The 230,686-nt window shown below is 37.6% G+C and carries 227 protein-coding genes and 1 other annotated feature (1 of these 228 cut by a window edge); of the genes, 26 read left to right on the top strand and 201 right to left on the bottom strand.

What is annotated here, in order from left to right:
- The 104 genes from yfmF to ACHUE4_RS00620 form a co-directional block, all read right to left on the bottom strand.
- A protein-coding gene (gene yfmF / locus ACHUE4_RS01135; protein ID WP_394187436.1) for an EF-P 5-aminopentanol modification-associated protein YfmF crosses the window boundary here: on the bottom strand, positions 1-951 show its 5' portion. It extends 342 nt beyond the left edge of the window; the window shows 951 of its 1,293 coding nt (coding positions 1-951); it begins with the start codon at positions 949-951; its stop codon lies beyond the left edge, outside the window.
- A gap of 265 nt (positions 952-1,216) precedes the next feature.
- Positions 1,217-2,176 (bottom strand): ABC transporter permease, encoded by a 960-nt coding sequence (locus tag ACHUE4_RS01130; protein WP_394187435.1) that lies wholly within the window; start codon positions 2,174-2,176, stop codon positions 1,217-1,219.
- Between the two features lies 1 nt (position 2,177).
- On the bottom strand, positions 2,178-3,227 hold the full coding sequence (locus tag ACHUE4_RS01125; RefSeq protein ID WP_394187434.1) for an ABC transporter permease: 1,050 nt from the start codon (positions 3,225-3,227) through the stop codon (positions 2,178-2,180).
- A complete protein-coding gene (locus ACHUE4_RS01120; protein ID WP_394187433.1) occupies positions 3,220-4,776 on the bottom strand; it encodes an ABC transporter ATP-binding protein in 1,557 nt (518 codons plus the stop codon). Before ACHUE4_RS01120 ends, ACHUE4_RS01125 begins: the two co-directional genes overlap by 8 nt.
- A gap of 154 nt (positions 4,777-4,930) precedes the next feature.
- A complete protein-coding gene (locus ACHUE4_RS01115) occupies positions 4,931-5,995 on the bottom strand; it encodes a BMP family lipoprotein (protein ID WP_394187432.1) in 1,065 nt (354 codons plus the stop codon).
- Positions 5,996-6,046: 51 nt separating this feature from the next.
- Positions 6,047-6,775: a GntR family transcriptional regulator gene (locus ACHUE4_RS01110; protein ID WP_394187431.1), complete on the bottom strand. Its 729-nt coding sequence runs from the start codon at positions 6,773-6,775 to the stop codon at positions 6,047-6,049.
- Positions 6,776-6,944: 169 nt separating this feature from the next.
- A complete protein-coding gene (locus ACHUE4_RS01105; protein WP_394187430.1) occupies positions 6,945-9,239 on the bottom strand; it encodes a DNA translocase FtsK in 2,295 nt (764 codons plus the stop codon).
- A gap of 83 nt (positions 9,240-9,322) precedes the next feature.
- Entirely contained in the window at positions 9,323-10,990 is a 1,668-nt protein-coding gene (locus ACHUE4_RS01100; protein WP_394187429.1) for a ribonuclease J, read from the bottom strand.
- 110 nt (positions 10,991-11,100) lie between these two features.
- Positions 11,101-11,994 carry a 4-hydroxy-tetrahydrodipicolinate synthase gene (gene dapA / locus ACHUE4_RS01095; RefSeq protein ID WP_394187428.1) on the bottom strand — a complete coding sequence of 298 codons (894 nt, stop codon included), beginning with the start codon at positions 11,992-11,994 and terminating at the stop codon, positions 11,101-11,103.
- 12 nt (positions 11,995-12,006) lie between these two features.
- Positions 12,007-13,047, bottom strand: a complete 1,041-nt coding sequence (locus tag ACHUE4_RS01090; RefSeq protein ID WP_394187427.1) for an aspartate-semialdehyde dehydrogenase — start codon at positions 13,045-13,047, stop codon at positions 12,007-12,009.
- Between the two features lie 86 nt (positions 13,048-13,133).
- Positions 13,134-13,718, bottom strand: coding sequence for a dipicolinate synthase subunit B (locus ACHUE4_RS01085; protein ID WP_394187426.1), 585 nt, complete (start codon positions 13,716-13,718; stop codon positions 13,134-13,136).
- The gene (locus ACHUE4_RS01080) at positions 13,712-14,530 is read right to left on the bottom strand and encodes a hypothetical protein (protein WP_394187425.1); all 819 of its coding nucleotides are present in this window, start codon (positions 14,528-14,530) and stop codon (positions 13,712-13,714) included. Before ACHUE4_RS01080 ends, ACHUE4_RS01085 begins: the two co-directional genes overlap by 7 nt.
- Positions 14,527-14,796, bottom strand: a complete 270-nt coding sequence (locus tag ACHUE4_RS01075; protein WP_394187424.1) for a YlmC/YmxH family sporulation protein — start codon at positions 14,794-14,796, stop codon at positions 14,527-14,529. The genes ACHUE4_RS01080 and ACHUE4_RS01075 overlap by 4 nt, the downstream gene beginning before the upstream one ends.
- Before the next feature lie 604 nt (positions 14,797-15,400).
- On the bottom strand, positions 15,401-16,627 hold the full coding sequence (locus ACHUE4_RS01070) for a M16 family metallopeptidase (RefSeq protein ID WP_394187423.1): 1,227 nt from the start codon (positions 16,625-16,627) through the stop codon (positions 15,401-15,403).
- Positions 16,628-16,839: 212 nt separating this feature from the next.
- On the bottom strand, positions 16,840-18,957 hold the full coding sequence (pnp, locus tag ACHUE4_RS01065) for a polyribonucleotide nucleotidyltransferase (RefSeq protein WP_394187422.1): 2,118 nt from the start codon (positions 18,955-18,957) through the stop codon (positions 16,840-16,842).
- A 185-nt stretch (positions 18,958-19,142) separates the two neighbouring features.
- Entirely contained in the window at positions 19,143-19,412 is a 270-nt protein-coding gene (gene rpsO, locus ACHUE4_RS01060) for a 30S ribosomal protein S15 (protein ID WP_394187421.1), read from the bottom strand.
- Positions 19,413-19,546: 134 nt separating this feature from the next.
- Positions 19,547-20,497 (bottom strand): riboflavin biosynthesis protein RibF, encoded by a 951-nt coding sequence (gene ribF / locus ACHUE4_RS01055; RefSeq protein ID WP_394187420.1) that lies wholly within the window; start codon positions 20,495-20,497, stop codon positions 19,547-19,549.
- Positions 20,494-21,423 (bottom strand): tRNA pseudouridine(55) synthase TruB, encoded by a 930-nt coding sequence (gene truB, locus ACHUE4_RS01050; RefSeq protein WP_394187419.1) that lies wholly within the window; start codon positions 21,421-21,423, stop codon positions 20,494-20,496. The genes ribF and truB overlap by 4 nt, the downstream gene beginning before the upstream one ends.
- An 82-nt stretch (positions 21,424-21,505) precedes the next feature.
- Positions 21,506-21,874, bottom strand: coding sequence for a 30S ribosome-binding factor RbfA (rbfA, locus tag ACHUE4_RS01045; RefSeq protein ID WP_394187418.1), 369 nt, complete (start codon positions 21,872-21,874; stop codon positions 21,506-21,508).
- A 22-nt stretch (positions 21,875-21,896) separates the two neighbouring features.
- Positions 21,897-22,175: a DUF503 domain-containing protein gene (locus ACHUE4_RS01040; RefSeq protein ID WP_394187417.1), complete on the bottom strand. Its 279-nt coding sequence runs from the start codon at positions 22,173-22,175 to the stop codon at positions 21,897-21,899.
- On the bottom strand, positions 22,172-24,703 hold the full coding sequence (infB, locus tag ACHUE4_RS01035) for a translation initiation factor IF-2 (protein WP_394187416.1): 2,532 nt from the start codon (positions 24,701-24,703) through the stop codon (positions 22,172-22,174). Before infB ends, ACHUE4_RS01040 begins: the two co-directional genes overlap by 4 nt.
- A 4-nt stretch (positions 24,704-24,707) precedes the next feature.
- The gene (locus ACHUE4_RS01030) at positions 24,708-25,028 is read right to left on the bottom strand and encodes a YlxQ family RNA-binding protein (protein WP_394187415.1); all 321 of its coding nucleotides are present in this window, start codon (positions 25,026-25,028) and stop codon (positions 24,708-24,710) included.
- Entirely contained in the window at positions 25,025-25,303 is a 279-nt protein-coding gene (gene rnpM / locus ACHUE4_RS01025) for an RNase P modulator RnpM (protein ID WP_394187414.1), read from the bottom strand. Before rnpM ends, ACHUE4_RS01030 begins: the two co-directional genes overlap by 4 nt.
- Positions 25,304-25,322: 19 nt before the next feature.
- Positions 25,323-26,462 carry a transcription termination factor NusA gene (gene nusA, locus ACHUE4_RS01020; RefSeq protein ID WP_394187413.1) on the bottom strand — a complete coding sequence of 380 codons (1,140 nt, stop codon included), beginning with the start codon at positions 26,460-26,462 and terminating at the stop codon, positions 25,323-25,325.
- A 28-nt stretch (positions 26,463-26,490) separates the two neighbouring features.
- Positions 26,491-26,967: a ribosome maturation factor RimP gene (rimP, locus tag ACHUE4_RS01015; RefSeq protein WP_394187412.1), complete on the bottom strand. Its 477-nt coding sequence runs from the start codon at positions 26,965-26,967 to the stop codon at positions 26,491-26,493.
- A 133-nt stretch (positions 26,968-27,100) separates the two neighbouring features.
- Complete coding sequence (locus ACHUE4_RS01010; RefSeq protein WP_394187411.1) at positions 27,101-31,426, bottom strand: PolC-type DNA polymerase III; 4,326 nt, start codon at positions 31,424-31,426, stop codon at positions 27,101-27,103.
- A gap of 98 nt (positions 31,427-31,524) precedes the next feature.
- Positions 31,525-33,237, bottom strand: a complete 1,713-nt coding sequence (locus ACHUE4_RS01005) for a proline--tRNA ligase (RefSeq protein ID WP_394187410.1) — start codon at positions 33,235-33,237, stop codon at positions 31,525-31,527.
- A 159-nt stretch (positions 33,238-33,396) separates the two neighbouring features.
- Positions 33,397-34,656 carry an RIP metalloprotease RseP gene (gene rseP, locus ACHUE4_RS01000; RefSeq protein ID WP_394187409.1) on the bottom strand — a complete coding sequence of 420 codons (1,260 nt, stop codon included), beginning with the start codon at positions 34,654-34,656 and terminating at the stop codon, positions 33,397-33,399.
- 45 nt (positions 34,657-34,701) lie between these two features.
- Positions 34,702-35,850 (bottom strand): 1-deoxy-D-xylulose-5-phosphate reductoisomerase, encoded by a 1,149-nt coding sequence (gene dxr, locus ACHUE4_RS00995; protein ID WP_394187408.1) that lies wholly within the window; start codon positions 35,848-35,850, stop codon positions 34,702-34,704.
- A 15-nt stretch (positions 35,851-35,865) separates the two neighbouring features.
- Positions 35,866-36,660: a phosphatidate cytidylyltransferase gene (locus ACHUE4_RS00990; RefSeq protein ID WP_394187407.1), complete on the bottom strand. Its 795-nt coding sequence runs from the start codon at positions 36,658-36,660 to the stop codon at positions 35,866-35,868.
- A gap of 5 nt (positions 36,661-36,665) precedes the next feature.
- Positions 36,666-37,451: an isoprenyl transferase gene (locus ACHUE4_RS00985; protein WP_394187406.1), complete on the bottom strand. Its 786-nt coding sequence runs from the start codon at positions 37,449-37,451 to the stop codon at positions 36,666-36,668.
- Between the two features lie 175 nt (positions 37,452-37,626).
- Positions 37,627-38,148: a ribosome recycling factor gene (gene frr / locus ACHUE4_RS00980; protein ID WP_394187553.1), complete on the bottom strand. Its 522-nt coding sequence runs from the start codon at positions 38,146-38,148 to the stop codon at positions 37,627-37,629.
- A 32-nt stretch (positions 38,149-38,180) separates the two neighbouring features.
- Positions 38,181-38,909: a UMP kinase gene (gene pyrH / locus ACHUE4_RS00975; RefSeq protein ID WP_394187405.1), complete on the bottom strand. Its 729-nt coding sequence runs from the start codon at positions 38,907-38,909 to the stop codon at positions 38,181-38,183.
- Between the two features lie 122 nt (positions 38,910-39,031).
- Positions 39,032-39,916: a translation elongation factor Ts gene (gene tsf, locus ACHUE4_RS00970; protein WP_394187404.1), complete on the bottom strand. Its 885-nt coding sequence runs from the start codon at positions 39,914-39,916 to the stop codon at positions 39,032-39,034.
- Between the two features lie 94 nt (positions 39,917-40,010).
- Positions 40,011-40,727 carry a 30S ribosomal protein S2 gene (rpsB, locus tag ACHUE4_RS00965; protein ID WP_394187403.1) on the bottom strand — a complete coding sequence of 239 codons (717 nt, stop codon included), beginning with the start codon at positions 40,725-40,727 and terminating at the stop codon, positions 40,011-40,013.
- 151 nt (positions 40,728-40,878) lie between these two features.
- Positions 40,879-41,358 (bottom strand): DUF6115 domain-containing protein, encoded by a 480-nt coding sequence (locus ACHUE4_RS00960; protein WP_394187402.1) that lies wholly within the window; start codon positions 41,356-41,358, stop codon positions 40,879-40,881.
- 8 nt (positions 41,359-41,366) lie between these two features.
- Complete coding sequence (locus ACHUE4_RS00955) at positions 41,367-41,672, bottom strand: RNA polymerase subunit sigma (protein ID WP_394187401.1); 306 nt, start codon at positions 41,670-41,672, stop codon at positions 41,367-41,369.
- A gap of 14 nt (positions 41,673-41,686) precedes the next feature.
- Positions 41,687-42,460: a FliA/WhiG family RNA polymerase sigma factor gene (locus ACHUE4_RS00950; RefSeq protein ID WP_394187400.1), complete on the bottom strand. Its 774-nt coding sequence runs from the start codon at positions 42,458-42,460 to the stop codon at positions 41,687-41,689.
- Between the two features lie 612 nt (positions 42,461-43,072).
- Positions 43,073-43,375: a hypothetical protein gene (locus ACHUE4_RS00945; RefSeq protein ID WP_394187399.1), complete on the bottom strand. Its 303-nt coding sequence runs from the start codon at positions 43,373-43,375 to the stop codon at positions 43,073-43,075.
- A complete protein-coding gene (locus tag ACHUE4_RS00940; protein WP_394187398.1) occupies positions 43,375-43,872 on the bottom strand; it encodes a chemotaxis protein CheD in 498 nt (165 codons plus the stop codon). The genes ACHUE4_RS00945 and ACHUE4_RS00940 overlap by 1 nt, the downstream gene beginning before the upstream one ends.
- Entirely contained in the window at positions 43,869-44,507 is a 639-nt protein-coding gene (locus ACHUE4_RS00935) for a chemotaxis protein CheC (protein WP_394187397.1), read from the bottom strand. Before ACHUE4_RS00935 ends, ACHUE4_RS00940 begins: the two co-directional genes overlap by 4 nt.
- A gap of 1 nt (position 44,508) precedes the next feature.
- A complete protein-coding gene (locus ACHUE4_RS00930; protein ID WP_394187396.1) occupies positions 44,509-44,964 on the bottom strand; it encodes a chemotaxis protein CheW in 456 nt (151 codons plus the stop codon).
- Positions 44,965-44,988: 24 nt separating this feature from the next.
- Positions 44,989-47,031 (bottom strand): chemotaxis protein CheW, encoded by a 2,043-nt coding sequence (locus tag ACHUE4_RS00925; RefSeq protein ID WP_394187395.1) that lies wholly within the window; start codon positions 47,029-47,031, stop codon positions 44,989-44,991.
- 14 nt (positions 47,032-47,045) lie between these two features.
- Positions 47,046-48,161, bottom strand: a complete 1,116-nt coding sequence (locus tag ACHUE4_RS00920) for a protein-glutamate methylesterase/protein-glutamine glutaminase (protein ID WP_394187393.1) — start codon at positions 48,159-48,161, stop codon at positions 47,046-47,048.
- A gap of 1 nt (position 48,162) precedes the next feature.
- Positions 48,163-49,035: a MinD/ParA family protein gene (locus ACHUE4_RS00915; protein ID WP_394187392.1), complete on the bottom strand. Its 873-nt coding sequence runs from the start codon at positions 49,033-49,035 to the stop codon at positions 48,163-48,165.
- Positions 49,019-50,146, bottom strand: coding sequence for a flagellar biosynthesis protein FlhF (gene flhF / locus ACHUE4_RS00910; RefSeq protein WP_394187391.1), 1,128 nt, complete (start codon positions 50,144-50,146; stop codon positions 49,019-49,021). The genes ACHUE4_RS00915 and flhF overlap by 17 nt, the downstream gene beginning before the upstream one ends.
- Positions 50,143-52,176 carry a flagellar biosynthesis protein FlhA gene (gene flhA / locus ACHUE4_RS00905; RefSeq protein ID WP_394187390.1) on the bottom strand — a complete coding sequence of 678 codons (2,034 nt, stop codon included), beginning with the start codon at positions 52,174-52,176 and terminating at the stop codon, positions 50,143-50,145. The genes flhF and flhA overlap by 4 nt, the downstream gene beginning before the upstream one ends.
- A 24-nt stretch (positions 52,177-52,200) precedes the next feature.
- On the bottom strand, positions 52,201-53,286 hold the full coding sequence (gene flhB, locus ACHUE4_RS00900) for a flagellar biosynthesis protein FlhB (protein ID WP_394187389.1): 1,086 nt from the start codon (positions 53,284-53,286) through the stop codon (positions 52,201-52,203).
- A 1-nt stretch (position 53,287) separates the two neighbouring features.
- A complete protein-coding gene (gene fliR, locus ACHUE4_RS00895) occupies positions 53,288-54,064 on the bottom strand; it encodes a flagellar biosynthetic protein FliR (protein ID WP_394187388.1) in 777 nt (258 codons plus the stop codon).
- A 4-nt stretch (positions 54,065-54,068) separates the two neighbouring features.
- Positions 54,069-54,338, bottom strand: coding sequence for a flagellar biosynthesis protein FliQ (gene fliQ, locus ACHUE4_RS00890; RefSeq protein ID WP_394187386.1), 270 nt, complete (start codon positions 54,336-54,338; stop codon positions 54,069-54,071).
- A 13-nt stretch (positions 54,339-54,351) separates the two neighbouring features.
- Positions 54,352-55,017, bottom strand: a complete 666-nt coding sequence (gene fliP, locus ACHUE4_RS00885; protein WP_394187385.1) for a flagellar type III secretion system pore protein FliP — start codon at positions 55,015-55,017, stop codon at positions 54,352-54,354.
- Positions 55,014-55,691 (bottom strand): flagellar biosynthetic protein FliO, encoded by a 678-nt coding sequence (locus ACHUE4_RS00880; protein WP_394187384.1) that lies wholly within the window; start codon positions 55,689-55,691, stop codon positions 55,014-55,016. Before ACHUE4_RS00880 ends, fliP begins: the two co-directional genes overlap by 4 nt.
- A gap of 4 nt (positions 55,692-55,695) precedes the next feature.
- On the bottom strand, positions 55,696-56,058 hold the full coding sequence (locus tag ACHUE4_RS00875) for a response regulator (protein ID WP_394187383.1): 363 nt from the start codon (positions 56,056-56,058) through the stop codon (positions 55,696-55,698).
- A 23-nt stretch (positions 56,059-56,081) separates the two neighbouring features.
- Positions 56,082-57,275: a flagellar motor switch phosphatase FliY gene (fliY, locus tag ACHUE4_RS00870; protein ID WP_394187552.1), complete on the bottom strand. Its 1,194-nt coding sequence runs from the start codon at positions 57,273-57,275 to the stop codon at positions 56,082-56,084.
- On the bottom strand, positions 57,268-58,266 hold the full coding sequence (fliM, locus tag ACHUE4_RS00865; RefSeq protein WP_394187382.1) for a flagellar motor switch protein FliM: 999 nt from the start codon (positions 58,264-58,266) through the stop codon (positions 57,268-57,270). Before fliM ends, fliY begins: the two co-directional genes overlap by 8 nt.
- 29 nt (positions 58,267-58,295) lie before the next feature.
- Positions 58,296-58,721 (bottom strand): flagellar basal body-associated protein FliL, encoded by a 426-nt coding sequence (gene fliL, locus ACHUE4_RS00860; protein ID WP_394187381.1) that lies wholly within the window; start codon positions 58,719-58,721, stop codon positions 58,296-58,298.
- Positions 58,711-58,932: a flagellar FlbD family protein gene (locus ACHUE4_RS00855; protein ID WP_394187380.1), complete on the bottom strand. Its 222-nt coding sequence runs from the start codon at positions 58,930-58,932 to the stop codon at positions 58,711-58,713. Before ACHUE4_RS00855 ends, fliL begins: the two co-directional genes overlap by 11 nt.
- 65 nt (positions 58,933-58,997) lie before the next feature.
- Positions 58,998-59,873, bottom strand: a complete 876-nt coding sequence (flgG, locus tag ACHUE4_RS00850) for a flagellar basal body rod protein FlgG (protein WP_394187379.1) — start codon at positions 59,871-59,873, stop codon at positions 58,998-59,000.
- Positions 59,874-59,952: 79 nt separating this feature from the next.
- Positions 59,953-60,336 carry a TIGR02530 family flagellar biosynthesis protein gene (locus ACHUE4_RS00845; RefSeq protein ID WP_394187378.1) on the bottom strand — a complete coding sequence of 128 codons (384 nt, stop codon included), beginning with the start codon at positions 60,334-60,336 and terminating at the stop codon, positions 59,953-59,955.
- 16 nt (positions 60,337-60,352) lie between these two features.
- Positions 60,353-60,985 carry a flagellar hook assembly protein FlgD gene (gene flgD, locus ACHUE4_RS00840; protein WP_394187551.1) on the bottom strand — a complete coding sequence of 211 codons (633 nt, stop codon included), beginning with the start codon at positions 60,983-60,985 and terminating at the stop codon, positions 60,353-60,355.
- Positions 60,986-60,996: 11 nt separating this feature from the next.
- On the bottom strand, positions 60,997-62,286 hold the full coding sequence (locus ACHUE4_RS00835) for a flagellar hook-length control protein FliK (RefSeq protein ID WP_394187377.1): 1,290 nt from the start codon (positions 62,284-62,286) through the stop codon (positions 60,997-60,999).
- Positions 62,287-62,315: 29 nt separating this feature from the next.
- A complete protein-coding gene (locus ACHUE4_RS00830) occupies positions 62,316-62,918 on the bottom strand; it encodes a MotE family protein (RefSeq protein ID WP_394187376.1) in 603 nt (200 codons plus the stop codon).
- Between the two features lie 5 nt (positions 62,919-62,923).
- The gene (fliJ, locus tag ACHUE4_RS00825; protein ID WP_394187375.1) at positions 62,924-63,373 is read right to left on the bottom strand and encodes a flagellar export protein FliJ; all 450 of its coding nucleotides are present in this window, start codon (positions 63,371-63,373) and stop codon (positions 62,924-62,926) included.
- Positions 63,370-64,698, bottom strand: a complete 1,329-nt coding sequence (gene fliI, locus ACHUE4_RS00820; RefSeq protein ID WP_394187374.1) for a flagellar protein export ATPase FliI — start codon at positions 64,696-64,698, stop codon at positions 63,370-63,372. Before fliI ends, fliJ begins: the two co-directional genes overlap by 4 nt.
- Before the next feature lie 5 nt (positions 64,699-64,703).
- On the bottom strand, positions 64,704-65,483 hold the full coding sequence (fliH, locus tag ACHUE4_RS00815) for a flagellar assembly protein FliH (RefSeq protein ID WP_394187373.1): 780 nt from the start codon (positions 65,481-65,483) through the stop codon (positions 64,704-64,706).
- Positions 65,467-66,480: a flagellar motor switch protein FliG gene (gene fliG / locus ACHUE4_RS00810; protein ID WP_394187372.1), complete on the bottom strand. Its 1,014-nt coding sequence runs from the start codon at positions 66,478-66,480 to the stop codon at positions 65,467-65,469. Before fliG ends, fliH begins: the two co-directional genes overlap by 17 nt.
- A gap of 15 nt (positions 66,481-66,495) precedes the next feature.
- On the bottom strand, positions 66,496-68,079 hold the full coding sequence (fliF, locus tag ACHUE4_RS00805; protein WP_394187371.1) for a flagellar basal-body MS-ring/collar protein FliF: 1,584 nt from the start codon (positions 68,077-68,079) through the stop codon (positions 66,496-66,498).
- A 49-nt stretch (positions 68,080-68,128) separates the two neighbouring features.
- Positions 68,129-68,434 (bottom strand): flagellar hook-basal body complex protein FliE, encoded by a 306-nt coding sequence (gene fliE / locus ACHUE4_RS00800; protein ID WP_394187370.1) that lies wholly within the window; start codon positions 68,432-68,434, stop codon positions 68,129-68,131.
- A 22-nt stretch (positions 68,435-68,456) separates the two neighbouring features.
- The gene (flgC, locus tag ACHUE4_RS00795) at positions 68,457-68,918 is read right to left on the bottom strand and encodes a flagellar basal body rod protein FlgC (RefSeq protein WP_394187369.1); all 462 of its coding nucleotides are present in this window, start codon (positions 68,916-68,918) and stop codon (positions 68,457-68,459) included.
- A 5-nt stretch (positions 68,919-68,923) separates the two neighbouring features.
- Positions 68,924-69,313: a flagellar basal body rod protein FlgB gene (gene flgB / locus ACHUE4_RS00790; protein WP_394187368.1), complete on the bottom strand. Its 390-nt coding sequence runs from the start codon at positions 69,311-69,313 to the stop codon at positions 68,924-68,926.
- A gap of 929 nt (positions 69,314-70,242) precedes the next feature.
- Entirely contained in the window at positions 70,243-71,022 is a 780-nt protein-coding gene (gene codY, locus ACHUE4_RS00785) for a GTP-sensing pleiotropic transcriptional regulator CodY (RefSeq protein WP_394187367.1), read from the bottom strand.
- Positions 71,023-71,106: 84 nt separating this feature from the next.
- Positions 71,107-72,498: an HslU--HslV peptidase ATPase subunit gene (gene hslU, locus ACHUE4_RS00780; RefSeq protein WP_394187366.1), complete on the bottom strand. Its 1,392-nt coding sequence runs from the start codon at positions 72,496-72,498 to the stop codon at positions 71,107-71,109.
- Positions 72,495-73,043 carry an ATP-dependent protease subunit HslV gene (gene hslV / locus ACHUE4_RS00775; protein ID WP_394187365.1) on the bottom strand — a complete coding sequence of 183 codons (549 nt, stop codon included), beginning with the start codon at positions 73,041-73,043 and terminating at the stop codon, positions 72,495-72,497. The genes hslU and hslV overlap by 4 nt, the downstream gene beginning before the upstream one ends.
- Before the next feature lie 20 nt (positions 73,044-73,063).
- Positions 73,064-73,957 (bottom strand): tyrosine recombinase XerC, encoded by an 894-nt coding sequence (gene xerC, locus ACHUE4_RS00770; protein WP_394187364.1) that lies wholly within the window; start codon positions 73,955-73,957, stop codon positions 73,064-73,066.
- Between the two features lie 237 nt (positions 73,958-74,194).
- Complete coding sequence (gene trmFO / locus ACHUE4_RS00765) at positions 74,195-75,502, bottom strand: FADH(2)-oxidizing methylenetetrahydrofolate--tRNA-(uracil(54)-C(5))-methyltransferase TrmFO (RefSeq protein WP_394187363.1); 1,308 nt, start codon at positions 75,500-75,502, stop codon at positions 74,195-74,197.
- Positions 75,503-75,705: 203 nt separating this feature from the next.
- Positions 75,706-77,781: a type I DNA topoisomerase gene (gene topA / locus ACHUE4_RS00760; RefSeq protein WP_394187362.1), complete on the bottom strand. Its 2,076-nt coding sequence runs from the start codon at positions 77,779-77,781 to the stop codon at positions 75,706-75,708.
- Positions 77,782-77,885: 104 nt separating this feature from the next.
- Positions 77,886-78,782 (bottom strand): DNA-processing protein DprA, encoded by an 897-nt coding sequence (gene dprA / locus ACHUE4_RS00755; protein ID WP_394187361.1) that lies wholly within the window; start codon positions 78,780-78,782, stop codon positions 77,886-77,888.
- An 86-nt stretch (positions 78,783-78,868) separates the two neighbouring features.
- Positions 78,869-79,771, bottom strand: coding sequence for a succinate--CoA ligase subunit alpha (gene sucD / locus ACHUE4_RS00750; RefSeq protein WP_394187360.1), 903 nt, complete (start codon positions 79,769-79,771; stop codon positions 78,869-78,871).
- A gap of 18 nt (positions 79,772-79,789) precedes the next feature.
- Complete coding sequence (sucC, locus tag ACHUE4_RS00745) at positions 79,790-80,950, bottom strand: ADP-forming succinate--CoA ligase subunit beta (protein ID WP_394187359.1); 1,161 nt, start codon at positions 80,948-80,950, stop codon at positions 79,790-79,792.
- A 223-nt stretch (positions 80,951-81,173) separates the two neighbouring features.
- Positions 81,174-81,461 (bottom strand): EscU/YscU/HrcU family type III secretion system export apparatus switch protein, encoded by a 288-nt coding sequence (locus ACHUE4_RS00740; RefSeq protein ID WP_394187358.1) that lies wholly within the window; start codon positions 81,459-81,461, stop codon positions 81,174-81,176.
- Positions 81,458-83,350 carry a hypothetical protein gene (locus ACHUE4_RS00735; protein ID WP_394187357.1) on the bottom strand — a complete coding sequence of 631 codons (1,893 nt, stop codon included), beginning with the start codon at positions 83,348-83,350 and terminating at the stop codon, positions 81,458-81,460. Before ACHUE4_RS00735 ends, ACHUE4_RS00740 begins: the two co-directional genes overlap by 4 nt.
- A gap of 21 nt (positions 83,351-83,371) precedes the next feature.
- Positions 83,372-84,130, bottom strand: coding sequence for a ribonuclease HII (locus ACHUE4_RS00730; protein ID WP_394187356.1), 759 nt, complete (start codon positions 84,128-84,130; stop codon positions 83,372-83,374).
- 105 nt (positions 84,131-84,235) lie between these two features.
- The gene (gene ylqF, locus ACHUE4_RS00725) at positions 84,236-85,105 is read right to left on the bottom strand and encodes a ribosome biogenesis GTPase YlqF (RefSeq protein WP_394187355.1); all 870 of its coding nucleotides are present in this window, start codon (positions 85,103-85,105) and stop codon (positions 84,236-84,238) included.
- A 19-nt stretch (positions 85,106-85,124) separates the two neighbouring features.
- On the bottom strand, positions 85,125-85,685 hold the full coding sequence (gene lepB, locus ACHUE4_RS00720) for a signal peptidase I (RefSeq protein WP_394187354.1): 561 nt from the start codon (positions 85,683-85,685) through the stop codon (positions 85,125-85,127).
- Between the two features lie 102 nt (positions 85,686-85,787).
- Positions 85,788-86,132 (bottom strand): 50S ribosomal protein L19, encoded by a 345-nt coding sequence (gene rplS / locus ACHUE4_RS00715; protein WP_394187353.1) that lies wholly within the window; start codon positions 86,130-86,132, stop codon positions 85,788-85,790.
- 126 nt (positions 86,133-86,258) lie between these two features.
- Positions 86,259-86,996, bottom strand: coding sequence for a tRNA (guanosine(37)-N1)-methyltransferase TrmD (gene trmD, locus ACHUE4_RS00710; protein WP_394187550.1), 738 nt, complete (start codon positions 86,994-86,996; stop codon positions 86,259-86,261).
- Positions 86,996-87,511, bottom strand: coding sequence for a ribosome maturation factor RimM (rimM, locus tag ACHUE4_RS00705; protein WP_394187352.1), 516 nt, complete (start codon positions 87,509-87,511; stop codon positions 86,996-86,998). Before rimM ends, trmD begins: the two co-directional genes overlap by 1 nt.
- Positions 87,512-87,751: 240 nt before the next feature.
- Entirely contained in the window at positions 87,752-87,985 is a 234-nt protein-coding gene (locus ACHUE4_RS00700; RefSeq protein ID WP_394187351.1) for a KH domain-containing protein, read from the bottom strand.
- Between the two features lie 14 nt (positions 87,986-87,999).
- Positions 88,000-88,272 carry a 30S ribosomal protein S16 gene (gene rpsP, locus ACHUE4_RS00695; protein ID WP_394187350.1) on the bottom strand — a complete coding sequence of 91 codons (273 nt, stop codon included), beginning with the start codon at positions 88,270-88,272 and terminating at the stop codon, positions 88,000-88,002.
- A gap of 104 nt (positions 88,273-88,376) precedes the next feature.
- Entirely contained in the window at positions 88,377-89,732 is a 1,356-nt protein-coding gene (gene ffh / locus ACHUE4_RS00690) for a signal recognition particle protein (protein WP_394187349.1), read from the bottom strand.
- Positions 89,733-89,744: 12 nt separating this feature from the next.
- Positions 89,745-90,080: a putative DNA-binding protein gene (locus tag ACHUE4_RS00685; protein ID WP_394187348.1), complete on the bottom strand. Its 336-nt coding sequence runs from the start codon at positions 90,078-90,080 to the stop codon at positions 89,745-89,747.
- A gap of 72 nt (positions 90,081-90,152) precedes the next feature.
- Complete coding sequence (gene ftsY / locus ACHUE4_RS00680) at positions 90,153-91,163, bottom strand: signal recognition particle-docking protein FtsY (RefSeq protein WP_394187347.1); 1,011 nt, start codon at positions 91,161-91,163, stop codon at positions 90,153-90,155.
- Positions 91,160-94,744, bottom strand: a complete 3,585-nt coding sequence (smc, locus tag ACHUE4_RS00675) for a chromosome segregation protein SMC (RefSeq protein WP_394187346.1) — start codon at positions 94,742-94,744, stop codon at positions 91,160-91,162. The genes ftsY and smc overlap by 4 nt, the downstream gene beginning before the upstream one ends.
- 2 nt (positions 94,745-94,746) lie before the next feature.
- Positions 94,747-95,514 (bottom strand): ribonuclease III, encoded by a 768-nt coding sequence (rnc, locus tag ACHUE4_RS00670; RefSeq protein WP_394187345.1) that lies wholly within the window; start codon positions 95,512-95,514, stop codon positions 94,747-94,749.
- Positions 95,515-95,645: 131 nt separating this feature from the next.
- Positions 95,646-95,882: an acyl carrier protein gene (gene acpP / locus ACHUE4_RS00665; protein ID WP_016427714.1), complete on the bottom strand. Its 237-nt coding sequence runs from the start codon at positions 95,880-95,882 to the stop codon at positions 95,646-95,648.
- Between the two features lie 58 nt (positions 95,883-95,940).
- Positions 95,941-96,687, bottom strand: a complete 747-nt coding sequence (gene fabG / locus ACHUE4_RS00660) for a 3-oxoacyl-[acyl-carrier-protein] reductase (protein ID WP_394187344.1) — start codon at positions 96,685-96,687, stop codon at positions 95,941-95,943.
- Positions 96,687-97,631 carry an ACP S-malonyltransferase gene (gene fabD / locus ACHUE4_RS00655; RefSeq protein ID WP_394187343.1) on the bottom strand — a complete coding sequence of 315 codons (945 nt, stop codon included), beginning with the start codon at positions 97,629-97,631 and terminating at the stop codon, positions 96,687-96,689. Before fabD ends, fabG begins: the two co-directional genes overlap by 1 nt.
- Positions 97,624-98,619 carry a phosphate acyltransferase PlsX gene (gene plsX, locus ACHUE4_RS00650; protein WP_394187342.1) on the bottom strand — a complete coding sequence of 332 codons (996 nt, stop codon included), beginning with the start codon at positions 98,617-98,619 and terminating at the stop codon, positions 97,624-97,626. The genes fabD and plsX overlap by 8 nt, the downstream gene beginning before the upstream one ends.
- On the bottom strand, positions 98,616-99,200 hold the full coding sequence (gene fapR, locus ACHUE4_RS00645; protein ID WP_394187341.1) for a transcription factor FapR: 585 nt from the start codon (positions 99,198-99,200) through the stop codon (positions 98,616-98,618). Before fapR ends, plsX begins: the two co-directional genes overlap by 4 nt.
- Positions 99,201-99,324: 124 nt before the next feature.
- Positions 99,325-101,373: an ATP-dependent DNA helicase RecG gene (gene recG, locus ACHUE4_RS00640; protein ID WP_394187340.1), complete on the bottom strand. Its 2,049-nt coding sequence runs from the start codon at positions 101,371-101,373 to the stop codon at positions 99,325-99,327.
- The gene (gene sdaAA, locus ACHUE4_RS00635; RefSeq protein ID WP_394187339.1) at positions 101,366-102,262 is read right to left on the bottom strand and encodes an L-serine ammonia-lyase, iron-sulfur-dependent, subunit alpha; all 897 of its coding nucleotides are present in this window, start codon (positions 102,260-102,262) and stop codon (positions 101,366-101,368) included. Before sdaAA ends, recG begins: the two co-directional genes overlap by 8 nt.
- Before the next feature lie 14 nt (positions 102,263-102,276).
- Positions 102,277-102,939 (bottom strand): L-serine ammonia-lyase, iron-sulfur-dependent subunit beta, encoded by a 663-nt coding sequence (gene sdaAB, locus ACHUE4_RS00630; protein WP_394187338.1) that lies wholly within the window; start codon positions 102,937-102,939, stop codon positions 102,277-102,279.
- A gap of 487 nt (positions 102,940-103,426) precedes the next feature.
- Positions 103,427-105,094 carry a DAK2 domain-containing protein gene (locus ACHUE4_RS00625; RefSeq protein ID WP_394187337.1) on the bottom strand — a complete coding sequence of 556 codons (1,668 nt, stop codon included), beginning with the start codon at positions 105,092-105,094 and terminating at the stop codon, positions 103,427-103,429.
- A 17-nt stretch (positions 105,095-105,111) separates the two neighbouring features.
- Positions 105,112-105,474 (bottom strand): Asp23/Gls24 family envelope stress response protein, encoded by a 363-nt coding sequence (locus ACHUE4_RS00620; RefSeq protein WP_394187336.1) that lies wholly within the window; start codon positions 105,472-105,474, stop codon positions 105,112-105,114.
- Positions 105,475-105,702: 228 nt separating this feature from the next.
- Here ACHUE4_RS00620 and rpmB point away from each other — a divergent pair, with 228 nt between their 5' ends.
- On the top strand, positions 105,703-105,891 hold the full coding sequence (gene rpmB, locus ACHUE4_RS00615) for a 50S ribosomal protein L28 (protein ID WP_016427726.1): 189 nt from the start codon (positions 105,703-105,705) through the stop codon (positions 105,889-105,891).
- A gap of 614 nt (positions 105,892-106,505) precedes the next feature.
- Here rpmB and spoVM read toward each other — a convergent pair.
- The 14 genes from spoVM to ACHUE4_RS00545 form a co-directional block, all read right to left on the bottom strand.
- On the bottom strand, positions 106,506-106,610 hold the full coding sequence (gene spoVM / locus ACHUE4_RS00610) for a stage V sporulation protein SpoVM (RefSeq protein ID WP_394187335.1): 105 nt from the start codon (positions 106,608-106,610) through the stop codon (positions 106,506-106,508).
- Between the two features lie 14 nt (positions 106,611-106,624).
- Positions 106,625-107,281: a thiamine diphosphokinase gene (locus tag ACHUE4_RS00605; protein WP_394187334.1), complete on the bottom strand. Its 657-nt coding sequence runs from the start codon at positions 107,279-107,281 to the stop codon at positions 106,625-106,627.
- On the bottom strand, positions 107,278-107,946 hold the full coding sequence (rpe, locus tag ACHUE4_RS00600) for a ribulose-phosphate 3-epimerase (RefSeq protein WP_394187332.1): 669 nt from the start codon (positions 107,944-107,946) through the stop codon (positions 107,278-107,280). The genes ACHUE4_RS00605 and rpe overlap by 4 nt, the downstream gene beginning before the upstream one ends.
- A 1-nt stretch (position 107,947) precedes the next feature.
- Positions 107,948-108,829 carry a ribosome small subunit-dependent GTPase A gene (rsgA, locus tag ACHUE4_RS00595; protein ID WP_394187331.1) on the bottom strand — a complete coding sequence of 294 codons (882 nt, stop codon included), beginning with the start codon at positions 108,827-108,829 and terminating at the stop codon, positions 107,948-107,950.
- A gap of 11 nt (positions 108,830-108,840) precedes the next feature.
- On the bottom strand, positions 108,841-110,790 hold the full coding sequence (pknB, locus tag ACHUE4_RS00590; RefSeq protein WP_394187330.1) for a Stk1 family PASTA domain-containing Ser/Thr kinase: 1,950 nt from the start codon (positions 110,788-110,790) through the stop codon (positions 108,841-108,843).
- A 2-nt stretch (positions 110,791-110,792) separates the two neighbouring features.
- Complete coding sequence (locus ACHUE4_RS00585) at positions 110,793-111,542, bottom strand: Stp1/IreP family PP2C-type Ser/Thr phosphatase (protein ID WP_394187329.1); 750 nt, start codon at positions 111,540-111,542, stop codon at positions 110,793-110,795.
- A 93-nt stretch (positions 111,543-111,635) separates the two neighbouring features.
- Positions 111,636-112,991, bottom strand: a complete 1,356-nt coding sequence (gene rsmB / locus ACHUE4_RS00580) for a 16S rRNA (cytosine(967)-C(5))-methyltransferase RsmB (protein ID WP_394187328.1) — start codon at positions 112,989-112,991, stop codon at positions 111,636-111,638.
- Complete coding sequence (gene fmt, locus ACHUE4_RS00575) at positions 112,988-113,929, bottom strand: methionyl-tRNA formyltransferase (protein ID WP_394187327.1); 942 nt, start codon at positions 113,927-113,929, stop codon at positions 112,988-112,990. Before fmt ends, rsmB begins: the two co-directional genes overlap by 4 nt.
- Positions 113,926-114,411 carry a peptide deformylase gene (def, locus tag ACHUE4_RS00570; RefSeq protein WP_394187326.1) on the bottom strand — a complete coding sequence of 162 codons (486 nt, stop codon included), beginning with the start codon at positions 114,409-114,411 and terminating at the stop codon, positions 113,926-113,928. The genes fmt and def (ACHUE4_RS00570) overlap by 4 nt, the downstream gene beginning before the upstream one ends.
- Before the next feature lie 24 nt (positions 114,412-114,435).
- Positions 114,436-116,850 carry a primosomal protein N' gene (priA, locus tag ACHUE4_RS00565; protein ID WP_394187325.1) on the bottom strand — a complete coding sequence of 805 codons (2,415 nt, stop codon included), beginning with the start codon at positions 116,848-116,850 and terminating at the stop codon, positions 114,436-114,438.
- A complete protein-coding gene (coaBC, locus tag ACHUE4_RS00560) occupies positions 116,840-118,054 on the bottom strand; it encodes a bifunctional phosphopantothenoylcysteine decarboxylase/phosphopantothenate--cysteine ligase CoaBC (protein WP_394187324.1) in 1,215 nt (404 codons plus the stop codon). The genes priA and coaBC overlap by 11 nt, the downstream gene beginning before the upstream one ends.
- Before the next feature lie 79 nt (positions 118,055-118,133).
- Positions 118,134-118,358 carry a DNA-directed RNA polymerase subunit omega gene (rpoZ, locus tag ACHUE4_RS00555; RefSeq protein WP_394187323.1) on the bottom strand — a complete coding sequence of 75 codons (225 nt, stop codon included), beginning with the start codon at positions 118,356-118,358 and terminating at the stop codon, positions 118,134-118,136.
- Positions 118,358-118,978, bottom strand: coding sequence for a guanylate kinase (gmk, locus tag ACHUE4_RS00550; protein WP_394187322.1), 621 nt, complete (start codon positions 118,976-118,978; stop codon positions 118,358-118,360). The genes rpoZ and gmk overlap by 1 nt, the downstream gene beginning before the upstream one ends.
- A 17-nt stretch (positions 118,979-118,995) precedes the next feature.
- Positions 118,996-119,247 (bottom strand): extracellular matrix/biofilm biosynthesis regulator RemA family protein, encoded by a 252-nt coding sequence (locus ACHUE4_RS00545; protein ID WP_394187321.1) that lies wholly within the window; start codon positions 119,245-119,247, stop codon positions 118,996-118,998.
- 113 nt (positions 119,248-119,360) lie between these two features.
- Between ACHUE4_RS00545 and ACHUE4_RS00540 the strand changes: the two genes are divergently transcribed.
- Entirely contained in the window at positions 119,361-121,052 is a 1,692-nt protein-coding gene (locus ACHUE4_RS00540) for an Rqc2 family fibronectin-binding protein (protein ID WP_394187320.1), read from the top strand.
- An 847-nt stretch (positions 121,053-121,899) separates the two neighbouring features.
- Here ACHUE4_RS00540 and pyrE read toward each other — a convergent pair.
- From pyrE to ACHUE4_RS00310, 46 genes are all read right to left on the bottom strand, one after another.
- Positions 121,900-122,532, bottom strand: coding sequence for an orotate phosphoribosyltransferase (gene pyrE, locus ACHUE4_RS00535; protein ID WP_394187319.1), 633 nt, complete (start codon positions 122,530-122,532; stop codon positions 121,900-121,902).
- The gene (gene pyrF, locus ACHUE4_RS00530) at positions 122,532-123,239 is read right to left on the bottom strand and encodes an orotidine-5'-phosphate decarboxylase (RefSeq protein ID WP_394187318.1); all 708 of its coding nucleotides are present in this window, start codon (positions 123,237-123,239) and stop codon (positions 122,532-122,534) included. Before pyrF ends, pyrE begins: the two co-directional genes overlap by 1 nt.
- Complete coding sequence (locus ACHUE4_RS00525; RefSeq protein WP_394187317.1) at positions 123,236-124,147, bottom strand: dihydroorotate dehydrogenase; 912 nt, start codon at positions 124,145-124,147, stop codon at positions 123,236-123,238. The genes pyrF and ACHUE4_RS00525 overlap by 4 nt, the downstream gene beginning before the upstream one ends.
- The gene (locus tag ACHUE4_RS00520; protein ID WP_394187316.1) at positions 124,144-124,920 is read right to left on the bottom strand and encodes a dihydroorotate dehydrogenase electron transfer subunit; all 777 of its coding nucleotides are present in this window, start codon (positions 124,918-124,920) and stop codon (positions 124,144-124,146) included. The genes ACHUE4_RS00525 and ACHUE4_RS00520 overlap by 4 nt, the downstream gene beginning before the upstream one ends.
- The gene (gene carB, locus ACHUE4_RS00515) at positions 124,917-128,114 is read right to left on the bottom strand and encodes a carbamoyl-phosphate synthase large subunit (RefSeq protein WP_394187315.1); all 3,198 of its coding nucleotides are present in this window, start codon (positions 128,112-128,114) and stop codon (positions 124,917-124,919) included. The genes ACHUE4_RS00520 and carB overlap by 4 nt, the downstream gene beginning before the upstream one ends.
- A complete protein-coding gene (locus ACHUE4_RS00510; protein ID WP_394187314.1) occupies positions 128,107-129,207 on the bottom strand; it encodes a carbamoyl phosphate synthase small subunit in 1,101 nt (366 codons plus the stop codon). The genes carB and ACHUE4_RS00510 overlap by 8 nt, the downstream gene beginning before the upstream one ends.
- Positions 129,207-130,481, bottom strand: a complete 1,275-nt coding sequence (locus ACHUE4_RS00505) for a dihydroorotase (RefSeq protein WP_394187313.1) — start codon at positions 130,479-130,481, stop codon at positions 129,207-129,209. Before ACHUE4_RS00505 ends, ACHUE4_RS00510 begins: the two co-directional genes overlap by 1 nt.
- The gene (locus ACHUE4_RS00500; RefSeq protein WP_394187312.1) at positions 130,481-131,359 is read right to left on the bottom strand and encodes an aspartate carbamoyltransferase catalytic subunit; all 879 of its coding nucleotides are present in this window, start codon (positions 131,357-131,359) and stop codon (positions 130,481-130,483) included. Before ACHUE4_RS00500 ends, ACHUE4_RS00505 begins: the two co-directional genes overlap by 1 nt.
- A gap of 181 nt (positions 131,360-131,540) precedes the next feature.
- Complete coding sequence (locus ACHUE4_RS00495; protein WP_394187311.1) at positions 131,541-132,845, bottom strand: solute carrier family 23 protein; 1,305 nt, start codon at positions 132,843-132,845, stop codon at positions 131,541-131,543.
- Positions 132,846-132,863: 18 nt separating this feature from the next.
- On the bottom strand, positions 132,864-133,400 hold the full coding sequence (gene pyrR / locus ACHUE4_RS00490; protein ID WP_394187310.1) for a bifunctional pyr operon transcriptional regulator/uracil phosphoribosyltransferase PyrR: 537 nt from the start codon (positions 133,398-133,400) through the stop codon (positions 132,864-132,866).
- A 216-nt stretch (positions 133,401-133,616) separates the two neighbouring features.
- Positions 133,617-134,543, bottom strand: a complete 927-nt coding sequence (locus ACHUE4_RS00485) for an RluA family pseudouridine synthase (RefSeq protein ID WP_394187309.1) — start codon at positions 134,541-134,543, stop codon at positions 133,617-133,619.
- Complete coding sequence (gene lspA / locus ACHUE4_RS00480) at positions 134,544-135,020, bottom strand: signal peptidase II (RefSeq protein WP_394187308.1); 477 nt, start codon at positions 135,018-135,020, stop codon at positions 134,544-134,546.
- Between the two features lie 90 nt (positions 135,021-135,110).
- Entirely contained in the window at positions 135,111-137,873 is a 2,763-nt protein-coding gene (gene ileS / locus ACHUE4_RS00475; protein WP_394187307.1) for an isoleucine--tRNA ligase, read from the bottom strand.
- A 39-nt stretch (positions 137,874-137,912) separates the two neighbouring features.
- Positions 137,913-138,133 (bottom strand) — a binding site (T-box leader).
- A 51-nt stretch (positions 138,134-138,184) separates the two neighbouring features.
- Entirely contained in the window at positions 138,185-138,694 is a 510-nt protein-coding gene (locus tag ACHUE4_RS00470; RefSeq protein WP_394187306.1) for a DivIVA domain-containing protein, read from the bottom strand.
- Between the two features lie 97 nt (positions 138,695-138,791).
- A complete protein-coding gene (locus ACHUE4_RS00465) occupies positions 138,792-139,580 on the bottom strand; it encodes a YlmH family RNA-binding protein (RefSeq protein ID WP_394187305.1) in 789 nt (262 codons plus the stop codon).
- A 249-nt stretch (positions 139,581-139,829) separates the two neighbouring features.
- On the bottom strand, positions 139,830-140,090 hold the full coding sequence (locus ACHUE4_RS00460) for a YggT family protein (RefSeq protein ID WP_394187304.1): 261 nt from the start codon (positions 140,088-140,090) through the stop codon (positions 139,830-139,832).
- A gap of 20 nt (positions 140,091-140,110) precedes the next feature.
- Entirely contained in the window at positions 140,111-140,587 is a 477-nt protein-coding gene (locus ACHUE4_RS00455; RefSeq protein ID WP_394187303.1) for a cell division protein SepF, read from the bottom strand.
- Positions 140,584-141,273, bottom strand: coding sequence for a YggS family pyridoxal phosphate-dependent enzyme (locus ACHUE4_RS00450; RefSeq protein WP_394187302.1), 690 nt, complete (start codon positions 141,271-141,273; stop codon positions 140,584-140,586). Before ACHUE4_RS00450 ends, ACHUE4_RS00455 begins: the two co-directional genes overlap by 4 nt.
- A gap of 89 nt (positions 141,274-141,362) precedes the next feature.
- Entirely contained in the window at positions 141,363-141,599 is a 237-nt protein-coding gene (locus ACHUE4_RS00445; protein ID WP_394187301.1) for a PRC-barrel domain-containing protein, read from the bottom strand.
- An 803-nt stretch (positions 141,600-142,402) separates the two neighbouring features.
- Complete coding sequence (gene sigG, locus ACHUE4_RS00440; protein WP_394187300.1) at positions 142,403-143,188, bottom strand: RNA polymerase sporulation sigma factor SigG; 786 nt, start codon at positions 143,186-143,188, stop codon at positions 142,403-142,405.
- Positions 143,189-143,282: 94 nt separating this feature from the next.
- Positions 143,283-143,990, bottom strand: a complete 708-nt coding sequence (gene sigE / locus ACHUE4_RS00435) for an RNA polymerase sporulation sigma factor SigE (RefSeq protein WP_394187299.1) — start codon at positions 143,988-143,990, stop codon at positions 143,283-143,285.
- On the bottom strand, positions 143,981-144,841 hold the full coding sequence (locus ACHUE4_RS00430) for a sigma-E processing peptidase SpoIIGA (RefSeq protein ID WP_394187298.1): 861 nt from the start codon (positions 144,839-144,841) through the stop codon (positions 143,981-143,983). The genes sigE and ACHUE4_RS00430 overlap by 10 nt, the downstream gene beginning before the upstream one ends.
- 139 nt (positions 144,842-144,980) lie before the next feature.
- Positions 144,981-146,147, bottom strand: a complete 1,167-nt coding sequence (ftsZ, locus tag ACHUE4_RS00425) for a cell division protein FtsZ (protein WP_394187297.1) — start codon at positions 146,145-146,147, stop codon at positions 144,981-144,983.
- Positions 146,148-146,188: 41 nt separating this feature from the next.
- Complete coding sequence (gene ftsA, locus ACHUE4_RS00420) at positions 146,189-147,478, bottom strand: cell division protein FtsA (protein WP_394187296.1); 1,290 nt, start codon at positions 147,476-147,478, stop codon at positions 146,189-146,191.
- Between the two features lie 110 nt (positions 147,479-147,588).
- Entirely contained in the window at positions 147,589-147,945 is a 357-nt protein-coding gene (locus ACHUE4_RS00415; RefSeq protein WP_394187295.1) for a small basic family protein, read from the bottom strand.
- A gap of 2 nt (positions 147,946-147,947) precedes the next feature.
- On the bottom strand, positions 147,948-148,667 hold the full coding sequence (locus ACHUE4_RS00410; protein ID WP_394187294.1) for a DUF881 domain-containing protein: 720 nt from the start codon (positions 148,665-148,667) through the stop codon (positions 147,948-147,950).
- A gap of 142 nt (positions 148,668-148,809) precedes the next feature.
- Positions 148,810-149,526 (bottom strand): DUF881 domain-containing protein, encoded by a 717-nt coding sequence (locus tag ACHUE4_RS00405; protein WP_394187293.1) that lies wholly within the window; start codon positions 149,524-149,526, stop codon positions 148,810-148,812.
- A complete protein-coding gene (locus tag ACHUE4_RS00400) occupies positions 149,504-150,301 on the bottom strand; it encodes a cell division protein FtsQ/DivIB (protein WP_394187292.1) in 798 nt (265 codons plus the stop codon). Before ACHUE4_RS00400 ends, ACHUE4_RS00405 begins: the two co-directional genes overlap by 23 nt.
- Positions 150,302-150,318: 17 nt before the next feature.
- Complete coding sequence (ftsW, locus tag ACHUE4_RS00395; protein ID WP_394187291.1) at positions 150,319-151,410, bottom strand: putative lipid II flippase FtsW; 1,092 nt, start codon at positions 151,408-151,410, stop codon at positions 150,319-150,321.
- A gap of 23 nt (positions 151,411-151,433) precedes the next feature.
- Positions 151,434-152,789, bottom strand: a complete 1,356-nt coding sequence (gene murD / locus ACHUE4_RS00390) for a UDP-N-acetylmuramoyl-L-alanine--D-glutamate ligase (RefSeq protein ID WP_394187290.1) — start codon at positions 152,787-152,789, stop codon at positions 151,434-151,436.
- Positions 152,790-153,761 (bottom strand): phospho-N-acetylmuramoyl-pentapeptide-transferase, encoded by a 972-nt coding sequence (gene mraY, locus ACHUE4_RS00385; RefSeq protein WP_394187289.1) that lies wholly within the window; start codon positions 153,759-153,761, stop codon positions 152,790-152,792.
- Positions 153,762-153,874: 113 nt separating this feature from the next.
- Positions 153,875-155,794: a penicillin-binding transpeptidase domain-containing protein gene (locus tag ACHUE4_RS00380; RefSeq protein WP_394187288.1), complete on the bottom strand. Its 1,920-nt coding sequence runs from the start codon at positions 155,792-155,794 to the stop codon at positions 153,875-153,877.
- Between the two features lie 57 nt (positions 155,795-155,851).
- On the bottom strand, positions 155,852-157,981 hold the full coding sequence (locus tag ACHUE4_RS00375) for a penicillin-binding protein (RefSeq protein ID WP_463510135.1): 2,130 nt from the start codon (positions 157,979-157,981) through the stop codon (positions 155,852-155,854).
- A 65-nt stretch (positions 157,982-158,046) separates the two neighbouring features.
- A complete protein-coding gene (gene ftsL, locus ACHUE4_RS00370) occupies positions 158,047-158,415 on the bottom strand; it encodes a cell division protein FtsL (RefSeq protein WP_394187286.1) in 369 nt (122 codons plus the stop codon).
- Positions 158,416-159,366, bottom strand: coding sequence for a 16S rRNA (cytosine(1402)-N(4))-methyltransferase RsmH (gene rsmH / locus ACHUE4_RS00365; protein ID WP_394187285.1), 951 nt, complete (start codon positions 159,364-159,366; stop codon positions 158,416-158,418).
- A gap of 26 nt (positions 159,367-159,392) precedes the next feature.
- The gene (gene mraZ, locus ACHUE4_RS00360; RefSeq protein WP_394187549.1) at positions 159,393-159,824 is read right to left on the bottom strand and encodes a division/cell wall cluster transcriptional repressor MraZ; all 432 of its coding nucleotides are present in this window, start codon (positions 159,822-159,824) and stop codon (positions 159,393-159,395) included.
- A 583-nt stretch (positions 159,825-160,407) separates the two neighbouring features.
- Positions 160,408-162,024, bottom strand: coding sequence for a bacillithiol biosynthesis cysteine-adding enzyme BshC (bshC, locus tag ACHUE4_RS00355; protein WP_394187284.1), 1,617 nt, complete (start codon positions 162,022-162,024; stop codon positions 160,408-160,410).
- Positions 162,025-162,107: 83 nt separating this feature from the next.
- Positions 162,108-162,497, bottom strand: coding sequence for a DUF3397 family protein (locus tag ACHUE4_RS00350; RefSeq protein ID WP_394187283.1), 390 nt, complete (start codon positions 162,495-162,497; stop codon positions 162,108-162,110).
- Positions 162,490-163,395, bottom strand: a complete 906-nt coding sequence (locus tag ACHUE4_RS00345) for a ketopantoate reductase family protein (protein WP_394187282.1) — start codon at positions 163,393-163,395, stop codon at positions 162,490-162,492. The genes ACHUE4_RS00350 and ACHUE4_RS00345 overlap by 8 nt, the downstream gene beginning before the upstream one ends.
- Positions 163,396-163,550: 155 nt before the next feature.
- Entirely contained in the window at positions 163,551-165,116 is a 1,566-nt protein-coding gene (locus ACHUE4_RS00340; protein ID WP_394187281.1) for an acyl-CoA carboxylase subunit beta, read from the bottom strand.
- Between the two features lie 19 nt (positions 165,117-165,135).
- Entirely contained in the window at positions 165,136-165,348 is a 213-nt protein-coding gene (locus tag ACHUE4_RS00335) for an acyl-CoA carboxylase biotin carboxyl carrier protein subunit (protein ID WP_394187280.1), read from the bottom strand.
- 1 nt (position 165,349) lies between these two features.
- Positions 165,350-166,705: an acetyl-CoA carboxylase biotin carboxylase subunit gene (locus tag ACHUE4_RS00330; protein ID WP_394187279.1), complete on the bottom strand. Its 1,356-nt coding sequence runs from the start codon at positions 166,703-166,705 to the stop codon at positions 165,350-165,352.
- A 286-nt stretch (positions 166,706-166,991) separates the two neighbouring features.
- Complete coding sequence (locus tag ACHUE4_RS00325) at positions 166,992-167,375, bottom strand: transcriptional regulator (RefSeq protein ID WP_394187278.1); 384 nt, start codon at positions 167,373-167,375, stop codon at positions 166,992-166,994.
- Positions 167,376-167,426: 51 nt separating this feature from the next.
- Positions 167,427-168,188: an enoyl-CoA hydratase/isomerase family protein gene (locus ACHUE4_RS00320; protein WP_394187277.1), complete on the bottom strand. Its 762-nt coding sequence runs from the start codon at positions 168,186-168,188 to the stop codon at positions 167,427-167,429.
- A 168-nt stretch (positions 168,189-168,356) separates the two neighbouring features.
- Complete coding sequence (gene rpmF, locus ACHUE4_RS00315) at positions 168,357-168,530, bottom strand: 50S ribosomal protein L32 (protein ID WP_394187276.1); 174 nt, start codon at positions 168,528-168,530, stop codon at positions 168,357-168,359.
- 23 nt (positions 168,531-168,553) lie between these two features.
- The gene (locus tag ACHUE4_RS00310) at positions 168,554-169,084 is read right to left on the bottom strand and encodes a YceD family protein (RefSeq protein WP_394187275.1); all 531 of its coding nucleotides are present in this window, start codon (positions 169,082-169,084) and stop codon (positions 168,554-168,556) included.
- 123 nt (positions 169,085-169,207) lie between these two features.
- Between ACHUE4_RS00310 and ACHUE4_RS00305 the strand changes: the two genes are divergently transcribed.
- Positions 169,208-170,416 carry a nucleotidyltransferase gene (locus ACHUE4_RS00305; protein ID WP_394187274.1) on the top strand — a complete coding sequence of 403 codons (1,209 nt, stop codon included), beginning with the start codon at positions 169,208-169,210 and terminating at the stop codon, positions 170,414-170,416.
- On the opposite strand, the gene ACHUE4_RS00300 is transcribed toward ACHUE4_RS00305, so the two are convergent.
- Entirely contained in the window at positions 170,417-171,466 is a 1,050-nt protein-coding gene (locus ACHUE4_RS00300) for a SepM family pheromone-processing serine protease (protein WP_394187273.1), read from the bottom strand. It abuts the gene before it with no gap.
- 100 nt (positions 171,467-171,566) lie between these two features.
- Between ACHUE4_RS00300 and ACHUE4_RS00295 the strand changes: the two genes are divergently transcribed.
- The gene (locus tag ACHUE4_RS00295; RefSeq protein ID WP_394187272.1) at positions 171,567-172,457 is read left to right on the top strand and encodes a hypothetical protein; all 891 of its coding nucleotides are present in this window, start codon (positions 171,567-171,569) and stop codon (positions 172,455-172,457) included.
- A 387-nt stretch (positions 172,458-172,844) separates the two neighbouring features.
- Here the strand turns inward: ACHUE4_RS00295 and coaD are convergent, their stop codons facing one another.
- The 3 genes from coaD to ACHUE4_RS00280 are packed head-to-tail and all read right to left on the bottom strand — an operon-like array spanning position 172,845 to position 175,336.
- Positions 172,845-173,333: a pantetheine-phosphate adenylyltransferase gene (gene coaD / locus ACHUE4_RS00290; RefSeq protein WP_394187271.1), complete on the bottom strand. Its 489-nt coding sequence runs from the start codon at positions 173,331-173,333 to the stop codon at positions 172,845-172,847.
- Positions 173,299-173,901, bottom strand: coding sequence for a 16S rRNA (guanine(966)-N(2))-methyltransferase RsmD (rsmD, locus tag ACHUE4_RS00285; protein WP_394187270.1), 603 nt, complete (start codon positions 173,899-173,901; stop codon positions 173,299-173,301). Before rsmD ends, coaD begins: the two co-directional genes overlap by 35 nt.
- A 13-nt stretch (positions 173,902-173,914) precedes the next feature.
- Complete coding sequence (locus tag ACHUE4_RS00280; RefSeq protein ID WP_394187269.1) at positions 173,915-175,336, bottom strand: hypothetical protein; 1,422 nt, start codon at positions 175,334-175,336, stop codon at positions 173,915-173,917.
- A gap of 51 nt (positions 175,337-175,387) precedes the next feature.
- Here ACHUE4_RS00280 and ACHUE4_RS00275 point away from each other — a divergent pair, with 51 nt between their 5' ends.
- Complete coding sequence (locus ACHUE4_RS00275; RefSeq protein WP_394187268.1) at positions 175,388-175,777, top strand: DUF7147 family protein; 390 nt, start codon at positions 175,388-175,390, stop codon at positions 175,775-175,777.
- 17 nt (positions 175,778-175,794) lie between these two features.
- Here ACHUE4_RS00275 and ACHUE4_RS00270 read toward each other — a convergent pair whose 3' ends face one another.
- A complete protein-coding gene (locus ACHUE4_RS00270; protein WP_394187267.1) occupies positions 175,795-176,067 on the bottom strand; it encodes a YlbG family protein in 273 nt (90 codons plus the stop codon).
- Positions 176,068-176,196: 129 nt separating this feature from the next.
- Here ACHUE4_RS00270 and ACHUE4_RS00265 point away from each other — a divergent pair, with 129 nt between their 5' ends.
- A complete protein-coding gene (locus tag ACHUE4_RS00265; RefSeq protein ID WP_394187266.1) occupies positions 176,197-177,102 on the top strand; it encodes a glycerophosphodiester phosphodiesterase in 906 nt (301 codons plus the stop codon).
- Positions 177,103-177,847: 745 nt separating this feature from the next.
- Here ACHUE4_RS00265 and ACHUE4_RS00260 read toward each other — a convergent pair.
- The gene (locus ACHUE4_RS00260; protein ID WP_394187265.1) at positions 177,848-178,297 is read right to left on the bottom strand and encodes a YlbF/YmcA family competence regulator; all 450 of its coding nucleotides are present in this window, start codon (positions 178,295-178,297) and stop codon (positions 177,848-177,850) included.
- 260 nt (positions 178,298-178,557) lie between these two features.
- Between ACHUE4_RS00260 and ACHUE4_RS00255 the strand changes: the two genes are divergently transcribed.
- Positions 178,558-179,043: a PaaI family thioesterase gene (locus ACHUE4_RS00255; protein ID WP_394187264.1), complete on the top strand. Its 486-nt coding sequence runs from the start codon at positions 178,558-178,560 to the stop codon at positions 179,041-179,043.
- Here the strand turns inward: ACHUE4_RS00255 and ACHUE4_RS00250 are convergent.
- Entirely contained in the window at positions 178,999-180,468 is a 1,470-nt protein-coding gene (locus tag ACHUE4_RS00250; RefSeq protein ID WP_394187263.1) for a UDP-N-acetylmuramoyl-L-alanyl-D-glutamate--2,6-diaminopimelate ligase, read from the bottom strand. The genes ACHUE4_RS00255 and ACHUE4_RS00250 overlap by 45 nt on opposite strands.
- A gap of 110 nt (positions 180,469-180,578) precedes the next feature.
- Between ACHUE4_RS00250 and ACHUE4_RS00245 the strand changes: the two genes are divergently transcribed.
- The gene (locus tag ACHUE4_RS00245) at positions 180,579-181,307 is read left to right on the top strand and encodes an amino acid kinase family protein (protein ID WP_394187262.1); all 729 of its coding nucleotides are present in this window, start codon (positions 180,579-180,581) and stop codon (positions 181,305-181,307) included.
- Positions 181,308-181,319: 12 nt separating this feature from the next.
- Here ACHUE4_RS00245 and ACHUE4_RS00240 read toward each other — a convergent pair whose 3' ends face one another.
- Positions 181,320-182,408: a CAP domain-containing protein gene (locus tag ACHUE4_RS00240; RefSeq protein WP_394187261.1), complete on the bottom strand. Its 1,089-nt coding sequence runs from the start codon at positions 182,406-182,408 to the stop codon at positions 181,320-181,322.
- A 150-nt stretch (positions 182,409-182,558) separates the two neighbouring features.
- Here ACHUE4_RS00240 and ACHUE4_RS00235 point away from each other — a divergent pair, with 150 nt between their 5' ends.
- Positions 182,559-182,924, top strand: coding sequence for a YugN family protein (locus ACHUE4_RS00235; protein ID WP_394187260.1), 366 nt, complete (start codon positions 182,559-182,561; stop codon positions 182,922-182,924).
- Positions 182,925-183,027: 103 nt separating this feature from the next.
- Positions 183,028-184,086, top strand: a complete 1,059-nt coding sequence (ytvI, locus tag ACHUE4_RS00230; protein WP_394187259.1) for a sporulation integral membrane protein YtvI — start codon at positions 183,028-183,030, stop codon at positions 184,084-184,086.
- A gap of 248 nt (positions 184,087-184,334) precedes the next feature.
- Here ytvI and ACHUE4_RS00225 read toward each other — a convergent pair whose 3' ends face one another.
- The 7 genes from ACHUE4_RS00225 to cyoE all read right to left on the bottom strand — a co-directional run bounded on the left by ACHUE4_RS00225 (position 184,335) and on the right by cyoE (position 190,852).
- Positions 184,335-184,796 carry a DUF420 domain-containing protein gene (locus tag ACHUE4_RS00225; RefSeq protein ID WP_394187258.1) on the bottom strand — a complete coding sequence of 154 codons (462 nt, stop codon included), beginning with the start codon at positions 184,794-184,796 and terminating at the stop codon, positions 184,335-184,337.
- A gap of 36 nt (positions 184,797-184,832) precedes the next feature.
- A complete protein-coding gene (ctaG, locus tag ACHUE4_RS00220; RefSeq protein WP_394187548.1) occupies positions 184,833-185,747 on the bottom strand; it encodes a cytochrome c oxidase assembly factor CtaG in 915 nt (304 codons plus the stop codon).
- A gap of 137 nt (positions 185,748-185,884) precedes the next feature.
- On the bottom strand, positions 185,885-186,217 hold the full coding sequence (ctaF, locus tag ACHUE4_RS00215; protein ID WP_394187257.1) for a cytochrome c oxidase subunit IVB: 333 nt from the start codon (positions 186,215-186,217) through the stop codon (positions 185,885-185,887).
- A 1-nt stretch (position 186,218) separates the two neighbouring features.
- Positions 186,219-186,845 (bottom strand): cytochrome (ubi)quinol oxidase subunit III, encoded by a 627-nt coding sequence (locus ACHUE4_RS00210; protein ID WP_394187256.1) that lies wholly within the window; start codon positions 186,843-186,845, stop codon positions 186,219-186,221.
- Positions 186,845-188,710 (bottom strand): cytochrome c oxidase subunit I, encoded by a 1,866-nt coding sequence (gene ctaD, locus ACHUE4_RS00205; RefSeq protein WP_394187255.1) that lies wholly within the window; start codon positions 188,708-188,710, stop codon positions 186,845-186,847. Before ctaD ends, ACHUE4_RS00210 begins: the two co-directional genes overlap by 1 nt.
- Positions 188,711-188,743: 33 nt before the next feature.
- Positions 188,744-189,838, bottom strand: coding sequence for a cytochrome c oxidase subunit II (gene coxB / locus ACHUE4_RS00200; RefSeq protein WP_394187254.1), 1,095 nt, complete (start codon positions 189,836-189,838; stop codon positions 188,744-188,746).
- Between the two features lie 96 nt (positions 189,839-189,934).
- Complete coding sequence (cyoE, locus tag ACHUE4_RS00195; RefSeq protein WP_394187253.1) at positions 189,935-190,852, bottom strand: heme o synthase; 918 nt, start codon at positions 190,850-190,852, stop codon at positions 189,935-189,937.
- A 343-nt stretch (positions 190,853-191,195) separates the two neighbouring features.
- Between cyoE and ACHUE4_RS00190 the strand changes: the two genes are divergently transcribed.
- Positions 191,196-192,113, top strand: a complete 918-nt coding sequence (locus tag ACHUE4_RS00190) for a COX15/CtaA family protein (protein ID WP_394187252.1) — start codon at positions 191,196-191,198, stop codon at positions 192,111-192,113.
- A 109-nt stretch (positions 192,114-192,222) separates the two neighbouring features.
- On the opposite strand, the gene pyc is transcribed toward ACHUE4_RS00190, so the two are convergent.
- From pyc to ACHUE4_RS00175, 3 genes are all read right to left on the bottom strand, one after another.
- Positions 192,223-195,663 carry a pyruvate carboxylase gene (gene pyc / locus ACHUE4_RS00185; protein WP_394187251.1) on the bottom strand — a complete coding sequence of 1,147 codons (3,441 nt, stop codon included), beginning with the start codon at positions 195,661-195,663 and terminating at the stop codon, positions 192,223-192,225.
- Between the two features lie 15 nt (positions 195,664-195,678).
- Complete coding sequence (locus ACHUE4_RS00180; protein WP_394187250.1) at positions 195,679-196,842, bottom strand: FtsW/RodA/SpoVE family cell cycle protein; 1,164 nt, start codon at positions 196,840-196,842, stop codon at positions 195,679-195,681.
- Positions 196,843-196,909: 67 nt separating this feature from the next.
- Positions 196,910-197,191 (bottom strand): Fpa/YlaN family protein, encoded by a 282-nt coding sequence (locus tag ACHUE4_RS00175; protein ID WP_394187249.1) that lies wholly within the window; start codon positions 197,189-197,191, stop codon positions 196,910-196,912.
- Between the two features lie 169 nt (positions 197,192-197,360).
- On the opposite strand from ACHUE4_RS00175, the gene ACHUE4_RS00170 reads away from it, so the two are divergent.
- Genes ACHUE4_RS00170 through ACHUE4_RS00160 form a run of 3 tightly spaced genes read left to right on the top strand, consistent with a single transcriptional unit; the run spans position 197,361 to position 198,535 of the window.
- The gene (locus tag ACHUE4_RS00170; RefSeq protein WP_394187248.1) at positions 197,361-197,858 is read left to right on the top strand and encodes a peptidyl-prolyl cis-trans isomerase; all 498 of its coding nucleotides are present in this window, start codon (positions 197,361-197,363) and stop codon (positions 197,856-197,858) included.
- Between the two features lie 11 nt (positions 197,859-197,869).
- A complete protein-coding gene (locus ACHUE4_RS00165; protein ID WP_394187247.1) occupies positions 197,870-198,073 on the top strand; it encodes a YlaI family protein in 204 nt (67 codons plus the stop codon).
- Positions 198,074-198,535 carry a hypothetical protein gene (locus ACHUE4_RS00160; protein WP_394187246.1) on the top strand — a complete coding sequence of 154 codons (462 nt, stop codon included), beginning with the start codon at positions 198,074-198,076 and terminating at the stop codon, positions 198,533-198,535.
- A 42-nt stretch (positions 198,536-198,577) separates the two neighbouring features.
- Here the strand turns inward: ACHUE4_RS00160 and ACHUE4_RS00155 are convergent, their stop codons facing one another.
- Together ACHUE4_RS00155 and typA are read right to left on the bottom strand one after the other, a co-directional pair.
- Positions 198,578-198,904 (bottom strand): YlaH-like family protein, encoded by a 327-nt coding sequence (locus ACHUE4_RS00155; protein ID WP_394187245.1) that lies wholly within the window; start codon positions 198,902-198,904, stop codon positions 198,578-198,580.
- Positions 198,905-198,930: 26 nt separating this feature from the next.
- A complete protein-coding gene (typA, locus tag ACHUE4_RS00150; RefSeq protein ID WP_394187244.1) occupies positions 198,931-200,778 on the bottom strand; it encodes a translational GTPase TypA in 1,848 nt (615 codons plus the stop codon).
- 116 nt (positions 200,779-200,894) lie between these two features.
- Here typA and ACHUE4_RS00145 point away from each other — a divergent pair, with 116 nt between their 5' ends.
- On the top strand, positions 200,895-201,080 hold the full coding sequence (locus tag ACHUE4_RS00145; RefSeq protein WP_394187243.1) for a YlaF family protein: 186 nt from the start codon (positions 200,895-200,897) through the stop codon (positions 201,078-201,080).
- 40 nt (positions 201,081-201,120) lie between these two features.
- Here the strand turns inward: ACHUE4_RS00145 and ACHUE4_RS00140 are convergent, their stop codons facing one another.
- On the bottom strand, positions 201,121-201,912 hold the full coding sequence (locus ACHUE4_RS00140; protein WP_394187242.1) for an inositol monophosphatase family protein: 792 nt from the start codon (positions 201,910-201,912) through the stop codon (positions 201,121-201,123).
- Positions 201,913-202,016: 104 nt separating this feature from the next.
- Complete coding sequence (locus tag ACHUE4_RS00135) at positions 202,017-202,214, bottom strand: hypothetical protein (RefSeq protein ID WP_394187241.1); 198 nt, start codon at positions 202,212-202,214, stop codon at positions 202,017-202,019.
- 159 nt (positions 202,215-202,373) lie between these two features.
- Between ACHUE4_RS00135 and ACHUE4_RS00130 the strand changes: the two genes are divergently transcribed.
- Positions 202,374-202,994, top strand: a complete 621-nt coding sequence (locus ACHUE4_RS00130; protein ID WP_394187240.1) for a YktB family protein — start codon at positions 202,374-202,376, stop codon at positions 202,992-202,994.
- A gap of 24 nt (positions 202,995-203,018) precedes the next feature.
- Here the strand turns inward: ACHUE4_RS00130 and ACHUE4_RS00125 are convergent, their stop codons facing one another.
- Positions 203,019-203,297: a UPF0223 family protein gene (locus ACHUE4_RS00125; protein WP_394187239.1), complete on the bottom strand. Its 279-nt coding sequence runs from the start codon at positions 203,295-203,297 to the stop codon at positions 203,019-203,021.
- 17 nt (positions 203,298-203,314) lie between these two features.
- A complete protein-coding gene (locus ACHUE4_RS00120) occupies positions 203,315-204,271 on the bottom strand; it encodes an NAD(P)H-dependent flavin oxidoreductase (RefSeq protein ID WP_394187238.1) in 957 nt (318 codons plus the stop codon).
- Positions 204,272-204,492: 221 nt separating this feature from the next.
- Here ACHUE4_RS00120 and ACHUE4_RS00115 point away from each other — a divergent pair, with 221 nt between their 5' ends.
- Positions 204,493-205,962, top strand: a complete 1,470-nt coding sequence (locus ACHUE4_RS00115; protein ID WP_394187237.1) for an aminotransferase class I/II-fold pyridoxal phosphate-dependent enzyme — start codon at positions 204,493-204,495, stop codon at positions 205,960-205,962.
- A gap of 49 nt (positions 205,963-206,011) precedes the next feature.
- On the opposite strand, the gene ACHUE4_RS00110 is transcribed toward ACHUE4_RS00115, so the two are convergent.
- The 6 genes from ACHUE4_RS00110 to ACHUE4_RS00085 all read right to left on the bottom strand — a co-directional run bounded on the left by ACHUE4_RS00110 (position 206,012) and on the right by ACHUE4_RS00085 (position 213,249).
- On the bottom strand, positions 206,012-206,839 hold the full coding sequence (locus ACHUE4_RS00110) for a polysaccharide deacetylase family protein (RefSeq protein ID WP_394187236.1): 828 nt from the start codon (positions 206,837-206,839) through the stop codon (positions 206,012-206,014).
- A 554-nt stretch (positions 206,840-207,393) separates the two neighbouring features.
- Positions 207,394-208,806 (bottom strand): dihydrolipoyl dehydrogenase, encoded by a 1,413-nt coding sequence (gene lpdA, locus ACHUE4_RS00105; RefSeq protein ID WP_394187235.1) that lies wholly within the window; start codon positions 208,804-208,806, stop codon positions 207,394-207,396.
- Positions 208,807-208,810: 4 nt separating this feature from the next.
- Positions 208,811-210,220 carry a dihydrolipoamide acetyltransferase family protein gene (locus ACHUE4_RS00100; protein ID WP_394187234.1) on the bottom strand — a complete coding sequence of 470 codons (1,410 nt, stop codon included), beginning with the start codon at positions 210,218-210,220 and terminating at the stop codon, positions 208,811-208,813.
- 30 nt (positions 210,221-210,250) lie between these two features.
- Positions 210,251-211,228: an alpha-ketoacid dehydrogenase subunit beta gene (locus tag ACHUE4_RS00095; protein WP_394187233.1), complete on the bottom strand. Its 978-nt coding sequence runs from the start codon at positions 211,226-211,228 to the stop codon at positions 210,251-210,253.
- A 3-nt stretch (positions 211,229-211,231) separates the two neighbouring features.
- The gene (gene pdhA, locus ACHUE4_RS00090; RefSeq protein WP_394187232.1) at positions 211,232-212,347 is read right to left on the bottom strand and encodes a pyruvate dehydrogenase (acetyl-transferring) E1 component subunit alpha; all 1,116 of its coding nucleotides are present in this window, start codon (positions 212,345-212,347) and stop codon (positions 211,232-211,234) included.
- A gap of 257 nt (positions 212,348-212,604) precedes the next feature.
- Positions 212,605-213,249, bottom strand: a complete 645-nt coding sequence (locus ACHUE4_RS00085; RefSeq protein WP_394187231.1) for a YkyA family protein — start codon at positions 213,247-213,249, stop codon at positions 212,605-212,607.
- Positions 213,250-213,391: 142 nt separating this feature from the next.
- Between ACHUE4_RS00085 and def (ACHUE4_RS00080) the strand changes: the two genes are divergently transcribed.
- Positions 213,392-213,958 (top strand): peptide deformylase, encoded by a 567-nt coding sequence (gene def, locus ACHUE4_RS00080; protein ID WP_394187230.1) that lies wholly within the window; start codon positions 213,392-213,394, stop codon positions 213,956-213,958.
- Positions 213,959-214,009: 51 nt separating this feature from the next.
- On the opposite strand, the gene ACHUE4_RS00075 is transcribed toward def (ACHUE4_RS00080), so the two are convergent.
- Positions 214,010-214,783 carry a Cof-type HAD-IIB family hydrolase gene (locus ACHUE4_RS00075; RefSeq protein WP_394187229.1) on the bottom strand — a complete coding sequence of 258 codons (774 nt, stop codon included), beginning with the start codon at positions 214,781-214,783 and terminating at the stop codon, positions 214,010-214,012.
- A gap of 280 nt (positions 214,784-215,063) precedes the next feature.
- On the opposite strand from ACHUE4_RS00075, the gene ACHUE4_RS00070 reads away from it, so the two are divergent.
- Positions 215,064-215,273 (top strand): DNA-dependent RNA polymerase subunit epsilon, encoded by a 210-nt coding sequence (locus ACHUE4_RS00070; protein ID WP_394187228.1) that lies wholly within the window; start codon positions 215,064-215,066, stop codon positions 215,271-215,273.
- A 4-nt stretch (positions 215,274-215,277) separates the two neighbouring features.
- Positions 215,278-216,945 carry a ribonuclease J1 gene (gene rnjA, locus ACHUE4_RS00065; protein WP_394187227.1) on the top strand — a complete coding sequence of 556 codons (1,668 nt, stop codon included), beginning with the start codon at positions 215,278-215,280 and terminating at the stop codon, positions 216,943-216,945.
- A 150-nt stretch (positions 216,946-217,095) separates the two neighbouring features.
- Here the strand turns inward: rnjA and ACHUE4_RS00060 are convergent, their stop codons facing one another.
- The 6 genes from ACHUE4_RS00060 to ACHUE4_RS00035 form a co-directional block, all read right to left on the bottom strand.
- Positions 217,096-217,755, bottom strand: a complete 660-nt coding sequence (locus ACHUE4_RS00060) for a potassium channel family protein (protein ID WP_394187226.1) — start codon at positions 217,753-217,755, stop codon at positions 217,096-217,098.
- Between the two features lie 62 nt (positions 217,756-217,817).
- A complete protein-coding gene (locus tag ACHUE4_RS00055; protein ID WP_394187225.1) occupies positions 217,818-219,632 on the bottom strand; it encodes an ABC transporter ATP-binding protein in 1,815 nt (604 codons plus the stop codon).
- 15 nt (positions 219,633-219,647) lie between these two features.
- Positions 219,648-221,393: an ABC transporter ATP-binding protein gene (locus tag ACHUE4_RS00050; RefSeq protein WP_394187224.1), complete on the bottom strand. Its 1,746-nt coding sequence runs from the start codon at positions 221,391-221,393 to the stop codon at positions 219,648-219,650.
- Between the two features lie 250 nt (positions 221,394-221,643).
- On the bottom strand, positions 221,644-222,096 hold the full coding sequence (locus tag ACHUE4_RS00045; protein ID WP_394187223.1) for a TlpA family protein disulfide reductase: 453 nt from the start codon (positions 222,094-222,096) through the stop codon (positions 221,644-221,646).
- 79 nt (positions 222,097-222,175) lie between these two features.
- Entirely contained in the window at positions 222,176-222,718 is a 543-nt protein-coding gene (locus ACHUE4_RS00040) for a peroxiredoxin (protein ID WP_394187222.1), read from the bottom strand.
- 190 nt (positions 222,719-222,908) lie between these two features.
- Positions 222,909-223,178, bottom strand: coding sequence for a hypothetical protein (locus ACHUE4_RS00035; protein WP_394187221.1), 270 nt, complete (start codon positions 223,176-223,178; stop codon positions 222,909-222,911).
- Positions 223,179-223,246: 68 nt separating this feature from the next.
- On the opposite strand from ACHUE4_RS00035, the gene ACHUE4_RS00030 reads away from it, so the two are divergent.
- The 6 genes from ACHUE4_RS00030 to ACHUE4_RS00005 all read left to right on the top strand — a co-directional run bounded on the left by ACHUE4_RS00030 (position 223,247) and on the right by ACHUE4_RS00005 (position 230,317).
- Positions 223,247-224,698 carry a magnesium transporter CorA family protein gene (locus ACHUE4_RS00030; RefSeq protein WP_394187220.1) on the top strand — a complete coding sequence of 484 codons (1,452 nt, stop codon included), beginning with the start codon at positions 223,247-223,249 and terminating at the stop codon, positions 224,696-224,698.
- A gap of 90 nt (positions 224,699-224,788) precedes the next feature.
- Positions 224,789-225,895 carry an ABC transporter ATP-binding protein gene (locus ACHUE4_RS00025; RefSeq protein WP_394187219.1) on the top strand — a complete coding sequence of 369 codons (1,107 nt, stop codon included), beginning with the start codon at positions 224,789-224,791 and terminating at the stop codon, positions 225,893-225,895.
- Entirely contained in the window at positions 225,885-226,709 is an 825-nt protein-coding gene (locus ACHUE4_RS00020; RefSeq protein ID WP_394187218.1) for an ABC transporter permease, read from the top strand. The genes ACHUE4_RS00025 and ACHUE4_RS00020 overlap by 11 nt, the downstream gene beginning before the upstream one ends.
- Positions 226,693-227,496, top strand: coding sequence for an ABC transporter permease (locus ACHUE4_RS00015; protein ID WP_394187217.1), 804 nt, complete (start codon positions 226,693-226,695; stop codon positions 227,494-227,496). Before ACHUE4_RS00020 ends, ACHUE4_RS00015 begins: the two co-directional genes overlap by 17 nt.
- Complete coding sequence (locus ACHUE4_RS00010; RefSeq protein ID WP_394187216.1) at positions 227,493-228,566, top strand: ABC transporter substrate-binding protein; 1,074 nt, start codon at positions 227,493-227,495, stop codon at positions 228,564-228,566. The genes ACHUE4_RS00015 and ACHUE4_RS00010 overlap by 4 nt, the downstream gene beginning before the upstream one ends.
- A gap of 563 nt (positions 228,567-229,129) precedes the next feature.
- Complete coding sequence (locus ACHUE4_RS00005) at positions 229,130-230,317, top strand: MFS transporter (protein ID WP_394187215.1); 1,188 nt, start codon at positions 229,130-229,132, stop codon at positions 230,315-230,317.
- Positions 230,318-230,686 lie beyond the last annotated feature (369 nt).

Genomic DNA, 230,686 nt, shown 5'->3' with positions numbered 1-230,686 from the left:
GACAAACACTAAACCATAGGATGACGAGAACGAACTTGAAACATAATAAGCCAAGCTTTCTTTTTCACGAACATTCATAAATAATTTAGCATGTGGATACCCACCAAATATGCCATTCGTAATTTGCATAATCGGAAATTTAGGATGCGTAAATGTTATTGGTGTTTCAAACCCAATATGAAGTTTACCTTGCTTCATATTTTGAACTTCTTTTACGTGTGATGAATTGGCATTAAGTTCATCATTAAATTCCATTTCTTGTTTATTAGCCAACGTTCGGCCTTCTAATGGGAATAAAGTCTTCATTTTTTCAGTCATTTCGTCCATATCGACATCACCAACAATATAAATGTCTAATTCATCTTCATGTAGCATCTGTTGGTATGCTTCCCAAAGTGATTTAGGGGTAACGGACTCCACTTCTTCAATTGTTCCATTAGCTCCGATAGATGCTGGATGATTTGGACGAAGTAATTCAATGAGTCGATGCTGTGCGTATCTTGTTTTATCATCATATAAAGATTCAATTCGCTGAATAACCGAATCCTTTTCTCGTTTCACAATATTGTCTTTAAATTCATGATGATCAGCATTCGGATTAAATAAGACAGTTTTAAATAAATCAATGACTTGATTTAACACACCATTTGATGACAAATACTGATCATTTACCGATTCAGCCATAAATGTAATGATGTGTTCGTTTCCTTTTTTAGAAGAATCCATATACATTGACGTACCGTATAATTCATCTAAAGCACTACGGAATGCGGGATTGGACGGATACTGTTTATTGCTATGAAGCAATACATTCGCTAATACTGACCTTTGTGCAGCAGACTTTTCACTCAAGATTTGTTTGAATTTCAATGAAAAATTGACCGTTTTAAATTGATCCGTTTTTCGAATATGTAAATGAATGCCTTGTTTTAACTCGATGGATTGAAACATCGAAATCCCCCCCTATCTAATTAATATGCCAAACCAATACATTCACTATACATGTAGCTGTTAAATGATTGCAAATAGAGTGATATTTATCCACACATTCAAATGAACTCCATGTACATAATGGCTATTGAGTGTTAAAACAAAATAAAAATTTGATATTTTTTATTGGAGTGAAAAAGAAAGTGGTCGGCTATTTTTTTCGCTTTCAGTAAACGGTTTTGTCGACAAAAAAAGAACTAGGCAAATCGCCTAGTTCTTAAATGTCTTATCGTTTCCCTTTAATATATGGAGTTCCTAAAGCACGTGGAGCGTTAGCTTTACCGATAAATCCAGCTAAAGCGAATATCGTCAACACGTATGGCAAGATTAACAAGAAGACACTTGGTACTTCTTTAATAATCGGAATTGATCCACCGACAATACTTAATGCTTGAGCAAACCCAAAGAATACAGCTGCTCCCATTGCACCAAGTGGATGCCATTTACCAAAGATCATTGCTGCCAAAGCCATGAATCCTTGTCCGTTAATTGTGGAATGACCAAAGTCTTGAGAAATTGATTGCGAATAAATTGCTCCACCAATCCCTGCTAATCCACCAGAAATCATGACCGCAATATAACGCATACGGCTTACATTGATTCCCATAGTATCAGCTGCCATTGGATGTTCACCAACAGAACGAAGACGAAGACCGAATGGTGTAAAGTATAAAATAACCCATGCGATAATCGCAACCGAAATCGCTAATACCGATGTCCAATAAACGTTTTGGAAAAACATTGGCCCAAGGAAAGGAATTTTTTCAAGTAACCAAATATCATCACGTAAAAAACGTTCTTGAACAAAGTCTGTTTGACCTTTGCCGTAAATCTTTTTCACTAAGAATAAACACAATGCGACAGCAAGTAAATTAATTGCAACACCCGAAACTACTTGGTCTGCTCTGAATGATACAGATGCAACCGCATGTAGTATAGAGAATAATGAAGCGACAACCATAGCAGCTAATAAAGCCATCCATGGTGTTGCATTACCAAATATATGAACAAATGATAGATTGAAAATAACTCCGATAAATGCTCCAACTACCATTAAACCTTCTAACCCAATATTAACTACACCCGAACGTTCTGAAAATACACCGCCAATAGCAGTTAAAATTAGAGGTGCAGCATAGGCGATCGCAACAGGAACGATGAAATATAATACATCTAAGAAACTCATATTACTTCGCCTCCTTATTCTTGCTGAGACGTTCGATAAATAAGCGAATTACATAACCAGATGCAACAAAGAAAATGATAATCGCAATTACAATCGAAACAATTTCTACTGGAATCCCAGCTTCATTAGGCATATTTAATGCCCCATATTTTAATGAACCAAATAATGTTGCTCCGAAAATGACACCAAGTGGTGTATTTGCGCCAAGTAAGGCAACGGCAATACCGTCAAACCCAATACCTGTAAATCCACCTTTTACAGATGCATATTCAAATGTTCCTAAAGCTTCCATAGCGCCACCTAGTCCGGCAAATGCACCAGAAATGACCATTGCAAGAATGATATTTTTATCTACATTCATCCCCGCATAGTCTGAAGCGTGATGATTTAATCCAACCGCTTTTAACTCAAAACCACGAGTTGTTTTTTCAAGAATGAACCACATAACAGCAACCATTGCTAGAGCAATGAAAATCCCTAAATGCAAACGAGAAAAGTCAGTCATGTTTTCAAGGAATTCCGAACGAAGAGATGCAGAAGGGAAAATTTTCCCCGTATTGTCTCCACCATCAGAAACTGTTTTAACTAATGCATTCGTTGTATGCAATGCAACATAGTTCATCATGATTGTTACAATAACTTCGTGGACCTTGAATTTAGCTTTTAATAGTCCTGGAATAAAGCCCCATAGAGCACCCGCTAAAGCTGCAGCGATTAATGCTAAAGGTAAATGGACGAATTTAGAAGCTCCTTCAAATGCAATTCCCACATAAGCAGCTGCAAACCAACCTACGATTAGCTGTCCTTCAACACCAATATTGAATAGGCCGGTACGAAATGCAAAAGCAACAGCCAAACCTGCTAAAATATACGGTGTAATTTGACGAATCGTTTCACCGATTGTATACATGTCTCCAAATATTCCATTCCAAAGTGCCGTATAACCAGCAACTGGATCATAACCACTAAAAATCATTACCAATGCCCCAACAATCAAACCTAAAATAACGGAAATTAAAGGGACAAGTATATTTACTAAGCGCTTAGACATGCTTACTGTCCTCCTCTTTCACTTGATTTCCATTAGCTTTGGTCTTTGTTTGACCCGCCATTAATAAACCAAGTTCTTGTTCGTTCGTTTGTTGAGGATCCAGTGTATCAACTATTTGTCCATCATAAATAACAGCAATTCGATCTGATACGTTCATTACCTCATCTAGCTCAAATGAAATTAATAGAACAGCTTTACCTTTATCACGTTGTTCTATTAATTGTTGGTGAATAAATTCGATAGCCCCTACATCTAATCCCCTTGTAGGTAATGCAGCGATTAGTAAATCAGGGTTACGGTCAATTTCTCGACCAATAATAGCCTTTTGCTGATTACCACCAGATAATGCACGAGCAGGTTCATGATCACCTTGTGTACGTACATCGAATTTTTGAATGATTTCATTGGCTTTTTTAGAAATCGTACCGTAATTCATAATGCCATTTTTTGAAATCGGTGCTGAATAATACGTTTGCAACGCAATATTGTGACCAATTGGGAAGTCAAGAATCAATCCATGCTTATGACGATCTTGTGGAATATGTCCAATACCAGATTCAGTTATTTTACGTGTACGCTTACCCGTAATTTCGTTTCCATTCATGAACACATGACCACTTTTAACTTTGCGTAAACCAGTGATTGCTTCTATTAGTTCTGATTGTCCATTGCCATCAATTCCTGCAATCCCCACAATCTCACCTTTACGTACATTTAGATTTAAGCCTTTTACTTTTTCAATGCCACGATAATCTGTTACGACTAAATCTTTCACTTCTAATACATTGTCCGTCGGATGAGCAATTCCTTTTACAGTTTTAAACTCAACTTGACGCCCCACCATTAAAGAGGCAAGGTCATTTGGATTGGTTTCTGCGGTAATAACAGTTCCAATCCCTTTTCCTTTTCGAATGACCGTTACGCGGTCAGTAACATCCATTATCTCTTTCAATTTATGTGTGATTAAGATAATAGATTTTCCTTCATTAATTAGGCGTTTCATAATCTGAATAAGCTCGGTAATTTCTTGTGGTGTTAATGAGGCTGTAGGTTCATCAAAGATTAAAATTTCAGCTCCGCGATAAAGCGTTTTCAAAATTTCAACACGTTGTTGCATACCGACTGAAATATCTTCTATCTTTGCATAAGGATCCACTTCTAATCCATAGAGCTCTGATAATTCTTGCACTTTTTTTGCTGCAGATTTCGTGCTAATCATCCCTGCAGATGTAGGTTCACTACCAAGAATTATATTTTCTGTTACTGTGAAATCTTCAACTAACATAAAATGCTGATGAACCATACCAATTCCATATTTGTTCGCAACTTTAGGATCAGTTATTTTTACTTCTTCACCATTTACACGGATTTCTCCGCCTTCTGGTTGATAAAGACCAAAAAGAACATTCATCAAGGTAGATTTTCCTGCACCATTTTCGCCAAGCAATGCATGAATTTCACCTTTCTGTAGTTGAAGGGTAATGTTGTCATTAGCCACGAAAGTTCCGAATTCTTTACGGATGTTAAGCATTTCAATTACATATTCCAATGTCTTCACTCCCTTAAACGCTGTTAAATTAAAAATAAATTAATACAGGAAAGGCTTTAAAACTTAAAACCTTTCATCTATTAATTTAGAAAAAGAAGTAAAACATAATAAAGACCGGTATACCGGTCTTTATTATGTACAAACATTTCAAGCATTACTCTACAGTTTCAGGAACTGTAACTTCGCCATCAGCGATTTTTTTAGCATACTCGTCAATTTGAGTCATTACGTCTTCTGGGATTGCTCCACGAGAATCAGCAAGACCAACGCCTTCTTCAGCAAGACCATAAACAGTTGTTTCCCCACCTGGGAATTCTCCGTCCATTGCTAATTTAGAAAGGTTTTGAACTGCTACGTCAACACGTTTTAACATTGAAGTTAAAGTTACGTTATCTTCGCCAACAGCACCTTCTTCATATTGGTCAGAGTCAACACCGATAACCCAAACATATGCGTTAGGATCTTTTGTTTTTAATTCTTTTGCTTCAGCGAATACACCGTTACCAGTACCACCAGCAGCGTGGAAAATAATATCTACGCCTGAAGAATACATACGGTTAGCAGTTGTTTTCCCAAGTTCTGCTTTATCAAAAGCACCTGTGTATTGAACGTCAACTTCGATTGCAGGATCTACAGCTTTAACACCTTCTAAGAATCCAGCTTCAAAACGCTCGATAACTGGGATTTCCATACCACCAACAAAACCGATTTTTTTCGATTTTGTCATTAATGCTGCAGCAACACCAGCAAGGTATGAACCTTCTTGCTCTTTAAATAGAACAGAAGCAACGTTTGGTTGATCTACTACTGCATCAATAATAGCTAATTGTGCGTCAGGTTGTTGTTCAGCGATTTCGTTTACAGCAGCTTCCATTAAGAAACCAATACCGAAAACTAAATCGAAGTCACGACGAACTAAGTTGTTCAAGTTAGTGTTATAGTCTGCATCTGAAGCTGATTGAAGGTAGTCAAACCCACCATCACCTTTAGTCAGTTCATTGTCTTCACCAAACTTTTGAATACCTTCCCAAGCTGATTGGTTGAAAGATTTGTCATCTACTCCACCTACATCAGTTACCATTGCTACAGAAAAATCGTTTTCTTTTGCGTCACCATTTGTACCAGTTGCGCCGTCTTTATCATCGCTACCACAAGCAGCTAATACTGTACTTGCAGCTAGAACCATAGATAAAGCTAGACCGAATTTACGTTTTGTCAATTTGAGTTCCCCCTCAAAATGTGTTTTCTTATTAGCAGGAATTTTGTTGTTTTACACCCTTTTACGCACTACATGGAAACTGAATTTATCAGCTCTAAAATAGTTTTTTGAATACAACACAACTTGATCATTGTCATCATAATGTAATTGTTTCAGAACAAGTAACGCTGTTTCAGGTTCGCATTCCAAAATTGGTGAAGCTTCCTCGTGATAGCCAGTCGGGTCAATAAATGCAATGGCATGTGAAATTCGAATTTGTCCGGATTCCTCAATAGCAGTAAATATAGATCCCTCTTGCCGACTTAAAAAATCATTCGGCAAATATTTAGTTGGCACTTTGTCCACACAGTAAACAACCGGTTCACCGTTAGCTGTTCTTACACGTTCAATAGTAATGACAGAATCATCGTTTTCGCAATGAAAGCGTTTTACATCTTCTTCAGACGGAAGTGCTTCCGATGAACTTAAATAAATAGTTCCCGGTTCCATTCCCGCTTTACGAATCATAGAAGAGACACTTGTTAACTGCTCAATGCCTGAAGTAAAAACAGGGCGTGGGTTTACAAAGGTACCTACTCCATGTCGTCTTACGATGACGTTTTCTTCTTCCAACAGTCTAAGTGCTTCGCGAAGCGTTGCACGACTGACTCCAAGAGATTTGGCTAGTTCGAATTCAGAAGGTAATTTCTCCTTCTCTACGAACACACCTTTTGCAATATCGTCTTTTAGACGATCGATCACTTGAAGATACAAATGCCGACTATCTGATTTAATTGTCATATGAACCACCACCAACAGTAGAGATCAGACATCTGATGTAAAACTTTCCTACTAATCAGACATACTATACCACTTTTATTTGTGTAAATAAATAGATTTATGTGCGAATTATGAAAAGATCCGTAAAAATAATGATTTATTTGTAATACGAATGACATATTTTTCTATATCAATAGTCATCATTTTGTTTCGATACGAGAACTTGTCGTGGTTTACTTCCTTCATAAGGACCAACAACACCACGTAATTCCATTTGGTCGATGATACGGGCTGCTCTTGAATACCCTACTCTGAATCTTCGTTGTAATAATGACACCGAAGCAGTTTGCATATCTGTCACTAGTTGAACGGCTTCGTCATATAAATCGTCCGTTTGTTCTTCAATCGCAACTTCTTCTATCTCCGACGGAATCATTTCTTCTTGATACTGAGCTTTTTGCTGAGCTATAACAGAATCGACAACTGTCTCTACTTCTTGATCAGAAAGGAAAGCCCCTTGAACTCGAACAGGCTTAGAAGCACCTGCCGCTAAGAAGAGCATATCGCCACGACCTAGTAACTTTTCAGCACCACCCATATCTAAAATCGTTCTTGAATCGATAGACGAAGATACGGCAAAAGCAATTCGTGAAGGAATATTTGCTTTAATAACACCTGTAATTACATCAACACTTGGACGTTGTGTCGCTATAATTAAATGAATTCCTGCTGCACGAGCCATTTGTGCCAATCTTGTAATAGAGTCTTCCACATCATTAGAAGCAACCATCATTAAATCGGCAAGCTCGTCCACAATAACGACAATGTAAGGTAGCTTTGGATGTTTTTCATCATTCTCTTCATTCCATTTACGAATATGGTCATTGTAACCTTCAATATTTCGAGTTCCTGTATGAGAAAACAAATCATATCGTCGTTCCATTTCAGAAACGACTTTTTTCAATGCTTGTGAAGCTTTTCTAGGATCTGTAACAACAGGGGCAAGTAAATGTGGAATACCATTGTACACATTCAATTCAACCATTTTCGGATCAATCATCATCATTTTTACTTCATGTGGTTTAGCACGCATGATAATACTAACGATAATGCCATTAATACATACACTTTTCCCGCTTCCTGTGGAACCTGCCACAAGTAAATGAGGCATTTTATTTAATTCCGCAAGAACGGCTTGTCCAGTAATATCTCTACCCAGACCGATTAATAATTTTGAGTCGGGTTTACTATTTTCTTTTGCTTCAAGTACTTCACGTAAACTTACAATCGCAACTTCTTGGTTAGGCACTTCAATTCCAATAGCAGATTTTCCTGGAATCGGTGCTTCAATACGAATATCCCTAGCCGCAAGAGCTAATGCTAAATCGTCACTTAAACTAACGATTTTACTAACTTTCACCCCTGTATCTGGTAAAACTTCATATTTCGTAACAGCAGGTCCAAGATGAACTTGCGTTACTCGTGCTTTAACCCCAAAGCTATGGAAGGTCTGCTCTAACTTTTTCGCATTTGCTTGAATCAATGAATATTCTCCACTTTGATCACTATGTGGAGGTGCATTTAATAGTGATATGGGTGGCAGAGTATAGTCTTCATTTTCTTGAACTGGTTCAGAAACAGTTTCAAAAACCTTTTCCGTTTCACCATCAACTTCAACAGGTTCAAGTTCAACTTCAACTCGTTTTTCAGCTCTTTCCGTAAATGCTGAAATAATTGGCGATACATGTGGTTCTTCAATTTCTACAACAGTTGCGGCTTCTGGACGTTGTTCAATTTGAACTTGAGCTTCTGTCTGCAACCTTTTCTCTTTTCTTCTTGAAACAACCGGTTTTGGTTTTGCATTTGCTTTTTTATTTTTACGGTAAGCTCCCCACTTCTTCTTCCACTCAGGAATTTCACTCGCAATAATCGGAACTAAGGCTTTTCCTGACAATAAAACAAAACCAATCAATAGCAATAACCAAGCAGCTATTGTCGCGCCACTCGAATCAAATAGCACATGGAACGTAGCAAAAATAATAGCACCAATCATCCCTCCACCAAGGGAATGATTTCTTTCCGTAATGCCTCCGCTATCGATTAATACACGCCATGTTTCCCTAATGACCGAGTCACTAAGTAATGCGCCACCTTGAAATAGATTTTCAAATAACACAAGATGACTAAATATAGTTAAACTGGCTAACACACTTCCAAACCCTAATACAATGCGATTATTAAATTTCGGAAATGATCGTTGAATCATGACCATTAAAGCTATCACTATTAAAAATAATGAAACTGCCACATGCCAATTTCCAAAGAGGAATCGTGCAATGGACGATAACGTAAAACCAATGAATCCATATTCAAAAAAAGTTATAATTCCTAAACCAATTAGTAACAGTCCAATAATCTCATACATTAACGGATGCATAGGCTCCGCCTTTTTCTTATTAATCGGTTTTTTCTTTTTTCTCGTCATTATTTTCACCTTCTTTCATTATCAAACAAAAAGGATTCCCCGCCGATACATATGGCTAGGAAATCCTTTCGCTTATTGACACATTAATATTCCATAATAATTGGGATAATCATTGGGCGTCGTTTTGTTTGTTGGAATAAATATGAGTTTAACGTGTCGCGGATTTCTTGTTTAATATTTGTCCATTCAAAGGTCTCTTTATTCACATATTTTTCAACTATTTTTTTAACTAGCTCTGTAGACTCGTCCATCAGTTTTTCTGATTCACGAACATAAACAAATCCTCGCGATAAAATCTCAGGACCTGATGCGATTTTCTTTTGAGCTCGGTTTAATGTAACGACAACAATGAAAATACCATCTTGAGAAAGAAGTTTACGGTCTCTTAGGACGATATTGCCTACATCACCTACACCAATCCCGTCAATTAAGACGTTACCAGCTTGAACTCGACCACTCATTCTCATTTTGCCGCTCTTGTATTCAACAATATCGCCTTTATCAGCAATAAAAATTTGAGCTTTCGTTAAACCAGTTGATTGAGCTAACTTGGAATGAGCCATTAACATACGGTATTCACCTTGAATCGGAATAAAGTATTGAGGCTTCATCAAGTTTAACATCATTTTCAAATCTTCTTGACTACCGTGACCAGAAACGTGAACTTTTTTATCAGCAGTTAAAACTTTCGCACCTGCTTTAGCTAAATGATTCATCGTTTTATACATTGCCACTTCCATTCCTGGAGATGGTGTAAAGGTAATTAAAACGGTATCCGTATCTTTGATTTTCACATCTTTGTGATGTTTACGAACCATTTTTTCAAGTGCTTCAAGTGGCTCACCTTGTGTACCAGAAACGATAATGATTACTTCGTCATCTGCATACTTATCGATATCTTTAATTGAAATAAGTGTATCTTCGTCAACTGTTAGGTAGCCAAGTTTCAAACCAACCTCGAATACGTTTTCTAACGTTTTCCCTACTACAGCTACTTTTCGTTTAACTTCTAATGATTTATTAAAGACTTGTTGCATTCTGATAAAGTTTGAAGAATATAAAGAAACTAATATTCTTCCTTTTGCTCCGTAGAATGCTTCAGATAGATGTCCTTCAACGACAGATTCAGACGTTGTATATCCAGGTCTTTCAGCTTCAGTTGAATCAGACATTAAAATGAATACGCCTTCTTCACCCAAACCAGCCATTTTAGCAATATCCGGTCGATAGCTTCCTTGCGCGGATTGGTCGAATTTAAATTCCCCAGTATGAACGATTGCTCCTTCAGATGTGTGGAATGCGATTCCTAAAGAATCAGGAATGCTATGTGTTGTATGGAAAAACGTTACATATGTGGATTTAAAGTTCATTCGACTACGATTTGTTACTTCAAAAAACTTCACTGGGTGTGGTGCTGGCATTTCTTTTAAATGTTCCTTTGCTAAAGCAATGGTTAAGCGTGACCCATATATAGGTGCTTGAACTTTATTTAATAAATAAGAAATCGAGCCAATTGCATCTTCATGACCATGCGTCAAGAAAATCCCTTTAATACGGTCTTTGTTTTCTTCTAGGTATGTAACGTCTGGAATAACAATATCAATTCCAAGCATTTCATCTTCAGGGAACATTAGTCCACTGTCTACTACAAATATTTCTTCGTCGATTTCGACAACGTACATTGCTTTTCCGATCTCTCCAACTCCACCGAGCGGGATGATGCGGATCGTTTCATTTTTAATTTTAGTCACGTGCTTTCCTCCTAAAAATTTACCCGAACAACTTCCACTGTACTTCATTATACGGTAGACATGACAACAGTACAAACAAAAAAAGGTCAGTACATGACTGACCTTACGTATTATTTGAAATTACTTCTCTTTTGTTCATATAAATCCCATGCTTGATCGAAAGTTTTTTTCTCTTCGTCGGTCATATCGACTAGTGGTAAACGTACAGATCCCACATCTAAACCTAATTTTCCTAACGCATATTTTACTGGCACTGGATTAGGCTTCTCAAATAAAGCACGAATCAATGGCAGCAGTGCATGGTGAATAGTAGCCGCGTCTTGATGACGTCCTTCATTGAATGCACGAGTAAGTCTTTGCATATCTTCCCCAACAACATGAGATGCAACTGAAATGACTCCTGCACCACCTATTGATAATAGAGGTAGCGTTAACCCATCATCGCCACTATAGACGTCAAAATCGTCTCCGGTACTCGCGATAATATCTGACATTTGCTCTAAGTTGCCACCAGCTTCTTTGATGGCATGAATGTTAGGAATTCGACTTAGCATTTCTACAGTCTCAGGTAACATATTAACAACCGATCGACCCGGGATATTATAAAGTAATACTGGCAGTTTCGTCACACCTGCGATTGTTTTAAAATGCTCATACATCCCTCGTTGATCGGGTTTATTGTAATAAGGTGTGACTAACATGATACCATCAACACCTGCTTCATCTGCCATCTTTGTTAATTCGATGGAGGATTGCGTGCTGTTGCTACCCGTCCCCGCAATGACTGGGATTCGCTTATTTACAGTCTCCACCGTAAAACGAATTAGATCTGCTTTTTCCTGGCTTGTTAAAGTTGGTGATTCACCTGTCGTCCCACATACAACAAGAGAGTCAGTTCCTGTTGCGATTAGATGCTCAATTAGTTTTGCTACCATTTCAAAATGAATCGATCCATCCGGAAGAAATGGTGTGATCATTGCTGTTGATACGCGGCCGATTTGCATGTCTATTCCCCCTTACAAAATTCCCTCTTCAATCATTGCTTCAGCTATTTGAATTGAATTTAGTGCAGCACCTTTTAATAAATTATCAGCGACAATCCATAGATGAAAACCTTTGTTATTCGATAGGTCTTTACGAATTCTCCCAACAAATACAGGATCTTCTCCTTCAGCATACAAAGGCATTGGATACTCTTGTTGTGCTGGATTATCTTGTAATTGAATCCCTTTCGAATCTGCTAAAAGCTTTTTAAGGTCATCAACGGTTACATCTTCTTTATCAATTTGTATAAATACGGATTCAGAGTGACCTGATACTACAGGCAATCTTACACAAGTCGCTGAGACTGCTAAATCTGGCATATGAAGAATTTTTTTCGTTTCATTGATCATTTTCATTTCTTCATATGTGTAGCCATTGTCGTCAAAGACATCTATTTGAGGAATTACATTAAACGCTATCGGATAGTGTTTTTCAGCGCTCTTAACTGGAAGAATAGTTGCTTGCGTATCCTTCGTTTCACCAAATGTTTGGCTTTGTTGTTCTAATTCTTTTATCGCATGTGTCCCAGCACCTGAAACCGCTTGGTAAGTTGAGACAACAACTTGATTTAAACCATAAGCTTGACGAATTGGTTCGAGTGCCACAACCATTTGAATTGTTGAGCAGTTGGGATTCGAAATAATCCCTTTATGAGCATGTAGATCTTGAGGATTAACTTCAGGAACTACCAATGGAACATCTATATCCATACGAAACGCACTTGTATTATCTATGACTACTGCACCTCTTTTTGCAGCTTCAGGTGCTAATACTTTTGAAACTGATCCACCTGCGCTGAAGAGTGCAATATCTACTCCTTCAAATGCCTCAGGAGTGGCTTCTTCAATTGTGTATGTTTGGTTTTGAAAATTTATTGTTTTTCCAACTGAACGTTTAGAAGCTAAAAATTTTATGTGTTTAATTGGAAACTCTCTTTTTTCTAATTGTTCTTTCATTTTTTCGCCTACCGCACCTGTTGCCCCTACGATGGCTACCGAATAACGTTTTGACATTCCAATCTCTCCTTCACAATAAAACACGAGCATAATGGAGGTATTGTATCATAAACTTTCACTTATGTGCATGAAAATTAATTGAATTATTCATGTTGGATGAGTATAGGTTGGAGTTGTTGGTGGTTAATCGCGGCTTCAATTGTAGGTGCAATTAATGTGAAATCGGATATTAAGGAGTTTGGTTTTTTGTAGGGATCGTCTTGACCGAAGGGGATGAAATAAATATGTTTCGAGTTGAGAAGTTTCATTAAATTTACACCGTTTAATCCGAGAGCATCATTCGTTGAAATGCCAATAACTACGGGGGTCCCATTTCTCATCGTTGCTTTGGCGGCCATTAAAACGGGGGAGTCAGTTGCTGCATTTGCAAAGCGACTGAGTGAATTTCCTGTCATAGGTGCAATCACCATACAATCTAATGGAGCTTTAGGTCCTAAGGGCTCTGCATCTGCAATTGTCGAAATCACTTTTGCCCCTGCCGCCTCTTCAATTTTTTTCACCCATTCGTCTCCAGTTCCAAATCTAGTGGCTGCGGCTAATACTGAATGCGTAACGATTGGTACAACAATTGCTCCAAGTTCACGTAAAGCAGCAATTTTCGGAACCACTTCTTCATACGTACAATGTGAGGCTGTAATACCAAAGCCGATTCTTTTATTTGTTAACACATACTTCCTCCTTCTGATTGTTTAGACAACCTCTGAATACAACTAGACAGTAAAGAGGCAGCATCATTTTCGATGAATTGACCAGGAAGCGAAGTATATAAATGGTATGGTACGGTCAAGGGTTCATTACAATTTAAACACCCTGGTGCCGACGCGATATCATAAAATGTTTTCGCTTTTGAAATCTTGTGAACATAATCATCCGTTAACCATGCAGCCGGGATTGTATTAATAAAAAATACATCATCACAAGCTATAGCTGGTCTGAGAATTTCCGCTTCGTAGCCCATTGCCTTTGCTTCGGCCAATTGCTCCAAGGACCTTACGACAATGAGTGGAAAAGCATCCATTTTCTTTAGTTGGGCAGCTAATAATTTTGATACTCTACCGAATCCTGTAATAACAAACTTTTTCCCTGCTATTGTTTGCTTTTCATGCAAATAAAAAGCAGCGATGAAACCTTCTGCTGTCAACTTTGCATTTAACCAAATAAATTCTTCGTTTTCTAGATACTTTTTAACGGGACAATTCATGTCATTCAATACCTGAGCCCAATCGGATGTTAGCCTCCCAACAAAACAAGTTGGGGTATGTTTAAATATATCTCGATCGATATTCGGTACTGCTAATTCAAGCGGTTGTATCGGGAATACAATGTAATCTGGTTGAAATTCTGAAATGGAACGTTCAAGTTGGTATCCCCAAGCTTTAGATTTTACATATAATACGTGTTCCCCATTTGTCTCCAGTTCGAATGCCAGTTTTGCCATACGTGGATCAGTTCCAATAACGCACCATTTAGACGTGCTCATGAATGATAATCCGAATCCAGATAAGACATTTTCGTAAATAAAATACGATGTTCACCTATCAACACAATATCTTCCCAAGCGATATACGTATTTTTGGAAACCGTTTTTGATTTAAAAGGTCGATTTGATTGATCTTTTAATACTAAAAACCCAATAATTTTTCCACTTGTTGCTTCAAAGATTAATTCAGTGTCTGCCAATAATCCAACCCTTTTACCATCTTCAATTTGGATTAATTCTTTAATGGCTAATTCAGATAGTAACATTTTGTCCCTCCTCTGTATCCATCACATTATTTATATGCGAAAACAGACCTCAACGTTCATTAGAAAACATATATTGTGCCTACCGTTTGTGCAGGTTTTGTTTTTCTAAGAGGGATTTTTTATGACTTAATTATTCAAGATCAGTCATTTTAATAATCACTTTTCTCGAGGCAACAACCATAAAAGCAAAGCTTCACTCTGTACTCGGTTTGGATGACCTTGCTCTTTCAAGTCGCGATCTTGCTCTTTCAAACACAAACCTTTCACTCTTCTTTGAGTTCTATGAGCGAAAGCCCATTTGTTTCCAAAAGAAAGGCTGCATTTGCAGCCCAAATTAGTTTTATACGCTTCGCTTCTCTGGGTTCTCCCTCTTGCGGGGGATTATCGGTCCACCTTGTACTCTCTTTCGGTGCTCTTGTTCTTTCGTTTCTAGATCTTGCTCTCTCAAGTCGCGATGTTCTCAAAAGTCACCAATAAAAAAGAGAATACACGTCAGTCCCGCTGGAAAACTGACTTTCAAAACTCCACAATTTTGCAAGGAGGTTAAAGTCAGTCTGCAGGAAATGACATGTATTCTCTGTTTGTTGTTCATTTTCATTAATACTTATTGTTTCGGTGTGATTGTTGATAATGCTGGTTTTTGATCAAAGATTTCAGATACTAATTTTTGAACTTGATGAATGTGCACTTCATCAATTGATTTTAAAACTTCATCATATGTTTTATGCTCTTCGAAAATCAATTCATTTTTACCGTTTCGATTCATTCGAGCATTCGTACTTTCTAACCCTAACATTAAATTACCTTTTAATTGTTCTTTTGCATTATCTACCTCAGTGTCAGTTACACCTTCACTAATAACTTTATTGATTGTTTCATGAATGGTTTGTTCCAACTCAGGCATTTGGTGGCTTGACGTTCCACCATATATGGCAACAGACCCACTATCTTCATGAGAAGAATGATACGAATAAATCGAATAGGCCAATGCTTTTTCTTCACGTACTTCTTGGAAAAGTCGTGAGGACATATTCCCACCTAAAATGCTGTTTAAGACGACTAAATCATAAATATGCTTATGTTTAACACTTAATCCCGGATACCCAAGACAAATATGTCCTTGTTCGGTATCTCTTGTCTTTTTCGATTCACCAGCAAAAAATACAGCTGGTTCGAAAATGGTTTTTTCAATTGTTGGAGTAGCGGGTGAAAAATGACCAAACAACTCATCAATATGGGCAATAAACCCTTCAGGGATATTCCCAGCAACTGAAATGACGATTTGTTCTGGTCGGTAATGATGATCCATAAATTGATGAATCATGTCTGGAGTAAATGAAGATAACGTCTCTTTTGTCCCTAATATGGACGCACCAATTGACTGGTTTGGATACATGACATTCCATAATTGCTCATGGACATCATCATCTGGAGTATCTTCAACCATTGAAATTTCCTCTAAAACCACTTGACGTTCTTTATCTAATTCTTGTTCATCAAACTGGGAATGAAAGAACATATCTGCAAGAACGGAAACTGCATGTTTTGCATGGTGGTCAAGTACTTTTGCATAATAGCAAGTATATTCCTTTGAAGTAAATGCATTCACATGACCACCGATACGGTCAAATTCTTCTGCAATTTGACGAGCAGTTCGCGTAGCCGTTCCTTTAAAAAGCATGTGCTCGATAAAATGAGTTAACCCATTTTGCTCTGGTTTTTCATGACTTGAACCAGCATGAACCCAGACACCTACCGCTACAGAACGAACATGTGGTATGTGCTCGGAAACTATCCGAACACCGTTTTGACTCGTATGTTTTTGTAACATTTTGAAACCCCCTAATTTCCAACACACTTAATTATACTCAAGCGACCTTAATTATGATTTTTTGAGTATTAGAAAGACATAGCATACACACATAATGGTGTAAGCTATGTCTCTTCTTATACTGATATACGTAAACTTTACAATCCTATCAGTGTAAAAAAAGGCTACCTATTAATCACATAGGTAGCCTTTTACATATGTTCTTAACAGTTTTAAGCTTCTGCTTTTTCTGCCGCTTCTTTTTCTTCTTTAACAACAATTTTACGTGATAAATTAACTCGGCCTTGGTTATCAATTTCAATAACTTTAACTTTTAATTCATCATCAAGTTTCAAGACATCTTCAACTTGTTTCGTACGTTCTTCTTGAATTTCTGAAATATGAAGAAGACCGTCTTTACCAGGGAAGATTTCAACAAATGCACCGAACTTCTCAATGCGTTTCACTTTACCCATGAAATATTCTCCAACTTGAGCAACACGTACAATGTTTTCGATGATTTGTTTTGCACGAGCAATCATTTCTTCATCAATCGAAGAGATATAAATTGAACCATCTTGCTCTGTATCAATTTTAACCCCTGTTTCGTCGATGATTTTGTTGATTTGCTTCCCACCAGGTCCAATTACATCACGAATCTTGTCTGGATTAATCTTAATCATAACAATTTTCGGAGCGTATTTAGATAGTTTTTCACGTGGTTCAGAAATCGTTGCAATCATGCTTTCTAGAATGTGCATACGCCCAATTTTTGCTTGAGTTAATGCTTCTTCTAAAATAGTGCGTGACAAACCGTCAATTTTAATGTCCATTTGAAGAGCTGTAACACCTTTTGCAGTTCCAGCAACTTTAAAGTCCATATCCCCTAAATGATCTTCCATTCCTTGAATGTCAGATAAAACGGAGTAATTATCACCTTTTTTAATAAGTCCCATTGCAATACCAGCAACTGGTGCTTTAATTGGAACACCCGCGTCCATCATTGCTAATGTTGACGCACAAATACTTGCTTGAGATGTTGAACCATTTGATTCAAGAACTTCTGACACTAAACGAATTGTGTAAGGGAATTCTTTTTCATCAGGAAGAACTGCTTTTAATGCACGCTCTCCTAATGCACCATGGCCAATTTCGCGACGACCTGGTCCACGAATAGGTCCAGTTTCACCAACACTAAATTGAGGGAAATTATAGTGGTGCATGAAGCGTTTTGATTCTTCAATTCCGATACCATCAATAATTTGCACATCACCTAGTGCACCTAAAGTAGCAATACTTAGCGCTTGCGTTTGCCCACGTGTGAATAAACCAGAACCATGCGTACGAGGTAGAACGCCTGTTTCAGATGATAATGGACGAATTTCATCTAACTTACGACCATCTGGACGAATCTTATCTTCCGTAATTAATCGACGAACTTCTTCTTTAACCATTTTATCCAAGATTTCACGAACTTGTTTCAATGTAGCATCGTCTACTTCTTTTTCTACATAAGTAGCCATGACTTCATCTTTAACTTCGCGAATCGCTTCTTCACGAGCATGTTTTTCATGAACTTGAATAGCCGAATTTAATTTCGTTTCACAAGTCGCTTTGATTTCAGCCGAAAGTTCAGCATCTAATTCGTATAATTTAATATCTAATTTCTCTTTTCCAAATGCTGCTGCAATTTCTTCTTGGAATTCGATTAATTTAATTATTTCTTGATGGCCAAACATAATCGCTTCTAACATAATTTCTTCAGGAACTTCAAGAGCACCAGCTTCTACCATGTTAATCGCATCTTTTGTACCAGCAACAATTAAATCAATTGTGCTTTCTTGTAATTGTGCGTCGGTCGGGTTAATAATAAATTGATCATTTATTAAACCTACTTGCACGCCTGCAATCGGTCCACCAAAAGGAATATCAGAGACCATTAATGCTAATGAAGAACCAAACATTGCTGCCATTTCTGTTGTACAATCACGATCTACGGACATAACGATCGAGATTACTTGTACTTCATTACGGAAACCGTCTGGGAATAACGGACGAATTGGTCGGTCAATTAAACGACTCGTTAAAATCGCGTTTTCCGAAGGACGACCTTCACGTTTAATAAAGCCACCAGGAATTTTACCTGCTGCATATAAACGTTCTTCATAGTTCACTGTTAACGGAAAGAAGTCTAGTGGTTTTGGATTTTTAGATGCTGTCGCTGTTGAAAGAACAGTCGAATCCCCGTAACGGACCATAACGGCACCGTTTGCTTGTTTAGCGTACTTGCCTATTTCCACTTGCAAGGGACGACCTGCCCATTCGAAATTGTACGTTTGTTTTTCGTTCATTGGATGAACTCCTCTCCTACTGAAAATCCTGTATCGCAAAGTTGTATGTATCATTAGTAGTGTATCAAAAAAGCGTAATCGATGCGAAAATATTTTCATTTCCGTCACAGTATACGCATTATATAAAATTTATATAAGAACATAAAGAAAAAGCGGGAAAACTCCCGCTTTTTCTAAAATGTATCTTATCGACGTAAACCAAGTTTAGCGATCAAGTCACGGTAACGTGATACTTCGTTTTCACGTAAGTATTTTAACAAGTTACGACGACGACCTACCATTTTGAATAGACCACGACGTGAGTGATGATCTTTCTTGTGTGTACGTAAGTGTTCATTCAAGCTGTTAATCTCTTCTGTTAAGACCGCGATTTGAATGTCTGCAGAACCAGTGTCGCTTTCGTGAGTACGGTACTCAGCGATTAATTCGTTTTTACGTTCTTGTGTAATTGCCATCCGGTTCACCTCCAATACTCTATTAATATCCCCAATTACTGAGCAAGCGGTGGTGAATCGCACTGCCAAGCAACAGTTAAGTACACGACTGTGCACCTTAAAATAGTAGCATATTCAGAAAGGATAAGCAACCATTACCGAAAGTTTTTCAAAGTCTCAATGGAAGACTGTTTATCTTTTTCAATTTGTTTTTTTAATGCATGAATACCATCGAATTTTTGCTCATCTCGTATTCGCTTAAACCAATCGACGAACACTTCTTCCCCATAAATGTTTTTATCGAAATCGAAAAGATGAACCTCAATGGTCAACTTCTTGTGTTCTGGATTATTAAAAGTAGGTTTAAAACCAACGTTACAAACTCCCTCAATCCATTCATTTTGCACAAGCATTTTAACCGCGTATACGCCGTTCGCCGGAATGAAAGAGCCCTCTTGTGCTTGAATATTGGCCGTAGGGAATCCGATTTGTCTTCCTCTCTTATCACCATGGACAACAACACCAGGAATTTGATAGGGCCTACCAAGCAATGCTCGAGCTTTGTCCATATTTCCTGATTTCAATTCTTGACGAATTCTCGTAGAACTAATTTTTTCTGTTTCATCTGTCTTTTTCTGAACCACATTGACTTCATAGCGACCTTCAGACAATTCCTGCATTGTATCCATTGAACCTTGTCCAAATGACCCAAATGAGAAATCGAAGCCGGCAGTTACATGTTTAACATTTAAATCTACAATGAACTTTTCGATGAATTCTTGTGGGCTTAATTTCGCAAAGTCTGAAGTAAACCTCACAACAAATACAATATCGACTTCCATAGACTCAAGTAAACGTAATTTTTGTTCCATTGGAGTGATATAGAAAACCTGCTCATTGCGTTTACCTAAAACGATTGAAGGGTGAGGATCAAATGTCATAACCGCTAATTTAATCCCTTTTTCTTTTGCTACATCTTTCGCTTTTGAGATAACGGATTGATGACCTAAATGAATTCCATCAAAAAAACCAATCGCTAAAGAAAGATCTCCATCTGTATTTATATTTGCAATATGATGTGGATAGGATAAATGAATGGTTTTCACAATAAATTCTCCTCAACTTCCCAAGAAAACATTTTTTCTGGTTTCATCTTTCCCTCTTTGGTTGGATGATTAATATAAACAGCTACTGCTTGTCCTTCATAAGTAAAAACTAAGCGATCATGTTCTTTTAATAGTTCAACTTGATCTAACACTTGACCATTTTTAATGGACTTCACAAATTCTTTAGGCACTTCAAATGACACCATGTTTTCTAAAGCATAATCTAACGGCAGAAGAAAATCTCCGAGTGTGCCATCATCCACCTTGTCTTGAACCATTTGCAGAGTTATACATTGCTCTTCTTTAAATGACCCTGAAGCGGTACGAACTAATTTAGACATATGAGCAGGATAACCCAATTTCTCTCCAATTTGAACGGCTAATGTGCGAATATAAGTACCCTTACTGCATGACACACGAATTGGAAATGATATCTGCTCGCCCGTAAATGATGGTTCATCGCTAAGTAATTCCAACTCATAAATGGTTACTTCTCTAGATGGCCGATCAATAACTAGTCCTTGTCTTGCGTACTCATATAACTTTTTCCCATTTACTTTAACCGCAGAATACATGGGTGGTGTTTGAGTAATTACACCTGTCAAAGAAGTTAAGACCTGTTGTAATTGTTGTTTTGAAATGGTCTTGATCTCTAAGTTGGAATCTACCGTTTCACCGTCTGCATCTTCAGTCGTGGTGGAAAATCCTATTGTTACTTCAGCAATGTATTCCTTGCCAGCGTTCGATAAATATTCAGCTACTTTAGTGGATTCACCTAAGCAAATAGGTAAGACACCTTCAACATTAGGGTCGAGGGTTCCTGTATGACCGATTCGTTTCATCTTTAGAATTTTACGCAGTTTAAAGACACAGTCATGTGAAGTCATTCCTTTTTCTTTCCATAGGGGAAGAATGCCATTGTGCATTCGTTCCATCTCCTTTAGCTAATTAAATTTTATGTATGGAATTGAGAAAAAGCCTGCTTATAAAAAGCAGACTTCTTCTCTGTTATTCGATATCTTCAGTTTTTTCGTTGTCTTCAGTCTTAATTTGCTTAAGCAATGTATCGATTTTACTACCGTATTCTGCAGAAACATCAAATGCAAACATAAGTTCCGGCGTCTTACGTAATCGAATACGTTGACCGATTTCAGTACGAATAAACCCTTTAGCTTGTTCTAGACCTTTTAATGTGTCTGAACGCTTTCTGTTATTCCCTAAAACAGTGATATAAACGGTTGCTTGTTGTAAATCGCCTGTTACTTCTACATCGGTAACGGTAACAAACCCAATGCGAGGGTCTTTTAATTTACGAGCAATAATCTCGCCTAATTCTTTTTTCATTTGTTCTGCTACTCGAGTTGAGCGATTCGCCATATTGGCTTCACCTCTGTTCTATCTATAAATGTTCACGGATCGTTTCCGTTCTTTCCCACTCTGGATTTGATTCTAAAAAGTTGATGGCGTGAGTGAGTTCACGATCGCTTGCATCACTAGAAGAAGCAACACAAACAATCGCTATTTTCGTTCTTTGCCAAACATCTTGATGATCTATTTCAGAAATAGAAACATTAAACTTTTGCTTCGTTCGAGTCAGCATTCGCTGTAAAACAGCTCTCTTCTCTTTTAACGAATGGGACGTAGGAATGATGAACTCACATTCCGCGTATGAAATCATTTGCGTTTAATCTCTTCCATAACGAACGATTCAATGATGTCGCCTTCTTTAACATCATGATAGTTTTTCACAGTAATACCACATTCATACCCTTTAGCTACTTCTTTTGCATCATCTTTAAAACGTTTAAGTGAATCTAAAACGCCTTCAAAGACAACGATGCTATCACGAATAACGCGGATTCCGCTATCGCGAGCAATTTTACCCTCGATCACATAACTTCCTGCAATTGTACCGATTTTCGATACTTTGAATGTTTCTCGAACTTCAGCTTGACCAATGATTTTCTCTTGGAACTCAGGATCTAATAGACCAGTCATAGCTGCTTCGATTTCTTCAATTACTTTATAAATAACACGATGTAAACGAATATCTACACCTTCAGCTTCTGCAGCACGTTTTGCATTAATATCAGGTCGAACGTTAAACCCAATAACGATAGCATTTGAAGCAGCAGCAAGTGAAATGTCAGATTCAGTGATTGCACCAGCACCGGTGTGGATAATTCGAACATTAACACCTTCAACTTCTATCTTCATCAATGACGCAGCCATTGCTTCAACAGAACCTTGCACATCTGCTTTCACAATAAGGTTAAGCTCTTTCATCTCGCCTTGTTTCATTTGGTCAAACAAGTTATCTAATGTTACACGTGTTTTCTCTGAACGTTGTTCTTGAACCATAGTTGTTGCACGAGATTCACCAACTTGACGAGCTGTTTTTTCATCTTCAAAGACAACAAAACGATCGCCAGCTTGTGGAACTTCACTTAATCCAGTAATTTCAACTGGCATACTTGGACCCGCTTCTTTGACGCGACGACCTAAATCGTTTACCATCGCACGAACTCGACCAAATGTATGACCAACAACAATTGGATCTCCAACTTTTAATGTTCCGTCTTGAACTAGTAGAGTTGCTACCGATCCACGACCTTTATCTAATTGAGCTTCAATTACTGTACCAATAGCACGACGTTTAGGGTCAGCTTTTAATTCAGCAACTTCAGAAACTAATAAAATCATTTCTAACAGATTATCAATACCTTCTCCAGTTAAAGCTGAAATCGGAGCAAAAATCGTTTCTCCACCCCAAGCTTCAGATACTAACCCATGTTCTGTTAGCTCTTGCATTACACGGTCAGGGTTTGCTGCAGGTTTATCCATTTTATTAACAGCTACGATAATTGGAACTTCAGCTGCTTTAGCATGGTTAATTGCTTCAATTGTTTGAGGCATTACACCATCATCTGCTGCAACTACTAAAATTGTGATATCCGTAACCTTCGCACCACGAGCACGCATTGTTGTGAACGCCGCATGTCCAGGAGTATCTAAGAAGGTAATTTTCTTACCGCTCTCAACAACTTGGTATGCCCCAATATGTTGAGTAATACCGCCAGCTTCGCCAGCTGTAACTTTTGTTTTTCGGATTGAATCAAGTAAAGTTGTTTTACCATGGTCAACGTGACCCATGATCGTTACAACTGGTGGACGTTCTTTTTGTACGCCAGCAACTTCTGTTTCATCTTCAAAATAAACTTCTAAATCAGTAATATCTACTCGGATTTCTTCTTCTACTTCAACACCATAGTCTGCACAAATTAGTTCAATTGCATCTTTGTCCAGTTCTTGGTTGATAGTAGCCATTACACCAAGTAAGAATAATTTTTTAATGATTTCTGACGGTTCACGGCCTAACTTTTTCGCAAGTTCTGCAACTGATAATGATTCATAAAAAGTGATTTTTTCTGGTAATTCTTTTTCTTTTCTTGGTACTGGTGGAGCTACCGGTTGGCGATTTTGCTTGCCTTTACGACCAGCGCGATTTCCTGTACCAGGACGATGATTACCACCGCCACCTTGACGACCTCTATATGCACCAGCTGGAGCTTTGTTTTGACCGAAAACTTTTTGCTCCTTCGCTTGTGTACCTTGTTCTTGTTTACGACTATCTGTTGAATTAGTCGTTTGAGATTTTTGTTTATCACGAGCAGTTCCTTGAGTAGCTACACCTCTAGCTTGACCATTAGATGGCTTCGCTGGAGTAGTAGTTTGTGGACGAGCATTTTGTCCTTGTGGACGATTTCCTTGAGGGCGAGTGTTTTGCCCTTGTGGTCGATCTCCTTGAGGACGTGTGTTTTGTCCTTGTGGACGATTTCCTTGAGGACGAGTATTTTGTCCTTGTGCACGATCTCCTTGGGGACGAGTGTTTTGTCCTTGTGGACGATCTCCTTGCGGACGAGTGTTTTGTCCTTGTGGGCGATCTCCTTGAGGACGACTGTTTTGTCCTTGTGGGCGATCTCCTTGAGGACGACTGTTTTGTCCTTGTGGGCGATCAGTTGATGTCGTTTGTTTTGGTGCTGTTGAAGATTTTTTATAAACTGAATCTAATTTAGATACAGCATCGCCTTCTAATGTCGACATATGATTCGTCACTTGAACATTTAATTTACCTAATTCTTCGATAACTTCTTTGCTGGTCTTATTAATCTGTTTCGCATATTCATGAACTCTTAATTTGCTCATTAGGTCACCCCCGGTTTATTTCGTTGAGAAGGCCGGACAGTTTTTTCGCGAAACCGGCATCTGTAATGGCGAGTACCACGCGGGCCTCTTTTCCTGTAGCATGTCCGAGATCATATCGATCACCGAATTCATGCAACTCAACGTTGTAAGACGTACATTTATCCTTTAACTTTTTGCTCGTATTAGCAGAAGCATCCGTAGAAATAATAACTAGTTTTGCTCTATTGCCACGAACATCTTTTACCACTAATTCTTCACCAGTAGTAATTTTTCGTGCTCGAGTAGCCAATCCTAATAGTTGTAAAATTGCTTGTTCCGGATTCATAAAGTGCCTTCTTTTGAAACAATGGTCATTAATTCTTCGTATATTGTTTCCGGTACGGCTACTTCTAATTGACTTTCCAAAACTTTGCGTTTTTTAGCAACTTCAACAGCTTTCACTGATTTTGAAACATATGCACCGCGTCCAGACTTTTTACCAGTTGTATCAACTGACACTTCGCCTTCTTTGGAACGAACAATACGAATCATTTCTTTTTTAGGAAACATTTCGTTTGTAGCTACACATTTACGCAGTGGAATTTTCTTTTGATTCGACATCAGAATTCACCCTCTTCGCTTATTCTTCATCGTCTTTATATAAGTCAATTGAATCATTGTCTTCATACTCATCTTCTTCGTACTCATCATCATATTGAGCATTAGCAGGTGGATATAATCCTAATTCACGTGCATCCGTTTCGCTCTTAATGTCAATTTTCCAACCAGTTAATTTAGCAGCTAGACGAGCATTTTGACCTCTTTTACCAATTGCTAAAGACAATTGATAGTCGGGAACAACGACAGTCGTTGATTTTTCTTCTTCATTTACTTGAACATCAAGAACCTTAGAAGGACTTAAAGCATTTGCAACAAAGATTACAGGATCTTCAGACCACTCAACAATATCAATCTTCTCACCATTTAATTCATTAACAATCGTTTGAACACGAGAGCCTTTTGAACCAACACATGATCCTACTGGATCTACTTCTTCGTTATGAGCAACAACTGAAATTTTAGAACGGTCGCCTGCTTCACGAGCGATTGACTTAATCTCAACAATTCCATCAAAGATTTCTGGAACTTCCATCTCAAAAAGTCTACGAAGTAAACCTGGATGTGTTCTCGAAACGAATACTTGAGGTCCACGAGTTGTACGTTCAACTTTTGTGATGAACACTTTAATACGATCATGTGGATGATACACTTCATTTTGAATTTGCTCATTTACTGGTAAAACAGCTTCAACTTTTCCAAGACCTACATAAATATTACGAGCGTCTAATCGTTCAACAATTCCGTTTACGATATCCTCTTCGCGATCTACATATTCTTCATAAATAAGTCCACGCTCAGCTTCACGTACACGTTGTGTAACAACTTGCTTTGCAGTTTGAGCAGCAATTCGACCAAAGTTACGTGGTGTTACTTCCTCTTCCACGATGTCACCAAGTTCAAATGCTGGGTTAACAACTTTTGCATCTTCTAATGATATATGAAGGCGCTCATCTAATACTTCTTCCATAACGTCTTTGCGAGAATAAACACGCATTGAACCATTATCTAAATTTAAATCTACACGTACGTTTTGTGCTTGATTGAAATTGCGTTTATAAGCCGTTACTAAGGCCGCTTCAATCGCTTCAACCAAAACATCACGAGAAATGCCTTTTTGTTTTTCTAATGCGACTAACGCATCTAGCAATTCACTACTCATTTTCTTCACTCCTAAATTCACATTATGCTTAGAAATTAATTGCTAATCGCGCAAATGCAATTTTCTCTTTTGTCAATTTAACTTTAATTTTTCTAGTCTTTACACGCACTTCAATTTCAAGTTCTTCTGGAGTATTTGAAAGTAAAGTTCCTTCAAATTCCTTTTCATTCAACTCTTTAACTGCTGCGTATGTTTTTACATGGATATACTTCCCGACTGCTTTTTCATAGTCACTTTCTTTTTTAAGCGGTCGTTCTGCACCAGGTGAAGAAACTTCTAAGAAATAATTTTGTTCAATCGGATCTTGTTCATCTAAAACACCACTTACACGTTCACTAACTAGTGCACATTGTTCGATATCGATTCCACCTTGAGGTGTATCTACATAAATACGTAAAAACCAATCTCGGCCTTCTTTTACAAATTCCAAATCAATTAATTCAAGGTTTAATTCTTCAACAATGGGCTTCACAAGCGTTTCTACTTCGTTTAATATTTTGCTCATACATGCCTCCTGCTAGATATTGTTTACGACATAACAAACAGAAAAGAGCGGGAAATCCCACTCTTTTGTCGCGTACCTATCAACAAATGTTACTCAAATTATACCATAACCATGCACTGTGTGCAAATCAGGCTCAGAATAGAGACAACTGATTTGCATCAGGCATACCTTCTAAACAACCAAGTGTATCCATGTACTCAATCAATGTTTTGGAGACACGTCCACGTTGTTGTAAATCCTCTTTAGAAAGAAACTCTCCATTTTTCCGTGCTTCCACAATCGCTTTAGCTACGTTTGTTCCTAGACCTGGTATCGCATTAAATGGTGGGATTAACCCTTTCCCATCAATGATAAATTCAGAAGCACTTGAACGGTACAAATCCACTTTCTTAAAGTGGTAACCACGTTCACACATTTCAAGAGCAATCTCTAGGACTGTCATTAAGCTTTTCTCTTTCGGTGCAGCATCCAAGCCTTTAGCATTTATTTCATCTAACTTCGCTTTAATTGATGCAGAACCCTTCGTCATTACGTGCAAGTCAAAGTCTGCTGCGCGAACGGTGAAATAAGCCGTGTAATAAAGAATTGGGAAATGAACTTTAAAGTAAGCAATACGAACGGCCATCAATACATATGCAGCCGCATGGGCTTTCGGGAACATGTATTTGATTTTTTTACAAGAGTCAATGTACCACTCCGGTACGCCATTTGAACGCATATCACTTTCGAATTCAGGTGTAAGTCCTTTACCTTTACGCACCGATTCCATAATTTTAAATGCCAACGACGGTTCTAATCCTTGATAGATTAAATAAACCATAATATCATCACGACATCCAATAACATCAGATAATTGACATGTACCGTTTTGAATCAACTCTTGTGCATTCCCTAGCCAAACGTCTGTCCCATGGGATAATCCTGAAATTTGAACAAGTTCAGAAAAAGTAGAAGGCTTTGTTTCTTCAAGCATTTGACGCACAAATCGCGTTCCAAACTCAGGAATACCAAGCGTTCCTGTCTTACACCCTATTTGTTCTTCTGTAACACCTAAAGACGATGTACCACTGAAAATCTTCATCACTTCAGGATCATCCGTCGGAATGGTTTTAGGATCTATTCCTGATAAATCCTGTAGCATACGAATAGCAGTAGGATCATCGTGTCCTAGAATATCAAGTTTCAACAAATTATCATGTATAGAATGGAAGTCAAAATGAGTTGTTTTCCATTCGGAATCTTGAGCGTCTGCTGGGAACTGAATTGGTGAAAAGTCAAAGATGTCCATATAATCAGGCACAACGATTATGCCCCCTGGATGTTGTCCGGTTGACCGTTTAACTCCAGTACATCCTAAAACCAATCGATCAATTTCAGCACCACGAATTGTTAAGTTATGATCATTTGCATATCCTCTAACGTATCCATAAGCTGTTTTTTCTGCAACTGTACCAATTGTTCCCGCCCGATACACATTATCTTCTCCAAAGAGAACTTTTGTGTAATTATGGGCAACAGACTGGTATTCCCCACTAAAGTTAAGGTCAATATCTGGCACCTTATCCCCCTTGAAACCTAGGAAAGTTTCGAACGGGATATCTTGCCCATCTTTGCGGTATGGAATTTCACAGACAGGACAGTCTTTATTCGGCAAGTCAAAACCAGAGCTTACGGAACCATCATCGAAAAACTCTGCCTGTTTGCACGTTGGACAAACATAATGTGGAGGAAGCGGATTTACTTCCGTAATTTCCATCAATGTTGCGACCAATGATGAACCTACTGAACCACGTGAACCTACTAGGTATCCGTCATCCAATGATTTTTTTACAAGCTTATGCGAAATTAAATAAATAACCGCAAATCCATGTCCAATAATCGACGTGAGTTCTTTTTCAATTCGAGCTTCAACAATTTCAGGTAAGTTTTCACCATAAATTTGTTTTGCCATTGAATAACTAAGTTCACGAACTTCTTCATCTGAGCCTTCAATTTTCGGTGTATACAAATCATCTTTGATCGGCTTGATGTCTTCAATCATATTTGCAATTTTATTTGAGTTCTCTACAACTAATTGTTTAGCTGTTTCTTCACCTAAGAAAGCAAATGAATCTAACATTTCATTCGTGGTTCTAAAGTGTACTTTCGGTAATTTAGCTCGATTTAATGGGTTTGCTCCACCTTGACCGCCAATTAATATCTGTCTAAATATCGCATCATTTTCATCAACATAATGTACATTCCCTGTCGCTACTACTGGAATTGAAAGTTTCTTACCAAGCTTCACCATCTTACGAATGATATCTTCAAGATTCCATTCATCTCTCACAAGCTCTAATTCAATTAAATGAGAATAAGCTTCTTTTGGAAAAATCTCTAAATAATCATAGAACTTTGCAATATCTTCAACTTCTTCAGGAGATTTTTGCATTAACCCTTCAAAAACTTCTCCTTTGTCACATCCCGAACCAATAATTAATCCTTTACGATGCTTTACTAGAACGGACTTTGGAATACGAGGAACTCGGAAAAACGAATTCATATGTGAAGTTGACACCAATTTAAATAAATTCTTCAATCCAACTTCATCAGTTGCCAATAAGGTACAATGCGAGGGTCTCGCCCTTTTATATGACTCGCCATTTCCTGTTTGGTGATTAAATTCATCGTGGTAGTGAATACCTTTTTCTTCTGCTTCTTTTAACAAGATAAGCAGTAAATACCCTGTGGCCTCAGTATCATAAATCGCTCTATGATGTTGCGTTAAATCGATATTGAATTTCTTTGCCAATGAATTTAATCGGTGATTTTTCAGTTCAGGATGTAAAAATCTCGCTAATTCTAATGTATCTATGACAGGGTGGATGGTCTCTTGCAAGCCACATTTTTTATACCCAACATATAAAAAGCCCATATCAAAAGAAGCGTTATGTGCGACTAAAATGCTATCGCCAATCCAATCATGAAAATCTTTAATGACCGTTTCAATTTCTGGTGCATCGGTAACCATATCATCAGTAATACCAGTTAAATTAATTGTGGTTGCAGACAGTGGGTGATGTGGATTCGCAAAGCTTTCAAACTTGTCGATTACATTGCCATCTTTAATCTTAACTGCTGCTAATTCTATAATAGAATCATAGACGGCTGAAAGACCCGTTGTTTCAACATCAAAGACCACGTAAGTAGCATCAGATAATTTTCTGTGCTCTTCTTCGTATGCGATGGGAACCCCATCATTAACTAAGTAAGCTTCTAACCCATAAATAATTTTAATGCCATGTTTTTTACCCGCTGCGTAAGCATCTGGGAATGATTGCACCACTGCATGATCAGTGATGGCAACTGCTGGGTGCCCCCATTTCGCTGCTTGGCCAACAAGTGCATCAACAGAGGATACAGCATCCATTTGACTCATCGGCGTATGCAAATGAAGTTCTACTCTTTTTTCATCCGCTGGCGCTGTATCTTTACGAACGTCTACTCGGATTTCCATCATATCTTGAGCCATCACAATTAGATCGCGAACGAATGTATCGTTTTGTACAGACCCTCGCACTTTCAACCAAGTCCCTTTTTTCAACAATGTCATTAATTCCGCATCTTCTTTATCACGGGAAAACATTTTAACTAAAATTGAGTCTGTATAATCGGTCATCTTAACGGTTAATAACGAACGACCGCTTCGTAACTCTTTCACTTCAACATCGAACACAAATCCTTCTATCGTAATCCTGCGTTCTTCATCTTGAATTTGTTTAATTTCCATTATTGGTTCATCCGGCTTTATATTTACACCTAATTGGAATGGACCATTATGGGAAGGACCAGAAGTTGAACGGTCTTTATCACGTTTTTGCATATCGGCAAGCGCTTTTTTACCTAGTTCTTCTTCTTCGATTTTACGTTGTTCCAAAAATGCTTGATGCGCTTCTGCTTGTTCCGCAGCCTCTTCCACCATTTTAAAATCTACAGGCATCAATGGAAATCCATAGGATGTATATACAGCTGAAATTTTCTCAGCATATTTCGCCTTTAATGTTCGATGCTCAATTTCTAATGCACAGGTGAATAAAACAGTTTGTCCATTAAAAGCTGGTTGTTGACCAATTAAACGATTTCTAAGAGGTGGAGACATATCATCTATTTCCTCTAAAATAACGGGCCAATAAGAACAAATTAGATCATGGCTTACTTCTTTATTTTCACAAGCAAGTATTAATTTCACATCTGCTATGCCTGCAAATTTTTCACGTAGTCTCGTTTGAAGAAGTAAGAATAATTCAAAAGGTAGTACCTGTTCTACTTGAATCATAAATTTCCAAACTCGCTCTTTTTTATGTACCGTCATTCTCGATAATGAGGCTGATTCAAAAAATGGCATGTATTGATCGTCTGTTAATTGCAATTGCAGTAGTAAATGTTGTAAACGTCTTTTGGCTTCAAGTATTTCAGTCACCAATGGACCTCCTCTCGTTACTGAATAAGAAAGGAAGACCTGAGAACTCGGTCTTCCTACTTCTTTGCCATGTGTTTAACACAAAGTATTTTTACGAATCACTGATTGAATGTACGGAAAAATGTTTGTAAATGGTCTAATACTTCTTCTCTGCTCCACTCAAATGATTCACCAGAATGACGAATTTTCACTTCAACAATGCCTTCTGATGCTTTTTTTCCAACTGTTATTCGAATTGGAAGTCCGATCAAATCTGCATCCGCAAACTTAACTCCCGCACGCTCAGCACGGTCATCATATAACACATCATAACGATATGATTTAAGAAGCTTGTATAAATCATCTGCTAAAGCCACTTGTGTTTCTTCTTTCGTATTTACAGGTACTAAGTGAACGTCATATGGAGAAACAGCACCAGGCCAAGTAAATCCTTTTTCATCTTGGTATTGTTCGGCTACAGCTGCCATGACTCTAGAAACGCCGATTCCATAACAACCCATAATATAAGGTTGACTACGACCATTGTCATCTAAGAAAGTACCATTCATTGGTTCAGAGTAAGTCGTTCCCAATTTAAATACATGTCCTACTTCAATGCCTTTAGCAAAGACAATTGTTCCTTTGCCATCAGGTGATGGGTCGCCTTCTATAATGAAACGAAGATCTTCATACTGGTCTACTGCGAAATCTCTTTCTGGGTTCACATTAGTTAGATGAACAGAAGCCTCATTCGCCCCACAAACCCCGTTTCGAATAGAAGCAACTGCGTGATCTGCTAAAACTTTTATACCAACCGGAAGTTTAACAGGACCAAGGGATCCCACTTCACATTGCATTAATTGTTTTGTTTCTTCTTCGCTAGCCAATTCAATTGTTTTTACTTGTAAGGCATTTTTCACCTTAATGTCATTAATTTCATGGTCGCCACGCGCTAAAACGATAACGAATTCTTCATCAGCTTTAAATACTAATGTTTTGATACATTGTTGTGGACTCACATTCAAGAAACTTGAAACTTGCTCAATTGTTTTTTGATCTGGCGTGTTCACTTTTTCCATTTCAAGTAACTCTTCAGTTGATACGTCGTACTTCATATTCACTTCGGCCATTTCAATATTTGCAGCAAAATCAGATGAGTCTGAATAAGCAATTGTATCTTCGCCAATTTCCGAAAGTACCATGAATTCATGTGTGTCTTTTCCGCCAATAGCACCTGAGTCTGCAATTACTGCTCTGAAATTAAGTCCTAAACGTGTAAAGATTCGTGAATAAGCTTGAACCATATCTTCATAAGTCTGATCTAAACTTTCACGTGTTGCATGAAACGAATAAGCATCCTTCATTAGGAATTCTCGGCCGCGCAACAAACCGAAACGGGGACGTTTTTCATCTCTGAATTTCGATTGAATTTGATAAAGCGTTAAAGGTAATTTTTTATAAGATTTTATTTCATCACGCAAAAGTGACGTAATCACTTCTTCATGTGTTGCACCAAGCGCAAATTCACGATTATGTCTGTCTTTTAAGCGCATCAACTCTGGTCCATATGAATACCAACGACCTGTTTCTTGCCATAGTTCAGCTTGTTGCATAGCAGGCATTAGCACTTCAACGCTATTAATAGCATCCATTTCTTCGCGAACGATTTGTTCTACCTTTTGTAGAACTCGTTTACCAAGCGGTAAGAATGAATAAATTCCACTTGTGTTTTGACGAATGAATCCTGATCTTAATAACATTTGATGTGACTTAACATCTGCATCTGCTGGCGTTTCTCGTAGTGTTGGTATAAAAGTTTGACTCTGTTTCATAAATAAATAAGCTCCTCAAACGAATACGTATTTTAGTGATTTTTGAATTCTTTAGTAAGAAACACTGCGTTAGTGAAATGTCTTCGAGACCACTAGCTATTAAGCTTAGGTGAGATCTCTTTATGTGAATATCTTCATTGACAATGAATTAAGTATTAATTAAAAGAAAAATCGTTGAATATCGTTCCATGTTACAACAACCATAAGAACCATCAGCAACATAATTCCAACGAAATGAACCATGCCTTCTTTTTGTCGGTCAATCGGTTTTCCACGAATTGCTTCGAACAAGAAGAATAGTAAGCGGCCACCATCTAAAGCAGGTAGTGGGAGTAAATTCATAATCCCCAAATTAATACTTAAAATTGCTGCCCAATTCATTAAATTGAACACCCCGTATTGCGCAACTTCTTCAGTAGCTTTATAAATCCCTACTGGACCAGACAATGCATCGATTGTAAACTGACCTGTTACAAGCATACCGAGTAGTTCAAAGATTTTAAGAATCCATGTATATGTTTGTTCTGCGCCATAAGCAACTGCTTTAAGCGGATTTTTTTCAACTGGACTTTCATATAACACACCAATTTGACCAAAAGTTTGTCCTTTTTGTTCAATTGTTTTTGGCGTAATGTTCGATTGTAAGGTTTCTCCATCACGGACATATTCAAAATTCAGCTCTTTGCCGGGACTTTCTTGAATCTTTCCAGCTAATTGTTGCCATGAATCAATTGCTTGACCGTTAATTTTAGTTATTAAATCTCCTTCTTGAATGCCTGCTTCAATTGCGGGGCCGTTATCTTGAACACCAGAAATCACTGGTTCGTAAGTAGGAACACCTTGAAGCAATCCAATCGCTAAGAAAATGAAAAAGGCCAAAATGAAATTAAATAAAGGTCCTGCAAAGATAGCCATCGCTCGTTTCCCAATCGATTTCGAACCGAATTGACGATCGTAAGGAGCAATAAGTGTATCCTTGCCATTTTCAGAGATGACAGCATTCCGAGAAACTGTATAACGTACTAAACGTTCTTCTTCATCATAGCCTTCTATCCACAAACCTTTTTCTAAATCTGAACGTTCAACTTCTAGAAAAAGCATGTCTGGCAAAAGTTTATTTTGATTTAAAACAATTTTTGTGACTTCTTCATTTCGATTTAGAAGTAATCCGACACGAAAACCTGGTTGTAATTCAACCGAGTCCATGTCTTCACCAGCCATACGCACATATCCACCTAAAGGTAATAAACGGATGGTATATAAAGTTTCACCTTTCGTAAATCCTAAAATTTTCGGACCAAAACCAATGGCAAATTCTCTTACCATAATCCCTGCTCTTTTGGCGAAAATAAAATGTCCTAATTCATGAAAGAAAACAAGTGATCCAAAAATTAATATAAACGCAATGGTTGATTCCATGGTATCCCACCTTTATCTAGCTTTTCAGTTCACTCAAAGCTTTAATTATTTTACCATGTTTTGAATGGCTTTTCTTGTTTCAGCGTCTACATGAAGGATTGTCTCCAAATCAGGTTTTGAAACAATTTGATGTTCGTCCATGATTCTTTCAATCAACTCTTCAATTTCCAGGAATGAAATACGTTCTTCCAGGAATAAGGCTACTGCCGCTTCATTTGCAGCATTTAGTACAGTTGTCATTGTCCCACCAGCTCGTCCTGCATCATAGGCTAACTTCAAAGCATGGAATCGTTTCATATTCATTTCTTCAAAATGAAGTTTTCCTATTTCGACTAAGTTTAACCGTTTTGCATTCTTTCTAGGCAAACGATTCGGATACGATAATGCATATTGAATAGGTACCCTCATATCAGGTGTACCTAATTGGGCCATTATGCTTGTATCTTTGAATTCCACCATTGAATGAATGATACTTTCCCTATGTAATACAACTTCAATATCATCATAAGGGATATTAAATAACACATGAGCTTCGATGACTTCTAAACCTTTGTTCATCATCGTAGCTGAATCGATTGTAATCTTGGCGCCCATCGACCAATTCGGATGATTTAAAGCATCTTTAATGGTTACATCGGCTAATTCTTCTCTCGTCTTATCACGGAAGCTGCCTCCAGATGCTGTTAAAATCAGTTTACTGATCTCACTGCGGTTTTCCCCATTCATTGATTGAAACAGTGCTGAGTGCTCACTATCCACAGGTAATATAGAAGTCTGGTATTTTTCAGCGGCAGCCATAACGAGATGTCCTGCTGTTACGAGTGTTTCTTTATTGGCCAAAGCGATGGTCTTCTGTTGTTTAATAGCTTCTAATGTTGATTCTAAACCTACGCTTCCTAAAACCGCATTCACAAGTACACTCGTATCAGGGTGGGTTGCGACCTCAACTAACCCCTTCGAGCCATATGTGAATTGAATTTTAGGGAATTCTTGTTGAAGCACTCGAGAGTCTGCTTCTTCTTGTACAGACACTAGTGAAGGCTTGAAATCACGAAGAATCTCGCGTGCTTTGTCCAAGTTACGACCTACAGAAAAGGCAACTAAATTAAATTCTTCTGGATGTTCTTTTATAATATCAAGCGTTTGTATTCCAATTGATCCTGTAGCGCCTAATAAACTTATATGCTTCGTCATGCAATTCAATCCCCTTTATCCAACAAAATGCAAGAAATGTAATAATGGTAGCACGAACAATAAACTATCGAATCGGTCTAATATTCCTCCGTGCCCAGGTAAAATATCACCTGAATCCTTTACTTGGTATTGTCGCTTTAAAGCAGATTCAACTAAATCACCGATTTGCCCGAAAATAGAAGCAATGATTGTAACAAGGATTAAAGCAATGATTGAAATTGGGAAAGGAGAGATGAACTGAAAAATGAGCGCAAAAACAATGGCCGTTATAATCCCGCCAACAAAACCTTCAATGGTTTTGTTCGGTGAAATATCAGGCCATAATTTGTTCTTACCAAATTTTTTGCCAATGAAATAGGCGCCCGAGTCCGTTGTCCACACAATTCCTAATGCAAAAATGACATATTCAATACCAGCCATTCTCGTTTCAACAAAATAGAAAAATCCGATTCCAATATATAGAGCACCTAAAATCGAAAAGGCTGCATCATCAAAATTAAAACGATTTTTTACTACAACAATATAAGTAAGTAAAATTAATATGGTTATAAGTGCTAAATCTATTTTTGTGTAGCTAGTTAAATCCATTAATTGATTTGCCCATTTGGTAGGTAATAAAAATACAAACAAAGCAAACAATGATATTAATCCTGGAACAGAAAAAAGGGATAGTCCCTTCATCTTCAAAATTTCATATAAAGCTACAGTTGCCATCGCATACACCAATATAGTGAATGGTAGACCTCCTAAAATGACAATCGGTATAAAAAATGCAGCAGCTATCACAGCTGTGAGTATGCGTTGTTTCAAGTGCTTTACTCCCCTTTCAATCCTCCGTAACGTCTATTCCTTTTCTGATAGCTCTCCACTGCATCAAGTAAACAACTTTCATCAAAATCAGGCCATAACGTATCAGTAAACCAAAATTCTGTATAAGCTAATTGCCAAAGCATGAAATTACTAAGACGGACTTCCCCACTTGTACGAATTAATAGGTCCGGTTCAGGTAATGAGCAAGTCATTAAATGTTGTGAAAGCATTTCTTCTGTGATTTCAGAAGGCAGTAACTTGCCTTGTTTCACTTGTTCAGCAAGACTTTGAGTTGCTTTTGTAATTTCTGAGCGACTTCCATAGTTTAATGCGAAGTTTAAAACTAATCCTGTATTGTCTTTTGTTGCAAGCATTGCTTTATTAACAGCAGCGTGTGTATGTGGTGGAATTGAATCGATTTCTCCCATCATTTCGACACGAACATTTTGTTCAATTAGTTCTGGTAAATACGTACCTAAAAATTCTTCCGGCAACCTCATGAGGAAATCGACTTCCATTTTTGGTCGTTTCCAATTTTCGGTTGAGAAAGCATATACAGTTAAGGCTTTCACGCCTAGATCATTCGCTAATCGTGTAATTTTTCTAACGGTTTTCATGCCTTCATGATGTCCAGCTACTCTAGGAAGTGCACGTTTTTTGGCCCATCTCCCGTTTCCATCCATAATAATGGCAATGTGAGTAGGTATCATTTCATTTTTCACTAGCGAAATTCGTTCCGCTAACATTAGGTTCGGTCGTTCAGTATTACGCCGAAAGAGTTTATTCAACATATTGGAGCCTCCACTTTACTTACATCTCGGAACGGTTTCTTTCTTATCATAACAAAAAATGCTGGCATATTCTTCATTCTGACGAAAAAAAAGACGTCCTAGTAGTAAGGACGTCTTCATTAAAAGAAAGTTCTACCGTTAAGAAAGAAAATTAGAATAAGGTTCGTACGATTCTTTAAACCTCTAAAATTTCTTTTTCTTTATCTTTTGCAACTTGATCAATTTTCACAATATGATCATCCGTTAATTTTTGAACATCTTCTGTGAAGCTGCGTAAATCATCTTCAGTGATGTCACCATTTTTTTCTAACTTTTTCAATTCATCATTTGCATCACGACGGATGTTGCGAATTCCAACTTTTGCTTCTTCTGCTTCTTTTTTAACCACTTTAACTAAATCTTTACGACGTTCTTCCGTTAACGCTGGAATGGCAATTCGAATCAACGTTCCATCATTCGACGGAGAAATACCAAGGTCAGATTTTAGAATTGCTTTTTCAATGTCACCAAGTGAAGATTTATCGTAAGGTTGAATCGTGATCAAACGAGCTTCAGGCGTCGCAACTCCAGCGATTTGATTAATAGGTGTTGGAGCACCATAGTAATCAACAAAGATTTTATCAAGCAATGAAGCACTTGCACGACCTGCACGAATCGTTGAAAGTTCACGAGTCAATGCTTGAATTGCTTTGGTCATTCTTTCAGTAGTTTGATTTAATACTTCTTTAGTCAATTTGAGTTCCTCCTAACAACAGTTCCGATTTTTTCACCTAATACAACACGTTTAATATTTCCATGTTCCATTATTGAGAATACGATAAGCGGAATATCATTGTCCATACATAAGGTTGATGCTGTAGAATCCATTACTTGCAGACCTTGTTGGATAACTTCTAAGAAAGATAACTCATCATATTTTTTAGCATTGCTATTTGTTTTAGGATCGTCTGAATAAACACCGTCAACATTGTTTTTACCCATTAAAATAACATCTGCTTCAATTTCTGCCGCTCTAAGAGCCGCTGTCGTATCAGTAGAGAAATAAGGATTTCCAGTACCCGCTGCGAAAATTACAACACGTTTCTTTTCAAGATGACGAATTGCTTTTCTACGAATATATGGCTCAGCAACTTGTCTCATCTCAATCGATGATTGAACCCGAGTTTCAATGCCGACTTTTTCTAATGAGTCTTGCAAGGCTAATGAATTCATAACGGTTGCTAACATGCCCATGTAATCAGCTGTAGCACGATCCATTCCCATTTCACTACCTATTTTCCCACGCCAAATGTTTCCGCCGCCAACTACTACAGCAACTTCCACACCTAACTCAACTACTTCTTTTACTTGTTCTGCAACTGACATAATAATTTGGGGTGATAGACCAAAACCTTGCTCCCCTGCTAATGCTTCTCCGCTTAGCTTTAGTACAACTCTTTTGTATTGTGGTTCGCTCATAGGAATCCTCCATCACACTTTTTTGTGGAAAAATAGGGAACACAAAATCGTGCCCCCTAGGTAAAATCGTATAATTGGATGTATATTCTGTTCATCACATAAAGTGACTAACCGAATAATAATTACCCTTTGTTTACTTGGCTCATAACTTCTTCAGCGAAGTTATCTTGACGTTTTTCAATTCCTTCACCAACAGAGTAACGAACGAATTCTGTTACTGTTCCGCCAGTTGAGTTAACGAAATCACGTACTTTTTGATCTGAATTTTTAACGAAAGATTGATCTAAAAGACAAACCTCTTCAAAATACTTACCAAGACGACCTTCAACCATTTTAGCAACAATGTTTTCTGGCTTGCCTTCGTTTAAAGCTTGCTCAGTTAACACTTTACGCTCGCGGTCAACTTCTTCTTCAGAAACTTCATCACGAGAAATGAATTGTGGGTTTAATGCAGCAACATGCATTGCAACATCTTTAGCAGCTTGCTCGTTTGTAGATCCTTCAAGCATTACCAATACGCCAATACGTCCACCCATATGAAGGTAAGGACCGAAAGCATCATTGTCTGTTTTTGTACGAACAACAAATCGACGTAAAGTGATTTTTTCACCAATTTTAGCAATTGCATTTGAAATGTGATCAGCCACTGTAAGACCATTTGGAAGTGTAGAAGCTGTTGCTTCTTCAACAGAAGCTGGTTTAGTTGCTAACAAGTGTTCAGCTAATTCTTTAACAAGTACTTGGAACCCTTCGTTTTTAGCAACGAAGTCAGTTTCAGCATTTACTTCAAGAAGTACTGCCTCATTACCTTTTACTAAAATAGATGTTGTACCTTCAGCAGCAATACGGTCTGCTTTTTTAGCAGCACTTGAAAGACCTTTTTCACGTAAGAAATCGATTGCCTCTTCAAGATTACCATTTGTTTCTACTAATGCTTTTTTACAGTCCATCATACCTGCGCCTGTTTTTTCACGTAATTCTTTTACCATTTGTGCTGTAACTGCCATTTTTGTTTCCTCCTATCAATATATATGAGTGTCTTTTTCTCAAAAAAAGGTGATAAGGGGTTTAGCCGCTTATCACCTTTATCGTACATGTGAATTATTCTGCAGCAGCTTCAGCTGGAGCTTGTTCTTCACCTTGTCTTGATTCCATTAAAGCATCTGCCATTTTAGCTGTTAATAATTTAACGGCACGAATCGCATCATCATTTGCTGGAATTACATAATCAATTTCATCAGGGTCACAGTTAGTATCTACAATTCCAACGATTGGAATGTGTAATTTGATAGCTTCTGCAACAGCAATACGCTCTTTACGTGGGTCAACGATGAACATAACATCTGGAGTCCCTTTCATGTCGCGAATACCGCCTAAGAATTTAACAAGACGTTCGTGTTCTTTTTTAAGTTGTCCTACTTCTTTTTTAGGAAGAACTGTGAATGTACCGTCTTCTTCCATTTTTTCGATAGCTTTCATACGATTAACTCGTTTTTGAATAGTACCGAAGTTAGTTAGTGTACCACCCAACCAACGTTGGTTAATGTAGTACATACCTGAACGCTCTGCTTCTTCTTTGATAGCATCTTGTGCCTGTTTTTTCGTACCTACGAAAAGAACTTTACCACCATCTGCTCCAACTTGACGCATGAAAGCATAAGCTTCTTCAAGTTTCTTAACTGTTTTTTGTAGATCGATGATGTAGATTCCGTTACGTTCAACAAAAATGTATTTTTTCATTTTTGGATTCCAACGGCGAGTTTGGTGACCGAAGTGTACACCAGCTTCAAGTAATTGTTTCATTGAAATTACTGACATTTTTTGTTTCCTCCTGGTTTGGTTTAATTTCCCTCCGCATTCTTCAACTAGAGCACAAGACCTTAATTTAATAAGGACCACTTGTCACTATCCAAATGCGTGTGTGATAACACCATTTGATAATATACCATATATAAAATAGTACTGCAACCTATTCATGGTGAAATTTCAACATAAGTTCAATTTCAGTTTTCCCTTTTCCTAATTCCTTAGCGATTTCTTCAATTGATTTACCAGCGTTTGATAAAGCTAAAACTTGATTTTGTGGAGTTAGTTCATTTTTACTCTCTACTGTTTCTTTAACAGGGGAAGCTTGTTGATAAAGTTTTGCTACTGCACTTTTCGAAACAGTTGACCGAGGTGAAAATGGAATCTCATCTATTGGTGTTTTTTCTTCTTTTTTTATAAAGTGATTCGTTTCATTCGTTATCGCCAACTCTTCGATTAAACGGTTATTTTCATCTTTTATTTCAAATAAATACGCACTTACTGCATCGTCCATTTCTTTCATAAATTCTTCGTGTTGCTTTTCTATCTCTTTCGCATTAGATAGTCTAGTGAATAATAATGCGATTAGAAAAAAAGAAACAAATTGAAGAATAAATAAAAATGTTAATAACACACCTGACATAGATACTCCTATCCACTAAAGTCCACAAAATTCCCTTTATAGGGATGCTTTGACACAACTTTGGTTTCTATACTATTTTCTTCTTGTTCCTCTTGCTGTTCAGACTCATGATGTTTAGGATCTTTCTCTTGATGTAATTCTTCAGCATGCAATGTCGTTGTGACGGTTGAACGATTTCGTTCTAATTGTCGCATCATGGCATCGGAAGCAGCTTCTTGGTTTCTTAAAGTTAACTGATTTGATGTATCAGACATCTTGCCAGCGTCAAATGTTTTGGGTATGGCAATTTGTAATTCGACACCTTTTAGGCTCATATGTTTTCCCCCAATTAGGCATTTAACATTTCACTGGTTAAATACTTTCGTAACTTAAATAGGGCTTTAGAATGAATTTGTGAAATTCTTGAGGTCGATAAATTTAGCATTTCACCGATTTCGGTTAGTGTTAACTCTTCTGTATAGAACAAACTGAGAACTAGTTGTTCTTTTTCGTTTAATAATTTTATGCGATCTGCAAGGTCTCCTAATAATTCGACCTTTACCAGCTGTTGTTCTGGTGATTTCGTTTCGACATCACGAATGACAAATGATTTGCCTTCAGCCTCTTCACTGTCTTGTATTTGTTCATCAATCGACAAGACATTTGAAAAGAAATGTTCTTGGACAGTTCGGTAAATATCATCAACAGGTAAATCAACATGCGCAGCCACTTCTTCGGGTGTCGCATGCCTCATCAATTTTTGTTCTAATTCTTCAATATTAGCCTCTAACTTTTTAGCCTTTTCTCTAGTTGATCGTGGAAGCCAATCTTCTTTTCTTAGACCATCAATAATTGCTCCTCGAACACGGAACGATGCATATGTATCAAATTTCAAGTCCCTTTGAGGCTCGAATTTATTAAGCGCATCGAATAACCCCATCATCCCTAAACTTTTCAAGTCATCTTTTGAGACATTCTTGGGTAGACCTGCACCAATTCTTTGGACATGATAATTAACCAAGGGGGTATATTTACGGATTAACAAATCGCCTGCATCTGGATCTTTTTCGTTTATCCATAGTTGCCAGTTACGTTGTTCGTCGGATTGATTGGATTGTGTCATCGAATCCCCCTATCATTTGTAAAAAAATATATATTAAGAACATTATAACAAATTTTTCGACAAAAAGGGCAGCTGAATACACTCAGCTGCCTATGAATTAAACAAATAAAATAAATGTTGATTTTCATTGCGGTGGACGCTTTCCGCGGGCAAGACTTCAGCCGCTTCCCTCGCTATGCTCAGTCCAGGGTCTTCAGTTCTTGCTGATTCCGCCGGAGTCGCCACCTCCATTTCAATCAACTGAAATTGAGGTAAAGATGAATTATCTATATTTTTGTTCATATAAGGATATCTACCATTTACTATATTATTTCCAACTTCAACATAGGTAATTGCAAGTTATGACACGGAGTATCTTCATGTGAAATCTCTTATCGTAAAAACAGCTGTATCAACGATTGGTTAGCTTGTGAAGTTATCATGACCACCACTTTAAGTATGTTGATATAAATTACAGTGTCAAAATGGGTGGCTATTTCTTGAGACACCTGCGGAAAGCGAAACACGCTAGACCTTACAGGCTCAATTGTTAAAGACTTAGAAGTGAATTTTATTTTTTAATCATAATTTAAGGCAGCTGAATATATTCAGCTGCCTTAGATATCTGTACTTTTATTCATCTTTCAATAATTGCTTTACGACTGCAGCCATTTCTTCAGATGATGGGTTCGGTTCGTTGGATTTTTGTTGTGCAATCTCCACTTGTTCAATTAAGTCTAAAACTGGCATCTCTTCAGATTGCCATACGTAATAGAGCAAATATCGAATAATAAATGTGAGAAGGAATAGTACTAGGGCCCAAATAAACGATCCTGTAAGTATGGAAATGGGAGTGCCATTTGGTAAAGCAAGAGCAAAATACAATGAAAAGGCAATTAAAGCTGCCCAACAATTAGATAATATAGAACCAACCATTAGATATCAATCACTCCTTGGTTAACCGTTCGAATATTTAATAGTCCAGTAGATGGGTCAAATTCAATCGTTCTCCCGCTGCTACCGCCTGTTTCTTCTGCGATTAATGGAATTTTAAACTGGAGCAAACATGCTTTTACCGCTTCTACGTTTCGAGGCCCAATTCGCAAAGTATCTCGGCTTGATGCAAATTGAAACATTTGTGCGCCGCCAGCAATTTTTGCTTTCAGTTTAAATGGTTGAACACCTTCAAGTTTTAACTGTTCGATCATGGCAGGTATACCAGTATCAGCGAATTTCGCAAGATTGATAGACTCAGTGCGATTAAGACTTGAGTCAGGTAACATAACGTGGACTAATCCAGCAATTTTTTGGAACTCATCATACAAAACTACACCCACACAAGACCCAAGACCAGATGTCCGAATTGTATCCGGATTTTTTGCCACATTCATATCTGCAATACCTACTTTGACAACCTGCCTTGTAATGATCATGGTAAGGTAACTCCTAATGATTTAAAAATGGAATCAAACGATTCTGGGTCAGGAAGTAAAAAGAAATGGCCTCTCACATCTTCTGATCCCGGCACATCTTCTTCATGAATTGCTGTGTCAATTACAATAACGTAGTCGCTAACTTGAGACAATTCTACTAAACCAAAACTAATAATTGCTCCTACCATGTCTACAGTTAATGCTGGCACAGTAGGATATATTTTTAATCTAGTGAAATCTGAAAGTGCCGATAGATAGGAACCTGATAAAATATTTCCTAGCTCTTGCATGGCCGAAATTCCAATCTCTGATAAAGGGGGTTTTTCAAAATCAAATGTAGGATCTTGTATTAAGTTTCGAATGAAAGCATTTGATTGTTCAATTGGTAGTATAAAGAACATACTACCTGAAACATCTCCCTCGATTCGTAGATAAATAGCCGTTACGACATTATCTGGTCCACCAGCAAGATCCATCATGTCATTAAAAGACACCATTTCAACTTTTGGAACTTTCATATCGATTTTCTTATTTAAAAGACTGGATAATGCTGTGGCTGCATGAGCAGCTCCAATATTACCAATTTCTTTTAAAACATCTAAATGTATAGATGTAATATTTTGATGAATCCCCATATTATATGGCCTGCTTAATTGGATTCAATACCTTTTCTAATTGCAGCATGACAAGCAGTCGACGTTCCAGTTTTGCAACGCCTCCAATAAACTCAGATTCAATTGAACCGACTACATCAGGTTGAGGTTCGATTGCGGATAAAGGAATGTCCAATACATCATTTGCAGCATCGACGATTAATCCAACTTCCATATCCTCAAGCTTAATCATAATCATACGAGATTGTTCATTGGCTTCACTTGCCTGCAAGTTAAAACGTTCACGTAAATCGATGATTGGTGTGACTACTCCACGTAAGTTTATAACTCCTTTTACAAATGAAGGTGTCTTAGGTACACGTGTAATGTGCATCATTTTTTCAATTGACTGCACTTGGCTTACTGGAATTACATATTCTTTATTCATTAGTTCAAATACGATAACTTTTAAATCATCCATTGCTTTTAATTCTGTCATTTTTCCGCACCCTCTCCGAGTGAACTATTTGATCAATGCATTACAATCAACAATCAATGCCACTTTACCGTTTCCTAAAATGGTTGCACCTGAAATGGCAAATACACTTGATAAATAATTACCTAATGATTTAAGTACAATTTCTTGTTGACCAACAAATGAATCAACAACTAGTCCAGCCATTTTGTCACCTTTGCGAACAATAACTACTGATAAAAACTCTTCATCGCTCTGTTCATTTCTTGGAACACTGAAGACGTCATCCAAGAATACAAGAGGAACAACTTTGCCACGGAAATCAATTACCTTTTGGTTGTGTGCATTTAAAATATCAGTTGAACGAATAATTGCTGTCTCAATAATTGATGATAATGGGATCGCAAACATTTCTTCTTCAATCTCAACAAGCATTACTGAAATAATAGACAATGTTAGTGGCAATTGAATCGAGAATAATGAACCTTTCCCTTCAGTTGAATCAATCGTGATAAATCCGCCTAAAGATTCTATGGTCGATTTCACTACATCTAGTCCAACACCACGACCAGAAACATCTGAAATGGTATCAGCAGTAGAGAAGCCAGATGCCATGATCAATTCAAACACTTGCTTATCGGTCATTGTTGCAGCCATTTCATTTGTAACGATCCCTTTAGAAATTGCTTTATTTAAAACTTTGTCTCGGTTAATCCCTGCTCCATCATCTTCTAGCTCGATAAATACATGGTTTCCACTATGATAAGCTCTCAAAACAACTGTACCTTCTTCAGGTTTACCATTCGCTACACGAATTTCTGGTCGTTCTACGCCGTGATCAAGTGCATTTCGTATTAAGTGAACAAGTGGGTCTCCAATTTCATCTATAACTGTACGGTCAAGTTCGGTTTCTGCACCGATGATTTCAAGATTAATTTTCTTATTCAAATCACGCGCTAACTGACGAACCATTTTAGGGAAGCGATTAAATACTGTCTCTACCTGTACCATACGCATTGTTAAAATAATTGTCTGTAAGTCTCCGGAGATTCTTGTCATGCGTTCTACTGTTTCATCTAATTCGCTATGGTTTAACTCTGATGAAATTGACTGCAATCTTCCTCGGTCAATTACAAGCTCTTCAAATAGATTCATTAAAATATCTAATCTCTCAATATTTACACGAATTGTTTTATTTCCAGCTTGTACACCTTTTGATGGAGCGTTAGTTGCAGTTTGAGCAACAGCCACATCATTTGATGCATTTACATTCTGAGTTTGGTTTTCAGTCTGTGCAACGGCTGAATCATTGTTTCTAGATTGTAATTGTTCAATCGTCACTGAATGAACGACGACTTCCACAACCTCAGAAACTTTCATTAATTTCTTTTGAACATCTTCAGCGGGTTCGTTGGTAACTAATGAAACATGGAATTGAGTATCGAACTGCTCACTTTCTAACTGATCTACTGATGGGGAAGACTTAATGACATCGCCCATTTTTTCAAGTAACTCAAATACCATAAAGACACGTGCAGCTTTCAGTAAACAGTCTTCACGTAAGCTTACAGAAATTTCATATGTATAAAAACCTTGCTCATGTGATTGAGAGATGACAGTTAGTTCGAATTCATCGTATGTTAAGAATGAATGTTGTTTCGTTTCTTCTACTATTGTTGCGGCAATTTCAGAAGTATCAACTACTGCTAATTCACCTTTTTCTATGGCATTTAAATCTTTAACAGTCGCACTTACATCGCGCTTTCCTGTTCCACCACTCGCTATGTCCATAACCATTGCTTCTAAATGATCCACTGCAGTAAAGACCACATCCAGAATAGCAGTCGACACGACAATTTTTTCGTTTCGAATGGCATCAAGGACGTTCTCCATTTTGTGTGTTAAATCTGCTGTGTCTTCATACCCCATTGTTGCTGACATCCCTTTTAAGGTATGTGCAGAACGGAAAATCTCATTTACAATTCTTAAATCAGAAGGATTTTTTTCTAATTCCAACAAATTTTCATTACATGCTTGTAAATGTTCTTTGCTTTCTTCGATGAACATTTCTAAATATTGACTCATCTCCATTGAATGGCACCCCTTTAAGGCAAGAATTTCATGATTATTTTCGCTATATCATCGACATCTGCCACTTCGTCGATTAAACCCGTTTCAAATGCAGCTTTTGGCATGCCGTATACAATACATGTATCGGCAGATTCACCGATTGCTTTTACTACACCTTTTTCTTTCAGTTGAATTAAGCCCTTAGATCCGTCTGAACCCATCCCAGTCATAATAACGGCAATTTTATCAACATCCGTTAAAAGACTTGCACTTTCAAAGAGGATATCCACTGATGGACGATGTCCGACTCGAGGTGGAAGTTGGTTATTTATTTCAACCGCATAGTTCGTACCGATTCGCGCAAGTTGCAAATGTAAGCCTCCCGGTGCTATATAGGCCGTACCATCCATGAGTACTTCACCATGCTCCGCTTCTTTTACGTGAATCTCCGATAATTGGTCGAGTCGGTTAGCAAGTGATTTTGTAAATCCAGCAGGCATATGCTGTACAACTAATATCGGCGAGTTTATGTTTTTTGGAAGTCTTGTTAAAACTTCTTGTAAAGCACGTGGTCCACCTGTTGAAGTTCCGATTAAAACTATTTTTTTACGTGACGTGACCCATTTGTGTTCTTTTGATATTTCAGAAGTCGCAGCTATAGGTAATGAGCTTCCGTGTTCGTTTTCATTTACCGTTTTTTTCGGTAGCTTACTTACTTCCGTGTTTCGGATTTTTTTAACTGGAACTTGAGAGGCGTGGAAAATTTTTTCTACTAACTCATCTTTGACCTTGTGTAAATCAAGTGAAATGGTTCCACTTGGTTTTGCAACAAAATCGACAGCTCCATATTCCATTGCAAGCATTGTGTTTTCTGTTCCACTCTTCGTGGTACTCGATAACATAACAATGGGAACAGGATATTCTGCCATAATGAGTTTTAATGCTTCAATGCCATTCATCTCAGGCATTTCTACATCCATCGTGACAACATCCGGTTTTAGGGACTTCATTTTTAATAAAGCATCTTTCCCATTTCGCGCTGTTCCAACGACATCAATTTGAGGATGCTCAGTAAAAAAGTCACTAATAAGTTTTCTCATAAATGCAGAATCATCAACGATGAGTAACTTTTTCTTTTCGCCTAAAATCATGTTAGTCACGACCTTTCTTAAACATGTTTTTCAAACGACTGATAAAAGTATTTTGTTGTTCATTTGCATGTACTTCTTCTTGCGAAGATTCTATAAAACGATTCGTCATTACACGAAGTGTTTTTGAAATTTCAGCTTCTGGATACAAGATTGAGAAAGGCATTTGCTCTCTTACAGCTTTTCTTACGGCTGGATCTTCAGGAAGTGATCCTAATATCGTGACGTCCTTATCCAGAAACTTAGACATAGCAAAGGAAAGTCTCGTTACTGTGTCCCTTCCTTCTTCTGCAGTAAAAGCGCGATTACAAACAACATAAAAATTCTTTTCTGGATCCTTAAAGTGAATATATTTCATCATAGAATAGGCGTCTGTTATGGCAGTTGGCTCAGCAGTTGAAATCACAATGACATCGTCCACAGCTACGATTAAATCTAAAATCTTATTTGTAGCACCTGCGCCCATATCGAACAATATAACATCGTATTCTTTTTGGAAATGTTCAAATGCTTGGATTAACCGATCAAACATCTCATCAGTCCATTCCAATACACCATTCAATCCAGATCCACCTGATATATACTTCATACCATTAGGTCCTTCGTACATAACACTTTCCAATGACTGTTTTCCATCTAAATAATCTTTTAAATTCGTAGGGACACTCTTCCCTAATAAAATATGAATATTGCCCATACCAATGTCCATATCGATAACGACAATCTTTTTACCTAATGAAGCTAGCATGGAAGAAAAGTTTAAAGAAAAATTACTTTTCCCCACTCCACCTTTCCCACTAACTACAGCGATAGAGCGACCAATTTGACCTTGGTTACGAAGCATATGCATTCGAAGTGACTCAGCTTGATCTCTCATCTTCATACTCCTTAAAAAGTAACTTTAATAAAGAATCAACTGAAGCTTCATTTATATCTTCCGGGACTTCTTGCCCATCCGTATAGTAAGCAAGTCCCTTATTATATTTAATCATTAAATTGATCATAGAGCCAATAGAATTTGTTTCATCAGCTTTCGTGAAAATAAATTGTTCGATAGGAAACGAGCTAAACTGTTCAATAATCGTTTCCATATCCTTCTCTTTCGATGTACTTGATAGAACTAAATACGATTCTACATTGTCTTCAAATTGAATCAGCTTTTTCACGTCTTCTACAAACTTCACTTCTTTATAGTTACGACCTGCAGTATCAATGAAAACCAAATCGAAGTCTTTATAAGTCTCCATAGCCTTTGTGAAATCTTCGCTGTTATATACGATTTCCACTGGGGCTTGAAGAAGACCAGCGTACGTTTTCAATTGCTCGATTGCGGCAATTCGGTATGTATCTGTTGTAATAAAACCAATTTTCTTTTTCTTTTGTAAAACAGCGTGAGCAGCCATCTTGGCAATCGTTGTCGTTTTTCCAACTCCAGTTGGTCCAAGAACATTAATGTACTTCTTTTGATAGGATAGGCCACCAAATGGAACATCTATTAAAGCTTCTTTTAGAACTTGAGTGGCAATTTGACGATAAGATAGGGATTGTTTGTTTGAATCAATTTCATTTACATGTTCAAAAAGCTCATCACCAATACGTGTGATAAGCTCTTCATTTATTTCATGATTACGTAAATATTGAAGGAAAGACTCAATGTCTTCCGTATATTTTTTTGTTTCAACTGGACGTTGCATTGATTGAACAAGCATTTTGATATCACTTAACTCTTTTTTTAGTTCACTTGAAACGACTTCTTCTTTTTTAACACTTGATATCATTTCTTTTTGAAGTGGTTGAACAGGTTGAAGTGGTGTTTCATATTTATCCATTCCAGCAACAACTTCAATGGTTTTCTTTTTAAAGAGACCCAAAAACCCCTTCGTATAAACTACTTTTGAATTTAAAATCACCGCGTCATCACCTAAATCGGCACGAACTTTGCTCATAGCCTCTGTCATTGTGACTGCTGTATATTTTTTCATTTTCATTCTACGTTCACCACCCCAACACTTTGTACTTCAATCGATGATTCCAGTTCGTTATATGAAAGAATCGGAATTTGCGGGAAATAACGCTCTGTCATTTGTCTCAAGTACAACCTTACCGCTGGCGAACATAATACAACCGGCGATTGTTCAATAAGAGAAACCCGATCGACTTCCTTCGCAATGGACTCTAAAATATTTTGAGAATCACTAGGATCAATTGACAAATAATTTCCATGTTCTGTTTGTTGAATACTATCAGCAATTAATTTTTCGACTCTACCTGATACCGTTAATACTTTTAAATTGGCTTGGGTACCAGCATATTGCGTCGTAATTTGACGTGCTAACGATTGTCTAACATACTCTGTTAAAATATCGACATCAGAAGTCATTTTAGAATAATCAGCTAAGGTTTCAAATATAATCGGTAAATTTCGAATCGAAACATGCTCTTTAAGTAATTTAGCTAGAACTTTTTGTATTTCACCTACTGATAATGGTGTAGGTGTTAACTCATCCACCAAAATAGGATACGTTTCGCGTACATGATCGATTAACTGTTTCGTTTCTTGTCTTCCTAATAACTCATTTGCATTCGCTCGAATGATTTCGGTCATATGTGTAGAAACGACACTTGGAGGATCGACGACTGTGTAGCCTAGCATTTCAGCATCTTCTTTTACATGCTCTGTAATCCATTTAGCTGGCAATCCGAATGACGGCTCAATTGTATCTATTCCTTCAATCGTATCATCGTCTCCTGGACTCATTGCTAAGTAATGATCAAGCAATAATTCTCCTCGTGCCAATTCGTTCCCTTTGATTTTAATTCGATATTCATTTGGTTGTAATTGAATATTATCTCGAATACGAACAACTGGAATGACAATCCCAAGCTCAAGTGCTAGCTGTCTACGAATCATAACAACTCGATCTAGTAAATCTCCACCTTGTGCAGTATCTACTAATGGAATTAATCCATAACCAAACTCGAATTCAATCGGATCGACGTTAAGTAGGTTCACTACGTTTTCAGGGCTCTTCATTCCATCCGTCGCCACTTCTTCTTCATATTCTTGAACTTCAGCTGGATCTTCTTCTACTTTACGACTCATCATAAATGCACCAATTGCTAAAGTAGCGGCTAATGGAATTGTAAGTAGATCAGTAATCGGTGTGAATAAACCTAGAAGCAAAATAGTAGCAGATGCTACATATAGTAATTTTGGTTGGCTCAATAATTGACCCGTAATATCCGACCCTAAATTTCCTTCTGAAGCTTGACGAGTAACCACAATCCCTGTAGCAGTTGAGATAAGCAAAGCAGGTACTTGTGATACAATTCCATCTCCCACTGTTAATTGAGAGAATAACAAGGCTGCTTCACCAAATGGCAGACCCATTTGGACAACACCAATAATCATTCCTACTAATAAGTTGATAATAACGATAATAATACCGGCAATCGCATCACCTTTAACGAATTTAGTAGCACCATCCATTGCTCCATAAAAGTCTGCTTCATTCCCAACTTTTAATCGTCTTTCTCGCGCCTGTGCTTCAGAGATCATCCCGGCATTTAAATCCGCATCAATACTCATTTGCTTACCAGGCATTGCATCAAGTGTGAAACGAGCAGCTACTTCAGATACTCGCTCTGCCCCTTTTGTAATAACAATGAACTGAATAATAATTAGGATGACGAAAACAACCATACCAACGAGGACATTTCCACCCACCACGAATGTTCCAAACGTTTCAACAACCCCACCAGCTTCACCGTTACTTAAAATGGAACGGGTGGTAGATACGTTCAAACCTAATCGGAATAACGTCAACAATAAAAGCAAGGAAGGAAATATAGAAAACTCTAACGCTTCCTTCATATTCATAGAAGTTAATAAAACCATTAGTGCCAATGTAATATTGACCATGATTAAAAAACTTAACATCCATCCTGGAAGTGGAATGATGAGCATCGCTACTATTAAAATGACGGCTGCTAAAACTCCGATGTCGCGAATCTGCATGACTTGCCCTCCACTTGTATTACACTAAATTTTTCGTTTTATTCGATAAACATACGCTAGAATTTCAGCTACTGCTTTGAAAAACTCATCAGGTATTCTGTCGCCAATCTCAACTTGATCGTACATACTTCGAGCTAATGGGCGATTTTCTACCATAACAATCTCATTTTCCTTGGCAATAAGCTTTATTTTTTGTGCAATAAAATCCGCACCTTTGGCAACCACTACAGGGGCATCCATTTGACCATCTTCGTACTTCAATGCAATGGCATAGTGAGTCGGATTCGTAATAACAACATCCGCATTTGGAACTTCCTGCATCATACGACGCATGGCCATTTCACGTTGCCTTTGTTTTATCCGAGATTTTACAACCGGATCCCCTTCGGAATTTTTATATTCATCTTTAATGTCTTGTTTAGACATTTTAAGATTTTTTTCAAAGTCATACTTCTGATAAAAATAGTCCAATATAGAAACGAACAGTAAAACAAAAGACGCTGCAATTCCCATCATCACAGTTAAATATGAAACTGTAGATAACGTATCCCATGCAGTTTTAAAAGAAAGCGAAAGAACATTCTCAAGATTCATCCATAAAATAACGACGGTTACTGAACCAATTAAAGAAATTTTTAAAACTGATTTGATTAACTCAATAATAGCTCGTAATGAAAAGATTCGTTTTAGACCTTTTATAGGATCTAATTTTTTAAGATCCATTTTCAACGGTTCAGTCGTAAATAGCAGCCCAAACTGAAAGAAATTGGCAGCTACTGCTGCAACCATTGCAACTAACATAATCGGTAAAAGAATGAAGCCCATTTCCATTAATACATCTGAATAGATTTCCATCACTAACTCGACTGATAGACTATCAATTAATACATAGCGATTAAACGTTTGATAGAAAAAGGAAAAAATTCGGTCTCTCATAAATCCGGCACCAAATAGTAAAAATAAAAAAACGGACAATAACACAATAGCGCTAGTTACATCTTGGCTTTTTAAAACTTGTCCTTTTTTACGTTGGTCCTGTCTCTTTTTAGGTGTAGCTTTTTCGGTCTTTTCACCAGCGAAGAACTGTAAATTCAAATGTAACCGATTCAAGTTATCCACCACCTAAGATGATCATTAGATCACGCATGCTTAAAATCATAATTTCAAATAAATTCTTTATGACATTCATCATGACACCCATCATCACGATTAACACTAAGAAACTAACACCGATTTTGATAGGAAAACCAACTACGAAAATGTTTAATTGAGGAACTGTTCTTGCTGTTATCCCTAGCGCAATATCCACTAAAAATAAGGTTGCGACAATTGGAATCGACATTTGAAATGCGATTGCAAACACAGCTGTAAAAGTTCTCATAATAAATTCTGCAAAACCTGGTTCTCCAAAAGGCGGCCAAACAAATTCCATAGGTACAAATTGATAACTATAGAAGATACCATCCAATAACAAATGGTGGGCATTTAGTGCGAGCATTAACAATAAGGCAAGCGTATTGAAAAATTGACCAAGTAATGGACTTTGTGCACCCGTTTGGGGATCGATGATATTCGCAATCGCAAACCCCATTTGGAAGTCCACAAAACTCCCGGCAATTTGAACAGCGGTCAAAATTATGTAAGCGAGTAAACCAATAAATAATCCAACAATAACTTCTTTTGCAACTAAAAATAAATAGTCGCCATTGAATTCAAAGGGTTCAACATCCATCGTGTAATACATCATCCATGAGAGCATGACTGCAAAAGCGATCCGATGACTTGCAGGAATTGTTCGATGTGAGAATAACGGTAAAATAACAAAGAAAGCAGATACTCTTGCAATAATTAATAAAAGGACGGTAACACTTGGCAATATTTGCTCCATAGACTCAACCAATGTATCGTATCAAATTCTCAAAAATATCCTGTGAATAACTCAGAATTTGAGTTAACATCCAAGGACCGAAGAATACGATTCCTAGCAAGACAGCCACGATTTTTGGAACAAATGCTAACGTTTGTTCTTGAATTTGTGTGGTTGCTTGAAAAATACTAACCAACAAACCAGTAACAAGCGCAAGAATTAGTAAGGGTCCTGAAGTTAAAAGGACAACCCAAATTGCTCGCTCTGCTATCGCAATAACCATTTCACCCGTCATATGGATTCATCCCCTAAAAGCTTTGAAGCAAAGATTTCATTACTAAGTACCAACCATCAACTAACACAAACAATAAAATTTTAAATGGCAATGAAATCATTACCGGTGGTAACATCATCATCCCCATTGACATTAAAACACTGGCTACAACCATATCTATAACTAAAAATGGAATGAAGATCATAAAGCCAATTTGAAAAGCGGTTTTTATTTCACTTAACGCAAAAGCCGGAACCATAATCGTTAAGGGAATCTCTTCGATTGATGCTGGTTGCTCAGCACCTGTATAACTTAAAAACAGCTCTAAATCTTTCTGTCTCGTATGTTCACTCATAAAATCTTTGAATGGACCACTTGCACGTGTATAAGCTTCTTCTAACGTGATATCTTCATCAAATAAAGGTGTCAATGCGTTCTCATTCACTTCTTGTAACGTTGGTGACATGATAAAGAATGTCAAAAACAATGAAAGCCCAATGATGACTTGGTTCGGTGGCATTTGCTGAGTAGCGAGTGCCGTCCTTACAAATGATAGTACAATGACAATTCGAGCAAATGATGTCATTAATATCAAAATACTAGGCGCTAAAGAAAGAACCGTAAGAAGGAGCATAAGCTTGATGGAAGTAGAAACACTTGAAGCATCACTATTCGCAAATAAATCAACAAATTCGTTCATTGGCGATCGTTCTCCTTCTTCTTCCAATCACGTAAACCGTTAGAACGGTCTGACTTGATTTCATTTAAGCGGTTTTTAAAAATTTGATCGAATTTACCCGAAGACTGATCATTTGTCGAGTTTTTCGAGTAGTTTTGTTTGAAGCGATTTACAATTTCCACAATATACGGAATTTGAGATGTTATTTCTTGTTTTTGATTATAGAAAGTTAACATTTTTTCCTTTTCTTCAGGATCAGTAATTTCTTTTAATATCGAAATATCTTCTCCTACACCAACTAAAACGAGTGAATCACCAATCTGTAAAAGCTGAACCGATTTATGCTGACCTAGTGAAAGTCCACCTAAATTTTGGATCAACTGATGTTGTTGATACTGTCGATTTTTACTGTTGATGAATTTCAAAACTCCATATAATAATGCCAAAACAAACAATAATCCTAAAACCATTTTGATATAATCCCAAGCAGACAAACTAACAGCTGCCGTCTCAGGTGTAGTTTCGGCAGCTGGCGGGTCATCTTGATCACAGGATTCAGGATTTTCGATGCATTGTTTAATATTGGCGTTCGGATTCGTAGATGCATCCATTGGTGCCGAACCTATTAACAATAATAGAAACGCACACAATATAGTGACAATACTTTTTTTAAATCCCAAGTGAATCATGTTCATTCGATTACCCTATCGCTTTTTGAATAGCTTCTATTACACGATCAGCTTGGAAAGGTTTCACGATGAAATCTTTTGCACCTGCTTGAATAGCATCAATAACCATCGCTTGTTGACCCATTGCAGAACACATAATAACGATTGCTGAAGGATCTTTTTCTTTGATTGATTTTAATGCTGCAATCCCATCCATTTCAGGCATTGTGATATCCATAGTAACTAAATCAGGTTTAAGTTCATGATATTTTTCAATGGCTTGTACACCGTCAGCAGCTTCCCCAACAACTTCAAATCCATTTTTCGATAAAATATCTTTAATCATCATACGCATAAATGCTGCATCGTCTACTATTAAAATTCTTTTTGACATAACGTGATTCCTCCAGTAATGGTCTATCGTAAATTATTTAATCGATCTGCTTGGCTAACAATGTCCGTAATACGAACACCGAAGTTTTCATCAATGACAACAACTTCACCTTTTGCTACTAATCGAGCGTTTACTAAAATATCAACAGGTTCACCAGCAAGTTTATCTAACTCAATGACTGACCCACTTGTAAGTTCAAGAATTTCTTTAACAGATCGTTTCGTTCGTCCTAGCTCAACCGTTACTTGCAAAGGAATATCAAGAAGCATATTCAAGTTTCGCGATTCAGATTGTGTTAATTGATTTGACTCAAAGCTCGCAAATTGGGCCTGTTGAACATTGACCGGTGCTTGCGGTGGTCTTTGAGGCATTGCCTGCGGTTGCGCATATTGCGGCTGTGCGTATTGCGGCTCTGCAAATTGAGGTTGCTGATAGGCTGCTGGTGTTTCTTGATAAGCAGGTTCTTGCATTACTGGTGCAGTTTGAACAGGAGGTTCAGCCACACTAGTTGCCGCAACTTCCTCATCATCTTCACCCATTAACCCTTTTACAAGTTTTTGACTGAACTTCAATGGCAGCAATTGCATAATATTCGAGTCAATTAATTCCCCGATTTTTAAACGGAAACTTACTTTAACGAGCAAGTCATCTTCTGGTAACTTATCTAATCCTTCTTCTTCTTTAAAGTTAAGTAAATCAATCGAAGGAGGTGAAATATCTACTTTCTTGTTAAATACTGTGGACATGGAAGTCGCAGCAGAACCCATCATTTGGTTCATCGCTTCTTGAACAGCACTTAATTGGATCTCGCTTAAGTCTGGACTCGGTGAAAGACCATCTCCACCTAGCATTAAGTCAGCAATTATCGCAGCATCCGATTGTTTAATGACTAATAAATTCATACCTATTAAACCAGCAGTATATTGTACTTGAACTGCTACATACGGATGTGGGAATTCATCTTCAAGACGATTACGATTAATCATACTAATTGTAGGTGTTGTAATTTCTACTTTTTGACCTAATAAAGCCGATAGCGCTGTTGCAGAACTACCAAATGAAATATTGCCAATTTCTCCTAAAGCATCTTGTGCAAAAGCATCTAAATAATCTTCTACTACGATGTCATCTTGAGTCGACGGCTGAGTTTTTGGTTCAATTGGTTCTCCTCTAAGTAAGGCTTCAATTTCTTCTTGGGAGAGCATGTCATCACTCATCATTCTCGTCTCCTCCTTTCAATGGTTCAATCACTTGTATAGCCATTCGTTTCTTCAACTTACCTGGTTGAACAGAAAATTTAGGTACATCACCTATTCGAAGAACGAGTGGATCTTCTATTTTCTGATTCAATTGTATAACATCTTGCGGTTGCAGGAGAAGGAAATCTTCAATTGAAATCTCAGTTTTACCTAGCTCAGCAACGATTTGTAAATCTGCTTTTCTAACACGATTCTCTAATATTTCAAGTTGCTCTGGAGATACGGCTTTTTTATTCGTTTGCATCCAGTAACGAACAGAAAGGTTAGGAACAATGGGTTCTAACACAACGTGTGGAATACAGATATTAATCATTCCACTTGTTTCACCAATGATGGTATTAAACGAAATTACGACGACCGTTTCATTTGGTGAAATCATCTGTAAAAATTGAGGATTTACTTCAAGCTCTGTCATAATCGGATCAATATCCGCGACATTTGCCCAAGCTTCTCGTAAATTATCAAACGATCGTTCAAAAAGATTTGTCATTATTTTCGTTTCGATCTCTGTCAAACTATCAACCTTGCTATTACTAACTCCTTGCCCACCCATTAGTCGATCGAGCATGGAGTATGCAATGTTCGGATTAATTTCCATTAAAATATTCCCGTCCAAAGGCGGCACTTCGAAAACATTGATTAATGTCATATTTGGAATAGAACGTATAAATTCTTCAAAAGGAATTTGATCAACGGAAGCTACAGTGATTTGCACGTAAGTTCTAAGTTGAGCTGAGAAAAATGTTGTAAGTAATCGAGCAAAATTTTCGTGTATCCGGGTCAAACTTCGGATTTGGTCTTTTGAGAATCGAAGAGCACGTTTAAAGTCATAAACTTTTACTTTTCGTGTTTCCTCTTCTTTTTTCATCTCATCAGCCGTCATCTCGCCGGTAGAAAGAGCAGACAATAACGCATCTATCTCGGATTGTGATAACACATCTCCAGCCATTTTCCCCACCTCCTATCAAAAGCTTTTCTTTATTGGATAATGTAAGAGGTTATGTACACTTGTTGCACTTCACCGTCATGCATTAGTTCGTTAATCTGAAGCTTTAAAGCATTTTCAAATGTTTGCTTACCTTCTTTACCTTCTAAATCAGCAGCACTCATTTCTGATAATTCTTGAATCACGATATTTTTCACCTGGAAATCACGTTTTGTTAATTCCTCAGCTGCTTCCACACTGTCTGTTTGAATCTTAAGTGACAAGCGAATAAAATCATCTGCAGATAAATTCGTTGTAATTTCAGGTACATCAACCGAAGACTCAATAATTTCATCAATGGTTGGCCCTTCAGCTTCCCCATCCTTATTAAACTGCATGACTAGTATGAGAGCAACAACCCCAATAAGGGTAATAGAAACTAAAATAATGAGCATAATCGTTAATAACTTATTCTTCATCTTTATCACCTCTTAAATGGGGGTTAGATAATAACTGAACTTGCTTGTAAAAATGAATAATCTTTTCATGAACTTCTTGTTCACTTTCCAATGCGACATACTTTCTACCTGTTGTTAAGGTAATCGTAGTGTCTGGAAATGACTCAATTGTTTCTATGTATAAAGCGTTTAAAGAAAACGCTTTGCCATTAAGGCGAGTTAATTCAATCATTGGTAAGGGCCGGGCTCACATGGAGTCGGCCCAACCCCCCTCTACAATGAATTTATCCATCTAGTTTATCGTTTTAAGTTTACTAACTCTTGCAAGATTTCATCTGAAGTTGTAATGATACGTGTATTTGCTTGGAAACCACGTTGAGCCACGATCATTTCAGTGAATTCTTCTGAAAGGTCAACGTTGGACATTTCTAGGAAACCAGACTGGACGCCACCAAGACCATCAGTAAGAGGTGCAGCACCAGCCAAAGGAGTAGGATCTCCAGATGCTGGAGATTTTTCAAAGTAGTTTGCACCTGTTTTCGTTAGTCCCCCACTATTAGGGAATTTAACTAACATAATTTGTCCAGCTGTTCTTAAGTTCCCACCAACATCCACAAATGTTACTGAACCGTCTTGACCAATTGACATACTTTGTGCATCCGTTGGAATTTTAATAGGCTTGGCAGGATTAGATGGAATAGTTGGATCAGCTGCAGATGGTGTAGTTCCAACTAAATATTTACCATCTCCATTAACTATAAAACCTCTACTATCCATGTAGAAATTTCCTGCTCGTGAAAATAGTCTTCCTGTTGCATATCCAGTTGGATCTGTAGTAGCTGAACCTCCAGCACCATCTGCTAATTGGAAGAAGCCATCACCAGATATAGCTAGGTCCAAAACTCGTCCAGTAGATTGCAATGAACCGCCTGTATGAATCGTATCAATTGAAGCTACTTGTGAACCTAAACCAACTTGTTTCGGGTTAACCCCACCTCGAGTTGCAGTAGCAGCTGAAGCTCCAGAAGTAGTTTGAGAAATCATATCTTTAAATACAGTACGGCCTTTTTTAAATCCGTAAGTATTTACGTTAGAAATGTTGTTACCAATTACATCTAATTTTGTTTGAAAGTTTTTTAACCCGCTTATACCTGAATACATTGAACGTAACATTTGTTAGTTCCTCCTTAGAATTGTGTGTCTGCTTCATTCGATCCACAGCACATTGGCATCCTCTTCTAGGTCCTGCCATTTAGTTTAATAAAATCGTTCCATCGATGTTCGTAAATAGTTGGTCTTTCGCTTCCATGCGATCCATTGCTGTAATAACGGTTGCGTTTTTAGCGCTTACGATTAGTGCAGCTTGTTCCATCAAGACAAGTGAGTCTTTCACACCTTTTTTTCGAGCTTCAAATACTTTGTCAGAGACACGTTGCCATTCTTGATCAGTAATCTGAATGTTTCTCTCTGCTAGTCGTTCAGAAGCGTGTTTGCTCACTTTCAACTCTTGCTTATCCGTGGCTATGTGTAACTGTTGTAAGAAAGATTGTTTAGGTGGCAATGCCGGTTTGGTGCTTAATTTTTGACGAACAGTTGTTGGTTGCAGTGGAACGCGTTGAATAGTCAATTTGTCCATTGCGAATCTCCGTTCCTTATTGGCTTATACTTGAGAATTGATCAGAGGATACTTTCGATCCATCTGCTAAAATATATTGAATCTTTCCATCTTTGTTTGAAACAGATACGACTTCGCCTGACTTCTCAGTTTCTCCATCGGTGTATCCAATTGTTTTACCTATTAACATACTAGCTTCAACTAAGTTATTAGTCGTTGCACCGCTTGAAAGTACTTCAGAGATATTTCCTGGATTAATTACTTTCCCATCAGTTAAAGTGAATTCGACTGAACCATCAACAAATTTAACTGATTTGATTGATCCTAAGCCTTCATTAACAACTGGTTTATTATCTGCGTCTAACTCTTCAGTTAGTTCATGCCATTTCACTTGTTTCCCAACAAACGTATTGTATTGAATTAATTGAGTTTGTTGCTGACCTGAAGCGAATTTTTCAAATGCTTGTGTCATGTTCGTCATTTGTTCTAATGATGAAAATTGAGCCATTTGAGCAATGAATTCATTATCTTTCATTGGGTTTGTCGGATCTTGATTTTGTAATTGAGCCATTAAGATTTTTAAGAACTCATCTTTACCAAGTTGACTGTTCCCTGTTTTACGTTCATCTGGCTTTTGAGCTAAATACATATTGCTTGTGATTTTATTCATATCAGCCAAAATTACGCCTCCAATTCCATTAAGAATTCACGGAACGAAATTTGCTCCGGAGTTTCTTCTTGATCTTGCTGTTCTTGTTCTTGTTGCTGTTGTTTTAACGACTGACCAAATTGCTGTTGTTTGTCATTCTTGCTTGAGTCTTGAAGAGCTTGTGTGACATCAATACGATCTACTTGTACGTTGGCATTAGCAAAGGCTGACTTCAATTGATGAAGTTGACTATCTAACATCTCCTTACCAAGCGATGTATTCGCGAGCATTCGTGCGGTCATAATGCCGTCTTTTTGAACTAATTCTACTCGGATTGTTCCAAGATGTTCAGGGTACATTTTGATTAACATTTTCGTCATACCACCGGTCTTCCCAAATTGTGATCGGTTTAATAACGCTTGAAATTCCTTAATTAATGCTTCTGATTGTACAGCTTTAGCAACCGGTAAGTTTACCGTTACAGTTTCTGTTTTCACTTGCGTATTTAACCCGACAGTTACTGTTTGAGTAGTCGTTTCAGTTACTTTTGATGCAGTTTGAGTTTGAGTAACTGTAGATGTTTCAGTTAGTTTTTCAGGAGTCATACTCTTTGCAAAGTTAATTGAAAGCGATTGGAATGATTGTCCTTTTGAGAAACCATGTTGAGATGAGTTTGCATTCATTAATTTTTCAAGTTGTGATGATAAGGATTGCATCAATTCTTTTAAATTAAATACAGCTAACTCTTGTTTTAAAAGTAAATCAGTTTTTGGTGCAGCCAGTTCAGCTCCCTTTAAGAATTGAAGGACAGTTGCAGCTTGTTGTGGTGGTACTTTCCCAACACCTTCAAGTGATTCCATCACAGACTTCAAAAAGGTTGATGCATGTAAATCAATTTGACCAAGTAATTCCCACAAGTCATTCGTTTTCACTTCTTGACCTATCAATTCTTCAATCGAAGCCTTTAGTTCATCTTCATTCAATTCTAGTAAACTAGCTAACTTCTCAAATGTCATTGGACCTGATATATCTAAATCCTCAACATTTAAGTCTATTGACTTCAATAAACCTTCTAAAGAATCCACTTGTAAGAGTGAGGCCACTTCACCTAAACTCTCAGATGATTGATCGGTAACAGGCGTTTTCACTTCTTGAGAATTCTGTTTAACCGAAAATTGATTAAAGACTGCTCCGAATGCTTCATTCTTCTTGAATTCTGAAGATGTTTTAGCTGTCGATGAATTGGACGTTTGTGAGCTTACACGATTGGCTGATGCTGAGTTTCCTTGAATCGGTAGTGCTTTGCTTGCGACGATGTTCATTTATTCACCTCCTTTCAATGAGTTGACTTTTATTGCTTAGACATCAGTTCTGTATATTTGGCAGCTTGTTCAGGCGTCATTTTTTCTAAGATACCCGCTAATATATCGGGTTTTAGATTGGTTAAGATTCGTAGTGCTTCTGCATCACTCATATTATTTAAGACTGGCGCAGCAGATTTGGATGACATTTGCTCAAATGTTGCCACTATTTCATCAAAGTCTCGTTTCGTGTCATCTTTTTGACGTTTTAAAAGTTCAATTTCTTCAAGAAGTCGCTCTTGTTCAATGAGCAATCCTTCTTTTTCAGAAGCGGAAGAATCTAGTTGCGTTTGTAGTTGAACGATTTGTGCTTCTTTTTCTTGAATTTGTGCTTGAAGTGTAACAACCTTTTCTTCAAATACAAGTTGTTCTTCTTCAACTGAATCGACATTTTCTTCAGATTCACCATTCGTCAACTTAGTTACGGATTCAAAAACGTTTATATTCGTCAGTTGGGCGATGATAAGTATAACGGCAAGTCCAAATAAAACAGGAATGAAAAACAGCATAAAGAGTTTTTTTAAAAACCCTGTTTTTTCAGATTCAACTGCAATTGTTCCTTGTTTAATTGTTGGTTTCGTTGGTTTTGCCATTTTTATCACCTAGTTTCTTTCCTGCTATATGTAAGAGAAGATAATTCATCTAATCGATTCATTTCCAGTCGATCTTGCTCTGCATTAAATGCACCTAAATCTTTTTCTTTCATCTTTTCGTACTTGCGAACTTCTAATGTCTTTTCAACTAGCTTTTCTTCATGCCAGTTCATTTTAGATCTTGCTTGTACTACTTTTTGTTGCATATCAGCAATTGACCGTTCTAAACCACTGATGAATCTCGAGAAATGATGGATGTCATCAACCGTTGATCCAATTGTCATTCTCTCTTGTTGGTTTTCAAGAACGTCTTCTTTCTTTTTCAACATGTCGTATAACCTGGTCGCAACATCTTCAAAGTGTCGGACTGAATCTTTAAAAGCTAGTTCCATTTCATTTTTTTCTTGGTCTCTAACGACCAGAACATTTTCAAATCGATAATGATAAGCTGTCATTTGCTTGCACTCCCATTTGCTAACGTAATGATTTGGTCTACACTTTCATCCATATGAATTTTATCAAGATACCCTTGCTTCAAGTATTCTGTGATTAAAGGTTCATATTGAATGGCTTCATCAATTTCTTTTGACGTCCCACGTTTGTATGCACCGATGTTAATTAAATCCTCAGATTTGTTATATGTGTAATACAAATTCCTTAACTTCTCTGCGGCTTTAACGTGATCGTCATCTGAAATGTGATTCATAAGTCGGCTAACACTTTTTAATACATTAATCGCTGGATACTGACCTTTATTCGCTAATGTACGATCGAGAACAATATGTCCATCAAGTATTCCTCGAACTGCATCAGCAATTGGTTCATTCATATCGTCACCGTCAACTAAAACTGTGTAAAATGCGGTAATAGACCCGTGTTCATTCGTCCCTGTGCGCTCGAGAAGCTTCGGTAATATGGCGAATACTGAAGGGGTATAACCTCTTGTTGCAGGCGGTTCTCCAACAGCTAGGCCGATTTCTCGTTGAGCCATTGCCACACGTGTGACAGAGTCCATCATCAACATGACGTTTAAGCCTCGGTCTCTAAAATATTCCGCAATCGCAGTCGCTGTGAATGCACCTTTGATACGCATTAAAGCCGGTTGGTCTGATGTTGCAGCAACTACAATTGAACGTTTAAGTCCTTCAGGTCCTAAATCTCTTTCAATGAATTCTCGAACTTCACGACCACGCTCACCAATAAGTGCGATTACGTTTAAATCAGCTTTTGTATTTCTTGCGATCATACCAAGCAATGTACTTTTCCCAACACCAGATCCTGCAAATATCCCGACACGCTGCCCGTTACCAACTGTTAACATGCCGTCAATGGCTTTGACACCTACTTCAAGCTTTTCATGGATGGGTGGTCTAGTTAATGGATTCGGCGGATCTTGTTCTGTCCATGTTGTGATTAACCCTTTAGGTAACGAACTACCATCAATAGGTTCACCCATTGAATCTAATACTTTCCCAATTAATGCAGGTCCCACTTTAATCTCAAGTGGCTTTCCAGTTCCTTCGACTAAACATCCAATCGAAATTTCACGAATATTTGTATATGGCATTAAAACAACAATTTCATCTCGAAATCCAACTACTTCAGCTTTCATGATGGATACACCACCACGAGAGCTTGGCACGTGAATAAAACAAACATCCCCTATTGAACTTTCAGGACCTTGAGATTCAATCATCAATCCAATTACACGTTTCACGCGACCATATTTCTTAAACGTCGTCATATGTGGAATATGTTCAGATAGTTGATCGGCTCTCATAATGGTCACTCCTGACTTTCAAGTATTTCTGTTAGCTTTAATCTCAATTGAGTTAATTGTTCATCAACACTTACGACGATTCGTCCGTGATTGGTTTCTATATAACAATCAGTTGCTTGCAAGTCTTCATTCACGAAAATCATAAACGGTACATCTACTGGAAAAATGGATGCTAACTCATCTCTATTTGCAGATACGAGTGCATGGTGAATGGTTGGAACGTACAGTTTGATTTCTTTCATTTCTCGTGCTTCCTTTAACCCTCTCTTAACAAGAGCTAAATAATGTTCTTCATTTTCTTCTAAAGCTATTCCTAAAATTCGTTCAGCTGTTCGAAGTGATAATTCTAAGATGACCTTTTCCTGCTCATCGATATATTTTTTGGCATTATCGTGTGTATGTTGCATGGTCTCATTGGCTTGTTGGATGGCATGCGTCATATCGCTTTGAACTTTTTGATGCCCCTCTTCAAAACCTTGCTGAAAACCTTCTTCGTAAGCTTGCTGTTTAAACTCAATTTTATCTTGTTCCCATTTTGTTCTTTCCTGTTCAATGTAAACTTGAGTTTGTTGCTTTTGGTTCATCAAAAGGTTTCGCTCAAGTTCAATTTCATCCATAGCCTTTTTCATAAGAACGTCACGCTCTTTTAAAAGCATATCGATCGTCAAAGGCTTTTCTTCAGTTACTTCAGATTGGAAAGAAAGATTTCGAATTTGAATGGATTTTGATGGTTCATTTGATGCACTTGCAAATTCTGATCGGATGATTCTAGACAATGACGTCATCTCCTCCGCCACGAGCTATAATGATCTCTCCCGCATCTTCTAGGCGTCTGATAACGGCAACAATTCGAGATTGTGCTTCTTCAACATCACGCAATCGCACTGGCCCCATAATTTCCATCTCTTCTTTAAACGTTTCAGCCATACGTTGGGACATATTGCGGAAAATGATATCTTTTACTTCTTCGCTCGACACTTTCATCGATAGTAGTAAATCTTCATTTTCACAATCACGAACCACACGTTGAATGGAGCGATTATCCAGTGTAACAATATCTTCAAAGACAAACATGCGTTTTTTGATTTCTTCTGCAAGTTCTGGATCTTGAATTTCAAGTGCATCTAAAATCGTTTTTTCAGTTTGTCTGTCAACACCATTTAAGACTTCGACAACTGCATCAATACCGCCTGTTTCTGTGTAATCCTGGGTTACAGTTGATGATAATTTTCGTTCAAGTACAGATTCAATCTCACTAATAACTTCTGGTGAAGTAGAATCCATCGTCGCAATACGTTTCGCGATATCTGCTTGCACCTCTTGTGGAAGTGACGACAAAATCGTTCCAGCTTGCTGTGCCTCTAAATAAGAAAGAATTAGTGCAATGGTTTGCGGATGTTCGTTTTGAATAAAGTTAAATATTTGAGAAGGATCTGCTCTTCGCGCGAAGTCGAATGGACGAACTTGCAACGAAGATGTCAATCTGTTGATAATAGATTGAGCATGATCAGACCCAAGTGCTTTTTCAAGAACTGTTCTCGCATAACCAATACCACCTTGCGAGATGTAGTCTTGAGCCAATGCAATTGTATGGAATTCTTCTATAATATCTTCCTTAACTTCTGGTTCTACTTTTTTAACGCCTGATATTTCTAAAGTAAGACGCTCTATTTCATCTTCATTAAGATGTTTGTAAATGGCAGCGGATACTTCAGGACCCAGCGAGATTAACAGGAGAGCAGCTTTTTGCTTACCTGATAAGTCTTTTTCTTTCCTGGACAACAGCCGAACCCCCCATTAATCTTCAGCAATCCAAGTGCGAAGTAATTTAGCAAAATCATCTGGCTTATCTTTCGCCATTTTTTCTAATTGCTTACGACGCAATGTAGCTTCCGTTTCTTTTTCTGAATTAATATCTGCCACGTTAAATTCTTCTCTTTGTTCTTCAAGTAAAAGCAAATCTTCTTGTTTTGATTTTCTAGAACGGAACATAAAGAATACTAGAAGTAATATAACTGCGAATAAAATTCCGCCTACGACAAACACCCACCAAGGAATAATCGGTTCTGTGTTTGCAAGTTCTGTAGCCTTCCCATTGAATGGTTGTACAGATACAACAATTTTTTCTCCCACTTGTTCTTCCGTTAATTGACCGACTGCATCTTTGTCAATCGTCGTACGAACGATTGTGGCAAGTATTTGTTCAATATCTTGCTCAACACCATCTGGTAACGAAGCAATATCTTCTGGGTTTGGCGGTTCAACCATTACTTGAAGTCCAATATCACGAATCTTATATGGACTTTCTACAATCTCTTTACGAATTCGGTTTACTTCATTATTAATCGTCTCTTCGATTTTTTCATAATCCCCACTACCTGCTCCACCTTCAACATAATTGGTGAAATTGTCAGTTGGATCTTCTCCTTCAGGAGTGCCACCTTCAACCGGTGAATTTCCTGTAAAGGTTTCGGAAATACGTTGTGCACTTATTTGAATGCCTTCCATATTCTCTTCATCAACAGGTTCAACTAAGTTTTCTTCACGATTTTCTTTTTGGAAATCGATATCGGTTGTAACTGAGACAATTACTTTGTCTTGACCCATTAATGTACCTAGCATTGTTTGAACTTGTCTTTGTAAATCTCGTTCAATGGTTTTCTTAATGGCCATTTGATCCATAACAGATGAACCAGCGGTCTGAGGTTTATTCAAATCGAAATACTCAAAGTATTGATTGGTAATAACAATATTTTCTGTAGATAAGTTCGGAACACTCTTCGAAACTAAGTTATACATAGCTAAAATTTGAGGTTCTTCAAATTGATAGCCAGGTTCTGTGTTTAAAACGATTGAAGCACTTGCTGCTTCGGTTGCTTGTGTTAAAAATACGCCTTCTTCAGGCAATGTAATCATGACTCGAGCATCTTTCACGCCTTGGATGCTTTTTAATAGGTTTGAAAGTTCTGTTTGAGTGGATGCTAGCTTTAGCACGTTAAACTCATTATCTGTCATACCAAATCCAGCATTTTGTGAGAAGAAGGAGTAGTCAATCGTTCCTGATTGAGGAAAACCTTCTGCCGCCATTTGGACAAGTAATGAATCAACCTGTTCAGATGGAACCAATATAGTCGTCCCGCCAGGAGCAATCTCATTTGGAACTCCTTGAGCATCCAGTGTCTCTTTAATACGACCAATTTCTGCTGTAGATACATCCTTAAATAATGGGACAAATTCAGTTTTTGTCGCAAAAAAAGTAACAGCTGCAGCGAGGATGATCACACCTAAGATTGTTCCAATTAATGTGCCCTTTTGCGTTTTTGTGCGGCTCCTCCAAAAGAGGGTCATATCATTTTTAAATTTTGTTATACGTTCATTCATTTTAATCCCCCGGTACTGGTGAGTGAGTCATGACTAAATCAGAAATATATTAGACACTCATACGCATAATTTCCTGATACGCTTCAATCACCTTGTTACGAACTTCCATCGTTCCACTTAGCATAATGCTTGCTTTTTGAGAAGCGATCATTACATCGTGTAGCTCGACTTGTTCACCACGGATTAATTTATCAGTCATTGTGTCAGACACTTTTTGTTGAGCATTTACATTTGATATTGCATCTTTTAACATCGCTCCAAATTGTTGTTGTGCTTCATAGGGAGTCGTTTTTTGCATGATATTTGGCACCGGTTGTTGAACTGGTGTTAAAAGTGATAATGGTTGTATTGGCATTTTTTACTTCCTTTCTTTACCGTTATTTCCCGATTTCTAACGCTTTCGTCAACATCGCTTTATTGGCATTGAAGACTGTGACATTTGCTTCATATGAACGTGTTGCAGAAATCAAATCGACCATTTCTCTTAGAGGGTCAACGTTTGGCATTTCTACATATCCATTTTCGTCGGCGTCAGGATGACTCGGATCAAATACTAGTTTAAATGGCGTTTCTCTATCTTCGTTGATCCTAGAAACTTTAACACCATTCCCAACTTGTCCTTTACTTGAATGTCCAACAGCAACATTCAAGAAAGATGAAAACTGTCCTTCAAGAGGTTTCAACGTAACCGATTTCCTGCGATACGGCTCCCACTCACCATTGACTAAACGTCCACGAGTGGTGTCTACATTGGCCATATTAGAAGAAATAACGTCCATACGTAATCTTTGAGATGTTAAGGCTGATGCAGTTGTATTCATACTATGGAAGATACTCATGTTCATTAGCCTCCTTTAATAACTGTTTGGAGTGAATTCAATTTGCCACTCACTCTATCTATCAATGCATTATAGTAAATTTGATTGGTTGCTAGATTTGCTTGTTCTTTATCCATGTCAACACCGTTACCATTTTGTCGGTAACGCATATTCGTATAACTAAAAACACCCGGAGAATAATCACGCATTTTAAAATCAAAATGCTTGGTATCTGTCCGGTATGCCGCCATCGACGACTGCTTTGCATCAGAAAACATCTGTGCAAAACTGACATCCTTCGACTTATAATTTGGAGTGTCGACATTTGCAATGTTTTGTGCAATTGTTTTTTGTTTCACACTCGCATATGCTAGTCCGTTCTCTAAGTTTTGTATGGTTCCACCAAATAAACTCAAATACTTCACCCCATTCTTTTCCTGTAACATTACGTTTTAATAACACTTTCTATCTCATTGTAAAGAAGATGTAATATAGTGTCTATGAACATTATGTAGTTTTTAATAGTCCATAATGACTGTTTTTTCGATTTATTTGAACTTTTTTCTACAAGACGGTCATTCCCAACTCCTATTTGTCGAATAAGACGATAATTTGTCGGAATATCATGTAATTAAGAGAATCTTCTGATAAAACTATAACAAAAAAACCACAGAGATGGAATTCTCTGTGGTTTTTAGACAGTTGAAAATAATAATAGATTAAATAACATTATGTAAAATGAAGGTGGTTGGCTATTTCTTTCGCTTTCCGCGGACGAAACGCAAGCCTCCTCGAGTCAGCTGTCTTTGACAACTGCCCCTGTGGGGTCTAGCGTGTTTCGTTTTTCCGCAGGAGTCTTCAGAAATAGCCAACCACCTTCTTACAAAATAGTTTGAAGGATTAAGTTTATAAATGCTATTAGAGATACTACAAAAATGATTTTTCAAGTGGGTATTTCGTGAAATAATCCCCTATTACAATTGAATTTGAATTACAGTATTAATAAATTAGGCATATAACCATTACTTACACGTTTATTTATGTTGTAGATTGCCTTACTATTAGATAAGCTTATTCATATTTATTAATTCACATCAATTTCAGTTGATTGGAATGGAAGTGGCGATTAAACCTTTTATATAGATTGTAGTGGCAGGCGGCGACTCCTGCGGGATTAGTGGGACTGGTGAGACCGCACAGGAGCTTGCGACGAGGAGACTCACCACCCGCCCCGCGGAACGCGTCCGCCTAAAACGGAAATCGACTATGTCATTTGCAAAAAAAGAGGTCTGCCCTTAAAAGTCATTTACTATGACTTTTAAGACAGCCCCTTCATTGATAAATCTTATTTTAATTTTAATTGAGCTAATTCATTTAAGAACTTATCATTTAACACTTTAATGTAAGTTCCTTTCATACCTAATGAACGAGATTCGATAACACCAGCACTTTCTAATTTACGCAAAGCATTTACAATTACTGATCGAGTAATACCAACTCTGTCAGCAATTTTCGATGCTACTAACAAACCTTCGTTACCATCAAGCTCTTCAAAGATATGCTCAATTGCTTCAAGTTCACTATATGATAGTGAGTTGATTGCCATTTGAACTACAGCTTTCGTACGTGCTTCTACTTCAATCTCTTCAGATTTTTCACGAAGGATTTCCATACCAACAACAGTTGCGCCATATTCACCAAGGATTAAATCGTCATCTTGGAATTCTTCTTTTAAACGACCAAGGATTAACGTACCTAATCTTTCACCGCCACCAATGATTGGAACGATTGTTGTTAAGCCATCTTTAAATAGTTCGCGGTTCTCAACAGGGAAAACAGTATGTTCGCTATATACATCTAAATTTGAAGAAGTTTCATTTACATGGAACAAGTTTTTTGTGTATTCTTCAGGGAATTGACGCTCTTCCATCATTTTAATCATACGTTCATTTTCAATCTGTTGATTAATGTCGAAACCTAATAATTTACCTTTACGACTTACGATAAAAACATTACATTCGATTACGTTGCTTAATGTAGTCGACATTTCTTTAAAGTTCACTTGCTTTGTCGCCGAGCCTTGCAGCATCGAGTTAATCTTTCTTGTTTTTGCTAATAAATTCATCTAATTGGCCTCCTGTGATTTAAACTGCTATTTATTCAATATTCTAAAGGTTTTTAATCTTCAATGATATAGATTTATCATACATTACAAAATAAATTGTGACAAATCTTTGTTTTTTACGATATTTCCTAATTTTTGATCGACATAGCCTGGCGTAATGTCGATATGTGCGGGTGATATTTCAGAAGCTTCAAAAGAGAGTTCCTCTAATAACTTTTCTAATATCGTGTGCAATCTTCTAGCGCCAATGTTGTCAGTTTCTTGGTTTACTTCCGTCGCAATTTCTGCAATTCGAGTAATAGCTTCATCAGTAAACTCAATAGTCACTCCTTCTGTTTCTAGAAGTGATTTATATTGACGAATTAACGAATGATCCGGTTCTTTTAAAATTCTAACAAAATCATCTTTGGTTAACTTTTCAAGTTCTACACGAACAGGGAATCTTCCTTGTAGTTCAGGTATCAAATCTGATGGTTTTGCCGTATGGAAAGCTCCTGCAGCAATGAACAACATATAATCAGTTTTAACAATCCCATGCTTCGTTTGAACCGTTGAGCCTTCAACGATTGGCAATATATCTCGCTGGACACCTTCTCTTGAAACATCTGCAGAGGATCCCGCTCCACCCTTGCTTGCAATTTTATCAATCTCATCAATAAAGATAATCCCAGACTGCTCCGCACGTTCGACTGCCTTTTGAGATAGTTCTTCATTATCAATTAATTTACCAGCTTCTTCAATTGTTAAAATTCGTCTAGCATCTTTAACTTGAACACGACGTTTTTTCTTTTTCTTCGGCATGAGATTTGAAAAGGCATCTTGCATGTTTTGACCCATGTTCTCCATCCCTGACCCTTGGAATGCGTCAAAGAGTGATGGAGACTGTTCAGTTACCTCTACATTTACCCATTCTTCCTCAAGCTTGCCGTCTCTTAAATCTTCCGCTATTTGTGACCGTTTTAAACGAACTTCTGTATCATCATTATTAGTTTCTTCTTGTTCAGCCTTTTGGCCAAAAAGCATTTCAAAAGGATTTTGTCCTTCATGCTTCTTTTTTAATGAAGGAACTAATAATCGAACAATGGCATCATTCGCCAAGCGTTCAGCTTGGCTTTTCACTGCTTCCATCATTTCTTCTTTAACTAAGCGCACCGAAGTTTCAGTAAGATCTCGAACCATGGACTCTACATCTCTTCCTACATAACCTACTTCTGTGAACTTGGTTGCTTCAACTTTAATGAATGGAGCCTTTGTTAACTTGGCAATTCTACGTGCAATTTCAGTCTTACCAACTCCAGTAGGACCAATCATTAATATGTTTTTAGGAATAACTTCATTTTTCATTTCATCAGACAACAAACTTCTGCGATAGCGATTTCGTAAGGCAACAGCAACCGATTTTTTCGCATCCTTTTGTCCGACAATATAACGATCCAAATGCTCAGTTATTTGTTTAGGGGTTAGATGTTTACTCATTCATTCAACGCCTCCACAATTATTTCATGATTTGTGAATACACATATATCGGCTGCAGTGGTTAATGCTGCTTTTGCAATTTGTTCGGCAGTCATTGTCTCACCAGCATATAGTTTTAATGCTCTACCTGCAGCTAATGCAAAGTTACCACCAGAACCAATTGCTAATATTCCGTCATCTGGTTCAATTACTTCACCTGTCCCAGAAACTAATAGCAAAGTTTCTTTATTCATTACCAATAGCATTGCTTCTAGACGTCTTAGCATTTTATCGCCGCGCCATTGTTTCGCTAACTCAACCGAAGCACGTTGCAAATTCCCATCATACTCCATTAACTTTGCTTCAAACATTTCAAATAACGTAAAGGCATCCGCTACTGAACCTGCAAACCCTGCCAAAACTTGACCATTAAATAATCGTCTCACTTTTTTTGCGGTATGTTTCATCACAACTTGATTGCCAAGCGTTACTTGACCATCACCTGACATGGCTGATTTTCCAGCATGTTGAATAGCGAATATCGTTGTTGCATGTATCTCACCCATTTAGTTCACCTCATTATTCGTTATGCACGTGGATGTGCATTCATATATGTTTTCCTTAAGTGTTCTTTCGTGACATGTGTATAAACTTGAGTGGAAGAAAGTTGAGAATGACCAAGTAACTCTTGGACTGTACGTAAGTCAGCACCATTGTTAAGTAAGTGCGTCGCAAATGTATGTCGCAACATATGAGGATAAATTTTTGTATGCAGAGAAGCTTTTTTAACCATCTCATTTAATACAAATCTTACGCCTCTTGGAGTTAATGGTTCCCCTCGCATATTAGTAAAGATCACTTGATGTTTTGTTTGTTTCATAAGTTTAGGACGTGCCACTTCTATATATTGTTCCAATGCATCATGGGCAAATTGGCCAAAAGGTAAATAACGTTCTTTACGACCTTTTCCCATTACTCGTAATATACCCAATCTCAAATCAATATCTACTTCTTCTAGAGATGTAAGTTCACTAACTCGAATACCTGTCGCATAAAGCAGTTCTAATAATGCTCGATTTCGAATGTCGAGTAATGAATCACCTTCTGCAGCTTTAAATAATTCCTGCATTTCTTCTTCATAAAAAAAATGAGGAAGACGTTCCTCTTTTTTAGGATGATATAGGGAGCGAAAAGCATCTTCTTTAAAACCAAATTCTCGATTCCCAAATTTATAGAACGATCGAATTGCAGAGATTTTTCTTGAAATCGTCGTTCTAGATAATTTATTTTCATACATTTTCGTTACGTAAAGTCTTGCATGAATATATTCAACTTGTTCTAATTCAGTCACGCCTTCCGCTTCAAGAAAATGGAAGAATTCAACGATATCAGATTCATATTCACGAACCGTATGGGACGAGTAGTTTTTTTCCAATTGAATATAACTTAAAAACTGATTAAGTGCTTCGGTTGGACTCATCAAGAATTCCCCTCCATTTGAGAAACACAACTGGTCTTGAGTACAAGGACAAGTTTTTCATTTTATATGTGAGTTCAAATGTTGAAAATGTACACAAGTATTAGAAAAACACAGCTTGCACCGAAAAGGGCGAAAGCTATGTTTTTTCTTATACTGATATTCAATCAAATCATATACTTTATAATCAGTAAAATAAAAAGCCTCTAAATTATAACAACAATTAGAGGCTTTTCGCAATTAAACTGATAGTGTATTCATAAAATTTTGAATTGTTGCTAGTGCGCGTTCAGCATGTTTTGAACCACGTTCTTCCTTTGTTTTGTATCTTTTGGAAAGAGGTGGGAACAGTCCGAAGTTCACATTCATAGGTTGGAAATTCTTTGGATCAGCTTCTGTGATATATCTTGCCATGCTTCCTAGCGCTGATTCATGAGGTACAGTTACTACCTCTTCTCCTAATGCCATTTTAGCAGCATTAATGCCCGCTATCAAGCCACTACCAGCTGATTCAACGTACCCTTCGACACCTGTCATTTGACCGGCAAAGAAAAGTTGGTCGTTATTTTGAAGTTGGTAAGTTGGTTTTAAGACACGCGGAGAATTGATAAACGTGTTTCGGTGCATGACACCATAACGGACAATTTCAACGTTTTCTAATCCCGGAATTAATTGTAATACTTCTTTTTGTGGTCCCCATTTTAAATGTGTCTGAAAACCAACAATATTATATAACGTCCCAGCAGCATCGTCTTGACGCAGCTGAACAACTGCATATGGTATCTTTCCTGTTTTTGGATCTTCAAGACCAACTGGTTTCATCGGACCAAAAAGTAACGTTTTTTTACCTCTTGCAGCCATTACTTCAAAAGGCATGCACCCTTCAAAATAAATCTCTTTTTCAAATTCTTTCAAAGGAACAACTTCTGCTGTAATTAAAGCATCATAAAAGCGGTCGAATTCTTCTTCCGTCATTGGACAATTTAAATATGCAGCTTCTCCTTTATCATAACGAGATTTTAAATATACCTTGTCCATGTTGATACTATCTTTTTCAACAATAGGAGCTGCAGCATCATAGAAGTATAAATAATCTTCACTCGTTAACTTTTGGATTTGTTCAGCTAACGCTGGTGAAGTTAGTGGACCACTCGCAATAATTGTTATCCCTTCAGGAATTTCTGTAACTTCTTCATTAATCACTTCGATGAGTGGGTGATTCTTCACTTTTTCTGTTACAAATGCAGCAAATTCATGTCGATCTACAGCGAGTGCACCCCCTGCAGGAACCGAACATTGGTCAGCTGCTGCAATAATTACTGAATCAAGCATTCGCATTTCTTCTTTTATAACGCCGACAGCATTGGTTAATGTGTTTGCTCGTAATGAGTTTGAGCACACCAATTCCGCAAATTTATCCGTATGATGAGCAGCTGTTTGTTTAACTGGTCGCATTTCATATAAACGAACCTGAACACCACGTTTGGCAATTTGCCATGCAGCTTCACTTCCAGCAAGCCCCGCTCCGATTACATTAACTATTGTCAATTTCGACACCAACCTTTTCTTTACGATATAGAATTTATTTCTTTAGATTTGTTTATTTATTAGTTTTAGCGATTCAGTTAATCAGAGATCAGCTAAATAATACTTCCCGACTGATCAATAAAAAGTTAAGCAGTCTTTAAAATCATTCAAGTCAAGATACAAGCGCCGGTCTCATTATAAGACGGCGCTTTGTGCTTTTCTATTTAAGCTTGTGCATCTTCTTTGTAATCACATGATGTACATTGAATTTGAATTCCTTTTTTCAACTTTTTCTCAACTAATAATTCATTACACTTCGGACATGGTCGGCTAATTGGTTTATCCCAAGAAACAAAATCACATGTTGGATAACGGTCACATCCGTAGAAAATACGTTTCGTTTTGCTCTTGCGTTCAACAACTTCGCCTTCTTTACATGTCGGACACTTCACATCGATATTCTTAACGATCGCTTTCGTATTTCGACATTCAGGGAAATTGCTACAAGCCATAAATTTACCGTATCGTCCTAGTTTAAAGACCATTGCAGATCCACATTTCTCACAATCTTCTCCTGCAGGTTCATCTTTAATTACGACTTTTTCCATTTCCTTATCAGCATGAATGACATGCTTCTCGAAGTTTTGGTAAAACTTATCGATGACATGAACCCACTTTTCTTGTCCTTCTTCCACACTATCCAAGTCTTTTTCCATTTGAGCAGTAAACTCGATATTAATAATATCCGGGAAGAATTCTAGAACGAGTTGATGAACAATGCCGCCAAGTTCAGTTGGAATAAATCTTTTCGCTTCAAGGGTTACATAACCACGTTTTTGAATGGTATCAAGGGTAGGTGCATAAGTAGAAGGTCTACCTATTCCTAACTCTTCTAGCGTTTTGACTAGTCTAGCCTCTGAATAACGTGGAGGCGGTTGTGTGAAATGTTGCTTTGGTTCTATCTCTAATTTTTTCACCATGTCGCCTTGATTCATAATCGGTAAAATACGATCTTTTTCTTCTACCTGATCGTCATTCCCCTCAACATAAACTTTCATGAAACCAGGGAATTTCACTTGTGAGCCATTTGCTCTAAAGACGACACCTTGATTTGTTAAGTCTACCGTTACAGTGTCTAATAGTGCAGAAGCCATTTGACTCGCCAAAAAACGCTCCCAAATTAATTTGTATAATCGGAACTGGTCTTTCGACAAAATCGCTTTTAATTGATCTGGTGCTCTTAATACACTTGTTGGACGAATCGCTTCATGCGCATCTTGAGATTTACTAGATTGTTTGACCGGAGCTGTGGTTGTTGAGATGTATTCTTTTCCATATTCAGTTTCAATATAGGATTGTGCATCTCTTTTAGCCGTATCAGAAATTCGAGTTGAATCCGTACGCATATAAGTTATTAAACCAACAGAACCTTCCTTGCCAACATTTATACCTTCATATAATTGTTGAGCAAGCATCATTGTTTTTCTTGCACGGAAGTTAAGTTTACGAGCTGCTTCCTGTTGCAATGATGATGTCGTAAACGAAGGAGCTGGATTACGTTTACGTTCTTTTTTCACAACGCTTGTCACTTCGAACTGATCGCCTTTTATTTGTTTTAAAATTTCTTTTACCTGTTGTTCGTTTGTTAGTTTGACTTTTTCTTTGCCATTTCCAAAATAAACGGCGTCGAAAGGTTTTTTACCTTTTTCAAAGTTCCCCTCAATGGACCAGTACTCTTCAGGTTGGAACGTCTTAATTTCGTTTTCACGATCAATAATTAGACGTAGAGCAACTGATTGAACACGTCCAGCAGAGAGTCCTTTTTTGACTTTCTTCCATAGTATTGGACTAATGTTGTATCCAACAAGTCGATCAAGAATTCTTCGAGCTTGCTGTGAATCAACAAGGTCCATATCAATCGGACGAGGATTTTTAAAAGATTCTTTTATTGCTTCTTTTGTAATTTCATTAAATACAACACGACAATCTGATTCAATATCAATGTTCAATGAGTTCGCGAGATGCCAAGCAATTGCTTCACCTTCGCGATCCGGGTCAGCTGCGAGATAAATTTTCTTCGCTTTTTTAGCTGCTGATTTCAAATCTTGCATTACGGGGCCTTTTCCGCGGATTGTAATGTATTTCGGAGAATAGTTATTCTCAACATCTACACCCATTTGACTTCGCGGCAAATCACGCACATGACCAAGTGATGCTTTAACTTTATATTTTTTGCCAAGGTAACGTTCAATCGTCTTCGCTTTGGCTGGCGATTCTACAATCACTAAAAAATCCGACATGTATGTGCCTCCTTATAGAGGTTCCTAATAAATCAATAAAAGAAATACCTGTTGCAAAATGTATAACAGATTGCAGTAGATTGCAACCATTTTTCATTTATGTGTCAACTTTGATGCACATTTTGTTTTAGTTCTTCAAGAATTTGGAAGCCGTTCCACACGGGTTTTGCTCCTTCAAGCATAAGTAAATGAGGACCAACTGACAACTCTGAAGATATGGAGCCTGGAACACAAAATACGTCCTTGCCGTTATCAATTGCATGTTGCATTGTACTAACCGTTCCACTCTTTTCTTTTGCTTCTGTAACTACCACTGCATGAGATAATCCACTTATTATTCGATTTCTCATAGGAAAAGTCCATTTTTTTGGCGTTACATAGGGTGGATATTCAGTCAAAATTAATTGATGTTGTTCCATGGTATGAAATAACACACGATTTTCTTTCGGGTATTGCGTAAATAAACCATGTCCAACAACAGCAATCGTTTTACCTCCAAGATTGTTGGTAGTAGTATGAGCCATTGCGTCAGCCCCTTTAGCTAGTCCACTAACAATCACAACCTTGTCCTTGATTAGTGGAGGGATAATAAAGTTCATCGCTTCTAGAGAGTATGCCGTTGCTTCTCGAGATCCAATAATCGCAACAAATAATTGTTCTTTTAAATAGCCGATTTTTCCTCTTGCATACAAAATAGCTGGCGGATCATATAACGTTAATAATTGTTTAGGGTAAGTGGGTTCATTAAATAAAATGGGGGTAATTTGATGCTTTTCATATGCTCGCAGAAGTGGGGTTTCTAGCGATTTATCATATGATTTTTGAAATCTTACTGTTCGTTCATAAGATAATTTTAATAAGTGGGAAAGTTGATGGATTGGCATTTTGTCGACAGACTCTAACTCAGGATCTACCTGAAGAAGTGGGGTAAGTCTGTTTAGCGGCACCGGAAAAACATAGTGCAGTGCTAGTAAACGTTGCTTAAACTGATCATCATTCATTCGTTTCCTCCTTTTTCATCCAATACTATTCAGGTTTATATCGAAAAAAAAGCGACACATCGGTTGATGTGCCGCTTAACATTATATTAATGTGTTTTACATTGATCGTACAAGCCTTTTTCTTTAATTACTTTAATTAAAGTTTCACCAATAACAGATGGAGTAGCTGCAACTTCCATACCTGCAGCATTCATTGCTTTGATTTTTTCAGCAGCTGTACCTTTACCACCAGAGATAATTGCACCGGCATGGCCCATACGTTTACCTTCTGGAGCTGTTTGACCACCGATAAATCCTACTACCGGTTTTGTCATGTTTGCTTTAATCCACTCAGCAGCTTCTTCTTCCGCTGTTCCGCCGATTTCACCAATCATAACTACTGCATACGTATCTGGATCTTCATTGAATGCAGAAAGTGCATCAATAAAGTCAGTTCCGTTTACTGGGTCTCCACCGATACCTACAGCTGTACTTTGTCCAATTCCTTCTTGAGAAAGTTGGTGTACTGCTTCATAAGTAAGTGTACCAGAACGAGAAACTACGCCTACATGGCCTTTTTTGTGAATGTATCCAGGCATAATACCAATTTTACATTCTTCAGGTGTAATAACACCTGGGCAGTTAGGTCCGACTAAACGCGTTTTTTTGCCTTCCATATAACGCTTCACTTTTACCATATCCAATACTGGAATATGTTCAGTGATACAAATCGCCATATCTAAGTCAGCATCAACAGCTTCTAGAATTGCATCTGCAGCGAATGGAGCTGGTACATAAATAACTGACACATTAGCGCCTGTTGCTTTAACAGCTTCTTCTACTGTATTGAAAACGGGAACGCCTTCAGCTTCAGTTCCGCCTTTACCTGGAGTAACACCAGCGACGATTTTAGTTCCATATTCAAGCATTTGCTTTGTATGGAAAAGAGCAGTTGATCCCGTGATACCTTGTACGAGTACTTTCGTATCTTTATTAATATATACGCTCATCTTTTGTCCCTGCCTTTCTTAGCCTACTAGTTCAACAATTTTTTGCGCGCCATCAGCCATAGAGCCAGCCGCAATAATGTTTAAGCCAGATTCGTTCAATAATTTTTTACCAAGTTCTACGTTTGTACCTTCTAAACGAACAACTAATGGTACTTGTAATCCAACTTCTTTAGCAGCTGTGATTACACCTTCAGCAATAACGTCACACTTCATAATTCCACCAAAGATGTTAACGAAAATACCTTTAACATTTTTGTCAGATAAGATGATTTTGAATGCTTCCGTTACTTTCTCAGCAGTCGCGCCGCCCCCAACGTCAAGGAAGTTAGCGGGTGATCCGCCGTAATAGCTGATTGTATCCATTGTTGCCATAGCTAGTCCAGCACCGTTAACCATACATCCGATGTTTCCATCTAAAGAAATATAGCTAAGGTCATATTTAGATGCTTCAATTTCTTTTGCATCTTCTTCATCATAGTCACGTAATTCTAAGATATCTTTGTGACGGTATAGAGCATTTGCATCGAAGTTAAACTTCGCATCAAGTGCCATAACGTCCCCACCACCAGTAACTACTAATGGGTTGATTTCTACGATTGCCGCATCTTTTTCAACAAATACTTGGTAAAGACCAAGCATGAATTTCACAGCTTTGTTAACTAAGTTAGCTGGAATGTTCATGTTGAAAGCCATACGACGAGCTTGGAAACCAGTCAATCCAACAACAGGATCGATAACTTCTTTAAAGATTTTTTCAGGAGTTGCTTCTGCAACTTCTTCAATATCCATTCCGCCTTCTTCAGAACCCATAAGAGTTACACGAGAAGTGGCACGGTCAAGTACTAAACCTAAGTAGTACTCTTTTTTAATGTCGCAACCTTCTTCAACAAGAAGACGCTTAATTTCTTTTCCTTCAGGACCTGTTTGATGAGTAACAAGTACTTTCCCAAGAAGTTCTTTCGCGTATGTACGAACTTCATCTAAGTTCTTCGCGATTTTAACACCGCCAGCTTTACCACGACCACCTGCGTGGATTTGAGCTTTCACCACGACAACGTCTGTGCCAAGTTCTTTTGCAACTTTTACCGCTTCTTCAGGAGAAAAAGCAACTAAACCGCTCGACACTGCGACACCATATTGTCTGAGGAGTTGTTTACCTTGATATTCATGGATATTCATTTTACATCCTCCAATCAAACTTCTGTCAAGTAATTTACTACCTTTACCATTGTATAAAACCTGTCATACAATGTCCACATAAGACTGCTATAACACGTAAAACATCAAATATTCCGACTTCTTGTCGTTTTATGACGAAACAGTTTGATACGCATTCCAGCTACCTTTCGACAATAAAAAAGAGATCTTTCGTCCATCTAGCGATGGTAACGAAAGATCTCTTTTATCTTCTTTTTAACCCTTGCGTTTGATCAATCCGGTAAATAAAGGCGAATACTTCAGCAACCGCTTGATATAATTCTTCCGGGATTGATTCATTAATGTTCAGTTGACCGAGCAAAGACACTAAACTCGGATCCTCTTGTATCGGTATTTGGTTTTCTTGTGCTTTTTTTAAAATGTTTTCCGCAATTTTCCCTTTTCCTTTTGCAATAATGACAGGAGCATTTTCAGCATCTGGCTTATATGTGAGGGCAATGGCTTCTTTTCTTCTTAGTTGCTCTTCATTCATATCTTAATATCGACTCCTTGTGTAGGCACTTGATGTTGACGATCGAGTCCTGGAATCGGTTGTTTTTCAAACTGTTTCATAAAGACACCCGATAATTGATAATCCAGTGCTTGCAAACCATCTTTTAGTGCATCTTTAAACGGTTCTGCAACCGCTTGTAAGGCATCATTTTCATTAAATATCGTAACGGTAACCACTCGATTTTGAACTTGCATATCAATAACGGTTTCTTTAAGAGCATTTAAATCCAAATAAAACATAACACGAGCATAGTTCGAATCAATTTTTCCATCTTCCTTCATGCGGCCATTCCATTGAAGCGTAGCATCCATTTTCTTCCCTAAGAAATCAAGTGGAACTTGCATAAGCAATTGATGTTGAGGACCATTTTCACCTGATAAAATTTGAAGTCCATTCATTCGAGTAATAATGGTGTCAGCAACTTCTTTCATTGGCATAGAAATACTTGGGTCTTGTAATAAAGCCAATAGTTGCGGCTTAAGTGTTTCACTCATTTGTGTAAGGTTACTACCTAATTGTCCTAACTTAGCTTCATAGGAGAATCCTAAATCTTGTAAGACTTGCTTCATCGCCAATTCAATTGTTTTCTGATTCACTCCAGATTGGACAGCTAATTCCGCCTGACTTAACACTTGTTGAACGGGTATCTGAGTAGATTGGCTAGCTACTGAAGTTAGTTGCTGAAATACTTTTGAGTTTGGAGCGGTTCCATTTAAAGATTGTAGTAGGGACAAAATATGCTCCTTAGGCGCATTGCCTTGAACATCAGTTTGCAAAGGTGCTGTTTGGCTAAGTGAAGCAAATGCTTTCACGATTTCATTTGTCATTGTCTTCACACTTGTTTTCCAAGCTTGTGAATTTACTGGTGTATTTTCTAAACGTTGTAATTGTGTTTGCAATTGAAGTTTGACTTCATTCGATAATAATTGGTTTTGCTGAATCGAAGTTTGTAACGCCTGGACATTCGTTTGTACTTGACTAGGTGTTGATTGATGCAACTGAATTAATTGCTGACCAATCGTTCCTTGACTCTCTGTTTTTGAGCTTGCACTTATAGTGGAAGACGGGTTCAAAAAATTAGAGATGGATGCCTGCTTTGGAACAAGACCTACTTCTTTTAACATGCTTAATAAACTAGATTTATCACTTACAGAAGAATTCGGTGACAATAATGTCTCCAAAGCCTTGCCAACAATGGTGCCACCAAGTTCCTTAGACAATGGTTGTGTAATCTGATTTAGTGTTTGTTGAATTGCAGCTTTTTGAACGGGTGGTAGCGATTGGTCAGATTGAAGCGTTTGTTTTAGTGAATCCAATAACGTATTGAGTCCTGTTTTATCACCACCACTGATGATTGATCGAAATATCTCATTTGTAAAAGGTAATTTCATCTCACTCATTCGTTGAAGAGCTTGCACTGCATCTGCCAGTTTCACTTGGGGCGGCAGATTTTTTATCCATTGTTCTGCTTGTACTAGTTGGTCTTTGGACAAAGGAATTTGTTCCTTCACCATATGTTGAACTAGCGCTTGCATTGTCGGAGTTTTAGGCAATTGAAGCGAATCCATTAATTGTTGAATTTGCACAGAAGGAGACGACGTTTGTGGCAGAGCTCCTGTTACAACTTTTAGTTGCAACTCTGGCTTAACACTTGTTACTTGAAAATAATGTGAGTCGCCAGCCTTTAGTGGGACTTCAAGCTTGGCGATCATTTTTTGATTTCCTACTTGCACTTCAGCCGTTTGATTTGGATACAATTTTTTTATATTGCCATGAAATACTTGTCCCTGCTTTAAAGAGAGAGGTTGTTCAGACACAGATTGTGATCGCATATTAGGCTGAATAGAAGAAAAAGACGCCGCTGTCATAGGTAACCCCCTCCTTTCCAACTACATAGATTTAATAGGTTCAAATGATTTGCGATGAATCGGCGTATAGCCAAAACGTTGTAAGGCTTCTAAATGTTCAGCTGTTCCATAACCTGCATTTTTCGAAAAAAGATAGTTCGGATATTGTTGATGCCATTCATCCATTAATTCATCTCTAGTTGTTTTAGCCAATATAGAAGCAGCTGCTATACATAAGCTTTTAGAGTCACCTTTTATAATCGAGTGCTGTGATATGTCTAACGGAAGTTTCATCGCGTCTATTAACAATACATCCGGTTGAATGCTTAAAAGTTTAACAGATTCAACCATGGATTCTTTAGTTGCTTCGTAAATATTGATTTCATCTATTCTTAATGGGGGCTGAACATGAATGCTATATGATTTTGCATGTTTCTTTATCTGCTGAGCAAATTCGTTTCTTTTGCTACGGGAGATTTGTTTCGAGTCATTTATTCCGATTAAATCTGTATGTATGTCTTCAAAAATCACCGCTGCGGTTACAACCGGACCAGCCAAAGGTCCTCTCCCAGCTTCATCTATTCCTGCGATCAAATCTTGAGCTGTTTGTTTAAAAGAATTGTCGAACTCTATTTTACTTTGATGTTGTTGAATGATCATTTGCTGTTTTGCTAATTTCATCTCCCAAGAGTTCAGTAACTTTTGAACGCCTTTTCTAGGGTCATGAACGAGACTTTCGATAAAAGAATTGCGGTCTTTCGTAAGGTTCAATTGAGTTGCTATATCTTGTATTGTTTTCATTTAAATCAGTCCTTCTTTACTACCTATATTATCGGCTGTGTTCTACGTTTTTAGAGAGTTATTCGTTAGATTAGAAAAACCTTTTCTACCCGAAGGTAAAAAAGGTTATTGCACATCTTGTTTTTCGCTTTCTTCAACGAAGTCAAATGTTAATTTACCAAGGTTTTCTCCACGTATATCTCGGACAATTAATTCAGCTACTTGATCATAATCAATTTCTCCACCAGTAGAAAATGTCCGACGGAGTTTTCCAATATGATCGAACGTTTTAACTAAGTCTTCATCAACTTCTGTCAATTGGTATCGATCTTCCATACGTTTTGGATAATGCTCAGCTAAAAAACGCAATCCATATACCGCTAAGTCTTCCATATTCGTGATCGTATCCTTAATTGCCCCAGTAAGAGCAAGTTTATAACCAACAGATTGATCCTCAAACTTTGGCCATAAAATCCCTGGTGTATCGAGTAATTCTAATTCTTTTTCTACTTTAATCCACTGTTGAGCTTTAGTAACACCAGGCGTATTTCCCGTTTTAGCTAAATTCTTTTTCGCTAAACGGTTTATAAGTGTTGATTTTCCTACGTTTGGTATACCCACGATCATGGCACGTATAGCTCTTGGTTTAATACCTCGTGAACGCATGCGTTCCCATTTCTCTTCAAGTAACTCTTTTGCCGCTTTTATTACTTGTTGCAAACCTTTACTATCAAAAGAATTTATGGCAACTGCTTTGTGCCCTCTTTCATCGAAATACTTGAGCCACTTTTTCGTTTGATGATCATCTGCCATATCTGCTTTATTTAAAATCAATAATCTAATTTTCTGCCCTACAACCTCATCAATCATTGGATTACGAGATGACAATGGCAAGCGTGCGTCAACTAATTCAAAGATAATATCAACGAGCTTAAGCTTTTCCGTTACTTCACGACGAGCTTTGGCCATATGTCCTGGGAACCATTGAATGGTCATATGTTTTCCTCCTTAAGTATTACTTGACGATACTTATTTCATTAGGAGGCCAGAATATAACACTTGTGCTTCCGATGATTTCGTCCATCGAGACAACGCCAATGTGACGACTATCCTTGCTGTATCGTCGGTTATCTCCCATTACGAAAACATAACCTTCAGGTACAACTTCCTCTTGAATAAGTTCTTCTAAAGTAAAATCTTCTGTTAGTGTTCCTTCAATAATTTCTTTTTTAAAAGGATCTAAGTATGGTTCAGGCTTTGCTTCACCATTTATATATAATTGATCGTTTTTATAAGCAACATGATCTCCAGGGAGTCCAATAACTCGTTTAATGTAGTCTTTTTGTTCTGGGGCATGAAATACGACGATATCGTACCGATTCGGTTCTCCAACGTCATAGCCGATTTTGTTAACGATCATTCGATCACCGTTTTCTAACGTCGGCATCATGGATTCTCCATCAACAACAATTGGTGTAAATAAAAAGAAGCGAATGAGCCATGCAAGACCAAATGCAATCAATAAAGCCTTCGCCCACTCCCATATTTCATTTTTTTCTTTTTTAACTTCTTCCATCAAATTGCCCCCCTGCTTGTACTATTATTATTGTACAAGGAATTAACACCACAAGCAAAAAGAAAGAGAGCTTGAAATCCAAGCTCTCTTTCTGGCTGTAAATTATCGAATTTCTTTGATACGTGCAGCTTTACCACGTAAGTTACGTAGGTAGAACAATTTAGCACGACGTACTTTACCACGACGAATAACTTCTAAAAGAGTGATTTTAGGCGTGTGAACTGGGAAAATACGTTCAACACCAACACCGTAAGAAATTTTACGAACTGTGAAAGTTTCGCTTACTCCGCCACCACGACGTTGTATAACTACTCCTTCGTACAATTGGATACGTTCGCGAGTTCCCTCAACGACCTTAACGTGAACACGAACTGTGTCACCTGGACGGAAATTCGGAAGATCCGTACGAAGTTGTTCTTGTGTAATTTCAGTAATAATATTTTGCATATTTTTCTCTCCTTAGACAGATGCTCTTGCTAGCGACAATGGCTACAGCGGAACATCGTAATTCGGTACTCCACATAGAAGTACAGAATAGATGATACCATATAACCACGCACAAAACAAGATAATCTAGTTATTTTTATTTTGTTCCCATTGACTTATTAGCTGTTGATCTGCTTCGGACAAATTTAGAAAAGTTAGCAAATCTGGACGTCTTGACCAAGTTCTGAACAGAGATTCTTCATGTCTCCACTTTTCAATCTTCGCGTGGTTCCCAGACATTAGAACGTCAGGCACAGTCATCCCTCTAAAATCTGCAGGTCTTGTATAATGTGGATGCTCTAGCATGCCTGTTGAAAAAGAATCTTGGACTGACGAATCACCGTTGCCTAGTACCCCGGGTAAAAGTCTCACTACACTATCGATGACTGTCATAGCGCCAAGTTCTCCACCGGTTAATATAAAATCCCCTATTGAGACTTCGTCTGTAACCAAGTGTTCTCTTATTCGCTCATCATAGCCTTCATAATGTCCACATAAAAAAATCAATTCTTCTTCTTGAGCAAATTCTTCAGCTTTCTTTTGTGTAAATCTCTCACCTTGGGGACACATCAAAATAATCCTTGGTTTTTTAGACGTACTCGTAATCGCCTCTACGGCTTGAAATAAGGGCTCTGGCTTCAAAACCATACCTGCACCCCCCCCATAGGGATAATCATCAACCTGGTGGTGTTTATTGCCCGAATACATACGAAAGTCAGTAACTTCTAACGAAACAGCTTCTTTTTCTTGAGCTTTTTTTAAAATAGACGAATTAAAAACGCCTGTAAACATCTCAGGAAAAAGTGATAAGACATGAATCTTCATCATGATAATAAGCCGTCCAACACATCGATAGTTATTTTTTTATTTTCAATATCGATATCTTTTACAACATCCTCAATGTAAGGAATATAATGATCTTTTCCGCTAGCCGGTTTTACCGTCCAAACATCGTTCGCTCCAGTTTGCAAAATATCCGTAATTACACCGATTTCTTGTCCCTCTGTTCCAATAACTGTGCAACCAATAATTTCATGGAAATAGTATTCATTGCCTTCTAATTCAGACAATTGATTTTCCGATACTTTTAATATGCCATCACGGAATCCCTGAACCATTTCAATCGTTAAATAGCCTTCAAATGTTAATAAGTCAAAATTTTTGTGGCGACGATGACTTGCAACAGTTAAGACAATCGGTGTTTTTGAATCACTTTTAAATAAGCTAAGTTTATTTCCAACAGCATATCGTTCTTCAGGAAAATCAGTGCTTGAAATGACGCGTACTTCACCACGAATTCCGTGTGTATTCACGATCTTACCTACATTAAACCAATTCATCTGTTTCACTCCTTATTTATAGGCGAAGTTAAACGCTTCATTGACTGGATTGACACCTGCGTGTACATAGCAGATTTGTCCTTTTAATAATTATCAACTAAACGGTTTATCCGTGTCTATTTTAAAAACACAGCTAGCACCACAAAGGCACAGCTGTCTTTCTTTGTCCTATTGTTTAATCGGAATTCCAACTTATTGTACAAAAAAGGAAGGAACCATGGCCCCTTCCTTTTTCTACTATTAATCTAGAATATCGACATACGTCTTCTTCTTATGGTGACTGCTTGCTGCTGAATAAACAATGGTACGAATCGCTTTCGCAACACGACCTTGCTTACCAATAACTTTCCCCATATCTTCAGAATGGACAGAAAGTTTGTAGACAATACGGTTTGCATTTTCGTCAATTTCAATACGAACTTCTTCCGGATAATCAACTAATGGTTTAACAATTGTTTCAATCAGCTGCTTCATTAGGCTGCCCCCGATTACTTAGCGTTTTTTGCGTTATGGAATTTCTCCATGATGCCTTGTTCTGAGAACAAGTTACGTACTGTATCAGATGGTTTAGCACCAGTTGATAACCATTTCAACGCTAGTTCTTCGTTGATTTTTACTTCAGCTGGTGAAGTTAGTGGATTGTAAGTTCCCACTGTTTCGATTTGACGGCCGTCACGTGGAGCACGAGCGTCAGCAACAACGATACGATAGAAAGGAGATTTTTTAGCTCCCATACGTTTTAAGCGAATTTTAACTGCCATGTTTAATAGCACCTCCGAATAGTTTCACACAAGATAGTATATTATCAAGATTTGATTTGTTTGTAAAGTGTTTTTTCTTAACACCTTAAAAATTGCTTTAAAATTTATTTAAAAAGCGAGTCTAATCCTGGCATTTTCATCTTTTTCTTGCCTTTTTGTTGCATTCCAGACATTTGTTTCATCATTTTTTTCATGTCTTCAAATTGCTTAAGCAATCGATTGACGTCCTGAATGGTCGTCCCAGATCCTTTTGCAATTCTTTTTTTCCTACTAGAGTTAATCACTTCAGGTGTCGTTTTTTCTTGTGGCGTCATTGCATAAATGATCGCTTCTACTCGACCCATTTGTTTTTCATCAACTTTAGCATTTTCAAGCCCTTTAATTTTCCCAGCACCGGGTAACATTTTGATAATGTCTTCTAAAGGACCCATTTTCTTCACTTGGTTTAATTGCTCGACAAAATCGTCGAATGTAAATGTCTGTGTTCTAAACTTTTCTTCAAGTTCTTTGGCTTTTTCTTCATCCACATTGGATTGAGCTTTTTCAATTAAAGACATCATATCGCCCATGCCTAAAATACGTGAAGCCATGCGCTCAGGGTGGAACGCTTCAAGAGCATCCATTTTTTCACCCATACCAACGAATTTGATTGGTTTTTCAGTAACAGAACGAATAGATAACGCAGCACCACCACGTGTATCACCATCTAATTTCGTTAAAACGACACCCGTAATGCCAAGGGCTTCATTGAAACTTTGAGCGACATTAACCGCATCTTGACCTGTCATTGAATCAACAACTAAGAAAATTTCGTCCGGTTCTTTTAAGGCGCGAATGTCTTTTAGTTCCTGCATTAAAACTTCATCAACATGTAAACGACCTGCTGTATCCACAATCACTACGTCATGATGTTCTTCTTTAGATTTTTCAATCGCTTGACGAACAATTTCAACTGGTGATACTTCTGTTCCGAGTGAAAACACTGGCAACGAAAGTTGTTTACCAATCGTTTCAAGTTGTTGAATGGCTGCAGGACGATAAATATCAGCTGCAACTAGTAATGGTTTACGATTGTATTTCTTGCGAAGCACATTCGCTAATTTCCCGCTAGTTGTCGTTTTACCAGCACCTTGCAAGCCGACCATCATAATCACAGTCGGTGGTTTTTTAGCAAATTGAATTGGCGCTTGCTCCCCACCCATCAATAAAGTCAATTCATCTTTAACAATTTTAATGACTTGCTGACCAGGAGTAAGGCTCTTCATCACATCGCTACCAACAGCTCGCTCACTTACTTTTTTGACGAATTCTTTTACTACTTTTAAGTTAACGTCGGCTTCAATTAAGGCAAACCGAACTTCTCTCATCATTTCTTTAACGTCTGCTTCGGAAACTTTTCCTTTTCCTTTTATACGTTGGATGGTTCCTTGCAGCCGCTCAGCTAGACCTTCAAATGCCATGCACGCCGCCTCCTAATCCCATTCTTTTAGTTGATTGACAAGTCCCATGACAACATTTTTTTCAATCTCATCTCGCTCCATAGCAAGCGTTAATTGTTCAATAACCATTTGTCGTTGTTGAAACTTTCCAAATAACTCTAGTTTATCTTCATATTCTTCGAGCATTGCTTCAGTACGTCGAATATTATCATAAACTGCTTGTCTAGAGATTTCGTATTCATCCGCAATTTCACCTAATGAATGATCGTCTAAATAATATAAATGCATATAACTGCGTTGTTTCTCTGTAAGTAGAGATTGGTAAAAGTCGAAGAGAAAGTTCATGCGTGTTGTTTTTTCTAAAAGCATCATGATCTCCGCCTTCATCTGTTTTAATTATCATACCGAGCTCGCAATTCAGTGTCAAGTATTTTTACTTGTCTAGTATTTTTGAGCGGACTCTTCTTTCTCTAATCCTTCAGCGAAAAGACCATATACATATTTCTCTGTATCAAAAGGCTGTAAGTCATCCATCTTCTCACCTAATCCAACAAATTTCACCGGAATATGGAGTTTATTTCGAATGGCTAAAACAATACCGCCTTTCGCTGTACCGTCTAGTTTTGTTAAAACAATACCCGTAACATTCGTCGCTTCTTTAAACGTCTGAGCTTGAATTAATGCGTTTTGTCCCGTCGTTGCATCTAAAGCAAGTAACACTTCATGAGGGGCATTAGGAATTTCTCGCGAAATCACACGATGCACTTTTTCTAACTCATTCATTAAGTTCACTTTATTTTGTAATCGACCGGCTGTATCGCAAATAAGGACATCCACACCTCGGCTCTTAGCTGCGCGAACAGCGTCATACATTACCGCTGCAGGATCTGACCCTTCAGACTGTTTGATCACTTCAACACCCACTCGGTCACCCCACACTTGGAGTTGTTCAATTGCACCAGCTCTAAAAGTATCTCCAGCTGCTAGCAAAACAGATTTCCCTTCAGATTTCAGACGATTGGCCAATTTACCAATTGTCGTAGTCTTACCCACTCCATTTACACCAACAAACAAGATAACAGTTAAACCATCGACTTGCATATTTAACTCATTTGAAGATTCTTCACCAGACTCATAAATTTCTACCAGTTTTTCTGAAATCACCGATTGAATTCCCGCTGTATCTTTCATGTTCTTACGCTGCACTTCAAAGCGAAGTGCATCCATAAGTTCCATAACAGTTTCAAAACCAACATCTGCTTGTAATAAAATCTCTTCAAGCTCTTCGAAAAAATCTTCATCTACTTTACGATATTTCGCAACGAGATCATTCACTTTAGAAGTGAATTGATTGCGTGTTTTGGCAAGACCATCTTTAAATTTCCCCGATACCGTTACTGTTTCTTCAGGTGTACCCGTTAACTTTTCTTTCATTTTCTTAAAAAAACTCATGCTCGCTCGCTCCCTTGTGCAACAAGTGTCTTTTGTTCTTCTTGAAGTTTAACCGACACTAATTTTGAAATCCCCGATTCTTGCATCGTAATTCCATAAAGAACATCCGCACCTTCCATTGTTCCTTTGCGGTGCGTAATAACGATAAATTGTGTCTCATGACTAAATTTCTTTAAATACTGACTGTAACGTACCACATTTGATTCATCTAATGCAGCTTCTACTTCATCTAGAATACAGAATGGTACAGGGCGAATGTTTAAAATCGCAAATAATAAAGCAATTGCCGTAAGTGCTCGTTCTCCACCTGAAAGCAAACTAAGATTTTGTAATTTCTTCCCTGGAGGTTGAGCAATAATATCAATTCCTGTTTCTAAAAGCGACTCAGGATTCGTTAAGACTAAATCAGCTTGACCGCCACCAAATAACTCCCTGAATACTTTAACAAATTGAGTTCGAATCGCGTAAAACGTTTCACTGAAGCGAATCGTCATTTCTTCATCCATTTCCTTAATGGCTTCATGAAGCGTTTCTTTTGCTTCTAATAAATCCTGTCTTTGCTCAGTCAAGAATGTGTGACGTTCTAGAACACGCTCATATTCTTCAATAGATCCAATATTGACTGGACCTAATTCATCAATCGACTGTTTCAACAGTTTCACTTTTTTCCTCGATACTTCTTCGTTAAACGTTTCCGTATCTGGGTAATCGATTTCATCAGAAGTTAGTTGATATTGCTCTTCCAAATGAGTTAAGAGAGAAGATTGTTCCACGTCTAATCGATTCACTCGCACTTCCGCCGCTCTTAATGCATCAAGTGCTTGTTTATGAAGATGTTGATGCTTCTTCAATTGAAGTTCGAATTGCTGAACACTTTGGTTAATAGCTAACCTTTTTTCTCTGCCATCACTGACGATTTGTTGTAAGGAAAGTTTCTTCTCTTGCCAACTTGCCAGTTGTGTAAGAATTTCTTCTTTAGATGGACCAATCTCCATATTACCTGATTGATACCAGTCCATTTCTTTAGCAGCTTGATCTTTTTTAGCCGTTACTTTTTCTATTTTAAGCTTAAGTTCCGATACGGAATTTTCTGCTGTCGCCACTTGTTCCGACAACACGGCAATTTGAGAACGTAGTTCAGCAGATTGTTCAGTTAGACGATCTCGCTCATTTTGACTTTGGAATTTCATTGATGTTAAACGATCAATGGTTTCATTTATATCAGTCAATTCTTTCTTTAACTCGATTAATCGTTTTTGTGCGAGTTCTTGTTTTTGAGCCAGTTCATCTTTTCGTCCTGAAACATGTTCATTTTCCGAACGGAAAATATATTCACGTTCTTTCAAACGTTTATAGGTTGATTCTAACTCACGTAATTCAGAACTCAACTCTAACTCTTTCGCACGAATTTCTTCACCTTCAACACGTCTTATTTCTAATTCTTTCGATCGTGAATCAACCGTATTTTTTAACTGAGATATCGAACTTTCTGCTTGGTAAATTGTTTCGTTCATCACAGTAAGTTTTGTAGATAGCTCATCTAATTCAGCTTTTCTTGAAAAAACGGAAGATTGCTGTTTAGAAAAACCACCAGTTAATGAACCACCAGCATTTACGATATCACCATCTAAAGTTACAACACGGAATCGGTACTGAGCCGTTTTCGCGATTTGAGAAGCCCCTTGTAAATCCTTCGCGATGACAACATTACCTAGAAGATTCTCTACGATTCGACGATTTTGTTCATCAAAAGAAACCAATTGATCTGCTGTATCTAAAAATGCAGGATGACTTGAAATGGTCTGTAGCGAGTCATATGAAAGTTTGCGAGATTTCATAACCGATTTAGGTAAAAACGTCGCACGTCCCACCTTTTTATCTTTTAAAAATGAAATCGCTTTTCTCGCATCGTCATCGGTTTCCGTTACAATGTGTTGCATGGAAGCTCCAAGTGCCGTTTCAAGCGCTTTGGCATATTCAGGTTTAACTTGGATTAGTTCCGCTACAGCGCCGCTAATGCCTTTTAAGTGCCCTTTTTCACGTGCCACCAATATTTCCTTAACACCTTGATAAAAACCTGAAAAATCAGCTTCTAGCGCTTCTAGAGACTCTTTTCTAGCTTTCAGCTGTTGTTGATGTTGATAGGCTTGATAAAGGAGTGATTGCTTAGACTCCAATTGATCTTTTTCTTTCGAATAAACCTCTTGTTCACTCTTAAAAAGTTCAACTTTTTCTTGCAATTGTTTTGATACAACAGCTAATGCGTTTGAGACATTCGATCGGTTAGAATCCACAACATGTAATTCCTCAGAAATTAAAGAGTTTTCACCCTTCATTTTCTCCGTTTGTTCCATTTGTTGGACAACCTGTTGATCTAAATGCTTTAGCTCATTCTTCACAGTGGCTTCTTCGTTTAATCTTTCAATATACGTTGTTTTCCATTCTTCCATTTCACTTTCAATTTCAGCGGAAGACTGTTTGAGAAGATGGTCTAATTGTTTTAACTCTAATTTCTTTTGATGTAATTCTTGTTGTCTATGTTTTGCACTTTGAAGCTTTTGCTCATATTCATTTTCTAGTTCACTTTTTTCTTCATCAAAATCGCGAATGCTTTGCTGAAGTTTTTCAATTTGCTGGTCAGTGTTCTGCCGTTTCTCTGCGAGTAATTGTTTTCTCCCATCCCAACGTTCCAGCTCTGCACTAGCCTCAACTAATTGCTCTTGTGCCCCATCGATGATCGTATCTTGCTCAGATAACAATTGTCTTGACTGAATCAGCTGGGATTCCGTTTCATCAATTAATCCATCAAGCGTAGATTCGTTAGCACTTTGCTCACTTACTTGTTTCGTCAGCTCAATTAGTTGCGTTTCAATGCGTTTTAAATCGAATGCAATAACACCAAGTTCAATATCTTTAAGCTCTTCAGACATACGTAAATAATCAGATGCAGCGGATGATTGCATTTGAAGTGGCTCCATCCGATCATCTAATTCATGTAAAATATCTAAAACGCGATGTAAGTTATCGTCAGTTTCAAAGAGTTTGTGTTCCGCTTTTTTCTTACGAAGCTTGTACTTTAAAACACCAGCTGCTTCTTCAAAAATGGAGCGTCGATCTTCTGGTCGGCTATTTAGTATCTCATCAACTCTACCTTGAGAAATGATTGAAAAAGCTTCTTTTCCTAAACCAGAATCCATAAATAAATCATTAATATCTTTTAAACGACATGATTGTTTATTTAATAAATACTCACTATCTCCTGAACGAAATACTCGTCGCGTTACACTTACTTCTGCGTAATCAAGAGGTAAGCGTTGATCTGCATTATCTAAAATCAATGTAACTTCAGCAAAATTAAGAGGTTTTCGCGAGTCACTTCCTGCGAAAATAACATCCTCCATTTTGGCACCACGTAACGATTTAGCTGACTGTTCACCAAGCACCCATCGAATCGCATCTGTCACATTACTTTTTCCACTCCCATTGGGTCCAACCACTGCTGTAACCCCAGGGACGAAATCAATTCCAATTCGATCCGCAAAAGATTTAAATCCTACTACTTCAAGTCTTTTTAAGAACAAATTCAGCCCTCCTGCCTGCTAGAAGCTTGTTCTTTAATATGTGTAATGGCAACTTGCGCTGCTTTTTGTTCCGCTTCTTTTTTTGATTTCCCTTTACCTAAGCCGAGTTCTTCAGCACCTAGTTTAACAACTGAAACAAAAGTCCGGTTATGAGCTGGACCTTTTTCTTCTACAATCTCGTAAACTAATGAACCATTATTTGATTGCTGAACCATTTCTTGTAGCTGGCTCTTATAATCCATCACATGCGAAAAAGCACCGATTTCAACTTTTGGAAAAACGACTTGTTCAAGGAATGTTACGACCGGTTCTAAGCCTTGATCTAAATAGAGGGCTCCAATAAAGGATTCAAACACATCCGCAAGTAAAGCTGGACGTTCGCGACCTCCTGTAATCTCCTCCCCTTTTCCTAAAAGAACGTACACCCCGAACTTTAATTCATTAGCAAACAACACGAGTGAAGGTTCGCATACAATGGCTGCACGAAGTTTAGTCAATTCACCTTCACTCATAGAAGGGAACTTTTGAAAAAGGTACTGAGATACTGATAGTTCAAGAACTGCATCTCCTAGAAATTCAAGACGTTCATTATCCGTATAAAATTTGCGTCGATGCTCATTCACATAAGATGAATGGGTAAAGGCTTGATAAAGAAGATTTGAGTTATTAAATTGAACATTTAGTTCGTTTTGTAATTTTATAAATGATTGTCGGACACTTTCTGAAAAAGTTCCATTTTTTTGAGGCATTCCTCTACGTTTACCAGTCATCTCTAATCTGCCTTCCTTTAGGTTCTACGCTTAAGTTTACCTGTTTAAAGCTCATTGTGCAAAAAGAAATAGAGACGCAGAAGACCATTCAATTTGAATGTCTAATGCGTCTCTGTCAAGGAAAAAATTAATTACCCTTGTTTGCTTTCAATATACGTTACAGCATTACCTACCGTACTAATTTGTTCTGCATCTTCATCCGAGATTTCCATGTCGAACTCATCTTCAAGTTCCATAACAAGTTCCACCACGTCTAGAGAATCTGCACCAAGATCATCACGGAAAGATGCTTCCATTTTCACTTCGCTCTCGTCTACACCAAGACGATCTACGATTACTTTTGTTACACGCTCAACTACTGTTGCCAATATAGTCACCTCCCCTCAAAATAGTATACAAAAATCCATTCATTCTTCATAGAGGGTTTTACATAACCATACCGCCATCAACATGTAATGTTTGTCCTGTAATATAACTTGCATCATCTGAAGCTAGGAAAACCACTGCTTTTGCAACATCCTGTGGATTACCAAGTTTAGATAATGGGATTTGCGTTAGCATTTGATTCTTTACATCATCTGATAATTCATCAGTCATTTCAGTTGTAATAAAACCTGGTGCTATCGCATTGACATTAATATGTCGACTTGCTAATTCTTTTGCTGTCGTTTTCGTTAACCCAATAACACCAGCTTTAGCTGCCACATAATTCGCTTGTCCAGCATTACCTGAAACACCAACTATAGAAGCAATGTTAATAATTTTCCCTGCGCGTTGTTTCATCATTTGACGAGTCACCGCTTTTGTACAAAGAAATACACCTTTTAAGTTCGTATCGATAACATCATCCCATTCGGATTCTTTCATGCGCATTAATAGATTATCACGTGTAATCCCGGCATTATTAACTAAGATATCAACAGATCCGAATTGTTCAATTGTTTGTTTAACCATATCAGTCACATTCTCTGCGTCACTAACACTAGCTTGAATAGCAAATGCTTGTCCTCCTGCAGCAATGATTTCATTCACAACTTCTTCTGCTTTGCTTTGACTACCGCTATAATTCACCGCTACACGAGCGCCTTCTTTTGCCAATTGCTTTGCAATTTCTGCACCAATTCCACGTGAAGCTCCAGTTACTAGAGCTGCTTTTCCATCCAATTTCCCCATTATGACCACTCCTTTGAAGCTTCTATCACGTTCTCAATTGTATGAAGATCATACACAGGATATACGTTTGCTGATCGATCGATCTTTTTAACAAGTCCGCTTAACACTTTTCCAGGACCACATTCCACAAAGTGCGTTACCCCTTCATCCAATAATGTACGAATACACATCTCGAATTGAACAGGTGAATACAGCTGACTAACAAGTAATGGTTTCATGTCTTCTGATTTCGTCACAGGATGAGCTGTAACATTCGAAATAACCGGAATTGCCGTATCCTTCATATCTAACTTGGCTAAAGCCTCTTGAAGCTTAGACGCTGCTGGTCTCATTAGCTCTGAATGGAAAGGTCCACTTACTTCTAACGGAATCGCACGTTTCGCACCCGCTTCTTTCGCTTTCACACAGGCTTTTTCCACCCCTACTTTCGTCCCGGAAATAACGATTTGTCCCGGACAATTTAAATTAGCTAGTTGAACCGCATCTCCTTCATTCGTAACAAGATCTGTTACTTCTTTTAGTAAAGGAGCGTCTAATCCTAATATAGCCGCCATTGCCCCTTCACCTGCAGGAACCGCTTCATTCATAAACAACCCGCGTTCGTGTACGATTTGAACACCATCTTCAAACGATAAGACACCTGAAGATACTAAAGCTGAATATTCCCCTAAGCTGTGACCGACTGTAAAATCGGGTTGAATTCCGGATTTTTTCAAGTACTCAGAAATCATCGTACTTGTCGTTAATAACGCCGGTTGAGCATGATAGGTATACGTTAATTGCTCAATAGGACCTTCAAGCATCAGTTTTGATAGGTCAAAACCTAATCGACGATCCGCTTTCTCATAAAATGATTTATTTTCACTATCACTCTCGACAAGTTCTGCTCCCATTCCAACTGATTGTGAACCTTGTCCAGGGAATAAAAAGGCAATTTTAGACATGTTTCCCCTCCTCAGCAATCGTTGCATGTATCGTTCCACACACGTCAAATTCAACCATTGTGCGCGCTTGACGAATCGCATTCATAATCGCATTGGCATTAGATGAACCATGCGCTTTAATGACAGGTGCTTTTAATCCAAATAAAGCAGCACCACCATATTCGGTGTAATCCATTTTATTTTTTAACGCTTTCAAATCATCTTTTACAAGGAGTGCAGAAATTTTAGATTTTGTAGAAGAAGTAAATACTTCTTTTAACATTGTAAAGAAGCTTGCAGCTGTACCTTCAATTGTTTTTAATACCATATTCCCTGTAAATCCATCAGTAACGACGACATCAGCCACACCAAGTAACAAATCTCGTGATTCCACATTTCCAACAAAGTTTACTGGCGCATTTTTTAGTAAGGCAAAAGCACTTTTCGTTAACTCATTCCCTTTTGTTTCTTCTGTTCCAATATTAAGCAACCCAACACGAGGAGATTCAATTCCACGAACTTTCGTTGCGTAAATACTGCCCATAATCCCAAACTGCACCAAATGCTCAGGTTTGGCATCCGAATTAGCTCCTAAGTCCATCATGACGAACCCTTGTCCATCAATTGTCGGTAATGTTGGAGCTAATGCAGGGCGGTCAATTCCATCAATTCGGCCAACAATAAATAAACCAGCAGCCATTAATGCACCTGTATTTCCTGCAGAAACACATGCATGAGCTTCTCCACTTTTAACAGCTTCTGCCATGCGAACCATTGATGCATCCTTTTTGCGTCGAATAGCTCGAACAGGTTCATCTTCTGATTCTATTTTTTCAGTTGTATGGATAAAAGTTAAACGCTCATGAGATTTCAATAAAGGGCTGACTAAATCCTCCTGACCATACATCAGAATATGTATATCTTCAAATTGTCCTAAAGCTTGGTAAACACCATCAATAATTTCTTTTGGGGCGTGGTCTCCACCCATTGCATCTACTGCGATTTTCATATCATTTCACCTTTGCTTTGTGCATTTGTGCGAAACATTTCGAACTGTCCACTAAACACAACTTCATTTTCGACAGAAGATGTAACTTCCACAAATGTTCTATTTTTCTCTTCATCTTTACTTACGACAATTGCCTTAGCGATTACCCGATCACCTAACTTAACTGGTTTCACAAATGAAAGTGTTGAAGTTACTGTTAATGCCAGTTCATCATTGATAACTGCTACCGCTAGTGAATTAGCTTGAGCAAACAGATGATGTCCTCGCGCAATACTGTTTCTCATGAATACATGCTCCGATTTTACATCAAAAATCGAAATGGCTCTCTGATCTAATTCAATATCGACCATTTCACCAATGACTTCATTAAGCGGCAAAGAACGAACTTCATCCTCAAATGATTTGGATGCTACGTGTTTAATACGTTCTCGTAATTCAGGAATCGATAATTCTAATCGATCTAAACGAATCGTTTGAACGCTTACTGTAAAGTGGGATGCCAAGTCTTCATCCGTTATAAATGGATTAGCTTTAATCGTCTCAATCAACTTTTGTTGACGTTCTTGTTTAGAGCGTTTCATACTTTCACCGTCCGATATTAGTACTTGGTACTAATATCAGTATATAAATACAATAAAAAGAATGCAAGGATTGTATGAAAAAGCCTTGTAATTAATCAGCCCATCATAAAATCTTGCATTCTCTTTAATCAATCCTATTTCCATCTAACGCACCTGATTGTTGTAGGTAATCTCTCAAGCATTTCGTTTCATCACTGACCCAAAATTCAGCTGATGCCATAAATTTTTCTGCATCTTGCCTCGCTGTTTCGAGTGCACGATAGTCATGAACAAGATCTGCCATTTTAAACTCTGGCAATCCACTTTGTTTTCGACCAAAAAAGTCACCAGGTCCTCGCAACTCTAAATCCTTTTCTGCTAAACGGAATCCATCATTCGTTTCAGTCATCGATATCATCCGTTCTTTGCCTTCTTCTGTTTTTGGATCTGCTAGTAAAATACAATACGATTGATCTGACCCTCGTCCAACTCGTCCTCGTAATTGATGTAGTTGTGCTAACCCAAATCTCTCTGCATCATAAATGACCATAAACGTTGCATTCGGAACGTTAACACCAACTTCAACAACCGTTGTTGAAACTAGAACCTGTACTTGTCCTTCACTAAATGAACGCATCACTTCGTCCTTCTCATCCGAATGCAAACGACCGTGCATCAATCCTACTTGATATTTCGAATGGAAAATAGAAGATAATTGTTCAAAAACATCTACCGCATTTTGTACATCTAGTTTCTCTGATTCTTCAATAAGCGGGCAGATCACATATGCTTGTTTTCCAGCTTTCAACTCTGATTCCATTCGTTTTATCGCTTGGTTAAACAACTCTTTTTTCACCCAATGCGTTTCGATCTCTTTACGCCCAGCTGGCATCTCGTCAATAATCGAAACATCCATTTCTCCAAAAGCAGTTATGGCAAGCGTTCTTGGGATGGGCGTAGCTGTCATAAATAGCACATCAGGACTCATGCCTTTGTCTCTTAAGACTCTCCTTTGTTCCACACCAAAACGATGCTGCTCATCTGTTATCACCAATCCTAGATGCTTAAATTCAACATCTGGTTGAATCAAGGCATGCGTTCCAATTAACAAATCAATTTCTCCAGCAACTAATTGTTCCAACAAAATTCTACGTGCTTTCACTTTAGTTGAACCGGTTAATAAAGCAATTCGAATACCTAAAGGTGCAAGCCATTCATGTAAAGAAGCAGCATGCTGTTCCGCTAAAATTTCTGTAGGTGCCATTAAAGCACCTTGATAACCAGCCGTAATTACAGCATACAAGGAGATGGCTGCGACCACTGTTTTCCCTGAACCAACATCACCTTGCAACAACCGATTCATTCGATGTGGTTCTTTTAAATCTTTGCAAATTTCATTCACTACTCGTTTTTGAGCACCGGTCAATTCATAAGGTAACGTAGAAATCATCGATTTGAGTTGTTGAACATCGTAAGTAATTGAAATGCCTCGATTTTGTTCTTTTCGCACTTTTTTTATGGCTTGCATTTTTAATTGGAATAACAGAAGTTCTTCATAGACAAACCTTCTTCGAGCTTGCTTAACATGTTCTGCATCAATCGGAAAATGAACACCTTCTAACGCCTCGTTCACCGGCATTAATTTATAAGTTTCTCTTATATGATTTGGTAAGCAATCTTGCAAAGAAGGACCAACTTCATGCAATGCTTGTCTCATGAATTTCCGAAAAGTCTTTTGCTTTAAATTTCCCTTTAAACTATACATTGGTTCAAAATCAACTTGATCTGTTTTAGGTCCTGGCGAATAGTTCGACACACTGATTGCTTGTCGACCTCGATCCCATTTCCCAGTAACCGTAATGATTTGTCCGATGGAAATTTTCGACTTCAAATAAGCTTGATTAAAGAAAACGACTTTAATCAAGTGAGGTCCAACAAGAAGCCTTATTTGCATACGTGATTTATTCTTCCCTAAAAAAAGAACGGAAGGTTCGCTATCGACCCTTCCCTCCACTGTAATCCGTTCATTATGCGGTGTTTCTGCAATGTTTTTCAATCTAAAATCTTCATGGCGATAAGGAAACTTCATAACCAAATCATGAAGTGTGGTAATGCCCATTTCGGCTAATGAATTTTGTGTTTCGCTTCCAATCCCTTTTAAAATGGTAACCGGTTGTAGCGATTGATCACTCACTTTCAACGGCCGCCTTACCAAAGATTTTTTCAGCTAAAGCAATACCTGTTGGTGTCGCTGCTAAACCACCACGTGCCGTTTCTCTTAGTGATGAAGGCATTTGTTGACCAATTTTAAACATTGCACCAATCACTTCGTCACATGGAATACGACTTGTTACACCAGCAAGTGCCATGTCTGCAGCTACTAGTGCATTTGAAGCACCCATCGCATTACGTTTCACACATGGAACTTCTACTAAACCAGCAACAGGATCGCAAACAAGACCTAGCATATTTTTCATTGTAATGGCAAAAGCTTCTGCACATTGCGCAGGCGTTCCACCTGACATTTCAACGATTGCTGCCGCAGCCATTGCTGCTGCCGAACCTACTTCAGCTTGACATCCACCTGCTGCACCAGAAATGGAGGCATTATTTGCAACGACAAAGCCGAATGCTCCTGATGTAAATAAATAACGAATCATTTCTTCGCGAGTAGGATTTAACTGATTTTGCACAGCAAATAATGTACCAGGCACAACACCAGCTGAACCAGCAGTTGGGGTAGCACAAATCGTACCCATTGCAGCGTTCACTTCATTCGTCGCTACAGCTTTACTCACAGCATCAAGTAACAGCATGCCTGATAATGGCTTTTTATTCTTCATATAATTTTGAATAAGTACTGCATCCCCACCTGTTAAACCAGAAGTAGATTGAACACCTTTTAATCCTTTTTCAACAGCTTGTTCCATTACCGTTAAATTTTGATCCATTTGATTCATGATTTCTTCTCGAGTTCTCCGAGTCACAAGTATTTCTTGTTCAATCATTAATTCTGAAATTAATTTATTTTCACTTGTTGCTAATTCTACTAATTCTTTAACATTACGAAATAATACTTTCATAATAAATGTCTCCTTTACTCTGCGATTTGAGTTACCTGGGTTATATAAGGTAACATCGCGATTTGATCTAAAATTGTATGATCAATTGGATCATCCACTTCAATTACCATTAAAGCCATCTGTCCTTGTTCTTTGCGAGAAACTTCCATATGACCGATGTTAATATTTTGTTCTGCCAAACAAGTGGCTACTTTAGCGATACTACCAGGTTTATCGTCATGTACAACTAAAATGGCTGGATGATTACCAGAAAGTCTAAGCGGGAAACCATTAAGTTCAGTAATTTCTATTTTTCCACCGCCGATAGAAATTCCGATCATCTCCATCTCACCATCCTGATCACCAATTACTACTCGCGCTGTATTTGGGTGCTCTGTATGTGCACTTTCAGGAATAAATTCATATGTCATACCTACTTGTTTCGCTAATTCAAAGGAAGTTTTAATTCGCTCATCAAACGTATCAAAATCTAATAATCCTCCAACAATAGCGATGTCTGTACCATGACCCTTATATGTTTCAGCAAAAGAACCATATAAATATATTTTTGCCCAAGCGGGTTGTCTGCCAAATAAATCACGTGCCACTCGCCCAATTCTTGCAGCTCCGGCTGTATGTGAGGAAGATGGTCCAATCATTACGGGACCTATGATGTCAAAAACCGATTTAAATTTCATATATAGCCCTCCAAATAAGTTTAAAATCGGAAAAGTTTTATGAACACTCTTTGTATGAACATAGTAAACTTCGAAAATACGATTATCTTACTTCATATTACATCATAAGATTGACTTTAACAAAAATTTATTATTTATAATGAATGCGCTTTCATCTGTACCTAAAAAATCAGCGAATCTAAATGATTCGCTGTTTCAGACTGTATATTATTAAAAGTATTGATTTCCATTGCAACGGACGCTTTCCGGAGGGCAAGGCTTTAGCCGCTTCCTTCGCGAGCTCAGTCCAGGGTCTAAAGCTCATGCACCTGCCGCTTCGCTTTCGGTGCAGAAAACATCTGCTATTCCCCTCGGAGTCGCCGCCTCCATTTCAATCAACAAAAAACACTGGAAATGCATAGTTAAACTTTGTGATTTTGTAAAAAATATTTTTTGTATAAAAAAACAATCAGCGAACCATTATGATTCGCTGATTGGAATGAATTATTTATTCAACTGAAATTATATATGGATACAATGGTTGCTTCCCGTTATAGACTTCAACTTCTGCATCTGAAAATTCATCTTCTACAAACGCAGCTAATTTATTAGCATCTTCTTCAGTAACATCTTCACCATAAATAATTGTGATGATTTCTGAATCTTCGTCGACAAGGTCTTTTAAAAGTGTCTTCGAAACTTCATCTAACGATGGTGCTGCCAAGATAATCTTGCTTTCAGAAATCGCCATAAAGTCGTCTTTTTTAATTTCGACGCCGTCAATTGAAGTATCACGTACAGCAAACGTCACCTGTCCTGTTTTCACATGAGCATATGCATTTGTCATATTGCGTTTGTTATCTTCAACAGATGCCTCTGGATTAAAGGCTAAAATAGCAGCCATTCCTTGAGGTACAGATTTTGTGGGAACTACAGCTGCTTCAATACCAAGTACTTCAGCTGCTTGTTCAGCTGCCATTATGATATTTTTGTTATTTGGTAAAATTAACACTTTTTCTGCCCCAACAGATTCGATTGCTTTCACAATATCTTCTGTAGAAGGGTTCATCGTTTGACCACCTTCAATAACTGCACTAGCCCCTACACTTTTTAGCAACTCGGAAATTCCTGTACCCATTGCAACCGTTACAACGGCGTATGGATGTTTTTTAGTAGGAGCAGCTTTTGGCTGTTCTTTTTTGTAATCATCGCCTACGATTTCAGCGTGTTGTTGACGCATATTTTCGATTTTAATTTTGATTAGATCTCCAAACTTTTGACCATATGCTAAACAAGCACCAGGTTGTTCAGAGTGAATGTGAACTTTTGCAATTTCATCATCAGATATAACAAGTAAAGAATCACCAAGTTCGCTTAACGAATTTCTGAAATTCGTTTCATCAAATGGATTTTCCGAAACTTTCTCAGGAATGAATTTCACCATAAATTCTGTGCAGTATCCAAACTCAATGTCTGAAGTATCCATGAATCCTTGAACATTTTTGTGATGCTCAGCATTGACTAAATCATCCATGGAATAAGCTGATGTTTTTTCTGGTAATTGCTCACCTTTTAAACATGCAACAAAACCTTCATATACATAAACTAAACCTTGACCGCCACTATCGACGACACCTACTTCTTTTAATACAGGAAGTAAATCAGGTGTACGTTCTAATGAAGCTTTTGCTTCTTTTAACATTTCATCCATTACAAAAATAATATCGTCACTTGTTTCAGCAACTTTTACAGCGCGATTCGCTGCATCTTTTGCGACAGTTAAAATGGTTCCTTCAACTGGTTTCATTACCGCTTTATAAGCAGTATCAACTCCATGTTTAAGAGCATGTGCAAATGTTTTTGCGTCAAGTGTTGCATGTGACTCGACATCTTTTCCGAAACCTCTAAATAATTGAGATAAAATAACGCCGGAATTTCCACGCGCACCCATCAATAATCCTTTTGATAAGGCTTGTGAAGTTTTACCAATATGAGCTACTGCATGAGCTTCTGTCTCTTTAGCTCCAGATGACATAGATAAATTCATGTTCGTTCCTGTATCCCCATCGGGAACGGGAAATACATTTAGCGCATCCACATAATCTGCATTTTGAAATAGATGAAATGCACCCATCTTCACCATTTCTGCAAATTGAATACCGTCTAAAGACTTCATGTCTATATTTCCTCCTCTTATGGGTTCGTTACACGAACACCTTGTACATAGATATTTACTGATTTCACTGCTAAGCCTAATGTTTTATTCAATGTGTATTTAACTTTCGATTGAACTTGGTAAGCCACTTCTGAAACTTTTGTTCCGTAGCTTATCACTATGTACATATCGATATGAAGATCATTACCTTGTTGACGTACGACAACACCTTTTGCAAAATTTTCTTTTCGTAAAATGTCTGTTAGACCATCTTTAATTTGGTGTTTTGACGCCATACCAACGATTCCATAACATTCAATGGCTGCTCCACCTGCAATCTGAGCCACCACATCATTTGAAATATCGATTTGCCCAAATTCGTTATTCAATTCAATTGACATAGGAATGCCTCCTTATAATCCATTTTGACTACCCATAATTGTACTACACAAAAGTTGATTATAAAAGAAAACCTTTACATTCGTCTACATTTGTCTGTAAAGGCTTTATTCTTGAAAGAGGTGTGAATACATCTTGCAAAGCTAATTAGAATATGGTAACTTATTAAAGTATGTGAAATATCGAACTGAAAAAAATCTTTCAGCTTCTTTTTATGAGGAGGAAAAAATATGCCAAAAGTTTGTGTAATTTCTGGGCGTAAAGCTCGTGCAGGTAATGCTCGTTCTCACGCAATGAACTCAACTAAACGTACTTGGGGAGCTAACTTACAAAAAGTTCGTATCCTTGTAGACGGTAAACCAAAACGTGTATGGGTTTCTGCAAGAGCATTAAAATCAGGTAAAGTTGAGCGCGTATAATCATTCGCGTCCAAACGAAAAGACATAATCTCGCTCCTTAATCGGTGCAAGCTTATGTCTTTTTTTGTTTGTCTTTTTTCCTTTTAAAAAACTTTCCTTGCGGAAAGAATTGTATGTCAAGATACATCTTTTACTTACTTTATTGAGTCAATTTCATAAAACATACTCTGGCAATCAGATGTTTACCAAAAGTTATTAATGGTAATTTTTTATTATTTCTTGTCAATTGTCAACTAATGATTTTCATTTCAGCGGACGCTTTCCGGAGGGCAAGGCTTTAGCCGCTTCCTTCGCGAGGCTCAGTCCAGGGTCTAAAGCTCTTGCTAATCCTCTCGGAGTCGCCGCCTCCATTTCAATCATTAAAAATATATTTAAATTAGTTTGTTTACAATTATAAATCCTTATAATCAAATACTTATTATGAGCATAATTTTTTTGATTGCTAAAGTAAAATACCGCACAATAACAAGTAGTGAACGTCGACCTAAGCTTTATTTGACTCTTATTAAAAGCCCGAATTCTATAATAGAAATTAGAACTTTGAATTAAATTAAGTTCCAGACCGTTAAAATTGCACAAAAATAATGCCAGGCCGACAATTGTCAGCCTGGCTTTTATTCGTTTTTCTTTTTCGGTTTTTCATCTTTTTGAACCCACGATAAACACATTCTTGCAAAACCGCTCACCATCTTAGGTAATCTAAACGTATAAACACGCATACTTCCACTCCCTTTTATTCATCTGAGCTTCTTATAACTAAACATATGCCAGATGTAAAAGAGATAGACCCTACTTCGTATAATAGTTCGTTACTTGTGAATCGTGCATTTCCGAGTTCAATTGTTTCTTCAGCTACATCATATTTAAATCCGGTTAACGTAACATTTGAAATGATTCCTTGGAACGAAAAGAAAGAAACGTAAGGTAAGTCCTTGTTTTTTACTAGTTCATGGTCTCCAGCGGATAATAGAAATAGTTCATTCCATTTATTAACGATTTTAAAAGTTATGTGTGGATAGTTTGTCTGAAAGCGATAAACACTATTTAAGACAGCCATAAAATGATCTAATCGGCCACCTGTCACACCTGTAATCACAATATGTGTCGGTTTAAAAGTTAAAGCTTTTGCAATTGCTAATTCAGCATCTGTCTCATCTTTTTCTGAAGAAACCGGGTTCAGACTTTTAATCGACTGTTGTAAGTACATCAATTCTTCAGAACTAAGCGAATCAAAATCACCAACTGCTTCGGTTGGCATGAGTCCAAGCTCTAATAATGTGATGGCTCCTCGATCAGCACCAATGAATACGATGTCTTCATCGTTAGAATAAGACTGAAATGACATCAATTCATTTTTAGGTCCACCGCCACATATTACGACGGTTCTCATTGATTTATAGCTCTCTCGCCTGCTTGCTTAATGTCTTGAAGCGCTTTTGAACGATCTTTTTGAGAATAGATGGCTGAACCTGCAACAAATATCGTAGCACCTGCTTTGGCACATTCTACAATTGTTTCTTGATTAATTCCACCATCTATTTCGATTTCAATCTTGAGTTGACGCTCGTTAATCAGTTTTGACAACTGACTAATTTTAGGCACAACAGAATGAATGAATTTTTGACTTCCAAAGCCCGGATTCACAGTCATGAATAAAACCATATCAATATCTTCTAAAACATGTTGAATGGATTCAATTGGTGTGTGGGGATTCAAAACAACTCCGGGTTTCACACCGAATGAACGAATAAGTTGAATCGTTCGATGTAAATGAGGACAAGCCTCTACATGAACCGTAATGTAATCCGCCCCTGCTTTAGCGAATGACTCGATATATTGATCAGCATTTTCAATCATTAAATGGACATCTAAAGGCAGCTTTGTAAGTGGACGTAAGGCTTCAACTACAATTGGTCCCATTGTGATATTTGGAACGAAATGTCCATCCATCACATCAATATGGATAAGTTCTGCACCCGCACGTTCCACTTCTTTTACTTCTTCTCCTAATTTGGAGAAATCCGCTGCTAAAATAGATGGAGCAATTTTAATCATATTAATACCTCGGCTTTCGGTCCGTAATTTCTTCTAAGAATTTCACGTAATGCTTATAGCGATACTCTTTAATTTCACCATTTTTTATGCCTTCTTGCACTGCACACTTTGGTTCACTTATATGCAAACATTCTCTGAATTTACAACGATCTGAAACTCTTCGAAACTCCGGGAAACAATAGGATAATTGTTCTTTATCAATCTCATCGAAGTCAAACGAACTAAATCCAGGAGTATCTGCTAGAAGTCCACCGCAAACATCCAACAATTCAACATGTCGAGTTGTATGCTTCCCTCGGCCTAATGCTTCAGAAATAATACCTGTCTTTAAGTCAAGCTCAGGGAGGATGGTGTTAAGCATTGTTGATTTACCAACCCCCGATTGCCCAGCTAAAACACTAACTTTATCTTTTAAAATTGGAGTTAGTTTCTCTTTTAACTGTTGGTCGTCAATATATGTTTCGATGACTGTATAACCTATGTTTTGATAATCTTCAATAAATGGTTGAATCCTTTGTCGTTCCTTTTCTGAAACAATATCTGTTTTCGTTAAACAAATAATCGGTTCAATTTGAAAAGATTCAACCACGACTAAAAATCGATCAAGCAACAACGGATTAAAATCAGGTTCAGTCAATGAAAACACAAGAAGAGCTTGGTCAATATTGGCAATTGGCGGTCTAACGAGCTCATTTTTCCGTTCATGAACGACTGTTATAGTACCGTTTGATGTACCTTCAACTTCATAATCGACAAAATCACCCACTAAAGGATTGACGCCTCGATTTCTAAACACTCCACGTCCACGGCATCGGATAAACTCCTGACCATCTTGTACGTAATAAAAACCACTTAATGCTTTACGAATTTGGCCTTTCGACATCCAATTCCTCCTTAGTTGAGATCATCATATTCGATAGATTCTTCGGCAATTACTGTTCCATCTTTATCAATTCGGAAAGCAGCTTTCTGTCCTTCTTGAATATCAAGTTGTATATTAACTGTTCGGTCTTCTGTTAAGACGAATTCCTCTGCAGGTTCGGCCATTGATTGATCCTGATCCTGTATATACACTCTTACAATTTGTTCAGTACCATCTTCATTTGGTTCATACGGAATTTCCACTTTACGGAAATAGGATTTAATTGGTTTTTCTATAGGACCTTTAGAAAGAACAACATAAATTTTGCTCCCTGGGGCTACCTCAGTACCAGCGGAAGGATCTTGAGATATGACATTTCCTACTGGTACCGTTTCAGAGAAATCTTCACGAACAATTTGAATATTAAAGCCAGAAGATTTGGCGTAATCATTTAATGTCTTCTCATTGTAATCCATTAAATCAATGACAGTACGTAAGTCTTTTCCTTTACTAACCGTAAATACAACATCCGTTTCTTCTGGGAGAAGCTCAGCCCCATCTTCCGGAGTTTGCGAAAGTATCGTTCCTTTAGGTTCATCTGAAAACTCTTCAGTTGTTTCTACTGATTTATAGTTTTGGGCAGAAAGCAAATCCATCACTTGATCGATATTTCGGCCTGTATAATCTGTAAATACGGTCAATTCTTTGCCTCGAGAAATAAATAAATCAACTGTGGAACCTTCATCTCGAATTTTCCCAGCTTGAGGAGTCGTTCGGATTACACTTCCTTCAGGAATTTCTTCTGACGTTTCTTCAACTTCTTCACCCGCAATAAAGCCCGCTTCACTTAATTCTTTAATGGCTTCATCTGTAGGCATATTCGAAACATCTGGTATTTCAATTCTTGCAGGTCCAAACAAACTAGGGAATACCAATACGAGTAATAACCCAAGCATTAATAAAAAACCGATTATGCCTATGATCCACGGCCACTTACTTTTTTTCGTTTTTTTAGATATAGGAAGAACTGGTTCTTCTTTCACTGGTTGAGCGTTTATTTTAGTTTGCTCAATATTAGAATACTGCGTGTTTTTAATAACTGGCATTGCCTTTGTTGCATCATCATCGAACGGAATAAAGAATGCCTGTTCATCACTACGCTCTGGTATTAACACAGTTTCTAAATCGCGTTGCATTTCTTCTACTGAACGATAACGGTGCATTGGATCTTTCGCTGTTGCTTTCATCACGACATTTTCTAAACTCTGTGGAATCTCCGGTCTAAGATCTCTAACAGACGGAGTTTCTGTTTGTAAATGTTTTAAAGCAATCGAAACAGCAGACTCACCAGAAAACGGCAATTTCCCAGTTAATAATTCAAACAAAACAATGCCTAAAGCATATATATCGGATTTTTTAGTAGCGGTCCCACCTCTTGCTTGTTCTGGAGATAAATAATGAACCGTTCCTAGAACCGAATTCGTTTGTGTAAATGATGTTGCACTTAGTGCCATTGCAATACCAAAATCGGTTATTTTCACATGCAATTGATCATCCATCAAAATATTTTGAGGCTTTATATCTCGATGTATGATTTGATTGTGATGTGCATTAGCTATAGCTGAAGTAAGTTGTTTCATAATTTCAACGGCCTCTAGCGGTGGTAAAGGTGCTGAATCTACGATGTATTGCTTGAGTGTTTTGCCTTCCACATATTCCATTACTAGATAATGGATATCACCATCTTCACCCACATCAAAAATGTTGACGATGTTTGGATGAGTTAGACTCGTTGCAGAAAGAGCTTCTCTTTGAAAACGACGATGTAAGTCTTCTTCATTAGAAAAATCGTAACGTAAGACTTTTATAGCCACATCTCTGTCTAAAATCATATCATGAGCAAGGTAGACGTTTGACATGCCGCCCCCGCCAATCATTTCAATGATTTTATAGCGACCACTAATTCTTTTTCCAATCAGCATGTCTACACCTCCTCATTCATGCTATTTATTAAAACAAGCGAGATATTGTCTTCTCCGCCATTTTCATTTGCCAATTGAATAAGTTTTTTTCCTTTTTCTTCAACGGATGCTGCTAAGTCTAATATAGACGCCATATTTGATTTACTGACTTTATTGCTTAAACCATCCGAACAAAGCAATAATGTGGTTAACGGACGATGGGATAATAAAATAAGATCGGGTTCAATATCTTTTTCTGTACCTAATGATTTAATAATTAAATTCTTCTTCGGATGATTTTCAGCTTCTTCTTCAGTAATTTCCCCATTTTCCACTAAAACATTTACATAAGAATGATCTTTTGTTAATTGAGTTAGCTGGCCTTCAAAAAAAGAATAAGCTCGACTATCACCGATGTGACAAAGAACATTTACTTGATTACTTAAAAATGCAGCTAAAAGTGTTGTTCCCATTCCTTGACAATCTTCATGAGTCAGAGAATGTTTATAGACTTCTCTGTTAATCTCTTTCACACATTGAATTAACCATTCTTGAACAGCTGGAATTGAATGAAATTGAGACTCATCCGCGTTCATGAATTTTTCTTCTAACATGATTATCGCCATTTCACTCGCAATGTCACCTGCATTATGCCCGCCCATGCCATCTGCTATTACACCAAGGCGAATAGCGTCTGGTCTTATGAAAACAGCTGCTCGATCCTCATTAACTGACCGCTTTTGACCAATATCACTTAACGCTGTGAATTCCATCAAATGTCACTCCGTTTCTGTAGAAGCTCCCCCACTTATCGACCATTAAAATGTGTTCTCTCTTAAGATAGGTAGAAGATTTAACCAATATTCTTATTTACTCACCTTTTTAAAGGCTGCGACGAAGAATCCATCACTATTGAAGTCTTGAGGGAAGATGTGGACCATTCCACCAGAAACTAAATGATGAATTTGTTTTGGCATTTCAGTCAGCTCATCTAATGTAAAATCTTTATTTTCTTCCAAAAATGCTTGAACCGTTCCGATGTTTTCAACTTCATCAATTGTACAAGTACTATAAACGATAATTCCGTCCGGTTTTATGAGTTTAGAAGCTTCATCTAAGAGTCGAAGTTGAATGGCTTGTAACGACTTGAAGTCTTCTTCTTTTTTTGTATATTTTATATCCGGCTTTCTTCGAATAACACCCAATCCACTACATGGAGCGTCAACTAAGATTCGGTCAAATGATTCTTCTTCATATTCATCGGTTAATTTACGACTGTCCATTGTTCGTGTCTCAATATTCTTCACGCCAAGACGTGTTGCTTGTTCAGCTACTAAATTAACTTTATGTGGATGTAAATCGACAGAAACTAAAGATCCTTCACCATTTAACTTCTCAGCAATATGCATCGATTTGCCACCTGGTGCGGCACACATATCTAATACGCGTTGTCCTGGTTCTACGCGTAAAGCATGTATAGGTATCATAGAGCTTTCGTCTTGAATGGAAATGAAACCATATTGATAGACTCTTGTTTTTGCTACTTGTCCTTTTTCTATGTGCAAGCATTCGTCTAAAATATCGCTACGATGAGCAATGATTCCCTCATCTTCGAGCATCTCCATTACTTCTTGAACGGTTGTCTTTGCTAAATTGACTCGAATCGTTTGAACGGGAGGCGTATTGTTTTCAAAAGCCATAGTTTGCGCTTGCTCAAATCCAAATTGTTCTACCCAACGCTTGATTAACCAAATGGGATGACTGGATTCAATCGATAGTCGTTCAATCGGATCTTGAATTTCATCAGTGGATCTCACGCCTTGACGTAAAATAGAACGTAAAATTCCGTTAACTAATCCAGCTGTTCCTTTGTGACTTCTCTTTTTTGCTATTTCAACAGCTTCATGAACCACAGCATGATTTGGAATGCGATCTAAATAATGAATTTGATATAAGGACAATCTCAATAATTGTCTTACCCAGTCGTCTAGCTTTCCTTTGACGAAGGGCTCAAGATAATAATCGAGCGTCATTTTATGTTGCAAAGTACCATACGTAATTTCGGTTAAAAGCCCACTGTCTTTTTGTTCAATTTTATATTTTTCAATTGTTTGATGCAGTAACAAATTACTGTATGCTTGGCTTTTTTCGATAGCCATCAAAATTGATAATGCTGCGTCTCGGACGTTCCCGTTCCACATGCGATATGATTTACTGCTCATAGAAACTGATCCCCAATCTGTAATTTCGAACCTGTTCCTCGTAAAAACTCTTCTGCTGACATTCTTTTCTTACCGGAAGGTTGTAATTCAATAATTTCAAATGTTTCTTTGGAGCCTGTTTGAACAACAATTCGATCTGTTGTTACCTCCACGACAGAGCCTACTGGTTGTGTCGAAGTGCCATTCCCTTTTTGACCCCACCAAATTTTGACGTTTTGATCATCAAGAGTTGTATAAGCAACAGGCCAAGGATGTAAACCGCGAACTTGATTGTATATTTCTGTAGCAGACTTCGACCAATCAATCCGCTCTTGCTCTCGAGATATATTCCGAGCGAATGTTACTTGGCTCTCATCTTGAACGATTCGCTTATGCTTATTATCTAAAATTAATGGCAATGATTCTTTAAGTAAATCTCTTCCAACAATACTCAATTTGTCAAAAAGGATTCCAGTAGTATCTTCGTGCTCAATTGGAATCGATTTTTGAGTTATGATATCGCCTGCATCTAATTTTTGAGCCATATACATGATGGTGACACCTGTTTTTGTTTGCCCATCGATTACAGCTTGATGAATAGGTGCACCTCCACGATAAGCAGGCAATAGAGATGCATGTACATTTAAGCACCCATGTTGTGGTGAATCTAAAAGTTCAACTGGAAGGAGTTGACCAAACGCTGCAGTAACAATTATGTCAGCTTCTAGAGCGATTATTTCTTCTAATTCCTTTGACCCTTTTAACTTTTCAGGTTGAATCACTCGCAATCCCAGTCGAAGGGCTTCTTCTTTCACGGGTGTTGGAGTTAATACTTTTTTTCGCCCAACAGGTCGATCAGGTTGTGTGACAACCGCGAGAATATTGTAGCCTTCTTCTGAAAGCATTCTTAAAATGGGAACAGAAAAAGCAGGAGTTCCCATAAAGACTAGTGAAGTCATTCGTCCACCTCTTCTTCTAATTCAGACGGATCAACTACACGTAAAATTTTCGAGTCGAATAAAATCCCATCTAAGTGGTCGATTTCATGTAGGATTGCTCTTGCTTCATAATCTTCTGCTTCTAGTTCATACCAATCACCATTTCGTTCTTGTGCTTTCACTCTCACATAAAAAGGACGTTCTACTTCTCCAAACAGTTCAGGAAAGCTTAAACATCCTTCAATTTCAATTACTGAACCTTCTGTTTGTAATACTTCTGGATTCACTAATTCAATCGGTTCCTCACCTTCACCTAAATCGACGATGGCAACTCGTACCGATTCGCCAACTTGTGGGGCGGCAATTCCTATCCCATCATTTTCAAGCATTGTTTCATACATATCATCTAATAACTTCGCAAGATTTCGATCGAATTTCACGATTTTCTTTGTCTTTTTCGTTAGGATATCATTCGGACTTTTTACTATTTCTCGAATAGTCAATTCGGTAACCTCTTTTCATGTCACTTACATAATAGAAGATGGATTTAAGTCAACATATAATGTGATTCCTTTTTTAATCCATTCCGTTCGGTAAATTTTAATTAGTTGTTGCATGATTTCTGGCAAGTTCGGTTCTTTTTTGTATTTTACCAAACATTGATAGCGATATCTATTTTGCACACGGCTAATCGTTGCTGCTGATGGACCTATAATTTCAGCTTCAATCGATAAATGCTCCTTTAACCAATTAGCCGCTTTGTGAGCATATTCAGCTGTCATTAAGACATCTTCGTGTGTCACTTGAATCATTGCGACATAAGTAAATGGTGGATACGCAAACTGTTTTCTCAGTCGCATTTCTTGATTGTAAAAAGAAACATAATCGTGATTTTGTGCAAAGAGAATTGCATAGTGTTCAGGCGTATATGTCTGTACGATAACTTCACCCTTTTTATCATGGCGGCCAGCACGTCCACTAACTTGGGTCAGCAGTTGGAACGTTTTTTCAGCAGCTCGAAAATCTGCTAAATGCAAAGTTGTATCTGCTGAAAGTACACCAACCAAAGTAATGTTCGGGAAATCCAAACCTTTGGCTATCATTTGAGTGCCGAGTAAAATATCAGCCTTGCCTTCTCCAAATTGTTGGAGAATGGATTCATGAGAGCCTTTTTTTCTGGTCGTATCCACATCCATTCGCAACACTCGGGCTTCCGGAAAAAGTTTAGCGATTTCTTCTTCAACCTTTTGTGTACCAGTACCAAAGAATCGAATATGTTCACTTTCACATTCTGGACATGTCGACGGAACATGTTTTTCATCTCCACAGTAGTGGCATTTTATAATTTCTTGATACCGGTGATAAGTCATGGATATATCGCAATTGCTACACTCAATTACTGTCCCGCAATCACGACAAAGTACAAATGACGAATGACCTCTGCGGTTTAAAAACAGCACCATCTGCTCTTTTTTATCCAGTCGAACTCGTATCGCCTCTGCTAATTCTAAAGAGAACATAGATCGATTTCCGTTCTTTAATTGTTCTCGCATATCAATAATCGCCACTTCAGGTAAGGGTTGCTCCTTTGGTCGATTTGCAAGTGTTAGTAAAGAGTAATTCCCCTTCTTAGCGCGAGCGTACGATTCCAATGATGGAGTTGCACTACCTAATATAATTGGACAACCATGGTATTGACCTCTCCATATCGCAACGTCACGAGCATGGTATCGAGGAGAATCATCTTGTTTATAGGTACCTTCATGTTCTTCATCTAAAATAATTAAACCAAGTTTCGTAAACGGTGCAAATATAGCAGACCTTGCTCCAACGACGACTTTCACTTCGCCACGTTTAATCTTTCGCCACTCATCATACTTTTCACCAGCTGACAATCCACTGTGTAAAACCGCAACAAGTGCACCAAATCGCTCTTTAAACCGGTTCGTCATTTGAGGTGTCAATGAAATCTCAGGTACTAAAACAATCGCTTCTTTGTCATCTTGTAAGGCTCGATCAATCGCTTGTAAATACACTTCTGTTTTGCCACTACCCGTTATTCCATGCAGAAGAAATGTTTTAGAAAGTCCCTGTTCATATGCTGCAACCACTTCATTTAAAGCAAATTGCTGTTCAGTAGTTAAATTAAGTTTAGTTGAGTGCTCCATCGTGCGAGCTGCGTAAGGATCTCGATAAATTTCCTCAGTTGTAAGAGATGCGACTCCACGTTCTATAACACTTTGCAATACGGCGTTTGTAGTGTTCGCTTCTTTTATTAACTCAGATGCTTGAAAAGCCTTCCCAGGACATTGCGTCATCCACAGTACTAGTTCCTTTTGTTTTTTTGCTTGAGGTGAAAGCTCGTCCAAAATTTTATTTAGAAAGCTTAAATCATCCGAAATATGAACCATTCTCACTTTTTTAATGGTGGTGTTTTGCTTAACCTTTGTTTCTAGAACAAGCGCATTATTTTTTATGAATTTTTTAATAAGTGCAAGTGTTGCTTTGGAGGTGTTAGATGGTATTTCAACTTGTTCATTTCCTTGAAAAAGTTCATTTAATTCATTTGGCAATGGGATTGAAAGATTAACATATCGAATGATTTTTTCATATTTGGCTCTTAAAGCAGCAGGTAACATGACTTGCAATGCATCAATTTCATAACACAAAGTTTCCCGCTTCATCCATTTCGAAAGAGCAATCATTTCTTCCGAAAAGACAGGTTCAATATCTAATAACTCATGAATTTCTTTTTGTTTATCCTCAGGGACATCCGTATCTAATTTGACATTCATCACGAAACCTAAAACAGACCGATTTCCAAAAGGAACTTTCACTCGACTTCCACTTTCAATTAGTGGCTGTAAATCTTGCGGAACTGCGTAATCAAACGGACGATCAATCGGATAGGCAGAAACATCCACGATGACTTCAGCGAACATGATTCATTCTCGTTTCATTCTCTAAAATGGTTAGCAATAATTTTGTAGCTAATTCTTTCTTCGGCATGTTGGCAAAAGGTTTTTGAAACTCGTGTTTCCCAATTAATAAAACAGTATTCGTATCTGTTCCAAATCCACTGTCCGATTGTGTCACATCGTTCGCGACAATATAGTCCGCATTTTTTCTGGACAGCTTGTCTTTTGCATAAACTTCTAAATCGTTTGTTTCTGCAGCAAATCCTATAAGTAACTGACGAGTCTTATGTTGACCTAAAGTCCATAAAATATCAGTCGTTCTTTCTAATTCTAATGAAGCATCTCCAGCTTGTTTTTTCATTTTCTGCTTATGTAAAACTTTAGGACGGTAGTCGGCAACTGCAGCTGTTTTAATTACAATATCCGCATCTTCAAAACGACTGAGAACAGCTTCTAACATTTGTTCAGCACTTTCTACTTCTATTACCGTCACACCTCGTGGTTTCTCTAAAGATACTGGACCGGAAACCAGGATCGTTTCTGCACCTAGTTTTGCTGCTGCTTCTGCAAGGGCATAACCCATTTTCCCAGAAGAAAAATTCGTTAAAAATCGTACAGGATCAATACGTTCTCTTGTTGGACCTGCAGAGATGACGACTTTCTTTCCTTCGAGTGGTAAGTTCTTTGGCTGAAAATATTGCTCAACTAACTGAACAATTTTTTCAGGTTCTTCTAGTCGGCCTTTCCCAACATATCCGCATGCCAAAAACCCTTCCGATGGTTCAATAAATTCATATCTATCCGATGCTAACGTTGCAATATTGCGTTTAACAGCGGGATGGTCATACATATGTACATTCATGGCAGGAGCAATCCACACTTTTGCAGTAGTAGCAAGAAGTGTTGTGGTCACCATATCGTCTCCGATTCCATTTGCTAATTTACCAATTACATTTGCTGTTGCAGGGGCAACAATGACTAAATCAGCCCAATCGGCTAAATCAATATGAGCGATCACATTTGAATTTTTTTCATCAAATGTATCTGTAAAAACATCATTTTTTGACATCACTTGAAAACTTAGTGGTTGAACAAATTTGGTCGCAGAATCTGTCATGATCACTTTTACTTCTGCTCCTGCTTGTGAGAGTTTGCTGACCAGAGCTACTGCTTTATAAACAGCGATTCCCCCGGAGACACAGAGTAAGATTTTTTTGTTAGAAAGCATGCTACTCTTCCTTTCTGAAACAACAAACTCCCAAAGCATCTATCATGTCTAAGGGAGTTTTCATTGTGTAATAATGGATTTAAATTTCGTCTTCGTAAATTGTTCCTTCATCTTGAACTTCTTTAACTAGTGCACCGGCAGCAACTTCTTCAAGCGCTTTACCAACATACTTTTCTGACTGATAAGAGTCTAAGCGTAATCCGCCCTCTTCTTGCATTTGACGAGCACGTTTTGAAGCTAAGCTTACTAATTGATATTTTGAATCAATTTTACTTTTTAATGAATCAACTGATGGATATAACATTAAGATTCCCCTTCCAACATAGATAAATATCTTTTTTCAACGCGTTCTCTTCGGCAATGTTCTGCCGTAACAATTGCATTTACACGATCACATGCGAATTGAACTTCATCATTCTCAACAACATAATCGTATAAATTCATCATTTCTAATTCTTGTCTTGCAGCACTTATGCGTGAAGCAATTACATCATCTGTTTCAGTCCCTCGTCCAACAAGACGTTGTTCGAGCGCAGAAAAGCTCGGAGGTGCAAGGAAAATAAACAACCCATCAGGAACTTTAGCTCGCACCTGGGATGCTCCTTGTACTTCAATTTCTAAAAAGACATCTCGACCAGCGTCTAATGTGGCGTTCACATAATCAAGTGGTGTTCCATAATAATTCCCCACGTAAGAAGCGTACTCAAGTAAGCGGCCTTCACCGATTAATTGTTCGAACTCTTCATGAGATTTGAAAAAGTAATCAACACCATCGATTTCACCTTCACGAGGTTTCCGAGTCGTCATCGAAATTGAATATTCATAATTGGTATCAGGCTGCGAAAACAATTCTTTTCGCACAGTTCCCTTCCCAACACCAGATGGTCCTGAAAGGACGATTAATAATCCACGTTCTTTTCGCATTCAATCCCTCTTTTTATCTAGTCGGTATACTCCATCATTCTAGCAGTGATCGTTTCATTATTTACAGCCGACAAAACGACATGTTCACTATCCATGACAAAGATTGTACGTGTTTTTTTTCCATAAGTTGCATCAATCAGAAAGCCTTTATCTCTTGCATCTTGAACGAGCCTTTTAACTGGCGCAGATTCAGGACTTAAAATGGAAATGATTCGATTTACGGCAACGACACTTCCATTCCCGATATTCATGAATTTGGCAATTGACAAGGTGGTTCCTCCTGAAAGACTTGATTCTTTCTGTTACACACACTTAGGCAATTATATCACATTTCCTCTAGAAAATGATAAGATAGAGCAAAACGTTTTGAAAGAGGTATCTTATGGCTTTTGATGGTTTATTCACAAAATCAATGACAAACGAACTACAACAACTTGTTTCGGGTCGAATTTCAAAAATTCATCAGCCGAATTCACAAGAAATTGTATTCCATATACGCGCCGGTGGAAAGAATCACCGCTTGCTCATTTCTATTCACCCTTCTTATTCAAGAATTCAACTTACAAATGAAACGATAGAGAATCCATCTGAACCTCCTATGTTTTGCATGTTACTTCGCAAGCATTTAGAAGGTGGTTTCGTTTCTTCCGTTACACAACTTGGAATGGACAGAGTAATCATCCTCCGTATCGAAGGTAAAAATGAAATTGGGGATGACATGGTCCGTGAACTACATGTCGAAATTATGGGCAGACATAGTAATGTCATTCTCGTGGATCCATCTCGAACACTTATCCTAGATAGCTTGAAACACTTGTCACCATCCGTGAATAGTTATCGAACGATTTTACCTGGTCAACCTCATATCGTGCCACCGGCTCAAGATAAAAAGGATCCATTTAATATAACTGAAGACGAATTACTTACTATTTTAAATGAAGAAGACATTGCTAAAAGTATTCTTCAACAAATTGCGGGATTTTCGCCACTACATGCAAACGAATTAGCTTATCGAATAGCTAATGATAAGGAAAAACCGTTCACAGTATTTACGACGTTTCTTAATGAATTCTCTCAAAAAAACCAAGTGAATTCATATTTTGAAAATGGCAATAAAACATTCTTCTCTAGCATTCAACTGCAACATTTAGAAGGAGAAGGTTCACAATTCAACACACTCGGAGAACTTCTGGATAAGGTTTATTTCGCTCGAGCAGATCGAGATCGAGTGAAGCAACAAGCAGGCGACTTAGAACGTTGGTTGCAGAATGAAATCGACAAATTAAAATTAAAGATGAAGAAATTATCGAAAGAAAAAGCACAAGCTGAAAAACTAGAAACTTTCCAATTATACGGAGAGCTACTAATGGCACATTTGTATCAATTAGAAAAAGGTCAAACAGAAGCACAAATCGTAAATTATTATGATGAGGATGGAGCGACCGTAACGATTCCATTGAATCCTAGAAAGACCCCTGTTGAAAATGCCCAAGCCTTCTACACAAGATACAATAAAGCAAAAACTGCCCTGATTAAAACGCAACAACAAATGGACAAGACGAAAGACGATATTGATTACTTAGAAATGCTCCAACAACAAGTCATGCAAGCATCTCCAAATGATATTGAAGAAATACGGGAAGAGCTGGCTGAGCAAGGTTGGATGAAAGCCCGCATTTTGAAAAAGAAAAAGAAAATCGTCAAACCGACACCTGAAGCCTTTGTTTCAAGTACAGGTTTACCCATTTCTGTTGGGAAAAATAATAAGCAAAATGACTATGTCACATTTAAGCTGTCAAACAAATCACATCTTTGGTTCCATACAAAAGACATTCCAGGTTCACATGTTGTTATTCACGACGTTGAACCTGATGAAGCATCTATATTGGAAGCGGCTAATTTAGCTGCTTATTATAGTAAAGCACGTGAGTCTTCTTCAGTGCCTGTCGACTATACCGAGATTCGTCATGTAAAAAAACCAAACGGGTCTAAGCCAGGCTTTGTCATATATTTTGAACAAAAAACCGTGTTTGTAACTCCGAGTGAAGATATGGTGAGGAAGTTACGTAAGTAATTTATGTTTTATAAGCAATGATTTTTGTGCGCTCTATAAATGAGCTTTTGAAATTATATAACGAAACTTAAAAAGCATGACGAAGTGAAACATAACTTCATCATGCTTTTTCGAATGGAAAATTCTAATGAATGATTTAGTAAAGTATGTAATCGTTATTTTCTAAATATATTTACTGGTTTCGCTTCAGGTGGACGCTTTCCGCGGGCGGTCCGTGAGCCTCCTCACTTGCTCCTGCGATTACTCGTCGCAAATACAAAAACATTCGCTACGCTCACTGCGGGGTCTCACCTGGACCCGCTAATCCCGTCGGAGTCGCCACCTTCCGCTACACTAACTAGAACCTCGAAGAAAATAAATCACAAGTTTTTTGATACGAATTTTAAGGTTAGTGCTCATCGATACTATGTAATAGAAATATTAAAATCATTTAAGTAACCTTCTCTTAAAAAGGATATTTCAAATTAAGTCGTACCTTTCAGTTCTTAATTACTTACTCCTTTCTTGCTTTATTTCAATACTCTTCTAAGAATTTCTAATGTATTTTCGAAAAATGCACTGAATTTAAAAGTTTTAAAAGTTCCTACAACATAGTCATATAGCTATTTCCACTATGACAACGTAGTGATTTCTTTAATATTTTTGCTGATTGAAATGGAGGAGGTGACTCCGAGAGGATCAGCGCGAACTGAAGACCCTGGACTGAGCATCGCGAAGGAAGCGGCTGAAGTCGCGCCCTCCGGAAAGCGTCCTCCACAATGAAAATCAGCACACTCTATTTAGATAACATACAAATAATTAAAAAAGATAGAGAGATCAGATATTAGTCTAATCTCTCCATCCTTTTCTATAGCTGTGCTGCCTTTAGTTTTTCGTGCCATTCATTGAGTTGAGGCTTGTCTTCATCACTAATTTTCTTTTCAAGAGTCGCGACTTCGATTAATGCATCAAAATTTGTAAGACTGACATACGGAATGCCTTGCTCATCAAACATGTCGTCTGCACGTTTTAAATGATATGTAAAAATACACACGACGCCTAAAACCTCGCATCCTTGTTCTCTTAAAGCCTTCACCGCTTCAATACTACTTCCACCTGTAGATATTAAATCTTCAATTACAACAACTTTTTGACCCTTAGATAATTTACCTTCAATTTGATTCCCTCGACCATGTTCTTTGGCTTTTGAACGTACATAGACCATTGGCAAGTTCAACACATCACTTACCCAAGCGGCATGAGGGATACCTGCTGTTGCTGTACCTGCAACTACTTCTGTTTCAGGGAAAGCATCTTCTATACTTCTTGCCAATGCCGCTGCGATTTGTTTTCTCACGACTGGACTCGACATGGTTAACCGATTATCACAATAAATAGGTGATTTTATTCCTGAAGCCCATGTAAAAGGATCGTTTGGGCGTAACTCTACCGCTCCAATTGATAATAAGGCATGTGCGATTTCATGTTGTTGACTTTTCATTATTTAACCTCCCATAATCGTTTGACGATCTCGTAAGTTTCAACTGGATTTGCCGATTGTGTAATGGCGCGTCCAACTACTATTAATGATGAGCCTGCATTTCTTGCTCCATCTGGCGTCGCTATTCGCGTCTGATCGTGCGTATCTCCGCCTTCTAATCGAATACCTGGAGTTACGCAAAGAAAATCTTCGCCACATACTTGTTTAATAGATGATGCTTCTAGCACCGAGCAAACTACGCCATCTAATCGAGCTTGTTTCGCTAATTCCGAATAGTTCAGAACCGATTCTTTTAGTGAAAGGTTTATTTTTTGTTCATTTCTTACTTGTTGTTCAGACGTTGAAGTTAATTGAGTTACCCCAATAATTTGCGGACGTCTCATACCAGCTGGGGTGCCTTCTTCTAATCCTTCAACTGCAGATTCCATCATTTTCAAACCACCTGCTGCATGGACATTGACTAGATCCGCACCAAGTTGTGCTAATCCGCGCATTGCCGATTTCACTGTATTCGGAATGTCATGTAGTTTTAAGTCTAAAAAGACATCATGCCCTTGCTCTTTTAGTTCTGTAACAATGGATGGACCTACTTGTAAATAAAGCTCCATACCAACTTTCACAAAAAGTTTTTCGTTAAAGCTCGATAAAAATTGTTGGACTTCTTCTTTGGTTGAAAAGTCTAATGCAATAATAGGAGTTTGATTCATCGATGACTCCTCCCTGTAAGTTCAGTTACATGTTTATATCCTAACCAATCTAATTTCTCTGGTAATTGATCGATTATGTTTGGACATACGAAGGGATCCACGAAATTTGCTGTTCCTACTGCGACAGCACTTGCGCCTGCTGACATAAAATCAATCACATCATCCACTGTTGTAATGCCTCCCATTCCGATAATCGGAATAGACACTTGTTTTGCGACTTCATACACCATTCGAAGTGCAACTGGTTTTACTGCAGGTCCAGATAATCCCCCAGTGCCATTTGCAATGACTGGTTTGCCAGTTCTTGTGTCTAATCGCATGCCAATAAGCGTATTGATCATTGTTATTCCGTCGGCTCCAGCTGCTTCTACTGCTCGAGCAATTTCGCCTATATCCGTTACGTTAGGAGATAGTTTCACGTAGACTGGCACCTCAGAAACAGCTTTTACTGCCGCTGTTAGTTCAGCAGCAATTGCAGCATCAGTTCCAAAGGTAATTCCACCACATTTTACATTCGGACAAGAAATATTTAACTCGAGTGCTTTTACATTTTTTGATTTTGAAATGTATTTCGCAACTTCAACATAGTCTTCTGTCAAAGTACCCGCAACATTCGCGATAATGGGCACATCATACTGCTCGAGCCATGTAAGTTCTTCAGCTATTACTTTTTCTAAGCCTGGATTTTGAAGTCCTATGGCGTTTAACATGCCTGCCGCTGTTTCAGCAACTCGAGGAATCGGGTTTCCTAAGCGAGTTTCTAACGTTGTTGCTTTAATCATGATTGCTCCAAGTTTAGAAAGGTCGTATAATTTCGCATACTCTTTACCAAATCCAAAGCAACCAGAGGCTGGCATAATCGGATTTTTTAATGACAGTCCTGGTAATTCAACAGCTAAACGATTCATAATTGCACCACCCCTGCTGGAAATACGGGACCGTCAGAACAAACTTTTACGTAGTCTACTTCAACAGCTTCTGTCGTTTTACATACACAAGCAAAGCAAGCTCCTAAACCGCATCCCATTCTTTCTTCGTAGGATAAGAATCCTTTTGTATCAGGCAAGGCATTTTGCAAAGCTCCTAGCATTGCTGTTGGTCCACAAGCATAGTAGGTAGAAACTTCTTCTGCAATGGAATCCAATACGTTCGTGACGAAACCTTGATGTCCTAAACTTCCGTCAACCGTTACGATATGTGTTTCGCCTAATTCTCTAAATTCATTTTCATAAAAAACCACATCAGCTGATTGGAAACCAAGGATATGAATGGGTTTAACACCCACATCCACAAGTCTTTTTGATAATTCATATAAGGGAGGAACACCGATTCCTCCACCTATTAATAAAACATGTTCTCCATCACTCGCTTGATCGAGAGGAAATCCATTACCAAGTGGGCCAAGCACATCTACTTCTTGACCCGGTTTCGCTTGTGACAGAATAGTCGTCCCTCTTCCCTCAGCCCGATAAATCATGGTGAATTCAAGTGTTTCACGATCAATGGATGTAATGCTGATTGGACGTCTAAGCAATGGCTCGTAACTATCCGACACGCGAATGTGGACAAACTGTCCTGGATTTTTCATGTCATGAACTAACTGGCCAATCAGTGTTAATTCAAATATGTTATGAGCAATTTCTTTATGTTTAACAACGCGCATACGCTCTTGTCTGATCATGAAAGCACTCCTTGCTTCGGCATCTCTTCTGCTTGGAAGGTCATTGATTCAATTACGCGTAACATGGCTTCTGCCGTATCGAGAGAAGTGAAACAAGCAATGCCGTTTTCGACTGATTCTCGACGAATACGGAAACCATCACGCTCAGGCTGTTTCCCTTTCGTTAAGGTGTTAATAACGAACTGAGCTTCGCCTTTTTGAATATAGTCAAGAAGTGTTGGTCCTTCACTACCAATTTTATTTACTGTCGTTACAGGAATCCCTAATGCTTTTAGCTCACGCGCAGTACCTTCAGTAGCTAAAATATGATAGCCGATTGCTGTAAAGCGTTTTGCTAAAGCAGTTGCCTCTTCCTTATCCTTATCCGCGATTGTCATAAGAACTGAGCCATGATCTTTTATTTCTAAACCTGATGCAACTAAGCCTTTATATAGCGCTTTTTCTAGAGTAATATCTTTCCCCATTACTTCTCCAGTTGACTTCATTTCAGGTCCTAATGTAATATCCACTCTTCTCAACTTAGCAAAGCTGAAGACTGGCACTTTAACAAATACGCCAGCCGGTGATGGTGCGAGTCCATTTTGAATTCCTTGTTCCAGGAGGGATTGTCCTAAAATCGCTTTCGTCGCAATTTTCGCCATTGGGATATTTGTAATTTTGCTTAAGAATGGAACTGTGCGACTAGATCGAGGGTTTACCTCAATCACATACACTTCACCTTTTGAAATAACATATTGAATGTTCATTAATCCAATGATGTTCAAACCTCTAGCTAAACGTGTGGTGTAATCAACCAATGTGTTGATATGTTCCACTGATAGATTTTGTGGTGGATAGACTGCAATCGAGTCTCCAGAGTGAACTCCCGCTCGTTCAATATGTTCCATAATTCCTGGTATGCAAACATTCTCACCATCAGAAATTGCATCAACTTCAATTTCAATACCTGTTAAATAACGGTCAATTAATACGGGATGTTCCGGACTTGCTTGAACCGCATTTTCCATGTAATGAGCTAGTTCTTCTTGATTGTAAACAATTTGCATCGCGCGACCGCCCAATACATAGGAAGGTCGAACGAGTACGGGGTATCCAATTTCATTTCCAATAGCAACTGCTTCTTCTGCAGAAGTTGCCGTTTTACCCATTGGTTGAGGGATTCCGATTTCATGAAGTGCTTTTTCAAATTTGTTTCGATTTTCAGCTCGATCTAAATCTTCTAGAGTCGTTCCTAAAATTTTCACTCCACGTGCTTCTAATTTATCTGCTAAATTAATGGCTGTTTGACCGCCGAATTGTACAACCACACCTTTTGGTTTCTCTAAATCCACAATATGCATAACATCTTCAATGGTTAGTGGTTCAAAGTACAACTTGTCAGAAATTGAGAAGTCTGTTGAAACTGTTTCTGGATTGCTGTTGATGATAATCGCTTCATACCCGGCTTCTTTAATTGCCCATACCGAATGCACAGTAGCATAATCGAACTCAACACCTTGTCCAATTCGGATCGGGCCTGAACCTAAAACGATGACACTTTCTTTTTCTGTTCGAATCGACTCATTTTCATCTTCATAAGTTCCGTAAAAGTAAGGTGTTTCTGATTCGAATTCTGCTGCACATGTATCCACCATCTTAAAAACAGGGATTAAGTTTTGCTCTTTTCTCCAGTTATACACGTCTAATTCTTTCGTATTCCAATACTTTGCAATCGTTTTATCCGCAAAGCCCATTCGTTTCGCTTGTCGAGCAACCTCATAGTCATACGGATGTTCAGCAACCACTTTTTCGAATTGAACAATTTTTTGTAATTTATGCAGGAAGAATAAATCGATTTGACTCCATTCATGTATGGTCTCAATCGTAACGCCACGTCTTAATGCTTCCCCTATAAAGAATAGACGCTCATCCCCAGCTCGACGAATACGCTTTTCAATCCATTCATCAGTCATTGAATCAGCGTTTTTTAATTCCAAATGAAATTGATCTGTTTCTAGAGACCGTACCGCTTTTAATATAGATTCTTCAAACGTACGGCCAATCGCCATTACTTCACCTGTTGCCTTCATTTGTGTTCCTAAATTACGTTTTGCTGATTCGAATTTATCAAATGGCCAGCGCGGAATTTTCGTTACCACATAGTCAAGGGCAGGTTCAAAGCATGCGTACGTTTTACCTGTTACCGGATTCATCATTTCATCTAATGTAAGACCGACTGCAATTTTAGCTGCTAATTTCGCGATCGGATAACCCGTTGCTTTTGAAGCCAAAGCCGACGAACGACTTACACGTGGATTTACTTCAATGATGTAATAATTAAAGCTATGCGGATCGAGGGCAAGTTGGACATTACATCCACCTTCGATTTTCAATGCGCGAATGATCTTAAGTGAAACATTTCGAAGCATTTGGTATTCACGGTCAGATAAGGTTTGACTTGGTGCCACAACAATTGAATCGCCTGTATGAATCCCGACTGCATCCACGTTTTCCATGTTACAAACTACAATCGCGTTATCTTTAGAATCACGCATCACTTCGTATTCTATTTCTTTAAAACCAGCTATGGATTTTTCTAATAAACATTGTGTAACCGGGCTATATTTTAAACCACTTGTCACAGTTTCCACTAGCTCTTCATCATTATGACAAATACCTCCACCTGTTCCGCCAAGTGTGAATGCTGGACGAACGATAACTGGGTATCCGATTCGACTGACGAAATCATGAGCTTCTGCAAGATTATGGATGATGTCACTTTCAGGGACAGGTTCATTTAATTCGTTCATTAACGTTCTAAATAAATCTCGGTCTTCAGCTTTATGAATTGCTTCGAGTTTTGTTCCTAATATTTCAATATTTAATTCTTTCAAAATTCCGGACTCATCAAGTTCAATTGCCATGTTTAATCCTGTTTGTCCACCTAACGTAGGCAGCAAGGCATCAGGTCGTTCTTTTCGTAAGATTCGACTAACAAAATCTATAGTGATTGGTTCGATATACACTTTGTCTGCAATTTCTGTATCGGTCATGATCGTGGCAGGATTCGAGTTAATTAAAATAACGCGGTATCCTTCTTCTTTTAGCGCAAGACAAGCTTGTGTTCCTGCATAGTCAAACTCAGCAGCTTGACCAATAACAATTGGACCTGAACCGATAACAAGAATGGATTTAATATCGTGACGTTTAGGCATGATTTTTTTCCCCTTTCACGTGCGTATTCATGAGTTCAATGAATTGATCAAATAAATGATTTGAATCTTCCGGACCAGGTGAAGCTTCCGGATGATATTGTACGGTAAAGGCTGGTAAATCCAGATGTTTTAACCCTTCAACGGTTCCGTCATTTAAAGCGACATGTGTTACTTCTAATCTCGTTTTGACTAATGATTCTGGGTCCACTGTATAGCCATGGTTTTGCGATGTTAATTCTGTACGACCTGTTTTTAAATCTTTAACAGGATGATTCGCTCCTCGATGTCCGAATTTTAACTTAAAGGTGTCGCCACCGCTTGCTAGTGCAAATAATTGATGTCCTAAGCAAATACCGAAAACAGGAATCTTTCCTATTATTTCTTTTAGCATATTGATTGCTTCAGGCACATCTTTTGGATCTCCAGGTCCGTTAGATAACATAATCCCGTCAGGATAGATCGCCATAATTTCTTCAGCAGTCGTATTATAAGGAACCACTACCACATCACAATTCCGTTTATTTAATTCTCTTAAAATACCGTGTTTCATGCCAAAGTCCACTAAAACCACACGTTTTCCTCGTCCTGGACTTGGATATGGGCGTTTTGTTGAAACTTGTTTTACTTGGTCTGTTGGGAAAGTGGTTTGTTTTAACTTCGTAACTATTTCCTCCACGTTTACTTCAACACCAGCTTCAGTAAAGTACCCTTTTACTGAACCGAATTCACGAATGATTCGAGTTAGTTTTCGTGTATCTACACCTTGAATTCCGGGAATCTCTTTTAATAGGAATAGTTCATTTAATGATGCATCACTTCTAAAGTTTGAAGGCATATCAGCTAATTCTCGAACAACCATGCCTTTAATTGCTGGTTCAATGGATTCGAAGTCATCTCGATTAATACCATAGTTGCCGATAAGCGGGTAAGTCATCGTAACAATTTGTCCACAATAAGATGGGTCAGATAACGTTTCCTGGTAGCCTGTCATTCCGGTTGTAAAAACAACTTCCCCGGCACTCTCTTTTTCACTACCGAATGCTAATCCTGTAAATACGTCGCCTGTTTCTAAAATGAGACTTCTTTTCATCATCACTTCTCCTCCCAAACTATATTGCCTTCAAACATGGTCATTACTGGCCAGCCGATGCATGACCACTCCTTGAATGGTGTATTTGTTCCCTTTGAAAGAAACTTTTCTATCTCTATTTTTTGTTCTTTATTCAAATCAATGAAAACTAAATCTGCTGACTCACCCATATGCAAACGACCATATGGTAATCCAAACACATCTGCAGGTTTTTCAGTTAACCAAGCGATTAGTTGAGCAAGTGACCACTTCCCAGATTTTACGAAATGTGTGTACAGCAATGGAAATGCTGTTTCAAGACCCACAATTCCAAATGGTGCTTGCTCCATGCCATTTGCCTTTTCTTCAAACGTGTGAGGGGCATGATCTGTTGCTATAAAGTCTAATGTGCCGTCCTCTAATCCTTCTATTAAAGCTTGAAGATCCTCTTTTGCTCGAAGTGGTGGATTCATTTTCCACTGGGCGTCATTTGAAGGGATATCATCTTCACATAGTAGTAAATGATGCGGACTTACTTCAGCAGTAACTTTAACCCCAGCTTTTTTCGCATCTCTTATAACGCGAACCGATTCTTTCGTGCTCACGTGGCACACATGGTAATGCGCACCTGCTGCTTCAGCTAATAATATATCGCGAGCAATATGAACGGATTCGGCAATGGAAGGGATTCCTTTTAAGCCAAGTTCCTTATTTTTCTTTCCTTCGTGCATAACTCCTGCATAAATTAATGTATTGTCTTCACAATGGGCAACGATTGGCATATTGATTTTTGCAGCATCTTGCATCGCTTCATACATCATGCCAGCTTGTTGAACTCCTACACCGTCATCTGTAAAAGCAAATGCCCCAAGCTCTTTTAATGCTGCTAAATCTGTACGTTCTTTTCCAGCTTCGCGAATGGTGATGGATGCATATGGAAGTACGCGGATTTTAGCATTATTTTTAATTAATTCATTTACCTTTGTTAGGTTTTCTACTGTATCTGGAACTGGTCTTGTGTTTGGCATGGCACAAATCGTTGTATATCCACCTTTTGCTGCAGCTGCAGTACCCGTTTCAATTGTTTCTTTTTGTTCTCCGCCTGGTTCTCGTAAATGCACATGCACATCAATAAAGCCTGCAGAAACAAAATGACCTTTTCCATCGATGGTTTCATCTATGTCAGTCGTTGTTTTCGGATTGATTTCAATAATACGTCCTTGCTCAATTAATATGGAACCTGCTTGTAATTCTTGTTGTTCATTTAGTAATTGAATGTTTTGTATTAGTTTTCTCATTAAAATCTCTCCTTTAGTACTGATTCGAGTATCGCCATCCGGATAAAGACTCCGTTATGCATTTGTTTGAATATCCGAGATTTTTCACTTTCTACCAACTCACTCGCAATTTCTACATCTCGATTTACTGGTGCTGGATGCATGATAATTGCGGCAGGCTTTAATTGTTTATAGCGTTCGATCGTTAACCCATATTGTTCATGGTATTCATTTTTTGAAAATCCTTTAGCTGATTCATGTCGTTCATGTTGAACTCGTAGGAGCATGATAACATCAGCTTTAGGTAGGATCTGATCCCAACTAGATTCAGCTTGTATGTCACCTTGCCATTCTTTAGGACAAAGGAAAGTTACATTTGCGCCTAATTTCGTTAATGCTTGAGCATTCGATTTAGCGACTCGGCTGTGCGCAATGTCACCTACGATTGCCACTTCTAAACTATCAAATTTTCCAAACTCCTGTTTAATCGTATATAAATCTAGTAAGGATTGTGTTGGGTGCTGCCCCGAACCATCTCCACCATTTATTACGCCCAAATCTATTCCTGAACTTAATTGATGGTAATAGCCGTCTTCTTCATGTCGAATTATAACTGCATCTACTCCGATTGACTCTAACGTTTTAACTGTGTCATAAAGGGTTTCTCCCTTTTGTGTACTTGAAGTGCTTGCCTCAAACGGCAGAACATGTAATCCTAGTTTTCTTTCTGCCATTTCAAAGCTCATTTTTGTCCGTGTGCTTGGTTCAAAAAACAAATTTGCTACTGTAAATGTTCTCGTTAAATTAGGAGTTGCGTTATGCTCAAATTCCTCAGCGCGTTGTAGAATCGCATTAATTTCTTCTGGATGTAATTCGTTCATGCTTAATAAATTCTTCACTCGTTAGCCCCTCCTCTTTCATTGTCCCAAGTTCGTGTATTGCTCCAACTGAACGGTAAAATAAAAGCCTCTCAACAACGTGTTGAGAGGCTACAGGGCATGACCAAGTAAAGATCCATGTACACGGAACTTTTCGTTGGAATCCCTTTCCCTGCCTCTCTGGACTAGGTATTAAAAGGTTTTATTCAGTTGTATTTTCTTCAAACAAATCATCAGAAACTTGCGGTCTTCCTGGTAGCACTAAGTTTAAGATGACGCCGACGATTGCAGCCAAAGCCATTCCTTCAATTACAAAGGTCTCCGAGAAATGTAGTTTTGCTCCACCGATTCCAATAACTAAAATAATGGATGAGATGACTAAATTTCGTTTATCTCCAAAATCAATCTTGCTATCAACTAACATACGTAAACCAGATGAAGCGATAATTCCAAATAATAGAATTGAAATGCCACCTAAGACTGCTGTTGGAATTGAACTAATTAATGCCATGACCTTTCCGAAGAAAGAGAACACAATGGCAAGTACAGCAGCTCCAGCAATTACATATACACTATAAACTCTAGTTATAGCAAGTACACCAATATTTTCACCGTAAGTCGTTTTCGGTGGTCCGCCTATTAAACCACTGATGAATGTACCTAACCCATCGCCTAGTATTGAACGATGAAGTCCCGGTTCTTTTATGTAATTTCGGTTTACAATTTTCCCTAATACTAACTGATGACCAATATGTTCTGAAATCGTCACGATGGCAATCGGAACCATGATGATGATTAATGTCGGCGTAATGATAAATTCATAATCGATCCCCGGAAGTAAGAAGTCAGGTGCAGCAATCAATTTCGCTTTTGTCACTGCTGTATAATCGACAATTCCGATGAAAAGTGAGTACACATATCCCACGATAATTCCGATTAAGACTGGCATTAAACTAATCATGCCTTTAAAGAATAATGTTGCAATGACGGCAGCCAATAATGTGACTAGTGCTGCTGAGAAGTGAAGCATACTATACTCTTTTACATTATTTACGGTAATATTCATTGCCATATCAACTGCAACAGGAGATAAAGCCAAACCAATAACGATAATAACAGGTGCCACAACAATCGGTGGCAATAATTTCATGATCCATTTATAACCTGTCTTCCATATGACAAGTGAAACGATAAAATAAACAAGTGCTACGAACAGACTTCCGATCATTGCGCTACCAATTCCAGCTTGTCCAGTTAAAAAAAGAATAGGTGCAATAAAAGCGAATGAAGACCCTAAATATGCTGGTACTTGAAATTTAGTTATAAACAAGAAAATTAGTGTAGCAATACCACTTGTAAGTAGAGCAATTGCAGGGCTTAATCCAACTATCTGAGGAACTAATATCGTTGCACCGAACATCGCGAACATGTGTTGGATACTTAAAGTCGCTAGCTTTCCTGTTGAAGGTTTATCGTGAATATCTAATATGGCTTGAGTGTTTGACATCATTTCCCCTACTTTCTTCTATTCGTGAATCGTTACACTGTCTTCATGATCTGTTTCATTTAAGCGAACGACTATGCGTTCGATACTTGCGGTAGGAATATTTTTTCCTACATAATCAGCACGAATCGGTAATTCTCGATGTCCTCGATCGATTAAGACTGCTAATTGAATTTGTGCAGGTCTTCCTAAATCCATCACTGCATCCATTGCAGCTCGAACGGTTCTACCTGTATACAGCACATCATCGACTAGAATTACTTTTTGATCCTTAACCGCGTGTTGAATATCCACTTGTTGAACGAGTGGTTCTTTATTGGCTGTTTTCATTGAAAGGTCATCACGATAAAGAGTAATGTCTAATTCGCCTGATTTAATACTTTTACCTTCGATTTTTTCGATTTTTGCAGCTAATCGATTGGCTAAGTATGCGCCTCGCGTTTTTATACCAACTAGGATGCACTCTTCGATTCCTTTGTTGCGCTCAATGATTTCATGAGCAATACGAGTTAATGCTCGGTTTATGGCTTGTTCATCTAAGATATTTGCTTTTTCCACCAAGATTGCTCCTCCTTTTCTTCCGTGCGCCAATGTTTCATTTTATTTGAGAAAATAAAAAACCCTCTCGTCCATTTAGGATGAGAGGGTGTGAATGCAGAAAAATATCGCAGGAAAACACACAGCATGTGTCTTTTTACGTTTCACGGTACCTTCTCAGCCTCTCTGGACTGTTTTTAAAGGAATTCTATTTAATTCGTTAGACCAATTATAGAATTAGTCTTCCTTCGTGTCAACTTGAGTTTTCATTTCTTCAAGTAACTCTTCAAATACTTTTGGAAGCGGTGCCTCAAATTCCATGTATTCCTCAGTGCGGGGATGCATGAATCCAAGTACGCCAGCATGAAGTGCTTGTCCACCAAATTCGATCGTTTTCTTTGGTCCATACTTCGGATCTCCAGCTAAAGGGAAACCAATATATTTCATATGAACACGGATTTGATGTGTGCGACCAGTTTCAAGACGACATTCAACAAGTGTGAATTTACCAAAACGTTCAATCACACGGAAATGTGTAATTGCATGTTTTCCACTGTCTACAACTGCCATACTTTGACGATCTTTTTTGTCGCGACCTAAAGGTGCATCAATTGTTCCTTTGTCATGCGGAATATGTCCATGAACAAGTGCAGTATATTTTCTCGTTACTGTCTTTTTTACTAATTGATTAACTAATGATTCATGAGCTTTGTCATTTTTAGCAACCATCAATAATCCTGAAGTATCTTTGTCGATACGGTGGACAATACCTGGACGCATGACACCATTAATGCCAGATAGGTCTGTACAATGATGCATTAAACCATTTACAAGAGTTCCAGATGTATGACCAGGAGCTGGATGTACAACCATTCCTCTTGGTTTATTGACAACCAAAACGTCCGCATCTTCATAAATGATTTCTAAATCAAGATCTTCTGACTGAATGTCTAAAGGTTCTGCTTCTGGAGGTGAAACGATAATTACATCGTCTTTTTTCACTTTGTAATTGGGTTTAATTTGTTCACCATTAACTAAAACAGCTCCATCTTTTAACCAATTTTGAATTTGACTTCTTGACCAATCTGATTCAAGTAGTGAAATTGCTTTGTCAATACGTTCACCTTTTTGTTCTTCTGTTATCGTATACGTAAAATCTTCCATTTACTCACCTGTTTTCTTTTCTCTTTTTTCTTCTAAAAATAATACAATCATCACCATTACTACACCTATTGTTAAAGCAGCATCTGCAATGTTAAAAATCGGGAAATCATAGTTAATGATAGGAATTAACACATCTATAAAATCAACAACTTCTCCTAGATATAATCGATCGATAAAGTTTCCGATAGCTCCACCAAGTAAAATCATTAAACTTAATTGAAATAATGGCTTTCCCTTTGCTTCTTTGTGGAAGTAATAAAGGATTCCCGCAATCACAATAACGGTTACGATTGAAAACAACCATATTTGTCCTTCAAGCATGCCCCAAGCGGCTCCACGATTACGATGTGATAATAAGGCAAACGTAGGATCCAATAAAGGAATTCGTTCTCCTAGCTCCATGTTGTTCACAACTAACCATTTGGTCCACTGATCTAATGCCACTATGATAACTGCAACTAAATAATAAATGTACACGAATGTTCCTCCGTTAGATAAGTATCTTAGCTAGTTTACCACAAAACACGAACAGACAGAAAGAGCTGCCCGTTTGGACAGCTCCGATTCTTACACGTAATATTTTTCTACAACATCCGCACAACGTGGACACAATGTTGGATGCTTGTCATTTTCGCCTACTTTAGATGAAATCGTCCAGCAACGTTCACACTTTTCACCTTGTGCTTTAGTAACCACAACTGAAGCTACATCTAATTTTAATGCATCTGCTGGAGCTTCTTCAGTTAAACCAGCAAGAGTAAATTCAGACACAATAAAGAATTGTGCGAAATCTACCTTATCTGTATCAAAAGCTTCTAGTAATTCTTTCTTCACATACACAATGACTTTAGCTTCTAAAGATTTACCAATAACTTTCGCATTTCGTGCTTCCTCTAATGCCTTTAATACATCGTCGCGCACAAGCATCAATTGTTGATACTTCGTACGTAATTCTGCGAATGATGCATGAGTAGTAGCTTCTGGGAAGTCAGTTAACTGAACACTTTCTTCTGTTTCCTGAGTCAAGAATACCCATAATTCGTCTGTTGTATGTGGCAAAATTGGCGTCGTTAATTTCAATAAAGCAAGTAATGTATCGTACATAACCGTTTGCATCGCACGACGATGTAATTGGTCTGTACCTTCGATATAAACCACATCTTTTGCAATATCTAAATAGAATGAGCTCAAGTCTGATGAAACAAAATTATTTACTGCATGATAAACACTTGCGAAATCATATTTGTCATATGATTTACGAACGGTATCAATCAAATCTTGAAGCTTCATGAACATGTATTGATCTACTTCACGTAAGTCTTCGTAAGCTACACGGTCTGTTTGTGGATTAAAGTCAGATACATTTCCGTGTAGGTATCGGAAGGTATTTCTGATTTTACGATAAACTTCCGCAACTTGTTTAAAGTTTGAATCTGAAACTCGAACATCCGCTGTGTAATCGACAGAAGCGACCCATAATCGAAGAATATCTGCACCTAATTGATTCATAACTTTTGCAGGATCAATTACATTCCCAATTGATTTACTCATTTTACGGCCTTCGCCATCTAAAGTGAATCCATGACTTAACAAACCTTTATAAGGTGCATGACCATTGATCGCAACACTCGTAGTTAATGATGAATTAAACCATCCACGATACTGGTCAGATCCTTCCAAATACAAATCAGCAGGATAAACTAAATCATCTCTTTCATCAAGAACTGCTTGATGAGATGATCCGGAATCGAACCAAACGTCCATGATGTCAGTTTCTTTAACGAAACGACCATTTGGACTGCCTGGATGAGTAAATCCTTCAGGTAATAATTCTTTCGCTTCGCGCTCAAACCAAACTGTCGAGCCATGTTCACGGAAGATTTTAGACACATGAGCAATCGTTTCTTCTGTTAAAATTGGTTCGCCATCTTCCGCGTAGAATACTGGAATTGGAACGCCCCAAACACGTTGGCGAGAAATACACCAATCCCCACGATCACGTACCATGTTGAATAGACGAGTTTCGCCCCAAGCTGGTGTGAATGACGTATCTTTAATCGCTTGAAGTAATTCTCCACGGAATGCTTCGATTGAAGCAAACCATTGTGCAGTTGCACGGAAAATTACAGGTTTCTTTGTACGCCAGTCATGTGGTGCTGAATGTGTGAAGAACGTTAATTTTTCTAGTGCACCTGCAGCATCTAGTGCCTCAGTAATGACTTTATTCGCTTTATCATAAAATAACCCTTCAAATCCTGGCGCTTCTGCAGTTAATACACCACGATCATCAATTGGAGAAAGTACGTCAAGTCCATATGCTCTTCCTACTTGGAAATCTTCTTCTCCGTGACCAGGAGCAGTATGAACGCAGCCCGTTCCGCCTTCGTTCGTAACATGATCACCCAACATCACTAAAGAATCACGATCATAAAGTGGATGTTTAGCAACCATACGGTCCATTTGTTCACCTTTAACCGTTTGAATCACTTCATAAGACGCCCACTCTAGTGCTGTAGCAACAGACTCTAATAAGTCTTTCGCAATTAAATAATGTGTACCTTCTACATCTACAATTACATAATCAAATTCAGGGTTTACTGAGATCCCTAAGTTTGCTGGAATCGTCCAAGGAGTTGTTGTCCAAATGATAATTTTCGTACCTTCTGCGACAACTCCTTTACCTTCAGTCACATCAAAGCTCACGTAAATGGATGGAGATTTTTTATCTTGATATTCGATTTCTGCTTCAGCTAAAGCTGATTCACTTGATGGTGACCAATAAACAGGTTTTAACCCTTTATAGATATAGCCTTTACGAGCCATCTCACCAAACACTTCGATTTGACGTGATTCATAAGCGGGTTTTAACGTGATATAAGGATTTTCCCAATCACCTTGCACACCTAGACGCTTAAATTGTTCACGCTGAGTATCAATTTGCTCATAAGCGTATTTCTCACACAACTTACGGAATTCAGCTAATGTCATTTCTTTGCGATTTACTCCCTTATTAGCAAGGGCTTGCTCGATTGGTAAACCATGAGTATCCCAACCCGGAACATACGGTGCATGGTAGCCAGTCATCGATTTATGACGAACAATCATATCCTTCAAGACTTTATTTAACGCATGACCCATGTGTAAATCACCATTCGCATACGGAGGTCCATCATGCAAAATAAACGTCGGACGTCCTTTTGTACGATTAAGCACTTTTTCATATAAATTCATATCATTCCAAGTTTGCTGCATGACTGGTTCACGTGTTGGCAATCCTCCACGCATTGGAAAATCGGTTTTCGGCATTAATAACGTGTCTTTGTATTCCATCAATATAACCTCCTCAAAATAAAAAAACTCCTCATCCCATGAAGGGACGAGAAGTTTAACTCGCGGTACCACCCTAATTGCAACAATGAAGTTGCCATCTTAGATCACATTAACGGTGTGAAGCCGAAACCACTTACAATCAATCGTTCAGTGGTTTTACTCAAGAGTGATTTTCATTTGATTGCTACTTGTTCGAGCTTCCACCGTCCTCGAATCGCTTTTCTGAGCGCACAAAATACTGTCTCTTTCAACGTATTTAATATCAATATGTAGCTATTATATGGAAAGTAACTACAATCGTCAAGCAAACTCTAATCTTCAGTTGTTTCGATTCGCTCTAGTTCAGATGTGTCCACTTCATATTGCATTAAATGATCCCAATCATCTGTATTGATTAAATCTAACTGAGCTTCAACTAACATTTTGAAGCGATTGCGGAATACTTTTGATTGTTTCTTAAGTTCTTCTATCTCTAAAGCGATACGTCTAGCTTTCGTCAATGCTTCATTCACAATTCGATCTGCATTTTTTTCAGCTTCTTTTACAATTAGCTTCGCTTCTTTTTGAGAATTGCGACGAACTTCTTCAGCAGCCTCTTGTGCAATCACAATTGATTTTTGTAATGTAGATTCAATCGTAGTGAAATGACCAACACGTTCACTAGATGACTTTAACTTTTCTTCTAATTCTTTTTTCTCTTTTAATAGAAGTTCAAAATCTTTAATAATTTGATCTAAAAATTCATTCACTTCATCTTCATTGTACCCACGGAATCCTTTTCCGAATTCCTTGTTATGTATATCCAATGGTGATAATGGCATCTTCTCGATCTCCCCTTTAAAACTAGCGTTGTTTCAAACTATTATACCTTTCATTAGAAAGGTTTACATCAATAATTCGAATTTTCTTTAATATTTCTTATGATTTCGGCTCCATTCGACCAACTTGAAGTCGAATCTTGTCTTTCTTTGTTCTTCCTTCAATCATTCCTAACCGAATACGACCAAAACCTCGAATCGAAATTAAATCAGATTCATGTAATTCAAAAGCTGGTTGATCTCGAACGACCCAATTTACTTTCACTTTTCCACCATGTATGAAAGTAGATGCTTTTTGTCTTGATATATTAAATAATGATGCAATAATCGTATCTAATCTCATTGAACTCACGGTATGTGATTCTTCTACCCACGTTTCCGTATTGAGTAAGAAAAGATGTTCTTCTGGAAGTTCTTGAACTTGTACCTTGGATTTTCCAATGGAAGTAATATTTAAACGTACAAAATCAGCAACTTCAGAAACCACGGCAAATTCAATTCGCTCGCCATCCACTCGGATATCACCAAATTTTGAACGGTCTAATCCAAGAGACATCAATGTACCCAACACATCCGGATGTTCTAACGTTACAAACTTAGATGGATAACTTATTTCAAACATTGTTACTGAGAAGTCTTGATCAGTAGGAACAAAATAAGAGGGCGAAATCAACATACGCTTACGTTCAGCATCCTCAAATTTGCTATATGAATGTGTCACAATTTCCTCATTTTGCCCGGCAATAGCTTGGACAATAAATTGTTCTCGTGGATCTAAAAAGTCCGTCAGCTTTGGTGCGTAGCGGTCTTCCGTTTCACGGATCCATCCACCTACCTGCTCAATAAATGACTGCTCTTCTTTTCTAAAATGCTGAAATATTTGTTCCATTTCCGTTCTCCCTTTCCAGGATTAAAACATGAGATGTTTTAAATAAAAGATTCGTGTCAAAAGATTGATTGACTAATTAGTAGATACAAGTTTATTTATTTTTACTTGTCATTACTATTATTACACGTTTTTCTAAATTCAAATCGTCAGGATTTTTTTATAAAACCACACTAATTTATAAATACATTACTGATTGTAGTTTGTATGTTTTATTCGTATAAAAAAGCCCCACGTCAGTGAGGCAATTCGTTAAAAATTAATCATTAATGTATTTATTCCACTACGTGCTAAATTTAAAACTAAAATCGCAACAATAGGAGAAATATCAATCATACCAAATGGAGGAATGATCTTGCGAAAAGGCTCAAGATAAGGCTCGCAAATTCTCTCTAAAAAACGACCGATTGCAGTTTCTCTTGTACTAGGTACCCAAGACATAAAGATATAGATAATGAGAAATACTGAATATAAAAAGATAACTTGAGAAATTACATAAAGAATTAAGTCCATATTAACTAAATACACCTCTGCTATTGTAAGTCATCGTAATAATAATCGGAAATCGCTCCTGCTACTTCCACTGTATCTGGTGCACATAAAAAGATATCCGTTCCGATGCGTTGAATATCTCCGCCTAAAGCATACACGGTACCACTTAGGAAATCCACAATTCTGATTCCTTGATCTTTGTCAATTCTTTGTAAATTAACAACTACAGCACGTTTGTTTTTTAAGTGCTCAGAAATGTCTTGTGCTTCTGCATACACTCTTGGTTCTACTAAAATAACTTTTGAAGATTTTTGGAGATTCTGCAAACTAACTACATTTGGAATCGATGAGTCCATGGGAGCGACACGTCTTTCTTTCATTGATTTTTTCATTGAAGGTTGTTGTTGCTGAGCAACTGGTGAAGCTTGAGGTTCTGAACGACGTTCACGCTCTACAGGTGCATCATCTTCATATTCATCTAGATAAAAAAAGTTTTTAATTTTATTCTTCATGCTCATGATTTGTCCCCTCTTTCATCCCCAACTAGTGCGGTTCCAATTCGTACAAAGGTTGCGCCTTCTTCAATAGCAATTTCAAAGTCATTGGACATTCCCATAGATAATTCTGTACATGGTGCAAAATCATACTGAGCTTCAGCAATCTTTTGCTGCGCAGATTTCAATTTAGAGAATACCGACCTTAACACTTGTTCATCTTCTGTATTTGGAGCCATGGTCATTAATCCAATTACCTTTATTTTATCAAAAGGTTGTAAAGATAAAATGAAATCTTCAAGTAAGTCTAGTTCAATGCCATGTTTTGCTTCTTCTCCTGAAACATTGACTTGTACGAAGCAATCGATTGGTTTATTGGCACGTTTTTGAATTTCTTCTGCCAAACTTAACCTGTCCAACGAATGAAGAAAATCAATAGTATCAATAACTTGCTTTACTTTTCTAGTTTGTAAAGACCCGATATAATGCCATTTAGCATCAGACTGAATATGTTCAGTCTTTAAAAGTAAACCTTCAGGTCGATTTTCTCCTAGATGGATTAACCCCGCATGTAAAGCTTCTTTTGTTCGCTCAAGTGATACAGATTTTGTTACAGCGACAATGTGTACCTCTGAATCTTTTCGATTCGAGCGTTTGCACGCTTGCTGAATACGTTGTTGAATTTCTTGGTAGTTTTGCGTAATTTCCATATATATTAAATCCCAACTTGTTTCGACGTGTACATTATTTCTTTATTGTACCAATCAAACATTGATTATTCAACGTTTTATCGCTGTTCCTAGTTACCTCGTTTCACTAGTACAACGTCTTTTCCAACAACATGGATATCTTGTATAGCAATTGTTATGGTGGAAGAGTCACTTGAAAAGAGATCCAGCATCTTTTTAGGTTGAGCGACTAAAAAAGCTTCAATCATTCCATTTTCCTTTGAGATTTTGGCATCACTTACAAACCCAAGCATTTTCCCATTACCAGCATCAATAAATTCCTTTTCTTGTATTTCAGTGAATTTCATCCTTTATCCCTCCTCATATAGCTTATGAAACGTTTATTAGAAATACACATCTTTGATTTTCACTCTTTATGGTTCTTTATGTAAATATCTTGTTGATTTCCATTGCGGCGGACGCGTTCCGGGGGCATGGCTTTAGCCGCTTACCTCGCGAAGCTCAGTCCAGGGTCTAAAGCTCATGCACCTGCCGCTTCACTTTCGGTGCACAAACCACCTGCTATTCCCCTCGGAGTCGCCGCCTCCATTCCAATCAACTAAAGTCATTTTAAAATATAATTCTAATCATGCATGGCTTTTCTCATAAAAAGATATAGAGATTTAATTTTACAACCTCTAAAATTAAGATTTTACAGGCGGATCAAAAACTAATTTGAAAGTTGTAAGATGTTAACTATTAGGTAATTACTTGTCTAAAACAATAAATTTTGTACATCTCTTCATCGCTATTATTAGAAGGACACGCAACCTGTTTTATTAGAAAGTGGTCGGATATTTCTGTAGACTCCTGCGGAAAAACGAAATATGGTAGACCCCACAGGCAACGAATTGTGCACAATTCGTTTGCGACGAGTAACCGCAGGAGCATTGGTTTTAAACAACCGAGGAGGCTAGCGTTTCGTCCGCGGAAAGCGAAAGAAATAGCCGACCACCTTCTTTATTTTCAAGTTAAATTAATCAAATTTATTATGTCATTTATTATTTTATCCACTGTTTAAATCATAGGTTGTGTTCATATTTGGATTTATGAAATCCTATCCTTTAAAAAAGCTTTCATTCCGATTAAGGAACGAAAGCTTTTTTGTTATTTAGGATTCTTGATGATATTGTTCCTGGATTATGCTAATTGCATGTTTTTCCAATCGTGAAATTTGGGCCTGGGAAATGCCTAATTCTTTAGCAATTTCAGTTTGTGTTTCTCCATAATAATATCGTTTACTTAAGATTTTTTGTTGACGTAAATCCAGCTTGCTAATGCTTTCTTTCATGAAAACATACGTCGACCATTGCTCTTCTGAAACATGCTCATCCTTCAATTGATCCAACATATAAACCGGATCACCACCATCATGGTAAATGGGTTCTTGAAGTGAGATTGGTTCTTGTATTGCATCAAGTGCAAATAAAATATCTTCATGTGGGATATCAGTCATCTCTGACAACTGTTGCATGGTTGGCTCATGTAAGTTTTCTACAACAAACTGTTCCTTTGCTTTCATTGATTTATAAGCAATATCTCGCAAAGAACGAGACACACGAACTGGGTGGTGATCGCGTAAATGTCGTCGTATCTCACCAATAATCATAGGCACTGCGTAGGTTGAAAATCGTACATTATGCTTCAAATCAAAATTTTCTATGGACTTGATCAGTCCGATGCATCCAACTTGAAATAAATCATCCGCTTGTTCACCACGATATGCAAAGCGCTGAACCAAACTAAGTACTAATCGTAAGTTACCCATTACTAGTTCTTCTCTTGCAGCCATGTCTCCGCTTTGAAATCTTATAAACGTTTGTGTCATAACTTCGTTTGAAAGTACCGGAAGCGTTGACGTATCTACACCGCAAATTTCTACTTTTGTCCGCACCATCACTTTTCCTCCGAACTGTTTAACACTGAGATTAATAACAGTTTGTCCGGCTCGGTCGATTATATGCGTGCAGACCTTTCTCCAATTTCAACCATTATGCTGTCGGCTGATTTAACTCTTCTCTTAAATCGTGAATAATCTTTTTCTCTAATCGGGAAATATATGATTGCGATATACCTAGTAAGTCGGCAACTTCTTTTTGAGTCATTTCTTCCTTGCCATTTAAACCAAAACGACATTCCATAATGTATTTTTCCCGTTTATCTAACAGATCAATGGCTGAAAACATGAACTGTCTTTCAATTTTTTTCTCAACATCTTCTGAAATAATATGTTCATCCGTTCCTAAAATATCAGAAAGCAATAGTTCATTTCCATCTGCATCTGAATTTAATGGTTCATCAAAAGAAACCTCTGATTTTAGTTTGCTCGTTTTTCTTAAATGCATGAGAATTTCATTTTCAATACATCTTGAAGCATAAGTGGCAAGTTTAATCTTTTTTTCCACATTGAATGTTTCAATTGCTTTGATCAGACCAATCGAACCTATACTGATTAAATCTTCGATATTCGTACCTGTATTTTCAAATCGTCTTGCAATATATACAACCAATCTTAAATTTCGTTCAATTAATTTGTCGCGTGCGGTTAAACTGCCATTCATAAAGTCCTCAATTGTTTGAGCCTCTTCTTCGCGATTCATCGGCACCGGAAGAGATTCGCTACCTCCAATATAAAAGGTCCCTTTTGCTCGCCAAGAAAGCCAAAATTGAACGATTCGATTCCACAATTTCATGAACATAGCATTACTCCTCTCGACTGTTGAACAAATAATGTTGACGCATGTAATATCGCTTCCGTTTGACGTGGAAAATGATGGCTGTTTTTCGTAAGGACAAGATAACAAGGTGGCAAAGCACATTCTGTTTCTTGAATCATTCGTATGTTATCCATTTTAATTCCAACTGCCCAGGTATTTTCACTTTGAACAGTGGCTAAACGAATCAATCTAACATCCTGCTGAAACTCTTTTGGAACTTCTGAGATTTGAGAAGGGTTACTTCCATCAAAGTCATTTAAAAACGCCCATAGTTTTGGTGGAATTACTGACTCGAGTTTTTTAGATGATACAAAATGCACAGGTTTACCTGAAAGACTCTCCATACATTGATTTCCGGTATCTGTATAACTTTCTAAGACAATTTCATGTCCAAAAATCATTAATTTCACTTTGCTACGATACATTTCTTTAACACCTTTAAGGTTAATTCTAAACCAATTTTTATAGACGCCTGATAGACTTCCAAGTAAAGCAACGATCAGGATAGCGAATACAATATACGAATTAACTAGTTTCAACCATGGTTGTATAACCGTTAATAACCCCCCTGCAAACAAAGCTGCTATGATACAATTTGATGCAGCTAATAGCCAATTAGAGCGATTAAAGCCAAAAGCCATCAAGATCATACAAATAAAGGTCCCAATAATTGATAGTAGACTTCCACCGAATAAGACAATTAAAAAGCCACCTACAAACGCACTAATCCATAATCGTACCTTAGTTTGTTGAAAAGTACCCATTTTGTTTGTAAATGAGAGTAGGCAGTAATTAATCAGTGCGTTTAACGTAATCATTACTTCAGCATACATTTTCTCACCTCCTACAAAAACTTTAGCATGATAACTGTTCAAACTTTGTCAGCTTTTGACAGAGATAATAAAAAATCGCACGACAAAAAGCCCCATCTTTTTCAACGACTGTTGAGAAAGATGAGGCTTTTATTTATATCTATTGACGTTTTTGACGGTTACGTAAAAACGTTGGAATATCTAAAGTATCTTCTTGTTGATTAGACTGTTGTTGATTTCTTACAGGTTCTTGTTGATAGCTTGGTACTTCTTCTCTACGTGTTTCACGAATAGGAGCTTGTGGTTGAGTTGGTTGTTGCTGTTGTCTACCAGCACCAAATCCACCAGATCTCGTAGTACGAGTAGATAAAGGCTCTTCATTAAAACCAGTAGCAATAACTGTTACGATAATTTCATCCTTAAGATTATCATTAATAACAGAACCGAAAATCATATTTACATCTTCATCAGATGCTGAAGCAACGATATCGGCAGCTTCCTGAACTTCGAATAAGCTTAAGTTAGAACCACCTGTAATATTCATTAAGACCCCTTTAGCACCATCAATAGATGTTTCAAGAAGTGGACTTGAAATTGCTTTTTTTGCAGCTTCTGCAGCACGGTTTTCACCTGAAGAAATACCGATACCCATTAATGCTGAACCTTTGTTAGACATAATTGTCTTCACATCTGCAAAGTCTAAGTTAATTAAACCTGGGACAGCGATTAAATCAGAGATACCTTGAACACCTTGTCGTAACACATTATCCGCTTCACGGAATGCTTCTAACATTGGCGTGTTTTTATCAACGATTTCAAGTAAGCGATCGTTAGGAATGACGATTAATGTATCAACAGCTTCTTTCATCTGTCCAATACCACCAATTGCTTGTGTTGAACGTTTACGTCCTTCAAATGTAAATGGACGAGTAACTACACCAACAGTAAGTGCGCCTATTTCACGTGCAATTTGAGCGATTACTGGAGCCGCTCCAGTACCTGTTCCTCCACCCATACCAGCAGTTACAAATACCATATCTGCTCCACGTAGTGCTTCTTCAATTTGTTCTCTGCTTTCTTCAGCAGCTTTTTTACCAACTTCTGGATTCGCTCCTGCTCCTAGTCCTCTAGTAAGCTTCGCTCCAATTTGAAGTCTGATTTCTGCTTTTGAAAGATTTAAAGCTTGTGCATCTGTGTTTACTGCTATAAATTCTACACCTTGTACGCCATGTTCAATCATTCGGTTTACAGCATTGTTTCCGCCGCCACCTACACCAATGACCTTGATGACTGCAAGTTGATCTACGCTTGTGTCAAATTCCAACATCGCATTTCCTCCTTAAGTTGCTCTTAGTCTATTACCAGTTTTTATTCAAAGAATTTGTCGAGGAACTTTCGTGCTTTCCCCATAACGCCTTCTTTGTTCTCATGTTGAACTTGTACTTGTTTTTGTTTTTTTGATGTTGTAGGACTCTGTTCAGGTTTACGTGATTGAATGAGTGCACTACTCCCGCCTAAGCGACCAAAAAACATATCTTCCATGTAAGCGTAACGTATTAAGCCTACTGCGGTCGCGTATTGTGGCTCACGCACTCCAATATATTCTGGCGTATACAAGCGTACACGAGTTTGTAATATATGTCGTGCTAACTGTGAGAGCCCTTCTAATTTCCCAACACCACCGGATATAACGACTCCACCAGGAAGGTCTTGAAGACCCATACGGTAAAACTCTTCTAAAATCATTTCGAAAAGTTCTTCTAATCGTACACCGATAATTTCAGATATGTACCGTTGACTATATTGTTCTTTCGTGTCTGCTCCAATCACAGGAACTTCGAACAACTCATCATCTGATGCATCATCATAAAAGGCATGTCCATATTGATGTTTAATTTTTTCTGCTTGTTCAGTAGGAGTCTTTAAAACAATCGATAAATCTTTTGTTATATGATCTCCACCTACAGGTAAAACAGAGGTATGCGACAATTGACCATCTTGGAATATAGAAATGGTTGTTGAACCGCCACCGATATCAATAAAGGCTGTCCCATGATTTTTTTCATCATCAGACAAAGCAAAATATCCAGAAGCAAGTGGTTGTAAGTAGATTTCACGAATATTTAATCCAGCTCGTTCTACGCATCGCAAGACATTATGTAAAATTGTCTTAGATGTCGTCATCATGGTACCATCCATTTCTAAACGAATACCAATCATTCCACGCGGATCTTTTATCTCATCTAAGTGATCTACTACAAATTGTTTAGGTACTAAATTTACTAATTCTCTTTCCGGTGGAATCGACATTACTTGTGCAGATTCCATGACACGATCTAAATCGTCATCGGTGATTTCACGATTTTCACTGTTAACTGCGACGACGCCCTTAACATGCTGTAACATCGCTTGATTAGCAGGAATTCCTAAAACCACTTCGTTAATAGACATTCCTATCATTCTTTCAGCTTGATCAATTGCTTTTTTAATAGATTGCACGGTTGCATCTATATCAACAATAGCACCTTTACGTATTCCATTTGATTTTACATTCCCTACACCGATAACATTAAGGGAACCATTTGTCATTTCACCAATAAGTACTTTAATAGACGATGAACCTATATCTAAAGAAACATATAATTCTGTTTGATTCAAACCGTGGCACCTCCTTCAACAACTCTTTACTCCTCATTCTATTGCATTATGACATGCTTGTCTAAGTAAAATCGCTAAAAGTTGTAAATTTTCCTTCTATTCTACTGTTTTTACTCAACTTGCCCTTTTCTTTCTGCCCACTTTGTTAATAATATTCTCCGGATAACTGCAATGTTTTGGAAAAGACGTACGCCAAAAGCGAAAATTGCTGCTAAATACAAGTCTATTCCTAAATGTACTCCTAGAAATGCTAAACCAGCTGCTAATGCAATGTTAAAGAAAAAACCAGAAACGAATACTTTGTCATCATATACCTGTTGAAGTTGAGCTCGTATTCCACCGAATAACGTATCGAGTGCAGCAAGAACCGCTATCGATAAATAATTTTCGTATACCGTTGGAATATGAATATCTGTAAGCAAACCAAGTGAAATTCCTAAGATCAATCCAAGTAAGGGCAACCACATTTTTAATCACTCTCCGTTGCTTCTGATAAATAATTAAGTTTAATTTTTTGATTGTATGCTGGAATCGTTAAATCAGAAATTGGTTCTTCAATAGTTAAGGTTAAATTATCAATGAAGAAATCATCCGCAATCATAGATGTTTGGAGATAGCTATAAAGCAATTCCGCTTCTTCTAATGTATCTGTTCCTACGCGAATATTAAATGGAGGTGTTCGGACGTTCAAACCATTAACTGTTGTTTGCCCATTTACATCTCGAATAGGTGTTGTCGTAATAATTCTTTTTCCATCCACATCGATATAATGACCGTTGAACCGATTAATTTCATTAATTAACCGATCAAGTAAATCTGGTGAAATAGATGTAACGGTTTCTCCAAAGACTTGTCCTTCCAACGATGGTTCTATTTTCAACACTAAACCCGGTCCCGACACTTCAGTTAATCCCGCTTGAGCTCTTAAGTTTTCTAAAGTGTCATTTAAAGCTTGTGCTGGACTTTCACTTTGAAGGTTTTCGTATTTCATGATGGTTTCATCCTCGGAGCGGATATTGGACAACAATTCAGAGTGAAGTTTTTTCTCTTTAGATAATTCTTGACGAATTTCCCAAATATCTCGAGTATCCCGTTGTTCTGGTTGTTGAACTGTATTATATTGAACGGCAATCATGAAACCGACTAATAATAATATAAAAGTAAATCGCATATAAACGCCTTGTTTCATCTTGACCGCTCCTTTCTCAACAATTCGATTTGACATGGTGTTACTTTCAGGTAACGTGCTGCGATCTACATCCAGGCTAATGCCTGTGTTAAATTCAACACTTCATTGATTCCTCGGTAACACCGCAGGACTATGCCAGTAATTAAAGTGCAGGCATCGTCATCTTCTTATTTGCTTCTATTGTCACAATAATATTGTCATTAAGTAATTGATCTAAGACACCACCACTTAACTCTAATGAAGGAATGAGAACTTCAGTGTCTCCTATCGCCTCAATTACAAACGGAGCTGGAAATTGTTTTCCGTCAATTGTAATCACGGGACCATTACATCTAATATACGAATTCGCATGTAAGCGTTGGCCATTAATCGAAATCGCTTCTGCACCAGAAATCTTAAGTTCATTCAGCACTTTAAACACATGGCTTTCGTGAACAATATAGTCATTTGGGTTTTCAGAAACAGGATCGTACTCTGCATCCTGCAATTGAACCTTCACACCTTCCCCAGTTGAGGGAATAACCCCTAAAAGTAATCGAAGGTCTTCAGCTTCTTGTATTAAACTATCGTACCTTTCTTCACTACCAACTAAAGCTTGTTCAATTTTTCTAACCTCTTTTTGTCGGGCGACTAATTCATTTGCTAATTCTTTATTCCGCTCTTTTTGTTGAATCAAATCTTCACGATAGCGTTCTTCTTGTTCAAAATAACCTGTACCACTGGTCATTCCCGTGGATTTTTTAGCACTCGATAAACTATACGAATAGGAGAGAATAAACCCAAGCACTAAACAAACAATGGAAAAAATAATACGTTTATTGATAATGCTTCGATTGTTATTCTTCTGTTGCTTCTTCATCTTCGGCCTCCTCTTCTAATGGTTGTGGATTATACATATCTGCATAAGATTGGAAGAATGAACCAACTTCAAGATCAATTACGCCTTTCTCATCTCCATCTATTTGAGCGAGTAAAGCTGGGTAATAATTTATTTTTTTTGCGAAAGATGGAATAATCGCTCTTACTTCATTTCCGTCGTTCATAAATAAACGAATGCGGTATGGATCAGATTCAGATGGGACAGATTCAATTTGAGAAATCATGGAAAAAATATTTGCATCTAAATCAGCAAGCTCTTTTACTAAGCGTAAACGAACCGCTTCATCCTCAAAGCCACTAAGCAATGGCGCATCAATTGGTGGGAATTTTTCATTGGTTTTAAAAAGTTTCCCGTTACCTAACACCATTTGGACATCTTCGTCCGTTTCCATATAAGCAGCTTTTTGCCACTCCTCAATTTGAATATGAACAGAAGTAAGTCCACTTCTTTTTACTTTTACAGATTTAACCCATTCATTAGATTGAATTAACTCTTCAGCAGAACTTGTCCTAATTTCCCACATCGATTGGCCAGTTTCGATGCCACTCTTTTTAATATACGATTCACTAGAAGCTAATGTTGCCCCGTCTACATGAATTTTTTGAACCAAGCTATATGGAGATTGAAAGTAGAGGAGACCAAGTAATGTCATAAGGAAAAGGACAAGCAATAACGTGAATTTTCTATTCGTTCTTTTTTTACGACGATCGCGCAAAGTTGGAATTCTATCTTCAATATCGATTATTTTTTCCACGTTATGCCTCCTCCTTCTTACTTACTTTGATCTTTTGAAAAATGAAGAATTATACCAACTATTAACCATGTGGAAAATAAGGATGTTCCTCCATAACTTATGAATGGCAAGGTTACACCAGTTACAGGAAATAAACCAATGACCACCCCGATATTAAGGAAAATTTGACTTCCCATCATGCTAATAAAACCTGCGATGACAAGCGATCCCATCGTCGAGGATGAGAGCACTGCTAGTCTATATCCGGTGTAAAGAAACATGAAGAACAAACCGATTAACACAACCGCTCCGATAAACCCCATTTCCTCAACGATGATGGAGAAAATAAAATCATTTTGAGGTTCTGGGAGATATAAAAACTTTTGCCTACTTTGTCCATATCCATGTCCGAATAATCCTGAAGGACCAATTGCAAGTAATGATTGTATGCCTTGGAATCCACTTCCTAATGGATCTTCCCACGGATTGATAAAGGCTTCAATTCGTTTTAAGCGATACGGAGCCGAGATGATTAATGCAACAATTGAGAGAATACCAGAAACGCCAATCACCATAAAAAACTTCATTGGATAACCAGCAATAAATAACAAAGCAAAAGCACCTATGATTAATAAGAAAGCCGATCCAAAGTCAGGTTGTATTAAAATAATTCCAGCCGGAACTAGACAAATTAGCAGATGTGATAGTTTCCATTTCATTTTAAGATGTGCTGATGTAGCTAATAAAGTTGATAAATAAGTGATAACAGCTATTTTGACAAATTCAGCTGGTTGAATACTAAAGCCTGCTAGTTGAATCCAACTTCGAGAACCATTTCTCACTACTCCTAAACCGGGAATATAAACAGCAAATAATAAAACTACTGCTAAGGCGTACATCACCTTCCAAAAGGTTGGCTGGGAAGTCATTGGGTTTTTATATAAAACCCATGCCGCAAACATGCCTAGGAAGCCGTATATGGATTGTTTCCAGAAAAAAGGCATACTATCTTCATAATGCACTTTGCCCCAGTAAGAGCCCGCTGAGTATACAAAACTGAGTCCAATAGCAGTAAGTACTATACTTAATATCAAAAATGTTTTGATAGGTTTGACTTGCAGGATCGGCATCCCTTCGTTTGTCTATTTATTTATCAATCTTTCAAATTAAAAACAGCTGTAATAAAATCGTCACCGCGTAATTCAAAATTCGGATACTGATCCCAACTTGCACATGCAGGTGAAAGCAAGACTATATCTTCAGGCACAGAAATTTCTGCTGCTAAATGCACCGCTTCTTTCACATCATGAACCATGAATGTTTGAGAAACTCCGCATGACTCAGCAAATTCTTTTAATCGCCCACTTGTTTCTCCAAATGAAATTAAGGCTTTGACACGATTCATATGAGGTCTTAACTCTTCAAACGAATGCCCTCGGTCTAATCCACCAGCTAATAAAATGACGGGATCTTCAAAAGCAGCAATTGCACTCTTCGTAGCAAGTGTATTGGTAGCTTTTGAATCATTATAAAATTTTCGTTGATTCCAATCACGAACAAATTGAGTGCGGTGCTTTACACCTGTAAAGGACGACAGAACATGTAAGATTGTTTCTTTTGGACAATCTAAAGTTGTAGCAGCAGCAATAGCAGATAATACATTCTCTAAATTATGCTCGCCTGGAAGCGCTATTTGTTTTCGAGAAACATATTCTTCGCCATGTAAATAAACAAATTCTTCATCGGCACTAATTCCTTCTTCAGTTCTTCCTTTCGTTGAGAAAGGCATCAACTTCGCTTTCGTACGTTTGGCAAATTTGGCTACTTCTTCTTGATCTTGATTATAAATAAATAAATCTGAAGCATCTTGATGCTGAGTAACTGCAAATTTCGCTTCGCCATATTCATCAAATGAGCCATGATAATCTAAATGTGCTTCATATAAATTTGTCCAAATTGAGATTTTCGGTTTAAATGCTTCCGTTCCCATTAGCTGAAAACTTGAAAGTTCCGTAACAATAATTTGATCAGAACTAGCTTCTTCAGCCACTTTACATGCTACTGTTCCAATATTTCCAGCAATTAATGGCTTCAATCCACCTTGGTTTAACATGTGGAATAATAATGTTGTAGTTGTCGTTTTCCCATTTGAACCTGTAATTCCGATTAATGGCGCTTCACTAATTCGATAGGCAAGCTCCACTTCCGTCCAAACTGGAATTTTACGTTTAACAGCATCGGCAACAATTGGGTTATGATACGGAATTCCAGGATTTTTAACAACTAATTCAAATCCTTCGTCTAATAAATCCTCGGGGTGTCTGCCACATATCACGGTTATCCCCTTACTTAATAATGCTTGAGCATCTGGACTTTCTTCAAAAGGTTTCGCATCGTTAACTGTCACAAATGCACCTAACTTATGTAGCAACTCTGCTGCAGCTACTCCACTTTTCGCTAAACCAAGAACTAATACTTTTTTTGATGTAAATTCGTTTGTCAGTTTCATTTACATCACCTCCAACATAACCGCTACAAATGCTGCTAAGAAAGCAGTAGACCAAAAGACAACTACCACTTTCCATTCAGACCATCCAGATAACTCAAAATGATGGTGTAGTGGACTCATTTTAAAAATCCGTTTTCCAGTCGTCTTAAAACTAATCACTTGTAGAATAACGGACAATGTTTCTGCCACAAATACGATTCCGACCAGTAGCAATAACAATTCTTGTTTTACTAAAATAGATAGCATCGCTAATGCTCCGCCTAAAGCCAATGAACCTGTATCGCCCATAAAGACTTTCGCGGGATTTGCATTGAAAATCAAAAACCCTAAAAGTGCGCCAGTAACTGCAAATGCAAAAATAGCCAATGATGTTTGGTCATATACAAGCGCGATTACACCAAAGGCACTAAAAGCAATAGATGCCGTGCCTGAAACAAGTCCGTCTAGTCCATCAGTTAAATTAATTGCGTTTGAAAAACCAACTAACCAAAAAATCATAAATGCTACATATGCCACTCCTAAGTCAATTGACCAATCCGTAAAAGGAATCGCTAAAGAAGTAAAAGCTGGTCCTGGTTTCAATAAGAAGAACGCAGCAATAGCTAAAATGATTTGCCCAATCAGTTTTTGGAGAGAAGTTAACCCTAGATTACGTTTTAGGACAACTTTGATGAAATCATCGAGAAAACCAATCACGCCAAATCCAACCAATACTAAAAGTAAGACAATCGTTTGAGTAGTCAACATATTAAAATACAAAGAAACGCCTATAGTTGATAGAACAATTGAAAGTAAGAAGACTAGACCGCCCATCGTCGGTGTACCTGCTTTTTTCATATGTGATTTAGGACCTTCTTCTCGAATGCTTTGACCGAATTTCATTCTTTTTAAAGCAGGTATAAATAAAGGTGTTAACAGTACTGTTAGTATGAAGCCTACGGCAATTATCATTAATGTTGTGGCGAGTGTCATATGTATTCTCCTTCAAAACCTTTGAAAAGTTTTATGATTTTTATTTTTATTCAATGGTACAAATTAGATTTAATCGAAATTCATCTAATTATGAACACTGAAATTCTTACGTTTTATTCGCGTAAATAAAGATGAATCGTCCCATCAATCGAAAGTTTACTACCTGCCTCTGGAAGTTGAGATTCAATAATGGACCCAGTTCCATGCCATTCAATTCGGAAAGGTTCATTCAAATCCATAACAACTTCTTTCTTTTCTCCAACGAGTTCAGGGACACGAGCTTCTAAACGATCACCCCACCGATACTCTTTATCAATTTGAATCGTTCGTTTTTCAAAACCGATATAAGGTGCAGAATCTTCGATAATTTGGCCCACAATAGGTGCTGCAATAACCCCACCGAATTGAAGAGAATGTTTCGGATTATCGATTGCTACATAAACAACAATTTCCGGGTCGTCTATCGGTGCAAATCCGATGAATGAAACAATATATTCCCCTTCAACATATCGACCATTTACCGCTTTTTGTGCTGTACCCGTTTTTCCGCCGATTCTCATAAAGTCTCGGAATGATTGTCTCCCCGAACCATTTGCAACCACGGATTCAAGAGCTTCTCTAACTTCTTTAGAAGCTTTCTCCGAAATCACTTGTCTAACTATCTTCGGATTATTCTCTAACTCTACTGCTCCTGTTTCTTCATTGTAAACCCTTTTCACAACATAAGGTTGATAAAGCGTACCTCCATTGACGGCAGCGGAAACCGCTTGCACTTGTTGCAGCGGAGTGACAGAAATCCCTTGACCGAACGAGGTAGTTGCATGCTCAACTGGACCATATGATTCTTTTGAAAACAAAATACCTGTAGATTCTCCTGCAATAGCTGAACCGGTCTTTTGACCAAATCCAAAGTCTCGAATGTATTGTGATAATTTTTCACGTCCAACTCGTGCTCCCAGTTCAATAAAGCCTGGGTTGCATGAATTCTCCACTACTTCTAAAAAGGATTGTTGTTTATGTCCTTCCCTTTTCCAACATCGGAGTCGTGTACCTTCAACAATGCTATAACCTGGATCGTAAAATTGATCATTTTGAAGATCAACTTTACCTTCTTCGAGTGCAGCTGCTAAGGTAATAATTTTAAATGTAGAGCCAGGCTCGAATGTCATCGATACCGGCAAGTTCTGATTATAAACGCTAGGACTAACTTTGTCATATTGTAAAGGATGGAAAGTCGGGAAAGATGAAAGCCCTAAAATTGCTCCTGTCTTTGGATTCATAGCAATTGCTAATGCCTGATCCGCCTCGTATTTTATCATAGCTTGAGATAATTCTCTTTCCATGATTTGTTGAACATCTAAGTCAATGGTTAGTTCTAGAGATGAACCCTCTTTTCCTTCTTTCCAATCGTCGTTCACATGCGGCAAGCTATTTCCTTTTGCATCCGTAAATAATCTCAAGTTCGACTTAACTGCAGTCATTTGCTTATCATACTGAAATTCCAATCCAGCTAACCCTTGATGATCATACCCTGTAAATCCTAGTAAGCGTGAAAGTAATTCTCCGTAAGGATAATCACGAACATAATCTACACCCGTATAAACGCCTGGTATTTGAAGGGATTGAATATGTAATGCTTGTTTAACATCTATGTTTTTTCCTTCAGGAGCAAGCTTAACTAAGAATTCTCGTTTGTTCATTTTTTCAAATAAAACATCTGATTCGACACCTAAAACGCCACTTAACTGTTTTGCTGCTTTTTCAATTTCATCGTTTTGGGCGGGCATAAAATAAATGGTAGGCGCTAATTTGCTTCCTACAATTAATTCACCATGGCGATCGCGTATATTCCCTCTTGTTTGAGAAAAAGGGATTTCACGATCCCAATTCTCTTCCGCTTTTTGTGACAAGAATTGAAACTGAAAAAATTGAACATGCACCAATTTCAGGACCGATAAAATCGCTAAACAAAAAAATAAAATGACCATTGTCCGCAATCTAATTTTTAACCGATAAGGCATTCCTGTTTTCATTTTATCCACACCTTGTTTTTAACAACGTATGACTGAAAAGGAATGCCTATTCAATGATTAATCTTGTGGAAGCTTTTCTTCTTCACTTTCTTCAGGCATTTCTATATGCACATTTGACTGTTCAGGCGTTTCTAATTTGATGACGACTGGCCCATCTTCAGTGATAACAGTACCTGGTGAGACACTTTGATTTACAACAAAACCATTTCCAAGTATTTCAAATGAAATCCCTGTTAAACTTTCATAAACCATCAGGTTACGTTTTGACCAGCTGGTGAAGTCCGGAATGACAATTGGACCATCTGTTTTCAAAATAACGACACTACCTTGTAATACTTCAGTTTCGCCTTTAGGATACTGGTTCTTTATTTCCCCACCATCACCAATGATAATCGTGTTTATTTTTTGATTTGCCAATTTGGCTTGCACGTCTTTTGCATTCTGCCCCATGTAAGAAGAAATTTGAACAGGTGGAGTACTGATTATTTCTTTTGGTTTAATATTCATGTATTTTAAGCCATTTTCCGTAACCGATTTAAAAATCTCTGAAACTGGGATTGACCCAACCTCTGTATCTTTTAATTTAGGTTTTGATACTGCCACATATACCACCAATTGAGGATCGTCTGCTGGTGCCATGCCAAGGAATGAATACAGATAGTTTTCGTATCCGTATTGGTATCTGCCTCGATCATCAGGAATTTCTGCAGTACCTGTTTTGCCGGCTACCGTATAGTCAGATAGTTGGAATCTTTTAGCCGTTCCATTTTCTGATGTAACGGTTGAAGCAAGCAACTCCCTCATTTGTTTAGCCGTTTGTGCTGAAATCGGTTTACCCGCTTCGCTAGGCTTTGAATCATGCATTACTTTATTAGTTGCAGGATTTACTATTTTTTCAATGACATATGGCTTCATCATCACGCCATCATTCGCAATTGCCGTTTCTGCTTGAATCAATTGCATAGGGGTTACTGTTGAACCTTGACCGAAAGTTGAAACGAGTCTATCAGTAGGATATTGACTAATAATTTTCCCACTCGCTTCATTAGGCAAATCAATCCCAGTTTTCTCACCAAACCCAAATGCATCTAAATAACTTAGAAATGCTTTATCACCTAATCGTTCAAGCACATACGCCATTGCAACATTGGATGAACGTTGGAAGCCTTCTAGATACGTAATTGAACCCCAACCTTTTCGGTTATGATCTCGGATCGTACGATCATATAACGTATATTGACCTGATTGATACCATGCATTTGGATCCCATTTGTTTTCCTCCATTGCTGCTGCAACAGTAAATGTCTTCATGGTAGAACCAGGTTCAATTGTATTTTCAATGGTTTCATTCAGCCAATTCGTCGTTAATCCTTCGCGAGTTTCAGGATCAAAAGATGGTCGTTGACTCATTGCCAATATTTTGCCGGTTTTTGGATCGGCTACCATCGCAACTATTTTTTCAGGAGTATATTGTTCTTGTACTCTACTCATTGCATCTTCTAAAAAGTTTTGAATGGTTTTATCTAAAGTTAAATGAATGTTATACCCGTTTTCTGCGGGAGTTATCATTTCTTCTGAATTAGGAAGTAAATAACCCCATAAGTCACTTTCATATTCTATCTTTCCGTCAGTTCCTGTTAATTGTTTGTTATAAATATGTTCTAAACCCATTTTTCCAACGGTATCAAAGGTTCCATCTTCATTTTCTTCTTTTAGAGCAAAACCAATGAGATGAGAAGCAAATGTTCCATTTGGATAAAATCGTTTTAAGTCTCGCACAAAAACGATACCAGGAAGTTTTTGCTGACTGATTTTCGTCATAATTTCATGACTAATGTCTCGGCCAGCTTTCCCAAATTCCACTTGATACGGACCTTCTTTGGAAAGACGTTCGATAATTTTTTCTTTAGATAACGGCAAGTGGGCAGCTAATACTTCGGCCGTTTTCTCAATATCATTCACGTGTTTCGGATTTTTAGGATCCGCTGTTGCTTTTGGACTTAATACAGCTACTAATCGATAACTTAGTGTGTCCTCTGCGATTATTTCGCCATTTCGATCAACAATTTTCCCTCTGCTCGCATTAATAATTTGTTCTCGCTCATATTTCGCAGCTGCTTTTGCTGCAAGAGCTTGACCTTCTGCTTCTCCAGTGACTTGGATAAAAATCATCCGTGACAACAACATAAAAAAGAGCCCTCCATAAAACAAAAACATTAGAAAGGCTCCCCATTGAAATCGAAATTTCTTTTTCATTGTCCCGTAACAACCTTCACATTTTGCTCGTTCAGTTTCAAGCCAAGTTCTTTCGCTTTTTCCCATACGCGCTCATATGTTGAAAGTTCACTTACTTGAATGGACAAATCAGTATTCTGTTTTTTTGTTTCTTCTATTTGTTGATTGATCGATTGAATTTCTTGAGTTGAAGTGTGGATGCTTGCTTGCGTTTGCAAAATCATTACACTGAACATCGTGATAACTGCTACGAACATAACAAATAGTATTTTTTCACCCTTTGTAAAAATTTTACGTTCTTGTTTTCTTTGGGGTTGGATTGTCGGTTGTGGATTTACGACAGGTTGTTGTATGTATGTTTGTTGATTTCTCGCATGCATTGCCATTTAAACACGTCCCTCATCCTTTATTTTTTCAATAATACGAAGTTTTGCAGATCGCGATCGGTTATTGTGTTCCAATTCTTCTTCACTAGGAAGAATTGGTTTTCTTGTAATTAGTTTAAAATTAGGTTCCATACCTTCAGGAATCACCGGCAGGTTTGGTGGTAAATCTGGATAAGAAGCAGCTTCCTTGAAAATGGTCTTTGTTATACGATCCTCTAACGAATGGAAAGTTATCACACTTACTCGACCACCAGCTCCAAGCATCTCTAAAGCATCTTGTAGCGAATCTTCGGCAGCGCCTAATTCATCATTAACAGCAATACGAATGGCTTGGAATACTCGCTTTGCAGGATGCCCGCCTTTTCGTCTTGTTGCTGCAGGAATACCATCTTTTATTAATTCCACCAGTTGGAATGTCGTTTCAATTGGCGCATTATTTCGTGCTTCTTCAATTTTACGAGCAATCTGCTTAGAGAATTTTTCTTCACCATAGCGGTAAAAAATTCGAACTAAGTCATTGAATTCCCATTCATTCACTATGTGATACGCAGTTAATGTGGCAGTCGTATCCATCCTCATATCAAGAGGAGCGTCGTGATTATAACTAAAACCACGTTCCGGGGTATCTAGTTGCGGTGATGAGACACCAAGGTCATATAAAATTCCATCTACTTTTTCGATACCTAATTCAAGAAGTTTTTCTTTTAGTTCTCTAAAGTTCGCATGTACAAAGGTCACTTTATGGAGATGGTCAGCTAAACGCACTTTAGCATGTTCGATAGCTGTTGTATCTTGATCAAAACAAATGAGTTTGCCTTGTTCATTCAGTTGATGTACTAAATATTCGCTATGCCCTGCACCACCAAGTGTGCAGTCTACATAGATTCCATCTGGACGAATGTTCAATCCGTCAACAGTTTCTTTAAGCAATACGGTCGTATGGTTGAACAACTTCTCGTCCTCCTTCGATCTTTATTCTAAATATCAAAACCAATCATATTTTCAGCTAAGTCATTAAATGAGTCTTCAGATTCATCAAAATAAGTTGTCCAAGAATCTTTAGCCCATATCTCAATTCGGTTGGAAACACCAAGAACGATACACTCTTTTTCAACATGAGCGTGTGATAGTAAATTACTTGGTATATTAATACGGCCTTGTTTATCAATTTCAACTTCTGTCGCTCCAGAAAAGAAGAATCGTGTAAATGCACGAGCATCTTTTTTTGTGACAGGAAGTGCTTTTAATTTTTCTTCGAGTTTTCGCCATTCATTCATAGGATAGCCGAATAAGCAGTTATCAAGACCTCTTGTTATAACAAAAGTGTCTTCAAGGTGCTCGCGAAATTTTGCAGGTATTATTAGACGGCCTTTCGCATCAACACTATGTTGATATTCTCCCATGAACATGCTAGTCACCCCACTTATTGTCATTAATGTACCACATCCCCCCACTTTCCTCCACTTATTTTTAAAAATTCTTTCAATGAATCAAAAAATGTGTCAATAGTACTTGTTGAGACGGCTGTTTTTCCCTTTATTTCATACAAAAAACCGTCTCATAATAAAAAAGGGACGGTTTCAGACTGATGATCAACAAATATTCATTCATATAAAAGATTAGACATCTAATGAATGCACTAAATAGAAGAAGGTGGATGACTATTTCTTTCGCTTTCCGCGGAAGAAACGCAAGCCTCCTCATCACAGCTGTCCGTGACATCTGTGCCTGCGGGGTCTAGCTAGTTTCTTTTTTCCGCAGGAGTCTTCAGAAATAGTCAACCACCAAAAATAGTTTTAAAACCATTCTTAAAGTAATATTTCCCGACGATTGGAATAAATATCGTAAAGAAACCTGCTAGTATTTCTGCTTTTCTACCTCCCGCTAGCTTTGAAAAATGAAAATCCGTTTAAACGGATGTCGTTGTAATTATAAAGGAGTGTTCCAAAAGTCATCTTTCACAACTTTTGGGACACTCCCTTTATAATTGATTTAAATATAAATAATAGTATGTTTGCCATTAAATTCGAATGGCATTTCTAATAGTTTTTCAACCAATGACTCGCCCGCTTCGTTCATAAATAGATATGGGCTATAATTTCGTTCTTGCAGTGATTGTTCAGGATATAGCATTCCTTCTAAATGTTGAAACTTGCGAATCATCGTCTCATGGCGAATTAACGTATCATCCTCTACCTTTTGTTTCAAATAAGTAAATTGTTTTTGATGCTTATCAAGATTTGTATCGACTATCTTCCCAATAGATATTTCACTTGTTTCAATATAAGCCTTAAATTCTTCGTAATGTTTATTTAATGAATTTTGCATTTCGCTAATCATCGCATGTGCTTTATCGTCCTGGATTCCAATGATGAAATCTTCTTTACGGGATAATAAATGTCCATCGAAAGCATCTTCAATTGAAAGTTGAAGATCTTCTAAGTATTGTGCAGATTTTCGGTCCACTAATGTAATGGACAACCTTGGTACCATCACTGGTAATTCCATATCAAAATGCTCAAATACCGTTTTAAAGGTCGCCCAATATGCTAATTCCCCAGGTCCACCGACAAATGCTAAGACCGGAAATAGCATTTCTTGCATAAGTGGTCTTGTCACCACATTATTGCTTAATTGTTCAGGTGTTTTTTGGGCGATTTCTAATAATTCTTCTTTTGTTAGTTCAATACTAGCAGCTTCATTAATAAATAGATTATCTTGTCTCTTTAATAAAAAACGCTCGCCATCTTGGACAAAGAATAAGTGTGCATTATCAAAAGCTGCCTGTATTGGTTCACCATAACCCATCTCGTTAAATAGTTGTTCTTGTTGAACAACTCGTTTTGAAATCTCTTGAGATTCTTCAATCATCTTCGTGAAATATGGAGATTCTAGTTTTCTTAAAGGTTCATACGCTGCATCAATTAATAACAGTCCTTCATTCGCAAAAAAATCATGCATGAGTTTAGAGAAGAACTCACTATAAGTGCGACTATTAGAAGCAAAGGATTTCAGTTTTAAAAGAAGCTCTTTCGTATGCATTGTTTCACTTGTTTGTTTGAAAACACTTTCAATCAACATATTCACTTTGTCAGGTTCAATTTCTGTTTCAAAAGCCATTTGCTTTCGATTCGGACGATCATTATACGTATGTTTTACTAATCTTCCGTTTGCATGAGTGAAGGTCGAATTGATTTCATCCAAATCATGATCTTCTCCAGCAATCCAAAATACTGGAATGACTGGATGCTGTAGAGCATCTCGTTGTTGCTTGGCAAGAAGAATGACAGAAATCGCTTTATGTATCGAATATAGTGGACCCGTTAATAACCCTGCTTGTTGACCACCAATCACAACAAATGCATTTTCTTCTAACTCTTTTAAATGTTTTCCTACCTTATCGTTTGAAGGAAGATCCCCCATGAATGATCGAATGACTCGGGATAACTCTTTTCGCGCTGCTGGGTGATTTTGAAGCTTTTTAGCACGTTTTTCGTAGGATGCTGTCGATGGCATGTAATGAAATAATGAAGACACGCTCAGATTTTGATTGTAAAAGTCATGCATAAAAGTATTCATATTTGGTTGTTCAATTTGTTGCATTTTCATCGTGGTAACTCCTTTTTGTCTATATACAAAATGAGTATATCATTCAAAGAGTTGAGTGGAAAAACATACGACTTGTCCATATGCTAATTCATATAGTTCATCAATTTAACAATGAATCCACTTAATAAGACGATGATATAAACGAAGCTCAGCAAAATAAATAAAAATCGCCAAATTTTACGTAACAATGGAAGTAACTCAATTTCTTTTTTGTTTGTCCATTCTTGATAAGTCATAAACATACTAAGGACTAAAGCTATACATAAAATATAAATCATTGTCTTTAGGTCAAAAAGTGCTTCAACCGCAATAGGTACTGCGAAAAATAAGACAAATGTTGTCACATCAGCCGCTATTCCAAATGCACGGGCAGGTTTTCGATTACTTTTCAATGCGACAAATAAAACGATAAAAAACACAAGATAAGGAAGAAACAGCGCCACACTAACGATGTTCTGAATGATATTAAGCATAGTGAGCACCACTTTCTTCTTTGCTCTGTACTAGCGTGTACAAAATTTGAAGAGTCGGTAGGCTTTTATTTCGATTGGAAGCATGCTCGATGAGCGCCCCAGCGATTGCCTCGATCTCCGTTTTGGTTCCATGTTGAATATCTTGTAGCATAGATGATCGATTCTCAGCTGTCTTTTCACATAGCTTTTTCACGTCATCTAACCGAAGATGGCTCTTCATTTCCGGGAACGCTTCCATAACTTCTTCAAAAATCTTTTGAACGAGAGAGTAGCTATATGAGTTTTTAATTAATTCGCCATTAGGTACATTCAAAATAGCGGTTAATGGATTAATGCAAGCATTTAAGATTGTTTTTCTAAGTACTAACGTGTAAGCGTCAGATCCACAATGTATGGGAAATCTATCATCATCCGTCTGAAAAACCTGGACAGTTGGTTGGTTCGTTTTTTCAAGAGCTGCTAGATTTAATATGCCAAAACCTTTATGTAAGACAGTCGTAGAATCTTGTTTCATCGCACCATGTTCGATTGTTCCTATGTATGAATGATGATGTTGTATGTTTTCAAGCCACTTGAGATGAGCCATTCCATTTTGAATAAACACTAATTTTGTTTCCTGAGATGCTTCACTTAAAATAGACGACAATTGATCAAGTTGATGAGATTTAACAGCAATAAACCACCAGGCGTCCTTAGGTAATTCATGCACATGAAGTGTCGCGCGAACTGATACATTCACTTGTTCTAGATTCGGCATTATCCGAGTGATGCCTTTTTCTCTCAATGCGACTACTTGCTCTTCTTTGCGAGCAAGCATATAAATTTCATGTCCCATTTCAGCAAAATAGGAGCCTAAAAGTAAACCGATAGAGCCAGCACCTATAACACAAATTTTCAAGAGTTCCTCAACCCCTCTTTTTACTCAATTGGATTTTTCCTAATAGTGCAGAAAAAGGTCCACCAAGACAATGGTAGACCTTTTTCACATATTATCTCTTATACGATTAGGTAGTACAAGATGAATTTGTTTAATACGTAAGGAATATGTCCTGTTTATACTGGATATACAGGATGCTTACGTGGCGGTTGAGGAATATCTTTTGTGCTATAAGCTCTATAGCGGTCAGCAAGAACGGAACGTAAATCACTTGGTTTTACGATTTCGTCAATAATCATCTCAGATGCTAACTTGTAGATATTAATCTCTTCCTTATATTCTTGGTGTTTTTCTTGAACAAATTTGATGCGTTCTTTTGGATCTTCAATCGCTTCAATTTTGTTTGAATACACCGCATTAACTGCTGCTTCAGGACCCATTACAGCGATTTGAGCTGTTGGCAAGGCAATACAAACATCAGGTTCAAAAGCTGGACCTGCCATTGCATATAGACCCGCTCCATAAGCTTTTCGAACGATGACCGATATTTTTGGAACAGTAGCAGAACTCATCGCCATAATTAGTTTAGCACCATGACGAATGATTCCAGCACGTTCCACTTTTGTACCAATCATAAATCCTGGTACGTCCGCTAAGAATAATAGGGGAATCGAAAAGGCATCACATAGATTAATGAACTTCGTCGCTTTATCCGCCGAATCGACAAATAATACGCCACCTTTGGCTTTAGGTTGATTGGCAATAATTCCAACTGGTTGCCCTTCGATTCGTGCAAGGCCTGTTATGATTTCTGGTGCAAAAAGTTTCTTCACATCAAAAAATGAACCTTCATCGATTAATTGATCGATTGCTTCGTACATATCAAATGGAGCATTTTGATTTTCAGGAATAATCGCTTCTAATGAACGACCTTCTTTAGATGCGATTGTTTCTACCACTTTTGGTTTCTCTGTGAAATTAGCTGGGAAATAAGCTAAATAACGACGAGCTTCAGAAATAGCGTCTTCTTCAGATGTCACAAGGACATCCCCACACCCACTGATTGAACAGTGCATGCGAGCTCCACCCATTTCTTCAAGGCTAACTTTCTCCCCAATAACTTTCTCAGCCATACGAGGTGACCCCAAGTACATGGACGCATTTCCTTCTACCATAATTACGATATCGCAAAATGCTGGGATATACGCGCCACCCGCTGCTGAGGGACCAAATAATAAACAAATTTGAGGAATAAAACCTGATAAACGAACTTGGTTGTGGAATATTTTACCTGCTCCACGACGATTAGGAAACATATCAAGTTGATCCGTGATTCGAGCTCCTGCAGAATCTACTAAGTACAACATGGGTACTCGGTTTTTTTCTGCAATTTCTTGAATACGAATGATTTTTTCAACAGTACGAGAACCCCATGATCCAGCTTTAACAGTCGAATCATTTGCCATTACACATACAGTTTGACCATTCACTTTACCCATAGCCGTTACAACACCATCAGCAGGTAAATCATTTGCTTCACAGTTTGCAAAACGACCATCTTCAAGATAACTACCTTCATCAAATAATAATGCTAGACGATCACGAACAAATAGTTTGTTTTGTTCCTTCATTTTCTCATGATATTTAGGTTGACCACCTGCAAATATTTTTTCTAACTTTTCTTCTAATTGTTCATTGTATTTCGTGTTCTCAGTCACTCTTGTTGCCCCCTTTGCGTACATGTTCGATATATCCCTATTTTTATTCGAAAGTTACAAGCACGTCGCCTTCATTAACAAAATCGCCGACTTGAGAATTAATTGTCGCTACTTTACCAGCAACCTCAGCTTCAACAGGAATTTCCATTTTCATTGATTCAAGCACCATCACAGTTTGACCAACTGTCACTTCTTCGCCTTCTTTAACGTTTACTGTAAATACTGTACCTGCCATTGTTGATTGTAATTGTTTCATATTATTTTTCCTCCTTCTGTGATTCTAACCAATTTGGTAGTGCTGACGTCGTATACGTCCCATCCATAAATACCTCAGCATCTAAAAATGTTATAAACAAAGGTATATTTGTTTTTACACCTTCAAGTGTAACAGTTGAAAAGAACTTTCGTGCTTTTTCTATTGCCGAAGAACGAGTTTCAGCTTTAATAATAACTTTGGCAATCATTGGATCATAATAAGGTGTTACCGTATTCCCTTGCTCATATCCTGAGTCAATTCGAACATCTTCAACATTGCCCCAATCTAGTGATTGGATTGTTCCAGGTGAAGGGAAAAACGTTTTTGGATCTTCTGCATAGACGCGGAACTCCATGGCATGTCCTGTTGAAAGAATTTCGTGTTGATTCGTAACAGGAAGCATTTCACCATCGGCAACTTTAAGTTGCCACTCGACTAAATCGAAACCAGTTACTTCTTCTGTAACGGGATGCTCCACTTGTAAACGTGTATTCATTTCTAGGAAATAAAATTGGTTTTGTTCATCTACGATAAATTCTACCGTTCCAGCATTGCGATAATTGACTGCCTTGGCTGCATCAACAGCTGCCTGAAGTAATCTTGCTCTCGCCTCATACGGGAAATTTGGAGAAGGTGATTCTTCAATTACCTTTTGGTTGCGTCGTTGAACAGAACAATTTCGCTCAAATAGATGCACAATATTCCCATGAGTATCACCGAATATTTGGACTTCAATATGTCGACCGTTTGCGATGTACTTTTCTAAAAAGACTTTATCATCTCCAAAGTAAGCTTTTGCACGGTTTTTCACAGATTCAAAGTGTTGACTGAGCGCTTGCTCATCTTCACATCGAATCATACCGATCCCTCCGCCACCACTACTTGCTTTAAGCATGATCGGATAACCGATTTCACGTGCGGCTTCAATAGCTTCATCGAGTGAATTTACACCATCAGTAGTCCCAGGTACGACTGGTACCGATGCCGCTTCCATTGTTTGTCTTGAACCTATTTTGTCTCCCATTTTATCAATTGTCTCAGGTGTTGGACCGATAAATAGGATTCCAGCTTCTTCTACTTTTTTTGCGAATGAAGAGTTTTCAGACAGAAGGCCGTATCCTGGATGAATAGCATCTACACCTTCACGAATAGCAAGGTCGATGATATCATCGATTTTCAAATAAGACTGTTGAACTTGACTTGGTCCTATTAGAAAAGCGCTATCTGCTTCTTTAACGAATGGTAAATGCTCATCTGCTTCAGCATAGATGGCCACAGTTTCAATATGTAGTTTCTTACAGGTTTCAATAATGCGACGTGCGATTTCACCTCTATTAGCTATTAACACTTTCTTCATGTGTTTGCCCCCTAGTTGTTTAAACGGTGTTCTCCATCTTTACTAGTCTACTCGAAAAATGAAAACGATTTCAACTATTGAATGAAGAAATATTCTTATTAAACAAAAAAATAGAAAAATTAAAGTTGCTTCCCCATCATTCTTTTAACTTTTATACCTTCGACTATCTCTTCTATAATAGGAGAATCTCAAGCCCTTACATGATTGAAAGTGAAACCTTTTCAAAAATAAAAAAAGGTTCTCCCATTTACTTTCAATGAAGTAATGGAATCACCTTTTATTTCGACTATTTTTTGTTTTGAAAAGTAGTATATACTTGATCAAATAATTTTCTTAAATGTTCGAATTTATCTACGAGTAATGCATGATCTTCTTGTAAATCCTTGTGTGCGCCAAGTAACTCATCATAACTAGTCATAGCTTGTTTTAAATGGGTATGAACCGGGTGCTGATGTTTAAGCTTAGCTTGTTTAAGCGCATGTCCAAATGTGTGTCTTAGAGTTTTATTCCATCTAAAACCACAGGCTTGTCGAGTCCTGCCCAGTTTTTTGGCAACAATATCAAATGCATGGATTTGCGTGCCGCCTTTTGTCACAATTTCTAATACAGTGTCTACTAGAATTTTATCATCATTTGCCGTCCATTGATCTTTTCTTTTCATGGTTGTCATACAATCACCTCGCGTTTTTTCTACTATATGCGTGAGGTGAAAGAATAGAAGTTATTTTCCTCTATTTAAAAACTTTTGTACTTGAATATGATGAGCGTCAGCTTCCCAAAGTTCCGAACATCGGATGACTTCTTCTTGAATCTGATTAAGTAGATTTAATGATGTCCATTTTCGGTTGACCATTTCCTTATACGCACGGTGAACAGATGCATCAATTTTACCCATATCTTGAATGAATGTTTGTAAAGCTACCTCTGAATCACCCTCGTAAAGCTCTGTAGCCCATCTCATTTCTTTTAACCGATTAGCACTATAAGGTTTCGAATCTCCAAGCATACGAAGGGCTTGATCCATTTGAGGCATTTTTTCTAGCAAATAAGTTCCCCCACCCCATCCACTCGTTATTGCTAGTGACCCTTGAATAAAACCACATTTAGCAGTAGAAGAAACAAGTCTATAATCACAGGCTGTAGCTATTTCACACCCACCACCTACTGCCGCTCCATTAACCAGAGCAATTACAGGAACAGGAAGAGTTGAAACTTTATATAAAATTTGAGCCATTTTGTTTAACATCGGAAAAGCTTCTGCTGCAGTTTTTAATCCGTGAAATACAGAGAGATCTCCTCCCGAGCAGAACGCTTGGGTACCCTCACCAGTAATTACCACGAATTTAATAGTTGAATCGTTATGTACAAGTTCTATTAATTGCTCAAGTCCCTGCATCACCTCATGATTGATGGCATTGCGGATAGCTGGTCGAGTAATCGTAAATCGAGCGATATGATTGTCATTTATGATTGAAAAAGCCATTAAAAGACCTCCCTTTTAGAAAAACAAAGCTTGCACCAAAAAGGTGTAAGCTCTGTCTTTTGTTATACTCATATCCAAAAATTAATAATGTCTATCAGTGTAAATAGAGAAAAAGACTACCTGAGAGCCATGGTCTCTCTGGTAGCCTTTAATGGAGCAAATACTGTATTATTTGCTCAATACTTCTTTCCCTTTGTAATGACCGCATGATTTACAAATGCGGTGAGCCAATTTCGATTCACCACAGTTTGGGCATGCAACCATACCAGGTACGGATAATTTGAAATGCGTACGACGCTTTCTTTTTACAGTCTTAGAAGTCTTTCTAAACGGTACAGCCATTGGTGGCACCTCCTTACAGATCGTTATTCGTCTGTTTGATCAAAATACTTTGCTAAATCAGCAAGTCTAGGATCCGATTTTTTTGGTTCATTTTCTTTTATCGCAGACAATTCCTCATCTGTTAAATACGTCCAGTCCTTGCCACCAGCATGTGGTTGATGCGAAGCATCTTCCTTGAATACTTGTAACGGAACTTCAACAACGATTAGTTCTTCAAGTACAGGGTCAACGTCAATGACGTCTCCATCTACAAAATGAATATCTTCATCGTTATCCTTGTGAGCATCAGACCAGCTGAATAGTTCAACGGTTTTAATGTCAATTGGGTATTCAACATCTTCCCATGTGCGAGCACATGGCAAAGTTAAGGTGCCTGTCAAATGAAAATGACAAGTCATTTGCGCTGCACCAAATGTGCAGTGCCCTTTAACATGTACGGGTGAAATCTTCCGGATGTCCGGGTTACGTTCCATCACTTTATCCAATTGAACATATTGATCAATTGGCATCCCGTCATGGCGATATTTAGCTAGTTGATGAATTACCCATTTCATACGCTTATCACCTCAAGACAACAAAGTTGATTATATAATGCCTAAAATTAGATGTCAAGATAATTTCTTGTCACACTATTTTTTCCCCCGTATAATTAAGATTATTGAAGGGGGTTTACACTTTTGCGAGCAACCGGAGTCGTCGTTGAACATAATCCGTTTCATAACGGACATTTATATCATATCAAAGAATCACGCAAGAATACAGGGTCAGATGTTGTTATTGCTGTAATGAGCGGGAATTTCCTTCAAAGAGGTGAACCCGCACTTGTTGATAAATGGAGTCGGACTAAGATGGCACTGCAAGGTGGCGTTGACATTGTCATAGAATTGCCATATGTATTCGCTACAGCTCAAGCAAGTGATTTCGCAAAAGGTTCAATTGCCCTCTTAGAAGCCGCTGGATGCACGGATTTCTGTTTTGGTAGCGAACAAGGATCAATTGAACCCTTTATTAACACCTATGATTTAATAACCTCACAACAAGAGTCTTACCAACAATCCATTAATCAATTCATGAAAACAGGAATGAGTTATCCAAAAGCTTTAAATGAAGCCTATGCTGACCTTATTAAAGGATATAATCAACCGTTTGTGGATTTGTCTCAACCAAACAATATTCTTGGCTATCATTATATTGAAGCTGCATATCAACTCCAGGCGTCCATTCAACCGGTAACGATTCAACGAATAGTCTCAGGCTATCATGATGACGTTCTCCCTGGTCAAAGCATTGCAAGCGCAACAGGTATTCGTAAAGTTATATTTAATGATCAAGGGATTAGTGACTTAACGCCACTTTTACCGAAAGCTTCTTTACAAAACATTGTGGAATGGCAATTGAATATCGGATCTTTTGGAAGCTGGCAGCATTTCTATCCATACTTAAGATTCCAAATTATTCGTTCATCCATAGAGCAACTAGCTTCTTATGCCGAAGTTACAGAAGGCATTGAGTATTTACTAAAGGAAGCAGCTCAAAAATCCAACACTTTTGAAACTTTTATGGAAGTTGTTAAATCCAAACGCTACACATGGACCAGAATCCAACGCATGCTAACCCATATCTATACAGGTTTTACTTGGGATGATTTAAAACAGTCTTCCAGTCCTACTTATCTCCGTCTACTTGGGATGACGGAAATGGGACAACGTTATTTAAATGAACATAAAAAAAATCTTTCATTGCCTCTCGTAAGTCGAGTTGGGGCAGTAAAAGATTCGATGTTATCTCATGATATTAAAGCGACCGATTTGTACACTCTTGGTATTCAATCCCATGCTTTTAATCAACCAATTGGACGTGACTATCGACAGCCACCTATTAGATAATTACGCTTTAGGTTCCAATTGTTCTAAATAATCTAATGCATCATCAATTGTTTTCACTGGCACGATTTTCATTTTCGTGCCTATTTCTTTTGCTGCGTCACGTGCATCTTCATAATTTGAGCGCAATGTTGGATTATTGATAAGAACCTCTTCAGGTAATTCATCATCCGGTGCAAAGAAAACCTCAATCCCTGCAGCATCTGCAGCCACTACTTTCAGATCGATGCCTCCTATACGCCCTACTTCACCTGTACTTTTCATTTCTCCTGTACCCGCAATCGCATAGCCTTTTGTCAAATCCTCTTCTTCCAATTGATTCAACAACTCAAGCGTAAACATTAACCCCGCTGACGGACCACCAATATCCTCAGACTTAATTAAGACATTTGGGGTTGTCGTAATCGTCTTATCCTCCATAAAGGTAATCCCTAACCCCGCTCGAGAATCATCACCTGGAATTGGTTTCAACTTGATATCGACTACTTCAACCTTTTCCTTCCGTTCAATTTCAAGTTGAACGATGTCATTTACTTTCTTTTCTTGTAAATACGAAATGACCTTTTCTTGACTATTACTTTTCACATCATCAATTCGAAGTATTTTATCTCCGGCTTTCAATAAACCATCAGCGGCTCCGTCCGGAAGCACATTTAAAACAAATACCCCGTTTGTGTTAACTTCATAAGGTTTATCTGCTTTTTGAAAAGCCACTAATATGGCATTAAATTGAGATTGGGACATTAATTTCAACTGCCGAATGGTGTATTCATCCTCGTCTTCATTCGGATTTCGTACGTGATTGGATGGAAGAATATGTTGATGATTCGCAACCTTAGCCCATGCATAGGTAATGGGAGTGGCTTTTGCTAATGCGATTGTCATAAGACTCATCGATCCTTCGTCATCCGTATCTCCACCTTGCACCTTCACTAACGGATCAAGAGGATAAGCTCCACCTGGTTTAGATATGTATGCGTCTACCGGGTAAAATGTAGCGCTCAATAAAAATACACAGGCGATAAAAAAACCTATGGTGCTTTTCTTTGGCATCTAACGTTGACCTCCATCATGAACATCATTTTTATTCCATATACATAGTGTAGCACGCACAAAAAGTTCTGACAAAACGATTGAAACGGGGAAATATCACATGCTCTATAAAACTAATATATTCATCTGTTGGTCCTTAATGATCTTGTTTATTTTCTTACCTGGAATCGCACACCAAGGAGCTAAGCTTGGGCTAGATGTTTTTATACATAGATTGCTTCCCTATTTACTTCCGTACCTTGTTGTTTCACAATGGCTACTCTATGTCTTATATAAACAAAACGCTTGGCAACCCAGCTTTATTAACAATTTAAAAATTTATGGAATAGGTGCTTTTGGTGGATTTCCTACAGGAGCTGCCACTATATCCACTCTCGTAAAAGCTAAAATGCTTAGTTCCAAAACGGCTAGTCATTTAATTGGCATTTGTCACGCACCAAGTCCAATGTTTGTTATGGGTGTTGTAGGAACGCAATTTCTCTCCTCCCCTAAAAAAGGTCTACTCATTCTTGTCTTAATTCACCTTATCAATGCGTTATTCTTACTTTTTTCTCAACGCCTTTTCTCCAATCAACCGGCTATGGAAAAAGTGAATTTAAAACAGGTTCAATCACCATTTAGCGAAGGTGTTCATCAAACGGCATCGATTTTGCTCTTAGTAGCAACGACTGTGGTATTTTTCACAACAGTCAGTACAGTTATTTCAGCTGTCATAAAGTTTGTGTTTGGAAATATGTCATCTCAGTTTGTGGTGTTTATATATTCATTGTTTGAAATGACGGCTGGCTTGGAGATAGCTCACCGGATGTTTGCTTCGGAAGCGTTTTTCTCAATACTAGCAGTGGCGATCTTATCTTTTAACGGCGTGAGTATACATATGCAAGTCATTGTTTTAGCAAAATCAGCTGCACTTTCGCTCAAGCCTTATTTTACTTACCGCTTACTTCACTTCATTTTACTTACATTGATATGGTTCTTATTTTTCCAATAAAATCTCGATGAAGATATTTTAACTATCAATCGACTTTTTGAAGATTACTGATAATATTTCACTACGCTTCTGTGGGGACCTCCTCATTTTGAGCTTTCACTTTCAAGTGGCAGTCTTTCACTTTCAAATCGAGATCTTTCACGTTCAATCACGTACCTTTCACTCAATTTCGTATCCTACGCGCGAAAGCCCAGGAGTTTCCAACAGTAAAGGCTGCTTTAGCAGCCCCATATTAGTTCTTTTACTTATTTTTTCATCTAAAAAAAGATGGACCTAAACTTTCTAACACAAAAAAGGATAGCGAAATCACTAAGATTTGCTATCCCTTTTCATATGTAATTCAATATTTTATCATCGGAAATCTGATTTCGGTAATACCAAAAAGTGTTATTTATTTGCTTCGTATTTTTCTTTCAAAGCAAGCTCTACTTGTTTAGGAACTAACTCTGATATGTTCCCACCGTATTTAGCAACTTCTTTAACGATGCTAGAACTCAAGAACGAATACTGATTATTCGTCATGATGAAAAATGTTTCAATATTTTCGTCTAGCACTCGGTTCATGGAAGTAATCTGCATTTCGTATTCAAAATCAGAAACGGCTCTCAAGCCTCGAACAATAGCATGAGCATTCACATTTTTTGCATACTCGACAAGTAATCCGGAGAAAGAATCGACATGCACATTCGGCAATGAGGTTGTAACTTGACGGATTAAATCCATTCTTTCTTCAATTGTAAATAATGGTTTTTTGGACGAGTTATTTAAAACAACCACGCGAATTTCATCAAAAACCGATGCGCCTCGTTTTATAATATCTAAATGACCGTATGTAACTGGATCAAAACTGCCCGGTACTACTGCGATTTTCTTCATGTAAATCTCCTTCTTCATTCAGCATTCTATAAATCGATATGACCGTGCTACCGTAAGTTTCTCTTCGCGATAGTTTAAATTCATGATAGTGATCGGGTAAGGGAACTGTTTTCTCATGCTCACACATGATTATTGCATCTGGACTAAGCAATCCTTTTTCTGCTAGTATACCCACTAAATCATACAAATCAGCTTTATGATAAGGAGGATCTAAAAATAATAAATCAATCGTTAATTCACGTTTTTCCATTGCTTTGATCGCTCTTAAAGCATCTACTCGAAAGACCTCAGCTTGTTCTTCTAAATGACATTTCTTTAAGTTTTCATGAATCGTTTGGATAGCCTTTGCATCTTTTTCGATGAAAATACATGAATCGATTCCTCTACTTAAAGCTTCAATCCCTAAACTCCCGCTCCCTGCGAATAAGTCAACCGCAAGTCCACCTTCGAAATATGGACCTATCATATTGAAAATGGATTCCTTCACTTTGTCAGTTGTAGGTCTTGTGTTCGAACCTGGCACAGCTTTTATTGGTAATCCCTTACAAATTCCGGAAATCACTCTCAAGTATGGTTCCTCCTTAGAAAAGAGCTGATGGTGTAATATTAATACGCCCTTCTTCTTTTTGTATATCAACTAAAAACAAACGAATGAGCCACGATTCTTCGATGTAATAAGCACCTGCCAATTCCTCAATTGGTTGCGAGAGAACTTCATATCTGCGTTCATTAAACACATAAAAAGGCTCAATCATCGGGAAACGGAAAGATCTAGCTGCATTTTTAATGTAATAACCATTTTTGCCTTTATCCATCGTGTAACCAAGTAATGACATCATTGGTTCTACAGAATATAAGACGCGTCCATCATTAAAAATGACCTTCATATTTTTTTGTTCAAGTTCATTAATATAGACTGTCCTTGTATCTTCAAAAAGTAAAGGGAATTGTTTATCTCCTAACTGTTCGTTAAGTTCAAAAAATGATGTTTTTTGGTTCAAAGTTTTGGTCAAAACTTCGTCCAATAGTTTTGGCGAAACGGCTTCGCTTTTTAGACTCTTTAACTGGTCAATCCACTCTTCAATTTGAGAAGTTGTCATATATGTCATTAACTCATCGTACATCCGTTTGCTTTTTTCAGAACCAATGGTTTGATTGGTTAAAAAAGATGCGATAACTTCAATCGAATGAGTAGTATTAGCGGAAAATGAATAGCTACTTTGTACACTTTTTAAAATAATATCATTTTTTACAGTTGGAATTTCTATCGCGGGAATAAAAACAAATCGATTGGCTTGTAAATCACTTGCTTGATTATTGACAATAACAGCCACGTGCTTCGAATCAGCGAGATTTATGTCTTTAAATGTGTTTTTAGTTTCATCAGTTAAAGGTTGGTCTGCATAAATTGAAAGCTGATGATCTTTAAACACCGCAGGGTAGTCATCTTGTTGCCAATACAAATCAGTAACTCCACCCTTACCGTTAAATAATTTGTAGTCAACAAGTGATAAAGATTCCTTTCCAATCGCAGGTAGTCCAGTTAACCATAGCCCTTTGGATTTGGTGACATCCGTTACATGAACCATCGAATGGCTGACAGACCCGCCTGTCAATGTGGCAAATACACCCTTCCATAACTGTTGTTTAGTAAGTGGGTCTTTAACCGGGATTTCATAAGAAATATGTTGTTCTGCGTTTTCACCCTCTTCAAAGGCATATAAATCCTCTGACAACCGCGAACAACTGTCACCATTTTCAATAAAACATGCACGATTTTCACTATGTAATGGCCAGGTTATCGTCATTTCGTTTTTAGGTAACTGAGTAAATTTATGTTGAATAAAGAATCGTTGATCTCGGTAGGTTACACTCACTTCTTGGGAATAGGAAAATGCACTTTCCTTTTCATTCAAGCTTGTAGAGTAAACTTGATACTGAAAAAAAAGCATAATGATATTCATAAATAATAATAGAGAAACTAACCCACTCGCTAATTTCATGTGCCAGACCTCCTGCACCGTGGTAAAATGTGATGGAAAGGGTGTGCTATTGTGATTCAACGCTTTATAGAACTAGGTGAAGGTTATAGTGATTTATATGAATTATGTGAATTAATGCAAACAAACCAACACCGTTATCATAATGTATGTATTTTATCGACGACAAAAAATAATGTTTTATGTGTAAGTATAGCTTTAATATTAAAACCTTCAGGTGAGAGTAAATTTACGCCCATCTATTTATGTAGAGAAGGTATTACCATCCAAACGAATAAACCGAGTAAACGGTTACAATTAGTTGAAAAAACGGTGCAGGAAATGAACAAAGTCCCACACCGTCTTGAAGTAAAACACTCATCTTATTTTGCTGAACCAGCATTATATCATCAGTATTTAACGGGAATATTAAGGTTGCATCATATACTACCACCTCTGTCATAGAAGAGCTGGCTGTAAGATTATAATCCGGTTTTATAATCGTATTCTTTCGCTTTATCTGGCTTTGAATTCTCATATTCCGTCTTTACAAATGGACGATATGATGGGGTAACGGCTTTAACAAAAGGTAATCGAGAGATTTTGGTAGAAATCGTTTCAATCTGGTCGAGATCGCAATACATTACCACATATTTTAATTTTCTAGATATGAATTGGACATGCCCATATTTTCGAAGCGATTTAGCTTGTTTTAAATGATGCACGTATACAATAAGTCCTTGTCGGTCATTCATGCGATTTCCCTCTTTTCTTATCATAAAGAATAACATATGGGTGAAAAGTATCGCAACCGCTTGTAGCTTACAGTTTTATATTCAATCCGTTATAATAGACAGAAGCACGTTTTTGAGGAGGAAATAGATATGGGAAAGAAAACAAAGGTAGCAATTGCAATCGCTGCTGCTGGTGCAGCTGCATGGGCAGGCTCTAAGGCAATTTCAAAGCCTCAAAAAAGAGAAGACAAACAAGCTCTTCAATATGATTCACCCATTATTCTTGCCCATAGAGGTGGTTCACTAATCGCTCCTGAAAATACGATGGTTGCTTTTAAAAATGCAGCTGAGTTAGGTGTACATGGATTTGAAATAGATATTCGTCTAACGAAAGATGAAGAAATTATTGTTTTTCACGATGAATATGTTGATCGGACAACTGATGGTGCAGGTCGGGTTGCTGATATGACTTTAGATGAACTTAAACTTTTAGATTTTGGTTACCATTTTTTAAATGAACAACAAGAATATGCGTATCGAGGTCAAGGAGAAAGTGTTACAACATTAAGAGAACTATTTGAGCAATTCCCTCAAATGCTTATTAATATCGATATGAAAGATTCACCTGAAACATATGAAGGTAGTTTAATCCCTTCTAAGTTATGGCGATTGATTGAAGAAATGGGTGCACAGCATCGTGTTGTTGTAACGAGTTTCTTCGATGAACAAATCGATCGTTTTAATCTATATGCTCAAAATAATGTAGCTCTAGGTGCAGGCGAAAATGAAGTACGTAAAGCTTACTCTGCATACACAAGTCAATTTGGACACCTTTATCATCCACGTACAGATGTGATGCAGATTCCGGTTAAATCAGGTGTATTTCCTTTAGACGGAGCTGGATTTATTCACTTCCTTTCGAAGTTGAATGTTCCAGTACACTATTGGACAATCAATGATAAAGAAACGATGGAAAGATTACTCGTAGCCGGTGCAAAAGGGATTATAACTGACCGCCCTGACATTGCTGTTCAATTATTAGCTGATAAATCTTAAGAATTTCAGTTTAATAGCATTTTATTAGCAAAGAAAAAGCTTGCACCTTTTCAGGTGCAAGCTTTCAGATTGTTGACAAACGGACACTAATTTATATAGCCTCATAAAATTTGAATATATAACTTTTGCACTTGAATGAAAAAGAAGGTGGTCCGCTATTTCTTTCGCTTTCCACGGACGAAACGCTAGCCTCCTCGACTCATCTGTCTTTGACAGCTGACTCTGTGGGGTCTAGCGTGTTTCGTTTTTCCGCAGGAGTCTTCAGAAATAACTGACCACTTTCCAACTACAGTAGTTTGCAGCGTTATGTTTATCATGCATGTTTGACAAAAAATATTTTTGACATTGCGCCTAATTACAACATAATTTGAAGGATAGTCAAGAAAGTTTCTCAAAATTAATCATTCAATGATACAGTAATTTTTGGACAAGAAAATCTCGCCTTATCAGGCTCGATGTCATATATTGTTTATACTATTTTTTAGTTGGACATATTAAATCAAAAAGATATAAATAAACAAAATCCAAATAATAATATTCATATTTACTGTGATTTCTGTTGATTGGAATGGAGGCGGCGACTCCGGCGGAATGAGCAAGAACTGAAGACCCTGCACTGAGCAACGCGAGGGAAGCGGCTGAAGTCTTGCCCGCGGAAAGCGTCCGCCACAATGTAAATCAACATTTATTTGTCTACAAACAAACTGAAAGCTTGCACCTTTTCAGGTGCAAGCTTTGTTTTCTGCTATGCCGAACATCCGCATGAACCACCAGTTCCGCAACTACCCGTGCTACATGAACTTTCAGTAGCGAAAAAGGGATTGCTGACTGAAACCTTTACAGATTCAGAAACGGTTTTACCTATAAGTAAGCTGACTTCGTCTAACAAATCTTGCAATTCGTTTTCAGCCAATTTTAAAGTTGCTACACGGTCATTCATATCAAGTTCTCTTTTTTGAACACGAATTGATTTCATAACCGTTGAATAATCTGGATGATACTTCCCGAAGCGTTGAACATCTTCATAATGTTCTTTTAAACGAGTAAAAGAAGTTATTTGTCTTGCTAATAATTCATCAGTATACACGGCAAAATATGCTTCTTTATATCGTGTTGCTTGTTCAGAGGATAAAATCATTTGCGCTAAATCATCAGCATCATCCATGATATTTGCCCATTCAGATGTAATCATCATCGGACATCCCTCCAATCTTTCTATATCATAACAGATAGTTTCCAAAGAGTGAACGAGATGCTTTTTAATTTAAGACTAAATTTACTTTTATTGTTAATAAAATCTTAAATAAACAATACTTATGAGACTCATGAATCCTGGACTCTTCAACCGCAACCCTCACTGTGGATGGCCCAAAACGATACGCTTTCCACGCTAGAAATGTTTAGAGGCATAACAACAGCAACACATATTAGAGCTAAATTCAAAGGAGAATTAGGATGAAACAAGAACTAACAAATAGATTTAACAAAATACTAAATGAGGCATCCGATCAAGATTTGCATATACTCGATCAACTAATGGAAGGTCTACAACGTAAACAAAATGAAGAGACCTCCACTTACCTGTCGAGTAGTTTATTACTTGAACGCACAGTTACGGATACGAGTTGTACAGTGACTATTCCAATAACTCCATACATCTATAATTCATTAGGAATACCGCATGGTGGAATTTTAGCAGGAATCATGGATACAGCAATGGGGATACTGGCGAATCAATCTTTAACAGAAGGATTTGCTGCTGTGACGACTAATTTATCAATCAATTATTTATCGATTGGCACAGGCGATCAGATTCACGCCACAGCTCAGTATGCACACAAAGGAAAACGCACAATGGTTATTGAAAGTGTTGTGACAGATAATACTGGCAGAAAGTTAGCAATCGCTACCGGCTCTTTCTTTGTCGTTGCGACGAGCTAAAAACTCTTTAACGATTTGTTCATCTGATAGAGGGATTATGTTTGAGCCAATATGTTGAGTAGTTTCGTGTCCCTTTCCTGCAATCAAAACCGTATCTAGTTGATTTGCAAGCTGAAGTGCTTTTTCAATCGCTTCTTTCCGATCAAGTTCTACATGTATGGTTGAAAGGCTTGGAAGATCTTTAATGATATCGTGGCATATGTCAATTGGGTTTTCTGAACGCGGATTATCTGAAGTGACAATCACCTTATCGGCATACATGCTTGCAATCTTCCCCATTTCTGACCTTTTCTCATGATCTCTATCCCCTCCACAACCGAAGACCAAAACTAATCGCCCTTTGACAAAGTCTCGTAATGATTCAAGGACTTGTTGAAGGGCTTCAGGTGTATGTGCGTAATCTATAAATACTTCACAATAATCCCCTTCTACCATTTGCAACCTTCCCATTGGTAACGACAAGTAAGATAAAAACGGTTTTAGCAAATTAGCAGAAAATCCAATTTGGTTAAGTGTCATTAGAGCTGCAGCTAAATTGGCTACATTGAACACCCCTGTAAATTGGATAGGAATAATTGTTCGATCCCCTTTTAATCGAATCAACATTTGGTTGGACTTCATTTCCACAAGTTCGATTTGACCACTATTAAACCAATCTACCGGTTTATCACTTTTCGTTACATGTTCATTCCAATACTCATCATCTTCATTCGCCACAATCTGTTTACACAAGTTTATTAGTTTGCGCTTTGATTTTCCGTACTCTTCAAATCCAGCATGATCCTCTAAATGATCGTGACCCAAATTTAAAAATACACCTTGGTCAATGGAACAGTGATCAAGACGATGTTGAGCTAATCCCATAGATGAAGCTTCCAAAACAACATGTGTTACATGATTGTTCACACAATAAGCTAAAGTTTGATGCAATTCTATAGCTGACCACGTCGTTAAATTCGAATGAAATTGGTGTATCTTTTTTCCATTAATAAAGAGACCCAGTGTCCCAATGACAGCTACTTGAACGCCTTGAGAATCTAATAATTGTCCAATCAAATGACTAACAGTTGTCTTTCCGTTTGTACCGGTAACCGCAATAACATGTAATTTTTCACTAGGGTTTCCAAAAAATCTTGCACAGGCATGAGAAAGAAATGTTTTTGTATTGGGTACAGTTGCAAAGGCGATTGATGGATTTAGAATTTCATCTACTTTTTCCTCTGAAATAATGCAAATTGCACCTTTTTGAATCGCTTCATTTATATAAATTCTGCCTTTATCTTTTTTTCCATTAATCGCAACAAATAGATCCCCTTTTTTTATTTTTCGAGAATCGTCTTTTATTCCGTATATGGGTTGTGCAAAAGACCCTTGAATCCAGGTACACGGCCAGTCTTTTAATAAATCTGCAATAAAGCAGGACATACTTCCCCTCCTACACAATAATTGCGCACTTGAATACATTACAGTCAAGATACGTTCAGCGTATGTAAGAAAAAGAAAAAGTGTCACCAATTTGATGAGGAGCTGGATAAATGATTGTTCAAAAATTTGGAGGAATCGCGATGCGAGATGAAAAATCTCGAGCAGCATGCATTCAACATATTAAAGATGCCATTCGTCTTCATAATTCTGTCATAGTCGTCGTATCAGCTATGGGCCGAGCTGGTGAACCATATTCAACGGATTCTTTGATACATTTAAGCGAGGCATTTAAAAGCGCTCCTGAAGCGCAGGATCTCGCAGCTAGTTGTGGAGAGTTATTAGCTTCATCTGTTTTAGCAGCGGAGCTAATTAAGGAGCAGATACCCTGTCAATTAGCATATGGCATCCATTCGGGATTATTTACAGATGACCATTTTGGAAATGCGACCATTATTAAAACGTCTACACAATACATTGAAGAATTTTTACAACAAGTCCCGTGTGTAATTGTTCCAGGTTTTCAAGGTATAACAACGAATCATCGTTTTACGACTTTAGGTAGAGGCGGAAGTGATTTAACTGCTATTCTAATGGCGGTCAACTTTCGAGTGAAAATGGTTGAGTTTTATAAAGACGTACCTGGTGTAATGACGGATGATCCCAAGTTAAATAAGGAAGCTTCGATATTAAAAGAAATTTCATATGCAGAATTAGCTTCGCATTGTATAAAAGGTCATCCTATTTTACAAAAAAAAGCAGTGGATTTAGCGACTACTCACCAAATACCACTGCATATTAGACAATTTGGAAGCTCCGATGAAGGAACCATTGTTCGTTAATGAATTTATACATTATCTTTCATTATCCGCTTTTGGCATTTCGCTTATTTCACGTTCAACAAAATTTTGCGTGTAATATTTTCCAAATGCCCCGGATCCTACATGTGTGAAGTCCTCATTTAATAACATTTCTCTATGATCTGGAGAATTTAACCACCCATGCACTACTTCAATGGGATCAAAGTAGAAAGCAGCGATATTTTCTCCAGCAGTTGTAAATGGTATTTCAGCCTCTTTCAATCGATCCTCTAAATCCCCGTAATTAGGTGATTCATGTGAAAAATAGTTTTGAATAGCCATATCTTCACTATGTTTTCGAGCAACCATGCTCAAAGAAAGATCTGGTTCAACCTGACGAATATCATGTCTTAATCTAAATAAATTAGTTAAATCAAAAGTTTGTCGTTCATTTGATTCATCAATTTCTTTTTGCTCAGATGTTGATGGGACACTAGGTGCTAAGTAGTCGCCTTTATAACTCATCTCATAAGGTTGATGCAACACTAATGTTTTCGGATCCGTAAAACGAATGGCTTCAATTTCCCTGTCCACTTTATCAACATATACTTGAGCATATAAGCCATCAAACTCAACAAGTATGCGATTCATCACATCTTCTTGTCCTAAAGAAAAGGTATAATTATTATCATCAATACCGACAGAAATTTCATTCTGAATAATCGTAAACCGGTATACCTCTTCTACGGATTGTTGTATTTGAAAAGGTGCGGCATCTAATTTGTTTCCAGCAATATATACTTGATTTATGATATCTTTATTGACGCCAACCATCATAAATAAGGATGGAGATTCGTTATAAATCCACCATGAATATCCGAATGCAGACGCTTCAATACGATTTGGACCTCCGAACTGTGAAATAAGCCCAGAAGTTTCCTGACCAATTAAAGTTGATAGACCACTCGCTGGTCTTGCAATTGAATTTGTTTCATTTGGAGGCTGCAAGTTAGGTTGTGGAATCGCTTGCCCACTTGAATTTGGGGCTTCTAAAACGTCGTTTTCTTTCACGGATTGGTCTGAATAGAAAAATAAGGTCAACATTATGGCCATTAATATAAGAACTCGAACCAATACCTTCAAATCGAAAACTCCTTTATTCTTGGAGAGATGAGTCTATTATATCAATGAAAAGTGTTTAGACACAATGTTGTCATTGCAACAAAACGTAATTTCAACTATTATAAAATGGAACGCTTCATAGGTATAATGCATTTAAAGGAGGACGAATCTATGTATTTTGAAAATACTGGTCTTGAAAATACAGCAGCTGATTTAGAATTGCTGGATGAAATCATGTTAAAGCACGGATTGGTTCGTGAAGGTCAATGGGATTACGAACGTGTAACGTATGATAAGAAATATGAAATTAAAGAAGGTACTTTCTATCTTCGTATATTTGGTTTCACACCAGAAGGCGATATTGGATCACATGATGCAATCATCACTTTAATGAAACCAGTTGTAGGAAAGCATTATTATCCACACGGTGTAGAATATGGGGACCAAGAAGTCTTTCCTGCTCACTTAGTGAAATCATGCCAACAAACTTTAGCAGCTGTTAAAACGGATTTAAACGCTTTTGAAATTCGTGCATAATATAAACGCCTGGAAATAAATTTTCCATGGCGTTTTTTTTCATCTGTTCAAAGTTCTTTTTCTTGTCTATACTTATAAGAACAGTGGAAAAGAGGTGTATTCATTGCCCAAATGGCTGACAAAAAAGGTTCTCATACTTGCTCTACTAGCTTTACTTGCTATTTTATTTATTACCTTTGTGTTACCCATTTCAATTCCAATTATTCTCGCTCTGATTACGGCATTTCTCTTAGAACCGATCGTTAAGTGGAGTAAATTTAAATTTTCTTGGAAGCGAAAAACAAGTGTTATTACAGTCTTTATTCTTTTTTTATTGGTTATTTCAGGAGTTTTATACTTCACGATTACCCAAATTATTGGTCAAATTATTCAACTTTCCAAAATTGCTCCAGACTACTTCAACACGCTTTCCCTCTCCTGGATGAATGTTCAAAGTAAACTTGTTAGTTTTACACAAGGAATGCCAACTGAAGTGATTGAATCAATTAATCAAGAGTTGAAAACATTTTTTAGTAGTGCTCAAAAAGCGGTTCTTGGAATCATAGACTCAGACAGCATCAGTGGGTTATTAACTGAAATCCCTAATTTTTTAGTGAGTTTTATCGTTTACATAATCACTTTATTCTTATTTATGCTTGATTTAACTGATTTAAAAAAGATGGTGTTTCGTCATTTAACTCCTTCAAGCGCAGAAAAAGTTCGATTTATGACGTCCCGGTTAAACTCCGTCATCTTTGGATTTATGAAAGCTCAGTTTTTAGCTAGTCTATTTATATTAGTAGCTAGTTTCATTGGCTTATTAATTATAGCTCCTGAATATGCACTGGTGATGTCTATCGTTATATGGATTATCGATATCATTCCAATACTTGGTTCGATCGCTATTGTTGGTCCATGGTCTCTTTATCAATTTATAACTGGCGATATTGCCTTAGGAACAAAGCTCGCAATATTAGCTTTAGTATTGTTAATCATTCGAAGAGCTGTGGAACCAAAGTTAATGGGTTCTCAAATTGGGTTATCTCCTCTTGCAACTTTAATTGCCATGTTCATAGGGTTACAAATCTTTGGATTCCTAGGGTTAATAATCGGACCCTTCGTTGTCATCATTTTCACAACTGCTAAAGAAGCAGGAATCGTGAAGACGAACTTTAAATTATAAGAATTAGTAGATACTAAAAAAATGCGTGTCACTCCTTTAGAATGACTGTCCTACCTCCCCTTGTTCGTGAGGAAGCTAGGCCATAAATGTCACTCTTAGGGTTTGAGACGCATTTTCTAATTCATATCATTAAAAGCATCTGTGAGCTAATCCGATTATGAATGGTTCTTTCTTTGGATCATTGGAAATTCGTCACTATTATTAGAAAAAACGCCAACGATCCAAAATGAGATTGTTGGCGTTACTTATTAAAATCCTAATATTGCTTTAATAACAGAAGTTGTTTCTCCACCTTGATAAATGACATAAAGTAACGAATAAACGGCTACTCCTGTGATTGCAGTGAAAAACCAAATAATACTTGTAATGGGTCCTAGTTTACGATGGATTTTCAAGTTGTTCTTATATCCAGTTAGCAAAGTACTAATGCCAAAGACAGCACCCGTTGTTGCTAAGCAAATATGAAAAACTAGAAAGATCGTATAGTAAATTTTATATTCTTCCGGTCCCCCAAAAGCTGTGTTTCCAACAAAAATTGTTCGAGAAACATAAATGATGAAGAATAAAATGGCTGAAATTGCTGCTGCAAACATTGTTTTCTTATGAGCTTCTATCTTTTTTTGTTTTATCAATGTCCATCCAATCGCTACAAGCACCGCACTTAAAACAATGAAGAAAGTACTGATTGTTGGTAATAATGGTAAGTCCATGGCTAATTCTCCTATCATCGATCGAAATTTGTTTTCTTACTGATGAGACGCAATTGCTTGTCGGTCGTCTAAAGCTTTTTGCGTTATTTCGTCCGCATTATCTTGCTCTGACTTATACCATTGGAAGAAAATCATAGCCAAAAAGACACCATAAATGACCTCTTGAATAATCTTCATAATGATGCCACCAAGTTGCTGATCTTCAACTACTGGCATATTTGTAAATAATTCAGGTCCTGATAAGTTTAAAGTAGATAAAGTTGAAGCTGGTACACATAACTCCATTGCCTTCAACCATGCCTCACCATTAGAATAGGTCGAATACATAGGATTTGTAGCAAAGATAATTAGTGCACAAGCAGGAGTAATTAAAATAGCATTCCCTATGATATAACCTATTTTTTTTAAGCCATGCACTTGATTTTCGCCTTCCAATTTATTGACAATAGGCCACCAAAAAAATAAAGCCGATAAGAATACAATAAATGTCACTAAACTATGCAACCAATCATACAGTTTGATCGTATCCAACACAACAGGTATATGGTAAACAGAAAACAATGCACTAAAAACAAGTAATGCCAAAATGGGTTTAGTGAAAAAACGAAACACAATTTTAAATACTTTTACAGATAAAAAACTTCTCCACATCCATGGTGGTATACCCGAAATGAGCAATGGTGGTATCAACATTAATAATAACGCCATTTGAACCATATGGACTGAAAATAAAATATGAGCAAGTAAATCAATTGGTGATCCTTTTACAATGTAAAAGAGAATAAGCGCAATTACAAAAGAATTTGCTTCCCTTATCTTTAATGGTTGACTTCCTATAAAACGATTTCGCCACTTTATTGTAAAGAGAAAATAGACTCCAATGATCAAGAGTGTAAAAGCTAATAAATAGGGACTCCATAATGCTTGAAATCCGAATATATTTAAAGGCATCATATTGATCGCTCCTTTTTTTCAATACCTTTATTATATGTCTCTCCAAACAGAACTTCAATGAACGAACTATGACAATCCTCAAAACAAAAAAAGAGTAAAGAAAGATTTCTCTTTCCTCACTCTTTACTTAAATTTTACAACCAAACAATCGTTAAGAAAGTAAGAACAGTAATCGCTGCAATTAAAGCACCTGAATACAGGAATAATGTAGCTGTTTCGTGTCCTTTATGGCTCATATGCATAAAGTAGTAAAGCTGTAAAACCACTTGGATTGCAGCAAGTAGCAAAATGAACGGAATAACTAAGTAAACCGAAAATCCTGCTAAAACCATTGTAAAAGCGATTAAAGTTAAGAAAATCATAATCGCAAACGTTGTCACTTGACCACGCATCTCATTTGCTGCACGACGACGCGCATATTCAAATTCGATAGTTGATTTTACGTGTGTGTGTACATCATGTGCCATCTTAACCAATCACTCCCATCAAGTATACTACCGTAAAGATGAATACCCATACGACGTCAATAAAGTGCCAGTATAAAGAGGCTACATAAAACTTAGGTGCATTATAAAGATTTAAACCACGTTTAGCATTACGAAGCATCAATAGTATAAACCATCCAAGACCAATTAATACATGAAGCCCGTGTGTTCCTACTAATGTAAAGAACGCAGAACTAAAAGCACTTTGAGTATAAGTAAATCCTTCATGTATATATTCAGAAAACTCGTAAATTTCTAAACCTAAGAAAGCTGCACCTAAAAGAACTGTTACAGCTAACCATGCTTGCATCGCTTTGAAATTATAGTTTTTCATATGGTACATCGCGTAAACACTTGTTAAGGACGATGTTAAAAGTAACATTGTCATAATGAAAACTAAAGGTAATTCAAATAATTCTTGCGTTGTATATTCCATTCCACTTGGTCCACGATTTTTAAGAGCCAAATAAGTTGCAAATAGACTCGCGAACAAAACTGTTTCACCGCCAAGGAACAACCAGAAACCTAGAAATTTATTTTTCCCTTCTAGGGTTGCACTTTCCGGATGATCTGGCCATGAATGGGGAGTGTACTTAGTATTTAAGTCCATTAGTGTTTACCCCCTTTTTTATTCAATAAATCTTCTTTGTGAATATGGTATCCAAGATCATCTTTCAAAGAACGAGTTGCCATTGCTGCAAATGTAATGAGTAATCCCAATCCTAAAACTGGTATTGCCCATGATTTTTCACCATTATACAAGGCACCAAAAGCACCTACGAATAAACCGAATGACATAATGAAAGGAATTATCGAATTGTTTGGCATATGAATATCACCGATTGGTTCAGCATATGTCATTCCTTCTACATTTCCTTCTTGTTTCTCAATCCAGTAAGTATCTAACCCACGAACTAAAGGAATTTGTTTAAAGTTATAGAACGGTACCGGTTGTGGAATTGCCCACTCTAACGTACGTCCATCACCCCATGGGTCGCGACCCACTGGTACGTTCTTAGCAATTGTCATAACAATGTTCACAACAAGAACAATTACACCAGCCGCCATAAGTACAGCACCGGAAGAACTAATTGCATTGAATAGATCCCAACCTTGATCTTTCCCGTAAGTAAATACACGACGTGGCATACCAAGAAGACCTAAGAAATGTTGAATAAAGAACGTTAAATGGAACCCTAAGAAGAATAACCAGAACGTAATTTTACCCATTGCTTCATCTAACATTGTGTTAAACATTAACGGCCAGTAGTAATGTAATCCAGCTAGTAAGCCTAGTACTACCCCACCAACAATAACGTAGTGGAAATGCGCTACGATGAAGTAAGAATCATGTAATTGATAATCTAAAGGTGCTGACGCTTGCATAACACCTGTTACACCACCTGCTACGAACGAAGGAATAAATCCTACCGCATATAACATTGGTGTTGTGAACTTGATACTTCCTCCCCACATTGTGAGAAGCCAGTTAAAGATTTTTACCCCGGTTGGAACAGCAATAGCCATCGTTGCTACAGCAAAAATAGCATTAGCAGTTGCTCCCAAACCTGTTGTAAACATATGGTGAGCCCAAACCATGAATCCTAAGAAACCAATTAACACGGTTGCAAAGACCATCGCTGAGTATCCAAATAGACGTTTACGAGAGAAAGTTGCGAAAATTTCCGAGAAAATACCGAATGCTGGTAAAATCAAGATGTATACTTCAGGGTGACCAAATATCCAGAATAAATGTTCCCAAATAATCGTGTTACCACCCATTGTATGGTCAAAGAAATTAGCTCCAAACATACGGTCAAAAATCATTAAGAATAGACCAACTGTAAGTGGAGGGAATGCGAATAATATTAACGCCGAAGCTACAAAAGTACTCCACGTAAATAGTGGCATACGCATATAAGTCATACCTGGCGCACGCATGTTAATAATAGTCACAAGGAAGTTAATCCCTGCTATTAACGTACCACCACCCGATATTTGAAGTCCTAAAGCATAAAAATCTATACCATGGCCAGGGGAAGATATTGCTAATGATGCATATGAAGTCCAACCTGCATCAGGAGCTCCACCTAAGAACCATGACAAGTTTAAGAAAACTCCTCCAAAGAAGAACATCCAAAAACCTAATGCATTTAAAAATGGAAACGCTACGTCACGTGCACCGATTTGCAAAGGAACCACCGCATTCATGAAACCAAATAATAATGGCATCGCTGCAAGGAAAATCATGGTTGTTCCGTGCATGGTAATAATTTCGTTAAACAATCCTGCAGCTATAAAATCGTTATCCGGTTTCATAAGCTGTATACGAATAAGCATAGCCTCAATACCACCAACGATAAAGAAAAATCCGCCGGTAATGAGGTAAAGGATGGCAATTTTCTTATGGTCAACTGTTGTTAAATAGTCCCATAATGTGGCGCCAAAGCCTTTTTTCTGTGCGATTGAACTCACAACTTTAACCTCCTTCAAGTCATTCTGAGAAGATTACTCTTCAACAGATAATCCCATTAAATATTCTGTAAGAGCAGTAAGCTCTTGATCTGAAAGTTCTTTACCATTTCTACCTGGCAAATCTTCAGGTTGTGGCATTCTATTTCCTGGTTTAAATTCTTGTGGATCTTTAATCCAATTTTTAATATTTTCTTCGTCTTTTTCCAGGAAACCTGCAACTCGATTACGGTCACCAAATGTTGCTAAGTTAGGTCCAACACCACCAGTAGTTCCTGCGCCAGAAACAGCGTGACAAGAGATACAGCTCTGTTCAAATATTTCTTGACCTTCTTGTGCAACTGCCGTTTCAGGAGCTGCTCGGTCAGCTGAAGCCTTCATGTCTTCTACCCATGCATTAAAGTCTTCACGCTCTAAAGTTTTTACCTTAAAGTCCATTAAAGCATGTGAAGGTCCACAAAGTTCAGCACACTTTCCATAAAATACGCCTTCTTCAAGAGAATCTGAAGGTTTGTCAAAATCAAGGAAGAATGTGTTTATACCATCAACGTTTGTATCCAATTTACCACCAGCTGCTGGAATCCAAAAAGAGTGTTTAACGTCAGCGGCTTTTAAATTGAAATAAACTTTTTCTCCTGTAGGGACTACTAATTCTTGAGCAGTAACAATTCCTAAATCAGGATATTCAAACTCCCACCAATACAGATTAGCTTCAACATTTACCGTAACAGCTGTTTTGTTTCCGTTTTCATCTTTTTTGTCCATACCTTTTGTATCAGCTAAATCGTATGTAGCAATTACAGTTGGGACAGTCAATATTAATAGTAAAATAATCGGAACTGTTGTCCAAATAATTTCAAGTGTGTGATTACCTTCTACTTGTTTAGGAATGAAATCTTCCCCAAGTTTAGAACGACGAAACTTCACAATTGCAAAGATATAAACAATCATTACAACGATGATCACTAAAACCATTATTGCCGTAGCTAGAATCATCAAATTTAATTGATCTTTACCCACTTGTCCAGCAGGTGTAAGTGTCGATAATTGCTCATTACCACATCCAGCTAAGAAAATCATTAGAGCTGTCAGCATTGAAAAGAGACGCCACTTTTTGAGCCCTTTCATCATAGCTTAATCAAACCCCTCTTTCGTAGTTATATTCTTGTGTTTTGTGACTTAGGTTCAGTTCTATTTAAATTCTTTTTAGATAAAAGAATTTAAATTTCAACTGAAAATCGAGAAAATGATCATCGATACAAATAGGATTGTCATGTAATTTAACGAGTAAATAAACATGCCATTTGCCCATTTTAAATCATCTTCCGCTTTAAAGCCTTTTATTGCAAGTACGAGCCATCCCACATTTAAAGCAGTAGCTAAAATCAAGAACCATGTTCCGAGCTCCATTAGTAAAAACGGGAGAGGGAATAAGATAAGTACCCATACCAACATTGATTTCTTAGTACGTGCAAAACCCTTTACCACAGGAAGCATTGGAATGCCTGCTGCTCGGTATTCTTCTGTCCGTTTCATTGCTAGAGCGTAAAAATGTGGGGGTTGCCATGCAAACATAATGAGGAATAACGCTAAAGCTCCCCAACCAAGTGCTGGTTCAACAGCTGCCCAACCAATAACAGGTGGGATGGCTCCTGAGATACTACCAACAATTGTATTGCTTACATGCTTTCTTTTGGACCACATCGTGTACAAAACAACGTAGCTGATTATTCCAGCTAGTCCCCATACACCGGCAGAAACCGATGCCATAAATAACAAAATTTCGCCAACAACCAAAAAGGACAGAGCAATGGCCAAAACGGGTGCTGGTGAGAAACGACCTGTTACAGTTGGTCTAGATTTTGTTCTCGACATAATTGGATCGATATCACGATCAATGAAGTTATTCATAGCGCCAGAACCCGCAATGATCAATGCTGCCCCAAATAATGTATAGAACATGAGATCCAGTTCATTTAAAAAATGACGATTTGTAAATTGAAATGCTAGCCATAAACCCGTAAATGTTGTCACGAGATTAGAGTTAACAATACCAATTTTAATTAATGCAAGAAAGTCCTTCACAAACGTTGTTGTTTCAGGATCCGCTTCTGCACTTGCAGTTAACGCGCGACCGTTTGACATGAAACTCCTCCTTTCAAAGTTGTAAGCATATTCCGCTACACTTACTATATCGAAAAACTGTAGTTTTTTCTATACGTAAGTTGAAATTAGCTAGAAATGACGAACATTTTTGCCCATCAATTCGACACAACATCTTTATAGTAATCCATTTTGGAAAAACATTTGTGAATGGAAAGGGACTTTTTTATGAACAATTTGTGAAATGACTTCTTTAAAACCTTTTTTTTCGTCATATACGTTGTTTTTTAGCCTATTCTTAGCTATTATCAAACAAGCAGGTGTCTCTTATATGAAGAGTTTTATTCATTTAAGATGATCAGTATAGGCAAAGTAGGTGTCACTTATGCAACAAAGTAAATACCTGAAATGGTTCGCTTTTGCTGCAACAATTGGAATGCTTCTTATCTTACTCGGTGGTGCACTCGTCACCAAAACAGATAGTGGTATGGGTTGTGGCAGAAATTGGCCGGGATGTAATGGACAACTAATTCCGGACAAAATAACAACCGAAGTATTAATCGAATTCTCTCACCGCCTAGTAACAGGAGCGGTCGGTATATTAATTCTCATTTTATCAGTTTGGTCATGGCGAGCTCTTGGTCATGTTAGAGAAACAAAATTTTTAGCATTTCTCGCCATGTTTTTCCTCATTTTGCAAGCATTAATTGGCGCTGCTCAAGTTAAGTGGGGGCAAGGAGACTTTATTCTTGCACTACATTTCGGAATTTCACTCATTTCTTTTACTTCCGTTCTATTACTTACCCTTCTAATTTTTGAAGTAGATCGTAAATTTGACACCCATAAATTACGTATTGGTAAAACGCTAAAATGGAATACGATTGGTGTAGCGTTGTATTCATATGTGGTGGTCTATACAGGTGCTCTAGTTAGACATACCGATTCTAGTCTCATTTGCTCGGATTGGCCACTTTGTCGAAATGACCAATTTACCCTCCCAACCAATATGTATGAATGGGTTCAAATGGGCCATCGATCTGCTGCTGCATTAATATTTCTTTGGATTGCAGGAATCGCGTGGCATGCATTTAAACATTACAAGGATCAAAAAGTGTTGTATTACGGATGGATTATCGCATTTATCATTGTTACACTTCAAGCAACTACTGGAATGCTCGTCGTTTTAACAAAATTAAATCTGTTCATTGCGCTATTACATTCACTTTTAATATCTCTTTTATTCGGTTTATTATGCTACATGATTTTATTGTTATCTCGGAGCCGTTCAAAAATGACTAAATAAATGATTCAGCAATCACCTTAAATAGGGTGATTGCTGTTTTTTTGTTATCCTACTATATTTATAGCCATAAAAAAGGTCAAATCCGTAAATACTACGGACCTGACAAATTTTAAGCCTTTTCAATTTCAATCAATAAATCACCTGGTGCAATTGACGTGCCTGCTGATACATAGATTTCCTTAACCACGCCGTCAAATGGTGCTTGAACAGTTGTTTCCATTTTCATAGCTTCCGTAATCAAAAGATGCTCTCCTCTTTTCACTGAAGAACCGTTGGATGCAACGACTTTCAATACGGTTCCTGGCATAGTCGCACCTATGTGATTCGGATTTGAGTTATCAGCTTTTAATACTGGTGTTCCTGTCGTTTCAACGTTCATATCTTGAATGATAATTTCACGAGGCTGACCATTTAATTCAAAATAAATCACCCGATTGCCATCCGCTTGTGGCTGGCTAATAGAGACCATTTTAATAATTAAGGTTTTTCCTTTTTGAATTTCCACTTCAATTTCTTCGCCTAAACGCATTCCGTATAAAAACGTTGGTGTATCTAAAACTGAAACATCTCCAAACTTCTTCACCACTTCTGCATATTCTTCGTACACTTTAGGATACAAAGCATAGGCTAAAACTTCGTGGCTATCAACCGGACGATTCAATTTATGGAATAATTCATCTCTCAACTCTCTAAAATCAACAGGTTCAAGAAGTTCACCTGGTCGAACCGTAATAGCTTCCCGATCTTTCAAAATAACCTTTTGTAACTCTTTCGGGAATCCACCATAAGGTTGTCCAATATACCCTTGGAAAAACTCAATTACAGAGTCTGGGAAATCAATACTCTCCCCTCGAACTAATACAGAATTTTCATCTAAATCATTTTGAACCATAAATAAAGCCATGTCTCCCACTACTTTAGAGGATGGTGTTACTTTGACAACATCTCCAAACATTAAGTTAACTCGAGAATACATATCCTTTACTTCTTCAAAGCGATCGCCAAGACCGACCGCTTTAGCCTGTTGCTGTAAATTACTATATTGACCGCCAGGCATCTCATGAACATAAATCTCCGTATGAGGACTCATCATGCCTGATTCAAAATCTTGGTAATATTTTCGAACATCTTCCCAATATTGAGACAATTGTTCCAATGATTTTACATCTACCCTTACTTCTCGTTTGCTACCATTTAAAGCATAGGACAAACTGTTAGCACTCGGTTGAGAAGTCAGTCCAGCCATTGTTCCTAAAGCTGTATCTACAATATCAACGCCTGCATCGATTGCACGACCGTACATATAAATACCATTGCCGCTCGTATCATGTGTGTGCAAATGAATCGGTAAGTCGACGGTATCCTTTAATTCTGAAATTAGACGATAAGCCGCTTCTGGTTTTAAAAGACCTGCCATATCTTTAATCGCTAAAATATGTGCACCAGCAGCTTCTAACTCTTTCGCCATTTCTTTATAATAAGCCACCGTATATTTCGCACGGCTATCATCTAAAATATCCCCAGTATAACAAATGGACGCTTCTGCAATTTTACCTGATTGTCGAGTTGCATCAATTGCAACTTCCATTCCTTTAATCCAGTTTAAGCTATCGAAAATTCGGAACACATCGATTCCAGCTTCAGCCGATGATTGTATAAATTCACGGATAACATTGTCCGGATAATTTTTATATCCAACCGCATTTGCTCCTCGAACAAGCATTTGTAAAAGGACATTTGGTATCATCTCACGCATTTTGATTAAACGATCCCAAGGATTTTCTTTTAAGAAACGGTAGGCTACATCAAACGTTGCGCCACCCCACATTTCAAAAGAAAAGGCATCATGCATACCTACTGCTGATTGTTCAGCAATCTGATACATATCATGAGAGCGAACGCGTGTAGCAAGAAGTGACTGATGAGCATCTCTAAATGTAGTGTCAGTTATTAGAACATCTTCTTGTTCTTGAATCCATTTTACTAACCCTTCAGCACCGCGTTCATTAAGAATTTGCTTCGTCCCCGACAAAGATGTAGTGGGTCTTACAATTTCAGGCTTTCTTGGAAGAGAGAAAACAGGCTTTGAATCCTTCTCAATTCCAGGGAAACCATTAACCGTCACGTTTCCAATATAGTTTAGAAGTTTAGAACCACGGTCTTTACGTGTTGGGAATAAAAACAGTTCAGGAGTTGAGTCAATAAAGCTCGTATCGAATTTACCTGATAAAAAATGGTGATGTTTAACTACATTTTCTAAGAAAGGAATATTCGTTTTGATTCCTCGAATTCTAAATTCCTGTAAGTTACGGTCCATTTTAGCCGCAGCTTCTTTAAATGTCATACCCCAAGTTGATACTTTTACGAGTAAAGAATCATAGTATGGCGTAATGACTGCGCCTTGGAAGCCATTCCCGGCATCTAAACGCACACCAAATCCTCCACCAGAACGGTAAACCATTAATTTCCCTGTATCAGGCATGAATTGGTTTAAAGGATCCTCCGTCGTTACACGGGATTGGATTGCATAACCGAATAACGGAATATCTTGTTGCGCTGGTATACCAACTTCTTCTTCATGCAAAGAACTACCATCTGCAATATGTATTTGCGTATGCACAATATCAATTCCAGTAACCATCTCCGTAATCGTATGCTCAACTTGAATACGAGGATTTACTTCGATGAAATAAAAATCATCTCCAGCCACTAAAAATTCAACGGTTCCTGCATTTATATAGTGAACATTATTCATTAATTGTACGGCAGCATCACAAATGCGATTTCTAAGGTCCGCACTAATCGAGTTAGATGGAGCGATTTCAACCACTTTTTGGTGTCTGCGTTGAATCGAACAATCCCGCTCATATAAATGCACTAAATTCCCTTGTTTGTCGCCTAAAATTTGAACTTCAATGTGTTTTGGTTTTTCAACAAATTTTTCTACATACACTTCATCTGAACCAAAAGCAGCTTTCGCTTCAGATTTCGCACGTTCGTATGCTGACTCTAAGTCTTGTTCAGTTGGAACAATACGCATTCCACGTCCACCGCCTCCAAGAGACGCTTTAATCATAAGAGGATAACCATTCTGTTTACCAAATTCACGTGCTTCCTCTACGGATTTAATGGGACCATCACTACCTGGAATAACAGGGATACCAGCTAAAACTGCTTGTGTTCTTGCTTTGACTTTATCGCCAAACATATCTAAATGCTGCGAGGTAGGTCCGATGAAAATGATTCCTTCTTCTTCACAACGTCTAGCAAAATCAACGTTTTCTGATAAAAAACCATAACCTGGATGAATAGCATCTGAACCGCTATCTTTCGCGATTTTTAAAATACCTTCAATGTCAAGGTAGGCGTCAATAGGTTTCTTCCCATCCCCTACTAAATATGACTCATCTGCTTTATAGCGATGAAATGACCCACTATCTTCTCTTGAATAAATCGATACAGTTCTTAATTTGAGTTCTGTACAAGCACGGAAAATTCGAATCGCGATTTCTCCGCGGTTGGCTACTAAAATTTTTTGAATCGTTTTCAATTGAGATGACACCCCTTAGGTTCGAGTTTTTTCGTATTTGACAAACATGGATACATTTAAAAGTATACCCATAGCTAAAGATAACAAAATAACCGACGTACCGCCATAACTGATAAATGGCAACGGAACTCCTGTTAATGGAATAATGCCAAGTAATCCTCCTAAGTTAATAAAAGTTTGGATGCCTATTATACTCCCAAACCCGGCAGCAATCATACGAGCATGAGGATCTTCAGCACGCAAAGCAATGGTCAGTGCACGAAGTACGATAAATCCTAAACCACCTATTACGATTAAGACTCCTATTATTCCTAGTTCTTCTGCAATAATTGCCATAATGAAATCAGTTTGTGGTTCAGGTAAGTAACCTAATTTTTGAACGGATTGTCCTAAACCTAAGCCCTTCCAACCACCTGCTCCAATCGCATAATAACCATTCACAACTTGATAACCAAAACCTTGTTCATATTCGAAGGGGTTTAAAAATGCTTCAATTCGTCCTAACCGTTTCTCGGTAATGAATTTATCTCTTACCAAATATAAAATTGGCATGGTGACAGCTAGGCCACCAACCATGACTGCACTCATTTTAACGAAAGTACGAATTTTTATTCCACTTGCCGCCATCACGGAAATGGCAGTCAGAAATAGAATCATAGCTGAACCCATATCTACTTCAGATAACACAAATGCGACTGCTAAAACTAACACAGTTACAGGCGGTGCTATTGATTGATTAAAACTATCTATTGGTCCTTTACTAGCTTTGTTTGCAAACACACCTGCAAAATATAGAACAATGATTATTTTAGCTAATTCAGACGGTTGAAGATTACCAAACCCTAAATTAATCCAACTTTGAGCTCCACCTGCTGAATACCCAATTAAATGAACCAAAGCGAGTAAGACAAACATCACGACAAGCATTGTAATCATAATTACTTTTTTCCGGTAATGTTTATAGGGAAAAATCGCCGCTAATAAGAAGACGGGAACTGAAATGATTAAATTTAATATTTGTTTTTTATAAAAATGATCGGACTCAAAATCATATCTTCTTACTGACCAAGCCATACTGGCACTGTAGATCATGACTAAACCAAAAAGGCATAGGAAGAGATATGTAAAAAATAGAGGGTAATCAAAATTTTTGGCATATCTTTTAAAATAGGGAATCATGTATTGGACCTCTTTTTCTTTTATCTAGCAAAAAAACTCAAACACATGGAGAGTTTGAGTTTTAAACTTATTTTTCTGTATATGCTTCATGCAAAACAGATAATTCTTTTTCTAGTGTAGATAGAAGGCGCTTTCCTTCTTCACGTTCAATAAGCCCTAGTTTAACCGCAAAATCGATTTCTTTGGACAAACCATACATTTGCGTATCTAAGACTTCTTCATAAAGCGGACATTGCGGCATCGTCAAATGGTCCATTTGGACTTTAATGAGTTGTGCTATTTTTTCCGCATCAGCTTTCAACAAAAGATATGCTTTTTCCTGATACGATGTTTGTAATTCTGTATCCATGAGGACGCCCCCATTACCTGTTATATTCTTAATAAAGTGTATCTTTCAAATGCGAAAATTGCAAGTGTTGCCTCTACATCTCTATTACAAAAAACTTAATTCTTTTTAACCTTTGAGGAAAGGGTTATACTAAAATTAGAAATGGCAACTCGCTAGGAGGCAACGACGTATGGAAAGAATTATCCCAGTAAAAGGCGAAGTGAATTTTAAAATCACATTAGATCCAGGTGTTTGGATTTTTGATGATCGCCGTATTGATTTAACTACATTTTTCACTACAAAACATAAAGAAACTGATGAGTTAGAGGAATACACGAAAAACATGTCTGCACATTGGTCTAGAGAAATAATGGAAGGTTCAACAAACCCTCCTACGATTCAAACAGAAAAAAAATATGAGAAAACAAAAATGCTCACTGGAACTTTCGGCATCTATTTACATCACTTTTTAAAAAATGCGGAAGTTAAAGAAAATGCAACAACCGTTGTAATTGAAACAGAAAACGGTGAACACTCATTTTCTTTAGAAGAAGCGCAAACGCTTATTTTCAAGTTCAGCCAAGATGGAAAACCGTTGCATGACGATGGTCCCGCCTACATTTTAAAAGCAGACGGTTCAAATCTTGAAAATCCAATTAAGCAAGTCAATGCAGTAAGAGTTGAATAGGAGGACCAAACATGCGAGTAAAATGTGTTATTTGTGAAACCATTAACGATTTACCTGATGATGCACCACAAGCAAAAAAGCTCCGTAACCGCCCTATTCATACGTATATGTGTGACCCATGTCACGATCGAATTGCTGAAAGAACCAATGCTCGAATCGCGACTGGACATTTCCAGTTTTATAAAAGCTCCCGTCGCATTGAGGAAGATTTCTAAATGTGGAATCGACAGGCAATCCTTCTATCTATATATATCGGCCTAATTAGTGGCATTCTTCTAGGTCTTTTTTTAAAACTAGTCGAAAACATAACAGGTATTTTAGTTTATACGCTTTTATTAAATATTGACTTTATCCCTGGTATTGGTGCAATCAATTGGACTGAACCTATAGAATTTATCTTCCATCTTTTAGTTTCGATCGTAATTGGCTTTGTTTTTGTTTTTTTAGCACTAAAACTTCAAATCGGACAGAATTTCAAGAAATTGTTGGGTCTTAGTTTTTTATTATGTTTACCAACGTTTGCTTTGTTTTTCATTTTAAGTCTATTAGCTATAAAAGAAGTTCCTGTATGGAATGATTGGACTGCATTTAGTTATTGGACAATTGCGCATATCTTTTATATTTGGTTGATTCCAACGCTCTATATAAAATTATTGCCAAGTCATATTGATCAATAACATATTAATAAAAAACACAACAAACAAAAAGAGTAGTACTAGCTAAGCGCTAGCACTACTCTTTTTTTCATTATGCAATCGAATTTTATATAAAATCAAAATCATCGCTGCAATAATCAAACCTTCTACGACTGGTAAAAAGAAGGCTAAAAACGTAAGCATTAAACATCCTATTAGCAGAAAAAGATAAATCACAATGTTTTGAGACATTTTTAACTTTTTCGCAAATCCAAGTTTATAAACTAACGCAGATAATAGGAAGATGACAAGATATAAAGCATATCCTGCCATAGTATAGCTTGGAAGCGTCTCATATATGAGACGCGCAATTGGATACATACTGTCATAAACGAATTGCTTTTCTTCCAAGTACCTCACCCTCTCATCATCAATAATTAACTATTTTCAGCAGTTTTTGCTTTTTTAGTTACACGCTCACGCTCTGATTTATCAAGAACTTTTTTACGTAAACGAATAGATTGAGGTGTGATTTCACAGTACTCATCATCATTTAAGTATTCAAGAGATTCTTCTAATGTCATAATACGTGGCTTTTTACGTGTAGTTGTTGCTTCTTTATTCGCAGAACGAATATTATTAGCAGCTTTCATTTTCGAAACGTTAACTGTTAAGTCATTGTCACGAGTATGTTCACCAATAATCATACCTTCATAAATATCAGTACCAGGTTCAACGAAAATCGTTCCACGATCTTCAATACCTAAAATACCATATTCAGAAGCTTGACCAGTAGCCATGGCAACTAGAACACCTTTACTACGTCCACCAACACGACCTTTTTGCATAGGTTGGTAGCTATCAAATGTATGGTTAATGATTCCGTATCCACGAGTTAAAGTCATGAAATCAGTTGTATAACCGATTAGTCCACGAGCAGGAACCATGAATACTAAACGAACTTGACCAGTACCGTTATTGATCATGTCGAGCATTTCACCCTTACGCTCACCCATAGATTCAATAATAGATCCAACATGTTCTTCAGGAACATCGATTTGTACACGTTCAACCGGTTCACAACGAACACCGTCAATTTCACGAACGATAACTTCTGGTTTAGAAACTTGAAGTTCAAAACCTTCACGACGCATGTTTTCAATCAAAATTGATAAATGTAATTCACCGCGACCAGAAACAATCCATGCATCCGGAGAGTCAGTTGGATCTACACGAAGTGAGACGTCTGTTTCAAGTTGAGATTGTAAACGCTCATCAATTTTACGAGATGTTACCCACTTACCTTCACGACCAGCAAACGGACTGTTGTTTACTAAGAACGTCATTTGAAGAGTTGGCTCATCAATACGTAAGATTGGTAATGCATCTGGATGTTCAGTTGGGCAAACTGTCTCACCAACGTTAATGTCTTCCATCCCAGATACGGCGATTAAATCACCAGCATGAGCTTGTTGAATTTCAACACGTTTTAGACCCATGAAACCAAACATTTTTGTAACACGGAAGTTTTTCACTTTACCGTCTAATTTCATAAGTGATACTTGTTGGCCAACTTCCATTGTTCCGCGGAAAACACGACCAATACCGATACGTCCTACGTAATCGTTGTAATCTAAAAGAGATACTTGGAATTGAAGTGGCTCTTCTTTATTGTCAACTGGTGCTGGAATATGTTCAATGATTGCATCATAGATAACTTTCATGTTTTCTTCTTGATCATTCACATCAGAAGAAAGACTTGCAGTACCGTTCATACCTGATGCAAAAATTACAGGGAATTCTAACTGATCATCATTTGCTTCAAGTTCGATGAAAAGTTCAAGAACTTCATCAACCACTTCTTCAGGACGTGCAAAGTCACGGTCAATTTTATTAACAACAACGATTGGTTGTAAGTTTTGTTCCAAGGCTTTTTTCAATACAAAACGAGTTTGAGGCATACAACCTTCATATGCATCAACTACAAGAAGAACACCATCTACCATTTTCATAATACGTTCAACTTCTCCACCAAAGTCAGCGTGACCAGGTGTATCCAAAATGTTAATTTTAACATCTTTATATTGAATCGCAGTGTTCTTAGCTAGGATTGTAATACCACGCTCACGCTCGATATCACCAGAGTCCATCGCGCGCTCGTCCACATGTTCATTTGAACGGAACGTACCTGATTGTTTTAACATTTGGTCAACTAAAGTTGTTTTACCATGGTCAACGTGGGCAATAATTGCAATATTTCTTAAGTCATTACGTAAATTTGTCATCGTTTCACTCCATATTCTTTTTTCGAGTCCATAACTGTGTTATTATAGCACATGTTGTTAACTTTTGTCTGATTTAGTATGATTAAATTTATTATGATGCTTTGGAGGTACTACTCGTGAAAAATATTAAATGGGTATTTGTTTTATATTCTCTTGCAGCGTTACTGTCGATGTTTGCAATTGGGATTTCAGTTGGGTTACGTAGTATACCTGGCATTCTACTTAGTATTTTAGCATTAATTTTGGTTATGGGATACGGTTTTAAAACGAAGAAAAAAATGCGTGATCAAGGTATTTTGTAACAAAAAAACAAGGAATCGGATTTCCGAATTCCTTGTTTTTTTATTTTATTTTTATATAATTTGTTAGAATTTGCGGATGCAAGCCACCTCTTGCAACAAAGAAAGTATCCGTTCCAAGCATCTTTAATGGTTCGCCTCTTAAGTTGGTAGCAACTGCCCCAACTTCAGATGCAATAACCATGCCTCCCGCAACATCCCACGGTGATAACCTCAGTGACATGTAAGCATCAATTCTTCCCGTCGCCACATATGCCAATTCCAGCGCTGCTGAACCATAAGATCTAATACCTCTGACATCACGAACTAATTGAATTAACCCATCATTTTCGATATGGTCATTTGGTACGACCCAACTTGCATTCATGCCAATGATTGCTTCTTGAATACTTGTCTCTTCTAAGAAAGGAATGCGTTCATCATTAAGAAAAGCGCCATGCCCTTTATGTGCACTATACAATTCATCTAATACAACATCATAAATATAGCCAAGAATACCTTCTCCATCTTTATAAATACCTAAGGATATTGCAAAGTTCCTCTTTTGATGAATAAAGTTCATTGTGCCATCAATCGGATCGAGCATCCAAACGATTCCTTCTAAATGTTCTAGTTGATTGCCGAAACCTTCTTCCCCTAAAATCAAGTGACTAGGATAGGCCGCATTTATTTGGCTAATAAAAAACTGTTCGATTTCTTTATCTATGTTTGTAACCAAGTCATTCGCATCCGCTTTAGACTCAATTGAAAGTTCACTGGAAAAGGAGGTTCGAATTCGATTTCCTGCTTCTTTTAACATGTTTTTGGCATCACGATCAAGTTTAATTATATCCACGAATTCTACCGCCTTTCTATCTGTATTTGTATTATAAACAAAAAAAGCACCTGTTGTCAGATTCGACGTTCAGGTGCAATTACGTATAAGTGGCAGTATTCTTTTTAACGTAATGCATGCAATGCCTCCAACTCCTGATGAATCTCAGACAGACGGTTTTTGCTTTTTAGCATTTCCGCGTCATTTTTCATTTGCATTGCATCGAACAAAGAGGCAAGTTCATAGTCGAGTTCTAACTTCAATCCATTGATTAACTTTTTCTCTACATCTTCTTTGCGAACGATATGGACAACTTGTTTCATGGTCATACACCCCTTTTCTTTTTTATCGGAATATTCAGAATGTTTTATATACTTTATGGTAATAAAATTTTTTTGTCAACTTCAAAAAGCTTACTTACATGATTTTTTCCCATATTTTTATTAAACTAAACGTAGGAATTGCGAAGGAGGAAAATATTTTTGAAAACAGCATGGGAAAACACCGATTTTGAAGTGTTTGAAATAGATGGATTAGAACATCGTATGCAAGGATTAATTGAAAAAGTCCGTCCGAAATTTGAAAGTTTTGGAACGCATTATGCGACTTTTTTTTCAAGCAAAACCGGGGATGAATTTTTCCCACACGTAGCAAAACATGCTCGTCGGTCTGTAAACCCTCCGAAAGATTCATGGGTTGCATTCGCTCCTTACAAACGAGGATACAAAGCACTCCCTCATTTTCAAATTGGGTTATGGGGATCACATGTCTTTGTTGTTCTAGCAGTTATTTATGAAGTACCAAACAAAGTTGCGATTGCGGAGAAATTATTAAAGAAGAAGAGCATCATGAAGAAACTACCAGCGGATTTCATTATTTCGGGTGACCATATGTCGCCGAATGCAATTCCGCTAAAAGCAGCATACAAAGAAGATTTGGAATCCTTACTTGTTCGATTGAAGGATGTTAAAAAAGCTGAATTTTTAGTCGGACGTCATTTACCGAGAGAAGAAGCGGTGAAAATGTCTGAAGAGGAGTTTGAAGCTTATGCCGATGAAACATTCGAGGCTCTGCTGCCTATATATAAGTTGATGACAAATTAATTATTTTTTAAAAAAGGAGCGGGATTATTTCCCCGCTCCTTTTATAATGGCTCCAGTTGTTGTTTCCTTCATTTTCTTAATGATCGGATAGCAGACATAACCACTTTCTTTTTCAAATTCTCTAAAGTAGGTTTTCTCTTCTGCCATTGAAGGAACTATGTCCTTGAATCGACGATATTTTTTCATTAGTTCTTCGCGTTTAATGCCATTTTCATAGGCATTTTCGATTGCTTCAAAAAATTGTACAACTTCAACGATTTCTGTTGTAGACCAATCTTTTGAAAACGGATAAGAATAACTCATATATATTCACCCTTTCTTTATAGCCATTTTAAACGGATGGTTTCAGCTTGTGAAATCATTCGCTTAAATAACTCTTCGACGGTAGGTACGTCATCGATTAAACCGGTCACTTGACCAGCCCAACCAAACCCTCGGTCACTTTCTCCGTGATAGATATATTGTTTATTAGCCTCTCCACTTATGTATGTTTTTAACGCCTCATATGTTGGCGTTTTAGACTCAATTTCTCGAATGGCGGTTGTCCAAGGGTTTATTAAAGCTCTTGCCGGAGCACCAATGGAACGTTTAATAACTGTAGTACTTGTTTCAGACCCCTCAACCAAAGCATTTTTATAAACTTCTGAAGCATGGACACATTCTTTTGTCGCGATAAATCTTGTCCCCATTTCAATTCCTTCCGCCCCAAGTGCATGTGCGGCCATCCAACCTCGACCGTCTCCAATTCCACCAGATGCAATAACCGGAATTTTCACAGCATCAACTACTTTAGGTACTAAAACCATGGTTCCTACATCATCTCGACCTAAATGCCCCCCACCTTCTTGTCCCACAACCATGACGGCGTCTGCCCCTAATTCCTCAGCTTTTTGAGCTTGGCGTGTAGCGGCAACTAATACTAGTTTTTTAATAGTTGTGCCCTTTAATTGGTCAAATATTGGCGTAGGATTCCCTCCCGTCATCGAAACGACCGGAACATTCTCTTCGATTGCCACTTCTAACATATGAGCGAAAGGTCTACCTTGATCTCCAATGGCAAAATTAACCCCGAACGGACGATCTGTCAGCGATCTCACTTTTCGAATTTCTTCTCTTAATGCTTCCGGTGATTCTAAACTCATTGCCGTTATTTGACCTAAACCACCAGCCTTGGAAACAGCTGCAGCTAATTCCGCATACGCCAAATAAGCAAGACCACCTTGAATAATCGGATATTGAATATGAAGTAAGTCTGTAATTCTAGTTTTCCATTCCAAATTGAAATCCTCCTAAAATTCTTTTTGTAAGTATTCATCTTTTATTCATAATTCCTGTTAAAAAGAATAGTAATACGTGAATCATAATGCTATAATTCACTTGTTTTTCAATTAATAAAATGGCTGTTTGCTTTAACCAACATGCCATCTATCAATGTACCATGGATTCCCGAATAATTAGCTTAACAAATCATAATAGGAAAGGTAAGGTGGATGATCAGTTGTCACAACTAGAAACCCCTCTATTCGACGCTTTACTTAAGCACAGAAATAGACATCCCATTCAATTTCATATACCAGGTCACAAAAAAGGAAGTGGTGTTGATCCAGCATTCCGCGAATTTGTGGGAGATAACGTATTATCAATCGATTTGATCAACATTGCGCCATTAGACGATTTACATTCTCCAAAAGGAGCTATAAAACTTGCACAAGAATTAGCTGCAAAAGCCTTTGGTGCTGATTATACATTCTTTTCTGTACAAGGAACAAGTGGTGCCATTATGACAATGATTTTGAGTGTATGTGGACCTGGAGATAAAATTCTAGTTCCTCGTAACGTTCATAAATCAATTATGTCCGCAATCGTTTTTGCCGGTGCGATTCCTGTTTTCATTCACCCTGAAGTGGATCCAGACCTTGGAATTTCTCACGGGATTTCAGCCGAATCAGTTGAAAAAGCGTTAGAAGCAAATCCTGATGCCAAAGCTGTGCTTGTAATAAATCCTACCTATTTTGGGTTTGCGGCAGACTTGAGTCGTATTGTAAAAATATCTCACGAACGTAATATCCCAGTCTTGGTAGATGAAGCTCATGGTGTTCATATTCATTTCCATGAAGACTTGCCTGTGTCAGCAATGGCTGCTGGTGCTGATATGGCTGCAACTTCCGTCCATAAGCTTGGTGGCTCTATGACACAAAGTTCCGTGTTAAACGTACGTGAAGGCCGTGTCTCTGCAAAGCGAGTTCAGTCGATATTATCTATGCTGACGACAACTTCTACTTCTTATCCTATACTCGCTTCACTGGATACAGCAAGAAGACAATTAGCAGTTCACGGTCATGATTTAATCGGTGAAGCTATTCGATTAGCTCAAGACGCTAGACAAAGAATCAATAAAATTCCTCATTTAACTTGTGTGGGAGAGGAAATTTTAAGAACTTCAGCAACGTATGACTTCGATCCTACTAAATTGCTTATTAGTGTGAAGAATTTAGGCATCACAGGTCACCAAGCGGAAGAATGGTTACGTGAAAAAGCGAATATCGAAGTTGAGTTATCCGATTTATACAACATTTTGTGTATTGTAACGATAGGAGATACTTCAAAAGAATTAAATTTACTTATTAACGCACTTGATCGAATGGCAAAATCACTAGAAACGGAAGCGGCTGTCGTAGAACCTTTTGTAACGATACCAGATATCCCTAAATTGGCTATGACGCCGAGGGATGCATTCTATGCTACTACAGAAATTGTACCGTTCTCAGAGGCTGCAGGACGCATTTCAGCTGAATTCATTATGGTTTACCCTCCAGGGATTCCAATATTTATTCCCGGGGAAATAATCACAGAAGAAAACATTGCTTATATTCACATGAACGTAGAAGCTGGTCTACCTGTTCAAGGTCCAGAAGACGATGAACTCAAGTTCATTCGAGTCATTAAAGAACATAAAGCTTTTTATTAATAAAAAAAAATCTTCCAGCCAGTATTGGCTTGGAAGATTTTTTTTGAATTTACTCTGTCGTTACACCTTTTATCGTTGTCGGATCAACCATTTCATAACCTTTTGCACGCAGACCTTCGACGATATCGGTTAATGCAGCCGCAGTCCATAGTCGGTCATGCATCAGTAGATTTGCGCCATCAGTTAAGAATTCTGTATTCACCATAATATCAGCTAATGCTTTGGCATCTTGATATTTCGATTCCCAATCGTAGCCATATGTCCAATTCATTAATAACATCCCTTGTTCCTTTACAAGAGCCCTACTAAAATCAGTATTAACTCCAAATGGTGCACGGAAAAACTTTGGTCTTTCGCCGATAATAGATTCAATTGAATCACTGACTTGCATAATTTCCGCTCGTTGCTCTTCTTCAGATAATTGTTTTAAATTGGCATGTGTTTGTGTGTGATTGCCTATTTCAAATCCCATTTCATGAATTTCCTTTAAAACGGCTTTTTCTTCATCCGTATCAATAAAATGCCCATTAATAAAAAAAATCGCCGGTGCATTTAAGCTTTTTAACGTTTTAGCCATTTCTAAAGATTTCTTATCTGGTGCATCATCGATTGTTAATAAAACTACTTTTGAAGGAGCGTCTGCAATCGGTTTGACTGTCCAGTTCGCTTCATTGATCTCATATTGAGGTTCCGCATCCTCTTCGATCACTTCTTCTTCAAAATCTTCTTCCTTCTCTACAACTTCTTCTTTCTCTTCCTCATTTTCATTCTCTACTAGATCTTCTTGAGGTTGTGCAACTGGTTTCGTCTCTTCTTCGCCACAAGCACTTAACATTAAAGCCATCGCGGCCAAAGTAATCCATTTTGTGTTTTTCATGTTGTATCACCATTTACCCTTTCCTTGATGACATTTTATCATGTCCTACAAATCCTATGCTAGTATACTTTAGACGCATATAGATATGTATTTGACTGAAGTCCAAAAATTAATAGGTTAGTATATCCGACTTCCTGTCTATTGCACTTAATAGAAAAAGAAGGTGGTCGGCAAATTCTTTCGCTTTCCGCGGACTAATATGTGATAACCTCAGACGAGAAAACATGAATATCATTATATTTACATTGATTTCTGTTGAGTGGAATGGAGGCGGCGACTCCGGCGGAATCAGCACGAACTGAAGCCCCTGGACTGAGCATCGCGAGGGAAGCGGCTGAAGTCGTGCCCGCGGAAAGCGTCCGACAAAATGCAAATCAACTTATTCTACTATTCTACAATCTAAAGCATATGAATTTACTAATCCCGTATTTTTTTCACCTAATCCCGTAAACTTTCAATCTAATCCCGTAATTTTTCAGGATAATCCCTTAAAATATCAACCGTAAAATACAAAAAAGCCGCACAGCTCATCTAGAACTGTGCGGCTTAAACTATTATTTAGATAAAATATGAATTGGATGACCCATAACAACTTCAGCAGCTTCCATTGAAATTTCTCCCAACGTAGGGTGTGCATGAATTGTCATAGCGATATCTTCAACAGTCATTCCAGCTTCAATTGCTAAACCAAGTTCAGCAATCATGTCTGAAGCACCTTGACCAACGATTTGAGCACCTAACAATAAACCATCAGATTTACGTGAAACTAATTTCACAAAACCATCTGTTGCATTTAATGCTAAAGCACGACCATTTGCACCGAATGGGAATTTCCCAGCCGTTACTTCAAAGCCTTCTTTTTTAGCTTGCTCTTCGCTTAAGCCAACTGTTGCTAATTCAGGATCCGTGAAACACACTGCAGGGATTGCTAGGTAATCCACAACAGATGTTTGACCAGCGATAACTTCAGCTGCTACTTTACCTTCGTAAGAAGCTTTGTGAGCTAACTGAGGTCCTGAGACAACATCACCAATCGCGAAGATGTTTTCGATGCTTGTGCGAACTTGTTTGTCGACTTCGATCAACCCACGTTCACCCATTTTCACGCCGATTTCTTCAAGGCCCATTTCGTCTGTGTTTGGACGACGACCAACAGTTACTAATACATAATCAGCTTCGACTTTTTGCTCTTCTCCGCCTGCTTCATAAGTAACCGTCACGCCTGAATCAGTTTCTTCAACGCCTTTTGCTGATGCTTTAAGAACAACGTTGACACCTTTTTTCTTCAAGCCTTTTTTAACGATTTGAGTCATTTGTTTTTCGAATCCAGCTAAAATATCGTCGCCGCCTTCGATAATTGTTACTTCAGAACCTAGGTTTGCAAATGCAGTTCCTAATTCAGTTCCGATATAACCTCCACCGATGACTACTAATTTACCAGGAATCTCTTCAAGAGCCAAAGCGCCTGTCGAACTTAATACACGCTTAGTGAACTTGAACGATGGAATTTCAACCGGACGAGACCCAGTTGCAATAATCGCATGTTTAAATTTGTACGTCTGAGCCGAGCTTTCATCCATAACACGAACCGTGTTTGCATCTACGAAGTAAGCTTCCCCACGTACGATTTCAACTTTGTTCCCTTTAAGTAAGCCTTCCACACCGCCTGTTAATTTCTTAACAACACTGTCTTTGAAAGCTTGTGCTTTAGAGAAGTCAATTTTAACGTCTGTTGCTGTAATACCCATATCATCAGAGTGTTTAGCATGTTCAAAACGGTGACCTACTGAAATCAACGCTTTAGAAGGAATACATCCTACATTTAAACAAACTCCACCTATATGTTCTTTTTCAACAATAATAACTTTTTGTCCTGTTTGTGCTGCGCGGATTGCCGCAACATATCCGCCAGGGCCTGACCCAATGACGAGCGTATCTGTTTCAATCGGGAAATCTCCAACTACCATAGTTTTACGCCTCCATTAATAAAAGTTCTGGATTGCTAAGCAAACGTTTAATGTTATTTAAAGCATGCTGAGCAGTCGCACCGTCGATCATTCGATGATCAAAGCTCAATGATAATGCTAACACAGGAGCTGCTACAATTTCACCATTTTTAATTACTGGTTTTTCAGCAATACGTCCAATACCTAATATAGCAACCTCAGGATGATTAATAACTGGTGTAAACCATTGACCACCTGCTGAACCGATGTTCGTGATTGAACATGAAGCACCTTTCATCTCTGAAGGTGACAATTTGCCATCACGTGCTTTACCAGCAAGTGAATTAATTTCATCTGAAATCGCAAATACAGATTTACGATCCGCATGTTTAATGACTGGAACGAGTAACCCTTTTTCAGTATCAGCTGCAATACCAATGTTAAAGTAATGCTTTTGAATAATTTCACCTGCTTCATCATCTAACGAACGGTTAAAGTCAGGGAAATCACGTAATGTACTAACTAAAGCTTTTACAACATAAGGTAAGTACGTCAATTTAACATTTTTCTCAGCAGCTAAATCTTTGAACTTCTTCCGATGAGCCACTAATTCAGTTACATCAACTTCATCCATTAACGTTACGTGTGGAGCTGTATGTTTAGAATGAACCATTGCTTTTGCAATCGCTTTACGAATACCAGACATTTTCTCACGTGTTTCAGGGAATTCGCCTTCAAGGGCAGGTGCAGCAACTTTCGTTTCTTTGCCTGCGTTTTCTTCTTGAGCAGCTTCGTTAGTTTCTGTAGACTGTTGTTCTGCTTCAGAAGAAGAATCAGCTTGTCCGCCATTCATGAACGCTTCTATATCTTCTTTCATCACTCGACCATTTTTCCCTGAACCATTCACCTGAGAAATTTCTACTTCATTATCACGAGCAAATTTACGAACTGATGGCATTGCAATCACACGGCCATTAGGATCTTTCTCTTGTTTTGAAGTTGTTTGTTCAGTTTTAGGAGCAGCTTTTGTTGCTTCAGTCGGTTCTTGTTCTTTTGAATCTTTTTTCGGTTCTTCTTTTGTTTCTTCTTTATCTACATCTTGACCCGCTTCAGCTGTTGCTTGAACTTGAGCTTCAGTTTTCTCATCTGCTTTTGGCTCATCTTCATGGTCACCTTTAAATTTAAGGTCTTCATAACCAGGAGCATCAATTCGAATTAATGTTTGACCTACTGTTGCTACCGTTCCTTCTTCAACAAGAACTTCTTCCACTTTACCAGCAACTGGCGATGGAATTTCAACAACTGCTTTGTCATTTTGGACTTCACATAAAATGTCGTCCTCACCAATGGTATCGCCTGCTTTTACAAACCACTTGACGATTTCACCTTCGTGTATGCCTTCACCGATATCCGGTAAACGAAATTCAAATGCCATTTAATTCACCCTTTCTTTTGTGAGTGTTTATTAGAACGTTAAAACTTTTTTAGCTGTAAATACAATATCTTTCGAATTTGGTAACCAAACCGTTTCCGCTTGAGAGAACGGGAAGATCGTATCTGGAGCTGTTACACGTAAAACTGGTGCTTCTAAACTTAAAATAGCACGTTCATTAATTTCAGATACTACGTTTGCAGCAATACCAGCTTGTTTTTGTGCTTCTTGAACCACAATTGCACGACCTGTTTTTTCAACAGAGGCAATAATTGTTTTAATATCTAATGGTTGAACTGTTCTTAAATCGATTACTTCAACAGAGAAACCATCTTTTTCAAGTTCTTCTGCTGCTTTAAGACTATCGTGAACCATTGCACCGTAAGTGATGATTGATAAGTCTGTTCCTTCACGTTTAATAGCAGCTTCACCTAAAGGAATTGTATATTCTTCTTCCGGAACATCTTCACGGAATGAACGGTATAATTTCATATGCTCAAGGAAAATAACTGGGTCATTATCACGAATAGATGAAATTAATAAACCTTTTGCGTCATATGGTGATGAAGGAATAACTACTTTTAAACCAGGTTGAGCAGCCATTAAACCTTCAAGACTGTCAGCATGCATTTCAGGTGTATGAACACCACCACCAAAAGGTGAACGAATTGTAACTGGTGCATGGTACTTACCACCACTACGGAATCGCATGCGTGCTAATTGTCCACTAATTGAATCCATTACTTCAAAAACAAATCCGAAGAATTGAATTTCTGGAACAGGACGATATCCTTCTAGTGAAAGACCTACCGCTAATCCACCAATACCTGATTCTGCAAGAGGTGTATCAAAAACGCGGTCTTCCCCAAATTCTTTTTGTAAACCTTCAGTTGCACGGAATACTCCTCCGTTATTACCTACGTCTTCACCGAAGACGAGGACGTTTTCATCATTTTTAAGCTCTGTACGGAGTGCGTCCGTAATTGCTTGAATCATCGTCATTTGTGCCATCGGTTACTTCGACTCCTTCTCTTTGTAAAGTTCGTATTGTTCTTTTAAGTTGAATGGCATTTCATCGCCATACATAATTTCCATTAAATCCGTCACTTTTTGTTTTGGAGCAGCATCTGCTGTTTTAATAGCATCTTTAATTTCTTCTTTTGCTTGCTCGATTACTTCGTTTTCTTTTTCTTCATTCCAAAGATCTTTTGCTTCTAAATAAGCACGGAAGCGGACCAATGGATCTTTCTTCTCCCACTCAGAATCCGTCTCAGAAGTACGGTATCTTGTTGGGTCATCTCCAGCCATTGTATGTGGTCCATATCGGTAACATAATGTTTCGATTAACGTTGGGCCTTCCCCATTGACTGCACGCTCACGAGCGTCACGAGTTGCCACGTATACAGCAAGTGGATCCATACCATCAACTAAAATACTTGGAATACCAGCGGCAATTCCTTTTTGTGCGATTGTTTTCGCAGCTGTTTGAAGTTCGCGAGGTGTTGAAATCGCATATTGGTTATTTTGCACGATGAAGATTGCAGGAGAACGGAATGCTCCAGCAAAGTTAATTCCTTCATAGAAATCTCCTTGTGAAGAACCACCGTCACCTGTATACGTTACCGCTACAGATTTTTTACCACGTTTTTGCATTCCTAATGCAACACCAGCAGCTTGAATAATTTGAGCGCCAATGATGATTTGTGGTGGGAATACTTTTACATCTTCAGGGATTTGGTTCCCCATAAAGTGTCCACGTGAGAATAAGAAAGCTTGTGACAATGGAAGACCATGCCAAATCATTTGTGGAACATCACGGTATCCAGGAAGAATAAAGTCTTCTTTTTCAAGAGCATAGTGAGAAGCTAATTGAGAAGCCTCTTGTCCAGCAGTTGGTGCATAGAACCCTAAACGACCTTGACGATTTAGAGAGATTGAACGTTGGTCTAAAATACGTGTGTAAACCATACGTTTCATTAATTCTACTAATTCTTCATCTGATAAATTTGGATCTGCGTCTTTGTTAACAATTTCGCCTTCTTCATTTAAAATCTGGAACATAACAAACTTTTCTTCAATTGCTTGAAGGGTTTCAACTGGTCCCATTTGTTTGGCATTTTTTGCTGCCATATTAACACCTCTCCTTTTAGAACTGTATTAAAAAATCATTAAAAAACAAGTGATACAATATGCATTCTTCCATAGTATACTTAACTTTATTTTCGGGGTCAATCATTGCAAACTCTACATTGTAAACAAATCATTAATTATTCAATATTCAAATTACAACAAACTGTACCACTCGAAAACATCATCTGTATTATATGACAGTTCCTATTCACAACTCCTTTTATAGCACAGAAAAAACGACCTCCGAAGAGATCGTTTTATTTTTCACTAGAAAGTGTACTATATACATTTGATTTTAATTCATTTATCGCGATCGTGGAGTCATTAAATGTTTGGATTGCTTCTTGGACTTTTTCATTTTGACTATTTACTTCCGCAACTTGATTTTGTAGATCTTCTTGTTTCGTTTCTTCATTCAATAACATTTCATACAAAACAGTCTGTTTCTCAGTTAAAGCTTCGTATTCTGTTGATACTTTATCATGAGCAGCATAGCGATCGTCCAATGCTTTATCTAATTCTTTAATAGAAGTTTTTGACTTTTCGTCTTTCACTTCGCTTGCCACATCTTCAATAGCAGAAACTTTATCTTCAGCATTCTTCATAGATTGCTTTTCTTCTTCTAATAAAGCTAAGCGCTGTTCAACTGAACCGTTTAACTCTGATACCAATGTTTTCACTTTTTCAGTATCTTCTTGCGTTAAAGCCATCACTTCATTAAAAGTTTCTTGTTCTTTTTTCTCTAAAGAAGCTAATTCTTTTTGTGCCTCGCGATATCCTTTTTCTTCTTCATAAATAGTAGATAGTGCTTCTGATAATTGTTCGTGAGCGGATGCCCCAAAAGTACAGCCTGATAACACAATTGTCGAACTTAGTACTAACCCAATTAAACCTTTTTTCATATCTCTACCTCCTAAACCTTTTTATACTATAGACGTTCACGTTGAAAAATTCAACTGACCAAAAGTCGTCCTTTTTATTTCCACTTTAGGGTTCCTTCGGTATACTTGATGTAGAATTTGTATTGTAGAAAGGAAGACCATCATGTTTTTAATGAAAGATATCGTTCGTGAAGGACATCCTTCACTTCGTATAAAAGCTGAAGAAGTAAACTTGCCACTGAATGAAGAGGATGCAAAACTAGCAAAAGATTTATTAGATTATGTCATCAACAGTCAAGATGACGAAATGATTGAAAGGTATGATTTGCGTCCAGGCATCGGAATTGCTGCACCTCAAGTTAACCAGTCGAAAAGGATGTTTGCACTTCATATCGAAAGTGAAGAAGACCCAATTACTTTCGTTGCCATTAACCCTAAAATTGTTAGTCATTCAGTAGAACAAACATATTTAACTACTGGAGAGGGATGTTTAAGTGTAGATCGCGTAATCGAAGGTTATGTACCAAGGTACGCGCGCATCACTGTAAAAGGATACTATCCTGATGGAAGTCCATTTAAAATGCGTTTAAAAGGATTACCTGCAATTGCATTCCAACATGAATTGGATCATTTAAATGGGATCATGTTTTATGATCGCATCAATCCAACCGACCCTTTTGCAGAAATTCCAAATTCGACCCCGTTTGAACGCAATACGAAAGAAGATTAAGAGGAAAAACCAACAATATCGATCTCAGATACTGTTGGTTTTTTTATGTCATTATTTAATGAGATTTAAATACCGCATTGCATCAGCTAATCCATCTTCATCTACATGTCCCGTTACGTATTTTGCTCTTTTAAGAGCTTCTTCATGACCATTTTCCATGGCAACACCGAATCCAACAGCTTCTAACATCTCAATATCATTTAGCCCATCACCAAAAGCGATGGTTTCCGCTAATACTAGTCCAAATTTTTCAATTAACAACTGGATGGCTTTTGCTTTAGAAGCACCTTTCGGCAATATGTCTACTGACACGCGATGCCATCTCACAAACTTAAATTCCGGAAACTCTTGATGATACTTACCTTCTTCATCCTCTAAACAAAAAACTAAAGCTTGATAAATGTGCTCATTCTCATGAAAATGTTCTTCATGTTCTGGATGAGGAAACTTTAAGCTTTTTATGCTTTCTTCCACATGAGGATGATACGGTAATGAAGAAATCATTTTTTCTGCATTCATGTACACAAGTGGGTGATTATTAATTTGAGCAAATTTTGTTACTTGATTAAGTGCTTCAGCGTTTAACGCCTCTTGATGAACGATTTCATTTTTATATACGATATACTGACCATTGAAACAAATATACGAATCAATTTGTAACTCTTCTAAGACGTTTTTAATCATAAACGGCGCTCTACCTGTTGCAATGATAATTTCATGTCCATTTTCACGAGCTTCTAATACCGCTTTCTTAGCACTTTCAGGTAATTTTTTGTCTGTATTATATAGAGTTCCATCAATATCAAAGAAACATATTTTCTTCATTTTTATTAATCTTCCTTTCGAATGAATATTCTGGCAATTCGTCGGACATCCTTTACAATACTTGCAATTAATCGTATAATGAGGTATGAGGAGTGATTTGCCATGTTAAAGCGTCTAAAAAAGAAATTATTAAGACGGCTGGGCGGCATACTCGGTAAAAAGACGATTGCTTAATTTTATGCCCTACTATTTATAGTAGGGCTTTTCTTTATTTTAAAAGAGCAACATGATAATATAAAGAGAATGATTTTATTTTGAACGTGAAAAAGGAGAGCGAAACATGATCTACAAAGTTTATTATCAAGAAAATGTGCTTGAAGTGCCAGTTCGCGAAAACACACAAAGCCTTTATATGGAAGCAGATTCAGAGCGAGCAGTTCGCTATGCGCTTAAAGATCGCAAGTATAACATTGAATTTGTTCAGTTACTTGAAGGGAACCATTTAGAGTACGAACAAGCTGCAGCAAACTTTAACGTGGAGAAAGTATAACCACATGAAATTTGTAAAGAATGATCAAGCGGCTGTTTTCGCACTCGGCGGACTGAGCGAAATCGGTAAAAACACTTATGGTGTGCAATTTCAAGATGAAATAATATTAATTGATGCAGGTATTAAATTCCCTGAAGATGATTTACTTGGGATTGACTATGTCATTCCTGATTACACGTACCTTGTGAAAAATGTGGACAAGATTAAAGGTTTGTTTATTACACACGGTCACGAAGATCATATCGGTGGTATTCCTTATTTGCTGAAACAATTAAATGTTCCTGTTTATGGTGGCAAACTAGCTTTAGGCTTATTGCGCAACAAACTTGAGGAACATGGTCTACTCCGTACGACAAAAATGCATGTCATTACTGAAGACGAAGTGATTAAATTCCGTAAAACTTCTGTGAGTTTCTTTAGAACAACTCATAGTATTCCAGATGCATATGGAGTTGTTGTAAAAACTCCTCCGGGCAATATCGTTCACACAGGGGATTTCAAATTCGACTTTACACCTGTTGGTGAACCAGCAAACTTAACGAAAATGGCTGAAATCGGAAAAGATGGCGTCCTTTGTTTACTTTCTGACAGTACAAATGCTGAAGTGCCAAACTTCACAATGTCAGAGCGAAAAGTTGGCGAAAGCTTATCTGAAATTTTCCGTAAAGTAGATGGACGTATTATTTTCGCTACATTCTCATCAAATATTTACCGAGTTCAACAAGTCGTTGAATCAGCAATTGAGCATGGCCGTAAAATTGCTGTATTTGGTCGAAGCATGGACAATGCGATTAATATTGGTCGAGAACTAGGCTACATAAATGCTCCTAACGAAACGTTTGTTGATACACAAACTTTAAATCGTTTACCTGCAAATGAAGTCATGATTTTATGTACAGGTAGTCAAGGTGAACCAATGGCTGCGTTGTCTCGTATCGCTAACGGGACACATCGTCAAATTCAAATTCAACCTGCTGATACGGTTATCTTTTCGTCATCTCCTATTCCAGGGAATCGTAGCAGCGTAAATCGTACAATTAATCTATTAACTCGAGCTGGTGCAGATGTTATTCATGGTCCATTAAGCAATATTCATACATCTGGACATGGTTCTCAAGAAGAACAAAAACTAATGCTTCGTTTAATGAAACCTAAATTCTTCATGCCAATTCACGGTGAGTATCGTATGCTAAAAATTCATACAGAACTTGCAATTGATTGTGACGTGAAACCTGAAAATACATTTATCATGGAAAACGGAGACGTATTAGCACTTAGCCAAAATGAAGCTGCTGTTGCGGGTCGAATTCCATCAGGTGATGTATACATTGATGGTAGCGGAATTGGGGATATCGGCAATATCGTTTTAAGAGATCGTCGAATTCTTTCTGAAGAAGGCCTAGTCATTGTTGTCATTAGTACCGATCAAGAACGACAAAAAATCGTTTCTGGACCAGATATTATCTCAAGAGGCTTTGTTTATATGAGAGAATCTGGTGCCATGATTAATGAAGCTCAACATATGCTAAATCGTCATTTACAAAAAACAATTCAATCAAAGGCAACTCCTTGGTCTGAATTGAAAAATGAGATAACGGATGTACTTGGTCCGTACTTATATGAAAAAACAAAACGCCGTCCAATGATTCTACCAGTCATAATGGAAGTGTAAATCAAACTTAAAAACCACAGCTTACACCTAATCTGGTGTTGGCTGTGGTTTTTGATTGATGATAAATAAAGATGATGACTACGAAGGTGGTCAACTTCTTCTTTCGCTTTCCGCTATCAAAAAAGAGAGAGCACGTGGCCCTCCCCTCATTTAGTGCATTGCTTTCTTTTCAAAGCGGATAATATCTGAATCGGCACCAATAACAATTAAAATGTCATTCAAAAGAATCTCTTCTGTTGCTTGCGGTGACACTAGTATTTCGGTTCCTCGCTTAATTGCTACGATATTAATTCCATAATTAGCACGGATATCAAGATCAATTAAGGTTGAGCCAGCCAGAAATTCATTTGCGATAATCTCCATAATGGAGTGCTCATCTGATAATTCCAGGTAATCTAGTACATTATTTGAGATCATATGATTGGCGATTCGAATGCCCATATCACGTTCAGGATGCACAACTTGATCGGCACCTATTTTACGTAAAACTTTTTCGTGGTAATCATTTTGAGCTTTTACCGTTATTTTATTAACACCAATTTCTTTCAACATTAATGTGGTTAAAATACTGGATTGAATGTCTTCCCCAATCGCCACAATTACATGTTCAAAATTACGGATACCTAGTGATTTTAAAACCGATTCATCCGTTGTATCCGCTACAATTGCTTGAGTCGCAATCGACGCAAACTCATCTACTCGATCTGAAAACTTATCAATAGCCATAACATCTGCGCCTTGTTCAATAAGTTCTCTTACGATGCTCCCACCAAATCGACCGAGGCCAATTACTACGAATTCTTTTTTCATCTTTCAACCTCCGTACTTAACGAATGAGCATAGTGTACCACAACTATTTCAAGCACTCAAACTCAATTTACATCTGTTGAAAATTGAGACATCACTAATTGATGATAATGACCTTTTTCCGTCATTAGGGAATCATGATTGCCTGATTCTAATACTCGACCATGTTCTAACACAATGATTTGATCTGCTTCACGAATCGTAGATAATCTGTGAGCGATCATAATCGCTGTACGATTTTTCAGCAATGTTCGTAATGCTTCTTGAATTTGTAGTTCTGTTTCCGTATCAATTGACGCGGTAGCTTCATCTAAAATAATGATACGTGGATCTGCCAATAAAGCACGTGCAAACGAAAGCAATTGACGTTCTCCAACAGATAGAATATTCCCACGCTCTTCAACTTCCGTTTCGTAACCGTTCGACAATCTCTCGATGAATCGATTAGCTCCCACAGCTTCTGCTGCTTTAATTACTTCTTCATCAGATGCATGTGGATTTCCAAAGCGAATGTTTTCCATGATCGTACCAGAAAAAATGAATGTCTCTTGTAAGACAATACTAATTTGTTCTCTCAGTGAACTTAATGATAGATCACGAATATCAGTGCCATCCATCTTAACCACACCACTAATTGGATCATAGAATCGTGCGACCAAATTCGCAATCGTCGTTTTACCTGAACCAGTGTGACCTACTAATGCAACGGTCTCCCCTGCTTTCATGTCGATTGAAATTCCTTTAAGAGCTAATCTATCAGATTCGTATCCAAATTCAACTTTTTCAAATTCGATACGTCCTTTAATTTGTTTGACTGAAATCGCATTTTCTTTTTCATGGACCAACGGCTGTTCGTCTAAGAATTCAAAAATTCTTTCTGAAGAAGCCATCCCCATTAATAATTGGTTATACACTTGCCCTAAGCGAGAAATTGGTTCCCAAAACATCCCTAGGTAAAACGCAAATGACACAAATTCCCCTAAATCCAACTGACCATTTTGAATTAAATACGCACCATAAATGATTAGGACAACTGACCCAATTGCATTCGTCATTTCAACAAAAGGTCTAAACATGGAGTTCTTTTTCGTTGCAACTCTCCATGATTCGAAACTCTCTTCGTTAATCCCATTAAAGAACGCCATATTCTCATCTTCTTGAGTAAATGATTGAGTAATGCGCATTCCTTGTATACTTTCATTTAAATGTGAATTAATTTTTGCTTGTTTCATTCGCACATCTTGCCATGAACGACGGATGTTTTTTCTCAATGTCGTTGAAATAAAGAACATCAATGGCAGTATAACTAATACGGCTAATGCTAATGGTGGACTTAAAGTAAAGAGAATAATCAACACACCAGCAAGTAATAAAATATCCATCAATAAATTGATGACACCATTCGTAAACAATTCTTGAAGTGAGTTAATATCATTCATAATACGTACTAATATGGATCCAGCTGATCGCTGGTCAAAGAATCGATGTGAAAGCCATTGAACATGTGTAAATAAATGCTTCCTTAAATCATAGATGACGTTTTGACCTAATTCGTTCATCCATTGTATTCGAAATCGATTCGCAACAGTGTTAATGACATAAAGTACGGCAATTATACCAACAAGAATTGATAAAAATTCTGCATCTTTATTCGTAAGTGCTTGATCAATAACGTAAACCCCAATTAAGATGGGAATCAATAAGCGAATTAACGTTGTGATTGTTACGGAGATAAATGCTTTTGGTAACAAATTTTTCGAATACGGTTTTACATATGTGAACAATCTCGCAAGCTGTTGCCAGTTAAATGGAGCATCAATTGCTTCATCTGTTGAGTAGCGGAATCGCTTTAGTACACTTGGATTTATTTGTTTTGTCATGATGATTCCGCCTTTCTATGCGTAAACATTGTCTAATTGGTCTTTGTATTGAATTTCATAAATTCGTTTATATAGTCCTTCTTCTTGTATCAATTCATCATGTGTTCCCCGTTGCACAATTTTCCCATGCTCGAACACAATTAGTTCATCTGCGTGTTTAACCGATGAAATCCGATGAGCAATGATGAACGTTGTACGTCCTTTCATTACTTCTTCTAATGCTTCTTGAATATGAAGTTCTGTTTTCATATCAACTGCACTTGTCGCATCATCTAATACTAAAATGGCTGGATTTTGACATAATGCACGTGCAATAGCAATCCTTTGTTTTTGTCCTCCAGATAAACCTAGACCACGTTCTCCTAACATCGTGTCATAGCCTTTAGGCAACTCCATGATGAAATCATGCGCATTTGCACGTTTTGCAGCATCTATAATTTCTTCCATAGAAGCATCTGGATATCCGTATGAAATATTCGATTTAATGGATGAAGAAAACAAGAATGACTCTTGTAACACGAAGCCTATTTTTGATCGCAGTGAAGGTAGCGTATATTCATTAACTGGTATGCCATCAATTTTAACGACGCCTTCAGTTGGTTCGTAAAAACGAGTTAATAATTGAGTAAGACTTGTTTTACCAGATCCAGTAGCTCCAATTAAACCGACTTGCTTTCCAGCAGCAACCTCTAAGTTAACATGATCAAGAGCAACTTGATCCTCTTCGCGATATTGCAAGGTCACATTTTCAAAGCTTACCTGTCCTTTCATATGAGAACCGTCAATTGCACCTTCCATCGAATGAATTGGTTCAGGCGCTTCGATTACTTCAAGTAGTCGCTCTCCTGATGCCTTAGATTGGGAAAATAAATTGACTGTAAATCCTAAGTTCATAATCGGGAAAATAATATATCCTAGCAAACTATAGAATGCGACTAACTCCCCTATTTGTAATTGACCTTCCATTACGAGGAATCCACCATAACCAAATAGGAATACGACACTAATATTGCCGAGGAATTCCATCACAGGGAAGTATTTCGCCCAAATATCAGATGTAAATAAATAGCGATCTTTGTAATCATTGTTTGAATCGTTGAATTTATTTATTTGAAATGATTCACGTGATAAAGATTTTACTGTATGAATTCCACTAATGTTTTCTTGTACATTCGTATTTAATTTACCAAATGACTTACGTATTCCTCGGAAAGCTGGATGTACTTTTTTGTCGAAACGTAAAACAGCTACAACTAAAAGGGGCATCGCCATCATGGAAACGAAAGTGAGGGAAACTGAATAATAAAACATAACGCACAATGAAACAGAAACTAAAAATACTAAACGGAATAACTCAACAAAACCAAAAGATAAAAAGAATCGGAATCCTTCGACATCTGCTGTTAATCGAGACATTAAATCGCCCGTCTTCGCATTATCATAATAGCTAAAAGGTAATCTTTGTAATTTAGCATAGAGTGCATTTCGCAACTCATAAACAGAACGAATCCCAAACATATCGCCTGTATATTGACCAATATACGTCGCAATTCCTTTAACCACCATTAATGCGAGAAAAATACCTGCAAGAGTCCACGCGAGATCATATTGTTCTCCCGTAATTACTCGGTCAATCGTTTGTTGCAAAATGATTGGATACGCAACTGTGATAAGCAAAGTGATTAAAAGCATAAATAATGACCAGAAGAATAAGTGTTTATTCGGCCAGTAATATTCTTTTAACTTTTTAAAAATTTCCATATTCATTTCCCCCTAATGCAAAAGACATAGTATTTAATATATCGGATTCCGAAATAAATAACCACCCCCTTTTGACTGATATTTTCAATTAATCTAAATTTATTTTGTTCACTCCAATAATTCGTGTCGAAGTGTGTCGTTTGGAATTTATTTTATCCTCTTTTCTGCTTTCCTTGTTCGATAAGAGATAGTCAGTGTAAAAAAGTCCATTAAAAAAACGTCTGAGATAAAAATCTCAAACGTTTTTAGGTTATGCATTTTTAGTTTCGTCAAGAACACGATTTACGCGTTTCTCTAACATTTTCATTCCACTTCCACCTGCTTGGAAATGTCGTAATTGACCTTCTTTATCAAATACATAATATGCAGGAACATATTGATTATCAAAAGCATCTGTTAATGTCATATCGTTATCGACAAAAATTGGTTGAGTAATATCATGTTCAGCTGCAATTTTCTTGATTTCTTTTAAGTCCATATCCTTTTCAGAACGAGGCATGTGAACTGCGATTACATTTAAATCCTTTTTGTATTGATCCCTAAAATTATTAACTTCTGGCATTGCTTCTTTACAAAGCCCACAGCTAACTGACCAAAAGTGAATCAATGTTGGTTTCGTTCCAACAAGTTGAGATTTTGTTACTTCTCCATTAATCCAAGAAGTAGCACCTGTTAATTCAGGCATTGGTGCACGCAATTTCATATCCATATCCTCCAAATCATGTTAAAAGTTCAAAATTCCCCACTGCTTATCGTATGCGTGGGGAACTGAATTTGACTTATTAAAGCGTTTTTTGACCTGGGCGCCAGTTTGCTGGGCAAAGGCCACCAGTTTGAAGTGCTTGAAGTACACGTAATGATTCATCTACATCACGGCCGATGTTATTATGGAAAACAGTTTGATATTGCATTTCACCTTCAGGATTAATAATGAATAATCCACGAAGTGCAATTCCTTCTTCCTCAATTAAAACACCGTATTCGCGAGATACTGAGTGATTCGTATCTGCAGCTAATGGGTATTTTAATTCACCTAATCCATTTTCTTGGCGATCTGTATTGATCCACGCTAAATGCGTGTGAATTGTATCTGTAGAAACACCGATAATTTCAGCGTCTAAATCTTCAAATTCATCGTAACGATCTGACATCGCTGTAATTTCTGTAGGACAAACAAATGTAAAGTCCATTGGATAAAAGAACAATACAGTCCATTTATCTTGTTTCATGTTTTCTTCCAAGCTTACTTTGCCGAAAGACTTATCTGCTAACACCGCATCCATTGTAAATCGGGGTGCTTGTTTACCAACCATACGTTCAGTCATGTGAAAACCTCCAAAGATGTATATTATGTTCAATCAACTAACTTGTTGAACAATCCAGTTTCAAGGATAACAAACTCAGTTTTACAAATCAATAAATCAGTACTGCATTTTTCATTGTCAATGTTGCTAGTATGGCTACTTTCGGTCTAATAATGTGTAAACGAACATAAAAAAAGACCTTTAGCAAATCCTATAATGGTCGCTTAGGTCGGATATCGCAATATTCACATGTAGGATCCGTACAGACTTCTTCACGCCATGCATTACATTTTGTACAATAGCATGCATCAAATGTTTCGTGATAAGACAATGGCGTAAAACAATCATGACAGAAGTCAGCCAGTTCTTGTCGTTCGATAACACGTTTATTAATAAGAAGGAATACACCTTCTACTTCTTTTTGTTTATGCTTGAATTCACGTATTTTAGGATCTAGAAATAATAGCATCGTGCGTCCCAAGGACATCATCTCCTTATCCATTTATGGTAACATACAAATAGCAAAGAACAAGAGTGGAGCGTGAAACTATGGATCAAAAAGCTGAAATAAATCCGATACCAATCGATCAAGCTCATATGACATTTCTTTTCCCTTTTTCATATCGAGAAAAGAATCGAAAAAAGATTGGAGATCATTTAAATTCACAGGGTTATACATTTTTTCAATTAAATAAAACAGAACTAGAAGATGCATTTTATGGTCCATCTATTCGAGTAGATAACAAAGAACTTGATCAATACTTCCTTCCTTTCATTGAAAGAAAGTTATTTCCTCATACGATTTCAGATGACGGGTTTTTACGTTTTTCTAAAAAAATAAGTCAAGACTATACACAAGAAGTGCACGGTGATTCTTTCCGTTTTACCGTTAATAGTGTCGATGTAACCATTTGTCCTTTTGGAATTGGCTTAATCACCATTCGAACTGAGATGAATCAGACCGAAAATGAACTTAGTGAAGTATTAAATTTCATGAATCATTTTAGAGTGCTCGAACCAAGGATTGATGAAGAAGAAGGAGCAGTCATTAAAGCCGATAATCAAGTATTTCACTCAACAAATGAGTTTGTCTTTGATTATCTTTGTCCTGAAATCAAGCATCACATTATTCATGATGACAAACGATCGGGTTATTTTGGCAGTTTGCCATTTTTCGAAGATGAACGTATGATCTCATCAGCCTTTTTAATCGCACCTTCCGGACAGGAAATAAAACCTGACCAATTATATAGAATTGGGCAATTGGATGGAAAAAACGAAGAAGGTCGCCCATTTATGTCTACTACAAATATGGATTATATTGAACGTTACTTAAAACATCATTCCCATAATCGATGGGCACCTGATTCTTATACCATTACATCAGAACATGCCCAAGTGACATTATCCACCAAAGAGTGGCATCAGTTGGAACGTCCTATCTCTCAATTTATGGGCACACATTATTATAATCTTTTGCTTCATTATTTCTATAAGATTATGTTGCTACGATTATCTTTTGAATATAGCGAATTAGAATGGGAACAAGATGAAGATTATGTTGAAGAATTAATCGAACTCATTTCCTTATTTTCTTCACGCTATTACTTTGGTGAAATTTCAGCACGCACAGAAGGAAAAGAATTAACAAAGACCTACCGAGAAACTTTTCATTTAGATCCTTTATTTGATGAAGTGAAACATACTCTCCAAGACTTATATCGCGCACAAGAAAACAAGGCAAGTAAACGTCATAATATGCTTTTATTTATGTTAACTGTATTTACTGTCGTGTCAGGAATTTATGGCATGAATCTAGTTATTGAAGATTGGAAAGGAAAAACTGATTGGTCAAAAGTTCCTGGATATTCTTTTTTTGAATGGATTTCATTAATTACAGCTTTAGGAGGAATTTCATTATCAGTAACTTTATTAGTAACAACTGGTGGAAAAGCGTTGTGGAAGAAATACCGAAAATGGAGACGCGATCAAAATAAATAATGGATGAACTTCCATATCCTATAGGTTTTCTTGCGAAAAAATGTTTTAATAAAATAATGTAATGAAATAGACGATTTTCAGGAGGTTTTTATGTCGAACCAATCAATTATTCGATTTGATCAAGTCTCAAAATCCTATGATGGTGCCGGGACTGTTCTAAATAATGTTAGTTTTGAAATTGAACGAGGCAAGTTTTACACGTTACTCGGTCCTTCAGGTTGTGGGAAAACAACGATATTAAGATTAATTGCTGGATTTATGGAGCCGACGAGCGGGAATCTGTATTTTAATGGGAAGAACATTAATAAGGTCCCTGCTAATGAGCGCCAAGTAAATACCGTCTTTCAAGACTATGCCTTGTTCCCGCATTTAAATGTATTTGAGAATGTTGCATTTGGTCTACGCATCAAGAAGTTAAAGAAAGACGAAGTGAATCGTCGTGTATTAGAAGCGTTAAAATTTGTGAACTTAGAAGGATTTGAAAATCGAGAAATCGTAGAAATGTCAGGTGGACAAAAACAACGTGTGGCAATTGCTCGAGCTATCGTCAATGATCCTGAAGTTATTCTATTGGACGAGCCTCTATCCGCACTAGATTTAAAGTTAAGAACTGAAATGCAATATGAATTAAGAGAGTTGCAACAAAGATTAGGGAAAACATTTATCTTCGTTACGCATGATCAAGAGGAAGCCCTCGCGATGTCTGATGAAATTTTCGTAATGAATGCCGGGGAAATTCAACAAAGTGGAACACCAATTGATATTTATGACGAACCAATCAACCGCTTTGTGGCTGACTTTATTGGAGAATCTAACATCGTACCAGGTATCATGTTTGCAGATTATCGCGTTCAGTTTGGCGGCAAGGAATTTGAGTGTACCGATCAAGGCTTAAACCCAAATGAAAAAGTGGATATTGTTATTCGACCAGAAGATTTAGAGATTACGAGTATTGAACAAGGGAAAATGATTGTGACTGTCGATACACAACTTTTTAGAGGTGTTCACTTTGAATTATCAACTTTGGATCAAGACGGTAATGAATGGTTGGTTCATTCAACGAAAAAAGCAGCGGTGGGAGATAAAATTGGATTAGATTTCGATCCAGAAGCGATTCATGTCATGCGTTTAAATGAAACCGAAGAAGATTTTGACAAGCGACTTGAATCATATGGAGCTTCGTTACATGAAAAATAATTCGAATCGGTCCATATATTTAATCCCCTATTCTGTTTGGATGTTTTTATTCGTTATTGCACCAATTGCACTTGTTCTCTACTTTTCATTATTCGATTTACAAGGTAACTTTTCGTTCGAAAACTATCAAAACTTCTTTACCTCAGTTTATTTAAAATTAACAATTAGCTCTTTCTGGTATGCATTTTTAATCACCGTGTTTACTTTAGCAATCGCATATCCAACTGCATACTGGTTAACCAAAACGAAGCATAAACAGTTATGGTTATTATTAATAATTATTCCGTCATGGATTAATTTATTGTTAAAGACATATGCTTTCATTGGCATTTTTGGATTGTTTGGACCCGTGAACACATTATTTGAAAAAGTAGGGATAGGATCTCAACAATTATTGTATACCGATTTCAGCTTCATTTTCGTCTCAGTTTACATATTTATTCCGTTCATGATTTTACCGATTTTTAATTCATTGGACAAAATGAATCCAACGCTAATTGATGCTTCACGTGATTTAGGGGCTTCATCTTGGAAAACATTTTCTAAAGTGATCCTTCCTCTTACGATTAATGGTGTCAAGGCAGGAATTCAAGCTGTATTCATCCCTTCTTTATCACTTTTCATGATTACTAGATTAATAGCTGGAAATAAAGTCATTACATTAGGAACAGCGATTGAACAACAATTTTTAGTTACACAAAACTGGGGAATGGGATCAACCATTGCCGTATTCTTAATCTTATTCATGTTTATCGTGATGTTTTTAACCGGGCAAAAAGATAAGGGGGCGTTGGCAAATGGGCAATACAAGTAAATTAGCCAAAGTCTATCTGACGCTCGTATTTATCATTTTATATATGCCGATTCTGTATTTGATTTTTTACTCTTTCAATAGTGCAGGCAATATGTCCAATTTTGAGTCGTTTACATGGGAGCATTATGGAGCTGTCTTTGCTGACACTCGATTAATGCTTATCCTAATTAACACAGTGATTATTGCATTACTTTCAGCTTTAATCTCAACTGCAATTGGCGTCATGGGTGCGATTGGCATCGTGTATATGCGCAATCGCAAATCACGTAATGCCCTTTTATCTCTTAATAATATTTTGATTGTAAGTCCAGATGTTATTATTGGGGCGTCGTTCTTGATTTTATTCACCATCATTGGGGTGAAGTTAGGATTTATATCTGTTCTAATTTCTCATATTGCTTTTAGTGTACCCATTGTTGTGATTATGGTTTTACCGAAGCTTCAAGAAATGAGTAGTTCTTTAATTGACGCAGCGCTCGACTTAGGCGCATCAAAACGTGAGTTACTAACTCGCGTTATTATTCCATACATTAAACCAGGAATTTTTGCAGGTTTCTTCTTAGCCCTTACTTATTCTCTTGATGATTTTGCTGTTACTTTCTTTGTAACAGGAAATGGGTTTACCACTCTTTCAGTTGAAATCTATTCCATGGCTCGTGCTGGCATTACATTAACAATAAATGCTCTATCTGGCCTATTATTTATCGTTACATTACTATTAGTGCTCGGGTATTATGCTGTGACAAATCGCACGAAAAACCCACTAAGAACGGGGGTTCCAAAATGAAGGACATCATTCGAGCAGTCGTGATTATCGTCATTACTTGTGGACTTCTGTTTTATGCGCACTCTCAACTGAGTGAAAGTTCGGGTCGTACTGGAAAAGACACAATAACGGTTTATAACTGGGGTGAATATATCGATACAGATTTAGTCACTCAATTTGAAGAGGAAACGGGCATCAACGTCATTTATGAAACATTCGATTCAAATGAAGCGATGATGACGAAAATTGAACAAGGTGGAACAGCCTATGATGTCGCTATGCCATCTGAGTATGCGATTGAACAAATGAAGGAAAAAGATATGTTAATTCCGATCGACCATAGTAAAATTCCAAATCTAAAGAACATTGATCCTTACTTCTTAGATTTACCTTTTGATCCTGGAAACGAATATTCCATTCCTTATTTTTGGGGTACTGTAGGAATTGCCTTTAACCCCACTTTACTTGATGGACAAACATTCGAAAGCTGGGACGATTTATGGGATCCATCCTTAAAGAGTGAAGTTATTTTAGTTGATGGTGCTCGTGAAGTTTTGGGAATGGGACTAAATAGTCTCGGATATTCATTGAACTCAAAGGATCCAAAAGAACTGCGAGAAGCGACGGACAAATTAAAAACATTGTCTCCCAATATTAAAGCAATCATCGGTGATGAAATTGTTGAAACGCTTCGAAGAAATGAAGCGTCAGTCGCGTTAGTATGGTCTGGTCAAGCTGCCGATATCATGTATGTCAATGAAGATATCGATTATGCAGTACCTAAAGAAGGTTCAAATTTATGGTTCGATAACATGATTATTCCGAAAACAGCTGCCAATGTAGAGGGAGCACATAAATTCATTAACTTCATTTTAGATGCTGAAAACGCTGCACAAAATGCGGATTACGTTGGCTACTCGACTCCTAACGAAAAAGCGATTGAGTTAATGGACCCAGAGGTAACGGGTGATGAACGTTTCTATCCAACCGAAGAAATGCGTGAGCGTCTCGAAGTCTATGAAAATTTAGGTCTAGAAACACTTGGCACATATAACGAATTATTTTTAGAGTTTAAAATGGATGCGCAATAAATATAAAGGGGTAGTTCTAAAAGTCTTGTTTAATGACTTTTATGGACTCCCCTTTTTCTTTTTATCACAATGAAATTGCTTAAAGTCCGAATCAAAGAAGCAACTAAGAACAATTACAACTGAGATGGCGATTCTTCTAACTGAGAATGCGATTTTTCGAACTGAGAACCTCAAAATTCTAACCAAGATCGCCAAATCTCTAACTGAGCCCATTCACCAACAGAAACACCTGCCAAGCGAAGCGGGCAGGGCTAATTGGGGCTGCACGCTATGCTTTTGCAGCCTTTTCTGTTGGATAGCCCCCTATTGAAATCTTGCTTCCTAGACAATTACATATGAACAATTACAACTGAGATGGCAATTCTTCTAACCAAGAATGCGATTTTTCGAACTGAGAACCTCAAAATTCTAACCAAGATCGCCATTATTCTAACCAAGAAGCGACCATACACCAACTGACATATAACTAAATATTCACCCAAGTCTTCTAATGGCATTTTTTTTATTTTGTGTTAAACTTTTAGATACTCGAAACAGTTTGAGCAAGAAAGAAGGATGTTATTATGGCGAGTAATTCGAATCGCTTTGCACTATATATTCTGATGTTTAATATGTTTATTGCGATGTCAGGAATCGGCTTGATTATTCCAATCATGCCTGAATACTTAGATACGTTTGGTGTGGCAGGACAAGCTTTAGGTTTTCTAATAGCGATGTTTGCATTTTCCCAATTCTTATTTTCACCTTTAGCAGGTGATTTATCAGATAAATTTGGTCGAAAGTATTTAATAATTGTTGGCTTAGTAATCTTTGGTTTATCGCAATTAATGTTCGGTATGGCTTCTGATTTATGGATTCTTTTTTTAGCACGATTCTTTAGTGGCGTTGGTTCAGCATTTATTGTCCCACCAATGATGGCTTTCGTAGCGGATATTACTACCGAAGAAGAGCGCGGAAAAGGAATGGGATTACTAGGTGCTTCCATGTCACTTGGCTTCATGATTGGACCGGCGATTGGAGGGTTTTTAGCAGAAGTTAGTTTGCGCTTCCCTTTCTACGTGGCCACTGCTGCGGCACTGATTTCTGCAGCTATTTCAATGTTCGTGTTACCAAACACGAAACCACCAGTTGTACAAACTGACTTAATTCGAAAAAGAGAAAATTTATGGGCTCAAATGAAGAGATCCACGACAACGCCTTATTTTATTATGTTAATTGTCGTCTTTGTGTTCTCTTTTGGTTTAGCAAATTTCCAAGCAACGATTGCCTTATACGTCGATAAAAAGTACGGCTTTACTCCTGGTGAAATTGCTATTTTAATTACGATGGGCGGATTTGTCGGGGTAATCGTTCAAACATTTGTTATTAATAAATTGTTTATGCGATTTGGTGAATTTAAAGTTATTTTAGTGAATTTACTTGTTTCTGCTTTAGCAATGATTAGTGTTCTATTTGTAGATGGATTTTGGCCTATTCTAATCGTTTCAAGTGTGTTCTTTACAGCTGCTTCTTTATTGCGACCAGCAGTAAATACATTAATATCGAAACAGGCTGGGAGTGAGCAAGGTTTTGCAGCTGGTATGAACAACGCCTATATGAGTTTAGGGAATATGGTGGGTCCAGCACTTGCTGGGATCTTATTTGATATTAATATGAGCTTCCCTTACATCGCAGGAACACTCGTCTTACTCATTTGTTTTGCGATTGCATTGTCATCTGCTCGCAAGCCTACTCTAATACAAGAAACATAAAAGGTAGATCCGATTCGGTAACGGGTTCTGTTTTGAAGTACAAAAACCAAATAAGTAAAACAAAAGGGAGATCAATTCGTATATGAATTGGTGTCCCTTTTTTTATTAGTATTTCTATATTTGCGTATATAATTATGAATTTTTGGTATACAATTGGTATAAGAAAGAGTTCACCAACAATAGTTAGTGTAAGAAGAAAAATGGCACACCAATTGCTATACTTTTTAATAAACTAATTTTTACCATAAAAAGGGAGATGGTCAGAATTAAATATATTAAGCCAAAGTACGTAAATGTGGAACCAATTGAATATAGGTTATCGGAGAAAACCCGCAAATTAATTTGTCATTATGCTGACTACACAGGATT

The organism is Paenisporosarcina quisquiliarum (assembly GCF_043641925.1).
GTDB classification, from domain to species: domain Bacteria; phylum Bacillota; class Bacilli; order Bacillales_A; family Planococcaceae; genus Paenisporosarcina; species Paenisporosarcina quisquiliarum_A.
The sequence above is the reverse complement of the archived record's forward strand: the minus strand, read 5'-3'. Positions and strand labels throughout refer to the sequence as shown.

Excerpts from the sequence above, each read along its gene's own strand:
- ACHUE4_RS01040 (WP_394187417.1), bottom strand. The coding sequence starts at position 22,175 with ATGATTTCATACGCGGAATGTGAGTTCATCATTCCTACGTCCCATTCG.
- ACHUE4_RS00250 (WP_394187263.1), bottom strand. The coding sequence starts at position 180,468 with ATGTCCTGCTTTATTGCAGATTTATTAAAAGACTGGCCGTGTACCTGG.
- ffh (WP_394187349.1), bottom strand. The coding sequence starts at position 89,732 with ATGGCATTTGAAGGTCTAGCTGAGCGGCTGCAAGGAACCATCCAACGT.
- ACHUE4_RS00350 (WP_394187283.1), bottom strand. The coding sequence starts at position 162,497 with ATGCTTAATATCATTCAGAACATCGTTAGTGTGGCGCTGTTTCTTCCT.
- mraZ (WP_394187549.1), bottom strand. The coding sequence starts at position 159,824 with ATGTTCATGGGAGAATATCAACATAGTGTTGATGCGAAAGGCCGTCTA.
- ACHUE4_RS00260 (WP_394187265.1), bottom strand. The coding sequence starts at position 178,297 with ATGATGATTACATCTGAATGGGCAAATATCATGGATGATGCTGATGAT.
- ACHUE4_RS00735 (WP_394187357.1), bottom strand. The coding sequence starts at position 83,350 with ATGACAGCGGCGTCTTTTTCTTCTATTCAGCCTAATATGCGATCACAA.
- ACHUE4_RS00985 (WP_394187406.1), bottom strand. The coding sequence starts at position 37,451 with ATGTTGAATAAACTCTTTCGGCGTAATACTGAACGACCGAACCTAATG.
- sucC (WP_394187359.1), bottom strand. The coding sequence starts at position 80,950 with ATGAATATCCATGAATATCAAGGTAAACAACTCCTCAGACAATATGGT.
- ACHUE4_RS00030 (WP_394187220.1), top strand. The coding sequence starts at position 223,247 with ATGGATCAAAAAGCTGAAATAAATCCGATACCAATCGATCAAGCTCAT.
- ACHUE4_RS00455 (WP_394187303.1), bottom strand. The coding sequence starts at position 140,587 with ATGAGCATGAAGAATAAAATTAAAAACTTTTTTTATCTAGATGAATAT.
- pyrF (WP_394187318.1), bottom strand. The coding sequence starts at position 123,239 with ATGAATCAAACTCCTATTATTGCATTAGACTTTTCAACCAAAGAAGAA.
- ACHUE4_RS00415 (WP_394187295.1), bottom strand. The coding sequence starts at position 147,945 with ATGTGGTTGCCCTTACTTGGATTGATCTTAGGAATTTCACTTGGTTTG.
- ACHUE4_RS01130 (WP_394187435.1), bottom strand. The coding sequence starts at position 2,176 with ATGAGTTTCTTAGATGTATTATATTTCATCGTTCCTGTTGCGATCGCC.
- ACHUE4_RS00700 (WP_394187351.1), bottom strand. The coding sequence starts at position 87,985 with ATGAAGCAGCTGATTGAAACAATTGTTAAACCATTAGTTGATTATCCG.
- ACHUE4_RS00190 (WP_394187252.1), top strand. The coding sequence starts at position 191,196 with ATGCAACAAAGTAAATACCTGAAATGGTTCGCTTTTGCTGCAACAATT.
- carB (WP_394187315.1), bottom strand. The coding sequence starts at position 128,114 with ATGCCTAAACGTCACGATATTAAATCCATTCTTGTTATCGGTTCAGGT.
- ACHUE4_RS00270 (WP_394187267.1), bottom strand. The coding sequence starts at position 176,067 with ATGAATGACCGACAAGGACTTATTGTATACGTGCATCATTTAAAACAA.
- pdhA (WP_394187232.1), bottom strand. The coding sequence starts at position 212,347 with ATGGCAGCAAAAAATGCCAAACAAATGGGACCAGTTGAAACCCTTCAA.
- topA (WP_394187362.1), bottom strand. The coding sequence starts at position 77,781 with ATGTCGGATTTTTTAGTGATTGTAGAATCGCCAGCCAAAGCGAAGACG.
- ACHUE4_RS00055 (WP_394187225.1), bottom strand. The coding sequence starts at position 219,632 with ATGACAAAACAAATAAATCCAAGTGTACTAAAGCGATTCCGCTACTCA.
- ACHUE4_RS00325 (WP_394187278.1), bottom strand. The coding sequence starts at position 167,375 with ATGACAACCATGAAAAGAAAAGATCAATGGACGGCAAATGATGATAAA.
- ACHUE4_RS00025 (WP_394187219.1), top strand. The coding sequence starts at position 224,789 with ATGTCGAACCAATCAATTATTCGATTTGATCAAGTCTCAAAATCCTAT.
- fliY (WP_394187552.1), bottom strand. The coding sequence starts at position 57,275 with ATGAGTGATGACATGCTCTCCCAAGAAGAAATTGAAGCCTTACTTAGA.
- fliP (WP_394187385.1), bottom strand. The coding sequence starts at position 55,017 with ATGAACGAATTTGTTGATTTATTTGCGAATAGTGATGCTTCAAGTGTT.
- ftsW (WP_394187291.1), bottom strand. The coding sequence starts at position 151,410 with ATGCCGATCCTGCAAGTCAAACCTATCAAAACATTTTTGATATTAAGT.
- ACHUE4_RS00015 (WP_394187217.1), top strand. The coding sequence starts at position 226,693 with ATGGGCAATACAAGTAAATTAGCCAAAGTCTATCTGACGCTCGTATTT.
- pnp (WP_394187422.1), bottom strand. The coding sequence starts at position 18,957 with ATGAACGAAAAACAAACGTACAATTTCGAATGGGCAGGTCGTCCCTTG.
- ACHUE4_RS01070 (WP_394187423.1), bottom strand. The coding sequence starts at position 16,627 with ATGTTACAAAAACATACGAGTCAAAACGGTGTTCGGATAGTTTCCGAG.
- infB (WP_394187416.1), bottom strand. The coding sequence starts at position 24,703 with ATGAGCAAATTAAGAGTTCATGAATATGCGAAACAGATTAATAAGACC.
- ACHUE4_RS00180 (WP_394187250.1), bottom strand. The coding sequence starts at position 196,842 with ATGATTCCCTATTTTAAAAGATATGCCAAAAATTTTGATTACCCTCTA.
- ACHUE4_RS00960 (WP_394187402.1), bottom strand. The coding sequence starts at position 41,358 with ATGTCAGGTGTGTTATTAACATTTTTATTTATTCTTCAATTTGTTTCT.
- ACHUE4_RS00835 (WP_394187377.1), bottom strand. The coding sequence starts at position 62,286 with ATGAACATCGTCGCAAGCAAAGCACTACCGATTCAAGGAAACTCAGCA.
- def (WP_394187230.1), top strand. The coding sequence starts at position 213,392 with ATGTTTTTAATGAAAGATATCGTTCGTGAAGGACATCCTTCACTTCGT.
- ACHUE4_RS00525 (WP_394187317.1), bottom strand. The coding sequence starts at position 124,147 with ATGAATCGTTTAGCTGTTGAATTACCAGGACTGTCATTAAAAAATCCG.
- ACHUE4_RS00075 (WP_394187229.1), bottom strand. The coding sequence starts at position 214,783 with ATGAAGAAAATATGTTTCTTTGATATTGATGGAACTCTATATAATACA.
- sdaAB (WP_394187338.1), bottom strand. The coding sequence starts at position 102,939 with ATGAAATTTAAATCGGTTTTTGACATCATAGGTCCCGTAATGATTGGA.
- dxr (WP_394187408.1), bottom strand. The coding sequence starts at position 35,850 with ATGACGAAGCATATAAGTTTATTAGGCGCTACAGGATCAATTGGAATA.
- ftsZ (WP_394187297.1), bottom strand. The coding sequence starts at position 146,147 with ATGTTGGAATTTGACACAAGCGTAGATCAACTTGCAGTCATCAAGGTC.
- spoVM (WP_394187335.1), bottom strand. The coding sequence starts at position 106,610 with ATGCGTGTTTATACGTTTAGATTACCTAAGATGGTGAGCGGTTTTGCA.
- pknB (WP_394187330.1), bottom strand. The coding sequence starts at position 110,790 with ATGCTGATTGGAAAAAGAATTAGTGGTCGCTATAAAATCATTGAAATG.
- ACHUE4_RS00010 (WP_394187216.1), top strand. The coding sequence starts at position 227,493 with ATGAAGGACATCATTCGAGCAGTCGTGATTATCGTCATTACTTGTGGA.
- ACHUE4_RS00245 (WP_394187262.1), top strand. The coding sequence starts at position 180,579 with ATGATTGTTCAAAAATTTGGAGGAATCGCGATGCGAGATGAAAAATCT.
- flgD (WP_394187551.1), bottom strand. The coding sequence starts at position 60,985 with ATGAATAAAATCACAAGCAATATGTATTTAGCTCAAAAGCCAGATGAA.
- rplS (WP_394187353.1), bottom strand. The coding sequence starts at position 86,132 with ATGCAAAATATTATTACTGAAATTACACAAGAACAACTTCGTACGGAT.
- ACHUE4_RS01125 (WP_394187434.1), bottom strand. The coding sequence starts at position 3,227 with ATGTCTAAGCGCTTAGTAAATATACTTGTCCCTTTAATTTCCGTTATT.
- ACHUE4_RS00135 (WP_394187241.1), bottom strand. The coding sequence starts at position 202,214 with ATGAAACAAGTTGTCCATATCGTTCGCAAAGAAGATGTAGAGAAAAAG.
- dprA (WP_394187361.1), bottom strand. The coding sequence starts at position 78,782 with ATGAATGATGATCAGTTTAAGCAACGTTTACTAGCACTGCACTATGTT.
- xerC (WP_394187364.1), bottom strand. The coding sequence starts at position 73,957 with ATGAGTCCAACCGAAGCACTTAATCAGTTTTTAAGTTATATTCAATTG.
- ACHUE4_RS00625 (WP_394187337.1), bottom strand. The coding sequence starts at position 105,094 with ATGAAGTCTTTAGACGGTATTCAATTTGCAGAAATGGTGAAGATGGGT.
- ACHUE4_RS00310 (WP_394187275.1), bottom strand. The coding sequence starts at position 169,084 with ATGAAATGGGTAATTCATCAACTAGCTAAATATCGCCATGACGGGATG.
- typA (WP_394187244.1), bottom strand. The coding sequence starts at position 200,778 with ATGACAAATTTACGTAATGACTTAAGAAATATTGCAATTATTGCCCAC.
- ileS (WP_394187307.1), bottom strand. The coding sequence starts at position 137,873 with ATGGAATACAAAGACACGTTATTAATGCCGAAAACCGATTTTCCAATG.
- flgG (WP_394187379.1), bottom strand. The coding sequence starts at position 59,873 with ATGTTACGTTCAATGTATTCAGGTATAAGCGGGTTAAAAAACTTTCAA.
- ACHUE4_RS00225 (WP_394187258.1), bottom strand. The coding sequence starts at position 184,796 with ATGGACTTACCATTATTACCAACAATCAGTACTTTCTTCATTGTTTTA.
- ACHUE4_RS00915 (WP_394187392.1), bottom strand. The coding sequence starts at position 49,035 with ATGAGAGATCAAGCTGAGTCACTTCGAATGCATATGCTTCGTAACCAA.
- gmk (WP_394187322.1), bottom strand. The coding sequence starts at position 118,978 with ATGCGAAAAGAACGTGGATTATTAATCGTCCTTTCAGGACCATCTGGT.
- ACHUE4_RS00445 (WP_394187301.1), bottom strand. The coding sequence starts at position 141,599 with ATGAAATTCACTGAAATACAAGAAAAGGAATTTATTGATGCTGGTAAT.
- ACHUE4_RS01110 (WP_394187431.1), bottom strand. The coding sequence starts at position 6,775 with ATGACAATTAAATCAGATAGTCGGCATTTGTATCTTCAAGTGATCGAT.
- ACHUE4_RS00070 (WP_394187228.1), top strand. The coding sequence starts at position 215,064 with ATGATCTACAAAGTTTATTATCAAGAAAATGTGCTTGAAGTGCCAGTT.
- ACHUE4_RS00340 (WP_394187281.1), bottom strand. The coding sequence starts at position 165,116 with ATGTACGCAAAGGGGGCAACAAGAGTGACTGAGAACACGAAATACAAT.
- ACHUE4_RS00210 (WP_394187256.1), bottom strand. The coding sequence starts at position 186,845 with ATGGACTTAAATACTAAGTACACTCCCCATTCATGGCCAGATCATCCG.
- ACHUE4_RS00880 (WP_394187384.1), bottom strand. The coding sequence starts at position 55,691 with ATGAACATGATTCACTTGGGATTTAAAAAAAGTATTGTCACTATATTG.
- fliI (WP_394187374.1), bottom strand. The coding sequence starts at position 64,698 with ATGAGAGCCGATCAACTATCTGAACATATTCCACATATGACGACGTTT.
- priA (WP_394187325.1), bottom strand. The coding sequence starts at position 116,850 with ATGTTCGCTGAAGTCATCGTGGATGTTTCTGCCTATCCGATTGATCGT.
- rimM (WP_394187352.1), bottom strand. The coding sequence starts at position 87,511 with ATGAATTGGTTTAATGTAGGTAAGATCGTGAATACACACGGAATTCGT.
- rseP (WP_394187409.1), bottom strand. The coding sequence starts at position 34,656 with ATGGAATCAACCATTGCGTTTATATTAATTTTTGGATCACTTGTTTTC.
- fliQ (WP_394187386.1), bottom strand. The coding sequence starts at position 54,338 with ATGACGGGTGAAATGGTTATTGCGATAGCAGAGCGAGCAATTTGGGTT.
- ACHUE4_RS00050 (WP_394187224.1), bottom strand. The coding sequence starts at position 221,393 with ATGGAAATTTTTAAAAAGTTAAAAGAATATTACTGGCCGAATAAACAC.
- ACHUE4_RS00620 (WP_394187336.1), bottom strand. The coding sequence starts at position 105,474 with ATGTCAATTGAATTGAATAACGAATTTGGGCAAATCGATATTTCAAAT.
- ACHUE4_RS00540 (WP_394187320.1), top strand. The coding sequence starts at position 119,361 with ATGGCTTTTGATGGTTTATTCACAAAATCAATGACAAACGAACTACAA.
- ACHUE4_RS00235 (WP_394187260.1), top strand. The coding sequence starts at position 182,559 with ATGTATTTTGAAAATACTGGTCTTGAAAATACAGCAGCTGATTTAGAA.
- truB (WP_394187419.1), bottom strand. The coding sequence starts at position 21,423 with ATGCACAATGGCATTCTTCCCCTATGGAAAGAAAAAGGAATGACTTCA.
- fabG (WP_394187344.1), bottom strand. The coding sequence starts at position 96,687 with ATGGGGAAATTGGATGGAAAAGCAGCTCTAGTAACTGGAGCTTCACGT.
- ACHUE4_RS00520 (WP_394187316.1), bottom strand. The coding sequence starts at position 124,920 with ATGATCAGACAAGAGCGTATGCGCGTTGTTAAACATAAAGAAATTGCT.
- pyrH (WP_394187405.1), bottom strand. The coding sequence starts at position 38,909 with ATGAGCGAACCACAATACAAAAGAGTTGTACTAAAGCTAAGCGGAGAA.
- ACHUE4_RS00335 (WP_394187280.1), bottom strand. The coding sequence starts at position 165,348 with ATGAAACAATTACAATCAACAATGGCAGGTACAGTATTTACAGTAAAC.
- rpmF (WP_394187276.1), bottom strand. The coding sequence starts at position 168,530 with ATGGCTGTACCGTTTAGAAAGACTTCTAAGACTGTAAAAAGAAAGCGT.
- ACHUE4_RS00410 (WP_394187294.1), bottom strand. The coding sequence starts at position 148,667 with ATGAAACAAGGCGTTTATATGCGATTTACTTTTATATTATTATTAGTC.
- dapA (WP_394187428.1), bottom strand. The coding sequence starts at position 11,994 with ATGCAAATCGGCCGCGTATCAACAGCAATGATCACACCATTTCTTCCG.
- rnc (WP_394187345.1), bottom strand. The coding sequence starts at position 95,514 with ATGACTGGTAAACGTAGAGGAATGCCTCAAAAAAATGGAACTTTTTCA.
- frr (WP_394187553.1), bottom strand. The coding sequence starts at position 38,148 with ATGACCAAAGCAATTCAAGCATTGACTCGTGAACTTTCAACGATTCGT.
- hslV (WP_394187365.1), bottom strand. The coding sequence starts at position 73,043 with ATGGGTGAGATACATGCAACAACGATATTCGCTATTCAACATGCTGGA.
- pyrE (WP_394187319.1), bottom strand. The coding sequence starts at position 122,532 with ATGAAAAGTCAACAACATGAAATCGCACATGCCTTATTATCAATTGGA.
- ACHUE4_RS00945 (WP_394187399.1), bottom strand. The coding sequence starts at position 43,375 with ATGGTTGGTTCTATATTATCTAATTGTTGGGCAGCTTTAATTGCCTTT.
- ACHUE4_RS00855 (WP_394187380.1), bottom strand. The coding sequence starts at position 58,932 with ATGATTGAATTAACTCGCCTTAATGGCAAAGCGTTTTCTTTAAACGCT.
- fliJ (WP_394187375.1), bottom strand. The coding sequence starts at position 63,373 with ATGACAGCTTATCATTATCGATTTGAAAATGTTCTGGTCGTTAGAGAC.
- tsf (WP_394187404.1), bottom strand. The coding sequence starts at position 39,916 with ATGGCAGTTACAGCACAAATGGTAAAAGAATTACGTGAAAAAACAGGC.
- ftsY (WP_394187347.1), bottom strand. The coding sequence starts at position 91,163 with ATGAGTTTTTTTAAGAAAATGAAAGAAAAGTTAACGGGTACACCTGAA.
- lepB (WP_394187354.1), bottom strand. The coding sequence starts at position 85,685 with ATGGAAGAAGTTAAAAAAGAAAAAAATGAAATATGGGAGTGGGCGAAG.
- ACHUE4_RS00465 (WP_394187305.1), bottom strand. The coding sequence starts at position 139,580 with ATGGAACAAATATTTCAGCATTTTAGAAAAGAAGAGCAGTCATTTATT.
- ACHUE4_RS00165 (WP_394187247.1), top strand. The coding sequence starts at position 197,870 with ATGCGAGTAAAATGTGTTATTTGTGAAACCATTAACGATTTACCTGAT.
- ACHUE4_RS00930 (WP_394187396.1), bottom strand. The coding sequence starts at position 44,964 with ATGACAGAATTAAAAGCAATGGATGATTTAAAAGTTATCGTATTTGAA.
- ACHUE4_RS01080 (WP_394187425.1), bottom strand. The coding sequence starts at position 14,530 with ATGAGCACGTCTAAATGGTGCGTTATTGGAACTGATCCACGTATGGCA.
- rsmB (WP_394187328.1), bottom strand. The coding sequence starts at position 112,991 with ATGAGCAGTAAATCATATCGCATGTGGAACGGGAACGTCCGAGACGCA.
- ACHUE4_RS00005 (WP_394187215.1), top strand. The coding sequence starts at position 229,130 with ATGGCGAGTAATTCGAATCGCTTTGCACTATATATTCTGATGTTTAAT.
- ACHUE4_RS00875 (WP_394187383.1), bottom strand. The coding sequence starts at position 56,058 with ATGTCAAAAAGAATTTTAATAGTAGACGATGCAGCATTTATGCGTATG.
- ACHUE4_RS00845 (WP_394187378.1), bottom strand. The coding sequence starts at position 60,336 with ATGGACAAATTGACTATTCAACGCGTTCCACTGCAACCAACAACTGTT.
- codY (WP_394187367.1), bottom strand. The coding sequence starts at position 71,022 with ATGAATTTATTAGCAAAAACAAGAAAGATTAACTCGATGCTGCAAGGC.
- rimP (WP_394187412.1), bottom strand. The coding sequence starts at position 26,967 with ATGAGCAAAATATTAAACGAAGTAGAAACGCTTGTGAAGCCCATTGTT.
- ACHUE4_RS00110 (WP_394187236.1), bottom strand. The coding sequence starts at position 206,839 with ATGAAAAACACAAAATGGATTACTTTGGCCGCGATGGCTTTAATGTTA.
- hslU (WP_394187366.1), bottom strand. The coding sequence starts at position 72,498 with ATGAGTAAACATCTAACCCCTAAACAAATAACTGAGCATTTGGATCGT.
- rpsO (WP_394187421.1), bottom strand. The coding sequence starts at position 19,412 with ATGGCAATTACACAAGAACGTAAAAACGAATTAATCGCTGAGTACCGT.
- rpoZ (WP_394187323.1), bottom strand. The coding sequence starts at position 118,358 with ATGTTATATCCATCAGTTGATTCATTAAAAAGTAAAATTGATTCAAAA.
- ACHUE4_RS00375 (WP_463510135.1), bottom strand. The coding sequence starts at position 157,981 with ATGTTGTTGTCACGGATGATTTTTATCCAAGTCACTGGAGAAGCAGAA.
- ACHUE4_RS00430 (WP_394187298.1), bottom strand. The coding sequence starts at position 144,841 with ATGTATGCTGAAGTAATGATTACGTTAAACGCACTGATTAATTACTGC.
- ACHUE4_RS01075 (WP_394187424.1), bottom strand. The coding sequence starts at position 14,796 with ATGTTACTATCTGAATTAGCCATTAAAGAATTAATCCAAATTGAAGAT.
- fmt (WP_394187327.1), bottom strand. The coding sequence starts at position 113,929 with ATGACTTCACTAGTCTTTATGGGAACTCCTGCTTTTTCTGTTCCCATT.
- rpe (WP_394187332.1), bottom strand. The coding sequence starts at position 107,946 with ATGATTAAAATTGCTCCATCTATTTTAGCAGCGGATTTCTCCAAATTA.
- rpmB (WP_016427726.1), top strand. The coding sequence starts at position 105,703 with ATGCCAAAAGTTTGTGTAATTTCTGGGCGTAAAGCTCGTGCAGGTAAT.
- ACHUE4_RS00295 (WP_394187272.1), top strand. The coding sequence starts at position 171,567 with ATGCTCTATAAAACTAATATATTCATCTGTTGGTCCTTAATGATCTTG.
- ACHUE4_RS00255 (WP_394187264.1), top strand. The coding sequence starts at position 178,558 with ATGAAACAAGAACTAACAAATAGATTTAACAAAATACTAAATGAGGCA.
- trmD (WP_394187550.1), bottom strand. The coding sequence starts at position 86,996 with ATGAAGATTCATGTCTTATCACTTTTTCCTGAGATGTTTACAGGCGTT.
- lpdA (WP_394187235.1), bottom strand. The coding sequence starts at position 208,806 with ATGGTAGTTGGAGATTTCCCGATTGAAACAGATACGCTCGTCATTGGG.
- fliL (WP_394187381.1), bottom strand. The coding sequence starts at position 58,721 with ATGAAGAATAAGTTATTAACGATTATGCTCATTATTTTAGTTTCTATT.
- sigE (WP_394187299.1), bottom strand. The coding sequence starts at position 143,990 with ATGTTCATGAAATTGTGGAATCGAATCGTTCAATTTTGGCTTTCTTGG.
- ACHUE4_RS00095 (WP_394187233.1), bottom strand. The coding sequence starts at position 211,228 with ATGGCACAAATGACGATGATTCAAGCAATTACGGACGCACTCCGTACA.
- ACHUE4_RS00020 (WP_394187218.1), top strand. The coding sequence starts at position 225,885 with ATGAAAAATAATTCGAATCGGTCCATATATTTAATCCCCTATTCTGTT.
- ACHUE4_RS00160 (WP_394187246.1), top strand. The coding sequence starts at position 198,074 with ATGTGGAATCGACAGGCAATCCTTCTATCTATATATATCGGCCTAATT.
- ACHUE4_RS00940 (WP_394187398.1), bottom strand. The coding sequence starts at position 43,872 with ATGATCATTACAAGGCAGGTTGTCAAAGTAGGTATTGCAGATATGAAT.
- ACHUE4_RS00300 (WP_394187273.1), bottom strand. The coding sequence starts at position 171,466 with ATGCCAAAGAAAAGCACCATAGGTTTTTTTATCGCCTGTGTATTTTTA.
- nusA (WP_394187413.1), bottom strand. The coding sequence starts at position 26,462 with ATGAGTAGTGAATTGCTAGATGCGTTAGTCGCATTAGAAAAACAAAAA.
- ACHUE4_RS01030 (WP_394187415.1), bottom strand. The coding sequence starts at position 25,028 with ATGAATCCGGAACAAGCAATTTTACAACTATTAGGATTGGCTACTCGA.
- ACHUE4_RS00175 (WP_394187249.1), bottom strand. The coding sequence starts at position 197,191 with ATGGATACAGAATTACAAACATCGTATCAGGAAAAAGCATATCTTTTG.
- ACHUE4_RS00040 (WP_394187222.1), bottom strand. The coding sequence starts at position 222,718 with ATGACTGAACGTATGGTTGGTAAACAAGCACCCCGATTTACAATGGAT.
- sdaAA (WP_394187339.1), bottom strand. The coding sequence starts at position 102,262 with ATGAAAGTATTATTTCGTAATGTTAAAGAATTAGTAGAATTAGCAACA.
- rpsB (WP_394187403.1), bottom strand. The coding sequence starts at position 40,727 with ATGTCAGTAATTTCAATGAAACAATTACTTGAAGCTGGTGTACACTTC.
- ACHUE4_RS01005 (WP_394187410.1), bottom strand. The coding sequence starts at position 33,237 with ATGAAACAGAGTCAAACTTTTATACCAACACTACGAGAAACGCCAGCA.
- fliM (WP_394187382.1), bottom strand. The coding sequence starts at position 58,266 with ATGGCTGGAGATGTGTTATCACAATCCGAGATAGATGCGTTATTGTCT.
- sigG (WP_394187300.1), bottom strand. The coding sequence starts at position 143,188 with ATGGTGCGGACAAAAGTAGAAATTTGCGGTGTAGATACGTCAACGCTT.
- flhF (WP_394187391.1), bottom strand. The coding sequence starts at position 50,146 with ATGAAAATGAAAAAATATACAGCAGTCACAATGACAGAGGCTATGAGC.
- ACHUE4_RS00495 (WP_394187311.1), bottom strand. The coding sequence starts at position 132,845 with ATGTCAAACACTCAAGCCATATTAGATATTCACGATAAACCTTCAACA.
- ACHUE4_RS00100 (WP_394187234.1), bottom strand. The coding sequence starts at position 210,220 with ATGGCATTTGAATTTCGTTTACCGGATATCGGTGAAGGCATACACGAA.
- ACHUE4_RS00470 (WP_394187306.1), bottom strand. The coding sequence starts at position 138,694 with ATGCCATTATCACCATTGGATATACATAACAAGGAATTCGGAAAAGGA.
- fliR (WP_394187388.1), bottom strand. The coding sequence starts at position 54,064 with ATGGAGCAAATATTGCCAAGTGTTACCGTCCTTTTATTAATTATTGCA.
- ACHUE4_RS00830 (WP_394187376.1), bottom strand. The coding sequence starts at position 62,918 with ATGGCAAAACCAACGAAACCAACAATTAAACAAGGAACAATTGCAGTT.
- rpsP (WP_394187350.1), bottom strand. The coding sequence starts at position 88,272 with ATGGCAGTTAAAATTCGCTTAAAACGTATGGGAGCTAAAAAATCTCCT.
- ACHUE4_RS00330 (WP_394187279.1), bottom strand. The coding sequence starts at position 166,705 with ATGAAGAAAGTGTTAATAGCTAATAGAGGTGAAATCGCACGTCGCATT.
- ctaF (WP_394187257.1), bottom strand. The coding sequence starts at position 186,217 with ATGGCACATGATGTACACACACACGTAAAATCAACTATCGAATTTGAA.
- rnjA (WP_394187227.1), top strand. The coding sequence starts at position 215,278 with ATGAAATTTGTAAAGAATGATCAAGCGGCTGTTTTCGCACTCGGCGGA.
- ACHUE4_RS00605 (WP_394187334.1), bottom strand. The coding sequence starts at position 107,281 with ATGAGAACCGTCGTAATATGTGGCGGTGGACCTAAAAATGAATTGATG.
- fabD (WP_394187343.1), bottom strand. The coding sequence starts at position 97,631 with ATGTCTAAAATTGCCTTTTTATTCCCTGGACAAGGTTCACAATCAGTT.
- flhA (WP_394187390.1), bottom strand. The coding sequence starts at position 52,176 with ATGCAGATTCGCGACATCGGAGTTTTAGCAGCCGTCATTTTAATAGTA.
- ACHUE4_RS00085 (WP_394187231.1), bottom strand. The coding sequence starts at position 213,249 with ATGAAAAAAGGTTTAATTGGGTTAGTACTAAGTTCGACAATTGTGTTA.
- fliF (WP_394187371.1), bottom strand. The coding sequence starts at position 68,079 with ATGAATGAACGTATAACAAAATTTAAAAATGATATGACCCTCTTTTGG.
- ACHUE4_RS00125 (WP_394187239.1), bottom strand. The coding sequence starts at position 203,297 with ATGAGTTATTCTTATCCGTTTTCAAAAGATTGGTCTACAACAGAAATC.
- rsgA (WP_394187331.1), bottom strand. The coding sequence starts at position 108,829 with ATGTCGAAAGGCCAAATTCGTAAAGCATTAAGTGGTTTTTATTACGTA.
- ACHUE4_RS00320 (WP_394187277.1), bottom strand. The coding sequence starts at position 168,188 with ATGGCTTTTTCAATCATAAATGACAATCATATCGCTCGATTTACGATT.
- ACHUE4_RS00060 (WP_394187226.1), bottom strand. The coding sequence starts at position 217,755 with ATGAAAAAAGAATTCGTAGTAATTGGCCTCGGTCGATTTGGTGGGAGC.
- coaD (WP_394187271.1), bottom strand. The coding sequence starts at position 173,333 with ATGAAGAAAATCGCAGTAGTACCGGGCAGTTTTGATCCAGTTACATAC.
- ACHUE4_RS00510 (WP_394187314.1), bottom strand. The coding sequence starts at position 129,207 with ATGATGAAAAGAAGTCTCATTTTAGAAACAGGCGACGTATTTACAGGA.
- ftsL (WP_394187286.1), bottom strand. The coding sequence starts at position 158,415 with ATGGCAATGCATGCGAGAAATCAACAAACATACATACAACAACCTGTC.
- rbfA (WP_394187418.1), bottom strand. The coding sequence starts at position 21,874 with ATGGCGAATCGCTCAACTCGAGTAGCAGAACAAATGAAAAAAGAATTA.
- coaBC (WP_394187324.1), bottom strand. The coding sequence starts at position 118,054 with ATGCTTTCTAACAAAAAAATCTTACTCTGTGTCTCCGGGGGAATCGCT.
- ACHUE4_RS00450 (WP_394187302.1), bottom strand. The coding sequence starts at position 141,273 with ATGGAAATTACGCAAAACTACCAAGAAATTCAACAACGTATTCAGCAA.
- ACHUE4_RS00585 (WP_394187329.1), bottom strand. The coding sequence starts at position 111,542 with ATGGAATTCACAGCGTTAAGTGATATTGGTCAAAAGCGGTCAGTTAAT.
- mraY (WP_394187289.1), bottom strand. The coding sequence starts at position 153,761 with ATGACACTCGCCACAACATTAATGATAATTGCCGTAGGCTTCATACTA.
- bshC (WP_394187284.1), bottom strand. The coding sequence starts at position 162,024 with ATGAAAATGCAACAAATTGAACAACCAAATATGAATACTTTTATGCAT.
- fliH (WP_394187373.1), bottom strand. The coding sequence starts at position 65,483 with ATGACGTCATTGTCTAGAATCATCCGATCAGAATTTGCAAGTGCATCA.
- murD (WP_394187290.1), bottom strand. The coding sequence starts at position 152,789 with ATGAAACTGACAAACGAATTTACATCAAAAAAAGTATTAGTTCTTGGT.
- ACHUE4_RS01090 (WP_394187427.1), bottom strand. The coding sequence starts at position 13,047 with ATGTCAAAACGTTATTCGGTAGCCATCGTAGGGGCAACAGGTGCGGTA.
- ACHUE4_RS00740 (WP_394187358.1), bottom strand. The coding sequence starts at position 81,461 with ATGAATGAAGAGCAACTAAGAAGAAAAGAAGCCATTGCCCTCACATAT.
- fapR (WP_394187341.1), bottom strand. The coding sequence starts at position 99,200 with ATGAAACGCTCTAAACAAGAACGTCAACAAAAGTTGATTGAGACGATT.
- ACHUE4_RS00045 (WP_394187223.1), bottom strand. The coding sequence starts at position 222,096 with ATGAAATTGCGTGCACCAATGCCTGAATTAACAGGTGCTACTTCTTGG.
- ACHUE4_RS00485 (WP_394187309.1), bottom strand. The coding sequence starts at position 134,543 with ATGGAAGATTTTACGTATACGATAACAGAAGAACAAAAAGGTGAACGT.
- ACHUE4_RS00170 (WP_394187248.1), top strand. The coding sequence starts at position 197,361 with ATGGAAAGAATTATCCCAGTAAAAGGCGAAGTGAATTTTAAAATCACA.
- ACHUE4_RS00950 (WP_394187400.1), bottom strand. The coding sequence starts at position 42,460 with ATGACACAATCCAATCAATCCGACGAACAACGTAACTGGCAACTATGG.
- cyoE (WP_394187253.1), bottom strand. The coding sequence starts at position 190,852 with ATGTCAAACGGTCGCGCGTTAACTGCAAGTGCAGAAGCGGATCCTGAA.
- ACHUE4_RS00935 (WP_394187397.1), bottom strand. The coding sequence starts at position 44,507 with ATGGGGATTCATCAAAATATTACATCTATACATTTAGATGTTTTAAAA.
- coxB (WP_394187254.1), bottom strand. The coding sequence starts at position 189,838 with ATGATGAAAGGGCTCAAAAAGTGGCGTCTCTTTTCAATGCTGACAGCT.
- ACHUE4_RS00280 (WP_394187269.1), bottom strand. The coding sequence starts at position 175,336 with ATGAAATTAGCGAGTGGGTTAGTTTCTCTATTATTATTTATGAATATC.
- ACHUE4_RS00460 (WP_394187304.1), bottom strand. The coding sequence starts at position 140,090 with ATGGACTTAATTCTTTATGTAATTTCTCAAGTTATCTTTTTATATTCA.
- ACHUE4_RS00265 (WP_394187266.1), top strand. The coding sequence starts at position 176,197 with ATGGGAAAGAAAACAAAGGTAGCAATTGCAATCGCTGCTGCTGGTGCA.
- ACHUE4_RS00505 (WP_394187313.1), bottom strand. The coding sequence starts at position 130,481 with ATGAGAAAACTAATACAAAACATTCAATTACTAAATGAACAACAAGAA.
- sucD (WP_394187360.1), bottom strand. The coding sequence starts at position 79,771 with ATGAGCGTATATATTAATAAAGATACGAAAGTACTCGTACAAGGTATC.
- ACHUE4_RS01105 (WP_394187430.1), bottom strand. The coding sequence starts at position 9,239 with ATGACGAGAAAAAAGAAAAAACCGATTAATAAGAAAAAGGCGGAGCCT.
- ACHUE4_RS00730 (WP_394187356.1), bottom strand. The coding sequence starts at position 84,130 with ATGAAAACAATACAAGATATAGCAACTCAATTGAACCTTACGAAAGAC.
- ctaG (WP_394187548.1), bottom strand. The coding sequence starts at position 185,747 with ATGCCTTTAAATATATTCGGATTTCAAGCATTATGGAGTCCCTATTTA.
- fliE (WP_394187370.1), bottom strand. The coding sequence starts at position 68,434 with ATGCCAATACAACCATTATCACTTTTAACACCAGTTCAACAACCGGTG.
- ACHUE4_RS00685 (WP_394187348.1), bottom strand. The coding sequence starts at position 90,080 with ATGCTTTTAGAAAAAACAACACGCATGAACTTTCTCTTCGACTTTTAC.
- ACHUE4_RS00380 (WP_394187288.1), bottom strand. The coding sequence starts at position 155,794 with ATGAAAACAGGAATGCCTTATCGGTTAAAAATTAGATTGCGGACAATG.
- ylqF (WP_394187355.1), bottom strand. The coding sequence starts at position 85,105 with ATGACCATTCAATGGTTCCCAGGACATATGGCCAAAGCTCGTCGTGAA.
- ACHUE4_RS00925 (WP_394187395.1), bottom strand. The coding sequence starts at position 47,031 with ATGGAGATGAGTCAATATTTAGAAATGTTCATCGAAGAAAGCAAAGAA.
- flgC (WP_394187369.1), bottom strand. The coding sequence starts at position 68,918 with ATGAGTATCTTCCATAGTATGAATACAACTGCATCAGCCTTAACATCT.
- rnpM (WP_394187414.1), bottom strand. The coding sequence starts at position 25,303 with ATGTCGAATCAAAAGAAAATTCCACTGCGTAAATGTGTAGCTACAAAC.
- ACHUE4_RS00920 (WP_394187393.1), bottom strand. The coding sequence starts at position 48,161 with ATGATTTTAGGCGAAAAGAAAAAGTTACTCATCGTTGATGATTCTGCA.
- ACHUE4_RS00955 (WP_394187401.1), bottom strand. The coding sequence starts at position 41,672 with ATGAGCCTAAAAGGTGTCGAATTACAAATTGCCATACCCAAAACATTT.
- plsX (WP_394187342.1), bottom strand. The coding sequence starts at position 98,619 with ATGAAAATCGCAGTAGATGCAATGGGTGGAGACCACGCCCCAAAAGAA.
- ACHUE4_RS00405 (WP_394187293.1), bottom strand. The coding sequence starts at position 149,526 with ATGAAGAAGCAACAGAAGAATAACAATCGAAGCATTATCAATAAACGT.